This is a genomic window from Vibrio sp. 10N.261.54.E10 (genome assembly GCF_002877735.2).
Taxonomy (GTDB): domain Bacteria; phylum Pseudomonadota; class Gammaproteobacteria; order Enterobacterales; family Vibrionaceae; genus Vibrio; species Vibrio crassostreae_C.
Window position 1 is genome coordinate 1 of the sequence record NZ_MCXE02000001.1, and the last position, 230,686, is coordinate 230,686.

Sequence of the window (230,686 nt, forward strand, 5' to 3'; positions counted from 1 at the left end):
CCTGTCTGAATATGGGGGGACCATCCTCCAAGGCTAAATACTACTGACTGACCGATAGTGAACCAGTACCGTGAGGGAAAGGCGAAAAGAACCCCTGTGAGGGGAGTGAAATAGAACCTGAAACCGTGTACGTACAAGCAGTAGGAGCACCTTCGTGGTGTGACTGCGTACCTTTTGTATAATGGGTCAGCGACTTAATTTTAGTAGCAAGGTTAACCGTTTAGGGGAGCCGTAGGGAAACCGAGTCTTAACTGGGCGTACAGTTGCTAGGATTAGACCCGAAACCAGGTGATCTAGCCATGGGCAGGTTGAAGGTTGAGTAACATCAACTGGAGGACCGAACCGACTAATGTTGAAAAATTAGCGGATGACTTGTGGCTAGGGGTGAAAGGCCAATCAAACCTGGAGATAGCTGGTTCTCCCCGAAAGCTATTTAGGTAGCGCCTCGGACGAATACTACTGGGGGTAGAGCACTGTTAAGGCTAGGGGGTCATCCCGACTTACCAACCCTTTGCAAACTCCGAATACCAGTAAGTACTATCCGGGAGACACACGGCGGGTGCTAACGTCCGTCGTGGAGAGGGAAACAACCCAGACCGCCAGCTAAGGTCCCAAAGTATAGCTAAGTGGGAAACGATGTGGGAAGGCTCAGACAGCCAGGATGTTGGCTTAGAAGCAGCCATCATTTAAAGAAAGCGTAATAGCTCACTGGTCGAGTCGGCCTGCGCGGAAGATGTAACGGGGCTAAGCTATACACCGAAGCTGCGGCTACGTACCTTAGGGTATGTGGGGTAGGGGAGCGTTCTGTAAGCCGTTGAAGGTGGTCTGTAAGGGCTGCTGGAGGTATCAGAAGTGCGAATGCTGACATGAGTAACGATAAAGGGAGTGAAAAACTCCCTCGCCGGAAGACCAAGGGTTCCTGTCCAACGTTAATCGGGGCAGGGTAAGTCGACTCCTAAGGCGAGGCCGAAAGGCGTAGTCGATGGGAAACGGGTTAATATTCCCGTACTTCTTACAATTGCGATGGGGGGACGGAGAAGGCTAGGTGGGCCTGGCGACGGTTGTCCAGGTTCAAGTATGTAGGCGGAAAGTTTAGGTAAATCCGGACTTTCTTAACGCTGAGATACGATGTCGAGCTACTACGGTAGTGAAGTCATTGATGCCATGCTTCCAGGAAAAGCCTCTAAGCTTCAGATTGTAAGGAATCGTACCCCAAACCGACACAGGTGGTCGGGTAGAGAATACCAAGGCGCTTGAGAGAACTCGGGTGAAGGAACTAGGCAAAATGGTACCGTAACTTCGGGAGAAGGTACGCTCTTATCAGTGAAGTCCCTTGCGGATGGAGCAGACGAGAGTCGCAGATACCAGGTGGCTGCAACTGTTTATTAAAAACACAGCACTGTGCAAAATCGTAAGATGACGTATACGGTGTGACGCCTGCCCGGTGCCGGAAGGTTAATTGATGGGGTTAGACTTCGGTCGAAGCTCTTGATCGAAGCCCCCGGTAAACGGCGGCCGTAACTATAACGGTCCTAAGGTAGCGAAATTCCTTGTCGGGTAAGTTCCGACCTGCACGAATGGCGTAATGATGGCCACGCTGTCTCCACCCGAGACTCAGTGAAATTGAAATCGCTGTGAAGATGCAGTGTACCCGCGGCTAGACGGAAAGACCCCGTGAACCTTTACTACAGCTTGGCACTGAACATTGAACCTACATGTGTAGGATAGGTGGGAGACTTTGAAACCGCGTCGCTAGATGTGGTGGAGTCGTCCTTGAAATACCACCCTTGTAGTTTTGATGTTCTAACGTTGGTCCCTGAATCGGGATTACGGACAGTGCCTGGTGGGTAGTTTGACTGGGGCGGTCTCCTCCCAAAGAGTAACGGAGGAGCACGAAGGTGGGCTAAACACGGTTGGACATCGTGTGGTTAGTGCAATGGCATAAGCCCGCTTGACTGCGAGAATGACAATTCGAGCAGGTGCGAAAGCAGGTCATAGTGATCCGGTGGTTCTGAATGGAAGGGCCATCGCTCAACGGATAAAAGGTACTCCGGGGATAACAGGCTGATACCGCCCAAGAGTTCATATCGACGGCGGTGTTTGGCACCTCGATGTCGGCTCATCACATCCTGGGGCTGAAGTCGGTCCCAAGGGTATGGCTGTTCGCCATTTAAAGTGGTACGCGAGCTGGGTTTAGAACGTCGTGAGACAGTTCGGTCCCTATCTGCCGTGGGCGTTGGAAAATTGAAGGGGGCTGCTCCTAGTACGAGAGGACCGGAGTGGACGAACCTCTGGTGTTCGGGTTGTCATGCCAATGGCATTGCCCGGTAGCTAAGTTCGGAATCGATAACCGCTGAAAGCATCTAAGCGGGAAGCGAGCCTTGAGATGAGTTTTCCCTGACGCTATAAGCGTCCTAAAGGGTTGTCGTAGACTACGACGTTGATAGGCAGGGTGTGTAAGTGCTGCGAGGCATTGAGCTAACCTGTACTAATTGCCCGTGAGGCTTAACCATACAACACCCAAGGGGTTTTGTGGACTCAAAGAAATACCAAACGCTTGAATGAGTTTGAAAGAGACTTTTAAATCAGTTTTCCAGATTATTTTGCCTTCAGTTTTTAAAAAAGCTGAAAGTAAAAGCAAAATTTGCTTGGCGACCATAGCATTGTGGACCCACCTGATTCCATGCCGAACTCAGAAGTGAAACACAATAGCGCCGATGGTAGTGTGGGGCTTCCCCATGTGAGAGTAGGACATCGCCAGGCTTTAAATTTATTTTCACTTTTTTAAAAGTGAAGACAAAAGTTCGACTTTGTCTATTAAGTAGACAAGTCACCATAGAGTTCTAAGTTTTCTTAGTATTTTATGTTGACTTTCAAAGTGGAAAGCGTATTATACGCGTCCTGCTTGAGTGCTAAGGCACTGAAAGCGTTCTCTTTTTAGAGAGCAAGCTCTTTAACAATTTAAACCTATCAATCTGTGTGGGCACTCGTTGATGAATATCAAAACGTTTTATCGTTAGATAAAACAGATTCTTCGGAATCAAAATTGATTTCAATGAACTGAGTGACCAATACGTTTAACTACTTGTAGTTATTCGGCACAGTCAATTCATTACCATTCTGTTCCTATTTATTTAAGAAGAGAGGGGTAATAGCTTTAGAATTACATGTTTCTGTTCTTTTTCGAAAGGGCGGTAAATATTAGTTTTGAAGTCAGTATTCGTTGAGTCACAAAATCTTAAATTGAAGAGTTTGATCATGGCTCAGATTGAACGCTGGCGGCAGGCCTAACACATGCAAGTCGAGCGGAAACGACACTAACAATCCTTCGGGTGCGTTAATGGGCGTCGAGCGGCGGACGGGTGAGTAATGCCTAGGAAATTGCCTTGATGTGGGGGATAACCATTGGAAACGATGGCTAATACCGCATAATGCCTACGGGCCAAAGAGGGGGACCTTCGGGCCTCTCGCGTCAAGATATGCCTAGGTGGGATTAGCTAGTTGGTGAGGTAATGGCTCACCAAGGCGACGATCCCTAGCTGGTCTGAGAGGATGATCAGCCACACTGGAACTGAGACACGGTCCAGACTCCTACGGGAGGCAGCAGTGGGGAATATTGCACAATGGGCGAAAGCCTGATGCAGCCATGCCGCGTGTATGAAGAAGGCCTTCGGGTTGTAAAGTACTTTCAGTTGTGAGGAAGGGGGTAGTCGTTAATAGCGCTATCTCTTGACGTTAGCAACAGAAGAAGCACCGGCTAACTCCGTGCCAGCAGCCGCGGTAATACGGAGGGTGCGAGCGTTAATCGGAATTACTGGGCGTAAAGCGCATGCAGGTGGTTCATTAAGTCAGATGTGAAAGCCCGGGGCTCAACCTCGGAACTGCATTTGAAACTGGTGAACTAGAGTACTGTAGAGGGGGGTAGAATTTCAGGTGTAGCGGTGAAATGCGTAGAGATCTGAAGGAATACCAGTGGCGAAGGCGGCCCCCTGGACAGATACTGACACTCAGATGCGAAAGCGTGGGGAGCAAACAGGATTAGATACCCTGGTAGTCCACGCCGTAAACGATGTCTACTTGGAGGTTGTGGCCTTGAGCCGTGGCTTTCGGAGCTAACGCGTTAAGTAGACCGCCTGGGGAGTACGGTCGCAAGATTAAAACTCAAATGAATTGACGGGGGCCCGCACAAGCGGTGGAGCATGTGGTTTAATTCGATGCAACGCGAAGAACCTTACCTACTCTTGACATCCAGAGAAGCCAGCGGAGACGCAGGTGTGCCTTCGGGAGCTCTGAGACAGGTGCTGCATGGCTGTCGTCAGCTCGTGTTGTGAAATGTTGGGTTAAGTCCCGCAACGAGCGCAACCCTTATCCTTGTTTGCCAGCGAGTAATGTCGGGAACTCCAGGGAGACTGCCGGTGATAAACCGGAGGAAGGTGGGGACGACGTCAAGTCATCATGGCCCTTACGAGTAGGGCTACACACGTGCTACAATGGCGCATACAGAGGGCAGCAAGCTAGCGATAGTGAGCGAATCCCAAAAAGTGCGTCGTAGTCCGGATTGGAGTCTGCAACTCGACTCCATGAAGTCGGAATCGCTAGTAATCGTGAATCAGAATGTCACGGTGAATACGTTCCCGGGCCTTGTACACACCGCCCGTCACACCATGGGAGTGGGCTGCAAAAGAAGTGGGTAGTTTAACCTTTCGAGGAGGACGCTCACCACTTTGTGGTTCATGACTGGGGTGAAGTCGTAACAAGGTAGCCCTAGGGGAACCTGGGGCTGGATCACCTCCTTATACGAAGATATTCACGATAAGTGTCCACACAGATTGATTAGGTTTGGAAAAGTTAAGAGACGATATTGGGTCTGTAGCTCAGCTGGTTAGAGCGCTCGCCTGATAAGCGGGAGGTCGGTGGTTCGAGTCCACTCAGACCCACCAATATCGACCTAGATGGGGCTATAGCTCAGCTGGGAGAGCGCCTGCCTTGCACGCAGGAGGTCTGCGGTTCGATCCCGCATAGCTCCACCATCTTTAAGCGTTCTTGTTCGACAAAAAGTCTTACGAGAGTCTTTAAAAATGGTTCAATTTATTGAATCAAGCTCTTTAACAATTTGGAAAGCTGACTGATTGATTTACTTACGAGTAATTCAATCAAATTTAAAAGTTCTCAATGTTTATCTGCTCTTATTTAATAAGAACGGTATAAACACAACAAACACATTCAAGTGTCTTGTATTCGATTCAAACTTGTTTGAATCACAATTGAGTCCGGCAAACAGTTATCAGGAATTAACCCTTCTTGATGACAACCAAAAACCTTGGTTAGTTGCCATACGCTTATTTGTCTTCACTTTTTAAAGTGAAAGCAAATAGAAACCCTTTCGGGTTGTATGGTTAAGTGACTAAGCGTACACGGTGGATGCCTTGGCAGTCAGAGGCGATGAAAGGCGTAATAACTTGCGATAAGCCCAGATTAGGTAGTAATAACCTTTTGAGTCTGGGATTCCTGAATGGGGAAACCCACTTACATAAGTAAGTATCCTGTTGTGAATACATAGCAACAGGAGGCAAACCGGGGGAACTGAAACATCTAAGTACCCCGAGGAAGAGAAATCAACCGAGATTCCGAAAGTAGCGGCGAGCGAAATTGGATTAGCCCTTAAGCTTTTAATGATGCAGGTGAAGAGTCTGGAAAGTCTCGCAGTAAAGGGTGATAGCCCCGTAACCGACACATCATAATCAGTGAAAACGAGTAGGGCGGGACACGTGATATCCTGTCTGAATATGGGGGGACCATCCTCCAAGGCTAAATACTACTGACTGACCGATAGTGAACCAGTACCGTGAGGGAAAGGCGAAAAGAACCCCTGTGAGGGGAGTGAAATAGAACCTGAAACCGTGTACGTACAAGCAGTAGGAGCACCTTCGTGGTGTGACTGCGTACCTTTTGTATAATGGGTCAGCGACTTAATTTTAGTAGCAAGGTTAACCGTTTAGGGGAGCCGTAGGGAAACCGAGTCTTAACTGGGCGTACAGTTGCTAGGATTAGACCCGAAACCAGGTGATCTAGCCATGGGCAGGTTGAAGGTTGAGTAACATCAACTGGAGGACCGAACCGACTAATGTTGAAAAATTAGCGGATGACTTGTGGCTAGGGGTGAAAGGCCAATCAAACCTGGAGATAGCTGGTTCTCCCCGAAAGCTATTTAGGTAGCGCCTCGGACGAATACTACTGGGGGTAGAGCACTGTTAAGGCTAGGGGGTCATCCCGACTTACCAACCCTTTGCAAACTCCGAATACCAGTAAGTACTATCCGGGAGACACACGGCGGGTGCTAACGTCCGTCGTGGAGAGGGAAACAACCCAGACCGCCAGCTAAGGTCCCAAAGTATAGCTAAGTGGGAAACGATGTGGGAAGGCTCAGACAGCCAGGATGTTGGCTTAGAAGCAGCCATCATTTAAAGAAAGCGTAATAGCTCACTGGTCGAGTCGGCCTGCGCGGAAGATGTAACGGGGCTAAGCTATACACCGAAGCTGCGGCTACGTACCTTAGGGTATGTGGGGTAGGGGAGCGTTCTGTAAGCCGTTGAAGGTGGTCTGTAAGGGCTGCTGGAGGTATCAGAAGTGCGAATGCTGACATGAGTAACGATAAAGGGAGTGAAAAACTCCCTCGCCGGAAGACCAAGGGTTCCTGTCCAACGTTAATCGGGGCAGGGTAAGTCGACTCCTAAGGCGAGGCCGAAAGGCGTAGTCGATGGGAAACGGGTTAATATTCCCGTACTTCTTACAATTGCGATGGGGGGACGGAGAAGGCTAGGTGGGCCTGGCGACGGTTGTCCAGGTTCAAGTATGTAGGCGGAAAGTTTAGGTAAATCCGGACTTTCTTAACGCTGAGATACGATGTCGAGCTACTACGGTAGTGAAGTCATTGATGCCATGCTTCCAGGAAAAGCCTCTAAGCTTCAGATTGTAAGGAATCGTACCCCAAACCGACACAGGTGGTCGGGTAGAGAATACCAAGGCGCTTGAGAGAACTCGGGTGAAGGAACTAGGCAAAATGGTACCGTAACTTCGGGAGAAGGTACGCTCTTATCAGTGAAGTCCCTTGCGGATGGAGCAGACGAGAGTCGCAGATACCAGGTGGCTGCAACTGTTTATTAAAAACACAGCACTGTGCAAAATCGTAAGATGACGTATACGGTGTGACGCCTGCCCGGTGCCGGAAGGTTAATTGATGGGGTTAGTCTTCGGACGAAGCTCTTGATCGAAGCCCCGGTAAACGGCGGCCGTAACTATAACGGTCCTAAGGTAGCGAAATTCCTTGTCGGGTAAGTTCCGACCTGCACGAATGGCGTAATGATGGCCACGCTGTCTCCACCCGAGACTCAGTGAAATTGAAATCGCTGTGAAGATGCAGTGTACCCGCGGCTAGACGGAAAGACCCCGTGAACCTTTACTACAGCTTGGCACTGAACATTGAACCTACATGTGTAGGATAGGTGGGAGACTATGAAACCGCGTCGCTAGATGTGGTGGAGTCGTCCTTGAAATACCACCCTTGTAGTTTTGATGTTCTAACGTTGGTCCCTGAATCGGGATTACGGACAGTGCCTGGTGGGTAGTTTGACTGGGGCGGTCTCCTCCCAAAGAGTAACGGAGGAGCACGAAGGTGGGCTAAACACGGTTGGACATCGTGTGGTTAGTGCAATGGCATAAGCCCGCTTGACTGCGAGAATGACAATTCGAGCAGGTGCGAAAGCAGGTCATAGTGATCCGGTGGTTCTGAATGGAAGGGCCATCGCTCAACGGATAAAAGGTACTCCGGGGATAACAGGCTGATACCGCCCAAGAGTTCATATCGACGGCGGTGTTTGGCACCTCGATGTCGGCTCATCACATCCTGGGGCTGAAGTCGGTCCCAAGGGTATGGCTGTTCGCCATTTAAAGTGGTACGCGAGCTGGGTTTAGAACGTCGTGAGACAGTTCGGTCCCTATCTGCCGTGGGCGTTGGAAAATTGAAAGGGGCTGCTCCTAGTACGAGAGGACCGGAGTGGACGAACCTCTGGTGTTCGGGTTGTCATGCCAATGGCATTGCCCGGTAGCTAAGTTCGGAATCGATAACCGCTGAAAGCATCTAAGCGGGAAGCGAGCCTTGAGATGAGTTTTCCCTGACGCTATAAGCGTCCTAAAGGGTTGTTCAAGACTAGAACGTTGATAGGCAGGGTGTGTAAGTGCTGCGAGGCATTGAGCTAACCTGTACTAATTGCCCGTGAGGCTTAACCATACAACACCCAAGGGGTTTTGTGGACTCAAAGAAAGACCAGACCTTGAATGAGTTTGAAGAGATAGACTTTTAAATCAGTTTTCCAGATTATTTTGCCTTCAGTTTTTAAAAAAGCTGAAAGTAAAAGCAAAATTTGCTTGGCGACCATAGCATTGTGGACCCACCTGATTCCATGCCGAACTCAGAAGTGAAACACAATAGCGCCGATGGTAGTGTGGGGCTTCCCCATGTGAGAGTAGGACATCGCCAGGCTTTAAATTTGAACACTTGTCAGCGACGACAAGTATTCCACTGCGGAGTGGTAGTTCAGTTGGTTAGAATACCGGCCTGTCACGCCGGGGGTCGCGGGTTCGAGTCCCGTCCACTCCGCCACTTATTCGATAACCTCGCCTAGTGCGAGGTTTTTTCGAATCTGAAGTAATGAAAGTTTTAGGGGTGTAGCTCCAATTGGCAGAGCAGCGGATTCCAAATCCGCGTGTTGGGAGTTCGAATCTCTCCACCCCTGCCACATTTAAGGCTCTAGCAGAAATGCTAGAGCCTTTTTACTTTCTGAATCATACATACGCCATTATACCAATCCGGAAAATTAACTGATCAGGTCAATCCAATCTCTTGTACACATTTTTGTGACGCGATCTTTGCACTCAAGAAATCCATTCCAAGCGCTACAGACCTTCGAAACAATATCGTTATAATCAATGAAGTTTTGGTTTGCTAGATAGTGTTGCCTTAACCAACTCCACACTTGCTCTATAGGGTTAAGCTCTGGTGAGTATGGCGGCAATTTGATAATACTGACATTATCAAATGGGTTAGCAATATCATCGGTATGCCATCCTGCGCCATCCATTATTACCACTGAATGACGGTCTTTTTCTGTGACTTTAGATATCTGCTCTAGATGGTTTATCATGATGTCTTTGTTAACCCAAGGGACGACCATTGCCTCACCAATCCCTCTCGATGGGCACACTGAGCCAAACAAATAAGCGTATTCAAATTGCTGCTGTTTTACTACGCGAGGTCTCGTTCCACGAGTAGCCCAAAAACGTGTTGTTGTGTTCTGCTGACCAAACCTAGCTTCGTCTTGAAACCAGACATCAACACTCTCTAGCCCAATATGGCCGGGGATCTTAAGGATCGTTTCGATTTGGAATTTTTTTAAAATCGTCCTGTATTTGCTGTGATTGTTTAGGGTGTTTGGAACGAGAAGTTATCCAAGAAAAACCCATGTGGTCGAGGAGATAATAGATGGAATTAGGGTGGTAGTGCTTGTCAAAGTGTTTAACGATGTAGTCATGTATATCGCTTCCAACAAGGCGGCCACCAGAAGGTGATTCAGCTTCTTTTTTTATGAAGGCACTGAGTTGAGCCCGCTGCTCATCGGTGAGGTATGCAGGCCTACCAGTCCGAGGTTTTTCTTGAAGTCCTTCTAGGCCTTCTTCAAAAAAAATCCGAACCCATTTATTGACACTGGTTCGACTGACTTTGAGAGATTTTGCAATTTGTGTACGAGAGAGGCCGTCTTTAAAGTGTGCGAGCGCAAGTAAACGCATCTTCATCTGAATGGTTTTTTGCTGGCTCGCAAGCTTTTTGAAGTTAGTGTTATTAAGGCTATCCATGGTTAAATTTCACAATAATTCATCAATCTTAATTAGATCACATTTTTACTTTAATTGGTATGAGCCAAACAAATAAGCGTATTCAAATTGCTGCTGTTTTACTACGCGAGGTCTCGTTCCACGAGTAGCCCAAAGACGTGTTGTTGTGTTCTGCTGACCAAACCTAGCTTCGTCTTGAAACCAGACATCAACACTCTCTAGCCCAATATGGCCGGGGATCTTAAGGATCGTTTCGATTTGGAATTTTTTTAAAATCGTCTTGTATTTGCTGTGATTGTTTAGGGTGTTTGGAACGAGAAGTTATCCAAGAAAAACCCATGTGGTCGAGGAGATAATAGATGGAATTAGGGTGGTAGTGCTTGTCAAAGTGTTTAACGATGTAGTCATGTATATCGCTTCCAACAAGGCGACCACCAGAAGGTGATTCAGCTTCTTTTTTTATGAAGGCACTGAGTTGAGCCCGCTGCTCATCGGTGAGGTATGCAGGCCTACCAGTCCGAGGTTTTTCTTGAAGTCCTTCTAGGCCTTCTTCAAAAAAAATCCGAACCCATTTATTGACACTGGTTCGACTGACTTTGAGAGATTTTGCAATTTGTGTACGAGAGAGGCCATCTTTAAAGTGTGCGAGCGCAAGTAAACGCATCTTCATCTGAATGGTTTTTTGCTGGCTCGCAAGCTTTTTGAAGTCAGTGTTATTAAGGCTATCCATGGCTAAATTTCACAATAATTCATCAATCTTAATTAGATCACATTTTTACTTTAATTGGTATTACAAGTATCACTAGAAGTACCAAGTGTTCCTTTAGCTATCTCTATCGAACACCGATTTAGTGCTGCCTTACGGTATTTAATGACTTAGTTCAAACCGTTCACCACTCATCTAGCTCCACAGTCCTGTTAATAACTAACGCTATTCTAGCGAGACGTTGAGTCCCGTTATTTTTGTTTCCAGGTGAAAGGTGAAGTCTTTCGATTGAAGCTTATATAACTTGAGAGTGGGTTATTGGGTAGACTAGCGAGTTCGCACAAGAACGAGTTCTCTGTATGACTTAACCTACTTAAAGAGTTCTGGATACCCACAACAAGGCTTTCGACTACTCAAATACTCGCGGTATCAAATATCGATATAATCTCTATGTTCCACGCATACCTTTCAACGATAACTTCAGTGAGGGAATTGGCGAGTTTGACTTTCATTAGGTATAAAAAAGGCCACCTAAAGTAGGCGGCCTTGGTTGATCTATTTAGATATTAATCTAGCTCTTTCTCTGCTTGTTTTGCTTTCTCTATCATAGGAGTGATAGTTGAGCCTTGAACCAGAATAGAAAACACAACAACGGCGTATGTCATGACAAGGATTATCTCTTTAACATCGATTGCTTTGTCTTCAATTACCCAGATACCTGAAGGGATTGAAAGTGCCATGGCTAGTGCTAAGCCACCGCGTAAACCACCCCAAGTTAGAATCTTAATCGACCACGGGTTGTAAGTTCTAAAGCGTTTAAATCCGATGTAAGACAAGAAAACACTCAAGTAACGTGCACTCAATACTAGAGGGACTGCGAACGTCATTAAGATCCAGTCTTCTTGGTGGAATTTGAATAACAGCATCGACATACCAATTAGTAGGAATAATACGCCGTTTAAGAATTCATCTATCAACTCCCAGAAATGATCTAGGTGATCTTCACTCTCTTTCGAGAATCCGATAAAGCGAGTCCAGTTACCAATCATGATACCTGATACCACCATCGCTAATGGGCCTGATACATGTAGAACTTCAGCAAACGCATAACCAGCAGTTGGGATGCCGATGGTTAATAGCAACTCCATCGAGTGGTCATCGGTATTGCTGATTAGGTAGTGGAATACAAGACCTAAAACAAAACCATAGACAATGCCGCCAATCGCCTCTTGAACGAATAGCATGGTCACACTACCGACGGTTGGCGCTTCTGTGCCGAATGCGATAGTAAATAGGGTTACGAAGATAACTAAGCCAAAACCATCGTTGAATAGAGATTCTCCCTCGATTTGAGTAGAGATTCTTCTGGGAGCGTCGAGTTTCTTTACTATTGCTAGCACGGCGATGGGATCGGTTGGAGAGATTAGCGAGCCAAAGAGTAGGCAGTAAATCAGATCAAATTGAATACCGATGAACTGGCAAAACCCGTACAGCACAAAACCGATAAAGAATGTTGAAAACAGCGTAGCACCTAACGCGAGTACTGTTATTTCCCATTTCTGGTCTTTTAGGTTTGGTAATTTGATTCCCAAACCGCCTGCAAATAGTAAGAATCCTAATATCCCTTTTAGAAGGAAATCTTCAAAATTGATACTGGCAACGGTCTCTGAGGCAATGTCTGCCAATTGGAACCAATTATTTTGTCCCGCAATGATAATCAATAGAGATAACATCATTGAGCCAGCTGTGATGGCGATGGTTGTCTGCATTTTACCAATTTTTGTATTCACGAAAGCAATAAGCATGGCTGCAGCGGACAAGAAGCATAAGGTGTAATAGACCGACATTGGGATTCCAACATGTAACAAAGTATGAATATGAATTTTCGTTGTCTCATGCTCAAATAGCAAACATTTTTTTGTCATGACTCAGTAATCAATTTCCTTTTTTAGACGTCTAGACTCCTTTTTAATGTGTGATAGGATGGAGGGATAATTAAAGGAATGAGGTTGTACCGTGGGAAGTAATGTAAGGCAAAAGATTGACGCTCTGTTGAAGCAACGAATTTTACTGATTGATGGTGGCATGGGCACCATGATTCAGGATTATAAATTGGAAGAGCAAGACTATCGTGGTGAACGCTTTGCTGATTGGCACAGTGACTTGAAGGGCAACAATGACCTTTTAGTTCTTACACAGCCTAAGCTTATCAAAGATATCCATATGGAGTATTTGGAAGCTGGGGCTGACATCCTCGAAACCAATACCTTTAACGCTACAACCATCGCTATGGCCGACTATGATATGGAAAGCCTTAGTGAAGAGATTAACTTTGCTGCTGCCAAGCTTGCTCGTGAAGCAGCTGATGAATGGACTGCAAAGACCCCAGATAAACCTCGCTTCGTCGCGGGTGTATTAGGTCCAACCAACCGAACTTGTTCTATCTCGCCTGATGTAAACGATCCAGGTTACCGTAATGTTAGCTTTGACGAACTGGTTGAAGCCTATTCTGAATCGACTCGCGCGCTCATTAAGGGCGGTTCAGATTTAATTCTTATTGAAACTATCTTTGATACGTTAAACGCGAAAGCGTGTGCCTTTGCCGTTGAATCTGTTTTTGAAGAGGTGGGTATTGCTCTTCCAGTGATGATTTCCGGTACCATCACTGACGCATCAGGTCGTACCCTTTCAGGACAGACGACAGAAGCATTCTACAACGCCCTTCGTCATGTAAAACCAATCTCATTTGGATTGAACTGTGCATTGGGCCCTGATGAACTGCGTGAGTATGTCGGTGAGATGTCTCGTATCTCAGAGTGCAATGTTTCTGCTCACCCTAATGCGGGTTTGCCTAATGCATTTGGCGAGTATGACCTTTCTCCTGAGGATATGGCTGAACATGTTAAAGAGTGGGCTGAAAGTGGCTTCTTGAACCTAATTGGTGGGTGTTGTGGTACTACTCCAGAGCATATCCGTGAAATGGCTGAGGCCGTTGAAGGTGTAACGCCGCGTCAATTGCCAGACTTACCAGTTTCTTGTCGTCTTTCGGGACTAGAGCCACTGACGATAGCTAAAGAATCTTTGTTCGTGAATGTAGGTGAGCGGACCAATGTCACTGGTTCTGCGCGTTTCAAGCGTTTGATCAAAGAAGAGCTTTACGACGAAGCATTGAGTGTTGCTCGCGAGCAAGTCGAAAATGGCGCTCAGATTATCGATATCAACATGGATGAAGGGATGCTAGACGCCGAGGCGTGTATGGTTAAATTCCTGAATCTATGTGCTTCAGAACCTGAAATCTCGAAAGTACCTGTTATGGTCGATTCTTCTAAGTGGGAAGTTATCGAAGCTGGCCTAAAGTGTATTCAAGGCAAAGGCATCGTTAACTCAATCTCTCTAAAAGAAGGCAAAGAGAAGTTTGTTGAGCAAGCCAAATTAGTTCGTCGTTATGGTGCTGCTGTCATCGTGATGGCGTTTGATGAAGTCGGGCAGGCTGATACTCGAGAGCGTAAAGTCGAAATCTGTACCAATGCCTACAACATTCTTGTTGATGAAGTCGGTTTCCCACCAGAAGATATTATTTTTGACCCGAATATTTTCGCAGTGGCTACTGGTATCGATGAGCATAATAACTATGCGGTTGATTTCATTGAAGCAGTAGGAGACATCAAACGCGATCTCCCGCATGCGATGATCTCTGGCGGTGTGTCGAATGTTTCATTCTCATTCCGTGGTAATAACTACGTCCGTGAGGCTATTCACGCGGTATTCCTATATCACTGTTTTAAAAACGGTATGGATATGGGCATTGTAAACGCTGGTCAGTTGGAAATTTACGATAATGTTCCAGAAGATCTGCGTGATGCTGTTGAAGATGTCGTACTAAACCGTCGTGATGATTCGACTGAAAGATTGCTGGATATGGCGACCGAATACCTAGAGCGTGCTGTTGGTAAGGTTGAAGATAAATCTGCATTAGAGTGGCGAACTTGGCCTGTAGAGAAGCGTTTGGAGCACTCTTTGGTAAAAGGTATCACCGACTTTATTGTTGAAGATACCGAAGAAGCTCGTGTTAATGCCTCTCGTCCTATTGAAGTGATTGAAGGTCCTCTAATGGACGGAATGAACGTTGTTGGTGACCTGTTTGGTGAAGGTAAGATGTTCTTACCACAGGTTGTAAAGTCTGCGCGTGTGATGAAACAGGCGGTTGCCCATTTAGAACCATTCATTAATGCATCCAAAGAAGTGGGCGCAACTAACGGTAAGATTTTGTTAGCGACCGTTAAAGGTGACGTTCACGATATCGGTAAAAATATCGTTGGTGTGGTTTTACAGTGTAATAACTACGAAATTATCGACTTAGGTGTGATGGTTTCTTGCGAGAAGATTCTCAAGGTAGCGAAAGAAGAGAATGTCGACATTATTGGCCTGTCTGGGCTGATTACACCGTCTCTTGATGAAATGGTACATGTTGCTAAAGAAATGGAGAGACAGGGTTTCAAGCTGCCTCTTCTGATTGGCGGTGCAACCACATCTAAAGCTCACACAGCAGTTAAGATTGAGCAGAATTATTCAGAACCTGTTGTATACGTAAATAATGCCTCGCGTGCAGTGGGTGTTTGTACCTCACTACTTTCTGATGAATTGAAACCCGCTTTCGTTGAGAAGCTGGATATCGATTACGATCGCGTTCGAGATCAGCACAATCGTAAGAAGCCTCGTACCAAGCCTGTCACGCTTGAAAGAGCTCGTGCCAATAAAGTTGCTATCGATTGGGATGCGTATACGCCACCGGCACCCGCTAAGCCGGGAGTTCACATCTTCAATGATTTTGATGTGGCAACTTTGCGTCAGTACATCGATTGGACTCCATTCTTTATGACATGGTCATTGGTTGGTAAATACCCTGCAATCCTTGATCATGAAGAAGTGGGTGAAGAGGCAAAACGTTTATTCAAAGATGCTAATGATTTACTGGATCGCGTAGAGAAAGAGAAGCTGCTTGAAGCGCGTGGTATGTGTGCCATGTTCCCAGCGAACAGTGTTGGTGATGATATTGAGGTGTATACCGATGAATCTCGTACCGAAGTTCTAAAAGTTCTACACAATCTTCGTCAACAAACAGAGAAACCAAAAGGCTTTAACTACTGTTTGTCTGATTACATTGCGCCAAAAGAAAGCGGTAAAGCGGATTGGATTGGTGGCTTTGCGGTTACGGGTGGTATTGGTGAGCGAGAGCTGGCTGATGAATACAAAGCGAAAGGCGATGACTACAACGCGATTATGATTCAGGCGGTTGCTGACCGATTGGCTGAGGCGTTCGCGGAATATCTGCATAAAGAAGTGAGAAAGGATATTTGGGGTTACTCGCCAGATGAGAATTTGTCTAACGACGATTTGATTCGAGAGAAATACCAAGGTATTCGTCCAGCTCCAGGTTATCCTGCTTGCCCTGAGCATACAGAGAAAGGCACGTTGTGGGAGCTGATGGATGTTGAAAAGGCAATCGACATGTCATTAACGACAAGCTACGCGATGTGGCCTGGTGCTTCAGTATCTGGTATGTACTTCTCACACCCTGATGCTAGATACTTTGCTATTGCACAGATTCAACAGGATCAAGTAGAAAGCTATGCTGATCGTAAGGGCTGGGATATGTTGGAAGCTGAGAAGTGGTTAGGTCCAAACATTAACTAGTTTGAATCTATGACGAGCTTTGGTTCGTAAAGTAAAAAAGAGAAAGGGTTGCTCAAGAGCAACCCTTTTTGTATCTGGGGTTTGGTTAATTAAAACCAATTAATTAACCATCGCCTTATTCAAATAACTCTTGGTGAAGTTTTTGGATCGCCAACTTAGAAACAGATGCATCTAGCAAGAAGCACAAGTTGTGTGGGCTTGCTCCGTAACAAATCATACGTAGATTGAAATCTTCCAGAGTGCCAAACACCTGCTTTGCATAGCCTTTATTTTCACTCATGTTGTTGCCAATAAGCGCAACAAGGCATAGGTCGTGTTCAATATCTACAGAACACAACTCTTCAAGCTCCAGTCGAGCAGCTTCTGGTAACTCAGGAGCACCACCTGATGTGTCTGTTTGATCGAGAGTCAGTGAGACACTGATCTCTGAAGTCGTGATGAGATCGACTGAGATCTTATGTTTAGCAAGGATCTCGAATACCTTCGCCAAAAAGCCGTAAGCATGGAACATGTTTGCACTGCGAAGCGTAACCATCGTTTGGTTGCAACGAAGAGCAAGTGCTCTGAATAATGGTGAGCTTTCAACTTCTTGGCGAATCCAAGTTCCACCTAACTCTGGTGCTTTAGAAGAGCCGACAAATACCGGGATTTGGTGGCGCAATGCAGGTACTAGAGTTGAAGGGTGCAGTATCTTTGCACCAAAGTTTGCCATTTCCGATGCTTCGCTAAAACTGATCTCTGGAATAGGAGATGCTTTCGGTGCGATGCGTGGATCTGTCGTGTAAATACCCGGAACATCTGTCCAGATTTCCAACCCCATTGCCTGTACTGATTCGGCGATCAGCGCGGCGGAATAATCGCTGCCACCACGGCCTAAAGTCGTGGTGTTACCTTCGCTATCTGCACCGATAAAACCTTGAGTAACCACAACTTGCTGTTGGCAAAGTGGTATAAGCTTCTCTTTTGCTAGGGCTGAAATATCTTCAAGTTGTGGTTCTGCTTTACCAAAATCACCATTAGTGCGCATCACTTCTCTGATATCAAAACGAACGGCTGGTGTACCTCGTTCACGAATAATCTGAGCCAAAATGTGTGTCGACATCAACTCGCCACATGCGACAAGGTGATCCGTCAGTTTAGTACTTGTGTGGAATGATGCGGCCTCTGCAGCGCTCGCAATGTCATCAAGAATGCTGTGGACTTCTTTTTCGATGCTGATTGGATCTGCGAGTTGGTCAAGAATTGCGTTGTGAATGTCCGCTAATTGCGCCATTAGTTCCTGACGACGAGCTTTGTCTTGAACACCATTTGCTAGTTCAACCAGCAAGTTAGTGACACCAGAGCATGCACTACTCACGACCAGTTTCGTGTTTGAGTTGTTTTCAATAATGGCAGCACAACGGCTCATTGCTTCAAAGTTGGCAACACTTGTTCCACCAAACTTAGCGACATTAAAAGAACCAGCTACATTAGATGCACTCACGATATATCTCCCACGACTTCCTAAAATAAAATTACGGTTGGGTAATCCAACGTCCGATGTTTTTCGAAGAGAGTTTTAGAGCAAAAAGAGAGGAATTATTAGAATAGTAACCTCAGAAGCTCTTCACCATATAGAAATGGCGACAGTTGACGGGATTCAGCCCGCTCAACCGATAATAAAGGTCCTGCATCCTTTTATTATCTCGGCACTGCTCCCCATAAATGTTTTGTATTGGAAATGCGGTTCCACAAAACATCTGCCTGGGCAGTGCTCCTCTTCTGCTAGATAGCCGTTTCATTGAACGTTTTTGTGGTAACAATGTCAATCCGTAACTTGAGATAATTGAAAAATAATTTTAACAATTATGTGACAGTGGTTTGACCTCAATACTTATGGCTAATTGCTGAGGTAATCAATTTGCTTTAGGGTGGATTGTTCACAACATTAACGTAAGGGATGTACATGTCTAATTTACCACTCACTACTGCTATCGATAGCTTTTATCCACCACACCGAACGTTAATGGGACCTGGTCCTTCAGATATCTCACCTCAAGTGTTACAGGCTTTGAGCCGTCCAACCATAGGTCACTTAGATCCGCTGTTTATTGCGATGATGGACGAGCTTAAACAGCTTCTTAAATACGCTTTTCAGACTGAAAACGAATTTACGATTGCCGTTTCTGCACCGGGCAGTGCGGGTATGGAGACCTGTTTTGTTAACTTGATTGAGCCTGGTGAAAAGGTGATTGTTTGTCGTAACGGTGTCTTCGGTGAGCGTATGCGAGAAAACGTGGTGCGTTGTGGTGGCGAAGCCATCCTTGTTGATGACGAATGGGGCAAGCCCGTTTCAGTTGAAAAGGTAGAACAAGCATTGGCAGAAAACCCCGATGCCGTTGCTGTTGCATTTGTGCATGCAGAGACATCAACCGGAGCGTTATCTGATGCTCAAGCTATCTCTGCTGTCGCTCGTCAGTTTGATGCGTTAACGATTGTTGATGCAGTGACATCATTAGGTGGTGTGCCATTGCTGGTTGATGAGTGGCAGCTTGATGCGGTTTATTCTGGCAGCCAAAAGTGTCTGTCTTGTGTGCCAGGGCTATCTCCAGTGACTTTCTCTCAGCGTGCGGTTGATAAAATGAAAGCCCGTAAAGCACCAGTGCAAAGCTGGTTTTTGGATCAAAGTTTAGTATTAGGTTACTGGAGTGGAGAAGGTAAGCGTAGCTACCACCATACCGCACCCGTGAACAGCCTTTATGCTCTGCATGAGTCGCTGGTTTTGTTGAAAAATGAAGGCTTAGATAATGCGTGGTCTCGTCATCATGCGATGCACCAAGAGCTTAAAGAAGGCGTAGAAGCTCTAGGGTTAAAGTTTGTGGTTGATGAAGAGAGCCGCCTGCCGCAGCTTAATGCACTTTATTTCCCAGAAGGAATTGATGAGGCTAAGATCAGAACGCAGCTTTTAGAAGAATATAATCTTGAAATCGGTGCTGGGCTTGGCTCTTTGGCTGGTAAGGCATGGCGTATCGGCCTAATGGGTTACGGTGCTCGTAAAGAGAATGTCGCGTTGTGCCTAAAAGCGCTAAAAGATGTTTTGAAGTAGCTGCATGAACTGAAATTAAAAAGAAAAGCGCACGAGAGATCGTGCGCTTTTTTGTATCTACCCCAAGCTCCTACTGCCTACTAAGTGAAGCTTGCGTTGCGAATTCTTAACATTATTCTGCAGACGAAACGTTATCTTCTGCTTGTGACACTTTCTTATACTGAACCTTTGAAAAGTCTCTGTTAGGGAATAAAAAGTTCGCTTCGCTACGAATTTGCTCTGCTTTACTTTCTTCTCCTAGGCCTTGATACGCCAGAATCAGATTGCTGTAGAAAGCCGGTCTTGGTTTGCTCTTAATGATCTCCAGTGACCAATCGATGTAAGGCTGTATAAGGCTCGGGTCGGCTTTGTAGAGGCCGATATTAAGGTAAGTGCTGTATATATCCCAATCGTAGCGATCTTTCCACACCACTGGGTTCGTTACCTGCTTAAGAATGTCCGGATTTTTCGGCTTAGACAGTTCAAACTTAGTCAGTACATAGTTGGTGTGCAGGGCGCTCAACATATAAAAACTGACCAAAATAGGGAGCACTAAGCTCAACACTCTAAATAGGGTCTTGCTGATGATACTGAACGACTGTTGATAATGTCGGGAAGAGCGCTGATCTACCCAGTAAATCAATATAATGAATGTTATCCAGTGAATCGCCGAGTGGTAAAAAGGATACTCAAGTTGAGAGTGCAAAAGGATTGGGATAAATAACGCGAGCAGGGCTAGACGTGTTCCCTTTGCTGAACTTGTTATGCGTGACATCACCAATATTGCAGCAATCAAGATTCCGATGATTGGTACAATCCCCCCTTCAACTCCCCAAAACAGGAACTCATTGTGCGGGTGATCCATTGAAGGAAGACCTGGATGATAGTTCGAGTTGAGTTGATGTTGGCGAGCTGTATATAGCGTGTATTCAGACTCAAATTTCCCGTAACCATAACCTGTAAATGGCTTTTCGATCATCATATCTAAAGCTTGCGGGAACGTATAAGCGCGCGGGCTTTCTAGGTTCGCTTTCTTGCTAGCGAGGCTATCAGTCGCACTTAGGCTGATCACCGAAAAAGCGACGACGACACCGACGAGCACTGATGCGCACCATCCGTAGAAGCGTTTCTTGGTCGAGAACTTGTATAGATAGGGCAGAATGCAGATAAACCCAATGACAGCGGCCAACCATCCGGTACGTGATGCAATGATGATCAGCAAGGGCACGGTTAAGGTTGGAGTTAAATACAGTAGGAATGATTCGCTGATCTTATGGTTATATTTAGCCGGCTGCCTTGCTAAAAGGTAAGCGGACAGCACAAAACCAGTAGCAAGAAAGCTTGCCATTACATTCGGTTGTTGAAATATCCCATATGGTCGGTTTGCAGCAGTGTTGTAGCCAAATAGGTTGCCAGGTTCTAATAAGAAATATTGCACATAGCCAAATAGTGCTTGTATAACAACAGCAAGTACAATGAACCACAACATACGTTGCTTGTGTTTATTGCTGAACTTAAATTGCTGCAGCACCGCAAATAAGGCAAAGCCCGCCCACAATCCAAGCAAGCGTCCTGACGCTCCTTGAGGTGCAGCATTGCTGTATAAAATGGGTAGCGTGAGTATGATGCAGCTAATCAACAAGCCAATTGTTAATTTGGAATACTTGAGTACTCGATTGGTCGCGAGTTGGTAAAAGCCAATCGCTAGCGTGAAGCTTAGCGCTAGCCAAGTGGTAGGGTTAAAGGATAGAGCAAGGCCCGAACCACCAGGATTCGGCATAAAAAAATGCATAGCTAACAAGAATACAACAGCTAAAGAAGCCAGAAATGCTTTGTTGAGTGGTAGCTGAGTGACCTGATTTTCTAGCTGAGTACCGCTAGTGTGTATTGTTGCCATAAATCCCTAACCTTATAAAAACAGAGCTTGTTCCTTCTGAAACAAGCTCTGTTACTTTAACATTTTTCTGTCTGCCCGCAGGGCGCTATTTTACACCTACTTCAAATTTAACATAGGCTTAAGGAAGCGAGCAGTGTGTGAACCTTCGACTAACGCCACATCTTCAGGTGTACCCTCTGCAACAATCTCACCACCACCTTGCCCACCTTCTGGGCCAAGATCTAGGATCCAGTCTGCTGTTTTAACGACATCTAGGTTGTGCTCAATCACGACAACTGTATTACCGTGATCACGCAGTCTATGTAATACCGTCAGTAGCTGCTGGATATCGTGGAAATGAAGGCCTGTTGTTGGCTCATCGAGAATGTATAAGGTTTTTCCCGTGTCTCGTTTAGACAGTTCACGCGCTAATTTAACACGCTGAGCTTCACCACCAGATAAGGTTGTAGCTGCTTGCCCTAAGCGAATGTAAGAGAGGCCAACGTCCATTAAAGTTTGCAGTTTACGAGCGATAACAGGTACCGGGTTGAAGTATTCACGAGCATCTTCCACAGTCATCTCTAGAACTTCGTCAATGGTTTTACCTTTGTAGCGGACCTCTAGAGTCTCACGGTTATAGCGCTTACCTTTACACACATCACAAGGCACATACACATCGGGTAAGAAGTGCATCTCTACCTTGATTACGCCGTCTCCCTGACAAGCCTCACAACGACCACCACGAACGTTAAAGCTGAATCGACCTGGCTTGTAACCACGAGAACGTGATTCCTGAGTGCCCGCGAATAGTTCACGAATAGGGGTGAAAATCCCTGTGTAGGTCGCAGGGTTTGATCTTGGTGTACGACCGATAGGGCTTTGATCTATGTCGATTACCTTATCAAAATGTTCTAACCCTTTAATCTTTTTGTGCTTTGCTGGAACTGCAGTCGTGGCACCGTTTAATTGAGTGTGGGCGACTTTAAAGAAGGTATCGTTGATAAGCGTTGATTTACCCGAACCTGATACGCCCGTAATACAACTGAACAAGCCAACAGGAATTGTCGCGGTCACATTCTTTAGGTTGTTCCCCGTTGCGCCAACGATCTCGACGACCTTTTTCTTGTCGATAGGCGTTCTCTTTTCAGGCACTGCAATTTCTTTAGCACCGCTCAGGTATTGGCCTGTCAAAGAGTTCGGGTTTTCGATGATGTCTTGCATGGTACCTTCTGCCACCACGTGACCACCGTGCACCCCTGCTCCTGGACCGATATCGATAACATGGTCAGCACAACGAATTGCATCTTCGTCATGTTCCACAACAAGTACCGTATTACCTAAGTCTCTCAGGTGAATTAAGGTTTGCAATAGACGTTCATTATCGCGCTGGTGGAGACCAATTGATGGCTCATCAAGTACATACATAACGCCAACTAAACCGGCACCGATTTGGCTCGCCAAACGAATACGTTGCGCCTCACCACCAGACAGCGTTTCAGCACTGCGTGATAGGTTAAGGTAGTTCAAACCAACGTTGACTAAGAAATGCAGACGATCATTGATCTCTTTCATCACTTTATCTGCGATCTGCCCACGTTGACCGTCTAGCTTCAATTCTTGGAAAAATTGTAGTGCGTCAGCAATGCTAAGTTCAACGATTTCCGGAAGTGTTGTATCACCAATGAAAACATTGCGAGCTTCTAGTCTCAGGCGAGTGCCATCACAGCTAGAGCACGATTTGGTTGAGATGTATTTAGCAAGATCTTCACGCACTGCGCTCGATTCAGTATCACGGTAACGGCGCTCCAAGGTATTTAAAATGCCCTCAAATGGATGACGCTTAACCCGAATATCACCTCGGTCATTGATGTACTTGAATTCCACTTCAGTACGACCTGATCCTTTTAGAATGATCTCTTGAGTCTTTTTCGGTAGAGAATTAAATGGCGCATACAGATCAAAACCATAATGTTCTGACAGCGACGTTAGCATTTGGAAATAGTAGTAGTTCTTTTGATCCCAACCTTTTATCGCACCTTCAGCAATGCTTAGGTTCTCATCTAAAATCACTCGGCTTGGATCAAAATACTGTTGAACACCAAGACCATCACACGTACCACATGCTCCTGCCGGGTTATTAAATGAGAACAGGCGAGGCTCAAGCTCTTGCATGCTGTAACCACATTTAGGACAAGCGAAGTTAGCAGAGAATACGATCTCTTCTTGATCCGTTTCGTCCATCCAGCCGACGACAGCGATACCGCCAGAGAGCTCTAATGTGGTCTCGAATGACTCGGCTAAACGCTGTTGAAGATCAGGACGAACCTTGAATCTGTCTACCACAACTTCAATGGTGTGCTTCTTATGAAGTTCAAGTGCTGGTGGATCGGATAGATCACAGGTTTCACCATCAATTCGGGCTCGGATAAAGCCTTGCGCAGCTAAGTTTTCCAGTGTTTTAACATGCTCACCTTTGCGCTCTTTGACAATCGGTGCCATCAACATCATCTTTGAGCCTTCAGGCAGTTCTAAGACCTTATCGACCATTTGACTGATGGTTTGTGCTGCTAGAGGGATGTTGTGGTCTGGACAGCGAGGTTCGCCTACTCGCGCATACAATAATCTGAGGTAATCATAGACTTCGGTAATGGTACCGACGGTTGAGCGAGGGTTATGTGAAGTCGATTTTTGTTCTATTGAGATAGCTGGAGACAGACCTTCAATATGGTCGACATCAGGCTTTTCCATAAGAGATAGAAATTGACGAGCGTAAGCAGACAGAGATTCAACATAACGACGCTGACCTTCTGCGTAGAGTGTGTCAAACGCAAGTGACGACTTTCCTGAACCCGATAATCCGGTGATGACAGTCAGTTTGTCACGTGGAATGGTTAGGTTGACGTCTTTGAGGTTATGCGTACGAGCGCCTCTAATTTCTATTTTATCCATCTCAATAGACCATGTAATTTTAAGTGGCTAAAGTATTACATAGAGTGAGATTTGTGCAAAGTTTTACTGGATAAAAAAACAGTAAACAAAAAGGGCGACTCAAAGAGTCGCCCTTTCTAAAATCAGTAACGTTAGTGATTAACCAGTCGTTATGCTTCTTTCTTGGTCGAGTGTTTACCTAGCTCGATTTGCTGCTGGTCTTTCTTGTATAGGTTTTCGAAGCAGTAGTTTGTTGCTTCGATATAGCCTTCAACACTACCACAGTCAAAACGTTGGCCTTTAAATTTGTAAGCCAATACACAGCCTGCTTTTGCCTGTTTTAGCAATGCATCAGTGATCTGGATTTCGCCGCCTTTACCTGGTTCTGTCTGCTCGATTAATTCAAAGATATCTGGAGTCAGAATATAACGACCAATGATCGCTAGGTTGCTTGGTGCTGTACCTTGCTCTGGCTTCTCTACCATGTCATCAACTCGGAAAAGGTCATCTTTGATCATTTCGCCAGAGATAACACCGTACTTGTGAGTCTCTTCTTCTGGAACTTCTTGTACAGCAACAATAGAACAGCGGAACTGTTTGTATAGCGCAACCATCTGAGCTAGCACGCCTTGTTGCTCGTTCACACAAAGGTCATCAGCAAGTACTACTGCGAACGGTTCATCGCCTACAAGTTCGCGACCCGTTAAAATAGCATGGCCAAGGCCTTTCATCTCACGTTGACGAATGTAGGTGAAGTTTGCCGCTTCAATCGTTTCACGGATATTAACCAATAGGTCTTCTTTATTGGTGCCGCTAATCTGGTGCTCAAGCTCGTAGTTTTTATCAAAGTGATCCATGATCGAGTGCTTACCACGTCCAGTAACGATGCACATTCCATCCATACCAGCTTCGATAGCTTCCTCTACACCGTATTCAATCAGAGGTTTGTTTACTACAGGCATCATTTCTTTAGGCATTGACTTGGTTGCAGGTAAAAAACGTGTACCGTAGCCAGCTGCCGGGAAAAGGCACTTTTTGATCATGATAAGACCCTTTATCTATAATAATTATTGATTCAACCTGAGTGGTTGATATTTCTGAGGGCAACTCTAGCATAAGTTATGTCGAAAATTCAGCAACAATAGCCATGGTTTACTAGAGCTTCCCTCAAAATTATCGTCAGACTAAGAGGTGGGTCGATTATGCAAGCAGGTTCTGGTTTGCCCATGCTATCGCTTGAACTCTATTTTTTACCGCAAGCTTACGGAATATTTGATAGAGGTGAGATTTAACCGTGAACTCACTAATAAACAAGTCATCGGCGATTTGTGTGTTTGAAGACCCGGATTGAAGACAGCGAATCACCTGGATCTCACGAATGGTTAAATCAACATTGGTTGGTGTGGTGTTGGTATTGACCATATTGCGATAATAAAACAACAGTTGATTGGTTACCTTCCTTGGCAGCCAGTTATCGCCATCAATGACTTCTTGAAGACCACGAGCAATCTTGTCCTTTTGTTCAGTGTTGTAAAAGAGTCCTTTTAGTACCCCATAGGTAAGAAGCTCTGAGGTTGGAAGTTGCTGGGGGACATTGAATAAAATGATTTCGTGATTTTTCCACATAACAGTCAGGTTAGGACAAATAATCAGTAGTTGTGGTACCTCTCTGTAATCGACGAGCAAGATCCGGTTACTCTGCTTTCTATCAACTAGCATTAATTCGTCGGGTGTCATTTTGTAGAGAACAATAGATAAATGCTTTTCTATCTCTTTTACATGTAGATAGGTATCGTTTGGGTCGATGCACAGAAAGTGTAAAGTGCGAGCGTATCTTGATTTTCTCATTGAAACGTCCTGTTTGAGTGGGATTAGATTCCACGGTGTCATGCAGGCTTTAGCTTCTCTAGCGCCTTGATAGTGACTTGCGTTGAATATCAATTATCAAAGTAAATGAGTGGTTTGTAAGTGGAGAAAAAAGCAACATCGCTCTGAATATCATGATTTGTTACGTTTTTATTCTTTGTAGTGAGGAGAGAATAGGAATGCGATTTATCACTGCAGAAAAGCATGCTATTCTTGTGCGCTAAAATTTTCTGAGACTATGAATTTAGACGGAGCAAATCATGGCTAGCCGTGGAGTTAACAAAGTTATATTAGTGGGTAACCTAGGTAATGACCCTGAAATTCGTTACATGCCAAATGGCGGCGCAGTAGCGAACATTACCATTGCAACGTCAGAGTCATGGCGTGATAAAGCAACTGGCGAGCAGCGTGAAAAAACAGAATGGCACCGTGTTGCTCTGTTTGGCAAGCTTGCGGAAGTTGCTGGTGAGTACCTACGTAAAGGTTCTCAAGTTTACATTGAAGGTCAACTTCAAACTCGTAAATGGCAAGATCAAAGCGGTCAAGATCGCTACACAACTGAAGTGGTTGTTCAAGGCTTCAATGGTGTAATGCAAATGCTTGGCGGCCGTGCTCAAGGTGGTGCTCCTGCTCAAGGTGGCATGGGTAACAACCAACAGCAAGGTGGTTGGGGTCAGCCACAGCAGCCACAACAACAGCAACAACAATACAGTGCTCCCGCTCAACAGCAGCCAAAAGCACCTCAACAAGCTCCTCAGCAGGCTCAACCTCAATATAATGAGCCGCCAATGGATTTTGATGATGACATCCCATTTTGATCCCTGTTTTTAATATATTATAAAGACAGTATTAAATTGGAAAAAGCCGCGTTCATCGCGGCTTTTTGTTACCTACAATTCTTAACGCTTTATTTACAACGTCAATTTATAGTATAAGTAGCAATACGGTATAATGTGAGTTGAAAAGGATTTCGTTATTCATGAGATATACCCCGACACTAAAATTGAGCACTCGATTGGTCGCATTTGTCACCGTGATAGTGATCAGCGCGATGTTCATTCTTTTTATTGGTGGCACACTTTCCTTTAAGCGTATTGGACAGGAATATTTAGACCATTATTTGGTTGGCATTGTCGACGTTGTAGATAAAGAGATGGAAGACCCTGACGCCGCGTATTCAATGCAGCGTTGGATGCCTAAGATGTTGCAGGCGAGCAATATTGTTGAGATGAAACTCTCGAACAAGACCGGCATCGTTTATCGTTTCAAAGATACCTCCCCACAAATTGATCCCAATCGTCTTTATGAGAAAAGCTTCATTTTAGAGCGTAATGAAGGCTACCGAATCGAATTTAAAGCACTTCCTCCTTATATTGGCTACAACTACTCAATGGAAGCGATGTGGTCAATTACTTTGGCTGTCGCATTGGTTCTGTTCTGTCTTGCTCGCGGTGTTCGTTGGTTGAAAGAACAACTCATGGGTTCTGAAATCTTGGAAGAGCGAGGAAGAATGATCTTGGCCGGTCAGGTTGAAGCTCATGCAAAGGGAGATGAGCGAGAGTGGCCTTATACCGCAAGCGAAGCCTTAGATGTATTGATTGAAGAGCTACAAGATGCTCGTCAAGAACGAAGTCGCTTTGATACCTTTATTCGTACCCATACTTTCCTAGATAAACTCACGGGAACGGCAAACCGAGTTTTATTCGATAATAAGCTGGAATCGGCACTGCATGAAAGTGGTGCTCGAGGCGGTGTGTTACTGATACGTATCGACGAATGGGAGCAAGTTAGTGATGCTAACGATAAGCAAACCACAGACGGCTTTATTATTGAAGTCGGTGAAGTACTGTCGAATATCGTTCAACGCTATCCCGATGTCATTTTTTCTCGCTATTACGAAGCGGACTTTGCTGTATTTATTCCTCATCAGGGCGCAAAAGATATTGCGACCTTGGCTGCTCAGTGTTTAAGGCAGTTAGATAAGCTAACTCCGCCAGAGCCTTTAGAGTCGGATAACTGGTGTCATATTGGTGTGACCATGTATACCGAAGGTGAGCGTCATAGCCAGATCATGGATGAAACGGAAACGGCACTAAAGAGTGCTCAGTTAGAGCGTATTAATAACTGGAGCCGTTACCCGAAAGAGAATAAGAATGAGCTTGATAGAGGCAGTGTTCGTTGGAGAACATTACTTGATAAAGCGCTGCTTCCTGAAAATTTAGTAATCTTTGCTCAGCGGTGTTATCTTATGCCGGAATCTGGTCAAGTTAATGAATTACATAGAGAAATATTTACTAGAATTCAGGATCCTGACAAAGGTTTATTGAAATCGTCTCGATTTATGCCTGCGGTAGAGCAAGTGGGTTATCAAGCTCAAATGGACCAATCGGTTCTAAAGGTTGTGTTGAAATCGTTGAAAGAATCAACTCAACCTATCAACTATTCAGTGAATCTGAATGTTACCCCGTTTGCTAATAAACAGCACTTTAAGTGGTTTAGGAGTGAGTTGTTACAGCTCTCTGCTCAACACCGCTCTCAGCTTGCGTTTGAGTTTCCAGAAGGGCACTTGATTGCTCATCTTGATTATATGAGACCGGTGGCAAAGATGTTGCGAGGTTTAGGGTGTAAAGTTGTGGTTGGCCAAGCTGGGCGAACCATTGTTAGCACTCACTATATAAAGGATTTGAAGGTTAATTATATTAAGCTTCATCGAAGCCTAATAAAGAAAATCGACCAAAGGCATGAGAACCAACTGTTTGTTCGAAGCTTAATTGGGGCGTGTGGTGATTCTCCAACTCAAGTTATTGCCGTTGGAGTCGAGACAAAACAAGAAAAGAATACCTTGATAGAGTTAGGCATTAACGGCTATCAAGGGAGATATTTCGACGAAGAACAACAAATTATCCCTTTGCCTAATCAAGCAGAAAAAGCCGCGAAAGCGGAATCTGTTGTCAAAGTTGGACGAAGAAATCGATGGCGTAAGAGTAGTAGTTAAGAATGAATTTTAAAGCGATTTTAGACAAAATAAAGCCAACGAATAATAAAGGTAGCTCGCAAGTTGTCTTGCTGGGCAATGACGCCATTTATATTTCATCGACAGAACAAGATCCTCAAGTAGCCAGCATTCCCGTGGTTAATGGGGACTGGGAGAGTGCGCTAAAAAAATCGCTTAGCAGTGAGGCGTTTACCAGTAATAGCGTCCAACTGATTGTCTGTGCTAACTACTACCAAACCTACCAAATTGATAAACCGGACATTCCAGAGAGTGAATGGTCGGTAGCACTGCCTTTTTTACTCAAAGATCTTGTTTCAGAAAGAGTCACGGAAATTACTGCGAGTGCGGTCGCGTTACCAACGTCGAACAAGCTGCAAGTATATGTCCTGCCTAAAAAGCTGTTGGACAAGCTTTTGAATATCACTAATTCGGCTCAGGTTGAATTAATAGGTGTTGCTCCTGAAGATGAAATCTGGGGTTACAGTGCAGGCGAACTGTCTAATTTCATTCTTTTACAACGTAGCGTCAATTCACACTTTAAATTGGGTGCGTTTGTCGAAAATACCGTTTGTTTTCAAAGAACCATCCGCAGTGTTGTGCCACCTTTAACGGGTGTTGCGTCAAGTGCTCTGCAGTTAGATGGCCTCGCTTTAGAGCTTCAACGCTCGATTGATTACCTTTCTTCTCAAATTAAAGGCACCCAGCTTCACCAGCTTAAAATCTGTTGTGACGAAGAAGATGAAGCAGAGTTACAAAGTGCCTTAAACAGTACATTGAGCTCGACAGTTTCACTGTTGGTTGAAGGTGAGCGTGATAATTCAGAGAGTTTGTTGCTTAAACTTGCAGCTGAAAAAGAGACGTTTAAGGTCAATCTTTACCCTGAACACCTTAAGCCTAAAAAAGAATATTTTACGCTGACCAATGTTGTTGCGAGCTGGGGAGTAATTTGTGTTTTGATGCTTGGTGGTTACTTCGCAATGCAGTATCAAGTTTCTAATCTAGATAAAGAGCTAACAGCCCTGCAACAAGACTCGAATCAACTTAAAAAGCAAGTTAACCAATTGAATAGTAAGTTAACTCAGCATAAACCGTCTCCAGAGAAAGTCGCGGCGGTTGCGCGTCTCAAACGTGAGACTGAGGCTAAAAAAGAGGCTTTGAAGGCTGTTGGACAATACGACGAATCCCAACAAGTCGGGTATTCTGGCGTCATGAATTCCTTAGCTAAATTAGGCCGAAATGACATTTCTCTTTCGCACATCTACATGACCCACGATACTTTAGATCTTAGTGGCTTGGCTCGTAACGCAAATGTCGTTCCGAACTGGATTGGTCAGTTTAAAAGTGAGCTTAATTTAGTCGGACGCACTTTTGAAAAACTAAAAATTGGCCGTAATGATCAGGATGTGGTGACGTTTGAGCTAAGTACTCGTCGGGAGAGTAAATAATGCAGCAGTGGAACCAGCTGAGCGATAAGTTTCTTGCATTAAGTCAAAGAGAAAAATGGCTACTTTTTGTGTGTGGTTTTGTTGGCCTATCGATGTTGTTGTTCACCTTATTGGTTGAGCCTGCGTATCTCGATCTACAAGCTAAAAATGCCAAGGCGAGCAGCCTGACTCAATCGAATCAAAGGCAGCAAGGTGAGTTACTTGTTCTGCAAGCTCAGTTAAACAAAGACCCAGACAAAGAAATTAATCGAGAGTACAAAAAGCTGCTGGTGGAGAGCCAAGATCTCTCTCTTCAGCTTTCTCAGATTGTTGATGGATTAATCACACCTTCTCAAATGTCGCAGTTACTGGAGAGCGTTCTTAACGCCGGTAATGGACTAAAGCTTGAATCGCTAGAGTCATTAAAACCAGAAGCGATTTCGAACAATAAAGAGACCAGCGAATATTCAGGCTACTTTCTTCACCCTGTAAGAATGGAGCTAACCGGCAGTTACTTTGATATCTCAGCTTACCTTCAAGCACTTGAGTCTCTACCTGTGAGTTACTACTGGCGCACATTTGAATACTCAGTAGAAGAATATCCTAAAGCTCGACTGGTGTTCGAGGTTTACACATTAGGTACTAGACAGGAGTTTATCGGTGGTTAGAACTCTTTTGTTGTCCTTGCTATTTAGTAGCTCTTTTGTGTGGGCTGAGCAAGATCCCACGGCGCCATTAGGCTGGCTTTCACCTCAACAGAAAACGGCGCCTGCTAAGAAAGCACCAACTCGTTATCGCTTGCCTTCTTTAGAAAGCATCGTGTGTAAGGGAGATACGCCTTGCTATGCGATTATGAATGGTCAGATTCTCGGACAAGGGGAAACGATCAGAGGGTACCGAGTTAAGAACATAGATCCAGAATACGTCACTCTGCAGAGAAGCTCTAAGCAGTGGAAATTAGAGATGTTCTCTTTAGATGTTAAGAATAATTAAGGTTAGAGTGAAGACATGCGTAAACTTGTAGTAGCAATCCTAGTGTCATCTTTAGTCGGCTGTTCGATGGGGCATAGAGATCCTGTTGAGATTAAAGAGTCTTTAAACGAATCAATTAATGAAGCCAATAGCAGAGCGCTTCATGAGCTGCCTTCGTCGGTTCAAGATGACCTTATGCCTCAGCTTAATTCTGACTCGATGTCTCCGGGGATGGAAACGGTTAAGCGTTTTCGTATTCAGGCAAAAGGCGTTGAAGCGAGAACTTTTTTTGCCAGCTTAGTGAAAGGTACGGAATATAGTGCGGCTATTCACCCAAGTGTGTCTGGAAACCTTACGCTTAATCTAACGGACGTGACGTTAGATGAGGTACTGGCTGTTGCTCAAGATATGTATGGCTACGATATTGAAAAGCGTGGCAAAGTGATTCAAGTTTATCCTGCCGGTCTTCGCACCGTAACGATCCCTGTCGATTACTTACAAGTTAAGCGTTCTGGTCGCTCACTAACGACGATCACCACCGGCACGATCTCTAACTCAGATTCGAATTCATCGAGCTCTTCAAACTCGAACTCAAACTCGTCAAATTCATCTAACTCTTCTAATTCATCAAACTCGACATCGAATGGTGGTACAGAGATTGAAACGACCTCTGAAAGTGATTTTTGGCCACAGCTTGAAGCGGCGGTTGCTCACTTAATTGGCTCGGGCGATGGGCAAAGCGTTGTCGTGACCCCGCAAGCGAGTGTGATTACAGTGCGTGCTTACCCTGACGAAATTCGTGAGGTTCGAGAGTTCTTAGGTATTTCTCAAAAACGCCTGCAGCGTCAAGTTATCCTAGAAGCCAAAATCATGGAAGTAACCTTGAGTGATGGTTACCAACAAGGTATTAGCTGGTCTAATTTATCTAAGTCGATTGGCAGCGGCGGTGTGGTAATTGATCGACCTGGTGGAACTTTGCCTCCATTAGATGCGATCAGCTCTTTGTTAGGCGGGCAAACCAACGTAACGATCTCAGATGGCAGTTTTGAAGCGGTATTGAGCTTTATGGATACTCAAGGTGACCTGAACGTTCTATCAAGCCCACGAGTCACAGCTGCAAACAACCAGAAAGCGGTTATCAAAGTGGGTACTGACGAATACTACGTGACGGATTTATCTAGCGCGGTAGGCAGTGGTGACAACGCGAACGTCGCACCTGAGGTTGAGTTAACTCCGTTCTTTTCGGGTATCTCCTTAGATGTGACCCCTCAGATAGATGATAAAGGTAGCGTATTCTTACATGTTCACCCAGCCGTTATTGAGGTCGAGGAAGAAGTGAAAGAGCTCAACCTTGGTTCTACAACGGGTGTGGTGCAGCTTCCTTTGGCGAAAAGCTCTATTCGTGAGTCTGACTCAGTGATTCGAGCTCGAGATGGCGATGTGGTTGTTATTGGTGGTTTGATGAAATCCAACACCAGTGATGTGACCTCTAAAGTTCCATTCCTCGGTGATATTCCAGCCTTAGGTCATTTGTTCCGTAATACCAATCAGTTAACGCAAAAAACTGAACTCGTGATCTTGCTTAAGCCAACGATCGTGGGTGTGAATACTTGGCAAAATGAGTTGGAGCGTTCACGTGATCTTCTTCAGCAGTGGTTCCCTGATGAAGAGTAATTGCTTACTTTCTCAATATAGAGTGGCAGTGTCTCACTAAGCTAGGTCGTCGTATGTATCAAGCTCACTTTGGTTTTGAACAACTGCCATTTACCTTAACGCCGAATACCGATTTCTTCTATGGTTTAGCGCCTCATTTCGAAGCGATTCAGACGGTAATCTCGGCGTTGGAAATGGGCGAGGGCGTGATTAAGGTGACCGGAGAGGTAGGCACTGGAAAAACCATGGTTTGCCGGATGTTGGTCAATCACCTACATGACTGTACAGCTCTGATCTACTTACCAAACCCTGTGTTATCAGGGGCAGACTTGCGCCAGGCGGTTGCAACAGAGCTTGGTTTAGCTGTCGATAATGAAGCAACCTTGGTTGATAACATTCAGCATAAGCTCATTGAATTGCACAATTCTGGTTTAAGAGTGGTGGCTATTCTTGATGAAGCTCAGGCTCTATCGGATGAAGCGCTCGAAACATTAAGGTTGTTTGGTAACCTTGAAACGGAAGATAAAAAACTGCTGCAGATTGTTCTATTAGGTCAGCCAGAATTGGATGCTCGATTAGAGGCTTATCACCTAAGGCAGTTTCGCCAAAGAATCACATTTAGTTCGACACTGAGACCGCTGAATCTCGATGAAACGGTGGCTTATATTGATAATCGAATCGCTAAATCTGGTGGCAGCCCTGAGTTATTCAGCTTGAATCAAAAAAAGGCGATCTGTCGTTCGTCGTTAGGTATCCCTAGATTGATAAACCAACTTTGCCATAAGGCTCTATTGCTTTCGTTCAGTGAAGATAAGAAAAGTATCGACAACCAACATCTTTTTTCAGCTATGCATGAAACGTACGATGTGTGTAAGCCTAAATTTAAAACGCCAATACTGTGGGGTTGGAATTAATTATGAGCGTCATTAACAACGCCTTGTCTGAATTGGCAAAGAAAAAATCAGCGACTTCGATTGAAGCGGCATTCGTACCTAAAGTAAAAACGCGTTCCCCCCTAGTTTGGGTTGTTGCGGGTTTTACTTTGAGTTTAGCGATGGGCGGCTGGGCGATATCGCAAGGCCCTGTGATTGATCAGTCTATTGTTGAGCAGTCAATCTCAACTCGAGATTTACAGGTTCAAGTCTCTGTCGTTGATGATTCAAATGGCATTCAGGAAGTTGCTCAACCTATCTCATCGCCAACTAAGAAATTGGTGACACTAGACTCTGCGATCCTTTCAACAGAAAACACTGCGATGGCAAAAAGCGCTCAATCTAAGCCTAGTGTTTCCGAATCAGTTGTTATGTCTGCCCCAAAAGCGACAAAACAACAAACACCGGCTAAAGCTCTAAGCGTGCCTGAAACGACTAAGACTGAAATTCCCCAACCGATTTACGTTGCTAGTGTGGCAAAAAAAGCCCCTGCGTCTATCTCTAATGAGCCTGTAGCCTCTGGTGATTCAGAAAATAGCGGAATGTTGATCGAACAGGTTGAGTTAACTCCGGAACAGCTATCTGTGAATGCACAAGGTCGAGCTCAGAAAGCGCTTGATGCGAACGATCTTACTGGTGCGTTGAAGGGCTACACTGAAGCTCTACGCTACACGCCACGAAATGAAGATGTCCGTCAGAAACTTGCGATTCTCTATTTTGGTAAAGGCGATACTCGCAAAGCCTATGAGCTTTATCAGTCTGGAATTAAGCTCAACATCAACAGTGAAAAATTGCGATTAGGGTTATCTAAACTGCTGGTAAAAGCGAATCAATCAGAAGCGGCGCTGAGCCCTTTAGTACACATGCCTCCGCATCCAACTCAAGAGTATCTAGCAATGCGTGCGGCGTTGAGCCAAAAATCACAGCAAGAAGAAATCGCACTCGAGAGTTATCAAAAGTTGGTTGAAGTCGATTCAGATAACGCTCGCTGGTGGTTGGGCTTAGCGATTCAGCAAGAACGCCAGTTAGACTTCGCTGCAGCAAAACAATCATATCAAGGTGCGTTGACTAGAGTCGGTATCTCATCTCAATCACAAAGCTTTGTGCGTGACCGGTTAAAAATACTCAATGCTTTAGAGGAGAGCGGCGATGCAAATTAGATTAAGAAAAAGACTTGGTGATTTGCTTGTCGAAGAAGGCATTATCACTGAGGCTCAAGTTGAACAAGCACTGGCCGCTCAGAAAAGTACTGGGCGTAAGCTGGGTGATGCGCTAATTGAGCTTGGCTTCTTGTCAGAGCAGCAAATGCTGAGCTTTTTGTCGCAGCAGTTAGCGATTCCTCTTATTGATTTAAGCCGAGCCGTTGTCGATGTTGAAGCAGTACAGCTTTTACCCGAAGTACATGCTCGTCGCCTTCGTGCATTGGTTATTGGACGCCAAGGTGACACTTTGCGTGTTGCAATGAGTGACCCTGCGGATCTGTTTGCCCAAGAGTCTTTGCTTGGTCAGCTCGGCGATTACGCGCTGGAATTCGTTGTTGCTCAAGAAAGGCAATTGGTTGATGGCTTCGATCGCTATTATCGAAGAACCAAAGAGATTGCCTCGTTTGCTGAGCAACTTCACGCTGAACACCAAGTTAATGATGCCTTTGATTTCGATATCGCTGAAGAAGACAGTGATGAAGTTACCGTCGTTAAGCTGATCAACTCGCTATTTGAAGATGCTATTCAGGTTGGCGCTTCGGATATCCATATCGAGCCAGATTCAAACGTATTGCGTCTTCGTCAGCGTATTGATGGTGTGCTGCATGAAACATTGCTGAATGAGGTGAATATTGCTTCGGCACTTGTACTGCGCTTGAAGCTGATGGCAAACCTCGATATTTCAGAGAAACGTCTTCCTCAAGATGGTCGCTTTAATATCCGAGCTAAAGGTCAGTCGGTTGATATTCGTATGTCGACCATGCCAGTACAGCACGGTGAATCAGTGGTTATGCGTCTTCTTAACCAGTCAGCAGGCCTACGTAAACTAGAAGAGTCGGGCATACCGAGTGATCTGTTGGTTCGTCTGCGTCAACAATTGCGCCGTCCACATGGCATGATTTTGGTTACCGGACCAACCGGCTCAGGTAAAACAACAACCTTATACGGCGCGTTAAGTGAATTAAACGAACCGGGTAAAAAAATCATTACTGCGGAAGACCCGGTGGAATACCGCCTACCTCGTGTGAATCAAGTTCAGGTAAACCCTAAGATCAATCTCGATTTCTCTACTATCTTGAGAACCTTTCTACGTCAGGATCCCGATATTATTCTTATCGGTGAGATGCGTGACCACGAAACCGTTGAGATAGGCTTGAGAGCTGCACTGACCGGCCACTTAGTATTAAGTACGTTACATACCAATGATGCGGTAGACAGCGCGTTGCGTATGATGGATATGGGTGCTCCGGGTTACTTGGTCGCGAGCGCTGTTCGAGCAGTAGTCGCACAGCGATTAGTTCGTAAAGTGTGTACAGATTGTAAGGTTGAGGATGAGTTAGATGAACCTCGCAAGCAATGGCTGAGCGTCCGTTTCCCTAACCAAGTAGGTGTGCCGTTTATGAAAGGCCGTGGTTGCCAGAACTGTAACTTAACCGGTTACCGCGGGCGAATTGGTGTATTTGAAATGTTGGAGCTAGAGCAAAACATGATGGATGCACTGAGAGCTAATGATGCGGTAGGTTTTGCTCAAAAGGCGAGACAGTCTGAAAACTATAAACCGTTATTGGCTTCTGCGATGGAATTGGCTCTGCAAGGTGTCGTGAGTCTTGATGAGATAATGCATCTTGGCGAAGGTGATGCGTCCGGTGCCACTGACCCAATTTATCTGTAGGGGTAGAATGATATGCCAACGTATCGTTATGTAGGTCGCAGCTCTGATGGTAGTCAAGTAAGTGGGCAATTAGACGCGAATAACGAAGATCTTGCTGCTGAAAGCTTGATGAGTAAAGGGATCATTCCAACCTCTATCAAACTGGGCAAAAGTGGTGGTTCAGTCTTAGATATGGATGTATCGAGTCTGTTCTTTCCGAGTGTACCGTTAGAGGTGTTGGTTCTGTTTTGTCGACAGTTATACAGCCTAACCAAAGCGGGTGTACCACTATTAAGATCGATGAAAGGCCTCACTCAAAACTGCGAAAATAAGCAGCTGAAAGCCGCCTTGGAAGAGGTGGTTGCTGAGCTAACTAATGGTCGCGGCTTAGCGGCGTCAATGCAGATGCACCCAAAGGTATTCAGTCCGTTGTTTGTCTCGATGATTGGCGTTGGTGAAAACACAGGCCGTCTAGATCAGGCTTTACTGCAATTAGCTGGATATTACGAACAAGAAGTTGAGACTCGCAAACGAATTAAGACTGCGATGCGTTACCCAACATTCGTGATCAGTTTTATCTTGATTGCAATGTTCATTCTTAACATCAAGGTTATTCCACAGTTCTCAAGCATGTTTGCGCGCTTTGGTGTCGACTTGCCGCTGCCTACTCGTATCTTGATTGGTATGTCTGAGTTCTTTGTGAATTACTGGGGCTTAATGCTTGGAGTGATCTTTGGTCTTATCTTCGCTTTTAAAGCTTGGGTGAAGACAGACAAAGGCTTGGAAAAGTGGGATCGATTACGCTTAAAAATGCCGGTCATTGGCGGGGTAGTGAATCGAGCACTGTTGTCACGCTTCTCGCGTACTTTTGCTTTGATGCTTAAAGCGGGTGTTCCACTGAACCAGTCGCTAGCGCTTTCGGCGGAAGCTTTAGATAACCGTTTTCTAGAGTTGCGAGTTCAAGCCATGAAATCGGCCATTGAAGCCGGTAGTACGGTTTCGTCGACCGCGATTAACAGCGAAATTTTCACACCGCTCGTGATACAAATGATCTCCGTCGGTGAAGAGACGGGTCGTATTGATGAGCTATTACTTGAAGTGGCTGATTTTTATGACCGCGAAGTCGATTACGATCTGAAAACCTTAACCGCCAGAATTGAACCCATTTTGTTAACCATCGTTGCAGGCATGGTGCTGATTTTGGCGCTAGGTATCTTCTTGCCGATGTGGGGAATGTTGGATGCGATCAAAGGCTAGGGAATGCTAAATAACCTACAACGCTCACGTTTTGTTATTTGGACAGTGGTTATTCTTTTTCTTATTGTCGGTGTGCTTTCGGCATTCAAAACGGTAGAAGAAGAAGCGACTAACACGGCATTTATCGTCGCGAGCAAGCGGATTTTAGAGCAAGCCAATTTGTTCAAACAGCAGTATTTGTTATCGGGTGCTGGGCAAGAAGAAGGCTCGGAACCCCCAAAGATCTACAGCAGAACTGGGTGGGTAATGCCTATCCAAGGTACGGAGCGAGACTGTAATTATTGGCTGGATCAATTATATCCTCAAGGGAGCATTTTAGGGCTAAGCTCTCCAAGAGTTGAAGATAAAAGTGACAACAGACACTTTCACTGTAGTTATCATTATACTGATAAATATCAGGTAGATATATTACTTGAAAGAGAAAGGTTTAGTGTAAAAGCCAATATTTTGGCTTTGTGAAAATATTGACAGTTTTAGTATGGTTTTATACGTGCGCGAATGTATAATGCGCGTTAATAATTAGATGAGTAGGTAGAAAATGCTTAAGAATCAAAAGGGTTTCTCCCTTGTCGAATTAGTGATAGTGATCGTAGTTGTTGGTTTATTGGCAGTGGCGGCTTTACCCCGCTTCTTAGATGTGACAGATGAGGCTAAAAAATCCAGTATTGAAGGCGTGGCTGGTGGTTTTGCAACCGCAGTATTATCAGCAAGAGCACAGTGGGAAGCAGAGGCTAGGCCATCAGAGAAGATAGGTGTTGAAACATACAATACTGTAAACTATGATGGTGTTGATTTTTGGTTAACAAGATCAAAAAACAGTAACAATGTCGATACCGATTTTAGAGATGGCTATCCGTGGACTCTGAACAATAATTCGAGCACTGCTCCACAAGATATTTCAGACCAAACATGTTCTGAGTTGATGGAAAACTTGCTGCAAAATCCACCTAAAGTAGGTGCGGTTTCAGATGTAGCGAACGACTCAAACTACAAGTATTCAGCGCAAGCAAATTCTGGTGATGCAACCTGTACTTACGTTCAATTAGAAGGTAGTACCGAGCATGAATTTGTTTACGAAATTAAAACTGGTCGTGTGACCGTAACTTTGCAGTAAGTCTGCGTAAAATTAAACATAGAGAGAGCTTAACTATGAAAAGACAAGGCGGTTTCACCCTAATCGAACTAGTGGTTGTAATTGTTATTCTAGGTATTCTTGCTGTAACTGCGGCACCGCGTTTCCTAAACCTGCAAGATGATGCTCGCACTGCAACATTAGAGGGCTTACGTGGGGCTGTAGCAGGAGCCATGGGGATCTCTTATGGTAAAGCGGCAATCAACGGCATTGAAGCTACAACATATACTGCTTTTACTGATGATGATAATCCAGGTACTGTAGTTGAAGGTATAGCACATAGTTTTGGTTACCCTGTTGCTGTTAACGATGAAACTGCTAACCAAGGCGGTATCATGCAAACCTTAGATGTATCAAATGAGTTCGTGGTTTTAGATAGCTCTGAAGATGATGCAACTGACCCTACAAATACTACTATTGACATTGGTATAGACGGATACACTGTGCAATGTGTTCAGTATACAGCAGCTATTGATGCGAATACGCCTGCGACTGTATTGATTGTTGATGGTGCCGATGGAAACTGTGGCTTATAATCTCCAGTGAATATTATCTAGATTTTAGGCCGGCTTTTGTCGGCCTTTTTCTTCCTATCGCTCATAAATATTAAAACTATTCATATACATAAGATCGTAAACTTCGTTATCTTGTATAATCAGTATTCGCTTGGCAGTTAGAGGCTCATTATGGATAGCAGCCCCATACCCAAAGGCTTTACTCTAGTAGAGCTGATCATCGTTATCATTATCCTCGGTATTGTTTCTACCTTTGCCGCGAGCCGCTTCGTAGGTACCTCTAGCTATTCCACTTTTACTGCGCAAGAACAAGTCATCTCCGTTATTCGTCAAATCCAAGTTAATCGAATGCAATCAAACGTTTCTGCTGCGAATAATAGCTTTCGTCTTGCTATCAATAGTGACTGTCTAGGTTCCGTAACAGCTTGTCGTTTAGACCTGTCAAATAGTGCTCAGAAATCACAAGCCGATGCGCGTAGTGATTATGTGCGTATATCAGATATAACGTTTTCTCCAGCGAATACTGTTATCGACTTTGATTTATTGGGAAACCCTTCAGTAAGTGCTGGAGTGGACATTACGATTAACTCAACCACTTCGAGCAATAGCGCCCAAGTCTGTATTAATTCTCAAGGTTATGTACGTGAGGGAGCATGTCTATGATTCGCTCACGTGGTTTTACTCTGATTGAAAGCATTGTTGTGATTATCGTTTTGGGTATTGCGATGGTCACGATTACTAGTTTTTTAGCTCCTCAAGTGGCGAGCTCCGCTGACCCTCAATATCAAAACCGCTCAGTAGCTTTAGGGCAGAGCTTAATGAATCAAATATTGGCACGTGGTTTTGATGAACACAGTGATTTTGATGGTGGTCTGGTGCGTTGTGGGGATGCAGGTGCGACTGCTTGTTCTGCGCCTTATGAACTTGGTATTGATGGCTCAGAGGCAACGCCCGCTGCGTTTAATGATGTCGATGATTATATTGGCTGTTGGTACACCGATACCACTGAATCAGCATGTGTATCACCTATTAAGTACCCACTTGCTAATATCCTAGATGAAAATATTGAAGGCAGTTATGCCAATTTTAGAGTTGAAGTCTCCGTATTTTACGATCAAAACATGGATGGTATTAACGAGAATGCTATTGGCACGATGAAGCGTGTTGAGTTACAGATCTTTGGTGGCAACAACCGCTACAGCGTTATCGCTTACAAGGGGAACTACTGATGAAGCAACGTGGTTTTACCTTAATTGAGATGATTGTAACGATTGTCGTCGTAGGTGTGATTGGTTTAGCGATCGCAGGCTTTGTTGAATACGGCATGAAAGGTTATGTCGACACTATCGATAGACAAAAGGTGCAAGTAAAAGGGCAGTTTGTTGTTGAGAAAATGTCGCGAGAAATCAGTCATGCGGTCCCTAATAGTTTTGATTCGAGTATTACTCCGGCTTCGGTTTTTGCTCAAAAATGTCTTACCTTTTACGCTATTAAGTACTCAGGCTTTTATCACCTTGATGAAGCGACAGATGAACTGAATTTTATTATCGGCCAAGACTCCCCAATACTCGATGCAGATGATTTCCTTATTATTAACCCAACCGCGTACTCGGAGTTGGTGGCTGGTTCAACTAAGCGAATTCCTGTGTCGGGGTTAGTCTCAACGAGCAATGTGTTTACCGCTTCTTCGGTAAGTTTGAGTAGTCAATCTATTGCTAAACGTCATTATATTTACGATGACAGTGATAGTGCTCCGGTGAGTTACTGTTTAGTAAACGATACTATTCAGAATCAAGGTTTAATCCAGCGTAACGGAGTCACTGTGGCGGATAGCATCAATTATGCCGACAGTAATTTTCGTTACGAAGAGCCAAGTTTACAAAGAGGTGGCGTGATTCACATCGATCTTGTACTTGAGCAAAACAACGAAGTAAGTGTTTACCAACAAGATGTGCAGGTACTTAATGCGCCATAGTAAATCATCCCAAAAAGGCAGTGTTTTGGTCGTTGCAATATTTGTTATTGTGGTGATGGGCTTTCTTGCGACTTCTTTAGTGCAAGTACAATGGTCAAACCACGATACATTGACGCGTAAACAACTTGGAACACAGGCTTGGCTATTAGCACATTCCGCTAATGAGTGGGCACTCACTCAAGTTTATCCATTAACGGTTTCGCCTGCGGTTTCAACCAGTGTGAGCACCGTCTGTGGTAACTTAAATTCAAACCAAGTGAGTAGTGGGATGTCGACTATCTGTGCAGTTGAAGAGTTAACTTGTACTCCGATCGGAATTTTAGATGATGTTGGTTTTTTTAAGATTGAATCAACAGCCGTTTGTGGTTCAGGTATTAACCAAGTGCAACGTAATCAAGAAGTGTGGGTGAAGGAGTCAATACGATGAAAGCATGTAGATATATTTTAGTTGCCTGTTTCTGCCTATTCCCTTTGATCGCGACAGCGTCGACTTGTAACGTAGATCCGAGCGGTGAATTTAAAATATCATTTAATATCAATTCCGCCCAGCTTGTTGAATCTGTGTTTGCAGAGCAAGAGCCCGGAAATAACCGCCCGGAATACACCATCTGGACCAATGATATTAATGAGCCTACGGTGGGAGATACGCCCTTTATTCGCGATCCTCGTTACATGGTTGGTGGGGGAGACTATAGTGTTCAACTGATTTATCAGCCGGGAGCGGGAAATGATGCCGGAACCGCAGACTACTACGTTGACGATGGGCAGGGTTTTACTTTTTTAGGCAATTACCCCGCAGACTTTAAAGGTATTCACCCGCAAAGCGTCGATATTAATAGTGGGGACAGTACTGAACTAGAATGTGACAGCTCGGATATCGAGCCACCGCCGGTTTATTCAAACGATGCTCAGTATGAATTTGGTATCGTTCAGTGCTCTGGTGGAGAATGTAAGATCCCACTGACTCAGTCTTATACCAACACGCCACTGGTGTTTGTGATGCCAACCATTGATTCAAGTGCCCCTGACGCGGATGCTCCTGCAACGTTAATGGTTACCGAGGTAAGCAAAACCGAAGCGACCATCAAGCAGATTAAGGCGCCAAAGAATGGCGGTGGTTCAGATTTAGATAGCCAACCGATAACAGAAGTCAGTTACCTTGCGATTGAGCCCGGTGTGGCCGATTTTAATGGCCATGAAGTCATAGCGGGTTATTTGAACACCGATGCAGCCAGTGCTAAATCAGGCTCAAATAGTAATGATAGAGTCCTTTATAGCGATTTTGGCGGAGCTGGCTTTTCTTCTAATCCGGTGGTATTGCATCAAATTCAAACTCGAAATAACAATGATAAATGGATGACCTCTGGCAAGGTTAGGCGAACCGATGAAACGTCATACATTGATTTGTTTTTGGAGCTAAGTGCTTCTCACCGCAGTAACGATGATTATGACGATGAGAAGATCGCGTTTTTAGCGACGTTAGCCACCAATACTAACCTTGATGTTGATGGTTTTAAGGTTCAATTTGCAAGAGGGTATGATACGCCAAGTCAAAGCGGTAATGACCCAATGTTGGATGGTTGTGAGGATAAGTATGCTACCACCTCTCTAACGAATATTGACGGGATCATAGCTAATAAACAAGAGAGGGCTGGTGGACACGGAGGCTGGCTACGTCGATGTAACATTAACACGAACCAAGTTAGCTTTGTTGTAGATGAGGACTTTAGAGACCGCACGCATATTCCGGAAGAAGTGGGTTACTTTGCGTTTGAGTTACCTGAGGTGGTTCCTGTTGCCAACGTGTGTAACTTGTTTCCCGAGCCCATTCAGAGTTGGACTGGTGTGAATAGCTCATTGACGGTTACCAGCCAGCAAACAAAATTTAGCGGCTGGTCTAATAACTATATTAATCAATCTTTAAAAAAGGTCTCTGAAGGCTATGAGCTCTTTAATGATAAATGGACAACAAAAGATGACTTTTTATTATTGGGTTTTGATGATGCGAGTGAGTTTTATCATATTTATAATTTTCCAGTGTGTGATGAACATCAATGTGATGTTGGTAATAATGATAGCCAACTTGAATTAAGAAAGATTAAAGGCAGTTACGTAACCTCTATTGCAGAAAAAAATCCATCAGAAAGTTTAACCATTACGGGCAAGGCTTCGGATATTTTGCAGAGCTGCGGAGCGGACTCAGAGATATGTTCTTACCAAATTAACGGTGAAACAATAGATGTTTTCATTGAGAGTAACTTGTCTAAGCTCGTTATCAACAAGCAGGGGAATGATTATAATCTAGTTCGAGTCGTCTTAGATGAAGACAGTTATATCTCAGATGTTAAAGTTAGTGGAGGGGCGGGTGTAGAACTGGTTTTTCCTGATAATTCCACGGTGACCTTTGATAATTATGAGCATGATGCAGGAGATTTGGTATATGCCTTTGAGGGCAACTCTCAAATAAATGTGATAACACGTATGAAGTTTAACTTGGCAGTTGATATACAATCTGACTTCGCTTATCCCATTATATACGCTCCTAAAGGTGAGGTCATATTTGACGTTGGGAACTCTACTTTCAAAGGATTTATTCTCGCAGATACTGTAGATTTAAATCAGACAGCTATTCATGGTGCCGTGACAGCGAGAGTCGCCGTGCTTGATAATGGTGTAACGATAATCAAACCTGATTATTCTTGTGAACCCCCAGTACAGCAAGGATTATTGGTTGTAGAACCTCAACAATTATATAGCCTAACCTGTGAGCGAATTCCGGTTGAGTTTCGCCTAGAAGAGAATGGCGAATTGGTCGACTCTAATGAGCAGTTTGAAGCGACGGTAACCCCAACGGGAACGCGATGGTGTACGGGTGAAGCTAACAATGCGTGTGAAACTCCGGATTATACGTTTGATGGTGGCATTCGAACCTTGTATTTAGACTCTGATACGGTTGGTAGTTTCAGTGTTGGGGGAGTCTACGATTCAGAGCCCGCAACATCGACACAAGTTTTTTATGTGCCCTATAAGTTTGATACAAGCCCAAGCCAAATACATATGAATGCAGCTCAAGACTCTCAAGAGTTAGTGGTAGAGGTGACGGCTCAAGCTTGTGATCAAGGCGTTGTTAGCCCAGTAAATGGCTATACTAAAAACTTATCATTTGATGCTTCTAAAGATTACTTTCTTGAAATGCCTACCCCTGAAGATGGATCACTTGATGACTTCTCAGTTACAGATCTAAATTTTGATAATGGTGGTGCTACAACTGAAGTAAATTGGAGCAATGTTGGGCAAGTTAATGTAGTTATCAATGATCCTAGCTTTGATTGTTCTGAAATTGAAGGGTGTCCTATTTATGAACAGCCTGATTCCGCAAGTTCGGGGTTGGTTGGTAGCTTTGTTGTCAAATCTAAACCTTATGAGTTTGCTGTATGTACTGATAGCGATTCAAGTGGAACGAGTACAGAATCCAGTAGTAGTGGCTTTGTTGCAGCGGGGGAGAGCTTTGATGTGGACGTGAAACCCATGATTACCGGAGCTAATGTAAATTCCGTATGTTCAAATAATGTAGGTGTTCCTTCGAATTATTTTGTGTCTCAAGCTTCGATCAGTGTTTCCCATTATTTAGACACACCAAGTGAGGGTGTACTTGGCTATTTGATGCCCGACACGATATCTCCGAGTATTTCAATTAGTGATCAGTCAAATGGTGGGTACCAACTTGATGGGTTAACCTACTCAGAGGTAGGAAGTTTTGAATTGGTTGCAATTGAAACGGGTAACTTTTATAGCACCATTGCCCCTCCAAATGGTGATTCAGGTGTCACTGGGTCTAAAACTATCGGCCGTTTTTACCCTAAATACTTCATACAAGGCTCCCCAGAATGGAATGTCGCTAACCAAAATGATATTGCATACCTAAGTCAACCTTATGATTCTACAGTTCACCAAGTGTATCCAATGGCATCAGGTGAGAGCGATACGGATAATGCGCTCAATAACTACAGGTTCTTCAGCTCAGATCTGCAAGCTAGTTTTGGTATTTTGGATGATGCCAGTGTCGATAATGGCTTTTTATTGGATACTGAGGCAGGCACTTGGTCTACTGATCGTAAGCATTGGTTGTTGAACGATAGTGCCGCTGTTCTTCAGCGAGTTACGGATTTGGATGACGTTAGCCGCAGAGATGCACCGTTTAATACTTCAGATGCTAACTCCACTATTACCCACTTTGGCTTGACTGTTGCAGGAGTTGATCCTGTTTCATTTACTGACTCTGATATTTTGACTGATTCTGTCGAGTTTCCGGTCCAGCCTCCAGCTCGTTATGGTCGAATGGTGCTAGATGATATTGGTGGCAATTCTGATACTACTCTAACTATTCCATTGCGCGCTGAGTTCTGGGATGGCAGCGAGTTTATTGTTAACGAGGATGATGACCGCAGTACCTTCAATGGGGCTAATACTTGTAAACAAGTTATTTGGCACAGTGAAGGGGCGGCAACCACTTTAGTTTCACTTAACGGTAGTGGAAATGTGGATGATGGAGAAGAAGAGGTCACAGCAAATCAAAATACGCCAGCAGGAACAGACGCGCCACGTGAGCAAGTTCGTCTGTGGTTAAGAATGGATGACTCTGAGCCTGATAGCGATGGCGGAAATAACATCTCATGTAGTGGCAGTGATCAAGATCAACCATGGCTACGTTACAACTGGCGCCAACTGGGTGATGAAGATCCATCCACCGTCGTCACATTTGGTATCTACCGTGGTAACGATCGTGTGATCTACCGAGGTGAAAGTGGCTTAACAGGTCAGTAATAATATAATTTTTGCCCCTTAAGTTAGGAATCTGTAAGAAATTGCGGGTTTCAGTCCATGTTTGTACTTCAATGCCTTGCCGTAACAGCAAGGCATTGGTACATTTAGTGCAATTTTTGTCTTCTAATTCTTGCAGGATGAGCGAAGAATATGTTTAAAAAACTTCGTGGCATGTTTTCAAACGACCTATCGATTGATTTAGGTACAGCCAATACCCTTATTTATGTAAAAGGCCAAGGCATTGTTCTTGATGAGCCTTCAGTTGTAGCTATTCGCCAAGATCGTGCGGGTTCTGCAAAGAGTGTCGCTGCTGTTGGCCACGCTGCTAAGCAAATGCTTGGTCGTACGCCTGGTAACATCTCAGCGATCCGTCCAATGAAAGACGGTGTAATTGCCGACTTTTACGTAACGGAAAAAATGCTTCAGCACTTCATCAAACAAGTGCATGACAACAGTGTGCTTAAACCAAGTCCTCGTGTTTTGGTTTGTGTACCTTGTGGTTCAACACAGGTTGAGCGTCGTGCTATCCGTGAATCAGCGTTAGGTGCTGGTGCTCGTGAGGTTTACCTAATCGATGAGCCTATGGCTGCTGCGATTGGTGCTGGCCTACGTGTCTCTGAGCCAACAGGTTCAATGGTTGTTGATATCGGTGGTGGTACTACTGAAGTTGCGGTTATCTCACTGAACGGTGTGGTTTACTCGTCTTCTGTTCGCATTGGTGGTGACCGTTTTGATGAAGCGATCATCAACTACGTTCGTCGTAACTACGGCAGCTTGATCGGTGAAGCGACAGCAGAGAAGATCAAACACGAAATCGGTTCAGCTTACCCTGGCGATGAAGTCGAAGAGATCGAAGTACGTGGTCGTAACCTTGCTGAAGGTGTGCCTCGTAGCTTTAGCCTAAACTCAAACGAAATCCTTGAAGCACTTCAAGAACCTCTATCTGGCATCGTATCTGCAGTCATGGTTGCACTTGAACAGTGTCCACCAGAGCTGGCTTCTGATATCTCAGAAAACGGTATGGTACTAACAGGTGGTGGTGCACTGCTTAAAGACCTTGATCGCCTGTTAACAGAAGAAACAGGTATCCCTGTTGTTGTTGCAGAAGAGCCATTAACGTGTGTTGCTCTAGGTGGCGGTAAAGCTCTAGAGATGATCGACATGCACGGCGGCGATCTGTTCAGCGAAGAATAATATCTAGTGTTAGGCTCTTTTCTTATCTAGTTTTATGTAAAGAGCCTAGGACCTTGTCTATAGGATCAAATGTAGCTCTAGGACCAAATATAGAATGAAGCCAATTTTTGGTAGAGGTCCCTCTCTACAATTGCGCCTGTTTTTTGCTGTAATTTTATCAGCCAGCCTTATGCTGGCTGATAGTCGTTTAGATGCTTTCTCAAATGTTCGCTATCTATTAAACAGCATGGTTGCGCCTATTCAATATGCAGCCAACTTGCCTCGCACTATGTTCGATGGTGTTTACGACCGTTTTAGCACTCGCAAAGGGTTAATTGAATCTAACCATAATATTAAACGAGAAGTCTTGCGTCTGAAGAGCGAGCTGATTCTGCTTGAGCAATATCAAGAAGAAAACAAGCGCCTTCGTAAGCTGTTAGGCTCGCCGTTTATCCGTGATGAGAAGAAAGTCGTCACAGAAGTTATGGCGGTAGACACTTCACCATATCGCCATCAAGTCGTGATCGACAAAGGTCAGATTGATGGGGTGTATGAAGGTCAGCCGGTGATCAACGAAAAAGGCATTGTCGGCCAAGTCACTTTCGTTGCTGCTCATAATAGTCGTGTATTACTACTCACTGATGCAAACAATGCGATTCCTGTTCAGGTTATTCGTAATGACATCCGTGTGATTGCTTCGGGCAATGGCATGATTGATGAGATCCAGCTAGAGCACATTCCAACCAGTACCGATATACAAGAAGAAGATCTGTTGGTGACATCAGGTCTTGGTGGGGTATATCCAGAAGGTTATCCAGTCGCCTATGTTACGGCCGTTGATTACGACCCGAAACGTGAGTTCGCTGTGATTAAAGCAGAGCCTGTGGTTGAGTTCGATAAGCTCAGATACCTGCTGCTTGTATGGCCTGATGAAAACAAACAGATGCAAGCGGATCAATCGAGCATAGAACAAGCATTGTTAGAGGGCGAAGATGGCCAATAGCGTTTTGAGAAGCAAGGTAGTAATTTTCTGCTCATTTTTAATAGCACTGATTCTGCAGACGATCCCTTGGCCTGGTAGCTTAGATTTATTTAGACCATCTTGGTTACTGCTGGTTACGTGTTACTGGGTTTTAGCTCTACCCCATCGTGTTAACGTGGGTAGTGCTTTGATTTTAGGCTTATTGTGGGACCTTTTGATCGGCTCTACTCTGGGTATTCGAGGCATGATGATGGCAATAGTGATGTACATTATTGCGATGAACTTCCTCGTCATTCGTAACATGGCGTTATGGCAGCAAGCGATGATCATTGCCGCGTTAACGGTCTTGTTTGAGGTGTTGATCTTCTTTGGTGAATATTTGATCCAAGATGTTGTTTTCAATCCGTTATCGTTATGGAGCGCATTGATAAACTGTATACTTTGGCCTTGGATGTTTTTATTAATGAGACGCGTGCGTCGCCATTGGCATGTGAGGTAGCGTGACGATGGAAAAGAAACATTTAGTTTTGGCATCCGGCTCTCCACGCCGCAAAGAATTGCTATCTCAACTCGGTTATGAGTTTTCTGTCCTCGTAACCGATGTTGAAGAGTGTAAACACGCTCAAGAAACCGCCGAAGAATATGTTAAGCGACTATCTTTAGATAAAGCTTTAGCTGCGTTGTCTTTATTGAAAGATAACCCTTCTGAAAGGCAGCATGTCGTTCCTAGTTCTGATACTGTAGTTCTTGGCTCTGATATAGTCGTTCTTGGTTCTGACACAGTCGTCGTAAGCCAAGGGCAAGTGCTTGAGAAACCCACCGATTTTGCTGACTCTAAGCGCATGCTTACTCAGTTAGCGAATGAACGTCACCAAGTGATGACGGCGGTTTCTGTGGTTTCAGAAGAAAAACAAAGAACAGAAATCATTATTACCGACGTATGGTTTAAACCCCTCAGTGAAAAAGAAATAGAACAATACTGGCAAACAGGGGAGCCATGCGATAAAGCCGGTAGCTATGGGATCCAAGGTTTGGGCGGACGCTTTGTCACCCGAATCGAAGGTAGTTATTACGCCGTTGTCGGCTTACCTTTATTTGAAACGGACCAGCTACTGCAAGAATTCTTATAATTACTAACCTGAGGTGCACCATGAGTGCTGAATTGTTGCTGAACGTGACCCCGAGTGAAACTCGTGTGGCCATGATTGAAGGGGGGGCTCTTCAAGAGATCCATGTCGAACGAGATGCTCGACGCGGTATCGTAGGAAATATCTATAAAGGACGTGTAAGCCGTGTTCTTCCGGGAATGCAGGCGGCTTTTGTGGATATAGGCCTTGAGAAAGCAGCTTTTTTACACGCCTCTGATATTGTCCCACACACTGAATGTGTCGCTGAAAACGAAAAGAAACAATTTCAGGTTCGTGATATTTCAGAGCTTGTCCGTCAAGGGCAAGACATTGTGGTGCAAGTGGTCAAAGACCCTCTTGGTACTAAAGGTGCTCGCTTAACCACTGATATCACTCTACCGTCTCGTTATCTGGTATTTATGCCGGGCGCAAGTCATGTTGGTGTATCTCAACGTATCGACAGCGAGTCTGAACGTAACCGTCTTAAAAAAGTCGTGTCTCGTTACTGTGACGAACACGGTGGCTTCATCATCCGCACAGCAGCAGAAGGTGCAGATTCAAATGAGTTGGCACAAGATGCCGCATTCTTGAAGCGATTATGGCTAAAAGTATTAGAGCGTCGTGGTAAGCACAAGGCGCGTACTCGTTTGTATGGTGAGCTTTGCTTAAGCCAACGTATCTTACGTGACTTCGTCGGTACTGAGCTGAGCAAGATTCAGGTCGATTCTCGTCTAGAATATGAAAACCTAAAAGAGTTTACCTCTGAATACGTGCCTGAGCTGACAGACAAGCTTGAGCTGTATGAAGGTGATAAGCCTATCTTTGATATGTACGATACCGAGAACGAAATTCAGCGTTCATTGGATCGTAAAGTCGAATTAAAGTCTGGTGGATATCTGATTATCGACCAAACTGAAGCGATGACCACGGTTGATATCAACACTGGCGCGTTTGTTGGTCGTCGTAATCTAGAAGAGACGATTTTCAACACCAATGTAGAAGCGACTCAAGCGATTGCTCGTCAGCTGCGTCTACGTAACTTAGGTGGCATCATCATTATCGACTTTATTGATATGTTGTCTGAGGAACATCGTAAGCGAGTACTAACTTCTTTAGAGGCTGCGCTCGACAAAGACCGTGTGAAAACCAATATTAATGGCTTCACGCAGCTTGGGTTGGTTGAGATGACTCGTAAACGTACTCGTGAAAGTATTGAGCATATCCTATGTTCGAGCTGTCCTGCTTGTGAAGGCCGCGGCAGTGTGAAGACAGTTGAAACCGTTTGTTATGAAATTCTTCGAGAGATCACGCGAGTGAATCGTGCGTACGACGCCGATAAATTTGTGGTCTATGCGGCAGCTGCCGTAGCTGAGGCGTTAGAGGGCGATGAATCTCATGCGCTTGCGGAGCTTGAAGTCTTTATTGGTAAGCAAGTTAAAATCCAGGCTGAGCCTCTGTACATACAAGAGCAGTTTGATGTTGTTATGATGTAATGGAAATTTTGTGAGCTCAAGCGTTACTCTGATTCTACGTGCATGTTTATGGTTAGTGGTTACTCTCTTAGTAACGCTAGCCATTGCCGTTACTACACTGCGTGTAGCCTTGCCCAATTTAAACAAGTATCAATCTGAAATTGAGCTTTGGGTAAACCAACACTCCGGTTTTGATTTTTCGATTCAAGACGTGGGCGGTTTTTGGCGTAACACTCACCCCTCTATTGCTCTGCAAGGCGTTAAAGCCAGCCTTCCCAATGCGGAAGATGTGAGCTTTTCTGTCGAGCGTGTTGAAGTCGAGTTTGACTTGATTCAATCGGTCGTACAGATGCGCCCGGTTGTGGCCGAGTTGGTCATGAATCAAATGTATCTTGATATCCGCTCAATTGAGCTGTTTGCTGGGCAAAATGGCAAAGATGAGCCTAAAGATTCTGGCTCTTCCCAGCGAGCGATGCAAGAGCTCGATAATTTACTGCTAAAAACACTCGTCGATGTAACTGCAAAAGATTCTTCTATTCTTTATCACTCTGTTTCGGGTGAAGAACGTCAGCTCGATATAGAAACCTTAAAATGGCAAAACTCAGACAAACATCACCTTGCTGAAGGTGTGGTGAGTATCAAAGGTGCCAATCTAAACTCTCTGTCAGTGAGTGCTAACTTTATTGATGGTGGGTCACTGACTGATGTGACTGGTGAGTTTTATGTCAGTGCCGACAGCATTTCTGTTAAGCCATGGCTTACGCATTATATGCAGGCGGAATCCGGCATTGAAACGGGTACTGTGAGCTTGAATAGCTGGCTTACGCTGCGAAATAGCAAGCCAGTGAGCGCTTATGTTGAGGTTTTACCCTCAGAACTGGCGTGGAACGAAGATGGCGAGCATGACCTCATGCTTGAGTCCGGTGTCTTTAAGTTGTCGCCGACTGATGATGGTTGGCAAGTAAATGGTCACTCACTAAACCTTAGAACGGATGACACACCTTGGCCGGAACTCGACGTAGCGTTCAAGTGGAATCAAGGTCCATGGCAACTCAACATTTCTGAGCTGGATATTGCGACTATTACTCCGTTGATTAAGCTGCTGCCTGACTCTGAACAATCAACCAAAATGATTAACGTATTGGCGCCGGGCGGCTCTGTTTCTGATATCCGTGTTTCCATGGGTTCGGGAATTGACAGTTTACGTTATTCAGCCAGTTTTTCTGATCTTGCTATCGAGCAGTGGGAACTAGTCCCAGGCTTTAGCCAAGTGTCTGGTAGTGTGTTTGGTTCGGCCTCGGAAGCGAAAGCTAGCCTGCATGTTATTGACGATGTGTTCCCTTATGGTGACGTATTCCAAGCGCCTTTGAATATCAAACAAGGTCAGGTTGATATTGTTTGGCAGCAAGATGAAAACGGCTGGAAGCTGTGGTCAGACAAAATCACAGCTGCCACCCCCGATTTACAAGTACTAGGCGCATTCCGCTTAGACTTCCCAAAAGATGCGAGCCCGTTTTTATCCTTCTACGGCGAAGCGGACGCTTACAATGTCGGTGAAACATGGCGCTACTTACCTACACTGGCTCTTGGGCAAGATCTAACAGACTACCTTTCAACTGCGATTCAAGCCGGTAAAGCGGATACCGTAAAACTGTTGTGGCATGGTGATTTGTCTCAATACCCATACACTAACCACGATGGTATTTTCCAGGTTTGGGTTGGCTTAGAAGATGCGAAATTCAGCTTTGATACCGCGTGGCCACTGATTACTGATCTTCAGCTTGATCTGTTGTTTGAAAATGATGCGATGCATCTGGATTCTCGCTCAGCTCAACTGATGGATGTGACGGCAGATCGAATCACAGGACGCATTCCTTATTTAGGGGAAGGCGGCCATATTGAAATTGAAGCTAAAGCGACGGCGTCTGGCAACGCAGTACGCGATTACATGACGTCTTCGCCACTGGTGGGCTCGGTAGGCGCAGCCTTAACCGCACTTCAAGTGAGTGGTGATGTCTCTTCTGAGTTCCAGCTGAATATTCCGTTTGATTCTGAAAAAGAAGCAAGAGCATGGGGTTACGCCGACTTAAGTGGCAACCATGTTGAGATTGAAGCGCCGCCAATGGTGCTCGAGAACACCACGGGTCGAATTGAATTTGATAATGACGTAGTGACGGCAAATGGCCTCGCTGCGGATCTGCTTAACCAAGGTATCTCGCTTGATTTTAAGGGCCTTAATGATGGTCCTGGCTATGCAGTTGATATTGATGTGTTAGGTGATTGGGACGTCAAGCCTCTAGAACCTTACATCGGTGAGCAATGGTTAAGCCGCTTATCAGGTCATGCGCAATGGCAAAGCCAGATTGATATCCAGCTGAATGATATCGGCTTTACCTACCAACTAGACTTACAGTCAGACCTAAAATACTTGGCGAGTGATTACCCATATCCATTGGCGAAAAAATCACTAGAAAGTGGCTCTGCAAGGCTACAGGCATCGGGTAACCAAGAGACGATTACCGCGCGCCTGCAATTGCCAAACACCAAGTACCAAGCTGAGATTGATATCACAGGCGACGTGCCTGAGTTAACGGCGACCAACTTAGTGCTTGGTCGCGGTGGCTACAAAATTAGCCCGGTGGTGGGCCATCACGCACTGATTCGTACAGACAAATTCAATGCCGATGATTGGTTATCGGTTGTAATGGAACCGGTAAAGCCTTCAACGGCTGTACTTAGTCAAATGAACACGCCAACCATACCTGCGCCAAGCCGTATTACCTTTGAGAGTAAAGAGCTGATCTTGGGTGGTATCTCTTGGAATGACGTCGATTTTAGTGCTCGTAAGAACAAACAGGCGTGGCAAATGGAAGTGTCTAGCCAAGAGCTAGAAGGGGATATTAACTACCTGCCTCCTTATGATTTGACAGTTTCACTGGATCGTCTGCATCTGTTTGTTCCTGAGTGGAGTGATAAGAACAACCAAGATCAGCAACTGCTGCAACGTAAAGAACAAGCTGCGCCATTGATATCCAAATTGGATAGAGAGATCCACGATGCGATGCCAAACCTGACCCTGACGCTGAACGACTTTTGGCTGCAAGGCTACAAGGTGGGTAAGGTCGATGTTGAAATGACGAGGAACGAAGATCGTATCGAGTGGAACAAAATCCAGGTGCGAAGCGGCGGTAACAAAGCGGATGTGAGTGGCTGGTGGGAACTGCAAGGTGACAAGAGTCATTCATCGTTAACCGTTGATGTTGAAGGTGAAAACAACAGCGAGCTCATGGAGCGCTTTGGTATTACTTCCGGGATTCAAAAAGCGCCATTCGCGTTGGAAGGTCAACTAAATTGGGATGGTTCGCCTTGGGGAATCAAAATGGATACCCTTGATGGCAACGTTAAAACCAAGTTTGGTAAAGGCATTATCTCGGATGTGAGCGGCGCAGCTCGATTACTTGGCCTGTTTAGCCTAGATTCGATCATCCGTAAGATGCAGCTCGATTTCTCAGATGTGTTTGATAAAGGTATGGCCTTCAACAGCATCACCGGAACGGGCGAGATTCAAAATGGTATCTTCCTGACCAATGATCTGAACATGGATGCGGTCGCAGGTGAGATGAAAATCAAAGGTATCGCTAACCTCAACACGCGTCAGGTTGATGCTGAGGTGAACTTTACCCCAGATATTACCTCGGGTATTCCCGTATTAACGGCCTTTGCGGTAACCCCTCAAACGGCGCTGTACGTATTGGCGGTGACCACGGTTATCTCGCCAGTTGTGGAAGTCTTTACCCAAGTAAATTATTCGGTGAAAGGACCATTGGATTCACCAACGGTGAGCGAACTTTCTCGTAGCTCTGGCGAGTTTCAGCTGCCAGAGAAGCTGAGAAAATTAGCCGAATAGGCCTTAAATTAGCCGAAAAGACCTTATGCCCGAGTCAGCGAATATACGGTGAAATGCTGATTTCTGAATCATAATGAATGGAGGAGCGATACACATGGATTGTGTTGGGTTGATTCAAATGACATCTGGCCCCAGCCCTGAATTGAACTTTGAGTACCTTGCTCAAGAAGTTGCAAAGTGCAAAGAGTTGGGGGCTAAGTGGGTTGTTTGCCCTGAAAACGCGTTAGTTTTTGGCAGTAAAGCCGACTATCACCAGTGTGCTGAGCCTTTTAATGATGGCCCACTGCAAAAGAAAATCTCTGAGCTAGCAAAGCTTCACAGAATTTGGATCGTCATTGGCAGTATGCCGATAAGCACAACTAACGGAGTGACGACCACCACCTTGGTGATTGATGATTTTGGTTGCCTCGTTGCTCATTACGACAAGCTACACATGTTTGATGTGGATGTCGCTGACGCCCATAAGTGCTATCGAGAGTCGGATATTTTCACTCCGGGCAACCAAGTTGTGACAGCGGAAACGCCTTTTGGTCGCTTAGGTTTGAGTATTTGTTATGATGTGCGCTTTCCACACTTGTATTCAGAGTTACGTAAGCAAGGGGCACAAATCATTGTGGTGCCTGCGGCTTTTACAGCGGTAACGGGTCAAGCGCACTGGGAAGTACTATTAAGATGCCGCGCGGTTGAAACACAGTCGTGGATTGTCGCGGTAGGTCAAGGCGGAAAACACCCTTGCCAAAGAGAAACATGGGGACACTCAATGGTGGTTGATCCATGGGGACGAGTGGTCGCACAGTTAGACCAAGATCCTAAAAGTATGGTGGTTGAGATAGACACATCCAGTTGCGAGTCCATTAGGCAAAATATGCCCATCGCGCAACACTCTCGATTTACCAATCAATTTTAATTACAAACAAGAGCCATCTATGAGCATTAATCAAATTGAAGAAGCGCTACTGAACCCGACAGGGCTTACGGAGCAAAATATCGCAGATACATTGGCGAGTATTGCTACCCGCCAAATTGATTATGCTGATATCTACTTTCAGTCAAGCTGGCACGAATCTTTAGTGCTAGAAGACAGCATTATTAAAGACGGCTCTTTCAATATCGATTGCGGTGTTGGCGTTCGTGCAGTATCTGGTGAAAAGACTGGTTTTGCTTACTCTGACCAAATCCAATTGGATGGTCTTAAGCAGAGCGCAATTGCGGCTCGTGGTATTGCTAAACAAGGTCAAAACGGCAAGGTTCAAGCGTTCAAACGCAACTCTAATCAAGCTTACTATGATGCAGTTAACCCGCTTGCGAGTTGGGAAAAACAGCAGAAAACAGAATTACTAAAATCATTAGATGCTTACATTCGCACTAAAGAGCCGATGGTGACTGAAGTATCGGTGAGTTTAAGTGGTGTGCATGAGCAGATGCTGGTTGCTGCGACTGATGGCACTTACGCTGGTGATATTCGTCCGCTGGTTCGCTTGTCTATTAGCGTACTTGCACAGAAGGGTGATCGTCGTGAGCGTGGTAGCGCTGGTGGTGGTGGCCGTTTTGGTTACGACTTCTTCTTAAGTGATGACAAAGGCACTCAAGTTGCTTACCAATTTGCGGATGAAGCGATTCGCCAAGCATTAGTTAACCTTGAAGCAGTGGCTGCGCCTGCTGGTGCCATGCCTGTGGTTCTTGGTTCTGGTTGGCCGGGCGTTCTGCTGCATGAAGCGGTAGGCCACGGTTTAGAAGGCGACTTCAACCGTAAAGAGTCGTCAGTATTCTCTGGCAAAGTTGGTGAGCAAGTAACTTCAAGCCTATGTACGATTGTCGATGACGGTACATTAACGGATCTACGCGGTTCATTGAACGTCGATGATGAAGGTGTTAACGGTCAGTACAATACGTTAATCGAAAACGGCATCCTAAAAGGTTACATGCAAGATAAGCTGAACGCTCGTCTAATGGGTGTAGCACCGACAGGTAATGGTCGTCGTGAGTCATACGCGCATCTTCCAATGCCACGTATGACGAATACATACATGCTACCGGGCGAACACACACCGGAAGAGATCATCGCGACGGTTGAGAAAGGTATCTACGCACCGAACTTCGGTGGCGGTCAGGTCGATATCACATCAGGTAAGTTCGTATTCTCAGCGTCTGAAGCGTACATGATTGAAAACGGTAAGATCACTCACCCAGTGAAAGGCGCGACGCTAATCGGTTCTGGTATCGAAGCGATGCAGCAGGTGTCTATGGTGGGTAACGACCTAAGCATCGACCGTGGTGTGGGTGTGTGTGGTAAGGCTGGTCAAAGTGTGCCAGTGGGTGTTGGTCAACCAACATTGAAACTAGACTCGCTAACCGTTGGTGGTACTGAGTAATTCAGACTAACCTCTGCCGACTTACTTCAAAATATTAAATTGAAAAGCGCCTCCAATGTGAGGCGCTTTTTGTTTTTAGATTACTGATTCAGTGAGCGTATAGAGTCACTACATGTTCTCTTCCGCAAACTCAGCTAGTCGGCTACGCACCACACCATTGAGGTGGATGTTGGCACTGCCTTCGAAGTTTTTAAAACGCTCAACCATGTAGGTTAAGCCTGAAGTCACAGGGGTTAGGTAAGAAGAATCTATCTGCGCTAAGTTACCTGAGCAGACGATCTTAGTACCTTCACCACAACGGGTGATGATGGTTTTTATCTGTGAAGCGGTGAGGTTCTGACACTCATCCAAAAGCACAAAGGCATTTTGAATCGAGCGGCCACGCATGAAGTTGATTGATTTGAACTGGATATTGGCTTTGTCACAGATGTACTTCATCGAGCCCTCTGTGCAGTGGTCGTTCTTGTGCAGCGCTTCCAGTGTATCGGTCACTGCGGCTAACCAAGGTAACATTTTCTCTTCCTCTGTACCCGGAAGGAAACCTATCGATTCACCAATATCAGGGGTGTTGCGGGTTACGATGATCTTATCGAACTGTTTGCGCTCAATGGTTTGTTCAAGTGCAGCAGCCATAGCAAGCAGTGTCTTACCACTACCTGCGGCGCCAGTGAGAATCACAAGATCAATATCAGGGTCGAGCAGCGCATCTATCGCCATGCCTTGATAAACGTTCTTTGGTGTGATGTCCCATGCCCTGCGATTCATCAGCCTTTCGCGGCTGAGGTCTCTTAGCGTAATGCTTTCCGGCTCAATCTCCTCGACTCGAGCGGCAAAATCACTCTCTTCGTCAATCACATATTGGTTGAGGAAGGTTGGCTCGAACGGCGCTCTTGCTAAGGTGTGCAGCGTCTTTCCGCCTAAACTTCTGCTCTCGACATTATCGATACCATCCCAAAATGAGCCTTCCAGTTGTTGGAAGCCTTTGGTGAGGTATTGGATATCATCAATCAGTTGGTCAGTTTGATAGTCTTCAACAAAACGTACACCGGCGCCTTTTGCTCGTAAACGCATATTGATGTCTTTGGTGATGAGAACCACTTCGCGTGGTGCGCGTTTATTTTGAAGATAGAGGACAGCGTTGAGGATTCGGTTATCGCCCGCCTTGTCATCGGCAAAGGCTTTGATGCTTTCTTGAAGTTCGTAGTCAGCGAGTATTGAAATACTGCCAGATGCATTTATGTCTTTAGAAAAAGGGATGCCTTCCGATATTTGGTCTGGTGTGGCTTCCCTGAACAGGTCTTCGAGCGTTCGAATCGCAATTCTCGCATCTCGAGCAACGTCTCTTTTACTGTCTTTGATTCTGTCGAGTTCTTCTAGCACTGTCATGGGGATAACGACATCGTGCTCTTGGAAAGAAAATATAGCGAAGGGTTCGTGAAGTAGGATATTGGTGTCTAAAACAAATAGCTTCCGGTTGGTCTCGCCCATAGCATCTCCTTGCCGACGTGCGGCTTGCCTTGCATTCATTGAACGTAGATAAAGCTCATATAAAGATTAGTATCTGATTCTGGTGATAGTCAACTACTCACCTAAACTTCATCTAGAGGAACAGCACCATATCGTTACGAGTGAATATGGTGTATTCGTTTGAGAGCAGCAATCTGCTACCTATAGATTAACCATGAATTTTTGACAGTTTGATTGCACTGGCGAAAACAGAAAAAAAGCATGAAATCATCTCCTTTAGGCGTGACCTAAATCACAGCATCGAGTAAGATTAGCGACCTTTTTCTGCACCATTTTCTCGAGATATTTATTATTGAGAGCGCACTTAAAAAGTGGCTGCAAACTAGACATTTTTGGCTATATTTTTAGTTCAGGAGCGATAATGTTCTTGTTTAAAACTGCAGTTAAGAAGACCAAATTCCAACTATAAGATTGAGGTAGTCGATTCATGACATTTGCTTTGGGGCAACGCTGGATAAGCGATACGGAGAGCGATTTAGGTTTAGGTACCGTTGTAGCAATGGATGCTCGCACAGTGACACTAATGTTTGCAGCGTCAGAAGAAAACCGTGTTTATGCACGTACTGATGCTCCCGTAACCCGAGTAACGTTTAATGTAGGCGATGTCATCGAATGCCAAGAAGGTTGGTCTCTGTCTGTCGAAGAAGTTATCGAAGACAAAGGGCTGCTAACCTACTTAGGTACTCGCGAAGATACCCAAGAAACAGAAGTCACTCTGCGTGAAATCTTCTTAAGCAACCAGATCCGCTTTAACAAGCCACAAGATAAGCTATACGCAGGTCAAATCGACCGTATGGATAACTTTGTGTTGCGTTACCGTGCGCTAAGCAACCAGTACCAACAACACAAGAGCCCGATGCGTGGCTTGTGTGGTATGCGTGCTGGCTTGATCCCTCATCAGCTATACATCGCTCATGAAGTGGGTCGTCGTCACGCTCCGCGCGTTTTACTGGCTGATGAAGTGGGCCTAGGTAAAACCATCGAAGCGGGCATGATCATCCACCAACAGGTGCTGTCTGGCCGTGCTGAACGCATTCTGATTGTGGTTCCTGAAACTCTACAACACCAATGGTTAGTAGAGATGATGCGCCGTTTCAACCTGCATTTTTCTATCTTCGATGAAGAGCGTTGTATTGAAGCGTTTGCTGAATCAGACAACCCGTTTGATACCCAGCAGTACGTTCTGTGTTCTTTGGACTTCCTACGTAAGAGCCGTAAGCGCTACGAGCAAGCACTTGAAGGCGAGTGGGACTTGTTGGTTGTCGATGAAGCGCACCACCTTGAGTGGAGCCAAGACAAACCAAGCCGTGAATACCAAGTGGTTGAAGGCTTAGCGGAAAATACGTCTGGTGTGCTACTACTAACAGCAACGCCTGAACAGCTTGGTCGTGAGAGCCACTTTGCACGTCTGCGTCTGCTTGATCCTGATCGCTTCTACGATTACGAAGCATTCGTTGAAGAAGAAGACCAATACGCACCGGTTGCTGATGCTGTTACTGCATTGTTCTCAGGTGTGAAGCTTGAAAACAGCGCGAAGAACCAGATTACGGAACTGCTTTCTGAGCAAGATGTTGAGCCTCTATTCCGCGTTATCGAAGGTGATAGCAGCGAAGAAGAGCAAGCGTTAGCTCGCCAAGAATTGATTGATAACCTTATGGATCGCCATGGTACTGGCCGTGTTCTTTTCAGAAACACACGTGCTGCAATCAAAGGCTTCCCTAAGCGTAATGTAAACCTACTGCCGATGGAGATTCCAACGCAGTACACAACCTCAATGCGTGTATCTGGCATGATCGGTGGCAAAATGGCTCCCGAAGCTCGTGCAATGAAGATGCTGTATCCAGAAGAGATCTTCCAAGAGTTTGAAGGTGAAGATTCAAGCTGGTGGCAGTTCGACTCACGTGTTAACTGGTTGATTGAAAAGATCCAAGACAAGCGCAGCGAGAAAATCCTAGTGATCGCCTCTCGTGCAAGTACGGCTCTTCAATTAGAGCAAGCACTGCGTGAGCGTGAAGGTGTGCGTGCAACCGTATTCCACGAAGGCATGTCGATTCTAGAGCGTGATAAAGCTGCGGCTTACTTTGCTCAAGAAGAGGGCGGCGCTCAGGTTCTTATCTGTAGTGAAATCGGCTCTGAAGGTCGTAACTTCCAGTTCGCTAACCAACTTGTGATGTTCGATCTTCCATTCAACCCAGACTTGCTTGAGCAACGTATTGGCCGTTTGGACCGTATCGGTCAGCTGCGTGATATCGACATTCATGTTCCTTACCTAAAAGGCACATCACAGGCGATCCTTGCGCGTTGGTTCGATGAAGGTCTGAATGCATTTGCGGAAACTTGTCCAACGGGTCGCACGGTTTACGATAAGTACTCAGATGTTCTTATCGAGATGCTGGCTTCTGGTAACACTGAGCAACTTGATGAAGTGATTGAAGAGTCTGCCAAGCTAAATCAAAGCCTGAAATCAGATCTAGAAAAAGGTCGTGATCGCTTATTAGAAATGCACTCAAACGGCGGCGACAAAGCGCATGAAATTGCAGAGAAGATTGCCTCGACTGACGGCGACACTAACCTAGTAACGTTTGCACTAAGCCTGTTCGATACGATTGGCTTGAACCAAGACGACAAGGGTGAGAATGCTCTGGTTGTAACGCCGTCTGAGCACATGATGGTGCCAAGCTACCCAGGCTTACCATACGAAGGCGCAACCATCACGTTTGATCGTGATACTGCGCTTTCTCGTGAAGACATGAACTTCATTAGCTGGGAACACCCAATGATTCAGGGCGGTATCGATCTGCTACTGAGTGAAGGTGTTGGTGCATCAGCGGTATCACTACTGAAAAACAAAGCGCTGCCAGTGGGTACTATCCTGCTTGAGCTGGTTTACCTTGTGGATGCGCAAGCGCCGAAACGCAGCGGTATCAGCCAGTTCTTGCCTAAGACGCCAATTCGTTTGATGATGGATGGCCGTGGTAATGACTTATCAGCTCAGGTTGAGTTCGACAGCTTTAACCGTCAATTAAGCCCTGTAAACCGTCACCTAGCGAGCAAGCTAGTTAACTCGGTACAAGGTGAAATTCACAAGCTAATCGAAGCGGGTGAGACGCACGTACTTCCTAAAGTGGAAGAAGTGCGTGAACAAGCTCAACGAGATATGCAGACTAACCTGAACGGTGAATTAGAGCGTCTACAAGCGCTTAAAGCCGTGAATCCTAATATTCGTGATGAAGAGCTAGAGGTAATCGAAGCTCAAATCAATGAACTGACCGGTTACATCAGCAAAGCTCAGGTTCAGCTAGATTCATTACGCTTGATTGTGGTTTCTCACAACTAGTTTTGAATTAGCGAAATGCTTCAACGAAATAAGGCCTTCATTATGAAGGCCTTATTTGTATCTGTAGCTTAATTAACAATTCAAGTAGCTGGTTACATTAACCACTTCCACCAAACAAATACCGCTAGGAAACCAAATAGGTAAACAAGACCTGCTACAGACAACCATTTTAGTTTGCTGCCAATGGCTAGCGCTTCTGGAAGCTTAGCTTTGTTGACCAAGATGAAATTAAGCAGAGCGAAGAATGGCGTTGTTGCAAACGCGAGTACCATTGCGAAATCGAGCATAGGCATCAGTGCTGCGCTAAAGAACATCACAATCGCGAGTGCCGCGATAGAGACAATGATTATCCAGCCTTGCAGCATTCTTGGGCTTGAATCTTTTTTGAATAATAGACGTTGTGATTCAGCAAGCACGCGTGAGTAGCCATCGATAACGGTAATGGTGCTACCAAAGATACAGAAGAAAGCGATAAGAGCGATTAACGGGCGAGACCATTCACCAATTGTCGAAGCGTAGATGCCGACCAATTGATGAGTAAAGCCAACACCGGAGCGAGACAGTTCAACTCCCGAACCGTGAAGTACTAGCGCGCCTAACGCAACGAATACTAAAGCAAGCAGCGCCGTACCAATGTAGCCAACGTTAAAGTCGAACAGCGCTGATTGTGCGGTCACTTCCTGCTTCTCTTTTTGGCTTTTTAGCCACATAGAGGTGATGCTTGATATTTCGATAGGCGCAGGCATCCAACCCATGGTCACCACGATAAAACCAATAGCAGCCAATGACCAAGGCGACGGTGGAACAAAAGCAGCATCAGGTTCGACTGGAGAGCCGATAGTAATGGCGACTGCAGCTAAGGTTGTGATGGTTAAGATCGCCATGATCGCTTTAGATAGTGTATCTAGAGCACGATAATGGCCAGCAAACAGAATGATCAAACAGGTCGCTAAAACGATCATGCACAAGGTGCTAGTGGCTAAATCGAAAGGAACAAAGTAACTGAGTAGGCTTGCACTGAATAATAGCAGGGCAGCGGTATTCACGACCGCAGATATGGCACTCAAGATCGAAAAGATCACAAGGTATGGGCGGCCTAGGTTAGAGTAACCTTCCACCAAGCTTTGACCCGTTCCTAGCGTGTATTGGATGCCGGCTCTGAAGAATGGATATTTAAATACGTTAACGAGGATAATGAGAGCGGCAAGCTGCCAACCATAAATCGCACCCGCCTTGGTTGAGGCGACTAAGTGAGAACCACCTACAGCCGCTGCGGCCATCATAATGCCTGGGCCAAGAGACTTAATTAAACTTGATAGGGGAGCTGAGGTTGGTGTTTTTGTGTTGGTGGTTTTAACCGTACTGTCCATCGTTTTTCCTTTGATGCTGACTTCTTATTATCTGTTACCCTATCAATACCATGTTTTGTAAAGCCGTCAACTTTTATGTACGAAAATATTGAAAATTGTATTTATTTATAAACGAATCAACCGTGAATTATTTGTTCACTAGCAATTAAGAGGCTTCAATGGCGTTAGAACAGTACACACCACCACGTGAACCGTGGATTGATATTGTTTATCAAGATGACGATATTCTTGTGGTGAACAAGCCTGCAGGCCTGCTTTCTGTTCCGGGTAGGTTACCTGAGCATTACGACAGTATGTGGAGTCGCTTGGTTGTCGAATTTCCAGAGATTCAAGTCGTGCATCGATTAGACATGTCGACATCGGGCTTGATGCTGCTCGCTAAACACAAACAAGCTGAGCGTCATTTGAAGAAGCAGTTTCAATATCGACTGACACACAAACTCTATTACGCGCGAGTATGGGGCCGATTGGAAAAAGCAGAAGGTTTGATTGATCTGCCACTCATTTGTGATTGGCCAAATCGACCGAGACAAAAAGTGTGCTTCGAGGATGGAAAACCCTCTCAGACTCGTTATATCGTCGAACAACAAGAGCCTCAAACCACACTGTTGAAGTTACTTCCTATTACGGGTCGTTCCCATCAGTTACGCGTGCACTGCATGGCGCTAGGGAATCCAATTGTAGGCGACGAGTTTTACGCAACGTCAGATGCGTTTAATTATAGCGATAGGTTAGCTTTGCACGCTTGTGAATTGAGTTTTTATCATCCGAGCACCAATCAATTATTCAAAGCCTTTGTCCCTTGTGACTTTTATCCTCAAGCACGACCGCAAATTGAACAGCACTTTGAAATTGCGCCAGAGCTTCCAGACTACAGTAAGCTAAAAGCTTAGAATGACTCAATTGACATAAACTCAAGGACGTACAATGCCGAAGTTGAAAGTGGTCTTTCTCGACAGAGCCACCATCCCATCTCAAATCCATTTAAAACCGCTCAGCTTTGAACATGAGTGGTTGGAGTATGATTTTACAGCTCCCGATCTAGTTGCAGAGCGAGTCCTGGACGCAGACGTGATTATCACCAATAAGGTTGTGCTCAACGCAGACAATTTATCTCAAGCACAACAACTTAAGTTAATAGCGGTTTCTGCGACGGGTGTGAATAACGTTGATGTTGATTACTGCAATGAGAAAAACATAGCAGTGGCTAATATTCAAGGTTATGCGACTCAATCGGTGCCCGAACATGTAATCGCGATGCTATTTGCGTTAAAGCGTAATCTCGTTGGTTACCATCAAGATATTGAAGCTGGTGAGTGGCAAAAGGATAAACAGTTCTGTTTCTTTACCCATCCGATTCAAGATATCGCAGGCAGTACATTGGGCTTAATGGGCAGTGGCAGCTTAGGACAAGCAACTGCCGCACTGGCTAAAGCGATTGGAATGAAAGTGATCTTCGCAGAACGTAAAGGGGCTGATTCTTGTCGAGAAGGGTATCTGCCTTTTGATACGGTATTGAAGCAAGCCGATGCGATCAGCTTACATTGTCCGTTAACCGAAGCAACTCGCAATTTGATTTCAGAGCCAGAGCTAGCAATGATGAAACCAAGCGCGGTGCTGATCAATGCGGGGCGTGGAGGGCTTGTCGATGAACAAGCTTTGGTTGAGGCTTTGAAAAAACATGAGATTGCAGGTGCGGGTATGGATGTGTTTACACAAGAGCCTGCGGACAAGTCGAATCCACTATTGGCTAACAGTCACTTACCGAACTTATTACTCACTCCACATGTGGCGTGGGGCAGCGACAGCTCGATTCAAAAACTGTCTGATATCTTAATCGATAATATTGATGGGTTTGTTGAGGGTAATCCGCAGAACTTAGTGAGTTGATTAAAGAATTAAATGGTGCGAACGCAAAACAAAAAAGGTTGGCCTGTAGGCCAACCTTTTTAGATTGTGTGTCGATTAAATGACTTAACCTTGCGGTTTAACCACCAATACATTGATTGGTGAGTTCTGTACTACTTTGCTTGCAACCGAGCCAAGTACCACTTTGTCGATTTTTGAACGCTTATGGCTAGGCATCACGATAAGGTCGGCGCCAAGCTTTTCTGCGTAATCAAGAATCGTCGCGTAGGTTTTACCCTCAGCAACATGAACTTTGTAAACCACTTCATCGTCGATGTGTTTGTCGGCAAACTCTTTGAGCTGATTTTTAACATCAAGCTTCATTTGGTTCGCTGCATCTTTCGGGAAGTAAGACGCCACCATCGACATGTGAATGCCTGGTAGTACGTTCAGAATGTGGATTTCAGCATTGCTGTGTTTTGCGTGCCATACCGCCAGTTCGACTGCCTTATCAGAAAAGCCTTTGTCATTAAGATCAACAGGAACAAGGATTTGTTTATACATGTATTCGTCTCTTTTTAATCAGCGCTAAGCTTTCACTTAGCACTGTAATTATCCTTTCCATGTAATAAAGCCAAATAGCGCTAAGCACTACTCAGCCTTATCCATTACGCGCTAATCTCATCCTTACGAGCACGTCTTCTTTGGTTCATCGCTAAACCAATCAAAATGATCAGAGCTGGTAAGAATACCCACTCTTTCATTGGTCGATCTGCATCTTGGATAACGGATTTGATTTCCCAATCGAAATCAATACCAGCCGCTTCTGCTGGGCTACCGAACTCAACCATATCAACAATCATCTTGCCTTCTGATTCAGTCAGCATTAGACCCATAGAGGCAATACGATCTTCACTTGAGGTCGCAGAATCTTCAAACGGCAGGCGAACTGTCTTTTCAGAATAGTCACCTTCTAAGTTTTCGCCACCCACTCTAAGTTCAAGTGATTGTCCCACATCCAGCTTTTCCGTGATTTGAGCAATCTCAACTCCAGGTGAAAGAACTTTCTCTGGGTAAATCATGTCCCACCAGAAGCCAGGGCGGAAGAAAGTGAAGGTTAATGCAATAAGCAGCACCGTTTCCCACCACTTGTTCTTCGTGAACCACCAACCTTGTGTTGCAGCTGCGAAGATAAGTACCGCAGTCACAGATGAGAAAATCGTTAGTGCTAAGTGCCACCAAGAATCAATGCCCATCAGTAGTAGTTGAGTATTGAAGATGAACATGAAAGGTAGAATTGCGGTACGGATATCATAGGTGAAGCCTTGGATACCAGTACGAATCGGATCTGATTTCGCAATTGCCGCTGCTGCAAACGCCGCGAGACCTACCGGAGGTGTATCATCCGCAAGAATACCGAAGTAGAACACAAATAAGTGAACCGCAATCAGTGGAATGATCAAGCCGTGCGCTGCGCCTAGGGTCACGATTACCGGAGCCATCAGCGTTGATACAACGATGTAGTTCGCCGTTGTTGGCAAGCCCATACCTAAGATCAAGCTGATTACTGCAGTGAATAGCAACATAAGAATGATGCTACCGCCTGAGATAAACTCAACGAAGTCCGTCATTACTAGACCGATACCCGTTAGAGTCACCACGCCTACAACCGTACCTGCAGCCGCTGTCGCGACACCGATACCAATCATGTTACGTGCGCCTGAAACCAAGCTCTCTGCGAGATCAACGAAGCCAGCTTTAGTTTGCTCTGCAAGATCGTCTGATTTGTTCATCAGAGTCATTAACGGACGCTGAGTGATCAGAATGAAGATCATGAACACGGTCGCCCAGAATGCCGACAGACCTGGAGAGAAACGTTCAACTGTTAAACACCAAACAAGTACTACGATAGGCAGTAGGAAGTGCAAACCAGATTTAATCGTTGGCCCCGGATCCGGAACTTCTTTTAGATCAGCATCGATTTCCATGCCGCCTTCAGCTGCGTATTTTGCAGATACGCGAACCAGAGCGACATAAGCGACTAATAGAGCCACCGTTACGATTGGTGTTGCAGCATCGCCAAAGACATCTTTCGTCCAACCGACACCGTAGTAAACTGCGGCACTGATAACACACAGACCTAAAATGGTACCCGTGAAAGACAGTAAGCTTTGTACGATAGTTGGTGTGTGGCGACGAGGTAGGCCAGTCATACCTGCTTTACATGCTTCTAGATGAACAATGTAAATCAGAGCGATGTAAGAGATCAGAGCGGGCAGTAGCGCGGCTTTGATTACTTCTACATACGAAATGCCCACATACTCAACCATCAAGAAGGCTGCTGCACCCATGATAGGTGGTGTTAATTGACCATTGGTTGAAGCCGCGACTTCTACTGCGCCTGCTTTAGTGCCCGGGAAACCAACACGCTTCATTAGCGGGATAGTAAAGGTACCCGTGGTTACCACGTTCGCGATAGATGAACCTGATACCAAACCAGACAGACCTGATGCGACAACGGCTGCTTTCGCTGGGCCGCCTTTCATGTGACCAAGCAGTGAGAATGCAACTTTAATAAAGTAAGCACCGGCGCCAGCACGTTCTAGCATTGCACCAAACAGTACAAACAAGAATACGAATGACGTTGATACGCCAAGTGCCACACCGAATACACCTTCAGTTGTTAGCCACAGATGCGACATTGCCTTGTTCAGGCTCGCACCTTTGTGGGCAATAACGTCCGGCATGTGAGGGCCGCCAAAGGTATAAAGTAGGAATACTGCTGCCACAACCATAAGAGGTGGACCCAAAGCGCGTCGTGTTGCTTCAAGCAGTAAAACCATACCGAATACAGCCGCAACAATATCGAATGTTGTTGGTGCGCCCGATCGCTCAGCGAGTTCAGTATAGAAAATATAGATATAAGAAGCTGAAAAGCTACCTACAAGCGCTAATATCCAATCGACTGCGGGGATGCGATCCCTAGGCGAATTCTTCATGGCTGGATAAGCGGTAAAGGCTAGGAAAATAGCAAACGTAAGGTGAATTGCTCGAGCTTCAGTGTCGTTTAAAATTGCGAAGTTAAAAATGAACGGCAGCGGAGATGCATACCAAAGTTGGAACAGTGACCAACATAGAGGCACAAACCATAAAATACGGCCTTGGATACCACGAGGGCTACGCGCACCAGTATCTGATTGTGCCACCATTTCTTGCACATCTGGAGACGGTGATGTTGTCTGCGTCATGTACTTTATCCTTATTATTGATGGTCTGCCTTTTCTTACGAACAACCAAACGTTATTTATTTCCTATCTAGTGTAGTGAATGGATAGGGAAATGCGTTTTTTGTTCGTCTTTGTCTTAGGCTTGATACGAAGGTAAGTCCTCCAAATTGGAGAAACTTAAAGGGCTGTTCTTTTCACTTAAATTATTTTTATAAAACGTGAAAAGCCAATAAGGAGGGCTAGCCTCCTTATTGGTGTAGTAGGCTTAAAGTAGAGTTACTTTAGAAGGCCCACTTCTTTGTAGTATTTTGCTGCGCCTGGGTGAAGAGGGATAGAGATACCCGCTTTAACCATGTCTTCTTTTTTCAGGTTAGCAAATGCTGGGTGTAGGCGTTTGAAAGTGTCAAAGTTTTCAAACACTGCCTTAGCAACGTTGTATGCAACTTCTTCAGAAACGTCTGAAGTTGTTACCATAGTAGCTGCAACACCGAAGCTGTTTACGTCAGCGTCAGTACCACGGTACATACCAGCAGGAACTGTGCTGTAAGCGTAGTATGGGTTTTCAGCTACGATCTTGTCGATCTGTGGACCTGTTGCTGAAACCAGTTTTGCATCACAAGACGTTGTTGCTTCTTTGATTGATCCGTTCGGGTGACCAACCATGTAGATGAATGCATCAATTTTGTTATCACAAAGTGCTTGTGAACGCTCAGAACCTTTAAGTTCAGAAGCAAGCTTGAAGCTGTCGTTAGTCCAGCCCATAGCGTCCATTACAACACCCATCGTTGCACGGTCACCAGAACCTGGGTTACCAATGTTTACACGCTTACCTGCTAGGTCAGACACATTGTTGATGCCAGCATCAGTACGAGCGATGATGTTGAACGGTTCTGTATGTAGAGAGAACATCGCGCGAAGTTTCTTGTATTCGCCCTGATCTTTGAACTTACTTGTACCGTTGTAGCCGTGGTATTGCCAGTCCGATTGAACAACACCGAAATCTAGTTCACCAGCACGGATGGTGTTAACGTTGTAGATTGAACCACCAGTAGACTCTACAGAACAACGAATGTTGTGGTCTTTGCGGCCCTTGTTCACTAGCTTACAAATCGCACCACCAGTTGGGTAGTAAACACCCGTAACTGAACCAGTACCAATCGTGATGAACTCTTGAGCGTTAACAGCGCCAGCGCCCATTACAGCAGCTGCAATAGCACCAACTTTAATAAGTTTGGTAAATGCCATGAATTTCCCTTCCTTTATTCATTATTAACCCTGAAACAAGTGTAGTTGCTTCAGGAGTTTCCTATTTGGAAACGGCACCTTTTTCAATCCATGTGATGAAAAAGTGGCTGAATAATATCAAAAATTGGCAGAAAATTACTCGAATGTTAAAAGATATAGCTGAAAAATCTAACAAATGATGTCTGGATCTCGTGTTTGATTTACTACTGAGTTTTTTAAAATCAATAGTTTAGTGTGATTTTGGAAGGGAGGTATGGATATTCTAGGATGTGATTTGGATCACGAAGCGAATAGATGCTCGTGATCCATTAATAAGGCTGATAGTTATGAAACAGAGATCAATTATCCAGCGTATTCAAACAGTTCGCACACTGAATCAAACAGTTGCTTAGTGGTAACCGATAACGTTGGAGTAATGAAGATAGTGTCATCACCTGCGACTACGCCCAGTATACCTTCCGACTTACCTAGTGAGTCTAATAAACGAGCAATCAGCTGCGCCGCGCCAGGACCTGTGTGTATCACCACCAATGCATTGTTGTGGTCAATATCTAGTACTAATTCTCGTAAAGAGCTAGAAACGGTCGGAACACCTAGCTCAGCAGGAAGACAGTAAACCATCTCCATTTTTGCGTTACGAGTTCGAACGGCACCAAACTTGGTTAACATACGCGAGACTTTAGACTGGTTGATGCTTTCAAAACCTTCGTGTTTTAGAGCATCAACAATTTCGCCTTGTGAGCCAAAACGTTCTTCTTTTAGTAAGGCTTTAAATGCACGAACTAAGTTGTCTTGCTTTTCTGTATTGCGCATATGTCATTCTTATTCATTAACAAAGATGTTTGCATATTCTCGCATACATATTCAATTTTAGCCAAAACATCCCTGTAATTTGTTAGTCATATCACTGTAAATATTTAATGGAATAATGTGTTATTTGCGACGACTTATTTTGTTATTTCAGTCGATTATCGCCATAATGCGAACTTGCTGTGTAGCACGGTTTTATTGACTTGCGCGAAGTCGCAAAGCTAGCGTTAATTGATTGTAATCACTTTGTGATTAATATAGTTTTTTAACTTAGATTTAGCTCAAGAATTACCCTACAAAGAATCTATAAGAGAAAGCTCTCAAGGAGAATAACAATGAAAGTAGCTGTTATTGGTGCCGCTGGTGGCATCGGTCAAGCCCTAGCCCTACTACTTAAGAACCGCCTACCTGCTGGTTCAGATCTTGCACTTTACGACATCGCTCCGGTAACACCGGGTGTTGCTGCCGATCTTAGCCATATCCCAACGCCTGTTTCGATCAAAGGTTACGCGGGTGAAGATCCAACACCAGCACTAGAAGGTGCGGATGTTGTACTTATTTCAGCGGGTGTTGCTCGTAAGCCTGGTATGGATCGTGCGGATCTTTTCAATGTGAACGCTGGCATTGTTAAGTCTCTTGCAGAGAAAATCGCAGTTACTTGTCCGACTGCTTGTGTTGGTATCATTACTAACCCAGTAAACACAACAGTGCCAATCGCGGCTGAAGTACTGAAGAAAGCGGGCGTTTACGACAAGCGTCGTCTATTCGGTATTACGACTCTTGATGTGATTCGTTCTGAAACGTTCGTTGCTGAACTAAAAGACAAAGATCCAGGCGACATCCGTGTTCCTGTTATCGGTGGTCACTCAGGCGTAACGATTCTTCCTCTACTTTCTCAAGTTGAAGGCGTAGAGTTCACTGATGAAGAAATTGCAGCGCTAACGACTCGCATCCAAAATGCAGGTACTGAAGTAGTAGAAGCTAAAGCTGGCGGCGGCAGTGCGACACTGTCTATGGGTCAAGCGGCTTGTCGTTTCGGTCTTGCATTAGTTAAAGCACTTCAAGGTGAAGAAAACGTGATTGAATGTGCATACGTTGAAGGTGAAGGCGAGCACGCTCCATTCTTCGCACAGCCAGTTAAACTAGGCAAAGAGGGCGCTGAAGCGATCCTTAGCTACGGTGAGCTAAGTGACTTCGAACGTAACGCTTTAGATAGCATGCTTGAAACGCTAAATGGTGACATCGAGATTGGTGTTGAATTCGCTAAATAAGCGAAACGCTATTTAACTCAGACTTAAGCTAATTAATAAGGGCCGGTCATTATGATCGGCTTTTTTGATCCTGAAGTTCAAGCTACTCGTATTTAGTTTTAAAATTAATGTGAAGGTAAATGTTATGGCTACTGTTCAGAAGGGTATGAATGTCGAATATTTGGGGCACTTAGGAAAAGTATTGGTAATTGATGAGCAAGAGCAGTACGCGCTAGTAGAGACTTACAACGGGCATGAGCAGTACGCGGTGCCAATGGAAGAGCTTGAAGAGATTGAAGCACAACTGCCGTTATCATTAGAAGCCAGTCGATATTGAATTTGGCTCACCTACAAATATTTGTTGAAAACCAAAAAAAAGAGCCCTGAGGCTCTTTTTGTTATTTATATAGAAGCTAGAAGCGAGTTGTCTATTAACCTGCTTACTTACTGCGTTTAACAGCTAAGTGTGCGAGCGTGGTTAGCGCTTGCTTATATTCTGAGTCAGGAAGTACAGAAAGCTCAGCGATGGCTTTATCGGCCTCTTCGTAGGCTTTATTTGTTGTGTACTCTAAAGAGCCTGTCTCTTTCATTACAGCCATAATATCGTCAAGACGTTCCATGCCGTTCGCTTTCTCAATCGCTTCACGAATCATGCTTGCTTGTTCAGGAGAGCCATTATGCATTGCGTAAAGTAGAGGCAGTGTTGGTTTGCCTTCGGCTAGATCGTCACCAACGTTTTTACCCATCTCTTTACCATCTGCAGTGTAATCCATCACATCGTCAATCAGTTGGAAAGCGGTGCCTAGGTATTTACCATAGTTCTGCATTGCTGTTTCGATCTCTGGTGATGACTCAGTAAGAATCGCACCGATTTGGGTCGCAGCTTCGAACAAACGAGCAGTCTTAGAGTAGATCACCTGCATGTAGCTTTCTTCTGTGGTGTCTGGGTTATTGCAGTTCATTAATTGTTGAACTTCACCCTCGGCAATCACGTTTACCGCTTCACTCATTAGCTCGAGGATCTTTAAAGATCCTAGCGTTGTCATCATTTGGAATGAGCGTGTGTAGATAAAGTCACCCACCAAAACGCTAGCGGCATTACCAAAAGCGGCATTGGCCGTCGCTTTACCGCGTCTCATGTCTGATTCATCGACAACATCGTCGTGAAGCAGGGTTGCGGTGTGAATAAACTCGATAAAGGCTGCAGAGGTGATATGAGCTTCACCTTGATAACCAAGTGCGCGAGCAGATAAAAGAGCAAGCAAAGGGCGTAGGCGTTTGCCACCACCGCTAACGATATAAAAACCAAGCTGGTTGATTAAACTTACGTCAGAATTAAGTTGGGCTTGAATTGTTTCATTCACTTTTGCCATATCATTGGCAGTAAGCGTTTGGATAGCTTTAAAATCCATTGTTCATCCGGCTGAAGTTAGACCCTGTAAGGCTTATACGTTGTATTTAATTGTTGAATAATACACTAAAAAACGTTGATTAATACATCGCTAAAGGGCATGATTGCCGCACTTTTCTTTGGCGAACAGGTTTTCGCCAATTTTTTAAAAATATGGCTTGTCATAGCGCCATGATTCCCGTAGAATCTGCGCCCTATTGATTAGTTTAGCGCACACCCGAGTTGTACAATTAACAACCATAGGCTGTGCGGAAAAAGCGGAGTAAAATATGTACGCTGTTTTCCAATCTGGTGGCAAACAACACCGAGTAAGCGAAGGTCAAACACTTCGTTTAGAGAAATTAGACGTTGAAACTGGTGCAACTGTTGAATTTGATAAAGTTCTTCTTGTTGCTAACGGCGAAGAAATCGCTGTTGGTGCACCTCTTGTTGAAGGTGGCAAGGTTACTGCAGAAGTAGTACAACACGGTCGTGGCGATAAAGTAAAAATCGTTAAGTTCCGTCGTCGTAAGCACTCGCGTAAGCAAGCTGGTCACCGTCAGTGGTTCACTGAAGTGAAAATCACTGGCATTAACGCTTAAGTATTAGGAGAGTTTAACAATGGCACATAAAAAAGCTGGCGGTTCTACTAATAACGGCCGCGATTCAGAAAGCAAACGTCTTGGTGTTAAGCGTTTTGGTGGTGAATCTGTTCTTGCAGGTAACATCATCGTTCGTCAACGTGGTACTAAGTTCCACGCTGGCACAAACGTTGGCATCGGTAAAGACCACACTCTTTTCGCTCTTACTGAAGGTAAAGTGAAATTTGCTGTTAAAGGTCCTAAAAACCGTAAGTTTGTAAGCATCGAAGCTGAGTAATTTAATCTTTAACTAGATTATTTTATTAGCTTTCAAGCTGAATTCAAAAGCCCTGCCGATTCGGCAGGGTTTTTTATTTATAGCAAGAATAAAAAAGCAGACGCTCTTGTTTTGGTTTTGAGAAGCCGTTTTATTTTTTGATAAACAGATTAGTTTTTAAGAAGCCGTTTGTTTTTAAGAAATAAGAAGCAAAGAACCTCTCCTTATTTGTTCCTTGGTTGCAGGTCGGCCTAGATCTTAGGTGATCGATCTAAACACGGATCTGCTAGAATTTATATCACTCCTTGATGAGTGGTAACGCAACGTAAGTGCGGAGTTAAAAAATGAAATTCGTTGATGAAGCGGTAGTAAAAATAGAAGCCGGTGATGGCGGTAATGGTACAGTTAGCTTTTGGCGCGAAAAATTCGTCGCTAAAGGTGGTCCTGATGGCGGCGACGGTGGTGACGGCGGTGATGTTTACATCCAAGCGGATGAGAACTTAAACACACTGATCGATTACCGTTTCCAACGTTTTTACAATGCAGAGCGTGGCGAGAATGGTCGCGGCGGTAACTGTACTGGTAAACGTGGTAAAGACATTACGCTGAAAGTACCAGTTGGTACGCGTGCAGTTGATATCCACACCAACGAAATCGTTGCTGAAGTTGCTGAACACGGCAAGAAAGTAATGGTTGGTAAAGGTGGTTGGCACGGTCTTGGTAACACGCGTTTTAAATCGTCTGTTAACCGCGCTCCTCGTCAAAAGACAATGGGTACTAAAGGCGAAGTTCGTGAACTGCGTTTAGAGCTTCTTCTATTAGCTGACGTGGGTATGCTTGGCCTACCAAACGCAGGTAAATCTACTTTTATTCGTTCAGTATCTGCTGCGAAACCAAAAGTGGCTGATTACCCGTTCACTACTTTGATCCCAAGCTTGGGTGTGGTAAGTGTTGTCCCTGAAAAGAGCTTCGTTGTTGCCGATATCCCAGGACTAATCGAAGGCGCAGCTGATGGCGCTGGCCTTGGTATCCGATTCCTTAAGCACCTTGAGCGTTGTCGTGTTCTTCTGCATATGATCGACATTATGCCGATCGATCAATCTGATCCTATTCAGAATGCACTAACGATCATCGATGAGCTTGAGCAATACAGTGAAAAAGTTTCACAAAAACCTCGCTGGTTAGTGTTCAATAAAGTTGACCTAATGCCAGAAGACGAAGCAGACGAAAAGATTCAAGAAATCATCGATGCTTTGGGCTGGGAAGGCGAGTACTTCAAGATCTCTGCTGTGAATAAAATCGGCACCAAAGATCTTTGCTTCAAACTAGGTGAGTTTATGGAAAACCTACCTCGTGAAGTTGTAGAAGTTGAAGAAGAAGAAAAAGTAGACTTTATGTGGGATGACTACCATAAAGATGCGATGAGCGGTAAGAATGTCGTTACTGAAGATGACGACGATTGGGATGATTGGGATGACGAAGAGGATGACGGCCATGTTATCTATGTTCGTGACTAATCCTCTTAGTTTCTCATAACGCATCGGTCGCTTCTTACAAGTACACTGATAGTTTTATTAAACCGCAATGAAAATTGCGGTTTTTTTGTATCTAAATCATGACGTCTTACTGTTTTTTATGCAAAATTTATCTTTAGATAATTAACGCCTATGGGAAGGAAATCATGGCATCAAAGCAAAGAGCGATCTCAAGACTCGTCGCTCAATCAGGACAAATGTTATTGGCGCACGGGGCAGAGAGCACACTGGTCGGCGATATCATGCGTCGCATCGGTATTGCTTGTGGGGTGAATGAGGTTGAAGTCGCACTGTCAGCCAATGCGCTTGTTGTAACTACCGTAATGGATGATCACTGTATTACCACTACTCGAAGTTGTGCTGATCGTGGCATTAACATGCAGGTTATCACCGACATTCAACGCATTTGCATCATGATGGAGAAGGGAATTCTCGATTATGATTTGGCGTATAAAAAGATTCAAAACATCAGCCCCGAGCGCTACAACCGTTGGTTAGTGGTTGTGATGATAGGGTTGTCGTGCGCCTCTTTTAGCCACCTTGCGGGCGGAGACTGGCAAGTCTTCATGATGACTTTTATTGCTTCAGCTTGCGGTATGATCGTCAGGCAAGAGATTGGGCACCGCCATTTCAATCCGCTATTAAACTTTGCTATCACAGCATTCGTTACCACGACCATTTCAGCTCAAGCCGTACTTTACAATATTGGCGGCCAACCCACGATCGTGATGGCTTCATCTGTATTAATGTTAGTACCTGGTTTTCCTCTGATTAACTCCGTCGCTGATATGCTTAAAGGCCATATTAATATGGGGTTAGCGCGCTTTACCATGGCCAGCTTATTAACTCTGGCGACGAGCTTGGGCATTGTCGCGGCGATGAGTCTATCAGATGTTTGGGGGTGGGCAAGCTAATGAGTATTTTCGAACTGTTTTTAGGTCTGCTCAACGATATGTTTTTCGCCGCTATTCCTGCGGTTGGGTTTGCATTGGTGTTTAACGTTCCGCAACGTGCGTTAATTTATTGTGCACTCGGTGGTTCTATCGGTCATGGTAGCCGGTATCTGATGATGCACTTTGGTATTCCAATCGAATGGGCGACGTTCTTCGCCGCAACCGTGGTTGGTATGATAGGGGTTCATTGGTCACATAAACTGTTAGCACATCCGAAGGTGTTTACGGTTGCAGCTCTAATTCCTATGGTGCCAGGTGTGTTCGCCTTCAAGGCGATGATTGCGATGGTGGAGATTAACAGGGCAGGCTACACGCCTGAGTTGTTGGCAATGTTGATGGAGAACTTTTTAAAATCGATGTTCATTATCGCAGGGTTGGCGGTTGGCTTAGCTGTGCCAGGGCTGTTATTCTATCGCCGTAGACCTATCGTTTAGCGTTAATTTTCTTTTTAGGGACAGGACTTTCGATTTATGATCATCAGCATGATAGCGGCAATGGCAAACAACCGTATAATTGGTAAAGACAATCAGATGCCTTGGCATTTACCTGCGGATTTTGCATGGTTTAAACGCTCGACTATGGGTAAACCAGTCGTGATGGGACGTAAGACCTACGATTCTATTGGACGCCCTTTGCCGGGTCGATTAAACATTGTGATCAGCCGTGATGCGAACTTGCAAATTGAAGGAGTGACCACGGTAACTTCTATTGAACAGGCTCTAGAGCTACTCAGTGATGTTGAAGAGGTGATGATCATTGGTGGCGGCTCTATTTATGAGAGCTGCTTACCTAAAGCGGACAAGTTGTATCTGACTTACATCGATTTCGCCGTCGATGGAGATACACAATTTCCTGACTGGGGTGAAGGTTGGAAGCAGAGCTTCAACGAGAGCTATCAAGCTGACGAGAAAAACAAACACAACATGGAGTTTGTGATTCTCGAGCGTTAACTGTGGTTATCAATAGCTAGTCTCTGAAAAATGCTTGCGTTACCCTACCAAGGTAGCGCAAGTTTCTCGTATCTTTATAGCGCTTTCTTAGTGAAAAACTGTTTATCTTCCCAGCGAAGAATTGTCAATTCACCTCCCCAGACGCATCCAGTATCAAGTCCAATTACGTCTTTTCCGTTATAGCCTTCAAGCGCAGCCCAGTGTCCAAAAACAACGGTTTTATCGAGCTTTATGCGTTGCGGAAGGTCAAACCATGGCACTAATGGTTCATCGGTAATCTCATTCGGTGGTAGCTTACATGCCATGTCGAGACGGCCATCTTCAAAACAGAAACGCATTCTTGTCAGGCTATTGATCGCATAGCGATAGCGCTCAATATCATGTAAATCCTGATGCCATAAATCAGGCGCGTTGCTGTACATGTTTTCGATTAGCCATTGCCATTTATCGGACTTTAACAAGGATACGATCTCTCGATTTTCAACACGTGCTCTTTCTAGATTCCACTGCGGTGAGATACCCGCATGGCACATCACGAACTCTGGGTGTTCTTGAAGCAAAGGCTGTTGTCTTAACCATTCGAGTAGCAGTTCACGATCTTCAGCATCAAGAATCGCTTGAGTCTTATCTTTTGGTTTCGCTGGAAATAGTCCTAAGGACACCGCCAGAAGATGTAAGTCGTGGTTGCCTAATACAATCTTAGCTGCGTCACCAAGGTTACGAATAAAGCGTAACGTCTCCAATGATTTAGGGCCTCGAGCAACTAAGTCTCCGGCGACCCATAAAGTATCTTGGTGTTTATCAAAGTTAATTTTTACAAGTAGTCCTTGAAGTTCGTCGAAGCACCCTTGGATGTCTCCGACAATGTAATTCGACACAATAGTTTCCTGTAGATACGGATGTACGGCTAATTAAGAATATTAGGGATTGCGAGTCTGAATGGGTCAACTTCGGTAATAAAATCAATGCCCTTGTTATCGGTCATCACATAGTGACCTTGCATAACGCCAACAGGGGTTTCGATGACCGTACCACTTGTGTAGGTGTACTCGTCGTTGGCTTCAATCACGGGTTGTTGGCCAACTACACCATCACCCTCAATGGTGAGCTGCTTGCCGTTAGAGTCGGTAATTAACCAGCGGCGAGACATAAGTTGCACCGTTGTTTTACTTAGATTTTTGATGGTAATAATGTAGGCGAAGACATAACGATTCTTCGTTGGCTCAGATTGTTCTTCTATGTACTTAGAGTGAACCTGGCATTTGATACAAGGCGTAGATATATCCATATTCGCACCTTTTGTTGTTGATATACTTAATGTAATTAAAGTATTACATAAAAAAGGCTCCTAACCGAAGTGTAGGAGCCTTTTTTATTTATTTGTCAGCGTTATGACTGTCGTACAACCAGTTTGCCATGTCGACAAACTGCTCGAGCGTTAAGTTCTCAGGACGCATGCTTGGGTTGATACCTAGCTCTTCAAGCACTTCCTTATCGATTAAGCTCTTGTAGCAGTTACGAACTGTTTTACGACGTTGGTTAAAGCCTTCACGACATACGCGATCTAGCCATTTCAGATCTTTTGCCGGATAAGGCAGCACTTCGTATGGCTGTAGGCGCACGACTGCTGAGTCTACTTTCGGTGGCGGAACGAAGGCCGTTGGTGGAACTTCTAACACAGGCGTTACTTTACAGTAGTATTGAGCCATTACAGTAAGACGACCGTAAGCTTTACTGCCAGGGCCAGCAGCTAGACGGTTAACCACTTCTTTTTGAAGCATAAAGTGCATGTCTTGCACGTCTTTATGGAATTCAAAAAGGTGGAACATCAATGGTGTAGAGATGTTATATGGCAAGTTACCAAAGATGCGTAGCTTATTGTTTGGCTTAACCAGTTCTTGGAAATCGAACTTCATCGCATCGCCTTCACGGATCGTTAGCTTGTCCGCAAGATCTGGATGGTTACGAAGACGTTCTGCAAGGTCTCTATCCAATTCGATAACAGTAAATTTATCGACAAGCTTACCCACAGGCTCAGTAATTGCGCCTAGACCAGGACCGATCTCTACCAAGTTTTGACCTGGTAGTGGGTTAATACTCGATACGATGCCATCAATAATGTATGGATCGTTAAGGAAGTTTTGACCAAAACGTTTACGCGCTTTGTGCCCTAAGTGGACATCATTTCTCATTGCTTTTTCTCTACTAATTCAATGGCGTGCGTGAGCGCTGTTCTAAAGCTCCCTGTATCGGCTTGGCCTTTCCCTGCCAAGTCTAAGGCGGTACCGTGGTCGACTGATGTGCGAATAAACGGTAAGCCAAGCGTGATGTTCACTGAGCGACCAAACCCTTTGTATTTCAATACCGGGAGTACTTGGTCGTGATACATACCTAAAACAGCATCTGCATCTTGCAAATATTTTTCATTAAAGATGGTGTCTGCTGGCAATGGGCCAACTAAATTGATGCCATCTTTTTGGCGAATTTTTTCTAGCGTCGGGGTGATAGTTTCAATCTCTTCACGCCCTAAACAACCATCTTCACCAGCATGTGGATTCAAGCCACACACATAGATAGTTGGTTTCTCAATAGCAAATTTTTCAACCAAGTCTTTATTTAGAATAGCAATAATTTGCTCTAATCTGTCTTCGGTCACAGCTTGAGATACATAAGCTAGTGGGATGTGCGTTGTTACTAGCGCAACACGCAGCCCTTCAGTTGCCAACATCATCACCACCAGTGGTGTATTGGACTTCTCTGCAAAGAACTCGGTATGGCCGCTAAAAGCAACGCCAGCTCGGTTAATTACACCCTTGTGAACGGGGCCGGTGACAATAGCATCAAATTCATCATTCATACAGCCAATTGCTGCGGTTTCTAAAGTATTTAATACGTAATGACCATTAGCCTCATTGAGTTGACCTGCAACTGCCGTTTCAGCAAGTGGAACGTGTTTCACTACCAGTGTGCCAGCGCGTTGCGGTTGCTTAGCTGCATTTGCATCGTAGTCCAGAAGATCGACTTCGATACCAAGAATTTTAGCTCGCTCGGATAGCAGTGTTTTATCAGCACAAACCACGAGTTGATGAGGCCAACTTTCTTGAGATAGAGCCAAAGTTAAATCTGGGCCTATCCCTGCTGGTTCACCTGCGGTTATGACAATACGTTTAGTTGTTGTCATCTTGGTCGTCCTCAACCATCTCAACAAAGGCACTTGCTCTTACTTCTTGTAGCCAAGCACCAGCTTCTTCGTTGAATTTACGGTTAAATAGAATTTGGTAAGCTTTGTTTTTCAAAGCTGAATCGGTACGGTCGACTTCGCGACGGTCTAGTACTTCAACAATGTGCCAACCGTGTACGGTTTTGAATGGCGCACTGATTTTGCCTTCTGGTAGCGTTTCTACTTGGTGTTTGAATTCTGGTACATACAAATCTGGTGTTTGGTAGCCTAGCTCACCATCTTGTACTGCAGAACCTGGATCTTGGCTGTATTGCTGTGCAAGGTCGCCAAAGCTCGCTTCACCTGTGTTTACGCGGCGCGTGATCTCTTCAAGTTGTTCTTTCGCGCCATCGTCACTCAAGATTACGGTTGGCTTAATCAAGATATGACGAGCATTCACTTCCGTTACTGCTACGGTTTCTAAGCCTTTCACATCTTCAATTTTTAGAATGTGGAAACCTACACCGCTACGGAAAGGACCGATGATGCTGCCTTTATTTTGCATTTTGATCTGGTCAGCAAAAATGGTTGGCATCTCTTCTTTACGCATCCAACCCCAATCACCACCTTGCAGCGCTTTAGGACCCTTAGAGTAAGTATAAGCCATGGTGCTGAAATCTTTGCCTGAGTTCAGTTCCTCGACTAGTTCAGTCGCTTGAGCTTCTAACTCTTCTTTGGTTTGGTCATCATTAAAGCGCAGCTGAATGTGGCCAATTTTATATTGAACGGTCGCGTTAGTCTCTTGCGCTAAGATATCCGCTAGGTTATCGACTTCTGCAGGTAGAATATTGATACGACGACGAACTAAGGCGTTGCGAGCTTCACTTGCTGCAATCTCTTTTCTTACTTGCTCACGAAATGCATTGTAGCTAAGGCCTTCTTCCGCAACCGATGCGGTAAGCTGTTCAACGGTTTGGTTGTTGTCTTTCGCGATGCCTTCGATTGCTTGATCAAGCCTCGCGTCATCAATACGTACACCAATACGTTCCGCTTCTTGCGTTTGAATGGTATCGATGATCAGTTTTTCGAGCACTTGCTCATTGAGCACATCTTGCGATGGCAATGTTTGCCCGCTTTTCTTAGCGTTTGCACGCAGCGTCTTCATCGAAGCATCGATGTCGCTTTGTAAGATAACGCCCTCGTTAACGATAACTTTTACGCTGTCTAGCTCGACCGGCGCTGCAAAGCTTGTTGATAAAGTACAAGTCGCTGCGATAGCAATTAATGTGCGTTTCCACAATGTCATGTGTAATCCTTTAAATTTACTGATGTTTTATCAATAAAGAAAATTAGTTGTTTAAGAAGAATGGGCGACCGTAGCTCAAAGAGTTATCAGAACTGCTTTCCCCAATTGCACCGGAGTCAGAGCCGATATTGGTACCAAAGCCGATAATACCGAAGTTCACACTAAAGTTGTTTTCATATTCAGGCGTGATATTTGGATCACTAATGTTGTTCGTCAAACGGTTGCTATAGGTAAAGCCGATGTACCAACAGTCCGATTTATAGTTTAAGCGAGCTAACCACTCTAGATCTTCGTCTGTTGTTAAATCATAGAAATATTGAGCACTTGTGCTCCACTTCGATGAAATTTGGTAGGCACCAAGTAGGCCAGCTTGTGAGATACCATCTCTTGTTATTCCCGATGTATTAAAACTAACAGTTTCATTTATGTACTCTTCTGTTACATAGCGGTAGTTGGTCTGTATGTAACCACCTGCAAAGCGGTATTCAAGTGTACTATTGGCCAGTTGCATCGCAGTGGTATCAAGGTCGTATTGCACCCCACCATGGTAAAAAAGGTAGTCATCATAGTTGAAGTCCATTTCAATAGCCCAAGATGAATAATTCGTTTTTTCACTGGAGTCTTCGTTATTCAGAGTTTGCTTTGTTTCTTTATCAAAATAGAATATTTGCCCAAATGATATATTTAGTCTTTCTTTATATTCGTCATCAAAGAAACGAGATGAGGCGCCATAGCTGACTTGGTTTGCCGGTGCAATGAAATCAACACCACTGTATTTGCGACTTCTGAACAGGCCATAGTAATCTGTTTGCAACAAAGTAGTATCGTAACGGCCAATATTAGATTGGTCCTCATCTGGTACGTAAAGGTATTGAACTTGCGGTTCTAATGTTTGTGTGTAGTTACCGACAATTTTAGTATCACGTTCTAGGACGATACCTGCGTGGCTTCTAAACTCTGGAATAACTCGGCTTACCGATTCTTCTAAGCCTTCATAATCAGAATCCGCACCTGTATCAACGCCGTCAAGGTCTTGCTGATAGTAAGTACCGAGTAGTCGAGCTTCGGTTGTCCAAGTACCCCAAGTGTTACCTACTGGGATTGTAATACCAGGTTCAACGTGAACACGAGTGGCTGATGGTTTGCCTGATGAGTCGGTATCGAACATTGATATATGACTGATTAAGTCAAAATCTAGGTAATCCATTACCTCTGGAGCATAGTAGTTATACTCGAGTTGTGGCATTAGACGGTAAGGTAGGTTGTCCTCTTCAGTTAGAACTTGGAAGTCTCGGACTAGTACTGAGGCATCCCAGTTTTGGGAACGATAGGTTGCTTTACCCTCTTGAAGTAACTGACCATCTTCACGGTTACCGATATCACTTGAACTCACCTCAGTGAAGTACTTTGTGTCACTCACTTTTGAGTAATCAACCTCAAACAACCATGAGTCTTGGAAAATGCCTGAGTGCTCTAATTGTGCGCCCCAGCGAGCACCTTTCTCTGGGTGTTTTTTATCGTCTGGTAAATACTCTGATTTAATGCTGCCTTTACCAAAATCGCTTAAGTAACGGAATTTACTATTAAGTTGAGTGCCACGCTCTTGCATGTACTTGAAGGTAGTTTCCAAATCGTAGTCTGGTGCTAAGTTCCAATAAACAGGAATTTCAGCTTCAAAACCATCGCTTGAACCATACGAAACTGTTGGGTACAAGAAACCGGTTTTACGTGTATCACCCACCGGTACTGTTAAGTAAGGTAAGTAAAAGACGGGAACACTTTGGATTTCAAAACGTGGATTATAAAAGGTGGCTTGTTCTTCGTCTTGGTCGACACTGATGCTCGATGCTCTTAGACGCCAAGCATTATCGCCGATAGGGCAAGAGGTAATGGAGCCATCTTCAATCTCATAAACCGCTTTACCTGTTTTTGCTATATAAACAGCATCTCCGCGACCGGGCTCGCAAAGGAATTCGTAATCGGTGTTCTCAAGCGTCATTTCATCTGTAGTCAGATTATTGGTCGCTCTGTCTGAGATAGATTTGATTTGACCATCACTAAAGTTTACGTTGCCTTCAGCTACAACGATATTTTCTTGTTGGTGCAGGGTTACGTTATCTGCAAGGATGGTCTTGTTCCCTTGCGTAACGACTACGTCACCTGAGTATATTGCCTTGTCACCATTGATAGCTTCTAAGCGATCTGACTCAACATGAGCGGGTAGCTGTGTCTCGTTTTCTGCAGCGGGCTCGATCAAGCATTGATCTATAGAGGGCATTTCCTGCACACTACTATCGGTGATTGTTTCAGCTTGAGTTGTCGACACGTATAACGCCGTACTTATAGACGCGGCTAACAAGGAGCGGGAAAAAGATTGCATGAAGTTGAACTATCCTGTGTCACTAGATGAAGGGTTGATCTAGTATCAATCCAATTAATAAAGCATTTTCCTTATGATAAAGGAAATAATAGCATTCAGCATCATCAGACAGCATTACTCAGATAAAATTCATAGATAGAGAACACATAATGCAAATATTTGGCAAAATTTTGGGCGCGTTTTTTGGCTTTTTATTTGGAGGGCCACTCGGTTTAGTTTTTGGTCTGTTTTTAGGACACCAATTCGATAAAGCTCGCGGATTGAACCAATCAGGCTTCAATAGCTCTGGTTTTGGTCGAGGTCCAAGCCAAGCAGAAAGACAGAACGAGTTTTTTAAATCCGCTTTTGCGGTTATGGGGCACGTTGCTAAAGCGAAAGGGCAGGTAACGCCAGAAGAGATTCAACTCGCTTCTACCATGATGGAGCGTATGAACCTGCATGGCGAACAGCGTAAAGCAGCGCAAGATGCATTCCGTGACGGCAAAGAGAGCGACTTCCCTCTGAACGACGTACTTGAGCGAGTTAAAATCTCATCGGGTGGTCGTTTTGATCTTCTGCAGTTCTTTCTAGAGCTTCAGGTATCTGCCGCATTTGCGGATGGAAGTTTGCACCCGAGTGAACGTCAAGTTCTGCATAAAATAGCGCAAGGGCTTGGGTTTTCGGCAGCACAACTAGAACGCCGTTTGCAGATGCAAGAAGCTGCGTTCCGTTTCCAACAGCAAGGTGGAAGCTTTGGTGGCCATCAGGGGCATGGGCAATCATCAGGTTGGCAACAGGCTTCGCAACAGAACCAACTTGGCGACGCATATAAGGTTCTTGGTGTGAGTGAAAGTGCTGACGGTAAAGAGGTGAAGAAAGCCTACCGCAAGCTGATGAATGAACATCACCCAGATAAACTGATGGCGAAGGGCTTACCGCCTGAGATGATGAATGTTGCGAAAGAGAAATCGCAAGAAATTCAGAATGCTTATGACCTGATAAAGAAAGTAAAAGGTTTTAAGTAATTGAACACTAAACTGAGTAATAACAAAGTTACTCGGTTTTTTATTAAAGGGAATTATATGACGGTAACGTATCAGGATGTTCTAGAGTTTTGGTTCGATGAGTTGACGCCTAAAGATTGGTTTACTGGCGGCGCCGAGATTGACACTTTGATAGAGTCTCGATTTTCTGAATTGCATAAAGCAGCCATTCAAGGCGAGCTATTTGAGTGGCGCCAAACTGCGCAAGGACGATTGGCTGAGATTATCGTACTTGATCAGTTTTCTCGAAATATTGGTAGAAAAAGTCCGACAGCATTTTCTGCTGATCCGATGGCGTTGGCTCTAGCCCAAGAGGCGGTAGCGGGTGGTTTTGATCACCAGCTTAACGAGCAACAGAAAAGCTTCCTGTATATGCCTTATATGCACAGTGAATCTTTGTTAGTCCATGAACAAGCCGTGGAACTCTTTTCTCAAACGGGATTAGAGCATAATCTGGACTTTGAGTTTAAGCACAAGGTTATCATTGAGCGATTTGGTCGCTATCCGCACCGTAATGAGGTGTTAGGGCGAGCTTCGACTCCCGAAGAGATTGAGTTCTTGCAGCAACCGAGCTCAAGCTTTTAATTGTAGAAATACGGTCAAAGAATTGAGAAGAGGCTAGAGGTTAATAAAAACCTCTCGCCTCTTTTTTACTTTAGTGATCAACTTTAGCCTTAGAGCTAGTTTGCTTGGTTGAGCGACCAATCGTATTCATAACTGATGTTTTGAGTATTGGTTACTGCTTCAATTCGATATTGTTCTAAGTGCTGAATAAGCTGTTTCTTCGTACCAAAATCCACAGCAAACCATTCGTAAATCGATGATAGTTGAAGCTTATTGTTTGTAACCATCACGCCTTTGTCACTGCTTACAAACTCAGTTGCAGCTTGCTCTAGCAAGGCTTCAGTATTTTTAGAGGTAAAAGCGTCAGGTTGTAAGTTAGGGCAACCTAGGCTGGCACAGTTCACTGCATAATGCGTGCGAGGATCTTGCCAAATTGGTCTTAGGATTCGGTGTTCAATGTCATTGAGTGTCAGTGATTTCCCATTAACGACTACCACATCATCTCCCCACGGACCGAAACTAAATAGTCCGCCAAGTTTAGTTATGGATTTGATCGGGTAGGCATCAAGAATCAAATCGACAGTCACGGCGTTATATAGATTAACCCAGTAGGCATATTGTTCCGCTTTTGAGTAGTCGAGTGGATTCAACTGCTCTAGCCTCTTGATGTATTGCTTGAGCTTTGTCTTATCTGCAGTGCTCACAGCTTGATAGCGAACTAGGGTGTTTTGCCCTTGTTTAACTAAGTAGTTATCGATAAATTGCTGCCAGTCTTGATGAGATACCTGTTCTTGGTTGGTTTCATTGCTTTGGTTCCAGTATGGCCAAAGATCAGATTTAGGCGCAGACCAAGCTAAGGTTGAGAAAAGTAGGCTGACAATAAAAAGTAGTTGTTTCATGGCATTCTCCTGATGACTGACTATTAAGACCTTATGCTTTACGATTTTCTTTCATAGCTCTTCAGTTAAATAGCGGAACTGATCAAAATAAAGGGATGAGCCTAATAAGCACATTAAGTTAAGCTAAAAGCTCAGCCAAATAAAAAAGGTTGGCACTAGGCCAACCTTTTATATGTACACAAAACTGTGTGATGCTATTTCAGAAAGCTAGGAATCTTAGCTTCAAACTCTGAAATCTTATCTGCGTGTTGAAGCGTTAGGCCGATGTTATCTAGACCATTCAGCAAACAGTGACGACGGAACTCATCAATTTCAAACGAGTACTCTTTGCCGTTCGCGCTGACTTTCATTGCTTCTAGATCAACCGTAATTTCTGCACCTTCATTCGCTTCAACGAATTGGAATAGCTCATCCACTTCTTGCTCAGTCAATCGAACTGGCACCATTTGGTTGTTGATCGAGTTACCGTAGAAAATGTCGGCAAAGCTTGGTGCGATCATTACTTGGATACCGTAATCGGCAAGCGCCCACGGTGCGTGTTCACGAGATGAACCACAACCGAAGTTTTCACGAGCTAAAAGAATTGAAGCGCCTTGGTAGCGAGCTTCGTTCATTACAAAATCAGGGTTTGGCTGTTGGCCTGCATCGTCTAGGAAGCGCCAATCGTGGAACAAGTGCTTACCAAAACCGATGCGGTTTACTTTCTGTAGAAACTGCTTTGGAATAATCGCATCAGTATCGATGTTGGCCGTATCTAGAGGAACGACTAATCCGGTGTGTTGTTGAAAACCTGACATGTTAAATCCTCTAATTAAAGTTCACGAATATCGACAAAGTGACCAGAGATAGCCGCTGCGGCTGCCATTGCTGGGCTAACTAGGTGCGTACGACCATCACGGCCTTGGCGACCTTCAAAGTTACGGTTTGATGTAGAAGCACAGCGCTCTTGTGGACCTAGACGGTCGTTGTTCATCGCAAGACACATAGAGCAACCCGGTAAACGCCATTCAAAGCCTGCTTCGATGAAGATCTTATCTAGGCCTTCAGCCTCAGCTTGTGCTTTAACTTGCTCTGAACCCGGAACGATAAGCGCTTGAACATGTTTCGCTACTTGACGGCCTTTCGCTACCGCTGCTGCTGCACGCATGTCTTCGATACGAGAGTTAGTACAAGAACCCACGAACACTTTATCTACGTTGTAATCAGATAGAGATTTACCGGCTTCAAGACCCATGTAAGCCAGCGCTTTTTCAGCTGATGCTTTTTCTACAGGGTCTGCGAAGCTTTCTGGTGCAGGGATTGGTGTGTCTACTGAGATAACCTGACCTGGGTTGGTACCCCAAGTGACTTGTGGTTTGATGTCTGCCGCTTCTAATGTAACAACTGCATCGAACTCTGCATCAGCATCGGTTTTTAACGTATCCCAGTATTCGATTGCTGCTTCTAGGTCTTCGCCTTCTGGAGAGAACTTACGACCTTTGATGTACTCGTATGTCGTTGCATCTGGAGCGATTAAGCCTGCTTTAGCGCCAAGCTCGATTGCCATGTTACATACTGTCATACGACCTTCCATCGTAAGGTCGGTAATTGCCTCACCACAGAATTCAACTACGTAGCCAGTACCGCCAGCAGCCGTTGTTTTACCGATGATCGCTAGCACGATGTCTTTTGCAGTGATGCCAGGAGTAACCTTGCCTTTTACTTCGATCTTCATGGTTTTAGCGCGAGCTTGTTTTAGCGTTTGCGTAGCTAGAACGTGTTCCACTTCTGAAGTACCGATACCAAATGCTAGTGAACCAAATGCACCGTGTGTAGCCGTGTGCGAGTCACCACATACGATGGTCATGCCCGGTAGCGTAATACCTAGCTCAGGACCCATTACGTGCACAATACCTTGGTATTTGTGGTTTAGATCGTAAAGCGTGACACCAAACTCTTCACAGTTCTTCGATAGCGTTTCCATTTGGATACGAGCCATCTCACCAGAAGCGTTGATGTCTTTAGTTTGTGTCGATACGTTGTGATCCATGGTCGCGAAAGTCTTGCCAACTTGGCGAACTTTGCGGCCTTTCTCACGTAGGCCATCAAAGGCTTGAGGTGACGTTACTTCGTGAACTAAGTGACGATCGATATAAAGAATTGGTGTTTCGCCCTTCGCTGCAACTGCAACGTGAGCGTCATAAACTTTTTCGTATAAGGTTTTTGCTTGCTGGTTTGTCGACATAGCTTTCTTCCTTGGGAGCATCAGTCCCAGTGTTTGTTTCGAGCCAAGTCATGCGGTTTAAGCAGACTTGGCTTGATATTATTCTTATGTACTTGCTTCTAATCGGAGCCTTTAGCTTATGAAGCTAAGATGTACTCAGCGATCTTGTCACCCATTTCTGAGGTAGTCAGTGCTTCGTTCTTACCTGCAAGGTCTGCCGTTAGCTCGCCTGCAGAAAGTGCTTTCGATACCGCTGCTTCGATGTCTTGTGCTGCTGCTTCTTCGCCTAGGCTGTAACGAAGCATTAGTGCTGCAGAAAGAATTTGCGCGACTGGGTTTGCAATGTTCTTACCTGCGATATCTGGTGCGCTGCCACCTGCTGGTTCATATAGGCCGAAGTTGCTTTCGTTTAAGCTTGCAGAAGGAAGCATACCCATCGAACCTGTGATCATTGCACACTCATCAGAGATGATGTCACCAAAGATGTTTGAACATAGCATTACGTCAAACTGAGATGGATCTTTGATTAGCTGCATGGTCGCGTTGTCGATGTACATATGGTTTAGCGTGACATCTGGGTAATCTTTTGCGATCTCTTCAACGACTTCACGCCATAGGATAGAGCTCTGTAGAACGTTCGCTTTATCGATTGAGTAAACGTTTTTGTTACGTAGGCGTGCCGATTCAAACGCAATCTTTGCAATACGTTCGATTTCGTAGCGGTGGTAAACCTCTGTATCAAAAGCTTTTTCAGTTGCGCCTTCGCCTTCACGGCCTTTAGGTTGGCCGAAGTAGATACCGCCTGTTAGCTCACGGACTACCACGATGTCGAAACCGTTACCTGAGATGTCAGCACGTAAAGGAGAGAAAGACTCTAGACCTTTATGGATTTGAGCTGGACGTAGGTTACAGAACAGTTGGAAGTGTTTACGTAGAGGAAGTAGGGCACCACGCTCTGGTTGGTCGTTCGGTGGAAGGTGTTCCCATTTAGGACCGCCAACAGAACCAAAAAGTACTGCGTCAGATTCTTCACAGCCAGTGACTGTTGCTTCTGGAAGTGGACAGCCGTGGTTATCAATTGCAATACCACCAACATCATACTCTTCGCGAGAAAAGCTAATCGCGTGCTTCTTTTCGATCGCGTCTAGCACTTTATGCGCTTGTTGCATTACTTCTGGGCCAATGCCATCACCAGGTAGTACGGCAATTTTGTATGATTTATCAGTCATGTTAATCCTTTAATTCTTTGTTACTGAGCTATTTAGCTCGTTTTAAATTTTGTCCCTAAAGCCAATAACATCGGCTCTAGGGCTCTGTTATTGGGTGTTTAAACTGTTGCGATTCTTTGCTGTTTCATTTCAGCAATGGTGTCTGCGCGTTGAATGCTATTAATAACGTGCAGTAGCGCCTGACCAGAGGCCTCAACGATATCGGTTGAAACGCCTGTACCGTGGTACTTGCGGCCTTTGTAGTTCGCAATAATATCAGCTTGGCCTAAGCCATCTTCGCCTTCACCTTTCGCGGTAAGGTCGAATTTATCCAATGCAATTTCGTAACCCGTTAAGCGGTAGATACATTGGTATAAAGCATCAACAGGTCCGTTACCGACAGCCGCTTCGCATTTCTCTTCATCACCACATTGCAGCTTGATGCTAGTGGTAGACATAACACTACCAGATTGTACGCTTAGGTAGTTAAGTTTATAGAAGTCATCTTCGTCACGTAGATTTGCGAAGTGCATTAGTGCTTCTAGGTCGTAATCGAATACTTGGCCTTTACGGTCAGCCAGTTTCAAAAAGTCTTCGTACAATGAATCTAGGTTGTACTCATTGTCTTTGTAGCCCATTGCGTCCATGTGGCTCTTAACGGCTGCACGACCACTGCGGCTTGTTAGGTTCAATGCTTTGTTTTTCAAGCCAATAGACTCAGGTGTCATGATCTCGTAAGTGTTCTTGTTCTTTAGCATGCCATCTTGGTGGATACCTGAAGAGTGGCTGAATGCGTTAGCACCAACGATTGCTTTGTTGTCTTGAATCGGCATGTGGCAAAGCTGGCTCACCAATTTACTGGTACGGTGGATCTCTTGGTGATCTAGGCCGGTATGAACACCTAATAACTCTTGACGAGTCTTGATGATCATTGCGATTTCTTCTAAAGAACAGTTGCCCGCACGCTCACCGATACCGTTAATAGTACCTTCAACTTGACGAGCACCGGCTTGTACCGCAGCAATTGAGTTAGCAACCGACATACCCAAGTCATCGTGACAGTGAACAGAGATGATTGCTTGGTCGATGTTTGGAACGCGATCAAATAGCGTTTTGATAATGCCACCAAACTCGTTAGGTACTGTGTAGCCCACTGTGTCTGGAATGTTGATGGTTTTCGCGCCCGCGTTGATTGCCGCTTCAACCATACGACATAGGTTATCGATAGGCGTACGACCTGCATCTTCACAAGAGAACTCAACATCGTCTGTGTAGTTGCGCGCATGCTTTACCGCTTTTACTGCCATATCGACAACATCGTCGTAGCTACGGCGTAATTTATCTTGCACGTGAACCGTTGATGTAGATATGAAGGTGTGAATACGGAACTGCTCAGCGACTTTTAACGCTTCTGCAGCGGCATCGATATCCTTCGCTACAGCACGAGAAAGTGCACAGATTCGGCTGTCTTTAATATTTTTTGCGATGGTTTGTACTGACTCAAAGTCGCCTGGTGATGACACCGGAAAGCCCGCTTCAATAACATCTACACCCAGTCGTTCAAGTGCATAAGCGATCTGTAATTTCTCTTTTACCGTTAAGCTTGCAGCCAACGCTTGCTCGCCATCACGTAAGGTCGTGTCAAAAATTATCACTTGATCGTTCATGGGTGCTTCCTTATATCGATAATGAATCGATTGCTATCCAAATTATTATTAAGAATGATGTTCTTTTAAAAGTGCCAGTTACAAAAAAACCCGCTCAGCGCGGGTTTTAATATTTGTGTAGTTCTTGACCCACAACTTACCCGCGCGATTGGTTCACGATAAGGAGAAGTTTCAGCAGTCGAGAAGAAGAAAAAATCATTACACAAATATCCGTAAATAAACTGTTAACACCATATTTACCGCAATTTATTCTGAGCGTCAAACAAGAAAATCCAATATCAGCGTGCTTTGGCGGTGTTTTTTTTTGGTTTGTGCTGCTTGTGTGTTGTTTGTTGGTGTTATCGGCTGATTGAGTGTTTCGTACTGGGCGGTTAGTTTATCGTTTGGCTTATGTGTAGGTTAAAACTTTGTAGTAAATCTTTTTGATGGAACGATTCACCAATAAAATTAAAAGGGCGGCTAAATTAATTAATCATTTGATTAAATAGTGAGTAATTAATCTTCTACAACCATGTCGATTTATCCCTATAATTAATCGTGTGATTAATTATAGGGATAGGTCTCAGTGATGGCAGCGCGTAAAGCAGGGCGACCTCAACAGAATCTAGATGTACGGCAGTTACTCATTGAGCACGCTCGAGATCTGTTCGTGGTTCAACCGTACGACAAGGTATCGACTCGCTTAGTTGCTGAGCGAGCGGGTGTGAATATTGCGATGATTCGCTATTACTTTGGCAGTAAAGCCGGATTGTTTGAGGCGATGCTGCGTGAAACATTACGCCCTATGCAATTACAAATGCAGAGACTCGTTGATGAAAGCAGTCATGAGAACTTTCTTGATTTAATGCGGACTTACTACAAAGAGATGGTCAAAGTGCCGAAGTTTCCTCGCTTGATAGCCCAAGTGATGAATATGCCTCCCTCTGAAGTGCAAAGAGAGTTGCTCGAAAAGGTTTTCCTCGATGTTGCAAAGCCAGCCCAAGATGTCATTTTTGAAAAGTTGGTTGAACAAGGCATCTTAAAACAGAACATGGATCCAAAATTGTGCCGTATTTCGTATGTAAGCTTGATGGTGTTTCCTTTCATCGCTCCGCCGCCTTTATTGGCAATTCATGGGATTGAGATTAATGAAGAATTTCTTAATCGTTTAATCGAACACAACATTCAACTGATGACTGAAGGCTTTATCAACGCGCCGAGCCCTTCTTCCGTGCAGGACCAAAGATAATGAAAATAAATAAAAAACTACTCTTCTTTCCAGCACTTGCGGTTGGTGTGATTGGCCTTGTCGCCGCGATTAACTTGAAGCCGGATCTTCCAACCAAACCTGCGGGTGATAGGGCTCGCTTAGTTGATACTGTGAGCCTAGAACAACAACTGATAGCGCCGTTAGCGGTCGGCTTTGGCAAAGTGGTGCCTAAAGTTGAATGGAAAGCGATTGCTGAGGTGACAGGACAGATCGTGTATCGACATCCAGATCTTGAAAAAGGCCAGGTGATCCCTGCAGGAACGGTCGTGCTCAAGGTTGATCCATTGGATTACGAATTGAAACTGATACAAGCAGAGGCGGATCTAAAATCAAGCCAAACCTCATTAGCGAAATTGAATCAAGAAGAAGACAACCTTAATCAGACTCTTAAGATCGAAAAGAATCGTTTGGTGATCAGCAATAAAGAGCTACAACGTAAACAGGATCTGCGTAAGAAAGGGCTCACCTCTCAATCGGATGTCGACCTGCAACAACAAAGCGCATTGTCTCAGCAGAAGTTGGTATTAGATATCGCGAACCAAATCGCGTTGATGCCAGATGAAAAGCGTGTTGCGGAAGCGGTGATTAAGGTCAACGTGTCTAAGGTAAAAGAGGCGCAGCGCTCTCTCGATAAGACCACGATCACTTTGCCAAGAGCGATGCGAATTGCTCAGGTTGATATCGAACAAAATCAAGTAGTAAACCTTCAGCAGGAGATGTTTATTGCTCACGGGATTAATGTCATGGAAGTAGAGGCGCAACTTTCTATTCACGATATGCAAACTTTAGCCTCCAGCTTTAACCAATTTCCTCGCGATGCTGCAGGAATCCCTAATCCTTATGAAGCGCCAATCAAAGCAAGCATTCAACTTAACAGCGGCAACCTGAACCTCAGTTGGCCAGCGAAGGTGGCAAGAATCAGCGAAACAGTTGATGAAAACCAAGCGACGGCGGGGATTATTCTCGAGATCGCTCAAGATTACTCACAATTGCAACCAGACAGCGCGACGCCTTTGGTTAACGGTATGTTTGTCAAAGCTGAGATTGAGGGTGTCGCCAATCTAAGTTGGGTGGTTCCAGAGCGAGCACTGCATGGTGATAAGGTTTACCTGATGGATGACAACCAGCGTTTGCAAGTGGTCAATGTTGAAGTGCTTTATCGCAGAGACAATCAAGTGGTTGTGAGTGGAGAGCTACAAACTGGAGATAAACTGGTTCTCAATGATGTCCTGCCAGCAATAGAAGGCATGTTACTGAGAGAGTCCAACTCTGAAGAGGCTGAGCTTGAATCAGATACTCAGGAGAGTGCGTCATGATCAAGTTTTTCTCTCGGCACCCAACAGCAGCAAACTTGTTGATGCTTGGGTTGTTGATCTTGGGTATAAGCTCACTATCAACCATCAAACGTGAAACCTTCCCCGCTTACGATCCGCCTTACATTATGGCTGCGATTGTTTATCCCGGCGCCTCTCCACAAGAAGTGGAAGAGAGCTTGTGTGTGCGAATGGAAGATGCAGTAGACGGCTTAGCCAACATTGAAGAAACTCAGTGTGAAGCGATCGAAGGCAGCGCTCGTTTAATTCTAAAGTTAAATGAAAAAGCGGACATCGGCCGAATGCTGGTGGATGTGCAAACCCAGATCAACTCGATCAATGATTTCCCGACTGAGATTGAATCGCCTGTTGTTCAAGAGCTGGATTGGAATGAACCGGTTGTCGATATCGCTATAACAGCCGAAACGTCGTGGCCTGAACTCAAAGCTTACGCCGAAGACCTCAAACGTACCATGAAGCTTGATTACGATGTCTCTTTGGTCGAGGTCAGCGGCTTCTCTGATCATCAATATCGAGTGGAACTGGATACGCAAGCCATTCGTCAGCTGGGGTTGAGCGTCGGTGATATTGCGGATCAGATTGGCCGTCAAAATGTAAAACTGCCGAGTGGTAACGTTGAAACACCAGACAAAAACTTTCTGATTCGTTTCGACGAGAGACGAATTACGCCTGTTGAACTGGAAAGCATCGTGGTTGGATCTGCGCCTAATGGTTCGGTGATTCGCTTAAGGGACATAGCCAAAATAACCGACCGCTTTGAGCTTGATGAACAGAAGGTACTGTTTGATGGTAAGCCTTCTGCGCTATTGAAGATCAGCAAAAACAAAGAAGATGATGCGCTGCGAATCAAAGAGAACGTGACCCGATTCGTTGAAGATCAAAGCGCGATTGCCCCTGATGGTGTGACATTGCAAATGACCAATGATCTCTCGTCTGTGCTTTGGGATCGTTTAACCATGATGGTACGCAACGGCTGGCAAGGTATTGTGCTGGTGTTCGCAACTATGTGGCTGTTCTTCAGCTTACGTTATTCATTTTGGGTGGCGGCAGGGTTGCCAGTTGCCTTCCTTGGTGGCTTGTTCTTAATGGCCAACCTTGGTTTGTCGATTAACATTATGTCGCTGGTCGGGTTGTTGATGGCAATCGGTATTATGATGGATGACGCCATCGTGATCGCCGAATCGATAGCCTCCCATTTAGATCGGGGGCAAAACGTTGACGATGCGGTGTACAACGGCGTTAAGAAAGTGCTTCCTGGAGTACTGTCTTCTTTCTTAACCACGGTGTGTATTTTCGGTAGCTTACTGTTTCTTGATGGCGAGATGGGTGCGGTGCTTAAGGCCGTTCCTCAAGTATTGATTTTGGTGCTGTCGTTGAGCTTGATTGAAGCCTTCCTGATTCTACCTAATCACTTATCTCATTCATTACATAAAGAAAAAAATGATAAGCCAGCGCTGCGCTTTAAAGTGGTGTTGCTTGAGAAGTTTGAGAACTTCCGTAATACCACTTTGATGAACATGGTTGAGAAAGTCGTGACCTTCCGTTATGCCTTTATGGGCGGAGTGATTACGTTGTTGTTACTTTCGGTCGCCTTGATTGCTGGTGGCGTTGTTAAGTTTCAACCTTTCCCTGAGCTAGATGGTGATATCGCCGAGGCGCGTATTATTCTTCCGCCGGGCGCATCACTGTCTCAAACCGAGAAAGTGGTCGACAAAATTGTCGCGTCTGCTGAGCGTTTGAACAAGCAATGGAGCGAAGAGGTTGAAGAAGGCAATACACTGGTCGAGCACATAACTAGCCAATTCAATGCTAACGCCGATGCCAATGAATCTGGCCCGCACTTAGCCACAGTGCGCTTAGATTTACGCGGAGCAGAGAGTCGTAATACGGTTATCGATGATTTCATTGATGCGTGGCGAGAGGATATTGGCGATTTAGCGGATCCTATTTCATTGGTGTTCAAGCAACCGACTATGGGGCCGGGCGGTCGTGCTATTGAAATCCGCGCCAAACACGATGACCTGAGCGCATTGAAATCCGCTTCTTTGGATATTCAGGAGTACCTTAATCAGTTCGATGGGGTGCACGGCGTGCTTGATGATATGCGCATGGGTAAAGAAGAGATTTTGGTTAAGCTGCGCCCTGGAGCCGAAACCTACAATGTGAATGGGCAGATGATTGCGTCTCAGTTACGAGCGGCTTTCTTTGGGCAAACGGCGGATGAGATTCAAATCGGCGTTGAAAATATCTCGATTGAAGTGCGTCTTGATAAGGAGCAAGCGGGCGACATACAGCAGCTAGCTAACTTCCCAATCATTACCGCAGATGGCAGTCAGATCCCGCTAGCAACGTTGGCGACATTAGATTTCCAGCGTAACTACGTGCGAATTCAGCGTATTGATGGGCTGAGAACCATCAGTATTTTTGGTGATATTGATAATAAGAAAGCGAGTTCATCCGCGATTTTGGCTCAGTTCCAAAAAGATGAAGCCGCCAAACTTATTCAGAAGTACCCGGGTTTACGCTTTGATTTCGAAGGGGAGGCCAAGGATGCAGCCAAGACTGGCGCTTCGATGGGCAAAGGATTCTTGCTCGGCTTATTCGGCGTGTTTGCGATTCTTAGCTATCAGTTCAGAAGCTATTTAGAGCCTGTGGTCGTGATGTTAGCGATTCCACTCGCTTTTATTGGGGTGGTCGTTGGTCACTGGATACTTGGCCATTCTTTGAGTATGCCAAGCATGATGGGCTTTGTGTCGCTTGCCGGGATTGTGGTTAATGATTCCATCTTGTTGGTGCAGTACATTCGTCACCATGTCGATGAGGGAGATAGCGTGCATGACTCGGTGGTAAAAGCCAGTCGTGAGCGTTTCCGAGCGGTATTCTTGACCTCAATGACGACTGCGGCAGGTTTGCTACCGCTGTTGACGGAAACTAGCTTACAGGCTCAGGTTATCCAGCCATTGGTTATTTCGATCGTATTCGGCATATTTGCCTCGACCTTACTGGTGCTGTTTATGATCCCTGCTGCTTACGCGATATTGGCGGATTTCGGTTTGGTTAAAAAGCACGAGCCACTAGCGCTATAGCCTTTAGCGTTTAATTATTTGCGAGCTCTATTATCATTAGCGAACGCTATAACCATTGACACGATAGAAGTAGCGTTTGCTTGCTTATATAAAGAATTGAAAACATAGAAGAATAAAGCGGCCTTGGGTCGCTTTATTTTTATCGGTCGCTTCTATCGCCATCCTGACTTGATCCATTGACCTGTCTATCAAGCATGGGAAATTTCATTTTAGTTCATTCAAAACGTCACTTAACTGTCATTTGTTGGGCATAACTTGAGCCTTAACTGAATAAGGATTGTTAAGGAGATCGTATGCGTACTATCGAACCTATTGTCCGCTGGGATGTGGCATTTTCTGTTTTCTGTTTAAACAACCGCTATGGCGGGCAACATGCAACGCTCAGTAAAGCGGTGTCTCATACTGGAGATGGACACCTTTATGTTTTGATTGCCTTGATTGCACTGCTGGTCGATAGCAACACCGGTCGAGACTTTCTTTTGGTGGGCTTAACCGCCTTCGCAATCGAACTGCCTATTTACTGGTTTGCTAAAAATACCCTCAAGCGCCGTCGACCAGCTGAATTCTCTTCACTACTTCACTCTCATATTGTGCCATCCGATAAATACAGTCTGCCTTCAGGGCATTCCGCTGCTGCTTTTGTTATGGCGACCCTAATCGGGCATTTCTATCCGAGCTTGTACCTCTTTAGCTTGGTGTGGGCAACTGCGATTGCAGGCTCTCGAATCCTGCTCGGTGTGCACTTTTTAACGGACGTACTGATTGGCGCAGCCTTGGGCATCGCTTGTACCAGCCTCGCTATCAGCTTCATCCTGTAATTATTTTGTTGGCAACCACTGCCGAGCTTAAGTGGTAAATTTAAAGGAACATGCATGAAAATTTTATATGGCGTACAAGGCACAGGAAATGGGCACATCGCTCGAGCGAGAGCAATGGCCGTCGCTTTTCGTCAGCAAAATATTGATGTCGATTTTCTGTTCTCTGGGCGAGATGAGAGCAAATACTTTTCGATGGAAGCGTTTGGCAACTATCAGACCCGCAGCGGCTTAACTTTTTACAGCGAGCAGGGGCAGGTTAAATACGGCAAAACATTCATGAAGAACAACATCTGGCGATTTCTCCGTGAGATTAACCAGATCGATCTTACGCCTTATGACTTAGTGATTAATGATTTTGAGCCTGTCACTGCATGGGCGGCTAAGAGACAAGGTGTGCCATGCATTGGGATAAGCCACCAGAATGCGTTTCGTTATGATGTACCCAAAGAAGGGGGCAACTGGATTGAACATTCAGTGATTCAACATTTCGCCCCAACCGAGCACTCTATTGGCTTGCACTGGTATCACTTTGAACAGCCGATTTTGCCGCCTATCGTTCACACGCTGGTTGGTGAGCAACAAATAAAAACAACACAAGACTTTACGTTGGTCTATTTGCCATTTGAGGATCTTGAGTCGATCTCAGAGCTGCTGATGAAGTTCATTTCGCAAAACTTTGTCTGTTACCACCCGGATGTGATTGAGCATAGCCGAGTTGAAAATATTGAGTTCAAACCACTGAGTCATGCGGGCTTTCAATTCGACCTCAATCAGTGCTCTGGTGTGGTCGCAAATGGCGGCTTTGAATTGCCATCTGAAGCCCTAACTTTGGGGAAGAAATTGCTTCTCAAACCACTCGAAGGACAGTTCGAACAACAGAGCAATGTGGCGACGCTAGAGGCCCTTGGGTTAGCTCAAACCATGACGTTTTTAGATGCGGCTATCTTGCGCGCTTGGCTCAGTGAAAAACAGGCCGAAGTGGTCACCTATCCAGACGTGGCAAGTGCACTCGTTGAGTGGGTATTAGCAGGGAATTGGTCTAATCAAGATGATTTAAGAAAGCAACTTTGGGACAAGGTCGACTTTCCAAGTTATGCATCGCTCACCTAACTCATAAGTGCTATTTCTGAATTGACCGGTTGAACAATTCACGAGTTCAATAAATTGTAACAAATGTAACCAAACGATAGAACAGCTAAATAAGTCGAAATTAAACTCATAAGTGACGCATTTTATGTTTTTTTATAACTCTATAAATAATTGATTTTTAGATGTTGTTTAATCATTAAGGTAAAATAAAATTATTCTTTATCAATCTTGTTGGTAGCTCGAGATGCATTGGTTAATAGTAATGTCAATCCGAAAAACATCGGTCTGATAAATATAAGAATTAGTGGTTATCTATTCTCATACCATTACCAATTTAACGCTGTCGAACCGACAAGAGGCAACTTGAATGTTAGATAAGAAAGACGCAATGAGTGCTATTGCAAGCTACAGAATGGAAAGCACACTTCGTGGAGTCGACTTAAATCTTTTGACTGTATTTGATGCAGTTATGCAAGAGCAAAACATTACACGTGCAGCTCACAATCTGGGTATGTCTCAGCCTGCTGTAAGTAACGCTGTTGCTCGTCTAAAAGTGATGTTTAACGACGAACTATTCATGCGCCAAGGTCGTGGTATTCAACCGACTCAACGTGCTCGTCAGTTGTTTGGTCCTATCCGCCAAGCGCTACAGTTAGTACGCAACGAACTACCAAGTTCTGTGTTCTCTCCAGAGTCGTCTTCTCGCCTGTTCAAACTTGCGATTTGCAGCCCTTGTGACATGCGTTTTGCACCTAAGATTATGTCGACAATTAACGAGCAAGCACCAAGCGTTAAACTGCACATGGACGCTGAGTTCGATCGTCAGCTTTCTGAGCGTATGCGCTACCAAGAAATCGACTTCGTGATCGATTACGCTCGCTTTGATGAGCAAGGTTTCTCAAGCACTGAAATCTTCCAAGATGAGTTGGTTGTTGTCGCTTCTGCTTCTCACCCACGCATTAACGGTGAAGTAACAGCGGCAGAGCTGCTTAACGAAAAGCACGCGAAATTGTCTCGCATTCACGGTCAACGTAGCTTCTCTGAGCAAGCTTACCGTGACCTAGACTGCATGCCTTTCTACGAAGGTACGAGCTTGAGCAACGTTCTTTACGTTGTAGGCCAGTCTGAACTAGTAACAATTGCTCCTCGTTGGATGGTAGAACATGCAGCAAACAAAGAGCAGCTTCAGATTCTAGATTTCCCATTCGATAATTCGGCGATTTCTGGCTTCCTAAGCTGGCACGAATCAAGTGAAAAGGATAAAGGACACATTTGGTTACGAGATCAGTTAATGATGATCTGTGGCGAAGTAGTGGCGCTTAACTAAGCACTAAACTCTATGATTTATAAGCCCTAAGCTGGGAGTCTGGCTTGGGGCTTTTTTGTACCTGCTATTTTTGTTGATAGAAAACTTAGCGTGATACGTACTATTACTTATAACTTTGAGCTTCATCAGTTGCCTTTTCCATGATCAGAGGTACACTTGTGCGCTCAAAAAAGCTTACAGGTGTAAGCCAAAGGTAAAGAGATGGCCAATTTAGATTTTCATATCGTAAAAAGACTTCGTGACCAAATTGCCCAAGGCGGCAACCGTACAGCTTTGAAGCACAAAGTAGATAATGTATGGCAAGGTATTAGCTGGCAGCAGTTTGGACAACAAATCGATACGCTTTCATTAGCACTGTTGGCTCAAGGACTGAGAGTTCAGGATAAGATCGGTATCTATTCGAACAATATGCCTCAATGGACCGTGGCAGATTTTGCATCGTTACAAGCACGCCTTGTGACTGTGCCGATTTATCCAACGAATACAGCAGCACAGTCTTCTTACATCATCCAAAATGCAGATGTGAAGATCTTATTCGTTGGTGAGCAAGTTCAATTCGATGCGGCGGTTAGCCTGTTTGAAGAGTGCGAGCAGCTAGAAGTTGTTGTGGCTATGTCTGATGACATCGACCTGCAAGGACACAGCTTTGCCGTATCTTGGAATGACTTCATGGCGCGTGGCGTTGAAGCACAACAAGCTGAACTTGACGTGCGTCTTGCTGATGCAAGCATGGACGACCTGCTGACTCTTATCTATACCTCTGGTACCACAGGTCAGCCAAAAGGCGTAATGCTTGATTACACCAACATTGGCTACCAGTTAGAAGGCCACGATGAGCGCCTTAGCCTGAGCAAAGACGATGTCTCATTGTGTTTCCTACCGTTATCACACGTATTTGAGCGTGCTTGGACGTTCTACGTTCTTTATAAAGGCGCAACCAACTGCTACCTGCAAGATACGATGCAAGTGCGTGATGCGCTAAGTGATGTGAAACCTACTGTAATGTGTGCGGTTCCACGCTTCTACGAGAAGATCTTCTCTGCGATTCACGAGAAGGTATCTAAAGCACCATTTATTCGTAAAGTGCTATTTACTTGGGCGGTGAACATGGGAGCAAAGCTTTCAGTTTGTCACCAAGTAGGTCGTACTCCATCGTTGATGCTGAAGAAGAGCCATGCGCTAGCTGATAAGCTTGTGCTATCTAAACTGCGCGCTCTACTCGGCGGTAACATCAACTTCATGCCTTGTGGTGGAGCTAAGTTAGATGAAACCATCGGTCGCTTCTTCCATGCTATCGGTATCAACGTAAAACTTGGCTACGGCATGACAGAAACCACAGCAACGGTGTCTTGCTGGGATGACCGCTGCTTTAACCCTGATTCTATCGGTATGTCGATGCCGGGCGCAGAAGTTAAGATTGGTGCTAAGGACGAGATTCTTGTTCGCGGTCCAATGGTGATGCGTGGCTACTACAAGATGCCAGAAGAGACAGCTAAGACATTCGATGAGCACGGTTTCTTGAAAACCGGTGATGCGGGTCATTTTGATGAAAATGGTAACCTGTTCATTACTGATCGTATCAAAGAGCTGATGAAAACTTCTGGTGGTAAGTATATTGCCCCGCAAGTGGTTGAAGGTGCGATTGGTAAAGATCACTTTATCGAACAGATTGCTGTTATCGCTGATACACGCAAATTCGTTTCTGCGCTGATTGTTCCTTGTTATGACTCGCTAGAAGAGTACGCCAAAGAGCTTAATATCAAGTATCACGATCGCGTTGAACTTGTTAAGCACCACCAAATCGTCGAGATGCTAGAAAAGCGTGTGAATGACCTACAGCAAGAACTGGCTAAGTTTGAGCAAGTGAAGAAATTCAAACTGCTACCAAAAGCATTTTCTATGGATGATGGTGAACTGACACCAACTCAAAAATTGCGTCGTAAAGTTATCAACGATAAGTATCAAGACGAAATCGAAGAAATGTACAACGAAAAGCCTAAAGATAAGTAGTTTTCTGCTTAGATAAATTTTCAGTTGTTTAAAAATCCCCCTACGAATGTGATTGCATTTTTAGGGGGATTTTTTGTATCTAATGACACAGCACAATGTGCGAAAGCGCACACCAGCAAGCTCGCGGTTTATCGATAAATAGCGATCTATTAAAATATTAAGTGCTTTTTTTTGTTCGCTAACTAGTTTTTAAACCTGGCGTGTGGGGCTGAGTTGGGTTTTATTTAATGCTTTGAGCTAATAGTTGGTTTTTTGGCACAGTTGCCGAATAACAGGTGTTAGACCAGATGATAATAAAGCGTTAAAGTTGTTTCGTATTACTGTTTGTTGTTATCACGACAGACAGCCATAGCCGAAAAAGTGGAAGTATTTCGAATTAGGCTACGAATAAGCCCTAGACTATGAAAAACCAGCCCAACATGTTCACCAAATATGATTGGAAACTGGTGAGGAGAGCAATATGACAACAAAACCTGAAACAGCCATGTCATCCGGCGCTGAAATGTTATCCGGCGCTGAGATGGTGGTGCAGTCTCTAATTGAAGAGGGTGTAGAACAAATCTTTGGTTACCCAGGTGGTTCTGTACTTGATATCTACGATGCGTTGCATGCTAAAACTGCTGAAATTAAACACGTATTAGTGCGACACGAACAAGCCGCTACCCACATGGCAGATGGCTATACTCGTTCTACCGGTAAACCGGGTGTAGTACTTGTGTGTTCTGGTCCAGGTGCGACCAATACCGTTACTGGTATTGCAACCGCCTACATGGACTCAATCCCAATGATTGTTATTTCTGGTAACGTACCAAATAACCTCATTGGTAATGACGCCTTCCAAGAGTGTGACATCGTGGGTGTATCACGCCCGATCGTTAAACACAGCTTCTTAGTTAAGAAAGCGGAAGATATCCCTGAAGTCGTTAAAAAAGCATTCTATATTTCAACGACAGGACGTCCCGGTCCTGTGGTTATTGATCTGCCGAAAGACATCTTAAACCCACAAATCAAGCTTCCTTATGAATACCCAGAAACGCTCAAAATGCGTTCGTATAACCCAACGGTTACGGGTCATAAAGGTCAGATCAAAAAGGCGCTAAAAGCCCTTCTTGAAGCGAAGAAGCCGGTACTTTATGTCGGTGGTGGTGCGGTTATTTCTGAGGCAGATAAGCCGCTGTTAAAATTAGCAGAGGCACTGAATTTACCTGTGGTAAGCACCCTAATGGGGCTTGGCGCTTTCCCTGGCACCCATAAGAACTCTTTGGGTATGTTGGGCATGCATGGTTTATATGAAGCCAATATGGCGATGCACAATGCGGATTTGATCTTTGGTATTGGCGTACGTTTCGATGATCGAACGACTAATAACCTAGATAAGTACTGCCCTGATGCGAAGATCATGCACATTGATATCGACCCATCTTCGATCTCTAAGAACGTAAAAGTGGATCTACCGATTGTAGGTTCTGCTGAAAAGGTTCTAGAGAGCATGGTGAACTTGCTCGTTGAGCAAGGCGGCACTAACGATGCAGAAGCGATTGAAAGCTGGTGGAGTGAAATCAAGCAGTGGCAAGAGCGTGACTGCCTAGCTTACGAGAAATCGTCTGAGCGCATCAAACCACAGCAAGTAATTGAAACACTGCATAAAGTAACCAATGGCGATGCCTATGTTGCTTCTGACGTAGGTCAACACCAAATGTTTGCTGCTTTATACTACCCGTTTAACAAGCCACGTCGTTGGATTAACTCTGGTGGTCTAGGCACGATGGGCTTTGGCCTGCCTGCTGGTATGGGCGTTAAGTTTGCTAAGCCAGATGAAGAGGTGGTTGTGGTAACCGGTGACGGCAGTATTCAAATGAATATCCAAGAGCTGTCGACTGCGCTGCAATACAATATCCCGGTTAAGATTATTAACCTTAACAACCGTTTCCTAGGCATGGTAAAACAGTGGCAAGACATTGTTTATCAAGGCCGTTACTCTAACTCATATATGGACTCTGTTCCTGATTTTGCTGCTATCGCTGAGGCTTATGGCCACGTTGGTATGCGCATTTCATCTCCGGATGAATTGGAATCAGGTTTGGAAAAAGCACTGGCGATGAAAGACCGTTTGGTATTTGTCGATATTAGTGTGGATGACACCGAGCACGTATACCCAATGCAGATCAAAGGCGAGGGTATGGATAACATGTGGCTAAGCAAAACGGAGAGAACATAATATGAGACACATTATTTCACTACTAATGGAAAACCAACCTGGTGCGCTTTCTCGTGTGGTTGGCTTGTTTTCTCAGCGTGGCTACAACATCGAGTCTTTGAACGTATCTCCAACCGATGATCCGACGCTGTCTCGTTTGAACGTCACTACTAACTCGAGCGAAATGCAGCTTGAGCAGATTCAGAAACAACTGCATAAGCTAATCGACGTACTTAAAGTACAAGAAGTGTCTGAACTTGAACACATTGAACGTGAGCTGTTGATGGTAAAAGTACGTGCGAGCGGCTTTGCTCGTGCGGAAGTGAAGCGCACAGCGGATATCTTCCGTGGTCAGATCGTTGATGTTACGGCTTCTCAATATACGGTTCAAATGGCGGGTACTAGCGAGAAACTGGATGCCTTCATTCAGGCGCTGTCTGAAGTGACGGAAGTGCTTGAAGTAGCTCGAAGTGGTGTTGTTGGCATCGCACGAGGCGAACGTGCGTTGAAAGCCTAGACGATAAGTCTTTAAAAAATAACTTTAAAGCCGCTTTTTTAAGCGGCTTTTATTTTGTTAATTTTTTAGAGTGCTATAATCCCGCGCTGCACTTCCATTCATCTGAGTTAGCAATGCGAAATAAAAAATCAATAATTACATTGCTGATTATCTCTATCATATTGTCTTCTGCAGTATGTCTGTATTATTTGCAGCGCTACAAAGAAGTAAAACAGCAGAGCTTTGACTACTCAGCTAAGCAAGCCGTTCATCAGTTAGTGTATGCCAAGCGAGATTATGATCTTCTCAAGACTCAGTTAGTCTCGGTCATGGAGCTACTCAGTCATAGCCAGAGCTTGGTTAACTTTGCTTCCTCTCCCTCAGACCAAACCAAACATCTACTTGAAGAGGTCTGGCAATCTGTTCTCGTGAACCAGAAGTGGTATACACAAATCCATCTGTTAGATGTCACTGGCAAAGAATTGGTGCGTGTTAACTATTCCTCTGATACCGGTAAAGTGACGTTTCCTCAACAGCTGCAAGATAGGTCGGATTCTAACTACTTCCAATACGCTCAAAAACTAGAAGCCGAACAGATTGGCGGTTGGGGTATTGAGCTTGAAACTGAGCATGGTGAAGTCACCTTCCCTTATTCGCCGGTAATCCGTGTCTTTACCCCAGTAGAAACCCCTGACGAAAGAGTAGGCTACCTCGTCATCAATCTTGATGTATGGGGCTTATCGTCGCGTCTGAGCTTTTCACCAGATAACGATCTTAGAGCAGAAGTTCTCAATGACGCGGGTTACTTCATCGCGAGTAACAACAGCGGTAAGTTGTTCGGAGACTCTATTCCTGAAAGAAAAGGCTATAACCTGAAAAATATCGCGCCGAAGACGTGGGATGCGATCTCCAATGATCAGGTGGGATACGTTTTTGAAGATGGTAATTTGTTTGCCTTTAACACGGTTATGCTCGCGAACAGTCAAAAGGTCCATTTACTGATTCAACTTAATCAAAAGCAACTGATGGATCGGGCTGAGCGTGATCTAGATGATTTGGCCCATGAAGAGATCATTGTTCTGATTACGGTGCTGATATTCGCTTTCCCGTTTGCTTACCTTGTGACGCACTGCCGACGCCGAAGCCTAGAGAGTAAATTGGCACGCGCCGCATTGAATGGTATGTCGGCAGTGATGATCTCTGACAAGCAGCACCGCACAATGATGATCAACAACGAATTTGAGAACATGACTGGGTACTGCAAAAAACAGGTGATCGGTCAAAATGCATTGCAGTTGCTGCTTGAGAATACCGACCAAGTGCTCTCAAGCTCGGCTATTTGGAGTCATTTAGAGCAAGAAGAAGTATGGGAAGGGGAGGTTCAGTGTAAGAACAAGCTGCGTATTCCTTTTACTGCGATCATGCGAGTGCATGCGGTCAAAAACAATTCAGGCAAAGTAAGTTACTACATCACCTCGTTGGTTGATATTTCCGTAAGGAAGGAGCTTGAGGTACGTTTGAGGATTTTAAGTGAACGTGACTCTTTGAGTAATCTCTGGAACCGACGAAAATTCGAAGAGCAGCTGGCCTACTATTCTCGCTTAGTTGAGCGTTACCCGATCGAAGCGACCACCTGCTTAGCCTTGGTGGACATCGATAACTTCAAGCGAATCAATGATGAGCTTGGCCACGACGAAGGTGACCGTGTGATCGCTGGTGTTGCTAAACTTCTGCAAGATAGCCTTCGTGGGACGGACTTTGTTGCACGTGTTGGAGGAGAAGAGTTTGCACTCTTGATGCCACACACCTCACTGCCAGAAGCAAAGCGCGTATTGGATCGCTTGCGAATTGAGATTGAGCTAGCTGCCGGAACTAAGATAACGGTGAGTGTTGGCTTTACGGATTTAACCAGTAACAGCACTCGCTCATACAAGTGTGCGGATGTTGCGCTTTACGAATCTAAATCGTCTGGCCGTAATACGGTCTCTATGTGTCCTAGCTACGATGATGTCGCTTAGGTTCGCTTCTATCTAGTCCTGTCTTCTATTTGCTTCACCTCTTCAAGTCGCGCCCCGACTCCTTTTTCCTTTCCCTCTTTTTATTAGGAATCTCACTTTTGAGCGACCTATGTCACAAAATCTATACAGTTAGACTAAAGTCTAATGCTGGTGGAAATTTGAGCTAAAATGAACAATAAGTAAACTACCTTGCTTCAGATTACATCGTGCTTAACGGTGTAATAAATAGAGTGTTTACCAGATGTAAAAGGATGACACCGTTAACTTAATTCAACTGATTAGCTAGCCTTTTCAATGGTTTGAAAGGCAGCAGTAGAATTAGGTTAGCTGGAGCAAGAGTTTGGGGATCATACAGTCTGGTTAAAAGAGGCGTGGTATGTTTGTCGATTTTTTAGTGAGGTTAACCATAGGCACATTAGCCATTCTTGGCTTTCAATTGAGTGCTTTGTATTTTTTACCTATGGTTGTGCTACTCAATACTCATCACAAAGAGTTTTTTGGGTGGTAGTTCAGTCGTAATACTGGAAACAAAAAACGGAGCCATTGGGCTCCGTTTTTATTTGGTTAGAAGCTACTTTAGCGTTATGCCGCTTCGATAACTTCTTCAATTCGTTTCATTGAACCTAGCAGGTGTTGATCAAGCAGTTCAGTCGCTTGTTCTACATTCTTAGAGAGTACTAGTTTCATGATCATTTCGTGTTCATCAATATTGAACAGATCATCTGATGCGCTTTCTGCAGACATAGCGAGGAAGCGGTAACGTTTCACTTGGTTAATTAGGTCATCAAAGAACTTAAACATGTTCTCTGAATCTGCACCTTCAAGCAGTGCGACATGGAATTGCTGGTGGCGCTCTTCCCATTCTACACAGTCAAACTCTTCAGATACGTACTGTACTCGCGATAGTTTATGGTAAGACGTTAGTACATCCAGTTCCCAGCTCTCATCACCTGCTGCAATCGCTTTTTTAAGCAGAACCGATGATACAACACGAAGGCTTTCGTATAGGTCATTCAGTTCTTTCTTTGATACAGGAGATACCCAGCAGCCTTTTTGTGGCTCTAGCTTTACGTATTTGCTCCAAGATAACTGTACCAAGGCTTCGCGAATAGGGGATGCGCCAACGTTGTAGCGTGCTTTTAGATCAGCAACAACAAGCTTTTGGCCTGGGGTTAACTCACCATTAAGAATATCTTGGCGAATCATCTTTGATACTTTGTCAGTGAGCGTAGGACTAGACATTACAAACCTCATCTATATATGATTTCTAGTCTGCTAATCCGTCTCTTAGAAAGAGTCAGTTGGAGGTTAACAGTACGTAGTTCTATTGTTATTGATAATACAGCGTACTGAAAAGTTAGGCAAGATTTTGTTTCATAAAAAAAGAGGGCCGAAGCCCTCTTTTATATTTTATGCGAATCGGTTCATTCTTATAGAACGTGAACAGATGCCGTGTTTGTAGTACCAGAAGCTACTAGAGCACCAGAAACCATAACTACGATGTCGCCTTTGTTACCTAGGCCAGATTGTAGAGCGATTTCTTTACCGTTGATGTAGAACGCGTCTGTGTTCTCGATAGAGTCAACAAGAACTGGCTTAACACCTTTAGTAAGAACTAGCTGTGCAGCTGTCTTTTCGTTAGTTGTTAGAGCTAGGATGTTTGCAGTTGGGAAGTACTTACGTACTGAACGTGCAGATTTACCGCCTTCAGTTGCAACAACGATTAGAGGAGCAGCTAGCTTCTCTGCTGTGTCTACAGCGCCTTTACATACTGCTTCAGTGATACGTAGACGTGGGCTGTCTAGACGAGAACCTAGCTCAGCTTTAAGAGCTGAATCAGTACGGTTCGCGATTTGAGCCATGATAGTAACAGCTTCAACTGGGTACTTACCTTTAGCAGTTTCACCAGAAAGCATTACTGCATCAGTACCATCCATGATTGCGTTCGCAACGTCACCCGCTTCAGCACGAGTTGGACGTGGGTTGCTGATCATAGAGTCAAGCATTTGAGTTGCAGTGATAACCATCTTACGTGCACGGTTACACTTCTCGATCATCATCTTCTGAGCGAAGATTACTTCTTCAGCTGGGATTTCAACACCTAGGTCACCACGAGCAACCATGATGCCGTCAGAAGCTTCAAGGATTGAATCGAAGTTATCTACACCTTCTTGGTTTTCAATCTTAGAAATGATGTGGATGTTCTCGCCGCCGTTAGCGTTTAGAAGCTCACGGATTTCTTTAACGTCTTCTTCTTTACGGATGAAAGAAGCAGCAACGAAATCTACGCCTTGCTCACAACCAAACTTAAGGTCAGCTTTGTCTTTCTCAGAAAGAGCAGGAAGTTGAACAGAAACGCCAGGAAGGTTAACACCTTTGTTTTCGCCTAGAGCACCGTTGTTAAGAACTTTACACTTAACTTCAGTTTCTGTTGTTGCGATAACTTCCATTTCGATTAGGCCGTCATCAACAAGGATAGTGTTACCTGCTGTTAGGTCTTTAGCGAAACCTAGGTAAGTTACTGCTACTACGTCTTTGTTACCAACAACTGTTGCGTCAGTTGTGAAAGTGAACTCTTGACCAGCTACTAGATCTACGTCGTTACCATCTTCAAGTTTGATAGTACGGATTTCTGGACCTTTAGTATCTAGAAGGATAGCAAGTTGCTCACCTTTGTTTTCCATTACTTTACGGAAGTTCGCGATACGAGTGCCGTGCTCTGCGAAATCACCGTGAGAGAAGTTAAGACGCATAACGTTCATGCCAGCATCTACTAGTTCAGTTAGCTTCTCTACAGATTCAGTTTTAGGGCCAATCGTACATACGATTTTGGTCTTTTTCATGGAAGGTACTCTCCGGTAAGTATTGTTACAATTTGAAATTTATTTAAGTTCTGAAGATTGGTCCGCTACATCAACATTTTGTGCCTGTTGTGTAAAAGCGCGGGACTTCCAATATGTCCTTCAGAGTTGTAAGTCTTTCATCAATTTTAGTCATTTTATGACTAAAAGATTTTGATTCAATATCGGTTTTCTGTGACTTACCCCACTATATAGGGGGTAAGTTGCAAAAAAATAACAGTCAGTTTTGTAATTTTTTTTCTTTTCGGGTGCGGATTCTACCACCTAATGAGTTCAATATCACTGTTTAACAATTGTCTTAGGACAAGGTTTTATCGCTATTTATTAATTTTTTGGATCAAAATAAATGGACTAAATAGTTTCGTTGTAACTATAATATGTTTCATATCGAAACTTAATGGCCTTTTTTAAATGTCGAAACGAAACACCCAGCTCAGAAGACATGCAATTTCTAACCTAGTGAATGAAAAAGGGGAGGTTAGTGTTGATGAATTATCCGCTAAGTTCGAAACCTCAGAAGTCACTATTAGAAAGGACTTGGCGTCTTTAGAGAAAAACGGTCAGCTTTTACGCCGTTATGGTGGTGCGATTTCGTTACCGAAAGAGGTTGTCAACGAAGAACTGGGTCAACAAGTTTCGACTCGAAAGATTTCATTGGCAAAAGCCGCTGCAGATTTAATTCGCGACCATAACCGCATCGTGATCGATAGTGGCAGTACGACCGGTGCTCTAATTCAGCAGCTTAATGCTAAGCGTGGCTTGGTTGTTATGACCAACTCATTGCACGTTGCTAATGCGCTTAATGAGCTTGAAAGCGAGCCGACGTTATTAATGACTGGCGGCACTTGGGATACCCATTCGGACTCTTTCCAAGGCAAAGTTGCAGAGTCGGTACTTCGTGCTTACGATTTTGACCAACTATTTATTGGGGCTGATGGTATCGACCTCGATAGAGGCACAACCACGTTTAACGAACTGGTTGGCCTGAGCAAAGTAATGGCTGAAGTGTCACGAGAAGTGATCGTGATGGTTGAGTCGGAAAAGGTGGGACGAAAGATCCCGAACTTAGAGCTGGCATGGGAACACATTGACATCTTAATTACCGATACAGACTTAGGCGAAGAATCCAAAGCAAGTATCGAATCACATGATGTTCGAGTGATCCTGACCGATCCAGCGTAAAAACAAATTTAAGTATTATGCATTTACCTTCCTATAATTGATCTTAATGAAGATTTGGCCTTTGCTTGCTGCCAATAGGAATAAAACAAAATTGATGGAGTGAAACTATGTGTGGAATTGTTGGTGCAGTAGCACAGCGTGATGTAGCTGAAATTTTAGTAGAAGGCCTTCGTCGTCTAGAATACCGTGGCTACGATTCAGCTGGTGTCGCTGTAGTCGATACTGAATCTAACCTAACTCGTGTACGCCGCCTAGGTAAAGTACAAGAGCTAGCTGACGCAGTAGAAGAGCAACAAGTGATTGGTGGTACAGGTATCGCTCATACACGTTGGGCGACACACGGTGAGCCGTCTGAAGCGAACGCACACCCACACATGTCTGGTGATATTGCCGTTGTACACAATGGCATTATCGAAAACCACGAAGCACTGCGCGCTATGCTGCAAGAGCGTGGTTACGTATTTACTTCACAAACGGATACAGAAGTTATTGCTCACTTAGTTGAGTGGGAACTTCGCACTTCAGCTTCTTTGGTTGAAGCGCTACAGAAAACAGCAAAACAATTAGACGGTGCGTACGGCACGGTTGCGGTTGATCGTAAAGATCCTAGCCGTATCGTTGTAGCTCGTTCTGGTAGCCCGATCGTTATCGGTTTTGGTGTCGGCGAGAACTTCCTTGCTTCTGATCAACTGGCGCTACTGAGCGTAACTCGTCGCTTCATGTACCTAGAAGAAGGTGATGTTGCTGAGGTAACTCGTCGTGATGTTACGGTATTTGATGTAGCGGGTGAGCGTGTTGAGCGTGAAATCGTTGAGTCAAACGCTGAACACGACGCAGGTGACAAAGGTCAATACCGCCACTTCATGCAGAAAGAGATCTTCGAGCAGCCAACAGCGCTGATCAATACAATGGAAGGCCGTATCTCTGACACTTCGGTTATCACTAACGCGATCGGCGTTAAAGCTGAAGAGATCCTAAGCAAGGTTGAACACGTGCAGATCATCGCATGTGGTACGTCTTACAACTCAGGCATGGCAGCGCGTTACTGGTTTGAATCTCTAGCTGGCGTAAGCTGTGACGTAGAGATTGCTTCTGAATTCCGTTACCGTGATTTCGTTGTTCGTCCGAACAGCCTATTGGTGACTCTGTCTCAATCTGGTGAAACGGCGGATACGCTTGCTGCACTTCGTCTTGCAAAAGAGAAGGGTTATATGTCTGCAATGACTATCTGTAACGTTGCGGGTTCTTCACTGGTTCGTGAATCTGATTTTGCCTTCATGACTCGCGCAGGAACAGAGATCGGTGTTGCTTCTACTAAAGCTTTCACAACTCAACTAGCAGCGATGCTGATGATGGTAACGTCAATTGGTCGTCTACAAGGTCGTATCAATGAAGAAAAAGAAGCGGAAATCGTTCAAGCACTTCACCAACTGCCTGCTGATATCGAGAAAGCATTAGCGTTCGATAAAGAAATTGAAGCACTGGCACCTGATTTTGCTGATAAGCATCACACACTGTTCTTGGGTCGTGGTGAGTTCTACCCAATCGCGATGGAAGCGTCTCTTAAACTGAAAGAGATCTCTTACATCCACGCAGAAGCATACGCAGCTGGTGAGCTTAAGCACGGTCCTTTGGCTCTTATCGATGCAGATATGCCTGTAGTCGTTATTGCACCAAGCAACGACTTGCTAGAGAAGCTGAAATCGAACGTTGAAGAAGTGCGTGCTCGTGGCGGTCTACTTTACGTATTCGCTGATGAAGATGCGGGCTTTGAAAGCGATGAGAACATGAAGATCATCAAGATGCCTCACGTAAGTGAAGTAACAGCGCCTATCTACTACACAGTACCGATGCAGCTGCTGTCTTACCATGTCGCACTAATCAAAGGTACCGACGTTGACCAACCTCGTAACCTAGCGAAAGCGGTAACAGTTGAGTAATCGACAGCTTACCTAAGATATAGATAATAAGAAGCCCATCCTGTGATGGGCTTTTTTATGTCTGTTAGTTAACGATCAGTGTTAGAGCTAGCTGTAGCGTCATTAAGCGCTCAGTGCTTGCTCTAGGTCAGCCAAGATATCGTCAATGTGCTCGATACCTACTGATAGGCGAATCATCTCCGGTGATACACCGGCTTGTTTCTGTTCAGCTTCGCTTAGTTGACGGTGTGTCGTCGAAGCTGGGTGACAAGCGAGAGATTTCGCATCGCCAATGTTAACTAAGCGCTTGAAGATTTGCAGTGTATCATAGAAGCGAACACCGGCTTCATAACCGTCTTTTAAACCAAAAGATAGAATGGCCGATGGCTTACCTTGCATGTACTTTTCAGCGAGTGGATAGAATTCTGAATCAGGCAGGCCAGCGTAACTTACCCAACTGACTTTCTCGTGTTGCTTGAGGTATTCCGCTACTTTCAAGGCATTCTCTGTGTGTCGCTCCATGCGTAGCGACAACGTCTCCAAACCTTGCATCAACATGAAAGCATTCATTGGTGACAGTGCTGCACCTGTATTACGTAGGGGAACCGTTCTAGCACGACCAATAAACGCAGCCTCACCAAAGGCCTCGGTATAAACCACGCCATGATAAGAAGGCTCTGGCTGATTAAACACAGGGAAGCGGTCCTTGTGCTGTGCCCATGGGAATTTACCTGAGTCGACAATCACGCCACCTAACGTTGTACCGTGACCACCCACGTATTTAGTTAGTGAGTGCACCACGATGTCAGCACCAAAATCGATAGGTTTACACAGTACAGGCGTCGCCACCGTGTTATCAACAATCACAGGTACACCTTGTGCGTGAGCAAGTTCAGCAACACGCTCTAAGTCGATAATATTACCTGCTGGGTTACCGATACTTTCGCAGTAAACCGCCTTGGTTTTTTCGTCAATCAGTGCCGCTAAGCTTTCTGGTTTATCGTCTTTAGCAAAACGAACTTCGATCCCTTGGTTTGGCAGCATATGAGCAAATAGGGTGTAAGTACCACCGTAAAGCTGAGGTGTTGAAACAATGTTGTCACCGATTTGCGCCAACGTCTGAATCGCATAGTTGATCGCAGCACTGCCCGCACTTACCACTAAGCCTGCGATACCTCCTTCTAAGGCGGCCATGCGTTTTTCTAACACATCATTGGTTGGGTTCATTATGCGAGTGTAGATATTGCCTGGCACCGCAAGGTTGAAGAGGTCGGCGCCGTGTTGTGCGTCATCGAATTCGTACGCGACGGTTTGGTAGATTGGAGTGGCAACCGATTTGGTTGTTGGATCAGTGTCGTAACCGAAGTGAATCGAGAGTGTTTCGTCTTTCATGAGTCTTCCCTGAACTATTGAGCGATTTATGTACTCTCATATTGCCGATTTTTTTATAAAAGAAAAGTATGTTTAGTCACAGAGAGGCAATTGGAATTGTGTGCGGGACGATTCGTTTTTGGTTCGGAAGTGCAGGGTGTGATTGGTACTGAATCAGAAAAGCAAAAAGCCAGAGCAGCGTGAACTGTTCTGGCTTTTCTAATTTGGTGGCCCCTCCCAGATTTGAACTGGGGACCGAACGATTATGAGTCGTGCGCTCTAACCACTGAGCTAAGGGGCCGTAGGGCATAGATTATAGGGGAAGCATTCAGTGGTGTCTAGACACTATAAGGGGCAATTCCGCTTACATCTTAGCCACTTAAATCATACGGATAAAAAAAAGGTGAGCCAACGCTCACCTTTTCTAATTTATGCTTAAAAGCTAACCACACTAAAGCGTGTGATTACTCGTCTAGGAAGCTACGCAGAGTTTCTGAGCGGCTTGGGTGACGAAGTTTACGCAGTGCTTTTGCTTCGATCTGACGGATACGTTCACGAGTTACGTCGAACTGCTTGCCCACTTCTTCAAGAGTGTGGTCAGTGTTCATGTCGATACCGAAACGCATACGCAGTACTTTAGCTTCACGAGGAGTTAGGCCAGCAAGAACGTCTTTAGTTGCACCGCGTAGGCTTGTTGCCGTTGCAGAGTCTAAAGGTAGTTCTAGCGTTGTATCCTCGATGAAATCACCTAGGTGCGAATCTTCGTCGTCACCGATTGGTGTCTCCATTGAGATTGGCTCTTTAGCGATTTTCAGTACTTTACGGATCTTGTCTTCAGGCATTTGCATGCGTTCAGCTAGCTCTTCCGGAAGTGGTTCACGACCCATCTCTTGTAGCATTTGACGAGAGATACGGTTTAGTTTGTTGATCGTTTCGATCATGTGAACCGGAATACGGATAGTACGAGCTTGGTCGGCAATCGAACGAGTGATTGCTTGACGGATCCACCAAGTAGCGTAAGTAGAGAACTTGTAACCACGACGGTATTCAAACTTATCTACGGCTTTCATCAGACCGATGTTACCTTCTTGGATTAGATCCAGGAATTGTAGACCACGGTTTGTGTACTTCTTAGCAATCGAGATTACTAGACGTAAGTTCGCTTCAACCATCTCTTTCTTCGCACGACGAGCTTTCGCTTCACCGATGGACATACGACGGCTGATATCTTTGATGCTTTGAACAGTAAGAGACGTTTCACGTTCGATCATATCCAGTTTTTGGATAGAGCGACGGATGTCGTGCTCGTTACGTTTGATCTTTTCTGCGTATGGCTTGTCTGAAGCAAGAACTTCATCCAACCATGCTTCGCTAGATTCGTTGCCAGTAAATAGAGCAATGAAAGATTTCTTCGGCATTTTGCCGTACTCAACCGTTTGACGCATGATTAGGCGTTCTTGAGTACGTACGCGATCCATAGAGTTACGCAGTTCGTTTACTAGGTAATCAAACTGTTTTGGTGTTAGACGGAACTCTTTGAATACGTCTTGCATCATTGTTGTTGCAAGCATTGCTTTCGGGCTTTCATGGCCGTACTCGTTGATCGCTAGCTGACGGTTCTGGTAGCTAGTACGAAGCGCTGTGAACTTCTCAAGAGCAAGCTCAGGATCGATACCTGTATCTTCTTCTTCCTCTTCCTCGTCGTCTTCAGCGTCTTCTTTGTCTTCGTCTTCCAGATCAGTTTCAGCAAGTTCTGAACCGATGTGAGTCGCCGTTGGCGCAGCTGTGCCATCGTCGTCAGGGTCAACAAAGCCATTGATTAGGTCTGTTAAGCGAATCTCTTCTGCTTGTACGCGGTCAAACTGTTCCAAGATGTATGGAATAGTGCCTGGGTACTCAGCAACCGATAGTTGAACTGTATTGATACCATCTTCAATACGTTTCGCAATGTCGATTTCGCCTTCACGAGTCAGTAGTTCAACCGTACCCATTTCACGCATGTACATACGAACTGGGTCAGTAGTACGGCCAATCTCGCTTTCTACGCTTGAAAGCGCAGCAGCTGCAGCTTCGGCTGCATCTTCATCTATATTGGCATCGTCATCATTAAGTGCTAGATCATCAGCATCAGGTGCAGTTTCAACTACCTTGATACCCATGTCGTTGATCATTTGAATGATGTCTTCTACCTGTTCAGAATCCACGATTTCTGCAGGTAGGTGGTCGTTTACTTCGGCGTAGGTCAGATAGCCTTGTTCCTTGCCTTTAATAACAAGTAATTTAAGCTGTGACTGCGGATTTTGATCCATAGATGATATCCAACTTCAGGTCTGGTGAAGGACGTTGCATTCTCAAATGCAAACCAATTATGTTAACAAATTTATTAAATGCTGACTAATCAAACAGGGTTACGCTTTTAGATCTAGCATTAAAGCTAGTAGCTCCCTTTTTTCTTCGGCTGATAAACCGACGCTTCTTGCTTTGGCCTGCAGGTTTTCAATTTGTTTTTCAACGCACTGGGCAAGTATATTGTCCAATGAGTCTAAAAATATGTCTTCTTGATTGTCTTCGTCGAGGGGGATTTCCCAGCTCGCGAGACGAGACAGAAGAGCCTCATGTTTATTGTGTCGCCAATGCTCTAATAATTGGCCTGTGTTGATATGGGGATGCGCATGGCATTTATCAAGTACTTCGACGAATAAACTTAGTCCAGGCAGCTGTAAGCCTTTGACACTTGATAAATCCGGTACCATATCAGCATAGCTCGGATTTTGGATAAGCAAAGCGATAACTTCACGCATTGGAGTGCGTTTCAGCTCTTTATGCGGTTGAGGTATCGGGTTCTGTGTATGAACACGCGCACGTCGCAATTGGTTATCAAATCCAGTTCGCTCATCGAGCAATTTTTCGAGCAACTCTTGGAAGTAACTGTCAGGGATTTTGTTAATCAATGCGCTAGCGTGTGCGCGCAGTGCCGATTTCCCTTCGGTTGTTCCCAAGTTTAACTTGTGTATTTCAATCAGGTTATCGAACAAATAGGTCGAAAGCGGCGTCGCATTGTGGACCAGTTGTTCAAAAGCGGCTTTGCCATGCTCTCTAATATAGCTGTCTGGGTCTTCACCGTCGGGCAAGAACAGAAACTTAAGCGTGTTACCGGTTTTGAGATACTCAAGTGCGTTTTCTAGTGCGCGCCATGCGGCCTCTTTACCTGCTCGGTCACCATCGTAACAACAAACCACAGTGCTGGTTTGACGGAACAACATTTGAACATGGTCGCCGGTTGTCGAGGTGCCCAGTGATGCTACTGAGTAATCGACACCATATTGCGCGAGTGCCACGACATCCATGTAACCTTCAACCACAAGTATTTGCGGCGGTTCACGGTAGGCTTGCAGCACTTCATAAAGGCCGTAAAGCTCTTTACCTTTATGGAAGATAGGCGTTTCTGGTGAGTTGAGGTATTTTGGTGTGCCGTCTTCTAATACACGACCACCAAAACCAATTACACGGCCACGACGATCACGAATTGGGAACATTACGCGTCCACGGAATCGGTCGTATCGGTTACCTTTATCGTTCTCAATTAGCATGCCGCCAGTCACGAGCATGTCTTGGGCTTCTTTCTGTTGGCCAAAGTTCTTACGAACTAAGTCCCACTCATCGGCCACATAACCAATACCAAACTTCTGGACGATCTCGCCCGAAAGGCCACGATTCTTTAGGTAATCAATCGCAGGTTTGTTGGCTGATATTTTCAATTGAGAGCGGTAAAAATTACTGATGCCGCCCATCAAATCGTAGAGGTTACGTTTTTGTTCGCTGTTGGCTCTTGGTGCTGTTGATATCTCGCCGCTGCGCTGCTCTCTAGGAACATCGAGGCCTAAGAAAGAGGCAAGCTCTTCAATAGCTTCAACAAAATCGAGACGTTCGAACTCCATAATGAAGTCGATAGCATTACCGTGTACGCCACAACCAAAGCAGTGATAAAACTGTTTTTCTTGGCTTACGCTAAAAGAAGGGGTCTTTTCGTTGTGGAATGGGCAACAAGCACCATAGTTTTTGCCTTTTTTCTTAAGTTTCACGCGTGCGTCCACAATGTCGACAATGTCGAGACGCGCTAGGAGATCATCGATGAAACTACGCGGGATGTGTCCTGCCATAAAACCTTAGAAAAATGCACTAACTGAGAGTGTGGATAATAATAGTTTGAATAGGTTACAGATACAAACAAGCCGTGCGTTCCGAAGGATTGCACGGCTTGTTGCAATTTGATTTGGGATTAAGCGAGTTTAGAACGAACTAAACCACTAACTTTACCCATATCTGCACGCCCTTGAATTTGTGGTTTCAAGATAGCCATTACTTTACCCATGTCTTGCATGCCCGCTGGTTGAGCTTCGGCGATTGCGCTATCAAGTAGTGCAATAACTTCTTCATCAGTTAGCGGTTGAGGCATAAAGCCTTCAAGTACCGTAATTTCTGCTTTTTCCACGTCAGCAAGATCTTGACGATTTGCTGATTCATATTGAGCAACAGAATCGCGACGTTGCTTAACCATTTTAACTAATACAGCAAGAATGTCGTCGTCGTTCAGAGTGATCCGTTCGTCAACTTCACGTTGCTTAATTGCTGAAAGAGCTAAGCGGATAGTGCCAAGGCGCGGTTTGTCCTTGGCTTTCATCGCTAATTTTTGCTCTTCTTTGAGTTGTTCAATAAGAGCCATAACTCAGTCCTTATGGATTAAGTTATTAGTACAGGCGAACGCGACGTGCGTTTTCGCGAGCTAGCTTCTTAGCGTGACGCTTTTGAGCTGCTGCTTTAGCGCGTTTGCGAACTGTAGTTGGCTTTTCGTAATGCTCGCGACGGCGAACTTCAGAAAGGATACCTGCTTTTTCACAAGAGCGCTTGAAACGACGTAGTGCAACGTCGAACGGTTCGTTTTCACGTACTTTAACTATTGGCATATGCCTTTCACCTCAGGGGTTATTCATTATCGCTGGCTACTCAGTACCAAATCAGAGAAGTTACCCATCGAGCTAACTCTCTATTCGCGTTTGGCCATTAACCAGCTTGATCAAAAATGGTGCGGAATTTTAATCCGATCACAGTGGCTTTGTAAAGCACTTTGTCGATTATAGTCTGTACAATATTTGTTTGAAGAGCTTAGGCAGGGTAATATTGCGCTAATTTCCCATTTTAGACGAAGCGTGCCGAGAAAATTATGCGCATTATTGGTATTGAAACCTCTTGTGATGAAACAGGAATCGCAATTTATGATGATGAGCAAGGGCTGCTTTCTCATCAATTATATAGCCAAGTAAAGCTGCACGCCGATTACGGTGGTGTGGTGCCTGAGCTAGCTTCACGTGACCACGTGAAAAAAACAATTCCTCTTATTAAAGCGGCATTAGCTGAAGCGAACCTAACGTCGAAAGACATTGATGGTGTGGCTTACACCGCTGGCCCTGGTTTAGTGGGCGCTCTACTGGTTGGTGCAACGATTGGTCGCAGTATTGCTTATGCGTGGGGGGTGCCTGCTGTGCCTGTTCACCATATGGAAGGTCACCTTCTTGCGCCAATGTTAGAAGACAATCCACCTCCATTCCCATTTGTGGCTCTGCTGGTTTCTGGCGGCCATACCATGATGGTAGAAGTGAAAGGTATTGGTGAATACCGAATCCTTGGTGAATCGATTGATGATGCAGCGGGTGAAGCGTTTGATAAAACCGCGAAACTGATGGGCTTAGATTACCCTGGTGGCCCATTGCTATCTCGCTTGGCAGAAAAAGGCACTCCGGGTCGTTTTAAGTTCCCGCGTCCAATGACCGATCGTCCGGGTTTAGATATGAGCTTTTCTGGTCTGAAGACGTTCGCAGCGAATACCATTCGTGATAACGATAATGATGACCAGACTCGTGCTGATATTGCTTACGCGTTTCAAGAAGCCGTTTGTGCAACCTTAGTAATCAAGTGTAAGCGTGCCTTGGTTGAAACGGGCATGAAACGTATAGTTATTGCTGGCGGTGTAAGTGCCAACAAACAACTGCGCGTTGAGCTTGAGGCGCTTGCTAAGAAAGTCGGTGGTGAGGTGTACTACCCACGCACTGAGTTCTGTACAGATAATGGTGCGATGATCGCTTATGCGGGCATGCAGCGCCTGAAGAATGGCGAAACGGCTGATTTGTCTGTTCATGCCACACCGCGTTGGCCTATTGACCAGCTAGAGCCAATTGCGTAATTGACTATAGTGTTTCGATAAACGGTCGCCTTGTGCGGCCGTTTTTATATCCTAGCTTACCGACCGTATGTCGATAAATAATTGCTGATAGAGATTAGGGAAGAAAATGAACAAGTTCACAGTAGACAATCAATCGATGGCGTACCTAGATGAAGGTCAAGGCCCTGTTGTTGTACTCGGCCACAGCTACCTTTGGGATAGTGCAATGTGGAAGCCGCAGATCGAAGCGTTAAAAACTCAGTATCGCTGTCTTGTTCCAGAGCTTTGGTCTCATGGTGAATCTCAAGCAGCACCCACTTCGATGCGTAACTTGAAAGATTACGCTCAGCACGTTTTGGCTCTGCTTGATCATTTAGAGATCGAAGAATTCTCAGTGGTTGGCTTATCGGTTGGCGGTATGTGGGGAACAGAGTTAGCGGAACTTGCACCTGCACGTATTAAGTCTTTGGTTCTAATGGATACTTTTGTGGGTTTAGAACCAGAGGTAGCTCACGCTAAGTACTTCAGCATGTTAGATACCATCACTCAAACCAAGACGGTTCCTCAGCCAATTGTTGAAGCGGTTGTTCCACTGTTCTTCGCTAATGATGCTCAAACCAACACGCCAACTTTAGTGGAAGGGTTTACTCAGCAGTTATCTGCTCTTGAGGGTGACAACGCTGAAGAAGTGGCACGAATTGGTCGAATGGTGTTTGGACGTCGTGACATGATTGAATCGGTAGAGAACTTTGCTCTGCCTGTTTTGATTGCTGTAGGACAAGAAGATAAACCACGTCCGGTACTTGAGTCATACCTAATGCACGATTGCATTACGGGCAGTGAATTAGTGGTGATTCCTGGCGCAGGTCATATTAGCTCGTTAGAGCAACCAGAGTTTGTGAACACAATGCTGAAGACGTTTTTAGATAAACATCTGCTATAAGCTTTAAATACTGAATATTATGGTTCGGTTTAGACGTGACAGTTTAAGCCGATTTTTTTTGTCCGAGTTTTGGTTCGCTGCCATCGAGTAGGCGGCGGATATTCTGGTGGTGACGTAACACGATCAAACAGCACAGCATGGCTACTGGCAATGTGTATTGAGGTTTGACTAACCAAGCGTAGAAAGGGGCAAGTAGCACAGTAACCAGTGCCGCTAAAGAAGAGTAACGAAACAAAAACGCGACCACTAACCAAGTCGCCATGATCATTCCGGTTAGATCGAATCCTATTGGGGCGATAGCGCCAAGTGCGGTTGCCACGCCTTTACCACCTTTGAAGTGGAAGAAGATCGGATACATATGGCCAAGACACGCCGCAATTGCCACAACCCCAAGAATGATTGGGTCGATCTTGAGGTAGTAGCCAAGCCAGACAGGGATAGTGCCTTTCAGCATGTCACACAAAAGGACGGCAGCTGCTGCGCCTTTACCGCCAACACGCAGGACATTGGTTGCTCCTGGGTTGTTAGAACCTACTGTTCGAGGATCTGGGAGCCTCAAAACTCGGCATATCAAGACCGCACTAGAGATTGAACCTAGTAAGTAGGCAGCAATGATCATGATAAGTGCCAATGGGGTCATGTCTGTCCTTTAACGGTTATACGCCTAACGATGGGAAAATAATGCTCAATCCAAGAGTAATTGATATCATATCTCGAATTACGCAAATAATACGTTTTTTTCCCCAATTTGGGTATCCGACCTCTAAAAGGACAAGTCATGGCACTGGATAAAGTTTTCATTGAGCAGCTAGAAGTAATTACAACGATCGGTGTTTACGATTGGGAGCAAGAGATCAAACAGAAACTGGTGCTTGATATTGAAATGGCTCATGACAACCGCCCAGCAGGCAAGAGTGATGATGTGGTTGATGCTTTGGATTATTCGAAAGTGAGCACTGCAGTACTTGAGCACATTGCAAATGGCCGTTTTCTACTCGTAGAACGTGTTGCTGAAGAAGTCGCAGAGCTTATTATGACTCAGTTCTCTGTGCCGTGGATTAAAATCCGATTGGCTAAACCTGGCGCAGTGCCACAAGCAAAAGCCGTTGGTGTGATCATCGAACGAGGTCAAGCATGACAGTAGCCTATGTTGGTGTTGGCACGAACATAGACCGCGACAAGCATGCAAGGGTGGCATGGACAGAGCTTCAATCGTTAGGGACTAACCTTAAATGCTCTAAAATCTATCACTGTGAGCCCGTCGGTTTTAATAGCCATCCGTTTTATAACTTTGTGATAGAGCTCGACACGTCACTCTCATTGACTGAATTTTCACAGCAGCTGCGTAAAATTGAGTTTAAATGGGGTCGCTCTCAAGATGCGCACAAACTACAAGATCGAAAACTCGATCTTGATATTGTGCTGTTTGGAGAGGAGGTTTCTGAGTGTGAACCAGAATTACCACGCAGTGATATCTACAAATATCCTTTTGTAACACAGCCGCTTTATGATCTTTGTCCTGCGCGAGTGATCCCGCAAGACGGAAGAACCGTCAGTGAAATATGGCAGAAGATGCAGCAATTAGACTCGCTCTCTGTCGTAGATATAAAACTATAATTTTTAAGGTAAGTAATGAGTTATTTTGAAGCGTTTATATTGGCGTTGGTGCAAGGCTTTACAGAGTTTTTACCTATTTCCAGTTCTGCACACCTAATCCTTCCTTCAGCTGTTTTAGGCTGGGAAGATCAAGGTTTGGCTTTTGATGTCGCTGTCCACGTTGGTACTTTGGCAGCTGTTGTTATCTATTTCCGTAAAGAAGTGGTCTCTCTGTTGAGCGCATTCTTTGGTTCAGTGTTTAAAGGCGATCGTAGTAAAGAAGCGAAGTTAGCGTGGATGATCATTCTCGCGACGATTCCTGCGTGTATCTTTGGCTTGTTGATGAAAGATATTGTTGAGCTTTACTTACGCAGTGCGTGGGTGATCGCGACGACAACGATTATCTTTGGTCTATTGTTATGGTGGGTGGACAAGAACTCAAGCCTGCGCGATGACGAATACCAAGCGGGTTGGAAAAAGGCGCTGTTTATTGGTCTTGCTCAAGCAATGGCGATCATTCCGGGCACGTCTCGTTCTGGCGCAACCATTACCGCGGCGCTTTACCTTGGTTTCACACGTGAAGCGGCGGCTCGATTCTCTTTCTTGATGTCTATCCCAATCATCACTCTGGCTGGTGGTTATTTAGGTCTTAAGTTGGTGACAAGCGGTGATCCAATCCATGTTGGCACTTTGCTAACGGGCGTTGCGGTGTCTTTCATCAGTGCTTACATCTGTATCCACTTTTTCTTGAAGCTTATCTCTCGTATGGGCATGACACCGTTCGTTATCTACCGCCTGATTCTAGGTTGTGGTCTGTTTGCTTTCTTAATGATGCAGTAACAGACACAGGCAACGGTCTCGCTGTAAGAATTGAAACAAAAGGCCCGCTTAACTGCGGGCTTTTTATACGTTTTAGGTAGAGCGGCGACGATTAACTGCTAGCGAGTTCTGATAGGGCGTTTTCAATTGCGATGGCTCTGCGTTTCTCTTGTTCTTCTCGAATATCTTTGCCTTTAAAACCATCGGTAATGATCGCTTTTACTTCGACTTGAAGCGCCGCTTGGTAGGCGACTTCAAAGCGCGCTTTTTGAGGATAAGGCTGATCTTCTAATCCTTTTCGGCCTGCGTGGTCGGCCTGGCAGCAAAGTAGTATATCGTCGAGCCTATCTGGCTTACGCCAAACATCGAACTTGTTGAGAACCTTGAGAAAGGTGGTTGGTTTGAGCTCGCCTGCGCGGTGGATATTAGAATGTTGCTCGCACACTAACAACGCAAGGTCTCTGAATTCATTGGGCACTCTGACTCTTTCACACAGCTTCTTAATGATTTTTAAGCCTGTATGGCAATGCATTTTGTGGCTTGGCCACTCGCTTTCTGGCGTGACGCCTTTACCTAAATCATGTACTTGAGCGGCAAAACGCACGGGTAACGATGAGCTTAATCGCGCAGCTTGCTGAGCAACCATCAGAGTGTGAATGCCCGTGTCGATCTCAGGGTGCCACTTTTCCGGTTGAGGTACACCAAACAGCGCGTCAATTTCAGGCAACACAACAGCCAATGCACCACACTCTTTAAGTATCGAAAGGAATACTTCAGGGTGCGGAGTACTAAGGGATTTATGCCACTCTTGCCAAACTCGTTCGGCAGTGAGATGTGCCAGTTCACCGGATTGAACTATCTCGCTCATCATCACCATGGTTTCTGGTGCAACCGTAAAGTTGAGGTGATGGAGTTTGGCGGCGAAGCGAGCCACACGCAGCACACGAAGAGGATCTTCAACAAAAGCGTCCGAGACGTGCCTTAGAATACGATCAGAGAGATCTTTTTGGCCATGGTAAGGATCGTAAAGCTGGCCTTTATCGTCTTGAGCAATGGCGTTGATGGTCAAATCTCGACGCATGAGATCTTCTTCCAAACTCACGTCTGGCGCGAAGTAACATTCGAAACCTGTGTAACCCGAACCTGACTTTCTTTCGGTGCGAGCCAGTGCGTGCTCTTCTTTGGTTTTTGGGTGTAAGAATACGGGGAAGTCTTTGCCCACTGCAGTAAAGCCAAGGTTTTCCATCTCTTGAGGGGTACTCCCTACCACAACCCAATCTCTATCATAGCTATCAATGTTGAGCAGCTTATCGCGCACCGCTCCACCGACTAGGTAGCGCTGTAGCCCATTGTCTTTTGGTAGGCTATCGTATATTTGCAACTTATCACCTCGAAATGTTTTATCACTGCTGGACTTTACTGCAAGCAATGGTACTTTCCATTAATCGTAATTATAGGGCAGCACATGTATAAGGAATATTTTGGCTTCGTTGAGATGCCATTTTCGATTGTACCAAATTCTCGCTACTTGTTTTTGAGTCAGCGCCATCAAGAAGCGATGCAGAACCTACAAGCCGGTTTAGGCGAGGGTGGGGGCTTTGCGATGCTTACTGGTGAGGTTGGTACAGGGAAAACAACGGTCGCTAAGGCGATGTTGTCTTCATTGGATAGTCATACTCAGGCTGGCCTTATACTTAACCCTACGTTTTCAAATACGGATTTACTAGAAGCTATCTGCGATGAGTTTGAGGTCGAGTACCCAGAACAAGCATCGTTGAAACAGCTCAGTCAGGCTATTCATTATTTTCTACTTGATAGCCATGCCGAAGGCATTCAAACCCTATTGGTGATCGATGAAGCCCAACACCTCGCTGCCGATGTGTTGGAGCAGTTACGCCTTCTAACAAACTTGGAAACCGACAATCGTAAGCTGTTAAAAGTACTGTTGGTCGGCCAGCCGGAATTACAACAGCACTTACAAACCACGCAGCTACGTCAGCTAGCACAGCGCATTACTGGTCGTTATCACTTACTGCCTCTTAATACCGAAGAAACGGGCAAGTACATCGCGTTTCGTTTGGAGACGGCGGGTGGCGAGCAGATGTTGTTTTCGAACCGTTCTATCAAGCTGATTGCTCAATATACGCATGGTATTCCAAGGCTCATTAACTTGGTGTGTGATAAAGCACTGCAGTTGGCTTTTCATGACGGTGAGCAGCTACCGAGCAATGAAACGGTTAACCGAGCGTGTCAGCAGGTTATGTCCTTTCAGGCCGATGTGTATCACGTCGAGAAAGCTCTAACTTCTCGTGTCGCGCCTAAGTTATTCCAATACGCAGGGATTGCGACGTTAAGCGTTGGTCTTGCAATAGCGACCTTTAACTTCGCTCCAAGCTATATCAATGCTTGGTTGCCTACGGATGCATCAAATGGAGCAAAGACGGAAGTGTTAGCACGTACTCAGCGTTCTTTGGTATCAGATGTTCCTAAGTTGGTTGCTGAGCCAAAACCTGCCAAGTTTGAATTGCCACAACACATTCAACAACATTTGATGCAGGGGACCAATCGTTCTCTCGCTATCAAAGACTTGTATACGCTGTGGGGATATCAATCTTCACTGCGTGATGGATTGTGCTTAAGTGAGCCACAAAGTGTTTTTGTGTGTGAGCAGCAGCAGGCCAGTTTGGATACCTTGTTAGAACTTGGTGTTCCTGTGGTACTTAATCTCGACATAGACCAAAAACCAGTGTTTGCTGTGCTGTATGGCGTGTCTAAGGATTCTGTCGAGTTGCTGGTTAATGAAAAGCTGTTGGTGATGCCGAAGCAATCCTTAGAGCAAATCTGGCAAGGCGATTACGTCGCTATTTGGAAGCAGCCGCTGCGAGAGACCCTTAAAGAGGGCTATCAAGGTGAAGCGGTTGCTTTGCTTGATCTACTGCTTTCTGAAGTATTAGGAGAGGTTGTTTCCGGTAATGATGTATTTGATTATGAGTTAAAAATGAAAATCGAAGCATTTCAAACGTGGCAAGGTATGTCTGTTGATGGCATTGCAGGTAAGCGCACCTTAGCAAGATTGCAGAGATTAGCTCAACTCGATTCGCCTAAGCTGATGTCACTAGAAGGGGGCGAAAGCTAATGTCACGCATTATGCACGAACTTAAACAGCCGTCTCACAAGCCATCTTCTATTAATCAGCACTCTCTTAGCAAACCAAGCTTCAAAGGCTACCAGAATCATCATGTTCCTAATTCTGCAAAAGGGATGAGCAACAAGCGAGGTTCATCGTTAGCGATGGGGCTACTCTTAATCTTGGTTCCTTCTTTGTTGGTGGGTGGCGTCTTGGCTTATCAATCGTATATCCAACAACAAGAAGCCGTGAACCAAGCTGCCAATGTCGCTCTGCCAGAATTTAAAACTGAATCAGACATTGAGCCTGAAATTGCGGATGCTGATATAGCAAGCATGGATGCCGTGTCTGAGGAAGAAGATGCCTTGTTCACCGTTCGCCCTGCACCGGCGAGCCAACCGTTGAAAGCATTGCCACGCCAAGAGATGTATGCACAGATTGATTCTGGCGCTAATCGTGCAAACACCGCTGGTGGCTCAGCAGTGATCTTCGCTAATGCTGATAACAACACTCAAATGACAGCCAGTTCTGAATCGTCATCCGTTCAGCCAGGCGCGAGTGATGAAACGACTGCTCTGCAATCAAGCACTGATCAGCAATCAAATAGTGACTTACAATCGGACAGTGATCTGCTGCAAGGGCTAGACCTCAGTGAGTTGCCACCTGATTTGGCATTGAAGCTTGAATCCATTATGGGGGAGCAACAAAGCGCTCCTGAGCCGATGGATTCTAGACCCTCAGGGCAAAGGGGTTCTCAGGTCATTGAGCTGGAAACGCACACCAATAGCTTATCAGGCGTCCTTCCTAAGTTAGACCTACAAACCCATATGTACTCGAGCAGCGAAACCAAGCGTTGGGTAAAAGTGAACGGTCAAGAAGTGGCGCAAGGAGATTGGATTGGACAAGACATTCAATTGCTGGAGATTAAGCCACAATCGGTGATCATAGAGTTCAATCAGCAGAAGATAGAAATCCCAGCTCTGTACGAGTGGAAAGGTTAGCGATTTCTATACGTATTTAGATAACAGACAAATAAAAAGGAGCACCTCGGTGCTCCTTTTTGATATTCGATACTGAATTTACTGTACCTGATACAAGCGTTAAGTCTACGCCCAACCGTTTGGTGATTTTCTGCGACGAGGCATGATGTGTGGCAGAACAAGGCCTAGAAGTAGACCAATACCCGCAACACCACCACCGTACATGAAGTACTTCAATAGTAGGTCGTCTTTTTGAGTGTCTAGCTTAGCGCGCAGTTCACGGTTCTCTGTTTGAGAACTCGTTAGCTGTTGGCTAATTTCACTGTAGTTCTGTTCTAGTTCAGCAATCTGCTTGTTACGAGAATCTAGAGAGCTTGCTAGGCCAGCTTTTTCGCTGTCAGCACTCTGACGAGCATTCGCTAGCTTGCCTTTAACTTCCGTCAGCTCTTTCTCTAGCTTAGGCATACGCAGTGCCATGCTTTCTTGAGTGCTTACAAACTTGCTTTCAACCCAACCTTTACGGCCACGGTTGTCTTGAATTTGGGTGTAACCCGTACTCTTGTTAGTTTGTAGGAATGTAATCTTTTCACCAGCATCAACACTACCGATGATACGGAATGTGTTGTTTGGGCCAGAATGCATATAAGTAAATAGTTTGTCAGCAATATAACGGTCTTGTGCAAAGGCAGCTGGAGCCGCAAGCATTGCGAACAAAACTAAGCTAATCAGTTTTTTCACAGTAAATCCCTTAACGATTCAAATTGGGTAGGCGTATGAGTCAGCCTCAATTAGCAAATAATATTTAGTTTCTTTATGCGGTGCAACAAAGAAGGGAGGCAAAGCCTCCCTTTCTGTGCGTTTGAGTCAATAATGACATGGCATTTACATATCGTTACTGAAGCTCACACTGTTCTGACGCTAGTATTCACTAACGCAGTCGCGATTACATAGTAAACGCAGCTTGAATTCCGTAGAAGAACACAACAGCAAGTAGAGCACCTGCAGGTAGTGTCACAATCCAAGAAGCCACGATATTACGTACAACGCCTAAGTTTAGTGCTGCGATACCACGAGCAAAACCAACACCTAAAACAGCACCAACGAGTGTTTGTGTAGTAGAGATTGGAAGGCCAGTACCTGAAGCTAGTACAACCGTACATGCAGTTGCAAGTTGTGCAGCAAAGCCACGGCTTGGTGTTAGTTCTGTAATACCAGTACCAACGGTTGCCATTACTTTATGACCCATTGTTGCAAGACCAACAACGATACCGAATCCACCTAGAGGAAGAATCCACCATGCGATAGTACTCTTACCTGTGATTTCACCCATGTGCTCAACGGTTGATACAACAGCAGACAGTGGACCAATCGCGTTCGCAACGTCGTTTGAACCGTGTGCAAATGCCATCGCACAAGCTGTGATAACCATGAGTACAGAGAAGATGCCTTCAACACCTGCAAAGCCGTGGTCTTCTTCGCGGTTAGCGAATTTCTTCTGGATGTATAGGTAACCGCCGATCATTACAAGCGCAGAAACGCCAGCAGCCCAAACCCATGCTTCAGTGTTGCTTAGGTGAAGACCAACGTGCTTAAGGCCTTTCTTGATGGTTACAAGTGCAATTACCATTGTTGTAATGAACATGTATACCGGTACAAAGCGTTTCGCGTTAAATAGCGGGTTCTCTGTATCAAAAATCAGTCGTTGAGCACTTACAAATATGACGTAAGCGAAGAAGCCGGAAATAACCGGTGTGATAATCCAACTACCCACAATACCTTGAACACTGTTCCAGTCTACCGCTTCAGTACCTACAGAAATACACGCAAAACCGATGATTGCACCGATGATTGAGTGAGTCGTAGAAACCGGCCAGCCCATGTAAGAAGCGAGAAGTAGCCATGTACCAGCAGCAAGAAGTGCTGACATCATGCCGTACACAAGTACATCTGGTTGATGAGCGAATAGAGACGTTTCGATAACACCTTTACGGATCGTGTCTGTTACTTCGCCGCCCGCAAGGTAAGCACCTGCGAATTCAAAGATCATTGCGATAATGATCGCTTGTTTAACGGTTAAAGCTTTAGAGCCTACTGAGGTGCCCATTGCGTTCGCAACGTCATTTGCACCAATACCAATAGCCATCAAGAAACCGAAAGCTGCTGCAACAATAATCAGGACAGTGCCGTAGTTAGCAAGGATATCCATCGTAATACCTAGTTGTTTGATAACAAGCGGAACAAATTTAGACGCAAAAAACCGCTCAGCGAGAGGAATACTCAGCGCATAAGTGGTTTGTTCAAAAAATGCTCTTCGTTATATGGTTAACGTATGATTTAAGATCGAGAAAGCATTACTTCAAGACGAGCGCCTACACGCTGTGCTTGATCTGCAATACCACCAACCCATTCAAGAATTTTGTATAAGAACATGATATCAACTGGATTCAGATCGCCTTCAATTGCCATTAGTTGTTGGCGTAGTTCGATCTGCATCGCATCCGTGTCATCTTCAATTACATCTAATTGATGAATCATTTCGGCAACGAGTGTTACTTCACGGCCTTTAAAGCCAGTCTCAAGTAATTCGTCTAATTCATTGATTACGTTTTGTGCTTGGTTCGCTGCATCTAGACAACGTTTAACGTAAGCGATGAAGTTTTCTTGCATAGGAGCAGGAATGACAAGTTGACGACCATATACACGGCCAGCAATGTCTTTCGCTAGGTTTGCGAGTTTGTCTTGTTGAGTTAATAGCTCCAACATATCGGTGCGATCAACTGGCATAAACAAACCACGAGGAAGTTTAAGGCGAATTTCACGTTTTAGTACGTCAGCTTCTTTCTCAAGGTGAGAAATTTGAGCTCGAATTTCTGATGCTTTTTCCCAGTCACCTTTTGAAGAAACTTCAAAGAAATTAACTAGGTGAGAACAACATTCGTTCACGCATACTACGTGACGCTGCAAAGGTTTAATTGGGGACTTTGCAAATAACCCCATAATTGTATTTACTGGCATGGTCATCCAACCTAATAAATAATAACCTTAAAACAACATACACCATATTCATGGTGAAATGTTAAGCGATGGCTACAAAGTCGCGCATGTTAACCTAATCAATCTCTCATTAAAACTGTTTTAGATCATCATAAGGGCGATATTTCTGACTTGCCGACTTTTCAAATTGGCAATATCCTGTCCCTATCTTCACAGAAAGGTATAACTATGGAAACCGAGATAGAACTGAAGTTTTTTGTTTCTCCTGAATTTTCAGAGACTTTACGCAATAAAATTGCTGAAACTAAAGTACTTCAGCACAGTTGTCGTGAGCTAGGTAACATCTACTTTGACACCGCTGACAACTGGCTACGTAAGCACGATACAGGCTTACGCATTCGACGCTTTGATGACGTATTTGTACAAACCGTAAAGACTGCTGGTCGTGTGGTTGCTGGCCTGCATCAAAGGCCTGAATACAATGCAGAACACGACAGCAACGAACCTAAGCTAGCCCTGCACCCAGAGGATATCTGGCCAACAGGTAAAGACATCGAAACGTTGCAAGCTGAGCTGACTCCTCTGTTCTCTACCAACTTCACGCGTGAGCAGTGGTTGATTGGTATGCCTGATGGTAGCCAAGTCGAGGTCGCATTCGATCAAGGCTTTGTTGAATCAGGCGACCTGCAAGAACCGATTTGCGAAGTCGAATTGGAACTTAAATCCGGTCAAACGGATGCGCTATTTACATTGTCTCGCCAATTCTGCGAACAAGGTGGCATGCGTTTGGGTAACCTAAGTAAAGCAGCTAAGGGTTACCGTCTTGCTCAAGGTTATCAAGGAGATGAAGTTACTCCTTTGACCTTAGTTGATACTGACAAAAGTGATACCGTTGAATCGTGTTTTATTCAATCTTTAGAGCATGCTCTCGCTCATTGGCATTATCACGAGCAGATTTTCACAGAGCGTCAATCGATTGAAGCTTTGCATGAGATCAGTCACTCGCTGAGTTTTATTCGCCAAACTTTCACTATCTATGGCGGCATTGTCCCTAGACGAGCAAGTGCGATTTTACGTCAAGAGTTGAAGTGGCTTGAGCAAGAGCTCGACTGGCTGAAAAGCTATGATCACTTCGAAGACTTGCTGGAAGATAAAGGCCATGTACTACGTAAACTCGATGCGCGTAAGTTCTTAGTCGCTGAGCTTAAAGAGATGCAAGATCAACTGCCAGATCGTGAAGATCTGCTTACCTTGCTGAGTTCTGCTCGATACACTGGGTTATTATTAGATCTGAGCCGTTGGATCTTGTCTCGTGGCTGGCAACCTTTCTTAGATGAAAAAGCACGTGAGCAAATGGCTCGTGGTATCGAATGGTTTTCCGTGCAGCAACTCGATCGCACATGGGCCGATTTGATGGAAGCTTTCCCGCCAGAGCGAGTGATGACTAGCCAAGCGTATATTGATCAGCAATACCGTTTGATGCGTAATCTGTATTCTGGCGTTGGTTTCGCGAGTTTGTATGATGACGATGAACGAAACAGCTTCCGCTTGCCATGGGCCGATATGGTGCAAGGCATTGATGACTTGCTGGCACTTAAAACATTAGAGCCTTTGACTGAGAAGCTGGAAGGCGATGAGAAGCTTCAGCTAGAGCGTTGGTTAGCTCGTCAAGAAGTGTCCATTCTGCATGCGATGGAACAGACACGCCAAATCAGTGTTGAGGTTGAGCCATACTGGCAAGACTAAACTCGATACCTGTATCAATAGAAGTATGAATTTGAAAATAGGGCTCGGGCCCTATTTTTTTGTTTGTTGCTCAAGTTTTTCGAGTCGCTCTAAGATTTTCTGTTGCTGCTCGATGATCTTCTCAAGGTGTTTCTCTTTGTTTTCCGCTCGTTGATTCTCATGATGAGTTGGGGAGGTGATCAAAGAAGTAATCAAGCCTGAAATCATACCAAACACACCGACACCACAGATGATCACCATTGAAGCCACTAACTGACCGGAAATTGTCACTGGGTAATGGTCGCCATAACCCACAGTACTGATGGTCACAAACGCCCACCATAAAGCATCATGACCTGTAGTGATGTTGGCGTTCGGATCTTTGTGTTCCAATAGCAGGATCGTGCCAGCACCGATAGTCAGTAAGATCACCAAAAGCAGAATGATGGAAGCGAAAGTGGTCTCTTTCCTATTACGAAATAACTCTCTGAAAATACGTTTACTTGAACGCAGAACTAAGATGACTCGCAGAATTTGAAAAATACGGGCGAAACGAAGAGGCTCGATCATTGGGATACTTGCTAAGAAATCGATCCAGTGTACTTTTAGAAATTCTTTTTTGTTTTGTGATCTAAATAGATCAATTGTGAGCTGAAAAAGAAAAACACTACAGATTATAAAATCGAGGCCGATAAGGACTTGTTTCGATTCTTTATCGATCGGTACGAACAATAAGCCTGAGATCACAAATAACGCTAAGAAAGAGAGAATCAGTGACAATAAGCTCATCGGCTTGGTGGCGTCTTTGGTATTATTCAACATTCATACGAGGCTCAAAATAAATCGCGAACTTTGACTGACATAGCCACCTCGCGGATATAGAAGCCATCAATATATAAGAATTAATGGAGAACTGACAATGACTAAACTGTCATTCAAGCCGTGGGAAAGGATAATCTCTGACGTTCGTCTCGTTCCAAAAATGGTCATGTTGATGATATTCAGCACTATCTTGATCATTTCGAAGCAGCTATGGGACGCAAGTACGTTTTACGATTCATTGCTTGCTGTAACGAACAATGCGCAAGTCGCACAACAGCATTACGAGACTTACCTAGTTCAAGTGGCTTGGCAAACAGCCTTGATGATCATTGTGTTTGTGGTTCTTCTGTTAGCAGCGGCGCGCGTTATGCTGCGCCAGACTCAATACCTTAATGACGCCATTAAAACCATGGCAGATAAGAACTTATCAGTGCCGATTCAAATGGATTGTAAAGATGAATACGGCGATGTGGCACGCGAACTTGAAAAAACTCGCGTCCAACTGAACGACATGATCAAAACTCAGGTGGCCTCTTCTGATGAGCTGTTTGCTCTGACGGAAGTGATGACCATCAGCATGTCTGAAACCAAAGAGTCAGCTCAAGAAGAGTTCAACGAGATCGATCAACTGGCAACAGCAATGAGTGAGATGACGTCGACGGTGCAAACTGTCGCTGAGCATGCACAAAGCGCTTCGTCATTGACTGAACAGGCATCAGGCCAAGCTCTTACTGGTCAGAAGTTCGTTCAAGGATCAGTGTCTAAGATGAGTGAGCTATCTTCAGATATCGCAGCATCTGCAGCAGCGGTAAACCAAGTAGAAGAACGCGTTGACTCAATTGGCAGTGTGGTTGGTACTATCCAAGGCATTTCAGAACAGACAAACCTACTAGCATTGAACGCTGCAATTGAAGCGGCACGTGCCGGTGAAGCGGGTCGTGGTTTTGCGGTTGTTGCTGATGAGGTTCGTAACCTTGCACAGCGCACTCAGCAAGCGACGGTAGAGATTCAAGACATGATCAGTCATCTACAAAGCAGCGCTAACTCTGCGGTAGAACTGATGGAGAAGAGTGTTGTTGAAGCGGCTGAAGGTGTTGATCTGGTGACTAACGCGGGAAGTGAGCTTGACGGCATTGTAAGCCAAGTCAATCAAATCAATGATATGAATTTCCAGATCGCGACCGCTGCAGGCCAACAGAGCAGTGTTGCTGAAGAGATGAGCGTCAACCTGACCAATGTACGCGAGCTTGTTGAAGCTTCAGTTGTGGTGGTTGGTGAACTGCTCGAGACCTCTCAGCTTATGGAAAGTAACGCGCAAGAACTCGACGGTAAGATTAAGCAATTTAAGGTTTAGTCCTCAGCACCCAATCTTCATCCGTCAAAGGCTAATTCCCAGAGACTGTTTCTCGGTTGTAAGCTCAACCAGATAAGTTAATCGATAAAACGCCCACATTGCTAATGTGGGCGTTTTTTATTGGCGTAACTTTGGTATAACTTATCTTTAGTTATGAAAACTCGTTATTGAAGAACTGAATCGATAAACCGATTGTTCGGCGCGCAGCTTATACAAGGAAGAAACATGCCATTGCCTTCTCAACTCATCACTCACTCCCAGCCTGCTTTTGAGCAATTATTAGAGCATCAAAGTGAAGCCATCAATACTTGGTCTGAGCCACTGACTGAAGATCTTAAACGTGTACTCGGTTTAAGCTGTTTTATTGGTGATTGCCTGCAGCGTGATACGGTTTTATGTGGTGACTTACCTAATATGTTGGCATGCGAAGAACGCGCTGAAGGATACCGAGAACGCTTGGCTGAATTACTTTCTAGTTGCACCGATGAAATGAGCGGTCAGCGCGTGCTGCGTCAATTCCGAAATCGAGAAATGACCTACATTGCTTGGCGTGATTTTATGGGTTCGTGGGAGCTAGAGCAGAGCCTAAATCATCTATCGATGTTGGCTGAGGCGATGATCTTCGAAACCTACCAATGGCAGTACGATATTTGTTGTAAAGAGTGGGGCACACCTTGTAATGAACAAGGCGAAGCACAGCCGATGTTGATCATTGGTATGGGCAAGCTAGGGGGCGGTGAGCTTAACTTCTCTTCCGATATCGATCTGATCTTCACCTACCCAGAGAATGGTGAAACCCAAGGTGCAAGACGCAGCATTGCCAATGCGCAGTTCTTTACACGTCTCGGGCAACGTATTATTAAGGCGCTTGATCAGCAAACCTTCGATGGATTCTGTTATCGAGTAGACATGCGCCTGCGTCCATTCGGTGAGAGTGGTCCACTGGTCATGAGTTACGCTGCGCTAGAAGATTACTATCAAGAACAAGGTCGCGATTGGGAACGCTACGCTATGGTCAAAGCGCGTGTGATGGGCAGTGAGATGTACCCTGAGTATCAAGAGCTTCGCCAAATGCTACGCCCGTTTGTGTTCCGCCGTTATATTGATTTTAGTGCGATTCAATCTCTGCGCCGAATGAAGTCTATGATCAGCAGCGAAGTGCGTCGTCGTGGTCTCTCGAACAACATCAAGCTTGGCTCTGGTGGTATTCGTGAAGTTGAGTTTATCGCACAAGTCTTCCAATTGATTCGTGGTGGACGCGAGCCTAGCTTACGCGGTCGAGGGTTACTCGAAACCTTAAGTGCGATTGAATCCCTTCATCTGCTAGAGTCTGAAGAGGTGGGGCACCTACGTGAAGCTTATCTGTTTTTGCGTCGCCTTGAGAACCTGTTACAAGCCATGGCTGATAAGCAAACTCAAACCTTACCTGACGGTGAATTCGAACAACTGCAGCTTGCGGTTGCCATGCAATTTTCCGATTGGGATAGCTTGATTGTGGCAACTCGCGCCCATATGGCGAATGTACATACCGTGTTCGAAGACCTAATTGGCGTTGATGAAGATGACGCTAATCCGATCGCGAGCCACTTTAGCGAGTTGTGGGATATGGCCCATAAACCCGATGTAATTGAGCACGTGTTGGAACACGACATTGCGGTCGCGAGCCCGCCTGATGCGGCGAAAACGATCATTCAGTTTAAAGCCGATTTGGCTAAAAAGACTCTTGGCCCTCGTGGGCGGGAAGTCCTCAATCGACTGATGCCGAAAGTGTTTCAAGCGCTGTACACCGCTAAGGATGCCGAGTTTGGTTTGTCGCGAGTACTGCATCTGCTGCATAAAATCGTTACGCGTACCACTTACCTTGAACTACTAGATGAACACCCTGCCGCGTTGACTCAGCTAGTTCGCCTGTGTACGGCAAGCCCGATGATTTCGGAGCAGTTGGGTCGTTATCCAATTCTGTTAGATGAACTTATCGACCCTCAGCAACTCTACAATCCCGTGCCTTTAGAGTCTTACAAGACCGAGTTGCGTGATTATCTAGCCCGTATCCCTGAAGATGATATGGAGCAACAGATGGAAGGTCTGCGTCAGTTTAAGCAGACCTGTATATTGAGAATTGCAGCCGCGGATATTGCGGGTGCTCTACCTGTCATGAAGGTCAGTGATCACCTGACCTACTTAGCAGAAGCCATTGTGGAGGCGGGGGTCAATCAAGCTTGGTTACAAGTATCCGCCAAGTTTGGTGAACCGACCCATGTTAAAGATCGCGAAGGTCGCGGTTTTGCTGTCGTTGGTTATGGCAAAGTCGGTGGTTGGGAGCTTGGTTATAACTCCGATCTCGATATCGTGTTCATGCACGACTGCCCGGTACACATCTATACTGATGGAAAGAAAGAGATCGATGGACGCCAATTCTACTTAAGATTAGCGCAGCGTATTATTCATATTTTCTCGACCAGAACTGCTTCTGGCATTTTGTACGAAGTCGATACTCGCCTACGCCCTTCTGGTGCATCTGGTCTATTGGTGAGTCCAACCGATGCCTTTGACGAGTATCAGCACAATGACGCGTGGACATGGGAGCACCAGGCCCTCACTCGTGCTCGTATGATTTACGGTGATGACTTATTGGTATCTGCGTTTAACAAAACTAGGCATGAGGTTTTGTGCTTGCCACGAGATGAGGCAACACTCAAAAAGTCAGTTGTGGATATGCGTGAAAAAATGCGTGGCCATTTAGGCGGTAAAAAAGCCGATCGATTCATGCTTAAACAAGATGCGGGCGGTATTACTGATATTGAGTTCTTGGCGCAATACTTAGTGCTGAGATACAGCAACGAGAAACCTAAGCTTACTCGTTGGTGTGACAATGTGAGAATCTTTGAAAGCTTGTTGTCGCAAGGGATAATGGACGAGCAACAAGGTATGGCATTGACCAATGCGTACACCACATTAAGGGATGAAATCCACCACCGTAATCTACTTAACCTTGATGCGGATGTGGCGATTGAAAAGTTCGAAATGGAAAGAGAACATGTTGTTCAAGCATGGAAGCAGTGGATGGAAGCATAACCCAGTCATACAGTAATGACGGATGTACCTATCTTGATAGGCTTTTACTCATTTATCTATAGTTTAGCCTCTGTAATCAGTGTGCTAGACTCTAGCCAGATTCGATTTTTGGAGATCCATAATGAAACCAATTCTACCTGACTACAGCCAATCAGGCGTTCTTGTTGTCGGTGACGTAATGCTTGACCGTTACTGGTATGGCCCAACTGGCCGTATTTCACCAGAAGCGCCAGTCCCCGTTGTAAAAGTAGAAAATAACGAAGAGCGTCCTGGTGGTGCAGCCAACGTAGCAATGAATATTGCTTCTCTTGGTGGCCATGCTCATATCGTTGGTTTGACCGGTAAAGATGAGCCTGCTGAGGTGTTAAAAAATACCTTAGGCGCACTAAAGGTTAAATGTGATTTCGTTGAGTTAGAAGATTACCCAACCATTACTAAACTGCGAGTGATGAGCCGTGGTCAGCAGCTAATTCGCCTTGATTTTGAAGATAAATTTGAGAATACGGATCCTGAGCTGGTTTTATCTCGTATGGAGCAAGCGCTTCCAAATGTGCGCTCGGTAATTCTATCTGATTACGCAAAAGGTGCGTTGGAGCACGTGCAGAGCTTTATCCAAAAAGCGCGCGCAGCAAAAGTTCCTGTGTTTATCGACCCGAAAGGCGCAGACTTTGAACGCTACCGTGGAGCAACGTTGCTTACACCAAACATGGCTGAGTTCGAGTTGGTGGCTGGCAAAGTAAAATCTGAAGAAGAAATGATCGAAAAAGGACTCGCACTGATCGAAGAGTTTGATTTTGAAGCATTGCTAGTGACTCGTAGTGAACATGGTATGACACTACTTCGCAAAGGTTTAGAACCATTCCATTTGCCAACCCAAGCGAAAGAAGTGTACGACGTAACTGGTGCTGGTGATACGGTTATCTCAGTACTGGCTGCGTCTGTTGCAGCTGGTAAGCCATTGGATGAGGCGTGTGCATTAGCGAACGCTGCAGCTGGTGTCGTTGTTGGTAAGCTAGGTACGTCAACGTTATCCACGATAGAGCTAGCTGAAGCGATTCACGGCAGTCAAGACACAGACTACGGTGTGATCTCAGAAGCGGCACTGGTTGAAGCGGTGAAGCGTGCTCGTGCGAAAGGCGAGAAGGTAGTTATGACCAATGGCTGCTTTGATATTCTACATGCTGGTCATGTTTCTTACATGAATCACGCGGCTGAGCTGGGCGATCGTTTGATCGTTGCGGTAAATACCGATGAATCAGTGAAACGCTTGAAAGGCCCTGGTCGCCCTGTGAACCCAACTGATCGTCGTATGGCGGTATTGGCTGGCTTAGGTGCAGTTGATTGGGTTGTGCCATTCTCTGAAGATACACCTCAACGTTTAATCTCTGAGGTATTGCCAAGTATTCTTGTGAAAGGTGGTGATTACAAACCTGAAGATATCGCTGGTGGTGCGGAAGTGATTGCTGCTGGTGGTGAAGTTAAAGTACTTAACTTTGAAGATGGTTGCTCTACGACTGAAATCATTAAAGCGATTAAAGGTGGTCGAGGCTAACTCTTAGCCTTCCCGTTTTCTAGTCTCAAGGCTTAACTTTGAGCTAGGTTGAGAATTAGCTTTCAATAGATAATAAAAATGCCGCTCAATGAGCGGCATTTTTGTAGGGGTAACTTAAGTAATTAATAATTACTTACTTGCTACTTTTAGACCTGCGTTTACATCAACAATGTCTTGTTCGCTTAGCGTACCAACCGCTTGACGAAGCTGAAGTACACTTAGGATGTAGTTGTAACGAGCATCTGAAAGGTTTTTGTTCGCATCGTATAGACGACGAGTCGAATCTAGTACGTCAACGATAGTACGAGTACCAACATCAAAACCAGCTTCTGTTGCTTCTAAAGCAGACTGAGCAGAAACTACAGACTGTTCGTAAGCGCGTAGAGCACCGATCGAAGCACTGATGTTGTTGTTGAATGCACGTACGTCTTTTACAACGCTACGGTAAGTCGCTTCTAGATCTTCACTTGCTGCAACGTAGTTGTATTCAGCCTGTTTAGTCAAAGAAGTCGTGTTACCACCTGTATATAGAGGCACAACTAAGTTCAAACCTAGGTTTAGGTTGTCTTGGTCGTAATCATTTGAGCTGTTTGATTGATCTGCAAGAGAGTAGCTACCATCTAACGTTAAGCTTGGTAGGTGACCAGAACTTGCTAGTGTGATGTTGTCTTTTGCTACATCTTGAGAAATACGAGATGCTAAAAGGCTCAGGTTCTTTTGCTCTGCTTGCTCAACCAGTGCAGCAGCAGATTCAGAAGATTTGCTTGCTGAGAAGCGATCAGTGTCTAGGATGCTTAGGTTAGAGTGTTCCTGACCTGTAATCTCACGTAGACCTTCGTAGTTATTAATCAGAGTGTTCTCTGCTAACACTTCGTCAGCCAATACGCCATCGTACTGAGCTTGCGCATCATGTACATCGGTGATTGCTGAAAGACCGACTTCAAAACGTTGCTTTGTTTGTTCTAGTTGACGAGCAACTGCGGCTTTCTCTGCACGAACAAATTCTAGGTTATCTTGAGCTCGAAGTACTTCAAAGTATGCTGTTGCTACACGTAGGATCAAGGCTTGTTGCTCTGCCGCGTACGCTGAATCAGATTGACGAGCAGTTTTCTCTGCCGTGTCTAGCGTGATCCATGAAGAGCGTTGGTAGAGCTCTTGAGAAAAGTAAATCCCAGCTCCCCATTGGTTATTGTCATTGTTTTTATCGCTTAAATCACCACGGTTGATATCGTAGTTAGCTCTTAAATCAATTTGTGGTAGCAAATCACTACGGCTTGACGTTACTGCTTCAAAAGCGGCATCGCGCTGCGCTGCTGAACGAAGAAGTTGTGGATCGTTCTGTTTTGCTTGGTCGTAAACTTCAGCTAGCGTATCAGCAAAAGCTGACGAACTCAGGCTGCCAATTGCTGCACTGATAAATAGTGGAAGCAGTTTTTTCATTTTCCTATTCCTGCCTTTTATGGAATTTTCTTTAGAAGAGTTTAACCCAGTTTGGTGGTAATTTACTCGAAACTTTGCACTTTTTTACAGTTAACTGTCCACTTGTGCAATATTTATTTTTTAAAGCTTAACTTTAATTATAAATTTTATATAAAAAGTTGAACCTTATCCTTGGTAGTTAACTCGGACAATGAGTAAACTATAAAGATCACTTAGTGAGGTACCAAATGCAACAGTATGACAATCAACGACATGAGTTTACTCCGCAAGATGTGGAAATAGTCTCAAAAGAGACGCTGTTTCGTGGTTTTTTCAAAATGGTCAAGTACACATTTAAACATAGACTATTTGAGGGAGGCTGGAGCCAACCAATAGAGCGTGAGATGTTTGAGCGTGGACATGCTGCCGCTTTGCTACCTTATGATCCTGTGCGTGATGAAGTGGTGATCGTCGAACAGATCCGTGTCGGAGCCCTAGAGCATGAGAACCCATGGCAATACGAAATTGTTGCTGGGATCATTGATACGGACGAATCGCCACAAGACGTCGCTCGTCGTGAAGCAATGGAAGAAGCCGGAGTCGAAGTCGGATCTGTATTGCCTATTACTTCGTATTATCCTTCATCTGGTGGTTGCTCTGAAAAGCTCGACGTCTTTGTTGGCTGTGTTGATGCAACGACAGCCAAAGGGGTACACGGATTGGACTACGAAGGTGAAGACATTCGTGTACAAGTGATGAGTCGCGAAGCTGCTTATCAGTTGGTAAAAGATGGTGTATTTGAAAATGGAGCCACGATCATTGCGCTACAGTGGCTACAATTGAACTACCAAGAATTACAGTCAGAGTGGATAGATTAACGTCATGCCAAATATCGCGGTCAAAAAACCGTATCATGTTGATCTTGCTGAATTGATGCGAGTTTACGAGACTAACTATGCCAAACTGAACGCTTTGTTACCGGTTGGGCATGAGGTTGGTGACGTTCGCTGTTACCAAGCCGTTAATATGGTGTATCAATTGACAGTGAATGAGGTCACAAAATACACCACATTAATAGATATATGTCAGAGTGATGCGATGCCAGTGTTTCCTTTGCCAAAAATGTCTGTCAGGCTATATCACGACGCTCGAGTTGCAGAAGTGTGCGCTAGCGGGGATTTTTCGCGAGTCAAAGCGAAATATGACTACCCCAACACTAAGCTTCTGCAAAAGGACGAGAAATTTCAATTGAATAAATTTCTTGGGGAATGGTTAACGTTTTGTTTAAAAACGGGTATCAGCCGAACCCCAATTGCCTTTTAATTGAGCCTATTTATCAACACTTTTAAAGTCTAAACAGTAACGTATCTGGATTTGTTATTTTGGAATTATCACACACTTCAAAATTTGATGAGAGCACTATTAAGCTTGTGCAGCTAACGGACACGCATTTATTTGCGCCGAGCAATGGCAGCTTATTAAGCATCAACACTCAAGATAGCTTTCGTGCTGTAGTCGATGGCATTGTTAGTCAGGGCTTTGACTATCAAGCGATTTTAGCAACCGGTGATATATCTCAAGATCACAGTGCTGAGTCGTACCAGAAATTTGAGTCAGGGATTCAGCCTTTGGAAAAGCCATGCTATTGGCTGCCAGGGAACCATGACTTTAAGCCTAATATGGGCAGTGTTTTACCATCACCACAAATACAGTGTGTTGAGCATGTCTTGCTAGGCCATAACTGGCAGATGGTGATGCTAGACTCGCAGGTGGTTGGTGTGCCTCATGGTCGCCTCAGCGATCAACAGCTTGACCTATTAGAACAGAAGCTGACGGAGTTCCCTGAACGTAATACCTTGGTTCTATTGCACCACCATCCATTGTTGGTTGGCAGCGCATGGTTAGATCAACATAACCTAAAAGACGCCGATCAATTTTGGGATGTGGTTCAACAGCACACCAATGTTAAAGCCGTACTGTGTGGTCACGTTCATCAAGACATGAACCGAGATCATCATGGTGTACAAGTCATGGCAACACCGTCGACTTGTGTGCAATTCAAACCTAACTCAGATGACTTCGCGGTTGATACTTTGTCTCCGGGCTGGAGAGAGATTGAATTACATCAAGACGGTACCGTTAGCACGCAAGTTCGTCGTCTGCCTCATGGGCAGTTCTTGCCTGATTTTAAGGCTGCTGGTTACTAATGAAGGCGGTTATTGATGCCAGGCTCTAATCAACAAGCTAATAAGCCATCGCTGCTTCTCTATATTCACGGATTTAACAGCTCATCACGTTCTCATAAAGCGAATGTGATGGCAGATTACTGTGCGGAGCATCGCGCTGATATTAAAGTCGTAACCCCTCAACTGCCGAGTTTCCCTCAACAAGCGGCACTTCATTTACAGCAGCTGGTGGAGCAATACAAAGAGCAATATCAAATAGCGTTGGTCGGTAGCTCGCTGGGTGGCTATCTTTCAACATGGCTGAATAGCCACTATGGTTTTAAAGCGGTGGTTGTAAACCCAGCAGTGAAGCCGTATGAGCTTCTTGCTGACTATTTAGGTGAACAAGTAAACCCATACACAGATGAACGATATGTACTGGAAACAAAACATATTGATGAACTGAAGGCGTTAGAGGTTTCGGCTATCGCTAAGCCGAGCGACTTCTGGTTACTTCAGCAAACGGAAGACGAAGTTCTGGATTACCGACAAGCGGTAGAGAAGTACCAAGGTGCAACACAGACAGTAGAAGAGGGCGGGGATCATAGCTTTGTTGATTTTGAACGCTACCCACAACAAATCATCACCTTTCTAAATCTTTAATCTGTTCCACCAACCAAGTGATTTTCTCTTGTTTGCCTGTTATTTCATCTATCAATGGTGAAATATCATAGTTTGATGTCTTAGTTTTTGAACTAGCTTGACATCATTACTCAGCTTCCAGACTATATTCCCCAATACTTCGCTCGTTCGCTCTACTATGACGGTTCATAGTAATGATTCTGCTTTAGTGAAACTGGAGCCAGCGAACTGACGCAAACTTTTTGAGTAAACTCCGTATTATGACTGAACAATATAATGCAAAAGACCTCGAGGTACTTGAAGGTCTCGACCCTGTGCGACACCGCCCGGGAATGTATACCGAGACAGAAAGACCTAACCACCTTGCCCAAGAAGTCATTGATAACTCGGTCGATGAAGCACTAGCGGGACACGCTAAGAAGATCAAAGTGGTACTTCATGCAGACCAATCGTTAGAAGTTACCGATGACGGCCGTGGTATGCCTGTCGATATCCACCCTGAAAAAGGGATCTCAGGTGTTGAGCTGATTTTAACTAAGCTCCACTCTGGCGGTAAATTCTCGAATAACAACTATAAGTTCTCTGGTGGTCTGCACGGTGTAGGTATCTCGGTTGTAAACGCGCTGTCAAAACGTGTTGAAGTGACCGTACGCCGAGAAGGTCAGGTTCACGAGATCGCACTTGAAGGCGGTCATGCAGTAACAGAGCTTACTGTGACGGGCACTTGTGGTCATCGTAACAGTGGTACATCAGTACATTTCTGGCCTGATCCTAAGTACTTCGATAGCCCTAAATTCTCGACACTTCGTCTGATTAACAACCTACGTGCAAAAGCAGTGCTTTGCCCAGGTTTAGAAATTACCTTTATCGACAAAGTCGGTGGTGAAGAGCATAAATGGTTCTATGAAGATGGCCTAAAAGACTACCTTGCCGAAGGCGTGAAAGGTTACACCTTGCTGCCTGAAGAACCGTATGTTGGCGAATTCGTTGCTGAAACAGAAATGGCAAACTGGGCGATCATCTGGCAGCCAGAAGGCGGCGACATGATCACCGAAAGTTACGTGAACTTAGTACCGACTAAACAAGGTGGTACACACGTAAACGGTCTTCGCCAAGGTCTTCTTGATGCAATGCGTGAGTTCTGTGAATTCCGTAATTTGCTGCCGCGTGGCGTTAAGCTAACGGGCGACGATATCTTCGATCGCTGTTCGTACGTACTGTCGGTGAAGATGCAAGATCCGCAGTTTGCTGGTCAAACAAAAGAGCGCTTGTCTTCACGTCAAACTGCTGCGTTTGTGTCTGGTGTGGTAAAAGATGCGTTTAGCCTGTGGTTGAACGAAAAGCCACAACTGGCAGAACAGCTAGCAGAAGCTTGTATTGCGAATGCCCACCGCCGTATGCGCGCAAGCAAAAAGGTTGTGCGTAAGAAAATCGCTTCAGGCCCAGCACTGCCGGGTAAGCTAACTGACTGTTCAGTTCAAGACTTAAGCCGTACCGAAATCTTCTTCGTGGAAGGGGACTCGGCGGGTGGTTCTGCTAAACAAGCACGTGATCGTGAGTTCCAAGCAGTTATGCCACTTCGCGGTAAGATCCTAAATACATGGGAAGTGTCAGCAGACCAAGTATTGGCTTCGCAAGAAGTGCACGACATCTCGGTGGCTCTAGGCATCGACCCGGACAACGATGATTTATCCGGCCTGCGTTACGGTAAGATCTGTATCCTTGCCGATGCGGACTCGGATGGTCTTCATATCGCGACACTGCTGTGTGCTTTGTTTACTCGCCATTTCCATGCATTAGTTGAAGCGGGTCATATCTATGTGGCAATGCCTCCTCTGTATCGTATCGATTGCGGTAAAGAAGTGTTCTACGCACTTGATGACGCAGAGAAAGACGGTGTGCTTGAGCGACTATCGCAGAAGAAAGCCAAGATCAACGTGCAACGATTCAAAGGTCTGGGTGAAATGAACCCACTTCAGTTGCGTGAAACCACCATGGATCCAAACACTCGTCGCCTTGTGCAGTTAACGATTGATGACAGCGAAGCAACCAACGAGATGATGGACATGCTGCTTGGTAAGAAACGTGCAGATGATCGCCGTACATGGCTACAGACTAACGGTGATATGGCCGAGGTATAATGGATGTCTAACGAAATTACATATGATGGCGTTGAACAGCTGCCAATGCGCAAGTTCACCGAAGATGCCTACTTAAATTACTCAATGTACGTGATCATGGATCGTGCATTGCCGTATATCGGTGATGGCTTGAAGCCAGTACAGCGTCGTATTATCTACGCGATGTCTGAGCTAGGCTTATCGGCTGCATCGAAATACAAAAAATCAGCACGTACCGTTGGTGACGTATTAGGTAAGTATCACCCACATGGTGACTCTGCTTGTTACGAAGCGATGGTATTGATGGCGCAGCCTTTCTCTTACCGCTACCCATTGGTAGATGGTCAAGGTAACTGGGGTGCACCTGATGATCCGAAATCGTTCGCTGCGATGCGTTATACCGAAGCGAAATTATCTAAGTTTGCTGAGGTTCTTCTAGGTGAACTAGGTCAAGGCACTGTTGACTGGCAACCAAACTTTGATGGCACGATGAAAGAGCCTCAAATGTTGCCTGCTCGCCTACCTCACATCCTACTTAACGGTATCACTGGTATCGCGGTAGGTATGGCGACCGATATTCCACCACACAACGTGCGTGAAGTCGCGAATGCAGCCATTCACCTAATTGATACGCCTAAGTCTGAGCTTTCAGACGTGATGGGTTTCATTCAAGGTCCAGATTACCCGACTGAAGCTGAGATTATCTCCCCGAAATCGGACATCGAAAAGATCTACCGTACTGGACGTGGCAGCATCAAGATGCGCGCGGTTTGGCACAAGGAAGGCTCTGATATTGTTATCACGGCTTTACCTCATCAAGTGTCAGGTGCGAAGTTACTTGAGCAAATCGCTAACCAGATGCGCGCTAAGAAGCTGCCAATGGTTGACGACTTGCGAGATGAATCGGATCACGAGAACCCAACGCGTATCGTTGTCGTTCCTCGTTCGAATCGTATCGACTGTGACCAATTGATGAGTCACCTGTTCGCGTCGACGGATCTAGAGAAAAACTTCCGCGTTAACTTGAACATGATTGGTTTAGATAATCGTCCTCAAGTTAAAGGCTTAGTTCAAATCCTGAAAGAGTGGATCGAGTTCCGTCGCACAACGGTTCGCCGTCGTTTGCAGTACCGTTTAGATAAAGTACTGGCACGCTTGCACATCTTAGAAGGTTTGCTTGCTGCTTATCTTAATATCGATGAAGTGATTGAGATCATTCGTACAGAAGACGAACCATGTCCTGTCCTAATGAGCCGTTTCAACATTTCTGAAATTCAAGCCAATGCGATTCTTGATATTAAACTTCGTAACTTAGCTAAGTTAGAAGAGTTTAAAATCCGAGCGGAACAAGAAGAGCTTGAAGCTGAACGTGAGAAGCTTGAAAAGCTACTCGGTTCAGAGCGTCGCTTGAATACGCTGATCAAGAAAGAAATCCAAGCAGATGCGGATAAATACGGCGATGATCGTCGTTCACCTCTGATTGAGCGCGCTGAAGCGAAAGCGCTAACAGAGCGCGACTTAGTACCAAGCGAACCAATCACGGTTGTGTTGTCTGAGAAAGGTTGGATTCGTCATGCCAAGGGGCATGAAGTTGACGCTGAAGGTTTGAACTACAAATCGGGTGATAAATTCTTAGCGAGTGCTAAGGGTAAGAGTAACCAGCAAGCGGTGTTCCTCGGCAGTGATGGTCGAAGCTACTCCCTTGAGTCACATTCATTACCGTCGGCGCGAAGCCAAGGTGAGCCAATTACAGGCCGCTTGAACGTCAGCCCAGGTACTTCTATTCGCCAAGTGGTGATGGGAGAGAATGAACAATTATGGTTAGTCGGTTCTGATGCAGGTTATGGTTTTGTTTGTAAGGGTAGCGATCTGCTGTCCAAGAACAAGAGCGGTAAAGCCTTGGTTAACTTGCCACAAGCTTCTGAAGTGATGATGCCAAGCCCTATTGCTGACTTGGACAGTAATCAGATTCTGGCGATTACTAACCAAGGTCGTATGTTGTTGTTCCCGATTAAAGATCTCCCTCAGCTGAGCAAAGGTAAAGGCAACAAGATCATCAACATCCCTTCTGCGAAAGCAAAAGAGCGTGAAGAGTTTGTCTCACATCTTATGGCTATCCCAGAGAATGCGACGCTGACGATCTACGCCGGTAAACGTAAGCTTGGTTTGAAACCTGCGGATCTTGAAAACTTCCGTGGTGAACGTGGTCGTCGTGGTGGTCTACTGCCTAGAGGACTACAGCGAGTGACTCGCATCGATATCGAAGAGCAAAGTGAATCGTAGAGATACTTGAAACAATCTTTAGATAAAAGAAAACCCAGCCTATGAGCTGGGTTTTTTGTACTTGTGTATTAGCAGCTTGAATCATTGCTTACAGAGTTTGCTCTACAGGCGAGTATCTTCGGCGATGGTCACCTTTAAGGTTTTGCTTTCACCTTGGCGCAATATACCCACATCGATAACTGTACCAGGTCGCAGGTCGGTAACGATGTCCATTACACTCTGGCGACCATTTACTTGGTTATCGTTGATACTGACAATAATGTCTTGAGCTTCAAAACCCGCATCGGCAGCCGGACCATTAGGGTCTATCCCCAACACAACGATCCCGCCGATATTCTTAGTACCCAACATGCGTGAGGTGACTGAGTTGATGTCTTGTCCATCGATACCAATATAGCCACGAATCACACGACCATCGGCGATGATCTTTTCCATGATTTTATTAGCAAGCGGATAGGGGATAGCGAATGAGATCCCATAGGTTTCCATGTCGGTAGCTTGCTGGAAAGAGGCGGTATTGATACCGACTAGCTCACCTTGTGAGTTCACCAGTGCGCCACCTGAGTTACCTTCATTGATTGCCGCATCGGTCTGGATAAAGGCTTGATGGCCATCGGCACTGATCGAAGAACGGCCGGTTGCAGAGATGATACCAAAGGTTGTTGTTTGACCTAGGTTGTATGGGTTACCGATAGCCAGTACAACATCACCGACATTGGCTTTGTAATTAGGATTGAGTGGGATCACCGGTAGATTATCACCGCTGACTCTAAGTATCGCGATATCGGTGCGTTTGTCTGAACCGACAAGTTGCGCAGCTGCTACTCGGCCATCTTGAAGTGCCACAACTATTTGGTCTGCTTGAGCCACCACATGGAAGTTGGTAATGATGTAGCCTTTCTCGCTAACAATCACCCCAGAGCCCAAACCTTGTGTGAGCAGTTTGTTTCGATCGCTTTCAGCGTATTTACGGCTATAAATGTTAACCACTGCAGGCGCCGCGCGGCGAACTGCTTGGTTAAATGAAATCTGAAGAGAGCCAATATTATCGACTTTAGGGCTAGTGACGTCAGCGACAATCGCTGGTCTTAAGCTCGGGAAGGCGAGAAGAATAAGCGCCGCTGAAACGAGTCCAAGGGAAATAGAACGAAATAGAAAGGACAGCATGTTTCCCTCTTCAACAAGTAAGGTGTGAAGCCTCCATCAACGGATGACTAACTTGATTACAAGTGAAGCATAGCATTTTGATTGATCTAAAGAAAAGGGAGACTGAGTAAGTTTAAAGCAAACTTACTGGGTCTCCCTGTAATTGCGCTGACGTAAGACTATCGAATTACAAGATAGATAGTTCGGTCGCCTCGCTGGATATTAAGCGCCAGTACACCAGGTTGTTTTTCAAGAATCTCTCTAAACTCAGCAAGGTTCTTAACCGTTTGACGGTTTACCCCGATGATGATGTCATCTTTCAGGAGTTGATAGGCTTCGGCTGGTGAGCCTTGAGCAACACTCGAGACCTTGACACCCGTTGCAGAGTCACTCTCGGTTGTGTTGGTTAACTCAGCACCAGCTAGTCCTTCATGGAGCTTCTCTGCCTGCGTCTTATTATTGGTGGATTCACCAAGCGTCACATCAAAGGTTTTGCTCTTACCGTCACGAACCACACCCAGTTCAATCTGCTTACCAGCGCCGAGTGTTGCGACCTTAGCTCTTAACTCGCTGAAGGTATCAATGCGTTTGCCATTAATAGAGACAATAATATCGCCCGCTTTCAGTCCTGCTTTATCGGCTGCGCTGTCAGGGACGATTTGGCTAACAAAGGCGCCCTTGCTTGATTCATAACCGAGTGCTTCTGCCAATTCAGAGGTCACTTCTCCGCCTTGAACGCCAAGCATGCCGCGTTTTACTTCACCGAAGTCGAGAATTTGTTCTGTCAGGTTTGTCATCATATTAGAAGGGATTGCAAAGCCGATACCGACATTACCTCCGTTAGGGCCAAGAATGGCGGTGTTGATACCAATTAGCTCACCGTTAAGGTTCACTAGCGCACCACCAGAGTTGCCGCTGTTGATTGCTGCATCGGTTTGAATGAAGTTTTCAAAGTTTTCTAGATTCAGGCCGCTACGGCCGAGTGCAGAAACAATACCGGATGTCACGGTTTGCCCAAGTCCGAATGGGTTACCGATCGCGACACTAAAATCACCAACTCTTAGTTTGTCTGAGTCTGCGACTTTTATCTGGGTCAGGTTTTTGGCTTCTTCTAATTTTAGCAGTGCGATATCAGACATCTGGTCGCCGCCGATTAGCTCAGCATCGTACTCTCGACCATCATGCAGTTTTACTTTGATATCGTCCGCACCATTAATGACATGGTAATTGGTCACGATATGACCTTTCTCGGCGTCAATGATGACACCAGAGCCTAATCCGCGGAAGGGACGCTCTCGTGTTTGTTCTGGACCAAAAAAGAATTGAAATTGTTCAGGGATTTGCTGACGTTGTACCTGTTTGCCTTCTACGGCAATACTAACCACAGCGGGGGTCACTTGTTCAAGCATAGGAGCAAGGCTCGGTAATTGTTCATTACCCACACTTAATGGCAGTGCGGCTGTTGCTTTAATGGGGGTGATGATTGAACTTAAGCTTAAAGTTAGCACTGATAAAGCAAGCAAAGGTTTTTTCATCATAAACTCCTCTCTAGTTAAGGTCTTAACCCTCTTATACGTTTAATAAGTATGATAAGTTTCAAATGACCTGAGTGAAAGTTATGACTCAAAAACCTTTGTAAAGTTCACAGAAGTGTTAAATGTTTACGATGCTTTTGCTGTAACAACATCGGGAGCATTCATGATTTCTTTCTTCTGCTCTGTAAATAAACCGGTTGCGCCATTAGCGTAATCTTTCGGTTGTTCCTCAAGTGTCGCCTCTTTTACTGAAGGCTTCTCTTGTGGCTTGTCCGAATGGGCAGCGGCTGTTTTCACAAACGGGTTATCTTGCTCTGGCAGGTTAGGAATCAGCTCTGAGCTTGTTTTTTCCATGTGTTGGTACAGTTTTGTGTAGTCTTTACCTAATGTGTCCAACATTTCTGCTGATTTCGCAAAGTGATCAGCCAGCTCTTGTCGCTGCTGCTCAAGGGCAAACTTTGCGCTATCCAATTCTTTCTGTACGTTTTTTTGTTTTTTGTATTCAGGTGTCATGAGACGAGAAATAGCGACCCCTAAAATAACTCCGACTAGTAAACCGGCAACGGCATACATCCAAGGCATAACAGCTCCTTATTATTGTTTTTTAACATGTTTGTTACTGCTTAGTTACACGTGATACGGCTCCATGGTACTATGAGAAAGCCGCAGTATAAAGAGAAATGCGTGTGCGCTAGTTAGCAGTTTGATGCTGCATTATTCACCACATCACGTTATTCCTCGTACTGTTTGGGCTCATTTTTAGTTGTTGTCTGATATTGCTTTCATTGTGGAAATGTCGTCATGAATCCCATTAAAAAATACGAACAAGATATAAAAGAACATGGATTTCAAAGAGATCCAGCACAAGAGCAAGCCGTAAAATCTTTAGATGAACTCTTTCATCAATTTCAAGATTACATGAATACGCCCATTCCTCAACTGACTCGCTTCCAGAAATTACTAGGCAAAAAGCCAGAACTGCCACAATCACCGAAAGGTCTCTATTTTTGGGGTGGCGTAGGGCGAGGAAAAACGTACCTAATGGATACGTTCTATGATGCCTTACCGACCACTAAAAAAATGCGTGTTCACTTTCACCGCTTTATGTATCGAGTTCATGATGAGCTAAAGGCGCTAGGTAATGTGAGTGATCCATTGCCTTTAGTCGCAGACAAGTTGAAGGAAGAAGCGGACATTATCTGTTTCGACGAATTCTTTGTTTCAGACATCACCGATGCGATGATCCTAGGAACCTTGTTCCAAGAGTTATTCGCTCGAAACGCTATCTTGGTTGCGACCTCTAATATTCCACCTGCGGATCTGTATCGCAACGGGTTACAGCGAGCGCGTTTCTTACCTGCCATCAAGCTCATTCAAGACAACTGTCATATCCTTAATGTTGATAGTGGTATTGACTATCGTCTACGTACCTTAGAACAGGCTGAGATTTACCATTACCCGCTAGATAGCCAAGCGAATATTAATCTCGAAAAGTATTACGCTCAGCTCGTTGGTGAAGATAAAGAGAAGCTTAAGCAGATAGAGGTTAACCACCGTCAATTAGATGTAGTCGAAGCGAGTGATGGCGTACTGCATGGCACCTTTGCTCAGCTTTGTCAGTCGGCTCGTAGCCAGAACGACTATATTGAGTTGTCTCGGGTTTATCACACAGTTCTATTGGCGGATGTATTGCAAATGGGCGCGACTTCAGATGACGCTGCGAGGCGCTTCATTGCATTAGTTGATGAGTTCTACGAGCGCAATGTGAAGCTGATTATTTCAGCGGAAGTGGAGCTAGAAAAGCTATACACCCATGGTCAGCTAGAGTTTGAATTTAAACGTTGTCAGTCGCGTTTAATTGAAATGCAGAGCCATGAATATTTGGCAAAAGAACACTTAAGTTAGCTTTGATTATCTCGAATAAGAAATAGAATTAAAAAAATCGTGATTTTGTTCAAAAAGAGGTGATTTTTTCTTCGCTCTTCTCTATAATCCTGCGACCTACCGTTACTGCGGGCCTCTAGCGATGAGTAAAATCACGTTATGCCAAGAGTTTTCCAACACTCGAAGGGGTGATGAATGGTAACTCTTAGACAGTGGGAATACGCGAGTATTCCTTAAGTGTAAATTTTTTAAATAGGTAATTATTAGCATGAAAACTTTCGTTGCTAAACCAGAAACTGTAAAACGCGACTGGTATGTTGTAGACGCTGAAGGCAAAACTCTTGGCCGTCTAGCAAGTGAAATCGCTTCTCGCCTACGCGGCAAGCACAAAGCAGAATACACTCCTCACGTAGACACTGGTGATTACATCATCGTTGTTAACGCTGAGAAAGTTGCTGTAACTGGTAACAAAGCTAAGGGTAAGGTTTACTACCGTCACTCAGAGTTCCCAGGTGGTCTTAAAACTATCACTTTTGAAAAGCTAATTGCTAAGAAACCAGAAATGGTTCTAGAACTAGCAGTTAAAGGTATGCTTCCACGTGGTCCTCTAGGCCGCGCGATGTACCGTAAGCTTAAAGTGTACGCTGGTACTGAGCACAACCATGTTGCTCAACAGCCACAAGTACTAGACATCTAAGGGGATTATGAAAATGGCAGAGAATCAATACTACGGCACTGGTCGTCGCAAAAGCTCAGCAGCTCGTGTTTTCATCAAACCAGGCTCTGGTGAGATCGTAATCAACAAGCGTAGCCTTGATGTTTACTTCGGTCGTCCAACTTCTCGTATGGTTGTTAAGCAACCTCTTGAGCTAGTTGAACTAACTGAGAAACTTGACCTTTACATCACTGTTTCTGGTGGTGGTATTTCTGGTCAAGCTGGCGCAATCCGCCACGGTATCACTCGCGCTCTTATGGAGTACGATGAAACTCTACGTCCTGCTCTACGTGCAGCTGGCTACGTTACTCGTGACGCTCGTTGCGTTGAACGTAAGAAAGTTGGTCTACGTAAAGCACGTCGTAAACCTCAATTCTCTAAGCGTTAATTTTTCTTTACGAAAAAGTACACGCCCCCAGTTTTACGACTGGAATTGTGGTTCAAAGCTCGGCTATATGCCGGGCTTTTTGTTTTTATACCCCCTCTAAACGCTTTCCCTTCCTCGTTTTATTTCCAAATTCTTATATTTTGAAAGCTTTTGTAACCCAATGTGCGCTTTGCCTCATGATTGTTACAAAAAGGTAGCTTTATCTTGTCAAAAAGTAGGGTTTTATTTATCATTTGCCGTCAATAAATAGAACTAAATACATATTTTGTTAGCCATGCTCTTTAATCGGAATTATTTCAATCCACAAGGAGCAAATGGGAGAATGTTTGGATGAGCAACGCGCCTTTAAATAACGGTCGCAGGCGTTTCTTAACCGCAACAACAGCCGTTGTTGGTGGTTTAGGAGCAGCTGCTGTAGCCGTGCCTTTTATTAAATCATGGAATCCGAGTGCCAAGGCGAAAGCTGCGGGCGCGCCGGTGGAAGTGGAAGTCAGTAAGTTAGAACCGGGACAAATGGTTCGTGTCGAGTGGCAAGGTAAACCTGTATGGGTTGTACGCCGTGCTGAGTCGGTACTAGAAAACCTAAAATCGATCGGTGGTCAACTTCGTGACCCTCAATCTGAAGCTGAACAACAACCAGAATACGCACAGAACGAGTTCCGTTCAATTAAGCCGGAATTCTTCGTTGCTGTTGGTTTCTGTACGCACTTAGGTTGTTCTCCAACTTACCTGCCGGATTCTTTTGCAGAACAAGTTCAGGGTGTTAAGTCTGGTTTCTTCTGTCCTTGTCATGGTTCAAAGTTTGATATGGCAGGTCGAGTATTCCAAGGCGTACCAGCTCCATTGAATCTTGTTGTACCAAAGCATATGTATTTGAGTGACACTAAGATCATGATCGGTGTGGACGAGGGAGACGCGTAATGCAAGGATTGCTTGATTGGGTAGAGAAACGTCTACCCGCGATGAATGCGTATAAAAAGCATTTATCTGAATACCCAATGCCTAAGAACTTTAACTTTTGGTACCTTTTCGGTTCTTTGGCAATGTTGGTATTGGTTAACCAAATCCTTACGGGTATTTGGCTAACAATGAACTACGTACCGTCAGGTGAGGGTGCATTTGCTTCTGTTGAATACATCATGCGTGATGTGGAATACGGTTGGCTACTACGTTACATGCACTCAACAGGTGCTTCGGCATTCTTCGTTGTTATCTACCTGCACATGTTCCGTGGCCTAATCTATGGTTCTTACCAAAAGCCTCGTGAGCTACTTTGGATCTTCGGTATGTTGATCTTCTTAGTGCTTATGGCTGAGGCTTTCATGGGTTACCTACTACCATGGGGTCAAATGTCTTACTGGGGTGCTCAGGTAATCATTTCTCTGTTTGGTGCGATCCCTGTTATCGGTGATGACCTAACGCTTTGGATCCGTGGTGACTACATCATCTCTGGTGCAACGCTGAACCGTTTCTTCGCACTGCACGTTATCGCTCTACCAATTGTACTTCTGCTGCTTATCGTACTTCACGTACTAGCACTGCACGAAGTGGGTTCGAACAACCCAGACGGTATTGAGACGAAACTTCCTAAAGGCACAATGGGCGACGACTACAAAACGCAGTTCCCATTCCACAAGGATTACACTAAGAAATACGACATCATTGACTCTATTCCTTTCCACCCATACGGGACCGTGAAAGATATGGTTGGTGTGGCCGGTTTCCTATTCTTCTTCTGTTATGTGCTGTTCTTTAACCCAGAGATGGGTGGATTCTTCCTTGAGCCGCCAAACTTTGAAGCTGCTAACCCACTGAAAACACCAGAGCACATCGCTCCGGTATGGTACTTCACGCCGTTTTACGCAATTCTGCGTGCTGTTCCTGATAAGTTGCTAGGTGTTGTAGCAATGGGCGCATCTATTGTTGTGCTATTCCTACTACCATGGTTCGACCGTTGTAAAGTGCGTTCTTACCGTTACCGTAGCAAACTGCATTTGATTAACATCATCCAATTCACAATAAGCTTTATTGCGCTTGGTGTACTTGGTGCGCTTCCAGCAACGCCAACATACACGCTACTGGCTCAAATCTTTAGCTTAGGTTACTTCATGTTCTTCGTTCTACTGTGGTTCTACAGTAAAAATGAAGCGACGAAACCATTACCAGAAAGGGTGACATTCAAATGAAAAAGTGGATTGTAATTTTATTTGCTATGTTGCCGTCACTGGTGATGGCAGCGGGTGCAAACGTACCATTAGACAAAGCGAACAATGATTTAACAGACAAAGCTTCATTGCAAAATGGCGCTAAGATGTTCATGAACTACTGTTTCGCTTGTCACTCAACGCAGTACCAGCGCTATGAACGTGTTGCGAATGATTTAGAGATCCCCGTTGATCTTATGAAGGAAAATCTGATTTTCGACCCTGAAGCGAAAATCGGTGACTTGATGGTTAATGCTATGCCTTCTGATCAAGCGGCAAGTTGGTTTGGTGCTCCGCCACCAGACCTAACATTGGTTGCTCGTGTTCGTGGCGCAGACTGGCTGTACACTTACCTTCGTACTTTCTATGAAGATCCGTCTCGTCCATTTGGCGTGAACAACATTGTTTTCCCAAGCGTTGGTATGCCGCACGTTCTTGAAGAACTGCAAGGTATCCCAACACCAATCTACGATACTCATATGGTAGATGGCGAGGAAGTGACGGTTGTTGTTGGCACTGAGACTGACGGCTCTGGCGAATTAAGTGCTGGTGAATACGACGAAGCAGTTCGTGACCTTGTTAACTTTTTGGTTTACTCGGGCGACCCAGTTCAACTTGAGCGTCACGCTATGGGTTGGTGGGTAATGGCCTTCTTAGTAATCTTCACTATCATCGTGATTTTGCTGAAGAAAGAGTATTGGCGTGATGTGCACTAATTGTGCTATAATACCGTGCTAATTCCCAAATTATGTTAATGTTCAATGGAGGCTTTAGGCCTCCATTGTTTTTATTTAAAGTGTACTGGAGGGCTCCATGGCTGTAGCTGCCAATAAACGTTCTGTAATGACTCTTTTCTCAAGTGCTTCTGATATGTATAGCCATCAGGTGCGCATCGTTCTTGCTGAAAAAGGCGTAAGTGTTGAAGTTGAGTTGGTTGATGAAAAAAATCTACCAGCAGAGCTTGTTGAACTGAACCCGTACAAATCAGTACCTACTCTTGTTGATCGTGAGCTTGCTCTATATGACTCGAAGATCATCATGGAATACCTAGATGAGCGTTTCCCTCACCCACCGTTGATGCCTGTATACCCGGTTGCTCGTGGTAACAGCCGTCTAATGATGTACCGCATTGAGCGTAACTGGTATTCAGTTGCAGAGAAGATCGTTAAAGGCAACGCTGAAGAATCTGAAGCAGCTCGCGTTAAACTGCGCAACGACCTACTGACTCTTGCTCCTATCTTCGCTGAGTATGAATACTTCATGAGCGAAGAGTTTAGCCTAATTGATTGTTACCTAGCTCCGCTATTATGGCGTTTACCTGAGCTTGGTATCGAACTAATTGGTCCTGGTTCTAAAGAGCTTAAGATTTACATGAACCGCGTATTCGAACGTGATTCATTCCTAGCTTCTCTAACTGAAGCTGAGCGTGAGATGCGACTCGTTCGCTAAGCGTTTATGGATATTTCTAATATGACTCCACGCCGACCATACATGCTTCGTGCATTTTATGAGTGGCTGGTTGATAACGAACTAACTCCACACCTTGTTGTTGAAGCAACATTACCGGGTGTGCGAGTTCCAGAAGAGTTTGTTCAAGATGGTCAGATCATTCTGAACATCGCGCCTCGTGCGGTTGGACAACTTGAACTGGGTAACGAAGCTGTGACGTTTAGTGCTCGCTTTAGTGGTCGTCCACACTCTGTGATCGTTCCGCTTTACGCAGTTCAAGCGGTTTATGCTCGTGAAAATGGTGCTGGTACCATGTTTGAACCTGAAGAGGCTTACATGGAAGCGTTTGAAGAAGGGATTGAAGAAAGTCCTTTTGAAGAACCAGAAAAAGGCCCATCTTTGAGCGTAGCAACGGCAGACGTAGATGCTGAAGAGCCAGACTCAGATCCTGAGCCACCTCGTCCAGCGAAAGGTCGCCCAAGCCTTCGTGTTATCAAATAACGTTAGTTATACCAATCACAGTAAGTAAGTGATCAGAAATAGCGCAGGAAAAAAGCTTGAGAGCAAGGCGGAATTTTTTGATAAGTAGTTATTCTACAATCAAAAATTCTAACGCAGTTATCGAGATTTTTAACAAGCTAGAATGATAGATTATTTACTACGATTGGTATTAGATAACGAACCAAATAAAAAAGCAGCGACTCGTCGCTGCTTTTTCTTTTCTGCTATATCGCATTTAGTTGACTGGCTTACGGCTAGTTAACAGCCGTCTCTTCTTCACCGTATTCAAACGCTCGAATAACCTGTTTTACGCCAGATATGTTACGCGCAACTTCTGTCGCGATATCGGCATGCTCTCTAGTCACGAGTCCAAGTAGGAATACTTCTGAATCCTCAGTAATCACTTTTACTTTGATGCCGTTAAGCTCAGCATTCGCAAGCAGAGCTGATTTCACCTTAGTGGTAATCCAGCTGTCTTTACTGATAGCACTTACAGACAAAGGTTCTTTCACTCGAACTTGATTGTGGATGCTCTCAACGCCAGCCACTTCTTTGGCTTGGTTTTCAAAAGCGCGACGTTCTGAATCTGTGGTTGCTTGCCCCATCAACACCACTGAACCTCGGTATGAGCTTGCGGTGACACGTACATTGCCACGGAATGGTTGTTTATTGGTAATCGCTGCAACTTCAAATTCGATGTTGTTGTCGTTCCAAATCTCTTTGGTTGTTCGCGTATCTGTGACTAGGTTTGCAGTAGTTGCAGCACCAGCAATGAAAATGCCAGCACAACCAGACAGAGACAGTGTAAGTAGCGAAACATTAATCAGCTTAAACAGCCTCATAGAGGTTAATGATTTCATTGTGATGCTCCGTATATCACTCTTCGTGGGCAGGGAAGAGTACTTGATCGATTAGGTCACATAGGCAGTGCAGTGTCACCATGTGTACTTCATGAATGCGCGCTGTACGGTGTGACGGGATACGAATCTCTACATCGTGTTCACCAAGCAAACCTGCCATCTCACCACCATCTTTACCGGTAAAGGCGATGATGGTCATGTCGCGAGTTACCGCCGCTTCCATTGCCTTGATGATGTTCTTGCTGTTACCGCTAGTCGAGATAGCCAACAGAATATCGCCAGTTTGACCGAATGCACGCACCTGCTTAGAGAAGATCTCTTCATAGTGGTAGTCGTTAGCCACAGCCGTTAGCGTGGTGTTGTCTGCTGTGAGTGCCATTGCTGGAAGGCTAGGGCGCTCTGTTTCAAACCGGTTGAGTAGGCACGATACAAATTGCTGAGCATTCGACGCCGAACCACCATTACCACAACAAAGAATTTTGTTTCCGTTAAGCAAGGTCGCAACCATTGCTTGAGCGGCATGCGTGATTGCGTCAGGCAGAGCTTCTGCAGCCGCAATTTGGATTTGAATACTTTCTGTGAAACTTTCTTTAATGCTGTCTAGCATGTTTATCCTTGGGTAATCGCGTTTTGAATCCAGTCGATAGTGTCATTCGGCCCTTCAATGGCAACAATATCAAACCTGAAATCTGTAGAGTGCACCGACAAGCCTTGCTGCATAAGCCAAACATTGGCTGTTTTGAGCAGTTTCTGTGACTTCTTGGCAGTCACCATTTCAGCGGCATGTCCGTAGCGGGTTTGCTTGCGGTATTTTACCTCAGCAAACACAACCGTATTGTTATGGCGCATTATAAGATCAATCTCGCCACATTTTGCTATGAAGTTTTCTTCTATTAACGATAAACCGTGGTTAATCAGATAAGATTTTGCCACGGCCTCGTATTTATCACCCACTTGTTTGTGGGTGATGGTTGGTTTGGATAGGAACTTTCGGCTAAAAAGCCCCATGCTCTGCCCAGCTGATTTCACGTTGAACCACACAGTTGTTATCGATGGTTAGCACACCCGTTTCACCTGGAATGCTGTAACCCTGTACGGCTTTCATCTGTGGCAGTGCATCCATTAGGTAGTATGCATCCATTCCCAGTGCTTGCAGACGCTTTTGGCCGTTTGAGTGTGCAGGCCATAGGTCGTTGAGCTCTTTATTAAGCTCGTTTTTGTTCTCAACCAATAGTGGGATGTCGCTGTAGAACACGCCGGTTAGGTCTTCATACTGCTTATCACCGCTGTTGCTGCGTGAGTTTGAGAAAAGAGCGGGCTGGCTAGCATCAGGGTTAATTGCAACTTCAATGAAGGGTTTGATTAGCGTTAGCTCTGAGTTCTTAGCCACAATGTAGACAGAATCGATATCACGACGGCTGCGTGGCTCTGTTTCTAGGTCTAGGTTCAGTAACCCATCCATTTGAGCGATACGTTGTTGGCTCTCTTGCAAGCCAAATACCTGATTCACATTACGTTGCAGTTGGCGTTTGTCAGAGAACAAGCTGATAGCCACATCGTTGCTGCTGTATTTTTTCCACTCTTCTTTAAACGCTTGCTCAACACGCTCACCTAAACGTCCTCTTGGCGCAAGGATAAGCGGATACTTGTAGCCTTGAGCAAATAGGTGTTTCGCTGCCTGAGCAACTTCTTGTTCAGGCGATAGAGCGAGATAGCAAATATTGGTATCAGGTTCTAGTTGCGTTGGAATGTTCAGAGCTAAAGCTGGAATCGAATTCTCGTGGTTTTTCTGCGCTTGCTGAAGCTTAGTAATGTTGCTCTTGATCAGCGGACCCACAATGAAATCAACATTGTTCTCTTCCAGTGTCGCTTTAATCTCAGCGGCACTTTGCACGTTGGTATCCATTACCGTCAGCGTTGCATCTTCTTCGCGCTCTTTGTCATTCATCATCGCAAAGATGAAACCGTCACGCACAAGTTGTGCCTGCTTGCCGTACTTACCGGTTAGAGGCAGTAATAGTGCAGTGCTGGTTGGCTTGCTGATCTCTAGCGCCAAGATGTCAGTGATCGCCTGAGGTGTATATGTTGCTGCTGGGTGCTGAGAATTCTCTGCTAGCCAATCAGACAGGGTTTCCTGTAGGTTTGGAAGGTTCGAGTTCAGCGTCTTCATATAAATCGCCAGCTGTAACCAACCTGCTAGAACGTCTTCTGTAGGCGACGTTTTAAGCTCTAGAATCTCATATTGAGAGTAGCTATTTAGGTTCTGCCAAATACGGTCAGCAGCTTGTTGTTGGAGCTCGTCATCAGCGTCTAGATACTCTGAATAAAGAACTAACTCACGGCTTGCTTCAAAATACTCGCTTTGCATTTCAGAAATGTTCGCGCGTAGCTCGTGATAATCTTTCCACTGCTCGTTCGGAAGTTTCCACCAAGGCTGGAAGTTCAGTTGGCTATAAGCTTGTTCAGGCTGCGAGTTATTCACCAACAGTTGAGCGCGAGCTAATTGCCATTCCGCTTGTTGCGTTTCGCTCAGCTCTTGTTTTGCTAAGCGTTTGATCAACAGAGTTGCTTGATCGGTTTTTCCAGCTTGCACAGAAGCCTTAAGTGCCATGATTAACCAGTCGTTTTGTAGACTTCCTTTGCTACTATCCGCCTGCATCATGTAACTTTCAGTTGATTGCGCTGGATCTAGTGTAATATCAACGCTCGTTGGTGCTTGAGGACCTGAAGAACAAGCCGCCAATGTAATTGCTAATGCAATTGGAGTTAGTAAGCGTGGTACACTGAGTCTCTTATGGTTCATCGTTGCCATGAGTTCTTTAAATTCCGTATAAATTTGTATCTATATTAATCGTTGAAGTGATGGTAAACAAATGACAGATAACAAAACCTTGCTCACAGAGAGCCCAACTCTCTACATTGTGCCAACCCCAATCGGAAATTTGGGAGATATCACTCAAAGAGCAATTGAAATTTTATCAAGTGTCGATGTTATTGCAGCCGAAGACACACGCCACACGGGTAAGCTGCTTGCTCACTTCAATATATCAACCAGAACGTTCGCTTTACATGATCATAATGAACAAACTAAAGCGCAAGTTCTAGTCGAAAGGTTATTAGAAGGTCAGTCTATCGCATTAGTCTCTGATGCGGGTACACCTTTAATCAGTGACCCAGGTTACCATCTTGTCTCACAATGTCGTCAAGCGGGTGTGAGAGTTGTGCCACTTCCTGGTGCTTGTGCTGTGATTACGGCATTGAGTGCGTCTGGTTTACCGTCAGATCGTTTCAGTTTTGAGGGCTTCTTGCCACCAAAGAGCAAAGGTCGTAAAGACAAGTTCTTAGAGATCGCAAAGGCAGAGCGCACATGCATCTTCTATGAATCACCACACCGTATTTCAGATTCTCTACAAGATATGCTCGAGATTCTTGGCCCTGACCGTGAGGTTGTATTGGCGCGTGAGCTAACCAAAACCTTCGAAACCATCCAAGGGCTGCCACTTGGTGAACTTATTGAGTGGATTGAAGAAGACGCGAACCGTAAACGCGGTGAGATGGTGTTACTGATTCACGGCCACCGTGAAGAAGCGAGCACAGAACTGCCAGACGAAGCGACTCGTACTCTGGGTATCCTAACTAAAGAGTTACCTCTTAAAAAAGCGGCGGCAATGACAGCTGAAATCTACAACCTGAAAAAGAACGCGCTGTACAAGTGGGGCCTTGAGCACCTAGATGGTTAACGCTGAATAGATAAATAGCTGCTCAGTGTATAAGTCGCTAGAGTGCTATTTTAAAGCTTGTGAGGAATGAAGGTCGTCCCTTCATTCCTCTTTTTTTGTCTGGATTGTGTGAAATTCATGCGTTTACTTAGCGGTTTGCAGCATATTTGTGATCTCGCTAGACACTGCACTCTAATCTCTATACAATCCGCCCTCGGAGTTGAACGGGTAATCGCTGCTTTGCTGATGTCCTTCGGGAGACTGACGTTGAGGTCCTTCGGGAAACTGACGTTGAAGTCCTTCGGGAGACTGGCAGAGGGGAGGAACGTCCGGGCTCCATAGAGCAGGGTGCCAGATAACGTCTGGGGGGCGCGAGCCCACGACAAGTGCAGCAGAGAGAAGACCGCCGATGGCCTCATTTCTTCGGAAGAGGCACAGGTAAGGCTGAAAGGGTGCGGTAAGAGCGCACCGTGCGACTGGCAACAGTTCGTAGCAAGGTAAACTCCACCCGGAGCAAGATCAAATAGGCCCTCGCATTGCGCTGCTCGCGTATGGGGGCGGGTAGATTGCTTGAGCCTGTGAGCGATTGCAGGCCTAGACGAATGGTTACCACCGCGCAAGCGGAACAGAACCCGGCGTATGTGTCAACTCCACCTATATAAAGAACCCATCATTACTTAACCGTAGTGATGGGTTTTTTGCTTTATATTGACGTAAATTATTTAGATTTCCTTAAAATCTTTCACCCTGATATAAGCTTGGGTCAAAAATTCCAAATGCCTATACACAATATGGTGGAGATACAGCGTGAAATCAGTACACTAAAACGTTAATAGAACAAATTATTGCCGAACTAATGGCTCAATCCACTCACTGAGAAGACTATGACAGAAGCATTCAAACATATTTCAGTATTGCTTAACGAATCTATTGACGGACTTGCGATCAAACCTGACGGTACCTACATCGATGGTACTTTTGGCCGTGGTGGGCACAGCCGTACAATCCTGTCTAAACTGGGCGAGAATGGACGACTCTTTAGTATCGACCGCGATCCACAAGCAATTGCTGAAGCTCAGAAGATTGATGACCCCCGTTTTACGATTATTCACGGCCCATTCTCAGGTATGGCTGAATATGCAGAGCGTTATGACTTAGTGGGTAAAGTGGATGGTGTGTTACTGGATCTAGGTGTTTCTTCACCACAGCTAGATGACGCTGAGCGTGGCTTTAGCTTCATGAAAGACGGTCCGCTTGATATGCGTATGGACCCAACAACCGGTATTCCTGTCTCTCAGTGGTTAGTTGAAGCCGATCTTGATGACATCACATGGGTTATTCGTGAGTTCGGTGAAGACAAACACGCTCGTCGTATCGCGAAAGGCATCATTGCTTATCAAGAGAATGAAGAGAACGAACCACTAACGCGTACCGGTCAGTTGGCTAAGCTTATCTCGGATGTAGCTCCAAAAAGCTTCAAAGAGAAAAAGCACCCAGCAACACGTGCTTTCCAAGCCTTCCGTATCTACATCAACAGTGAACTTGAAGAGATCGATACAGCCCTGAAAGGCGCAGCAAGCATTCTTGCTCCTCAAGGCCGTTTGTCTGTTATTAGCTTTCACTCTCTTGAAGACCGCATGGTGAAGCGCTTTATCCGTAAAGAGAGCCAAGGTCCGCAAGTACCACATGGCCTGCCACTAACAGAAGAGCAGATCAAAGCGCTAGGCAGTGCTGATCTTAAGCCTGTTGGTAAAGCGATCAAGCCTTCTAAAGATGAAGTGGATGAGAATACTCGTTCGCGTAGCTCAGTATTACGAATCGCAGAAAAGCTATAGTCAATGAAGACCTCCAAACCTAACTTAGCCAAGATAATATTTTTTGATTTGATCTCCGTGGGTAAAGTCCCATTGGTGCTGCTTATCTGTATCTTCGCGAGCGCGATGGGGGTCGTTCTCACGACACACATGTCACGTCAGGCAATCACGCAAAAAGACATGGCATTGAGTGAGCGTGAACAGCTTGATAATGAATGGCGAAATTTAATGCTTGAAGAGACGGCTCTGGCTGAACATAGCCGCGTTCAAGCATCGGCAAAACGAGAGCTAGACATGAAACGTCCAGACTCTGACAAAGAAGTTGTGATCACACTGAAATGACCGGTAAAAAGGAAAAAGCACCCGCAAAAGCCGTTAAGAAACCAACGAAAGAGCGAGTGAAGAGCGAAAAGGACTCGGATCCAATTCTGATTAAATGGCGTTTCAACGTCGTTATTGCTTTTGTGTTGGTTGCCTTTTCTGTACTAGTAGGTCGTGTGGCTTACATCCAAGTCATTGAACCAGATAACTTAATTCGTCAGGGCGACCTTCGTTCTGTACGTGTTAAGGCTATTCCTTCTGCCCGCGGTATTATTTCAGACCGCAATGGCGAACCACTTGCCGTCAGTGTGCCTGTTGAGGCGGTATGGGCTGACCCGAAAACCATCTTCGATAAAAACGGCATGGCCCAAATTGATCGTTGGTACGCGTTAGCCGATGTACTTGGCTTAGAGCGACAATCGATGATTGACAAGATCTCTAGCAACAAATCCCGTCGATTTATTTACCTGCAAAGACAAGTTAGCCCTGCAATGGCTAAGTATATCCGTGAGCTTAAGCTGGTGGGTGTTGGCCTGAAAGCGGAATCTCGACGTTACTACCCTGCAGGCGAAGTCAGTGCGCACCTTATCGGTGTTACCGGCATTGATGGACACGGCCTAGAAGGCGTTGAGCGCAGCTATGACAAATGGCTCACAGGCGAGGCCGGTAAGCGAACGATTCGTAAAGACCGCTACGGACGTGTTGTTGAAAACATTGCTTTAGAAGAGCGTGAAGAAGGCAAACCACTCGAGCTAACGATCGATCAACGATTACAAGCGATCGCCTACCGAGCGATTAAACAGGCGGTGGCCGATCATAAGGCGACTTCTGGCTCAGCGATTTTGTTGGATGTAAAAACCGGCGCTGTGTTGGCGATGGTTAATGCGCCTTCTTATAACCCGAACAATCGTGCTGACTTACAAAGCTTTAAGATGCGTAACCGCGTACTTACCGATGCGATGGAGCCCGGTTCTACCGTGAAACCTTTTGTGGTTTTAGCAGCGCTAGAGAACGGTACAGCTGATCCAGATATCGTTATTGATACTGGCAACGGCATCATGCAGATCGGTGGCAGTCGTGTGCGAGACTCGTCTAAAGTCGGTAAGGCTGATTTAGCGCTGATCCTCAAGAAGTCGAGTAACATCGGTGTGGCGAAGTTGGCACTTAACATGCCTTTAGAAGCTCTGCTAGGGATGTACAGTTCTGTTGGTCTGGGCGAAATGTCTGGGCTGAACTTAATCGGTGAAACGAGCGGTATTTTCCCGAATCGTCGTCGCTGGTCTAAGTTTGAAATTGCAACACTATCATTCGGTTACGGTTTGTCTGTTACACCGATGCAGTTGGCCCATGCGTATGCGACGCTAGCCAACAAAGGCATGTATGAACCGATTCATATTATTAAGAGTAACGACCAAGACTTTTCTAAGCAGATCATCAAGCGCGAGAACGCTGAACTGGTTTTGAATATGCTCGAAGGGGTGACTCAAAAAGGCGGCACAGCAACAAGAGCGGCCGTTCCTGGTTACCGAGTTGCAGCAAAAACGGGTACTTCTCGTAAGGCTGAAGCTGGCGGATACAGCGACGAATACATTGCGATTACTGCAGGTTTTGCCCCGGTTAGTGACCCAAGAGTCGCGCTGGTTGTTGTGGTCAATGAGCCTCAAGGTGACCTTTACTATGGCGGTTCAGTTGCTGCCCCCGTTTTTTCTGAAATCATGAAGGGTGCATTGCAAATACTGAATGTCCCTGCTGATGAAAACAAGTTTCAAGAATAGAGCCAATCAGGATTCAATATGAGTAATAGCCTCACGCTGTCATCTTTACTTTCTCCTTGGAGTGACTTTAGTTCACCTGAGCTGGATGCGATTGCCGTTGAACAGTTGGAGTTGGATAGTCGTGCCATCAAGAAAGGTGATATTTTTGTTGCTGTAGTTGGGCATGCTGTTGATGGCCGTCGTTTCATTGACAAAGCGGTCTCACAGGGAGCCAATGCCGTTATCGCACAAGCTGATGCTGAAAAGGCCCATGGTCTGATTGAGTGGTTGGATGCTGTTCCGGTTGTTTACATTAAAGACCTTAACTTGGTGTTATCTGAGTTGGCCGGTCGTGTTTACTCGTCTCAGGCGACTAAGCTGATTGGTGTTACCGGCACCAATGGCAAAACCACTATCACCCAATTGATTGCTCAGTGGCTAGATTTAGTCGGCCAACGCTCTGCGGTAATGGGCACCACGGGTAACGGTTTTCTAGACAACCTTAAAACGGCGGCGAATACGACCGGTAGTGCGATTGAAATACAACGTACGCTGAGTGAGTTGGCTGAAGAAAACGCTGTTTATACCGCGATGGAAATCTCGTCTCATGGTTTGGTTCAAGGCCGAGTTAAGGCATTGGATTTTGAGGCTGGTGTATTTACTAACTTGAGCCGTGACCACTTGGATTACCACGGCACGATGCAAGAGTACGCTCTGGCTAAGAAGAGCTTGTTTACTCAGCATAAGTGTAAGCACGCTGTGATTAATGTTGATGATGAAGTCGGTAAAGCTTGGATGGCTGATCTGTCCAATGCAGTAGCTGTGTCATTGCTTCCGTTATCGGGCTACCAGCAGTCAGTATGGGCATCGGATGTTGCTTATGCAGAGACGGGTATCAAACTCGCTTTTGATGGTAGCTGGGGGCAGGGACAACTGTCTGTTCCTTTAATTGGCCAGTTCAACGCATCAAATGTATTGGTTGCTTTCGCGACCCTACTTGTACTAGGCATCGACAAGCAAACCTTGATCGACACAGCACCTCAATTGCAACCTGTGATTGGCCGTATGGAATTGTTCCAAGTACCAAACAAAGCGAAAGTGGTTGTCGACTACGCGCATACACCTGACGCATTAGAGAAAGCATTGGCAGCACTACGTGTACATTGCTCTGGAAAGCTATGGGCAATCTTTGGCTGCGGTGGTGATCGAGATACAGGCAAGCGCCCTATGATGGCGGTTACCGCAGAGCAGTTCGCCGATAACATTATTATTTCAGATGACAACCCTCGCAGTGAAGACCCGGCATTGATTGTTAAAGACATGCTGGCAGGTTTAAGTGAGCCTGAAGTCGCCTTTGTTGAACACGATCGCTTTCAGGCGGTTAAGTTTGCTCTAGAGCAGGCGGGTAATAACGACATTATTCTTCTGGCAGGTAAAGGCCATGAGGATTACCAAGTATTGAAAGACAAAACGATCCACTATTCGGATCGAGAGTCAGCACTACAACTTTTAGGTATTTCATAATGATTGATGTATCACTCGAGCAGATCTGCTCAGCGGTGTACGGTCAGCTGATAGAGGCTGGCAAATCGAGCAATAGTTTGATCAATGCGGTTTCTACCGATACTCGCACCGTTGAAGAAGGTGCACTGTTTGTTGCTCTTGTAGGTGAACGTTTTGATGCGCATGATTTTTGTGGTCAGGCTGTTGAGGCCAATGCGAGTGCGTTATTAGTTCAACGAAAACTTGACCTAAATATTACTCAAGTTGTTGTTGAAGACACTAAACTTGCTTTAGGTCAGCTAAGTGCTTGGATCCACAAACAATGTAACGTGCCAACCATGGCGATAACAGGAAGCTGTGGCAAAACGACCGTCAAAGAGATGGTCGCGAGTATTCTACAACAACGTGGCAAAGTGCTGTTTACAGCGGGTAACTTCAATAATGATATTGGAGTACCACTAACCTTGCTGCGCAGTGAACCCAATGACGACTATGCCGTGATAGAACTGGGCGCGAACCACATTGGTGAAATTGCCTATACCACGCAGCTTGTGAAACCACAGGTGGCCTTAGTGAATAACGTTGCTGCCGCGCATCTAGAGGGCTTTGGCTCAATTGATGGTGTTAAACAAGCGAAAGGCGAAATTTTTCAGGGGCTTGCTGCTGGTGATACTGCTATTGTTAACCTAGAGAGCAATGGTGGTGACTTCTGGAAAGATGTGCTTGCAGACAAAAACGTACTGACCTTTTCTGAAAGTGATGACACGGCGGATTACTTTTCGACGAATATTCGCATCAACGAGCAGGGTGAAGCTTGCTTTGATATGCAGACCCCGCAAGGCGCTATCGATGTCGAACTTGGCATTATTGGTCAGCACAATGTAGCCAACGCATTAGCCGCAGCAGCACTGAGCATTCAATTCGGTGCCACGCTTGCAGAAATTAAAAGCGGTTTAGCGAATCTTATCTCAGTTAAAGGCCGAGTTGAGGTTCAACAATTAAGTCAGAATATCAAGCTGATAGATGACAGTTACAACGCCAGTGTACCGGCAATGAAGGCTGCAGCTAAATTGTTGTCGAGCTTCAAAGGTCAGCGTTGGTTGATTTTAGGCAATATGGCTGAGTTAGGCGATGAAAGCCTTGCACTTCACCGTCAAGTCGGTGAATATGCTGCCCCATTCGCTTTTGAGCATGTACTCACTTACGGTGATGATACCAAGGTGATTAGTGAAGTGTGTAACGGCACTCACTTTGCAACGCATGAAGCGATGATCGCGCACATAGAGCAGCACTTGAGCTTGCCAGAAAACGCGCCACATACCTTGTTGGTAAAAGGCGCCAATAGTGCAGGAATGAGTAAAATAGCCGCTGCTTTAAAGGAGAACTTTTCATGATAATTTGGCTTGCAGAGCTACTACAGCCACACTTTTCTTTTTTCCGTTTGTTCGAATACTTATCGTTTCGTGCAATCGCGAGCATTTTGACGGCTTTATGTCTGTCGCTGTGGATGGGACCTCGTTTAATTGAGCGTCTGCAAATGCTGCAAATTGGCCAAGTTGTTCGTAATGACGGCCCAGAATCTCACTTCAGTAAGCGTGGTACACCAACCATGGGTGGTGTGATGATCCTTGCTGCGATCATCATTACGGTCTTACTTTGGGCTGACTTATCAAACCCTTACGTTTGGGCCGTACTTGTCGTGCTAGGCGGTTACGGTGCAGTTGGTTTTGTTGATGATTATCGTAAAGTCGTTCGTAAGAACACTGATGGCTTGATTGCGCGTTGGAAGTACTTCTGGCAATCGGCTATTGCATTGGTTGTGGCGTTTGCTCTGTATGCTCATGGGCAAGACACTGCTGCGACACAATTAGTGGTGCCTTTCTTTAAAGATGTGATGCCACAACTTGGTTTACTGTACATTGTTCTAACTTACTTTGTTATTGTGGGTACCAGTAACGCGGTAAACCTAACTGATGGCCTAGATGGCTTGGCGATTATGCCAACGGTTATGGTTGCTGCGGGTTTTGCTGTTATCGCTTGGGCGACAGGTAACGTTAACTTTGCAGCATACCTACACATTCCATACATCCCATACACCTCTGAACTGGTGGTGGTATGTACTGCTATCGTTGGTGCAGGCCTTGGCTTCCTATGGTTTAACACTTACCCAGCACAAGTATTCATGGGCGATGTTGGCTCTCTAGCACTGGGTGGTGCGTTAGGTGTGATTGCGGTACTCGTTCGTCAAGAGTTGGTACTAGTGATCATGGGTGGTGTGTTTGTAATGGAGACCTTGTCAGTAATCCTGCAGGTGGGCTCTTACAAATTACGTGGTCAGCGTATTTTCCGTATGGCACCGATTCACCACCACTATGAGTTGAAAGGCTGGCCAGAGCCGCGTGTTATCGTGCGTTTTTGGATAATCTCAATGGTATTAGTACTGGTTGGCCTAGCGACACTGAAAGTTCGTTAATCCTGTATGAGCCTCTGAATAGGGGCTCTTTAAAACTATTAAGAGCATCTTGTTTAAATGGAACGTTGGCAAAATATTCAAAATGTAGTGGTTGTGGGGCTCGGTATTACCGGGCTCTCTGTCGTTAAACATCTCGTAAAATATCAGCCCCATACTTGCGTAAAGGTAATTGATACGCGAGAGCTACCACCAGGAAAGGAATCTTTGCCTGAGTCGGTTGAGCTGCATTCTGGAAGCTGGAATAGCCAATGGCTAGCTGAGGCTGATCTGGTGGTTGCTAACCCAGGCATTGCTTTAGCGACACCTGAAATTCAAGATGTGCTTGAAGCGGGTACGCCTGTCGTTGGCGACATCGAGCTGTTTGGTTGGGCTGTAGATAAGCCTGTTGTGGCGATTACTGGTTCAAACGGTAAGAGTACCGTGACGGATTTGACTGGTGTGCTTGCTAAGGCTGCTGGGCTTAATGTTGGCGTTGGCGGCAATATTGGCATTCCTGCCCTAGACCTTCTAGAACTTGATGCGGATTTATATGTCCTTGAACTTTCAAGTTTTCAGCTAGAAACTACATCGAATTTAAAACTTGCCGCTGCGGCATTCTTAAATCTGTCTGAAGATCATATGGATCGCTATCAAGGCATGGCTGATTACCGTGAGGCCAAGTTAAGAATCTTTAATAACGCGCAGTGTGCGATTGTTAATCGTGAAGACAAAGAGACTTACCCTGACCAGACAATGCCATTGTTGACTTTTGGCCTAGATAACCAAGAGTTTGGTGTATCAACGATTGATAGTACTGAGTGGTTGGTCGATCACGGTAAACCTGTCCTTGCTACCCAAGATTTAACATTGGTTGGACGTCACAATGTGGCGAATGCGTTAGTCTCACTTGCACTATTGAAGCAAGTTGGTATCGACTACAGCAAAAGTCTTGATGCTTTGAAGGCCTATAACGGTTTGACGCATCGTTGCCAAGTCGTGGCTGACAAGCGCGAAATCAAATGGGTTAATGACTCCAAAGCAACGAATGTAGCCAGCACATTGGCAGCCCTGTCTGGGTTGGAGTATCAAGATACGTTATATCTTTTGGTTGGCGGCGTTGGTAAAGGTGCTGACTTTAGTGAGCTTGAACCAGTATTGGCGCAACTTGAGCGTGTTCAGCTGTGTTGTTTCGGTGAAGATGCAGATCAATTCATGCCTCTGCACCCATCGGCACAAAAGTTCGATACCATGCAGCAGATAATCGAATCTATCTCGCCACAGCTGGTGGCTGGAGATATGGTGATGCTGTCTCCGGCGTGCGCAAGCTTCGATCAATTTAATAATTTCATGGCAAGAGGTGATGCGTTCACTGAGCTTGCTCATGAGTATGCTTAACGTGTTGAAGGACTAACATTCAGTGCAAAGAGTCAAAGAGATTAATCAATCCATCTGGCAGTGGCTAAACCGTGCTACTCCCGAGGCGCTTTACGATCGTCAATTGGTGTGGATTGCTCTTGGGCTAATGCTGACAGGTTTGGTGATGGTGACGTCTGCTTCGTTCCCCATCAGTGCTCGTTTAACCGATCAGCCGTTTCACTTTATGTTCCGTCATGCCATCTTCCTTGTATTGGCGTTAGGTGTCTCTAGCGTCATATTGCAAATCCCGATGCAACGCTGGTTTCAATACAGTATGTATCTACTGGGCTTGTCCTTCTTCTTGCTGATTGTGGTATTAGCCGTCGGTAAGTCGGTTAACGGCGCATCGCGTTGGATCCCATTAGGGCTATTTAACTTACAACCCGCTGAAGTCGCCAAGTTATCGCTGTTTATCTTTATGGCGGGCTACTTGGTTCGGAAGCAAGATGAAGTGAGAAAAACCTTCTTCGGTGGTTTTGGTAAACCGATCATGGTATTCGGCGCTTTTGCCGTGCTGCTGCTAGGCCAGCCCGATTTAGGTACTGTGGTCGTAATGCTAGTGACCCTGTTCGGCATGCTATTCATTGCTGGTGCCAAGCTTTCACAGTTTATCGCCTTGATGGTGGCAGGTATTGCCGCGGTCGTCGGTTTGATTGTTATAGAACCTTATCGTGTTCGACGTGTTACCTCATTCTGGGAACCTTGGAACGACCCGTTCGGCAGTGGTTACCAGTTAACTCAGTCATTGATGGCGTTTGGCCGTGGTGATTGGATGGGGCAAGGGCTTGGTAACTCGATTCAAAAACTCGAATACTTACCAGAAGCGCATACCGATTTTGTATTTGCTGTGTTGGCTGAAGAGCTTGGCTTTGTCGGTGTTACCTTAGTATTAATGTTGATCTTCAGCTTGGTGTTAAAAGCCATTCTGATAGGTAAAAAAGCCTTTGAACACGATCAAGTGTTCAGCGGCTATCTGGCTTTTGGTATTGGTATTTGGTTTGCGTTTCAGACGCTTGTTAACGTAGGTGCTGCATCTGGCATCGTTCCGACCAAAGGTCTAACCCTACCGCTAATCAGTTATGGTGGTTCGAGTTTAATTGTTATGTCTGTGGCGGTATCAATGCTGCTGCGCATTGACCACGAATGCCGAATGCAACAAAAAGAACAAGCTGATAGTCAAAACGAATTAGTAGAATAAGAATCTAACGTGATGAAACAAAACAAAAAACTTATAGTGATGGCTGGTGGTACTGGCGGTCACGTTTTCCCAGGGTTAGCAGTAGCGAAAAAGCTTCAGCAACAAGGTTGGGAAATTCGCTGGTTAGGCACAGCAGACAGAATGGAAGCGGATTTAGTGCCAAAGCATGGCATTGAAATCGACTTCATCAAAGTGAAAGGCCTGCGTGGTCAAGGCATTAGCAAGTTAATTAAAGCGCCGTTCCAGATTATTAATGCCATACTTCAAGCAAGACAACACATCAAAGCATGGCAGCCTGATGTGGTACTTGGTATGGGTGGCTACGTGAGTGGCCCGGGTGGTATCGCGGCATGGTTGTCTGGCATTCCAGTGGTTCTCCATGAACAAAATGCAGTGGCAGGTTTAACCAACCAATGGCTGTCTAAGATTGCTAAAAAGGTTTTCCAAGCTTTCCCTGGTGCGTTTCCTACTGCAGAAGTGGTGGGTAACCCAGTACGCGAAGATGTGGTTGCCTTAGCTGAACCCGAGCAACGCATGGCTGAGCGTGATGGTGACATCCGCATCTTGGTTATGGGCGGCAGTCAGGGCGCAAAAATCCTAAACGATACCTTGCCAGTAACGATGGCGCAGCTTGGTGAAGGCTTCACTGTGATGCACCAAGCGGGTAAGAACAATCAACAACAAGTTATTGAGCAATACAAATCACATTCTGTTGGTAATGTTCAAGTGACTGAATTTATTGATGATGTGGCGCAAGCTTATGAGTGGGCAGATCTATTAGTGTGTCGCTCAGGTGCATTAACCGTATCAGAAGTGTCTGCGGCAGGTGTCGGTTCTATCTTCGTTCCGTTTATGCACAAAGACAGACAACAAGCGTTGAATGCCGACCATTTAGTTGAATGTGGCGCAGCGTTAATGATTGAACAGCCTCAACTAACGGCTGATAAGCTAGCGAACACTATCGCGCAGCTTGATAGAAATGAATTAAAAATGATGGCAACAAAAGCTCGTCAAGCCGCCAAGCTTGATGCTGATGTGACCGTCGCTGAAGCGATTAAAGCTTTAGCAAAATAATGAGATTGAATTGATGACGATTGAACATACCCAAGACTTAGCGCAAATCCGTGCAATGGTGCCAGAGATGCGCCGTGTTAAATCTATCCACTTCATTGGTATTGGTGGTGCCGGAATGAGCGGGATTGCTGAAGTCTTGCTAAATGAAGGCTACCAGATCACGGGTTCTGATATTGCTCAAAACCCAGTGACTGATCGTTTAGTTAGCAAGGGTGCGACCGTTTATATCGGTCACCAAGCGAGTAACGTTGCCGACGCAAGTGTGGTGGTTGTTTCAACCGCTATCAACGAAGAAAACCCAGAAATTATTGCAGCTCGTGAAGCGCGCACACCGATCGTTCGTCGTGCAGAAATGCTGGCTGAGCTGATGCGTTTTCGTCACGGTATTGCTGTGGCAGGTACGCACGGTAAAACAACCACGACTGCGCTAGTGACACAGATTTACTCGGAAGCCGGCCTAGATCCAACCTTCGTAAACGGTGGTTTGGTTAAAAGTGCTGGCACTAACGCACGTTTAGGTTCAAGCCGTATTCTTATCGCTGAAGCCGATGAGAGTGATGCTTCATTTTTACATCTGCAACCTATGGTTAGTATCGTAACTAACATTGAAGCGGATCATATGGATACCTACGGCGGCGATTTCGAAACGCTAAAGCAGACATTTATCGATTTCCTACACAACCTGCCGTTCTACGGCCAGGCTGTGATGTGTGTAGATGATCCTGTTGTACGTGAACTTATCCCTCAGGTGAGCCGCCAAGTGATTACTTACGGCTTCTCTGAAGACGCTGATATCCGCATTGAAAACTATGTACAACAAGGTCAGCAAGGCAAGTTTACGGTTGTTCGTAAAGGTAAAGCCAATCTCGATATTACGTTGAACATTCCCGGTCGCCATAACGCACTGAACGCATCAGCGGCGATTGCGGTTGCGACGGAAGATGACATCAGCGATGAAGCGATTCTAAAAGCGATGGCTGGAACGGAAGGCACTGGCCGTCGTTTCGATCACCTTGGTGAATATGAAACGGGTAAGGGTGTTGCAATGCTGGTCGATGATTACGGCCATCACCCAACCGAAGTTGATGTCACCATTCAAGCTGCACGAAGTGGTTGGACTGATAAACGTCTTGTGATGATCTTCCAACCGCACCGTTATAGCCGCACTCGCGATCTGTATGATGACTTCGCGAACGTTCTTGAGCAGGTTGATGTGCTTATTCTGTTAGATGTTTATTCTGCAGGTGAGAAACCTATTGCAGGGGCTGACGGACGCTCGTTAAGTCGAACTATTCGTGGGCGTGGTAAGATTGATCCCATCTTTGTTGCTGATATCAACACGCTGCCGTCGGTTTTAGCCAACGTTATTCAAGGCGGAGACCTTGTTTTAACACAGGGTGCTGGTGATGTTGGTCGTGTAGCGAAGCAACTTGAATCGCTACAATTAGACATTAATAAGATGCAAAACGCGTAGCAGAATACTGTATACAGACTGTGGTTGATCGCTCACTTCTTGCGATTGACCTAAAATTGACCAAAAATCTTATTATCAACGTTTGATAGTTTGATTTTGCTCAGTATAATTCATAGGTTAAAGTAAGTGCTTTTACCTCTATTACGAAGATAGGGAATAGAATTGCGAACCAACGACAGGGAATGCGGGCTTTGGTAGAAAGTACTTTTAGCGAAAACCGCCACCTATTCAGTTTACCATCGCTAAAGAAACACGCTGTAGGCGGGTCTTTTTTTGTCATGGTACTGCTATTCATTGGATTTCTTTTCTATACCACACTGACTTGGATGTGGGACGATCAGCGATTGCCTCTCTCCAAAATAGTACTTCAAGGCGACTTAACTTACGTAACTGCTGGTGATGTTCAACATGCCTTTGGCGAGCTAGAGCATATTGGAACGTTCATGTCGCAAGACATCGGTGTGTTGCAAGACAGTTTAGAAGCGTTACCTTGGGTTTCAGTGGTGTCCATTCGTAAGCAGTGGCCAGACACAATAAAAGTATTTTTGACTGAGTACCATGCGGCAGCAATCTGGAACGGTAACATGCTGCTGAATGACGATGGTCAGGTGTTTAATGGTGATATCGGTCTTTTGAAGGGCGATAGAGTCAAGCTTTACGGCCCAGACGGCACCAGCCAAAAAGTGATAGAAAAGTGGCGACAAATAACTCCTTTGATTAACAATCTAGGGTTAACCGTTACCTCGCTCGTTCTCAATGAGCGTCGCGCTTGGCAAATAATCCTAGATAACGGTATCCGTTTAGAACTAGGTAAAGATTCTTTAGATGAGCGTGTTGAACGCTTCATTTCGCTTTACAACGAACTTGGTAGTAAAGCGAATCAAGTGAGCTACATCGACCTCAGGTATGATACGGGAGCCGCTGTAGGTTGGTTTCCAGAGCAAGAGTTAGAAGAGAGCACAGATGACTAAGACCGCAGATGACAACATAATCGTTGGTCTTGATATAGGCACTGCGACCATATCAGCTCTAGTTGGTGAAATATTGCCTGATGGTCAAATCAATATCATTGGTTCAGGGCAAAGCCCATCCAGAGGTATGGATAAAGGTGGTGTAAACGACCTAGAGTCGGTAGTGAAGTCAGTTCAGCGAGCCATTGATCAAGCAGAGTTGATGGCGGAATGCCAAATCAGCAATGTGTTTATCTCGCTATCGGGCAAACATATCGCGAGCCGAATTGAAAAAGGCATGGGCACTATTTCTGATGAAGAGGTGTCTCAAGACGATATGGATCGAGCGATCCATACCGCGAAATCAATTAAAATAGGTGATGAGCAGAGAATTCTGCACGTGATTCCACAAGAATTTACCATCGATTATCAAGAGGGGATCAAGAATCCACTTGGTTTATCTGGTGTTCGAATGGAAGTCAGTGTTCATCTAATTTCTTGCCACAGCGACATGGCGAGAAACATTATTAAAGCTGTTGAACGATGTGGTCTCACAGTAGAACAAATCGTGTTTTCAGGACTTGCCTCAAGCAATGCGGTAATTACTGAAGACGAGAGAGAGCTTGGAGTATGTGTTGTCGATATCGGTGCGGGTACAATGGATATTTCCATTTGGACTGGCGGCGCACTTCGACACACAGAAGTCTTTTCCTACGCAGGAAATGCAGTAACCAGTGATATTGCCTTCGCTTTCGGCACGCCAGTGAGCGATGCTGAAGAGATAAAAGTAAACCATGGTTGCGCTCTGAGTGAACTCGTAAGCAAGGATGATTCTGTTAACGTCCCAAGTGTTGGTGGTCGCCCATCGAGAAGTTTGCAACGACAAACTTTGTCGGAAGTGATTGAACCACGTTACACTGAACTTATGGGTCTCGTTAACCAAACTATTGATACGGTTCAATTACAGCTACGAGATGAAGGTATTAAACACCACCTTGCAGCTGGCGTCGTTCTCACTGGTGGAGCGGCACAAATTGACGGATTGGTAGAGTGTGCGGAACGTGTTTTCCGCAATCAAGTTCGAGTTGGTAAGCCGTTAGAAGTTAGTGGCTTAACTGACTATGTTAAAGAGCCGTATCATTCTACGGCGGTTGGTTTACTTCATTACGCAAGAGATTGTCAGATCAGTGATGAAGGTGATTACAGCGAACCTAAGCGTTCAGCACCTTCTATGTCTGGTTTATTTGGCAAATTGCGTAATTGGATACAAAAAGAGTTTTAACCTGAGTTGCAGGAAAAAACGGAGATAACACATGTTTGAACCGATGATGGAAATGTCTGACGATGCAGTAATTAAAGTCGTTGGAGTTGGTGGCGGTGGCGGTAACGCTGTTGAGCACATGGTACGTGAATCAATCGAAGGCGTAGAATTCATCAGTGTTAACACTGATGCACAAGCACTTCGTAAAACAAGCGTGAGCAGCGTGATCCAAATTGGTGGTGATATCACTAAAGGTTTGGGCGCTGGTGCAAACCCACAAGTAGGCCGTGATGCAGCTCTCGAAGATCGAGAAAGAATTAAAGAAGTTCTAACTGGCGCCGATATGGTATTTATCGCAGCTGGTATGGGCGGTGGTACTGGTACAGGTGCTGCTCCAGTTATTGCTGAAGTTGCGAAAGAGTTGGGTGTGCTAACGGTTGCTGTTGTAACTAAGCCATTTAGCTTTGAAGGCAAAAAACGTTTAGCGTTTGCTGAGCAAGGTATTGAAGAGCTTTCTAAACATGTGGATTCTTTAATTACGATTCCAAATGAGAAGCTACTTAAAGTACTTGGCCGCGGCGTAACTCTGCTAGAAGCTTTCGCAAGTGCCAATGATGTACTTAAAAACGCTGTACAAGGTATCGCTGAGCTAATTACTCGCCCTGGTATGATTAACGTCGATTTCGCGGATGTTCGCACCGTAATGTCTGAGATGGGTCATGCAATGATGGGTAGCGGTATCGCAAAAGGTGAAGACCGTGCTGAAGAAGCTGCTGAAACGGCAATTTCTAGCCCACTACTAGAAGACATCGACCTAGCTGGCGCACGTGGCGTTCTTGTGAACATCACAGCAGGCCTAGATATGCGTCTAGATGAATTCGAAACAGTAGGTAATACAGTTAAGGCATTCGCATCTGATAACGCAACAGTTGTGATTGGTACTTCTCTAGACCCTGATATGACGGATGAAATCCGTGTAACTGTTGTAGCAACAGGTATCGGCACAGAGAAAAAACCAGACATTACATTAGTTGCTGGTGGTAAAGCTAAGGTTGCACCAACTCCTCAACCACAGGTAGCGGCTCAAACTGCACCAAAAGTGGAAGAGAAAGTGGCACAACCATTGCAAGAAAAAACTGAGGTTAAACCTCAAGTTAAGCCGCAGCCAACAACGTCACCTGTTTCTTCAGGTACAGGCGCTAGCCAAAGTGCAGCACCTAAGGCTGAGAAAGAGAGTGGATACTTAGATATTCCAGCATTCTTACGACGTCAGGCTGATTAACAAATACCCAAAATTTGACTATCGTCGAATTAATGGTAAAATTCGCGGTCGGTAAATACTGACCGTGATTTGTAGCACTGATAACGAGGCAAGCAGATGATCAGACAACGTACTCTGAAAGAAATTGTGAAAACAACTGGTGTGGGTCTCCACTCTGGTCGTAAAGTCACACTTACTCTTCGCCCGGCAGCTGCAAATACAGGTATTGTTTATCGTCGTACAGATGTAAATCCACCTGTAGATTTCCCAGCTGATCCAGCGTCAGTTCGTGACACTATGCTATGTACAGCTCTTGTTAATGACGAAGGCGTACGTATCTCTACAGTGGAACACCTTAACGCAGCTTTAGCGGGTATGGGCATCGACAACATTATTGTTGAAGTAGATGCACCTGAGATCCCAATTATGGATGGTAGCGCAAGCCCATTCGTATACTTGCTACAGCAAGCGGGTGTAGAAACACTGAATGCAGCGAAGCGTTTTATTCGTATCAAAAAGCCTATCCGTTTTGAAGATGGCGATAAGTGGGCAGAATTTGTTCCATTTAACGGCTTCCGTATGGACTTTGAGATCGACTTTAACCACCCAGCTATTGAATCTGATGAGCAACGTTTGTTGTTTGATTTCTCTTCACAAGGTTTTGTGAAAGAAATTTCTCGCGCTCGTACTTTCGGCTTCATGCGCGACATTGAGTATCTACAATCTCAAAACCTAGTACTTGGCGGTAGCTTTGATAATGCTATCGTACTGGACGAATACCGAATTCTTAATGAAGAAGGTCTACGTTTTGACAATGAATTCGTAACTCATAAAGTACTAGACGCGATTGGTGACTTGTACATGTGTGGACACGCTATTATTGGTGAGTTCCGTGCATACAAATCAGGTCACGGCCTAAACAACCAACTACTACGTGCAGTACTTGCTGACGCAGAAGCTTGGGAATGGGCAACATTCGAAGAAGAAGTAGGCTCTCCTGTTGCATTTGCTGAGCCAGGAATGGTTCTAGCGTAATTGTTGTTTACAGCAATATAAGATTTCGAAAACCAGGTCATTGACCTGGTTTTTTTGTATCTATTTTCCAGATACAGTGTCGTCAACATCCGAAAGTTGTCTCCCAATGAGCTGCAGTCTGGCTAATCCATCAGCAATTAGAAAGAAAAGTTCCAAGCACATCAAACAAATGGGGTTATAAATGGTTGTTGGTGTGAAAATTACTTACACTAAAGGGCATTAATTTTAACTCAAGCCTTGAAAACTCTACTCTCAAGTACAATATCAAAGATACTAGATTTATCTCAGTATCCTTGGTTAGTAACTGAAGACTAGTTCATAGCTAGTAGAGACACTGACGGCATTTAAAATAGATCGCGGACGATCTGAGAACGAAGAGATTCCAAGCACATGATTACTAAGCTGCTGACAAAGGTAATTGGCAGTCGCAATGACAGAACACTGCGCCGCCTTAGAAAAATTGTAAAAGAAATTAATAACTACGAACCAACGTTTGAAGCTCTTTCAGACGAAGAGCTAAAAGCAAAAACGGTTGAGTTTCGTGAGCGCTTAGATAAAGGTGAATCGCTAGACCAACTTCTACCTGAAGCATTTGCTACGGTACGTGAAGCGTCTAAGCGTGTTTACGGCATGCGTCACTTTGACGTGCAAATGATTGGTGGCATGGTTCTAAATGCTGGCCAAATTGCAGAAATGCGTACTGGTGAAGGTAAGACTCTTACAGCAACCCTACCAGCTTATCTTAACGCCCTACCTAGCAAAGGTGTTCACGTAGTAACGGTGAACGACTACCTAGCGAAGCGTGATGCGGAAACAAACCGCCCATTATTTGAATTCCTTGGTATGACTGTTGGCGTAAACGTGCCAAACATGGCTCCACCAGAGAAGAAAGAAGCGTACCAAGCGGATATCCTATACGGAACAAACAACGAGTTTGGCTTCGATTACCTACGTGACAACATGGCTTTCCGTGCTGAAGATCGTGTTCAACGTGAGCGCTTCTTTGCTGTTGTCGATGAGGTTGACTCAATCTTAATCGATGAAGCTCGTACTCCACTTATTATCTCTGGCCCAGCTGAAGATAGTTCAGATCTTTACACGCGTATTAACACGTTGATCCCTAACCTTGAGCGCCAAGATAAAGAAGATTCTGAAGAGTACCGTGGTGAAGGTCACTACACCATGGACGAGAAATCGAAACAGGTTCACCTGACTGAAAACGGTCAAGAATTTGTAGAAGAGCTAATGGTCAAAAACGGCCTGATGGAAGAGGGTGACACGCTTTACTCTCCAACTAATATCAGCCTATTGCACCATGTTAATGCAGCGCTGCGTGCACACGTACTGTTTGAGAAAGACGTCGACTACATCGTTACTGAAGAAGGCGAAGTGGTTATCGTTGATGAACATACTGGTCGTACTATGCCAGGTCGTCGTTGGTCTGAAGGTTTACACCAAGCTGTTGAAGCTAAAGAAGGTGTGAAGATTCAGAATGAAAACCAGACGCTAGCATCGATTACATTCCAGAACTTCTTCCGTCTATACGAAAAACTGTCAGGTATGACAGGTACAGCCGATACAGAAGCTTTCGAATTTCAGTCTATCTACGGCCTAGAAACAGTGGTTATCCCAACCAACAAGCCTATGGTTCGTAACGATATGCCAGATGTGGTTTATCGTACCGAAGAAGACAAGTTCAATGCGATCATTGAAGACATCAAAGACCGTGTAGCTGCTGGTCAGCCATCATTGGTTGGTACGGTTTCTATCGAGAAGTCTGAACTACTGTCTAACGCACTGAAAAAAGCAAAAATTAAGCACAGCGTTCTAAATGCTAAATTCCACGAAATGGAAGCAGAGATCGTTGCACAAGCTGGTATGCCGAGTGCGGTAACTATCGCAACTAACATGGCTGGTCGTGGTACCGATATCGTATTAGGTGGTAGCTGGCAGGCACAAGTTGAGAAGCTAGAGAATCCAACCAAAGAGCAGATCGAGAAGATCAAAGCTGACTGGAGAGTAATCCACGATAAAGTGCTTGAGTCAGGTGGTCTGCACATCATTGGTACTGAGCGTCATGAATCTCGCCGTATCGACAACCAGCTACGTGGTCGTTCTGGTCGTCAAGGTGATGCGGGTTCTTCTCGTTTCTACCTATCAATGGAAGATTCTCTGCTACGTATCTTCACATCGGATCGTATGGCTGGTCTTATCCAAAGTGGTATGGACGAAGGCGAAGCGATCGAATCTAAGATGCTTTCTCGCTCAATTGAAAAAGCACAACGTAAAGTTGAAGGTCGTAACTTCGATATTCGTAAGCAGCTTCTTGAGTACGATGATGTAGCCAATGACCAACGTAAAGTGGTTTATGAGCTTCGTGATGAACTGATGAGCTCTGACGATATCAGCGAGATGATCGAACACAACCGTGAAGATGTATTGGCATCAGTGATTGATGAATACATCGCACCTCAGTCTCTTGAAGATATGTGGGATATCGCGGGTCTGCAAGATCGTCTGAAGAATGACTTCGATCTAGACTTTGATATTCAAGGTTGGTTAGACGAAGACGACAAGCTTTATGAAGAAGCATTGCGTGAGCGTATTCTTGCTATGGCGGTTGATTCGTACAAACAGAAAGAAGAAGTGGTTGGTGCTCAAGTACTGCGTAACTTCGAGAAATCTGTGATGCTACAAACGCTAGACGGCCTTTGGAAAGAGCACTTGGCTGCGATGGATCACCTTCGTCAAGGTATCCACTTACGTGGTTATGCTCAGAAGAACCCGAAACAAGAGTACAAGCGCGAGTCGTTTGAACTGTTTGAAGGCCTACTAGATGTACTGAAAACAGACGTTGTTACCATCCTTTCTAAAGTGCGCGTTCAGCAACAAGAAGAAGTTGAAAAGATGGAAGCTCAACGTCAAGCTCAAGCTGAAGAAGCGGCGCGTCGTGCACAAGCGCAACATGCAACAGCTGAAAACCAGCTAGCTGACGATGAAGCTGAAGCGGCATCTCCACAAACGGTAGTGCGTGACGAGCGTAAAGTTGGCCGTAACGAGCCATGCCCATGTGGTAGCGGTAAGAAGTACAAGCAGTGTCACGGTAAAATCGCGTAAGTTTAATGAATCGTTGCTGTAGCGCATGATAGCTGCGTTGGTGGTACTCACTTACAGTCGTAAGCTCCGTGCCACCGCCTTGCTCTCATACACTACAACTTAGCTTCATAAAACTGACAAATAGAATATAAAGAGTCGCTTAGGCGGCTCTTTTTGTATGTAAATTTCATGGCTTACTTTGTTACGCAAGGAAGTTGTCATTCCCTATAGCGAGGAGTGAGCGTAGTAGGGAATCTTGTTTAGTTAGGCTCGCGTAGTTTTAGATCCCCAACTCAGTCGTTCCTCTTTCTTGAGGATGACGTATTTAGGGACTATGTGAGTTCAGCGTTTTATTAAGGAACACCATCAATGAAAAGAATCCATATCGTAGCGGGTATTATCTTCAATCAAGATAAGTCACAGGTCTTTATCACTAAGCGTCCAGATGACAAGCACAAAGGTGGCTTCTGGGAATTTCCAGGTGGCAAGGTTGAAGAGGGCGAAACTATTGAGCAAGCGATGACTCGCGAGCTTGATGAAGAGGTCGGTATCAAGGTGACCGAGCAGTCTCTGTTTGAGCATCTTGAATTTGATTACACGGATAAGTCACTTAAGTTCGATTTCATTCTCGTGACTGATTTTGAAGAGCAGCCTTATGGTAAAGAAGGTCAGCAAGGTGAATGGGTAAGCCTAGAATCATTGAATCAATACGCCTTCCCAGAGGCAAATGTGCCAATTTTAGAGCGAGTAATAAAAGAGTTTTCGTAATTGCTAGCCTGAGTTTGAGATTGTTGTTAGTTTAAAGAGATTAATCGATTGAACGTTGCTGCAAGAGATAAGTGGCAACGGTAACCAAAACAATGGAGATATTCGCAGTGGTAAGAATTGCAATTGCAGGAGCAGCGGGCCGCATGGGCCGCAACTTGGTGAAAGCCGCTCATCATAATTCAGAAGCAAGTGTTGGAGCTGGTTCAGAGCGTCCAGAGTCATCTTTGGTCGGCGTAGATGTCGGCGAGTTATGCGGTGAAGGTCGTTTTGATGTTGCTTTAGTCGATGATTTGTCTAAAGCCATCGAAGAGTTTGATGTGATTGTCGATTTTACTGCCCCTGTTAGCACATTAGCGAATATTGAACTTTGTAAACGTCACGGTAAAAAACTGATCATCGGTACAACGGGCTTCTCTGAAGAAGAGAAGCAGGTGATTGATGCTGCTTCAAAAGAGATGGCTATCGTAATGGCACCTAACTACAGCGTTGGTGTGAACCTGGTCTTTAAGCTGCTAGAGAAGGCCGCTAAAGTGATGGGCGATTACTGTGATGTCGAGATCGTTGAGGCTCATCACCGTCATAAAGTCGATGCACCGTCAGGTACTGCGATTGGTATGGGCGAAGCTATTGCGGGTGCTATGGGCAACGAGCTGAACGATGTAGCTGTATGGTCACGCGAGGGTATTACTGGCGAGCGCACTAAAGATGAGATTGGTTTCGCGACGATTCGTGCCGGTGACATTATTGGTGAACACACCGCTATGTTTGCTGATATCGGTGAACGAGTGGAAATTACCCATAAAGCCACTGATCGAATGACCTTTGCTAATGGCGCAATCAAGGCCGCGGTTTGGTTAAATGATAAACCAGCAGGCTTTTATACCATGACGGATGTGCTTGGTTTGAATGACCTATAAATAGATATTTATGCGCTGGCAATTGCCGGCGCTTTCTTTATTTGGTGCCTTTTCCTTAGTAATCTCACTTCTCCGATCTTCCTTCTACTTTCTTCTTATCGCCTTTTTGACTCCATTTCTATGCTGTTTATGTGGTCTTTAGTATGTTTTTTGTTTTAGATCTTTAAATTGTCATGTTTTCTCTTGGTATTTATCGATTGCGTTTTGTTGCTGATATTTTTATCACTCTATGGTTGGCTAAAATGAGGGGTGAAAATTAGAAAATCGTAATATTCGAGCTAAATGCGTATGAAAGTTGAACTTTTGGAGCTTTGAGGGGGTAAATTGAATTAGTCCTTACAAATGTTTAATTTCTTTTGAGTTAAATGTTGACACGTATCACGCAGATCACTAAAATACCGCCAATTTGTCTAATTTCCATAAACACGCAGTTTTTGGTGTTTCAGGAAGGTAGATTTGCAAATTAAATCAATTTTAATGCATTTTTATTTCTGGAGGTTGTCTTGAAGAAGTCAGCACTACTCGTCCTAGAAGATGGGACAGTATTTCACGGTGAAGCCATTGGCGCTGTAGGTTCTGCAGTTGGTGAAGTCGTTTTTAATACCTCGATGACGGGGTACCAAGAAATCCTCACTGATCCTTCCTATTCTCAACAAATCGTTACCCTTACTTACCCTCACATTGGCAATACCGGAACCAATTCCGAAGACGAAGAATCTTCTTCAATCCACGCTCAAGGCCTTGTGATTCGCGATCTCCCTCTAATCGCTTCTAACTTCCGTAATGAACAATCCCTTTCTGATTACCTTAAGTCGCAAAACGTTGTTGGTATCGCTGATATTGATACTCGTAAGTTGACGCGTATTCTTCGTGAAAAAGGCGCACAGAACGGTTGTATTGTAGCTGGCTCTTCAGTAAACGACGGAAACCTAGACGAAGCTTTGGCTCTAGCTAAAGCAAAAGAATTCCCTGGCCTGAAAGGTATGGACCTTGCGAAAGAAGTTACAACAAAAGAAGCGTATCAATGGAAACAAGGTTCGTGGACGCTTACGGGTGGACTTCCTGAAGCGAAAGCAGACTCAGAATTGCCATACCACGTTGTTGCTTATGACTTCGGTGCAAAACGAAACATCCTACGAATGCTTGTTGACCGCGGCTGCCGCCTAACGGTTGTTCCTGCTGAGACTTCAGCTGAAGAAGTACTTGCTCTGAACCCAGACGGTGTTTTCCTTTCAAATGGCCCTGGTGACCCAGAACCATGTACTTACGCAATTGAAGCGACAAAAGTGTTCCTAGAAAAAGGCTTACCAATCTTCGGTATCTGTCTAGGTCACCAGATTCTTGCTCTTGCGTCAGGCGCTAAGACAGTGAAGATGAAGTTTGGTCACCACGGCGCAAACCACCCGGTTAAAGATTTAGATCGTGATGTTGTGATGATTACTTCGCAAAACCACGGCTTTGCTGCTGACGAAGAAACCCTTCCAGAGACACTACGTGCAACGCACAAATCACTATTTGATGGTTCTCTACAAGGTATTCACCGTACAGACAAACCAGCATTCAGCTTCCAAGGTCACCCTGAAGCAAGCCCAGGTCCAGAAGACGCAGCGCCGTTATTCGACCACTTTATTGAACTAATCAAACAGCACACAGCGTAATTCGGAGTAGTAGACAATGCCAAAACGTACTGACATTAAAAGTATTCTTATTCTAGGTGCTGGCCCGATCGTTATCGGTCAAGCATGTGAGTTCGATTACTCTGGTGCTCAAGCTTGTAAAGCGCTTCGCGAAGAAGGTTACCGAGTTATTCTTGTAAACTCGAACCCAGCGACAATCATGACTGACCCAGACATGGCAGATGCAACTTACATCGAGCCTATCCAATGGGAAGTTGTGCGTAACATCATCGCTAAAGAGAAGCCTGATGCAGTTCTACCTACTATGGGTGGCCAAACTGCATTGAACTGTGCTCTAGACCTAGAAAAGCACGGCGTTCTTGAAGAGTTCGGTGTTGAAATGATTGGTGCAACGGCTGACGCTATCGATAAAGCAGAAGACCGTTCACGCTTCGATAAAGCAATGAAAGCAATTGGCCTTGAGTGTCCAACTGCTGATACAGCGAAAACGATGGAAGAAGCTTACAAAGTTTTAGACATGGTTGGCTTCCCTTGTATCATTCGTCCATCGTTCACGATGGGTGGTACTGGTGGCGGTATCGCTTACAACAAAGAAGAATTTGAAGAAATCTGTCGTCGTGGTTTGGATCTATCTCCAACTAATGAACTTCTTATCGATGAATCACTTATCGGTTGGAAAGAGTACGAGATGGAAGTGGTTCGTGACAAAAACGACAACTGCATCATCGTATGTGCGATTGAAAACTTCGACCCAATGGGTATTCACACAGGTGACTCAATCACTGTGGCTCCAGCTCAAACGCTGACAGATAAAGAATACCAACTAATGCGTAACGCATCTCTAGCAGTACTGCGTGAGATTGGTGTTGAAACAGGTGGTTCAAACGTACAGTTTGGTATCAACCCGAAAGATGGCCGTATGGTTATCATCGAGATGAACCCACGTGTATCTCGCTCTTCTGCACTAGCTTCTAAAGCAACAGGTTTCCCAATCGCTAAGATTGCAGCGAAACTGGCTGTTGGCTTCACGCTAGACGAGCTAATGAATGACATCACTGGCGGCGCAACTCCAGCATCATTCGAACCAACAATCGACTACGTAGTAACTAAGATTCCTCGTTTTAACTTCGAGAAGTTTGCAGGTGCTAACGACCGCCTAACGACGCAAATGAAGTCGGTTGGTGAAGTTATGGCTATCGGCCGTAACCAACAAGAATCTCTACAAAAAGCACTTCGCGGCCTAGAAGTTGGCGCGACTGGTTTTGACGAAATGGTAGACCTAGACGCACCAGATGCTCTAACGACTATCCGTCACGAACTTAAAGAAGCTGGCGCAGAGCGTATTTGGTACATCGCTGACGCATTCCGTGCTGGTATGTCGGTAGATGGTGTATTCAACCTAACGCAAATCGACCGTTGGTTCCTAGTTCAAATCGAAGACATCGTTAAGCTAGAGCAAGAACTTAAAGCGAAAGGCTTTGCTGGTCTAAATAAAGACGAGCTAAACAAGCTTAAGCGTAAAGGTTTTGCTGATGCGCGCCTATCTAAGATTCTAGGTGTAGCGGAAAGCGAAATCCGTCGTCTACGTGACCAATACGATATCCACCCGGTATACAAGCGTGTAGATACGTGTGCAGCTGAGTTCTCTTCAGATACGGCTTACATGTACTCATCTTACGATGACGAGTGTGAAGCAAACCCAACAGACAAAGAAAAAATCATGATTCTAGGCGGCGGTCCAAACCGTATCGGCCAAGGCATTGAATTTGACTACTGTTGTGTACACGCATCACTAGCGCTACGTGAAGATGGCTACGAAACTATCATGGTTAACTGTAACCCTGAGACAGTTTCTACAGACTACGATACGTCTGACCGTCTGTACTTCGAACCAGTAACTCTGGAAGACGTACTAGCAATCGCTCGTGTTGAGAAGCCAAAAGGCGTTATCGTTCAGTACGGTGGTCAAACGCCACTTAAACTGGCACGTGCTCTTGAAGCTGCTGGCGTACCAATCATCGGTACTAGCCCAGACGCAATCGACCGTGCAGAAGACCGTGAGCGTTTCCAAGTTGCTGTAGACCGTCTAGGCCTACTTCAACCAGAAAACGCGACAGTAACAACAATGGAGCAAGCGGTAGAGAAATCTCGTGAAATCGGCTTCCCACTTGTTGTACGTCCTTCTTACGTACTTGGTGGTCGTGCGATGGAAATCGTATACGACGAGCAAGACCTACGTCGCTACTTCAACGAAGCAGTTAGCGTATCAAACGAATCTCCAGTACTACTTGATAGCTTCCTAGATGACGCTGTTGAAGTAGACGTAGATGCGATTTGTGACGGTGAGCGCGTTGTAATCGGCGGTATTATGGAGCACATCGAGCAAGCGGGTGTTCACTCTGGTGACTCAGCATGTTCTCTTCCTGCATACACGCTAAGCCAAGAAATCCAAGACGTAATGCGCGAGCAAGTTGAAAAGCTAGCGTTCGAGTTGGGTGTTCGTGGTCTGATGAACACGCAGTTTGCTGTTAAGAACAATGAAGTGTACCTAATCGAGGTTAACCCTCGTGCAGCACGTACGGTTCCATTCGTATCTAAAGCAACTGGTGCGCCAATCGCTAAGATTGCCGCTCGTGTAATGGCGGGTCAATCTCTAGAGTCTCAAGGCTTTACGAAAGAAATCATCCCACCTTACTACTCAGTGAAAGAAGTTGTACTTCCATTCAACAAGTTCCCTGGTGTTGACCCACTGTTAGGCCCAGAAATGCGCTCTACTGGTGAAGTTATGGGTGTTGGTGCGACGTTCGCAGAAGCATACTCTAAAGCTGAATTGGGTTGTGGTAACATCTACCCAGAAGGCGGTCGTGCACTTCTTTCTGTTCGCGAAGGCGACAAAGAGCGTGTTGTTGACCTAGCATCTAAGCTATCTAAGCTTGGTTACCAGCTAGACGCAACTCACGGTACTGCGGTTATCCTTGGCGAAGCGGGCATCAACCCACGTCTAGTAAACAAGGTACACGAAGGTCGTCCTCACATTCTTGACCGTATCAAGAACAACGAGTACACGTACATCGTGAACACTGCAGCTGGCCGTCAAGCGATTGAAGATTCTAAAGTTCTTCGTCGTGGTGCACTTGCTGAGAAAGTTAACTACACGACTACGCTAAACGCTGCATTCGCGACTTGTATGGCGCACACTGCAGACGCGAAAACGTCAGTAACTTCAGTTCAAGAGCTACACGCTCAGGTTAAAGCTTCTCAAGCTTAATCGCCTAAAGTGTATCGCTGATATGCGGATATAAATGCTCAAAGCCCACTCCTCGGAGTGGGCTTTTTTATGTCTGTTATTCCGCGGTAGCTTAATGATGAATATTTGGAATAGGTTAGAATCTTGTGTTTCGTTATTGCTCGTCTGCTGTGAGTGGTAACTTGTCGCTACACAGGACTTTAAGGCGTTGGGTATATGGAAATCACTCTAGAAATATTGGCTATCTTGTTTGTTGTTGCAACGGCAGCAGGCTTTATTGATGCAATGGCTGGCGGCGGTGGGTTACTGACTCTACCTGCATTGCTAGCGGCTGGAGTTCCACCGACGCAGGCATTGGCAACTAACAAACTCCAAAGCTCATTTGGCAGCTTCTCTGCGAGTTGGTATTTCGTGCGCAACGGTATCGTCAGCATCAAAGAGATGCGCCTTGCTATCTTTTGTACCTTTATTGGCTCTGCAATTGGCGCTGAGTTAGTCCAGCACATTGATGCGAGCCTACTGACCAGTGTTATCCCACTGCTGCTTATCGCTATCTCTCTCTATTTCCTGTTGGCACCCCAAACTAGAGCGTCTGAAGGAAAACAGAAGATCTCTGAGGCGATGTTTGCTCTGTGTATTGGTGGCGGCGTGGGTTTCTATGATGGCTTTTTTGGCCCAGGAACAGGTTCTATCTTCACCGTCTGCTTTGTTGCTATTGGTCACTTCTCGTTAGTCGATGCTACGGCGCGTACTAAAGTACTTAACTTTACCTCGAATATCGCTGCCTTGATTTTCTTTATTTTGGCTGGCTTGCCTATTTGGGAGTTGGGATTAGTGATGGCGGTCGGTGGATTTATGGGCGCTCAGCTTGGCGCTAAAGTGGTGGTGACAAAAGGGCAAAAATGGATTCGCCCTCTTGTGATCGTGATGTCGATGCTAATGGCGTCTAAACTGCTTTGGGAACAGCATCAACAATCGATTCTATCAGTGTTTTAACTCGTGGAGACTGATAGCTATTCGGTCTGACACAGATATGAATCGGCCGAATTAAGCCTGCTAATTCGGTGAAGCTATACAGATATTGAGACTCAATATTGAGTGTTTTTACGATAGAGAGCGGGATCAACGCTGGCCCAGTCCCGCCCAATGCAAGTTGCGCCGCTGCGGTGTAGGCATCCATCTCCATCAAGGGTTTGATACCAAATTTTTCTAATACAGAAAGTTGATAAGAATTGGCTGGATTGGTCATGTCGTTAGTGATGACCATTGGAGGGAGATCCGTTAGCGGCGACTTACTCACTATGTAAAACGGTTCATCAAAAAGATGGAAGGTCATCAACCCATGATGTGGTGGCAGTAAGCCAGCACACAACCCCAAGGTCGCCTTGCCGGACTGCACCCGTTCGATAATTCTCGGCGTGTGGTTGGTGGTAATGATGATGTACTTATCTTGCTGGATAAATTGGCCCATCATCTCACCTAAATAACCGGCTATCAGAGACTTAGAGCTGTCTAGGGTGATGAGAGTGGTATCTTCCAACTCTTGCTGTTCATAAATAAGCCCACGAAGTTCATTGAATGTCGGGCCAATACTCTCGATTAATGCTATCGCATCTGGCGTGAGTTTTATCTGTCGGCCACTCGGTTCAATGAGCTTTTTACCTAGCTTCTTTTCTAAATTCGCAATCCGTTTGCTGACCGCTGATTGGCTGATATAAAGCAAACTGCCTGTGCGGCTCATGGTCTTTGCTTTACTCAATACCAGTAGAGTTTCGATTCCTTCGAGTAGCATTGGGTTATATTCATGAAAGTTGGGAATGATTGTTTCAACTTACCTCAAACAACATTCATTCTCTAGTCTTGAGATCATAGATATCAATCAAGCTAGGAGTTTTGAAGCTAGCCCGTCAGCTAACTAGTTAGTTTAGGTTCTCTTAACTAGACTCGCGATGCGCTGACCAAAATAGAAAGCAGTCTGAAGATCGTTACTGTTGATGTGACTATTGGTGCTATCTGCCGTCTCATCTTCACTGGCGACCAAACCAATGCTTGACCCTGTGCGATTCAAACCTAAGTCATCAATGTGCTTTGAGATATCAAGCCCAGCCCAAATCATGCCATGCTGACAGGCCAGAGTGAAAAAGCTCAACAAGGTTTGTTGCTGCTCACCGTTAAGGCTGCCGCCAGTGGTAAAGCCTGCTGCGAGTTTATTTCTCCATGCTTTCTTACAATAGCTATCACTACTTGCATCCATAAAGCTCTTAAACTGCGCGGCTGGTGAACCCATATAAGTCGGGGAGCCAAAGATAATGGCGTCACAGCTGTCTAATGACTTGAGCTTATCATCATTGTCATACCTTCCTTCGACCACTTCAGAAGATAGCACTTCGACAAGGAGTACTGAGTTAGGTTGTTGAGTGTTAATGCCTTCAGCGATTGTCTCAGCAACTTGCTTAGTTGTTCCATTCTTAGAGAAGAAAACAATGCCCACTTTACCAATACTCATCTTGAACTCCCTTTTGCCAATGTTAGTAAATACATTTATTTATAAAGCTATTTGTTTATTAATATAGCCTGCGAATTAGATAAGTAAACAAAAAACATTACTAACATCTTGGCTAATGGACTAACCAAATTGAGTGTTAGGAAAAGAAGGGATCTTTGAAGAGTGGAAATCGAGGGTATCAGTGATTTGAAACCGGATTAAAAAAGGCCCCTTTGCGGAGCCTTTCTCTTTGTAACGATAGCTTATTTGATGGCGAAGGTCGGCAATGATAACTTCCAGATATATCGTAGAGCGATGGCACTGAGTTGTTTTAGCTATTTCAGGAATTGCTGATAATTCATGCTACAACTGCTTGTTTCTTTGGTGAGAAGAGCGCACTACTTTCAGCAGTTGTCGTCTTCTATACCTTTCCATGAATGTTGCACTTATGATCTGAAATCAGGCCTAGTTACTTATCTGTTTTGTTGTCTTCAGTGGCGTTGTTGCCTAAATTAGTTGAACCTTTTCTAAGTCCTGTGATCTGATCATTTGAAACGATTGGAATGGTGGTGATATGGGTAAAGCAAACAAGAAGATAACTAACTGGACGGAGTACAATAAGGCTCTTTGTAAACGTGGTTCGGTTACATTCTGGATAGATGATTCAGCCGTAGATGCATGGCGATGCAAAACTCATCATGGTAAGCGTGGGAGAGGCTTTCAGTACTCTGATACAGCGATTGAAAAAGGGCATCTTCTCTCTTCCTTTACGTGCTCTTCAAGGCTTTATCGACTCTATCTTTGAGCTATTAGATGTTCCACTAACGTCCCCTGACTACACCTGTATCAGTAAACGCTCGAAGACAGTTCAGGTCAAATATCGCAATAAATCGAGAGGGGCTATTCGCCATATAGCCATTGATTCTACTGGCCTCAAAGTCTTTGGTGAGGGGGTGTGGAAAGTGAAAAAGCATGGTACAGAAAAACGTAGGACATGGCGCAAACTGCACTTAGCTGTGGATGTGGATACTCACGAAGCGATTAGTGCGGAAGTCAGTCTTGTAAATGTAGGCGATAGTGAAGTGTTACCGACGTTACTCAACCCACTACGTAGAAAGGTCGCTGCCGTATCCGCCGATGGAGCATATGACACAAAAAATTGCCACGAGACTCTGAAAAATAAAGGCTGTACTCCGTTAATACCGCCTCGAAAGAATGCAGCTCTTTGGGAAGACGGTCATCCCAGAAACAAAGCGGTAATGGCTCTGAGAGATGGAACAATATCGGAATGGAAAACAGAGTCTGGTTATCACTATCGTTCAATATCTGAGACTGCTATGTCCCGATATAAAGGACTAACAAGCGATAAATTGAGCTTGAGATGTTACAACGCTCAAGTGGGCGAAATCATGGCGAATGTCAAAGCGATTAACAAAGTCATAGGACTAGGTATGCCCGTTAGAAGCTAACGGCTAGCTACATATGGTGTCGTTGATCTTCAAGCTGATTTGATCAACAACGCCGTGTTGCCCCAAAAAATCATGAAAGTGGCTAAACATCCCTATCTGGCAGGGTAGATGTCACTGTTAAAATTTAACCAGTTTGGGCGATAAAGAGTAATTGTGTCTCGTATCTCAGTAGAAAGAAAAGAAGCTATATTGAAGAAGCTATTACCTCCCTATTCGATGTCAGTGAAAGAAGTGTCGGAAGAGGAAGGAATTAGCACTGCGACCCTGTATCATTGGCGCCAGCAACTCAGAGGTTCAGGAGCCGGCGTGCCAAATAGCAACACTTCATCAGAGCAGTGGTCTGCTCAAACTAAACTCGCCATTGTTGCCGAGACTTACTCGATGACCGAAAGTGAACTCAGCCAATATTGTCGTGAAAAAGGTCTTTTCCCTGAACAAATCCAAAGTTGGCGCATCGAATGTATGCAAGGGTTTAAGTCGAGTAAAGAGCAGGAAGCTGAAGCAAAGAAGCAGGCTAAAGCTGACAAACTTGAAATCAAAGATTTGAAGAAAGATTTACGACTCAAAGAAAAAGCACTCGCTGAAACGGCTGCCCTCTTGGTACTAAGAAAAAAGCTGAGAGCCTTTTACGGGGAAGAGCCAGAGGACGACTAACCTCAACCGATGAAAGGCAGACCATAGTGACTCTAATCCTTGAAGCGAAGCAATGCGGATGCCGTTTACAGCTAGCTTGCCATGAAGTTCAAATTGACTTGAGAACCTATCGTCGCTGGTATCAGCAAGGAGAAGTTCAAGCTGACAAAAGGCCAATATGCATCAGACCTGAGCCTGCTAACAAGCTGTCTCAGGAAGAGCGTGATGCGATTGTCGAGGTGTGTAACCGCTCTGAGTTCGCAAGCTTGCCTCCAACTCAAATCGTCCCGACACTGCTTGATAGAGGTGAGTATATCGCCTCTGAGTCGAGCTACTATCGAGTACTGAGTACGCAGGGGCAACTTCACAAGCGAGGTCGTCAGCGGAGCAGACAGAAGCAAGCGAAGCCAACCAGTTACACAGCGACGGACTCAAACCAAGTCTATACGTGGGATATCACTTACTTACCTTCAAAGGTTCGAGGCCAACACTATTACCTGTATGTCATTGAGGACATCTACAGTCGAAAAATTGTTGGTTATGAAGTGTATGAGCATGAATGCGGTGAGCTAGCGTCACAACTTCTGCAACGAACGTTGATGCGAGAGCAGTGCTTCAATCAAGCACTGGTTCTTCACTCAGATAATGGTGCGCCGATGAAGTCGTTGACGTTCAAAGCAAAAATGGAAGAGTTAGGTATTACTTCATCGTATAGTCGCCCAAGAGTCAGTGATGATAACCCGTATGTTGAGTCATTGTTCCGCACGGTAAAGTACATGCCAAGCTGGCCAACAAAGGGCTTTGAAACAATCGACAGTAGTCGAAGTTGGGTTGAAGCCTTCGTACGCTGGTACAACACGGAGCACAAGCACAGTAAGCTGAATTATGTCACGCCTTCAGAGCGTCACAATGGAAAAGATAAAGAGATCTTGAAGCGCCGAGCGGAGGTACTACTCGCTGCAAAAGAGCTAAACCCTGAACGCTGGCCTGGTGATATCAGAAACTGTGAACCTGTTGGTGACGTTCACCTAAATCCAGAAAGAGAAGCTGCTTAATAAGTAAGCAAATGATGACAACTACCTTGAAAAACACCGACATGGTAAAATTAATTTTATATAAGATATCACCATAGGTTTTATATTATTTAAAGATTTACGGTGATCTTTTTAAATATATTTTCATAGCAATAGGTAGTGACCAAAAATAATTTAGATAATTTTGGTCACCATATGTTATTTAAATTTTGATAAAACAGCTTGAACTATGTCATTTGATAATCGATTGTTCTATTTTGTGTTTTAAATTAATAGATTGAAATTAGTCGAGAGGGGTAATTGTCTCTTTACCATCAAAGTCAAAATAACCTGATTCAGAAATTGCCTCTTCAATGCCAAAGTCTTTATTTGCTACTGTGATAGATACATCGCAAAAGTATGATGTATTTCTAACATTAGGGTGTTTTTTCTTTGAGCAGTTGATTTTATCGATGGTCGTTTCTACAAGCCCCATAGTAGCTCCAGTTGCTTCAATGATGCCTTGTTCAACAAGAGACTCAACTTTTTTCGAGTCGTTGCCACAGCCAGTTATAAGAATAGTAGCAAGGCTAATGGTGAAGATTCTAATCGTCATTATGGTAACTTTAATATTAGTTAAAGGTCTTTATTTAAGTCGTCAGTTTGGCTTTGACTAGCCACTAAATCAAACTATTGAGTGTATATATTGTGCGATTGCTCTTGCAAAGACTAGGCTTGGCTTTCCGCTGTATCCAATACTTTGTTGTTAAACTCTTTTGTGCCTTTGTAACCCATAAATAGTGCTACAGCCCAAATGATGAAACTAATTGGAGATGCAATCACGGTAATTGCACATACAATAGCAATGATTAGATTAATAATACCCCACATGACGCTTCCTGCGTACATTTGACCAGCACCTGGAATAAAGAAGCCAAGTGCTAAGGCAACAATTGGGTTCTTCATGTTGTTCTTAAGTCTAGCTTCTTTAATTGAGTCGTTCATTTTAATCCCCTAATTAGTGTTTGTGTTCTAAAAGGTTAATCCACGTAGAACAATTAAGTCAAATGCATTAATTGTTTCACTTTTATTTCATTTTTGTTAATTGTCATGGAAGTGTAATAAATTATATTTGTAATAAAAAGTTCTGTCAGGTTTTTTACGTACAACCATTCCAATGTCAATAATTTATTTTGGGTTATTTCTATTTCGTGATTAAAGGTTAATAACCATCTCAATTGCTCGATAATTGATCGCCAAGCAGATGCGTACTGTTTCTATAAACTCAGTTTCTATGGGCTAGTTGAGTTTTAAAAGTGCTTTTTCGAACACTTATGTCTGATTGACTTTTGAGCGCGTCATTGTAGCCATGCGCAAATTGAGTTTGCACTAGAAACCATTTGTAACATAATTTATTGGTGCCGATGAGCGTTCCATTTTTGTGATGTTTGTTCAGATTTTTTATCGATGGGTTTATTTGATTGAGTGAGCTTATGGTTGTAGATAAGGAACTTTAACTAGAAAGTTTGATGGCGGTCACTTTTTTTACTAACCAGATGGTAAGTTTTTTTGTGATAGAGTGTCTAATTGATTCTTTTTGTTGCAATTTGAGGTTTGTAATCTTCGAACTTAACCAGTTTTTCGGCGTGATAATGAGGTGAATTTCAATATAATCATATATTAACGACAAGATTTGCCCCTTGAACGTTGTAATATCTCAAGCTTAATTGACCACTGAATAGCCCTTTATATCGCGGCATTGCGATTTCAGGTAGTGATAACCAAGCTTGGCTTTCCACTCCGTTATAATCCCATTTTTCAGAGCTGTTACTCTTTCATTTCTGGGATGTCCGTCTTTCCAAAGTGCTGAATTTTTGTGTCGTAAGTCTCCCCCCTCTGAGACGGCGCGGATCTTTCTACGTAAAGAAATAAATAATGTTGGCATCACCTCATTATCGCCAAGCTTTACAAGGCTAATCTAATAACTAATGGCTTCGTGGATATCAACGTCAAAGCTTACGCTATGTTCTCTGCTTTTCGAGCCATGTTTTTCATCTTTTACTCACTCTCTCTAAAGGTCCTGAGTTCTGTTGAGTCTATGGCTATGTGGTGAGCAGCACCTTTATATTTATTCCAATATTTAACTTTACCGTTTGTGAGCGATAGCTTATACAGGTGTAATTAAAGGGGGGGGGGCTAACCTCAATCCCCCACTTATTTATCTTGGTTCGACTGACTTGGAGATATTTTGCAATTTGTGTACGAGAGAGGCCTCTTAAACGTGTGCGAGTAAACGCACACAAATCAATGATGAAAATTGGAAGGGATTGGTATTTCGTAGCAGGTCATTTCGTGAAGGCTGCTTAGTTCACACTAAAATGTAGATGATAGAGGCCCCTTTGCGGAGCCTTTCACTTTGTAACGATAGCTTATTTGATGGCGAAGGTCGGCAATGATAAATGCCAACGAATAGCGCCAAGCCTGATCAATAGTGTTGAGAACACGCCGGCCAGAAATGCAGTTTCTGAGTCGTGCCCCATGCTGATCGCCACGGTATGGAAAGCGCCACCAATGATACAAGCGGTCGCGTAGACTTCACTTCTTAGAATCATTGGCACTTCACGGGCAAGCACGTCGCGGATAATACCGCCACCGCAACCGGTGATGACACCCATGATGATGGCCACTAGTGCTGAATCTTGATAGATAAGCGCTTTTTCCACGCCAATGCCAACAAACACCGCTAGGCCAATCGCATCACATACCGGCAATATCCACCAAGCCAGACGTTTCGGGCGTCTTACAATAATCATGGTCAACAAACAGGTGATGATGATGACCCAAAGGTAGGTGGTATCGGTGATCCAAAACACGGGAGTTGCACCCAATGCCATGTCACGAATAGTACCGCCACCAATTGCGGTAACACTGCCTAGAACGGCTACGCCAAAGGGATCCATCTTAAGACGGCCTGCGACAAATACGCCTGAGACAGCAAAGATGGCAGTGCCAAATAAATCGATAATATAAAGCAGCATGGAGTCCATGATACTGGTGCTCTTATAGTTAAAATTGTAGGGACAGGTCGGTGGCGAATTGTACGAAAAAACGCAGCAAATAGTTAGTGATTTTGCCTAGCTCTATCGAAGAAATCGCATACTTGTTGGATCGCTTTCAAAGTTCTTGTTGTCGGGCGATTAATCCAGTCTGAATTGAGGGACCAAATCTGATTTTGAGCGACTGCTGGGATTTCATCTTCCCATGTTTGCCACATGGTTCCATTCTCAATCGCGTGCTGAGAAGTGAAGATCACTTGCGGTTTTCTTAATACAACTTGTTCAATACCAACTTGCGGATATGGCGAGGCGCTGTCTTCAAAAATATTGTGTCCACCACAAAACTCAAACACCTCACTTGGCCAGTGTCCTTGAGCAACAGTGATGATCGGCTTTTCACTGAGTTGGTAGAAGTAGTTTACTGACTCGGCATCTTTGTATTTTAGTCTCAAGGCGTTGAGCTGCTCTCTGTATTGCTGAGCGTTATTTTCGCCAATACTTGGATCGCTAGCGTATTGGCTCAGTTGTTCAATATTGGTTGCGATACTGTCTAGGCTTTTGGTCTTGGAGTAGTAAATATTAAAACCAAATTGCTCTAGTTTCGCGAGCTCTCTGGGCGGGTTTCCCGCTGGCCACGCAAGAATCAAATCAGGCTGAAGTGCGATGATCTTCTCAACCTTGATGCCTTGATAGTTTGCCACTTTTTCAAGCTTATCGGCTTGTGGTGGGTAATCACTTCGTTCACTTACGGCGACAAGGTTGTTACCTAAACCTGCGCTGTACGCGAGTTCAGTGGCATGAGGAGCAAGGCTGACCACGCGTTGAGCCGGCTGTACTTGTTCTTGAGTCAGTGGTACTTCTTCTGCAAATGATAAAGGCAGCCATAAGCTGGAAGACAAAATAGTAAGGCTTGTAACAAGTGCTGAAGATTCCACTCTAAATCCCTTGGTGAATAAATAGTAAGGCTAGGCTTTGTAAAAAGATCCAGATAGCGATGCGACCAAAGAGTAGTTTCTGAACCTGAGATAGATGCAGAGCTGACGGTGCGATTCTTCCGCCTAATTTTGCGCGAATGGCTTTAGTGTTGTCGTAAATCGCAGGGCCACCTAATGATAACTCCAGCTTGTTGCCAACAGCCGTGATTAACCAGGCTGGGCCGGGTAGTGGCCAAGAGCGACTTTGGACTAGCATCATCTTAAATGTGTGCGTTGCTTTATCACCAAAGACGATCATCAAGGCAAATAAGCGCATTGGTATAAGTTCTAGGATAGCGACGATCTTGATTGCCGTTGAGCCGAAAGGAGAAAACTGCTTGCGACTTGGCGACCAAGCTCGAGCTAACTCGACCACAAGGCGATACATTAACGCAGCGATTCCGCCACCAATGGCGTACCAGAACAACACACAAACTACGTTACGAGCGTAACCCATGATTATGGTTTCTGTGGCGGCTTTGCCGAGGCCAAGTGACGAAAGTGATTCGGTTTGACGATTGACAATCGGAGCCAGTAACTGACGAGCGGCCGCTTTATCTTCTCGGCCAAGTACTTTGATCAGTTGGTTAGCCAGCTTTTCATTATTGCGCCAATCAATCGCGAGTAATAACAGTGCCAATTCAAACAGTTGAGATTGCCAAACCAATGGTTGCAGTGCCAATAGAATAACCAGAGTTGGCAGTACCATTAACCCCCAGGCTAATGTGCCTGAGATTAAACTTTGGGAATAGTTGTGGTTGTTATTGTTATTGTTATTAACCTTGCTTGCTAAAAGCTCAGCAAACTTATGCCATAAGGTCGTGGGGTGTGCGGCATGGGGGATAGGTAAAATTAAATGAAAAAGCAGTGCTCCCCACATCACAAGGAGCACGCCATTTGCAAATACCTGATCAAACAGTGTTTGCATGTCTAGTCGCTTACTTTAGTAGGGCAACCATCTTGATAACCATTTCAGAAGAGCTTTGCGCTGCTAGTGGCAGGAACTCTTCGAAGCTCATTGGTGATTCTTTGTCTGCAACATCAGAGATTGCACGAACAACCACGAATGGTACTTGGAATTGGTGACAAGCTTGAGCGATAGCCGATGCTTCCATCTCTACAGCAACAACAGATGGGAAGTGCTTGCGGATGAACTCTTGGCGTTCTGCTGTGCAAACAAATGCGTCGCCAGTACAGATAAGACCGCGAACGGCATGCTTGTCTTCCATTTGTGCTAGTGCTTGTTCAGCAACAGCCATCAGTTTGTCGTCAGCTTTGAACGCTGCAGGTTGACCTGCCATTTGGCCGATTTCGTAACCGAAAGCTGTAACGTCTGCATCGTGGTGTCGAACTTCAGTTGAGATAACCACATCGCCAAGGTACAGTGTTGAATCAAAACCGCCAGCAGAGCCCGTGTTAAGAACGACATCTGGTTGGTATTCGCTTAGTAGGATTGAAGTACCAACAGCCGCTGCTACTTTACCAATGCCAGATTGAAGCAAAACAACGTCAACACCATTTAGCTGACCAGAGAAAAAGGTACAACCGCCTTTATTAACTTCAGTAATGTCTGAAATTGCTGCTTTTAGGATCGCAACTTCTTGCTCCATTGCGCCAATGATGCCGATTTTCATGTGTAGTCTCTTAATAAATAATATTTAAACAGTAGAGCGAAATTGTAGCATGGATAAGAAGTGTCGAGCGACTGCCCAGAGGCACTTCTCATCCGAATAGTAGCTATTTATCTGCGTATTCTTTTATCTATTTGATTAGGCCTTCGCTTTTCAAGCTAGCACGAAGCTGTTCAGCTCGTTTTCGGTTTACGCCAAAATCAGAATGGCCAGTACGAGACTCTGAACGCACGATCAGTTTGCCATCCGTGATTTTAAGTTCTAAGTCATCGACAAAACGCATGATGCGCGAAGTACATTCAACACGCAGATAATCTTCTGTTTTACTCGCGGTTTTTGATCCCGGTAAGGTTAGCGCAACCTGCTCAATCGCATCTAAGCTCGCTGAATCTGACAACTCAAACGCGGCCAATGCATGTTGCTCACGATCATCTTGAGTTGATACGCAGTTTGGTTTGTCTCCACAAGGTGATGAAGTTCTGTCTTTCATGTCCGTGATTCCTTGGCTGCAAGCGGTTAACGTTAAAAGTGATAACGAGAGGAGAGCTGCTTTTTTCATAATGTTTCCTATGGCGTTGTTTTAATTTTAGTTATAGGTATTGGCTTGTTTGCGATTGTTTTACGTATTTTTCGATATGCTTGTGATAAACGTATCTAATTCAAAAAAGGATCCATCATTGGATCCCTTTTTTATAGTAACAGCCTGAGTAATAAAGGAAACCTTAGATTAGTCACACTTCTAGGTAGTCCAAGATCCCTTCTGCGGCTTTACGGCCTTCATCGATAGCGGTCACCACTAAGTCAGATCCTCGAACCGCATCGCCACCTGCAAATATCTTGCTGTTGGTGGTTTGGTATTGAAACTCTTGTTTGTTAGGAGCCTTGATGCGACCCCACTGATCGAGCTCTACACCAAATGGTTCTAGCCACTCCATTGCATGAGGTTGGAAACCAAATGCCATGATAACGGCGTCTGCTTCAAGAACATGCTCACTGCCTTCTACGGGTTCTGGGCGACGACGACCTGCGTCATCGGGTTCACCTAGCGCCGTTTTCACCACTTTGACGCCAGTAACATGACCAGATGAATCGGTTTCCAATGCTAATGGCTGAAGGTTGAACATGAACTTCACGCCTTCTTCTTTTGCATTCTTCACCTCACGGCGAGAGCCTGGCATGTTGGCCTCATCACGACGATAAGCACAGACGACGTTAGCAGCATGCTGGCGAATAGACGTTCGGACACAGTCCATCGCAGTATCACCACCACCAAGCACGACGACTTTCTTACCTTGCATATCGATAAATGGGGTTGGGTTTTCCAGTTCCATGACCTTGTAGGTATTAGAAATCAAGAATGGCAGAGCATCATAAACGCCCGGTGCATCTTCGTTGTCTAAACCCGCACGCATGTTTTTATAGGTGCCGACACCAAGGAAAACAGCGTCGTAGTCATCGACGAGTTGCTGAAGTTGTACATCTTTGCCGACTTCGGTATTCATTTGGAACTCGACGCCCATCTCGCTAAAGATACGGCGACGATTTTCCATGATGCCTTTCTCAAGCTTGAACGATGGAATACCAAACGTCAGTAGGCCACCGATCTCCGGATAGCGGTCAAACACAACGGCTTTTACGCCATTACGAACTAGGATGTCAGCAGCAGCAAGACCTGCTGGCCCCGCACCGATGATCGCGACCTTTTTATCAGTCCACTCAACGTGAGACATGTCAGGCTTCCAACCCATCTCAAAGGCTTTGTCGGTAATGTACTTTTCAATATTGCCAATGGTTACGGCACCGAAATCGTCATTGAGGGTACAAGAGCCCTCACACAAGCGGTCTTGAGGGCAAACTCGACCGCAAACCTCAGGCAGGCTGTTGGTTTGGTGAGACAGTTCAGCGGCTTCGATAATACGCCCTTCATTGGCAAGCTTAAGCCACTGAGGGATGTAGTTGTGAACAGGACATTTCCATTCACAGTATGGGTTACCACAGTCTAAACAACGGTCTGCTTGCGCTTTCGCTTGCTGTTTAGTGAAAGGTTCGTAGATCTCTACAAACTCAATCTTACGTATCTTGATTGGTTTCTTCGCTGGGTCTACGCGATTCACATCAATAAATTGGTATACATTCTGGCTCATTATTGGCTCCTTCCAATTATTGCGCTTGAACACGAAGTTCAGCTGAGCTGCGGCTTTGGTGGCCGAGCAAGGTGTTCAGATCCGCCGTCTTTGGCTTCACTAGGTAGAACTTTGGAATCCATTCATCAAAGTTCGCCAGAATAGCTTCAGCGTGTACTGAGCCAGTCTCTTCTAAGTGCTCTGCAATTAAGCCACGCAGATGTTCTTGGTGGATAAATAAGTCAGACAGAGAAAGTGCCTCGACCGACTCGTTATTTACTCGACCTTGGAAGTCTTCGTTCTTATCCATGACATAAGCGAAGCCACCTGTCATACCCGCACCGAAGTTGACGCCAGTTGCGCCAAGAATGGCAACAATACCGCCGGTCATGTATTCACAGGCGTTGTCACCAGCGCCTTCAATCACAGCAACCGTACCTGAGTTACGTACGCCAAATCGTTCGCCAGCCGTACCAGCTGCAAACAGCTTGCCTCCAGTTGCGCCATACAGACAGGTGTTGCCTATGATGGTCGCTTCGTTACAAGTAAATGCGGTGCCTTGGTGAGGCTTGATAACCACTTTGCCGCCAGCCATGCCTTTGCCAACATAGTCATTGGCATCGCCTGTTAGGTAAAGCTCAACGCCGCCTGCGTTCCAAACCGCAAAAGATTGGCCTGCTGTACCGTCGAGATATAACTTGATTGGTGAACCTGCCATCCCTTGGTTGCCGTATCGCTTAGCAATTTCACCAGAGATACGAGCACCAATCGAGCGGTCTGTGTTGATCACGTTGTAGTAAAGGCTGGTGGATTGACGTTTCTCAATTGCATCGAGTGCATCATCCAGAATCTGCTGGTTGAGCTGAGCTTTATCAAATGGTGCGTTTGGCTCGGTCCAAAACAGTGGGTGACCTTCTGGAGATACCGGAGCTTCGAGTATTGAAGAGAGATCGAGCTTGTTCTGTTTCGCGGTGAGGCCTTGAACGGCTTCAAGTAAGTCAGTACGACCAATCAGGTCCGTTAGTTTTTCTACGCCGAGTTCTGCAAGGTATTGGCGAACTTCATCGGCTAGGCCTGTAAAGTAGTTCACCACCATGTCTGGCAGGCCTTTGAAGTATTCGCGGCGTAGTGTTTCATCTTGAGTCGCAACACCCGTCGCACAGTTGTTTAGGTGACAAATTCGTAAGAACTTACAACCCATTGCGACCATTGGCGCGGTACCAAAACCAAAGCTTTCTGCACCGAGAATCGCACCTTTAATCACATCAAGGCCAGTTTTTAAACCACCATCGACTTGCAGGCGGATCTTATGACGAAGCCCGTTAGCAACCAGTGCTTGTTGAGTTTCTGCTAAGCCAAGCTCCCAAGGGCAACCTGCGTATTTTACCGAGGTTAGAGGGCTTGCCGCGGTACCGCCATCGTAGCCAGAAATGGTGATCAGATCGGCATAGGCTTTCGCTACACCAGTTGCAATCGTGCCTACACCCGGTTCCGATACTAACTTTACTGAAACCAAGGCTTTAGGGTTCACTTGTTTAAGGTCGAAAATCAGCTGCGCTAGATCCTCGATAGAATAAATATCGTGATGTGGAGGAGGGGAGATCAGTGTCACCCCTTGAACTGAATATCTCAGCTTAGCGATTTCTGCGGTAACTTTATGGCCGGGCAGTTGACCACCTTCTCCAGGCTTCGCACCTTGCGCGACCTTGATCTGCAAAACATCCGCATTGGTTAAGTAATGTGGCGTCACACCAAAACGACCGGAAGCTATCTGCTTGATACGAGAGTTACGGTCAGTACCAAAGCGTCGAGGGTCTTCACCACCTTCACCAGAGTTTGAGTAACCACCCAAGCGGTTCATCGCCATTGCTAATGCTTCATGCGCTTCTGGGCTCAAAGCACCGATCGACATTGCCGCAGAGTCGAAGCGTTTAAACAGATCGCTGTTAGGCTCGACTTGCTCTAGTGGTAGAGGCTGATCGGCTTTTTTGAGGCTCATTAAGTCGCGTAACATCGCAGCTGGACGAGCATTTACTTGCTTAGCAAAAGAGAGATAATCCGATGTCTCACCTGTTTTTACTGCAGTTTGCAGAGTGCCAACCACATCAGGGTTATAGGCGTGATATTCGCCGCCGTGTACGTATTTGAGTAAACCACCGTGCTCGATTGGCTTACGCTTAGTCCAGGCTTTACGCGATAAGTTATAGATATCTTGTTGGAAATCGCTAAAGCTTGCGCCTTGGATTCGAGTGGTAACTCCGCGGAAACAGAGCTCAACAACATCGGAATGAAGGCCAACGGCTTCGAAAAGCTGTGAACAGCGATAAGAGGCAATGGTTGAAATTCCCATCTTCGACATGATCTTGTACAGACCTTTGTTGATGCCGTTTTGGTAATTTTGCATTGCGGCACGATAATCTTTATCTAAAGAGCCATCATCCAACATTTTACCTAACGCTTCATAAGCGAGGTATGGGTAAACCGCGGTTGCACCGAAGCCAAGCAGCACAGCAAATTGGTGTGGGTCGCGCGCAGTTGCTGTCTCAACAACGATGTTGGCATCACAACGCAGGTTGGTATCAGCAAGCCTTGTTTGCACCGCACCAACCAACATGGCTGCAGGGATCGGTAGTTTTCCTTTCTCTAAACCTTTGTCCGACAGCACAACTAAAACCGCACCTTCGCTGACTTCTTGTTCGGCGCTATCACATACTGCTTTGATTGCTTGTTCTAGATCTTGGTTATTCGGGTCGTAGTGCATGCTGAGAATGACATGACGATAATGTTTTTGACTCAACTGCAGAAGCTGCTGCATGTCTGAGTAAAGCAGTACTGGTGAATCAAACGTGACACGATAGGCGTGACCGTCTGTTTCACAGAACACGTTCATCTCTTTCCCAATACTGGTCGCCAAAGACATCACGTGTTTTTCACGCAATGGATCAATCGGTGGGTTGGTGACTTGTGCAAACTTTTGACGGAAGTAATCAGTGACCAAGCGTTCTTTTGAAGAGAGCACAGCCATTGGCGTGTCGTCGCCCATTGAGCCTACTGCTTCTTGCCCCATATCACCAAGCACACGCAGCACTTGGTCGGACTCTTCGTTGCTCATCGCAAACTGTTTTTGGTAGGTCTTGAGCGTGTCATCGTCAAAGCTGCGCTTACCGACTTGCTCATCGGGCAGATCGGAAAACGGTGTGAGTTTGTGAACGTTCTTTTCCATCCACTCTTTATATGGGTGGCGGCCTTTGAGGTCATTGTCGATCTCATTAGATTGCCATAGCTTGCCGCGGCGAGTATCTATTACCAACAGTTCGCCCGGGCCAACACGGCCTTTCTCTGCGACTTCATCCGGTGCATAGTTCCAGATACCGACTTCTGATGCGAGCGTGATTAGATTGTCTTTGGTAATCACATAACGCGCAGGACGCAGGCCGTTTCTATCTAGGTTACACGCAGCGTAACGACCATCAGAAAGTACGATACCTGCAGGGCCATCCCACGGTTCCATGTGCTTGGAGTTGAAGTCGTAGAATGCACGTAGATCTGGGTCCATATCTGGGTGGTTTTGCCAAGCGGGCGGCACAAGCATGCGCATCGCTCGGAACACATCCATACCACCGGCAAGGAACAGGTCGAGCATGTTATCTAGGCTTGATGAATCTGAGCCTGTCTCATTCACAAAGGGTGCGGCGGTTTGTAAGTCTGGCAGCAACGGCGAAGAGAATTTATAGGCACGAGCCTTAGCCCACTGACGGTTACCTTCAATGGTATTGATCTCACCATTGTGTGCTAAATAGCGGAATGGTTGAGCCAGTGGCCAACGTGGTTGAGTATTGGTTGAGAAACGCTGGTGGAACAGACATATCGCCGATTCCATACGTAAGTCAGCAAGATCGAGGTAAAATCGCGGAAGATCGGCCGGCATACACAAGCCTTTGTAAACCATGACTTGTGTCGAAAGGCTACAAATATAGAAATCTTTGTCTTCGGTGATCTGCTTTTCAATTCTGCGACGAGCAATATATAGGCGGCGTTCGATGTCACGCTCACGCCAGCCTGCAGGTGCTGAGATAAAGACTTGTTGAATGTTTGGAACAGAATCTTTTGCGATTGGCCCCAAAACGTCGGTGTTAGTCGGTACTACGCGCCAACCTGCAACCGTTAAGGTCTCTTGAGCGAGCTCTTTATTGACGATGTCTTGCGCAGATTGCGCTTTGATTGGGTCTTGGCTGAAGAAAATCATGCCGACAGCGTATTGCTTGCCGAGGTTGAAGTTATTCTCTTCTGCGATAATTCTGAGGTAAGAGTCTGGCTTCTGTAGTAATAAGCCACAGCCATCTCCGGTTTTACCATCCGCGGCGATACCACCACGGTGTGTCATGCGATCTAGGGCTGAAATAGCAGTTCTTACCAACTTATGACTAGGTTGGCCTTCCATTTGCGCTATTAAACCAAATCCACAGTTGTCTTTTTCAAGACTAGGATCATATAGAGCCATTGCAATTCTCCCTTTTGCTTCTCTGTCATCCAGACAGTAAATGACTAACTATTCATGTACTTGTTGTTTTTTATAAACTGATAGTTTGCTTTAGCCAGTTAAAACGTTATTGGTTGTGTTAACAAAACCGATTGATTTTGTTTTCATCAGCTTTACAACGTATAGCTAATTGTGTTTAAGGTCAAGTTCATGGTTAATTATCATGCATAAACGCGATTAGCCACTTAATAATCTAAAATAGTCGATGGATATCAATGAGATATAGAAGGTAGATGTTAACGAGATTTAACATATACAACAGGGTGATTTTGAAAGCGCCAAAGGCCAGATAGAAAAAAGGCTAGCATCGAGTGCTAGCCAAATATAAAAGTTAGGAAGGGTGTTGCTTTTCCTCTAGGCTAACGTCATTGACGTTAGCCCGAGAAATATTATGCGGAAAGCATGAGTGAATCAGCTTTCGCTTCTAAGTTTGAGTTACCCATTAAGAAGTCATCAATCGCAATCGCACATTCACGACCTTCATTAATACAACGTACAACTAGAGATTGACCAGTACGCATATCACCAGCAGCGAAAACGCCTTTCTGGTTCGTTGCAAAACCTTCAGAAGCGACGTTACCGCGCTCGTCCAGTTTAATGTCTAGTTGAGCAAGCACGCCGGTTGGCTCCGGGTGTAAGAAGCCCATTGCTAGGAATGCCATGTCACAAGGAATAACACGTTCAGAGTTCGCGACTTCATCAAAGCCTGGACGCTCACCTGGTTTCGCATCTTGCCAAACGATGTCAGCAATACGTAGACCCGTCACTTGACCTTGCTCGTTACCGATGAACTCTTTGGTTAAGATGTTCCAGTGACGTTCACAACCTTCTTCGTGAGAAGTGGTGGTTTTCATGATCATTGGGTATTGAGGCCAAGGCATGTTTGCAGGGCGCTTCTCTGGTGGGATCGGCATGATCTCAACCTGAGTAATGCTCGCTGCCTTATGACGGTTTGATGTGCCCACACAGTCAGAACCAGTATCACCACCACCGATAACCACAACGTGCTTATCTTTAGCGTGAATCTCTTCTGTTTTAAGATCTAGGTTGTTAGCACGGCGGTTGTTTTGACCAAGGAATTCCATGGCAAAGTGAACGCCTTTCAACTCACGACCAGGGATTGGCAAGTCACGTGGAACCGTAGAACCACCCGTTAGCAATACCACATCAAACTCTTGGCGTAGCTGCTGAGCGTTAACATCAACACCGATGTGTTGGTTAACTTTAAACTCAACGCCCGCTTCAGCCATTAGGTTGATCTTACGATCAATCACGTCCATACCCAGTTTGAAGTCTGGGATACCGAAGCGAAGTAGACCACCGACTTTCTCGTCACGTTCAAATACCGTTACCGAGTGACCAGCGCTGTTTAGCTGCTCCGCTGCGGCTAAGCCAGCAGGACCTGAACCGATAACTGCGACAGTTTTACCTGTGCGAGAGCGTGGTGTTTTAGGTTTTGCGTACCCTTCACGGTACGCAGTTTCAACAATCGTTTTCTCGATATTACAGATAGTGATTGGGTCTTGGTTGATACCAAGAACACAGGCACTTTCACAAGGAGCAGGACAAACACGACCGGTAAACTCAGGGAAGTTGTTGGTAGAGCTTAGGATATTCCAAGCCTCTTCCCAGCTGTCACGGTAAACCGCATCATTGAATTCTGGGATGATGTTACCAATCGGACAGCCGTTGTGACAGAAAGGTACGCCACAGTCCATACAACGAGAGGCTTGAGTATTGATCTTTTCACCAAACTCTTCGTTAAGTACGAACTCTTTGTTGTCTTCAATTCGAACTGACGGGTCGAGCTTCTTTGGAAGCTCACGACCGTGTTCTAAAAATCCAGTAGGCTTACCCATTATACTGCCTCCACTTCTTCCGTTTGTGCCTGTTGTGCTTCAGCTTTACGCTTTTCAAGAACAGCTTTGTAGTCGCGTGGCATTACTTTAACTAGCGATGCAACACTTGCTTCAAAGTTGTCTAGGAAAGATTGAGCAACTTCACTTCCTGTGAATTCAACATGCTTAGTTAGCATATCCAGTAGAAGATCTTTATCTTCTTGTTCAATTGGATCTAGGTCTACAAGTTCAGGGTTGAGCTTGGTTTCGAAGTCACCCGCTTTGTCCCAAACATAAGCAACACCGCCACTCATGCCCGCAGCAAAGTTACGACCTGTTGAACCAAGGATAATGGCAACACCACCAGTCATGTATTCACAACCGTGGTCACCAACGCCCTCAACAACAACCTTCGCACCTGAGTTACGAACACAGAAACGTTCGCCTGCCATACCGCGAATGAAAGATTCACCTGAGGTCGCACCGTAGAAACATACGTTACCAACCACGATGTTATCTTCAGCAACGATAGAAGATTTCGCATCTGGGTACAGTACCAAAGTACCGCCAGACAGACCTTTACCCCAGTAATCGTTCGCGTCGCCTTCTACTTCGAACTTAACGCCTTTCGCAAGGAACGCACCGAAAGATTGGCCAGCACTACCGTGGAACTTAACGTTCATTGGTTGTGGTAAACCTTGGTCTTTGTAAACCTTCGAGATTTCGTTCGACAGCATGGTACCAGCAGAGCGGTCCGTGTTGATGATAGGGAAGCTCGCATTCACGGCTTCGCCTTTCTCAAGAGCTGGAATCGCAGCTTGAATCAACTTGCGGTCTAGAACGTCTTCTAGGTTGTGGTTTTGTTGCGTCTGGTTGTAGATACCATCTTCTTCACGTGCCTGCTCAATGTGCAGTACAGGTGTTAGATCTAGGTTCTTGTACTTCCAGTGGCCGATGTCGTCACGAACTTTAAGTTTGTGCGATTGACCTACCATCTCATCGATAGAGCGGAAGCCAAGTTCAGCCATTACCTCACGCAGACCTTCAGCCATGTATTGGAAGAAAGTCACTACGTCTTCTACGCGGCCGTCGAAACGCTCACGCAGAGTTTTGTTTTGTGTTGCGATACCAACAGGACAGGTATTCTTGTGACACTTACGCATCATGATACAGCCTTCAACAACCAATGCTGCTGTTGCTACGCCCCATTCTTCCGCGCCAAGTAACGTTGCTACTGCAAGGTCACGTGGTGTTTTCATCTGACCATCAGACTGAACAACGATACGGTTACGTAGGCCGTTTTTCAGTAGTGTTTGGTGCGTTTCTGCTAGACCTAGTTCCCAAGGCAGACCTGTGTGACGGATAGAAGACATCGGAGATGCACCCGTACCACCATCGAAACCTGCGATAAGTACTACGTCAGCTTTCGCTTTTGCTACACCTGATGCAATCGTACCTACGCCAGCTTCTGATACTAGCTTCACGTTGACACGGCCGTTACGGTTCGCGTTCTTCAGATCGTAGATTAGCTGAGCCAAATCTTCGATTGAGTAGATATCGTGGTGTGGCGGTGGTGAGATTAGACCTACGCCTGGAGTCGAGTGACGCGTTGCGCCGATCCAGTCATCAACCTTATCACCAGGTAGTTGACCACCTTCGCCCGGTTTCGCACCTTGAGCCATCTTGATTTGTAGCTCATCAGCGTTAGATAGGTAGTAAGACGTTACACCAAAGCGACCAGAAGCCACCTGTTTGATTGCTGAACGTTCCCAGTCGCCGTTTTCTTTACGTTCGAAACGTGCTGGATCTTCACCACCTTCACCTGAGTTTGATTTCGCGCCAATGCGGTTCATCGCAACAGCCAGTGTTGAGTGAGCCTCATGCGAGATTGAACCAAAGCTCATTGCGCCGGTTGCGAAACGCTTAAGAATGTTCTCGATTGGTTCTACTTCTGCTAGAGGAATAGAGCCTGCAGGGTTCTTGATGAAGTCCAGTTGGCTACGTAGCGTTGCTGCGTTGTCGCCTTGGTCATCAACTGCTTTTGCGTACTTCTTGAACTGACCGTAATCTTTGTTACGCGTCGATTCTTGAAGTAGAGAAATCGTTTCTGGGTTGAATAAGTGTTTCTCACCACGTTGTTTCCACTGGTAAACACCACCAACATCAAGGATCTGAGCTGGAATTTCACGAGCTGGGTAACCAACACGGTGACGAACCAATACTTCTCGCGCGATATCGTCGATCGTTAGACCTTGGATACGAGAAACAGTACCTGTGAAGTATTTTTCAACCACTGATTTGCTAACACCAAGTGCTTCAAAGATTTGTGCACCGTGGTAAGACTGCAGCGTAGAGATCCCCATCTTAGAGAAGATCTTAAGTAGACCGCCGTTAACACCTTTACGGTAGTTATCGAATAACTCACGTGGGTGTACGTTTGGATCTAGCTTCTTAGTACGTTGCAGTTCAACAATCGTTTCAATAACTAGGTATGGGTTAACTGCGTTTGCACCATAACCGATAAGCGTTGCAAAGTGGTGTGTCTCACGAGCGTCGCCCGTTTCAACAACGATGTCACACTTAGCACGTAGACCTTTACGGATTAGGTGGTGGTGAACCGCGCCAACCGCCAGCATTGCTGGAATAGCGGCATGGTTAGAGTTAACCGCACGGTCTGTCAGTAGGATGATAGAGTAGCCATCAATCACTGCGTCTTCTGCGTATTGGCAGATACGCTTAAGTGCGCGCTCTAACTTACCTTGGTCGCCATTTGCTTGGAATACGATATCCAGCGTCTTCGCCTGAAGGTGCTCGTTATCGATTGCACGCAGTTTTTCTAACTCAGAGTTAGACAGTACTGGAGACTCAAGTTCTACTTTTTGACAGTGCTCAGGTGTTTCAGCAAGTAAGTTCTGGTCTTTACCTAGGTAAGTGTTCAGAGACATAACCATGCGCTCACGAATCGGGTCGATCGGCGGGTTAGTTACTTGTGCAAACAACTGTTTGAAGTAGTTTGAAAGGTGCTGCGATTGGTGAGAAAGAATCGCTAGCGGCCAGTCAGCACCCATTGCAGAAAGTGGCTCGTAGCCTGTTTTCGCAAGAGGTAGAATGATTTCGTTTACTTCTTCAGAACTCACGCCAAACGATTGTTGTTTGTGTAGTAGTTTCTCTGGAGAAGGTTGGCTAAATTCGTTGCTCGCATCCGGTAGCTTTTTCAGGCTCAGAAGGTTCTCTTCAACCCACTTTTCGTAAGGTTGTGCTTTAGCAATGCTGTCTTTCACTTCTTCATCAGAAATGATGCGGCCTTGCTCAAGGTCAGCAACGAAGATACGACCTGGTTGTAGACGACCACGGTACTCAACGTTTTCAGGTGCAATCTCAACAACACCAGACTCAGACGCCATTACTAGGAAGTCGTCTTTAGTTACTGTGTAGCGAGAAGGACGCAGACCGTTACGGTCAAGTGTTGCACCTACTTGAACACCATCGGTGAAACATACTGATGCTGGGCCATCCCATGGTTCCATTACGTTCGCGTGGTACTGGTAGAACGCACGACGAGTTGGATCCATGTTTTTGTTTTCTTGCCATGCTTCCGGGATCATCATCATCAACGCGTGTGGCAGAGTACGACCTGAAAGAACAAGTAGTTCCAGTGCCATATCGAAGTTTGATGAATCCGAACTACCTTCCTGACAGATAGGAAGCAGCATGTCGATTTCAGCTTGTGTAAACAGATCCGATTCTAGGATTGCTTCACGTGCTTTCATCCAGTTCAGGTTGCCGCGAACCGTATTGATTTCGCCATTGTGCGCGATGTAACGGAAAGGCTGAGCTAGACGCCAACGTGGGAATGTATTGGTAGAGAAGCGAGAGTGTACTAGTGCTAGAGCTGTCACCATGGTTGGGTTTTGCAGATCTAGGAAGTACTGAGGAACTTGTTCAGTTGTTAGCTGACCTTTGTACACCAATGTCTTGTAAGACATAGAGTTGATGTAGAAGTCATCACCGATATTTGAAACGCTTTCTAGGCATACACGAACCGTGTAGTTACGTAGAACATACAGTTTACGCTCAAGCTCTTCTGGTGTGATACCAGGGCCGCCAGAAATAAATACGTGTTCAAATTGAGGTTCAGTGCTTAGTGGGTCAGCACCAATCATTGAATTGTCCGTTGGAAGTTCACGGTAACCGATAACTTCTAACTCAAGGCGTTGTGCATTGCGTTCTAGAATGTCACGACACTGTGCACGTTTGTGTTCATCTTTAGGGAAAAGTACAACACCAACACCATATTTTTCAAAAGATGGCAGCTTAATTCCAAGCTTTACGGCTTCTTCTAGTAAGAATTCGTGCGGCTTCTGTAGCAGGATACCTGCACCATCACCAGAACACGGATCGCAGCCTTGGCCGCCACGGTGTTCCATACGTGCAAGCATATCGAGTGCTTGAGTTACTACATCATGAGATTTGCGATTCTTTAGATGCGCAACAAAACCGATACCACAAGCGTCATGCTCCAATTCAGGAGTATACAGACCCTGTGAGTTCTGCTCTTGATCTACCATAGATACATCCTTCCAGTTAAATCTAGGCGCAACTTATTTGTATAAAGTCAGCCTTGTCCTTTTATATTTATGGGTCTAAACCTGCCTATGCTGGCGGTTTGAATCCTTTCCGTATCTCGCAGGAAAAGTATTGCGAGAAAAACAATCCTTAGTGATACCTGTTTATTTTTAACCACAAACTAGTGGTTTATATAGGTGGGAGTTAGATATCACCGACTTATTAGCAAGTTTTCGTTGTAAGTAAATACTCAAAAATAGCCAATATGTGTAAGTATCCTACAATTTTGTCTAGGCGAATTGCAATGAAAGTTGACCCATGTAGACCATTTTTTTCGTTTTATTTTGAATTTAATGCCTAACAAATGTGCAACATTAGGCAAATAGAGCCGATTTTTTGCATGTTTATTGATATTTGTTAGGTTGCTCGCAAAAAGCCTTGAGTAAACTAATTGGTCGAATTTTGCAGGGATGTAATTTTTTTTCAAAAAAGACTGATATTCATTCTTATTTACTTGAGTGCTTTGAAAATATGCAATTACACGAGTTGGTCAATACTATCGGCCAAGACCTTCAACGTCGTTATGGCGAAAAGGTTCACAAACTAACACTGCATGGTGGTTTCAGTTGTCCAAACCGAGATGGAACCATTGGCCGTGGAGGCTGCACTTTTTGTAATGTGGCGTCTTTTGCCGATGAACAAACTCAGGTTCAGAGTATTGCCGATCAATTAAAAGACCGTGCGGGTGAGATTGCCCGTGCTAAGAAGTATCTTGCTTACTTTCAGGCATATACTAGCACTTATGCTGAAGTGCAGGTGCTCAAGAATATGTACGAAGAAGCCCTTAAAGCTCCGGGTGCCAATATTGTTGGCCTTTGCGTTGGTACAAGACCCGATTGCGTGCCTGATTCTGTATTGGAACTGCTGTCGGGTTACGTGAAACAAGGCTACGAGATTTGGCTAGAACTCGGACTACAAACGGCCAATGATAAAACCCTCAAGCGAATTAACCGTGGCCACGATTTCGCGGTGTATGAAACGATCACTCGGCGTGCTCGTGCTTTGGGGATCAAGATATGTACCCACCTTATTGTTGGCCTGCCCAAAGAAACCAAAGCGGATAACCTTGAAACCTTAGACAAGGTATTAGCCGTTGGCACCGATGGTATTAAGCTGCACGGCCTTCATATAGTAGAGGGCAGTACCATGGCTAAGGCGTGGAAGGCCGGAAAGCTAGAAGCCCCAAGCCTTGAAGAGTACATCGATATCGCGAGTGAGATCATTCAACGCACGCCTGCGGACGTGGTTTATCACCGTGTTTCTTCAGCGGCGAGACGCCCAACCTTACTTTCTCCTTTATGGTGTGAGAACCGCTGGTTAGCGATGACTGAAATAGGTCGTTCGTTGGATAAAACCGGTGCTCAAGGCATCAAAACGGGCTCTGCATTCGAGTACACGTTGCCTGTTTTAAACGCGGCCAATTAATAGAAATGGGTGACTGTAGGTAACAGCAGATAAAACCAATAAATAGTGGTAACATTTCCCTAGCAGATTTTATGGTATAGATTGAGAGTAAATGGAACTGGTAATGACTTGGTTGTGGGACAGGGCGTATGGCTACGGTATTTATATCGTTGTTGTATTGCTGATTGCTCTCATCTGCTGGCATCTCTATTCTCGTTATCAGTCGCATATCGAAACGCTTCTACTTGCTACCCCGTCGCCACTCTACTTTGTTGATGTTCGAAGTGGCGAAATACTCTATGCCAATCGCCAAGCCATGCAGTTGCTTGGTATCCGCCAAATCGGTGTTAATTTTCGCTTTCCTACTGTGGAAAGCGAGAACAGCTTTCGTCACTACTTAACCAACCACATCAACTCTCGAGCCTTCGAGCAGGTCTCCCTGTGGGCGCTTTCTGAATTTGAGTCGTTCAAGATCAACTTGATCGGTCGTAAGATCCATTTTAGAAATAAGCAGGCTTGGATGATTCACGCCTCACCTTATAAAAACACTAACGAAGAACTGTCCCAAGAAGTTCGAGAACTGAATGTTGCTCGTACCGCTTTGGATTCTTTGTCTGAGCTGATCTACGTGAAAGATCAGAAAGGTCAGTTAGTGACGAGTAATCGCTCGTTTAAAAAGTTTTGGCATGGTCGTGCTGAAGAGGGCACCCTGAGTGTTTCTGGTGGAGTATTAAAAGGTCGTGTAAGTGAACGCTCTTGGACTACAGATCAAGATGGAAAAAGCTGCTTGCTTGAAACCTACCAAAGTGTGCTGCTTTCCCAAGATGGAGAAACCATCGGCACGCTCTCTATTAGTCATGATGTGACCGATTGGCATGACATGCAGCAGAAACTGCGTGGCGAGATGGAGAAGCGAAAAGATACCGAAGTGGCACTTGCGCAGCGTGACACCATCTTGCAAAACCTCCTGGAGGCCAGCCCAGACTCGATTGGTATCTTTAATGAAAACATGGTTTATCAAGCGTGTAATAAACCATTTGTGGCTGCGCTGGGTATCTCTGAAGTCAGTGACTTGATCGGTAAACGTTTACAAGATGTGGTGCCACATAGCATCTATACGCGAATATCAGAAACCGATCATCAAGTGCTTCATCAAAGTAAATCACTGCGTTATATCGACAAAGTGGTCTCAAGTGATGGAACATTTACTTGGTATGATGTAGTCAAATCACCGTTTAGAGATCCAGCATCGAGCACTAATGGTGTGTTGATCATGGCGCGTGATATTACAGAGCGTTATCTAGCAGAACAAAAGCTTGAAGAAGCCAACCTTGAACTTGAACGCCTCAGCTTTATGGATAGCCTGACTAAAGTGTCTAACCGACGTCGTTTCGATGAACAGCTCTCTACACTGTGGCATTATCATGTGCGTGAGAAGCTGCCACTGACGATCATGCTATGTGATATCGACTTCTTTAAAGGCTACAACGACTTTTACGGACACCAACAAGGCGATGATGCTTTGATTCAGGTTTCTCAGGCATTTAAGCAGGTGTTGAATCGTTCATCTGATTGTGTGGCTCGTTATGGTGGTGAAGAGTTCGGCTTTATTCTGCCAAATACAACGACCGAAGGTGCTCAGCTGGTGGCGCAGCGTATTCATGATGAAGTCCTAAAATTGGAACTTGCGCATGAGAAGTCGACAGTCTCTGAATTCATCACGGTGAGTATTGGTATTATCTCTTACATTCCTACACCTGATGATGAAATGGAATCGGCTGTTGCCTTGGCTGATAGTGCGTTGTATCAAGCGAAATCAGACGGTCGCAACCGTTCAATGGTGCATCCATACTCAATTCGCTAACGCTATAAAATTGGCAATTTGATTATCCCCGGCTATTTTTGCTTAGTTAGTATTTGTATTGGTTAATTAACCTTCGAAATTACCGCTGAACACTTGCTGCGTGTGATGTAGCTAGCTTACCTCCCATCTTCAAACAGGGTAGAATGTTGCTAGTCTTATCGCATGGAGCGCTAAATGAAACCCATGAAAAATCTTGCCCAGTATTACGTGGATCTACTCGTAAAACTGGGGATTGTCCGCTTTTCTATCTTACTCGCCCTAGCGCTTGTTGCCCTCGCTGTTGTTGTGCAAGTCGGTATCACCCTTGCACTCAAAGGCAATGTTGATGACATCGACATTGTCCGTTCAGTTTTCTTCGGTTTAGTGATCACGCCTTGGGCGGTTTATTTTCTGTCAGTGGTCGTGGACCAGTTGGAAGAATCACGTCAAAGGTTAGCGAAATTGGTCTCTAAACTTGGCGACATGCGTGAGCGAGACCAAGAACTCAACAATAAAATGCAGCTCAATATCGAGAAGCTTAATCAAGAAATTGAAGAGCGTGAAAAAGCGGAAGAAGCGCGCGCAGAAGCAATGCAAGATCTCGAAAACGAGGTGTTCCAGCGCGAGCGTACTCAGCTTGAACTCGCAGAACGTACTGCACTGTTACGCTCGTTTATCGATGCCTCGCCTGACCTTATTTACTACCGTAATGAAGATGGTGTGTTCTCTGGTTGTAACCGTGCGGTTGAAGAGCTCACTGGTAAAACAGAAAAAGAGCTAGTTGGTTTAACTCCTTGGGATGTTTACAGTAAAGAGGTCGCTCAGCAAGTTGTTGAAACCGATAAGAAAGTATTTGCTGACAACCAAGCACTGACTTATGACCAATGGCTTGAATACCCAGATGGCCGCAAGAGTTACTTCGAACTGCGTAAAGTGCCTTTCTACAGCAAAGATGGTCGTCACTTGGGCTTGGTTGGTTTTGGCCGCGATATTACTGAACGTAAAGAGCATCAAGAGTCGTTAGAAAAAGCCAGCCGCGATAAGACCACCTTTATCTCAACTATTAGCCACGAGTTAAGAACGCCGCTCAACGGCATCATTGGCTTGAGCCGCATGCTGCTTGATAGCCAACTGACCACCGAACAGCGCAAGCAGATGCAAACCATCAAGGTGAGCGCGGTGACACTGGGTAATATCTTCAACGATATTATTGATATGGATAAGTTCGACCGCCGTAAGCTTGAACTCTTCCCTACGCCTATTAACTTTGAAGATTTCGTTGTCGAGATCGAAAGTATCTCTGCGTTGATGGCTGAGCAGAAAGGGTTAAGGTTCGATCTAGAAAGATTGTCTGATCTTCCAGCTGCTGTTGAGGTGGATGGTACTCGTCTTAGACAGGTACTGTGGAACCTTGTTAGTAACGCGATGAAGTTCACCAAAGATGGTGGAGTGGTGATGACAGTCAGCGCCGACATTGATGGTGACTTTGCCAACATTACGATGGAAGTGGAAGATACTGGTATTGGTATCCCTGAAAGTGAAATCGAGAAGATCTTCGCGATGTACTATCAGGTGAAATCGGGCACGGACAACTTGCACGCTGTCGGCACGGGTATTGGTCTCGCTGTCTCTCAACAGCTAATTAATATGATGGATGGCCACATTGAAGTCATCAGTGAAGAGGGCTTTGGCAGTACCTTTACGGTTTCGATTCGAGTTCCAGTGAATCACGATACTCAGGCTCTGATCAAAACGCCAAGAAAACAGTCGAATCTTAAGATCTTTATGGTCGAAGACATTGAACTCAATATCACAGTGGCTCGCTCTCTACTTGAAAGCCTTGGCCATGAAGTGACAGTCGTGATGACGGGTAAAGAGGCGCAAATTGCTTTCAATCCTGAAGACTATGATTTGGTGTTGTTGGATATCCAACTGCCAGATATGACGGGTTTCGATATTGCTCAATACTACCGCGAGAAATACAGCCAGCTACCGCCTTTGGTGGCGTTAACTGCGAACGTATTAAACAACAAGCAAGAGTACTTCCAGAAAGGCATGGACGAAGCGATCAGTAAACCTTTGTCGGTTCGAGCTATCCAAGATGTCATCAGTGAACTTATCGAAGATGCACCAGAGGTAATTGAGAAGGTAGCGGGCACCGATAAGGTTGAGAGCATTGATAAAGTCGACGCGAGTAAGCCTGTTCTTTCAGAAATTGATACCACTTTGCTTGATATTGATATGCTAGAGTCTTATGTTGATATTGTTGGACCGAAACCGGTTTTGGATAGCATCGCGATGTTCGAAGATATGATGCCGGAGTATATGGAAATATTGAACTCCAACATGGTCGCGAAAGATAAAGCCAGTATCGTTTCTGAGGCACATAAGATTAAAGGTGCTGCAGGTTCTATTGGTCTGAAACGCATCCAACAAGTTGCCCAGAAAGCTCAATCTCCAGATTTGCCTGCGTGGTGGGAGAACATTTCAGATTGGGTTGATGAGATAAATAACGAATACCAGAATGACATTGAAGTTTTAAAGAGTTGGTTAAATCAAAGGTAGAAGAATAATGAAAAAATTAGCATTCGCCGCATGTGTAGTGGCATTAGCGGGTTGTTCTGCGCCACAAGTAGAATGGCAGCAAGATAATCAAGTCGAAGTATCTGCAGCAACAGTTACCATGAAAAGCAACCTTTGGCACAACAAGATGCCAACGATTGGCGAGACTCAAGATAAGACCCTACATGGTGCTATCTACCTAGAGTCAGACTCACAACTGCCAGCAACGCTTGCGGTTGAAAGTGTTACGGTTAAACAGGGTGCAGACACCTTGTTGGTAACGGCTGACGATCTTGATTTAAGAACACACAGTGAAACTCAATGGGAAGTCGCGTTTGTATGGCAGCTAGAAATCGACAGTGACAAGCCTGTTGATGTGGCGGTGGAACTTAAAGATGGCGAAACCGTGAAGTGGTTAGTAGAGAAAGACGTTAAGGTGGATACGGTTTACTAAAATCTTATCCAATTAAGAACAATAAAAAAGGGAGAATGCGTTGGCATTCTCCCTTTTTAATAACTATTGATGACGCTTCTAGTGTTCAAAACACTTACTGGTGAGTAGTGCTAAATGGTAAGAGGCGCGAATCGAATTAGTCTTCTAGGTCACCACAAAAGCGGTAGCCTTCACCGTGAATCGTTGCGATGATTTCTGGCGTACCAGAAACAGATTCAAAGTGCTTACGAATACGACGGATTGTTACGTCTACAGTACGATCGTGTGGCTTAAGCTCACGGCCAGTCATCTTCTTAAGAAGGTCAGCACGTGTTTGGATCTTACCTGGGTTCTCACAGAAGTGAAGTAGAGCACGGAACTCTGAACGAGGTAGCTTGTAGCCTTCGCCATCTGGGCTAACCAGAGAACGACTGTTGATATCTAGTACCCAACCGTTGAACTCATACTTCTCAACGCTACGCTTCTCTTCTTGAACAGAGCTTGTGCTCATTGAACGGTTCAGAAGGTTGCGTGCACGGATAGTCAGTTCACGAGGGTTGAAAGGCTTAGTGATGTAGTCATCAGCGCCGATCTCTAGGCCAAGGATCTTATCAACTTCATTATCACGACCAGTTAAGAACATAAGCGCTACGTTTGCTTGCTCACGTAGTTCACGCGCAAGTAGTAGGCCATTCTTACCTGGAAGGTTGATGTCCATAATTACAAGGTTAACTTGGTTGTCAGATAGCACTTGGTGCATCTCTTCACCGTCGCTAGCCTCAAAAACAGCATATCCCTCTGCTTCAAAAATACTCTTTAGAGTGTTACGAGTTACTTGCTCATCTTCAACGATAAGAATCTGCGGGGTTTGCATTTGGCGGTACCTAAATTTGTGACGAAACTGTGCTAATAGAATAAATTCTAGGCAAAAACATAACATACAGGTAATGTATTTTTGATGATAACTTAAAGTTTTCAAAAAAACACTTACTTCCAGCTATCTGCCTTCCTTGAAGTATTGCCCAATAACGTAGATCCAGTACGCCTTTCAATCATTCTTTTAGTGATTGGAGTGGATTCTATAATGTTAACAGCATGCTAACAACGCGAGAATGTTAATTCCATTCACTTTGTTGATTTACATCAATTGCCGTATCGCAACAAACTTTAATAGTATGGCTACAACTTAACCAATGTTATGGTGACTATTTAGCACCAAAACAAGAATGATTATTCGAGATGGCTCTCACATCTTGCCTGCTAAAGACCGGGTTATGAACCAAGGAAGCTGAAAGCTGTCTTAAGAGTCTAGTAGATAAATATGCTCAATCAACTTTTATTGAGTAATAAATTGAGCATAGAACAATGAAAACAAAGGATTAATTTTAATAACATATAAAAGCATAGAGGCTAGCCTGACATAACCGGTAACGCCTTACTCACGGAGGATATATGCACGATATAACACCCGACTTGTGTGATGAGTTTGAAAGCGAAGTCACCCTACTGAACATGCCATTGCAGAACTTCGGCCAACGTGGTGCGTTCTTTGGAAAAATTGTAACAGTTCGTTGTTATCACGATAATTCCAAGGTTCGCGAGGTTTTAGAGACCGACGGCTGTGGCAAAGTGCTTGTCGTTGACGGAAATGGCTCATGCCAGAAGGCGCTGCTTGGCGATCAACTCGCTATTCTCGCGATAGAAAACGGTTGGGAAGGCGTGATTGTAAACGGTGCGGTGCGTGATGTAGGCATGATGTCGCAAATGGACCTTGGCGTTCAGGCGTTAGGTGCATCGCCATTCAAAACAGAGAAACGCGGTGTCGGCCAAGTGAATGTGACACTCTCTATACATAATCAACTGATTCAGCCTGGTGACTATATTTATGCCGATTGGAATGGCGTGTTAATTTCATCTGAGCTGTTAATTGAATCGTAACTGACTCAAATTGAATGCCGTTGATAGATTAGAACGGGGAATGGTTTGTGATGTACTAAAAGTTTGGATCTCAATCCGCACTAATCTGTTAATAAAGAACAAGCTAAAGAGACTAAAAGCGAAACCCTAGTCCCACTTCAACACCTTGCTGCCACTCTTCATAATCAAGGGTGGCATGCAAATCTAGGTTATCTGTTAGTTGCACTCGGCTGGAAACCTCTGCGGCTACCGATTTCTCATTGTCTTCGGTCTCGTCTTTATAGGTGTGTAGAGAACTGTTAAAAGAGACTCTTTCTGAGAACTGATAACTGACACCACTCAAGAATCCACTTTCCTGTTTCAGTGCCGCACTATTGATACGTGTACCGACGTAAAGATCCACATCTGAAAACAAGCTATAAGAGTAGCCACTGTCTATCTTCCAAGTATCGAAGCTTTCACTCGACGCGTTTTGTGTGGAGATAAAGAATTTATGAGAAGAACTATCGATCTGGCTGGGTAGTAGAGGCAAGCTATTCGCTGAACAAACAACAGGCATAGCAAAAGCCAAAAGAATAAGTAATCTCTTCATTTCCCACTCCTGATGTCATTATTATTGTTCTTCTAACGTTATCGTTCAATTAAAGCACAGAACTTGTACGTTCGCTGCACAATCGATATAGCATTTTGTTATGACTATATATGCAATTGATCACTCTTGCCTGTTCAATGAGTAAATCCAGTATCTTAAGTGAAGGTTTATACAGGGTGTTTTATCCCTTAAATGACGGTTTGCTCTGAAAAACGGTGCGAATGTAAAAAAAACGCAACTTTTCATTGACGTCCAGTGGTAAAAATTGATACACGTAGAGTAAAGCACAAGCAGAGAATTTGATATGCAGCACGTAAGCCACCTAGTAATGACCACAACCATTATTATTACCGACATTAACATTGTTGGGGCAGGCTGCTAAGTAACGGATTTTAAAAAAAAAGGCCTGTATCCAACAAGATACAGGCCTTTTTTTGTACCATTTTTATGACTTATGGAGAAAGGGATGCGCGTTTTAAAGTTTGGAGGTTCATCATTAGCTGATGCAGATCGTTTTTTACGAGCGGCTGATATCATCGCTAATAATGCCCAGCAAGAAGAGCTAGCCGTTGTACTATCGGCTCCAGGAAAAACAACCAATAAGTTGGTCGCTGTTATTGAAGCTGCACTGAAAAATGGTGAAGCTGACGCACAGATTACAGAGATCGAATCTTCATTTAACACACTGTTTGCAGATATTCAAACTGTTGTTCCTTCTATTGATGGTTCTGCGTTCCAAGAGCAGGTTGATACTTCTCTTGCTCAGCTAAAACAGTTCGTAAACGGCATTAACCTATTGGGTATGTGCCCGAACCATGTTAATGCTCGCATCATCAGTAAAGGTGAGCGAATCTCAATCCAGTTGATGAAAGCGGTACTTGAAGCGAAAGGCCAACCAGCAAGCCTGATTGACCCAGTTCAATACCTATACGCTAAAGGTGATCACCTTGAAGCTATGGTCGATGTGGACGTTTCAACTCAGAACTTCCGTCAGTCGCCACTGCCTAAAGGTCACGTAAATATCATGCCGGGCTTTACAGCAGGTAACGATAAAGGTGAGCTAGTCACACTTGGCCGTAACGGCTCTGATTATTCAGCTGCAGTTCTAGCGGCATGTCTACGTGCTGATTGCTGTGAGATCTGGACAGATGTAGACGGCGTTTACAACTGTGACCCGCGTTTAGTGGATGATGCTCGTCTTCTTAAGTCTCTTAGCTACCAAGAGGCGATGGAGCTTTCTTACTTTGGTGCTTCGGTTCTACACCCGAAAACCATTGCTCCTATTGCGCAATTCCACATTCCTTGTCTGATCAAAAACAGCTTCAACCCACAAGGCGCAGGTACTTTGATTGGCCAAGACACTGGCGAAGATAACCTAGCAATCAAAGGTATTACGACGCTAAGTGACCTAACCATGGTTAACGTATCAGGCCCAGGCATGAAGGGCATGGTAGGTATGGCGAGTCGTGTATTCGGCGCGATGTCTTCTGCTGGCGTTTCTATTGTCCTTATTACTCAATCTTCTTCTGAGTACAGCATCAGCTTCTGTATTGAATCGGCTGATAAGGTGAAAGCGAAACAAGTGTTGTCAGACGCGTTTGAACTTGAACTTAAAGATGGCCTGTTAGAGCCGGTTGAGTTCATGGATGACGTTGCGATTGTAACGCTGGTGGGTGACGGTATGCGCACTTCACGTGGCGTAGCATCTCAGTTCTTCTCTTCTTTAGCTGAAGTGAACGTCAACATTGTTGCTATTGCTCAAGGTTCTTCAGAGCGCGCTATTTCAGCGGTTATCCCTGAAGACAAAATCTCTGAAGCAATCAAAGCGTGTCACGAGAACCTATTTAACTCTAAGCACTTCCTAGATGTATTCGTTGTGGGTGTCGGCGGTGTTGGTGGCGAGCTTGTTGACCAGATCCAACGTCAGCAAGGCAAACTGGCTGAAAAAGGCATCGTGATTCGCGTATGTGGTTTAGCAAACAGTAAAGGTTTGTTGCTAGACAGCGATGGTCTACCGTTAGAGCAGTGGCGTGACCGTATGTCGAGTGCGACTGAAGAGTTCAGCCTAGCGCGTTTAGCGGCTTTGGTTCAACGTAACCACATCATCAACCCAGTATTGGTTGATTGTACGTCTAGCGAAGGTATTGCGGCGCAGTACGCTGATTTCCTAGCGGCTGGTTTCCACGTAGTAACACCAAACAAGAAAGCAAACACAGCAAGCATGGCTTACTACCATCAGCTTCGTGAAGTTGCACGCAACTCACGTCGTAAGCTGATGTACGAGACAACAGTAGGTGCAGGTCTACCGGTCATCGAAAACCTACAGAACCTTATCTCTGCAGGTGATGAACTTGAGAAGTTCAACGGCATTCTTTCAGGTTCACTGTCTTACATCTTCGGCAAGCTTGATGAAGGTATGACACTGAGCCAGGCAACCAATATTGCAAAAGATAACGGCTTCACTGAACCGGATCCTCGAGATGATCTATCTGGTATGGATGTGGCGCGTAAGTTGCTTATTCTTGCTCGTGAAGCAGGCATGGCGCTTGAACTTGAAGATGTTGAAGTAGACCAAGCTCTGCCACCGGGTTTTGATGATTCAGGTACGGTTGAAGAGTTCATGGCTCGCTTGCCAGAAGCGGATGCTTACTTCAAAGAGCAGTCAGCTATCGCAGCAGAAGAAGGTAAAGTACTTCGTTATGTGGGTGAAATCGCTGAAGGTAAGTGTAAGGTTCGTATCGCTGCTGTTGATGGCGACGACCCAATGTTCAAGATTAAAGATGGCGAGAACGCATTAGCATTCTACAGCCGTTACTACCAACCAATCCCTCTAGTACTGCGTGGCTACGGCGCGGGTACTGAAGTAACAGCTGCTGGCGTATTCTCTGATGTGATGCGTACTCTTGGTTGGAAATTAGGAGTTTAAGAATGAGTTCAAGTGATATGGATGTTGTCGTTTATGCTCCTGCATCAATCGGTAATGTCAGTGTAGGGTTTGATGTGCTGGGGGCCGCTGTGTCTCCAGTGGATGGCACGCTGCTAGGTGACCGAGTTATGGTTAAAGCCGGTGATGAACCATTCTCACTTAAAACTGCAGGCAGCTTTGTTTCTAAGCTGCCAACTGAAGCAAAAGAAAACATCGTTTACGACTGCTGGGTGGTGTTCTCGAGAGAGCTTGATAAAAAAGGCGTTACGCTAAAGCCTTTAGAAATGACACTAGAAAAGAACATGCCTATCGGTTCAGGTTTGGGTTCTAGTGCATGTTCAATCGTCGCGGCACTGGATGCGCTAAACCGTTTTCACGGTCAGCCCCTGAATGAAACTGAACTGCTTGCTCTGATGGGTGAAATGGAAGGCAAGATTTCAGGTGGTATCCACTACGATAACGTTGCGCCATGTTACCTTGGTGGTGTGCAGCTCATGCTTGAAGAGCTAGGCATCATCAGCCAAGAAGTACCGTGTTTTGACGACTGGTACTGGGTAATGGCTTATCCGGGTATTAAGGTTTCAACGGCTGAAGCGAGAGAGATCCTACCATCTCAATATCGTCGTCAGGATATTATTGCTCATGGTCGTCACTTAGCGGGCTTTATCCACGCGTGTCATTCAGGTCAACCTGAACTGGCGGCGAAGATGATCAAAGACGTGATCGCTGAACCATATCGTGAGAAACTGCTTCCAGGGTTTGCTGATGCTCGTAAATACGCGCTGTCAGCTGGGGCACTGGCTACTGGTATTTCTGGTAGTGGTCCAACTCTATTTAGCATTTGCAAAGAACAAGATGTCGCCGAGCGTGTTGCACGCTGGTTAGAACAAAATTACGTACAAAATGAAGAAGGATTCGTTCACGTTTGTCGCCTAGATAAGCAGGGTTCGATCGTTACAGGAAGTGAGTTATGAAACTGTACAACATCAAAGAAAATGATGAACAAGTCTCTTTTGGCCAAGCCGTTCGTCAAGGCTTAGGCCGTAATCAAGGTCTATTTTTCCCATCTGAACTGCCAAAGTTTGATGATATCGATGCGCTGCTAGCAGAGGACTTTGTCCCTCGTAGCTCAAAGATTCTGTCAGCATTGATTGGTGATGAATTACCAAAAGAACAGATCGACCAAATGGTGGATGCAGCGTTCCAATTCCCTGCACCAATCAACCAAGTAAAAGACGGCGTTTACGCGCTTGAGCTTTTCCACGGTCCAACACTGGCGTTTAAAGATTTCGGTGGCCGCTTTATGGCTCAATCTTTAGCAGCTGTTTCTGATGGTGGTCAAATCACTATCTTAACGGCAACATCAGGTGATACTGGTGCGGCGGTTGCGCATGCTTTCTACGGCATGGAAGACATCAATGTTGTGATTCTTTACCCGAAAGGCAAGATCAGCCCACTGCAAGAGAAGCTGTTCTGTACGCTTGGCAAGAACATCCACACTGTGGCGATTGATGGTGACTTTGATGCGTGTCAGGCTCTAGTTAAAGACTCATTTGATGACGCTGAACTGCGTAAAGAGATCGGTCTTAATTCGGCAAACTCGATCAACATCAGCCGTTTAATGGCTCAGATCTGTTACTACTTTGAGGCGGCTTCTCAGCTGACTAAAGAGCAACGTGAAAACCTCGTTATCTCTGTACCAAGTGGTAACTTTGGTAACCTAACGGCTGGTCTATTGGCTAAAGCGCTAGGTCTACCTGTTAAGCGTTTTATCGCAGCAACTAACGAAAATGACACTGTTCCTCGTTACCTAGAAACAGGTCAATGGGATCCAAAACCGACTGTTGCGACAACATCGAACGCGATGGACGTAAGCCAACCAAACAACTGGCCTCGTATCGAAGAGCTTTGCCAACTGAAAGGTTGGGGCTTAGATACACTAGGCAAAGGTAAAGTATCTGACGAGCAGAGCGCTGAGTCAGTTCGCGACCTAAAAGCACAAGGTTACCTATGTGAACCACATGGTGCGATTGCTTACCGTCTACTGGAAGAGCAACTGCAAGAGAACGAAACTGGCTTGTTCCTGTGTACAGCACACCCAGCGAAATTCAAAGAAGTGGTTGATGACATCCTAGGTTCTGATATCGAACTGCCTGGCCCGCTAGCAAAACACGCGGCGATGGAATTGTTGTCTGAAGATCTTGATAACGATTTTGAAGCGCTAAAAGCTGTGCTTCGTCGAGTTCAACCGTAACGTCCATTTGTTTTTCGAACAAATAAAAACGGCGCTCAATGAGCGCCGTTTTTGTATTCTAATTTAAGCTCTAAAAATTATAGAGACTCAGTGAACGTACGTGCGATAACGTCACGTTGCTGTTCAGTTGTTAGAGAGTTGAAACGTACAGCGTAACCCGATACACGGATAGTTAGCTGTGGGTAGTTCTCTGGGTGAGCAACTGCGTCTTCTAGCGTTTCACGCTTAAGAACGTTAACGTTTAGGTGTTGACCACCTTCGATGCGTGGTGCTGCTTCGATTGCAACTTCACGGCTTTCGTACTCGCCTAGGTCTGCAGCTGAGATAACTTGGTCAGCTTCGAAACCTGCAGTAGCAACAACACAACGAGCTTCATTCTTCTCGCTATCTAGTAGCCAGATTGAGTTTAGTAGGTCATCGTTTGCTGCTTTAGTAATTTGAATACCTTGGATCATAACTATCTCCTAGTCCACTGAATGTGGTTTGATTATGGTGTTAACTTTCGATTTTTATTGAGCTGGGTAATATATACCTAATATTAGTAAGGTTAACATTGATTTAAGTCAAAAAACAACCAAAAACCATATTTTTACAAAGGTGATTATATTGAGGTAAATCAATAAAACCTTTGAAAACAAAGTAATTACAAAATATTTTAAAGTATAAAAAATATTTAACAGCCATATTTGTTGTAAGTTTACTACATTTGTTGTGTTTTTATTGAACTACAACCGATACGACCCTTTATTTATTAAGCATTCTGAAAGTGTAAAGTGATTTAATGACAAACAATAATTCATCCTCAAAACCGGAAACAAATATTAAGTTTATTGGCGCTCATGTGTCGGCTGCTGGTGGTGTTGATCAGGCGCCTATGCGTGCACGTGAAATAGGTGCCAATGCGTTTGCACTGTTTACCAAGAACCAGAGACAGTGGGCGGCAAAACCACTAGAAGCGAAAACCATTAGTGCCTTTAAAGCCAATTGCAAAATGTTGGGCTACGGTGCTGAGCACATTCTTCCTCATGACTCCTACCTGATTAACCTAGGAGCGCCAGAAGAAGAGAAGCTAGAGAAATCACGCGCGGCTTTTATTGATGAAATGGAGCGTTGTAATCAACTTGGACTAACGCTTTTGAATTTTCATCCTGGGAGTCATTTAAAGAAAATCTCAGAAAGCGAATGTTTGGCGAAGATCGCTGAATCGATCAACCTAGCTCATCAAGCGGTACCTGACGTAATCGCAGTGATCGAGAATACGTCTGGGCAGGGCACTAATCTGGGTTGGAAGTTTGAACATCTAGCCGAGATTATCGAGCAGGTAGAAGATAAGTCACGTGTGGGTGTGTGCTTAGACACCTGCCATACGTTTACTGCTGGCTATGACTTACGTACAAAAGAGGCGTGTGAGCATACTTTTGCTGAGTTCGACCGCATCGTGGGTATGCACTATCTAAGAGCAATGCACATCAATGATTCAAAAGCTGAGTTCGCGAGCCGAGTCGATCGACACCATTCTTTAGGAAAAGGCGAAATTGGCTGGGATTGTTTTGAGTATATTGCCTCTGATTCTCGCTTTAATGGTATCCCTCTTATCTTGGAAACCATTGATTCGACGATCTGGAAAGAGGAAATTCAACAACTTAGAATGTTTCATCGCTCAGCAACGCTAGCGAGCGAACAAGCGTAATAATAGAGGGGG

Annotated in this window: 172 protein-coding genes, 5 tRNA genes, 5 rRNA genes, 1 other RNA gene, 3 pseudogenes, 1 riboswitch and 1 other annotated feature; of the genes and pseudogenes, 120 read left to right on the top strand and 66 right to left on the bottom strand. The window is 45.1% G+C overall.

Annotated features, from left to right (window positions below; genetic code table 11):
* The 9 genes from BCU07_RS00005 to BCU07_RS00045 all read left to right on the top strand — a co-directional run.
* Positions 1-2,513, top strand: a 23S ribosomal RNA gene (locus BCU07_RS00005); the annotation flags it as partial.
* 134 nt (positions 2,514-2,647) lie between these two features.
* Positions 2,648-2,763 (top strand): 5S ribosomal RNA (gene rrf, locus BCU07_RS00010).
* A 477-nt stretch (positions 2,764-3,240) separates the two neighbouring features.
* A 16S ribosomal RNA gene (locus BCU07_RS00015) occupies positions 3,241-4,796 on the top strand.
* Positions 4,797-4,863: 67 nt separating this feature from the next.
* Positions 4,864-4,940 (top strand) — tRNA-Ile (locus BCU07_RS00020).
* Between the two features lie 14 nt (positions 4,941-4,954).
* Positions 4,955-5,030, top strand: a tRNA-Ala gene (locus tag BCU07_RS00025).
* Positions 5,031-5,394: 364 nt separating this feature from the next.
* Positions 5,395-8,287: ribosomal RNA gene (locus BCU07_RS00030) — 23S ribosomal RNA — on the top strand.
* Positions 8,288-8,423: 136 nt separating this feature from the next.
* A 5S ribosomal RNA gene (gene rrf / locus BCU07_RS00035) occupies positions 8,424-8,539 on the top strand.
* 43 nt (positions 8,540-8,582) lie between these two features.
* A tRNA-Asp gene (locus BCU07_RS00040) sits at positions 8,583-8,659 on the top strand.
* A gap of 59 nt (positions 8,660-8,718) precedes the next feature.
* A tRNA-Trp gene (locus tag BCU07_RS00045) sits at positions 8,719-8,795 on the top strand.
* A gap of 78 nt (positions 8,796-8,873) precedes the next feature.
* On the opposite strand, the gene BCU07_RS00050 is transcribed toward BCU07_RS00045, so the two are convergent.
* From BCU07_RS00050 to BCU07_RS00060, 3 genes are all read right to left on the bottom strand, one after another.
* Positions 8,874-9,909 (bottom strand): IS630 family transposase gene (locus BCU07_RS00050; protein ID WP_413286077.1). Its coding sequence is split into 2 segments (ribosomal slippage): positions 8,874-9,449 and positions 9,451-9,909, totalling 1,035 coding nucleotides; the frame shifts between segments, so codons are not numbered across the junction.
* Between the two features lie 220 nt (positions 9,910-10,129).
* Positions 10,130-10,618 (bottom strand): helix-turn-helix domain-containing protein, encoded by a 489-nt coding sequence (locus BCU07_RS00055; RefSeq protein ID WP_017059446.1) that lies wholly within the window; start codon positions 10,616-10,618, stop codon positions 10,130-10,132.
* A gap of 542 nt (positions 10,619-11,160) precedes the next feature.
* On the bottom strand, positions 11,161-12,441 hold the full coding sequence (locus BCU07_RS00060) for a cation:proton antiporter (protein ID WP_102428429.1): 1,281 nt from the start codon (positions 12,439-12,441) through the stop codon (positions 11,161-11,163).
* A gap of 169 nt (positions 12,442-12,610) precedes the next feature.
* On the opposite strand from BCU07_RS00060, the gene metH reads away from it, so the two are divergent.
* Positions 12,611-16,288, top strand: coding sequence for a methionine synthase (metH, locus tag BCU07_RS00065; RefSeq protein WP_102428428.1), 3,678 nt, complete (start codon positions 12,611-12,613; stop codon positions 16,286-16,288).
* Between the two features lie 115 nt (positions 16,289-16,403).
* On the opposite strand, the gene lysC is transcribed toward metH, so the two are convergent.
* Positions 16,404-17,771, bottom strand: a complete 1,368-nt coding sequence (gene lysC / locus BCU07_RS00070) for a lysine-sensitive aspartokinase 3 (protein ID WP_102428427.1) — start codon at positions 17,769-17,771, stop codon at positions 16,404-16,406.
* Between the two features lie 108 nt (positions 17,772-17,879).
* A riboswitch (Lysine riboswitch) is annotated at positions 17,880-18,057 on the bottom strand.
* Between the two features lie 176 nt (positions 18,058-18,233).
* Between lysC and BCU07_RS00075 the strand changes: the two genes are divergently transcribed.
* On the top strand, positions 18,234-19,373 hold the full coding sequence (locus BCU07_RS00075; RefSeq protein ID WP_017061337.1) for a pyridoxal-phosphate-dependent aminotransferase family protein: 1,140 nt from the start codon (positions 18,234-18,236) through the stop codon (positions 19,371-19,373).
* Positions 19,374-19,485: 112 nt separating this feature from the next.
* Here the strand turns inward: BCU07_RS00075 and BCU07_RS00080 are convergent, their stop codons facing one another.
* The 4 genes from BCU07_RS00080 to BCU07_RS00095 form a co-directional block, all read right to left on the bottom strand.
* Entirely contained in the window at positions 19,486-21,249 is a 1,764-nt protein-coding gene (locus BCU07_RS00080; RefSeq protein WP_102428426.1) for a PglL family O-oligosaccharyltransferase, read from the bottom strand.
* Positions 21,250-21,345: 96 nt separating this feature from the next.
* Entirely contained in the window at positions 21,346-24,177 is a 2,832-nt protein-coding gene (gene uvrA, locus BCU07_RS00085) for an excinuclease ABC subunit UvrA (RefSeq protein WP_017061339.1), read from the bottom strand.
* A gap of 149 nt (positions 24,178-24,326) precedes the next feature.
* Positions 24,327-25,199, bottom strand: coding sequence for a UTP--glucose-1-phosphate uridylyltransferase GalU (gene galU, locus BCU07_RS00090; protein WP_017061340.1), 873 nt, complete (start codon positions 25,197-25,199; stop codon positions 24,327-24,329).
* A 157-nt stretch (positions 25,200-25,356) separates the two neighbouring features.
* The gene (locus BCU07_RS00095; protein ID WP_029235590.1) at positions 25,357-26,004 is read right to left on the bottom strand and encodes a LuxR C-terminal-related transcriptional regulator; all 648 of its coding nucleotides are present in this window, start codon (positions 26,002-26,004) and stop codon (positions 25,357-25,359) included.
* 278 nt (positions 26,005-26,282) lie between these two features.
* On the opposite strand from BCU07_RS00095, the gene BCU07_RS00100 reads away from it, so the two are divergent.
* The 26 genes from BCU07_RS00100 to tldD all read left to right on the top strand — a co-directional run bounded on the left by BCU07_RS00100 (position 26,283) and on the right by tldD (position 57,587).
* Entirely contained in the window at positions 26,283-26,840 is a 558-nt protein-coding gene (locus BCU07_RS00100) for a single-stranded DNA-binding protein (RefSeq protein WP_017061342.1), read from the top strand.
* 161 nt (positions 26,841-27,001) lie between these two features.
* Positions 27,002-29,017 carry an RNase E specificity factor CsrD gene (gene csrD, locus BCU07_RS00105; RefSeq protein WP_017062969.1) on the top strand — a complete coding sequence of 672 codons (2,016 nt, stop codon included), beginning with the start codon at positions 27,002-27,004 and terminating at the stop codon, positions 29,015-29,017.
* A gap of 2 nt (positions 29,018-29,019) precedes the next feature.
* Positions 29,020-30,462 carry an MSHA biogenesis protein MshI gene (locus BCU07_RS00110; RefSeq protein ID WP_102428425.1) on the top strand — a complete coding sequence of 481 codons (1,443 nt, stop codon included), beginning with the start codon at positions 29,020-29,022 and terminating at the stop codon, positions 30,460-30,462.
* Positions 30,462-31,109, top strand: coding sequence for a type 4a pilus biogenesis protein PilO (gene pilO / locus BCU07_RS00115; protein ID WP_017061345.1), 648 nt, complete (start codon positions 30,462-30,464; stop codon positions 31,107-31,109). The genes BCU07_RS00110 and pilO overlap by 1 nt, the downstream gene beginning before the upstream one ends.
* Positions 31,102-31,434 carry a hypothetical protein gene (locus BCU07_RS00120; RefSeq protein WP_017061346.1) on the top strand — a complete coding sequence of 111 codons (333 nt, stop codon included), beginning with the start codon at positions 31,102-31,104 and terminating at the stop codon, positions 31,432-31,434. The genes pilO and BCU07_RS00120 overlap by 8 nt, the downstream gene beginning before the upstream one ends.
* 15 nt (positions 31,435-31,449) lie before the next feature.
* Positions 31,450-33,087, top strand: coding sequence for a pilus (MSHA type) biogenesis protein MshL (gene mshL, locus BCU07_RS00125; RefSeq protein WP_017065932.1), 1,638 nt, complete (start codon positions 31,450-31,452; stop codon positions 33,085-33,087).
* A gap of 53 nt (positions 33,088-33,140) precedes the next feature.
* A complete protein-coding gene (locus BCU07_RS00130; RefSeq protein WP_017061348.1) occupies positions 33,141-33,980 on the top strand; it encodes an ExeA family protein in 840 nt (279 codons plus the stop codon).
* A gap of 2 nt (positions 33,981-33,982) precedes the next feature.
* Positions 33,983-35,158, top strand: coding sequence for a tetratricopeptide repeat protein (locus BCU07_RS00135; RefSeq protein WP_102428424.1), 1,176 nt, complete (start codon positions 33,983-33,985; stop codon positions 35,156-35,158).
* Positions 35,148-36,872, top strand: a complete 1,725-nt coding sequence (locus BCU07_RS00140; protein WP_017061350.1) for a GspE/PulE family protein — start codon at positions 35,148-35,150, stop codon at positions 36,870-36,872. Before BCU07_RS00135 ends, BCU07_RS00140 begins: the two co-directional genes overlap by 11 nt.
* Positions 36,873-36,884: 12 nt before the next feature.
* The gene (locus tag BCU07_RS00145) at positions 36,885-38,108 is read left to right on the top strand and encodes a type II secretion system F family protein (RefSeq protein ID WP_017061351.1); all 1,224 of its coding nucleotides are present in this window, start codon (positions 36,885-36,887) and stop codon (positions 38,106-38,108) included.
* Between the two features lie 3 nt (positions 38,109-38,111).
* Positions 38,112-38,567 (top strand): hypothetical protein, encoded by a 456-nt coding sequence (locus BCU07_RS00150; protein WP_017068728.1) that lies wholly within the window; start codon positions 38,112-38,114, stop codon positions 38,565-38,567.
* A gap of 79 nt (positions 38,568-38,646) precedes the next feature.
* Positions 38,647-39,222: a prepilin-type N-terminal cleavage/methylation domain-containing protein gene (locus tag BCU07_RS00155; RefSeq protein WP_102428423.1), complete on the top strand. Its 576-nt coding sequence runs from the start codon at positions 38,647-38,649 to the stop codon at positions 39,220-39,222.
* Positions 39,223-39,257: 35 nt separating this feature from the next.
* Positions 39,258-39,776: a type II secretion system protein gene (locus tag BCU07_RS00160; RefSeq protein ID WP_017061354.1), complete on the top strand. Its 519-nt coding sequence runs from the start codon at positions 39,258-39,260 to the stop codon at positions 39,774-39,776.
* Between the two features lie 150 nt (positions 39,777-39,926).
* Positions 39,927-40,418 (top strand): prepilin-type N-terminal cleavage/methylation domain-containing protein, encoded by a 492-nt coding sequence (locus BCU07_RS00165; protein WP_102428422.1) that lies wholly within the window; start codon positions 39,927-39,929, stop codon positions 40,416-40,418.
* Positions 40,415-40,984 carry a prepilin-type N-terminal cleavage/methylation domain-containing protein gene (locus tag BCU07_RS00170; RefSeq protein WP_102428421.1) on the top strand — a complete coding sequence of 190 codons (570 nt, stop codon included), beginning with the start codon at positions 40,415-40,417 and terminating at the stop codon, positions 40,982-40,984. The genes BCU07_RS00165 and BCU07_RS00170 overlap by 4 nt, the downstream gene beginning before the upstream one ends.
* The gene (locus BCU07_RS00175; RefSeq protein WP_050645578.1) at positions 40,984-41,730 is read left to right on the top strand and encodes a prepilin-type N-terminal cleavage/methylation domain-containing protein; all 747 of its coding nucleotides are present in this window, start codon (positions 40,984-40,986) and stop codon (positions 41,728-41,730) included. Before BCU07_RS00170 ends, BCU07_RS00175 begins: the two co-directional genes overlap by 1 nt.
* Positions 41,720-42,157, top strand: a complete 438-nt coding sequence (locus BCU07_RS00180) for an MSHA biogenesis protein MshP (RefSeq protein WP_102428420.1) — start codon at positions 41,720-41,722, stop codon at positions 42,155-42,157. Before BCU07_RS00175 ends, BCU07_RS00180 begins: the two co-directional genes overlap by 11 nt.
* Positions 42,154-46,554, top strand: a complete 4,401-nt coding sequence (locus BCU07_RS00185; protein ID WP_241910055.1) for a DUF6701 domain-containing protein — start codon at positions 42,154-42,156, stop codon at positions 46,552-46,554. Before BCU07_RS00180 ends, BCU07_RS00185 begins: the two co-directional genes overlap by 4 nt.
* Before the next feature lie 150 nt (positions 46,555-46,704).
* Positions 46,705-47,748, top strand: coding sequence for a rod shape-determining protein (locus BCU07_RS00190; RefSeq protein ID WP_017062957.1), 1,044 nt, complete (start codon positions 46,705-46,707; stop codon positions 47,746-47,748).
* A gap of 94 nt (positions 47,749-47,842) precedes the next feature.
* A complete protein-coding gene (gene mreC / locus BCU07_RS00195) occupies positions 47,843-48,730 on the top strand; it encodes a rod shape-determining protein MreC (RefSeq protein ID WP_004735927.1) in 888 nt (295 codons plus the stop codon).
* Positions 48,720-49,208 carry a rod shape-determining protein MreD gene (gene mreD / locus BCU07_RS00200; protein ID WP_017061361.1) on the top strand — a complete coding sequence of 163 codons (489 nt, stop codon included), beginning with the start codon at positions 48,720-48,722 and terminating at the stop codon, positions 49,206-49,208. Before mreC ends, mreD begins: the two co-directional genes overlap by 11 nt.
* Positions 49,209-49,215: 7 nt before the next feature.
* Positions 49,216-49,839: a Maf family protein gene (locus BCU07_RS00205; protein ID WP_102428419.1), complete on the top strand. Its 624-nt coding sequence runs from the start codon at positions 49,216-49,218 to the stop codon at positions 49,837-49,839.
* 20 nt (positions 49,840-49,859) lie between these two features.
* Positions 49,860-51,329 carry a ribonuclease G gene (rng, locus tag BCU07_RS00210; RefSeq protein WP_017061363.1) on the top strand — a complete coding sequence of 490 codons (1,470 nt, stop codon included), beginning with the start codon at positions 49,860-49,862 and terminating at the stop codon, positions 51,327-51,329.
* Between the two features lie 10 nt (positions 51,330-51,339).
* Positions 51,340-55,215 carry a YhdP family protein gene (locus BCU07_RS00215; RefSeq protein WP_102428418.1) on the top strand — a complete coding sequence of 1,292 codons (3,876 nt, stop codon included), beginning with the start codon at positions 51,340-51,342 and terminating at the stop codon, positions 55,213-55,215.
* 94 nt (positions 55,216-55,309) lie between these two features.
* A complete protein-coding gene (locus BCU07_RS00220; RefSeq protein WP_017061365.1) occupies positions 55,310-56,122 on the top strand; it encodes a carbon-nitrogen hydrolase family protein in 813 nt (270 codons plus the stop codon).
* Positions 56,123-56,141: 19 nt separating this feature from the next.
* Entirely contained in the window at positions 56,142-57,587 is a 1,446-nt protein-coding gene (gene tldD / locus BCU07_RS00225; protein ID WP_017061366.1) for a metalloprotease TldD, read from the top strand.
* Between the two features lie 108 nt (positions 57,588-57,695).
* Here the strand turns inward: tldD and BCU07_RS00230 are convergent, their stop codons facing one another.
* Positions 57,696-59,075, bottom strand: a complete 1,380-nt coding sequence (locus tag BCU07_RS00230) for a PhoH family protein (RefSeq protein ID WP_017062953.1) — start codon at positions 59,073-59,075, stop codon at positions 57,696-57,698.
* 466 nt (positions 59,076-59,541) lie between these two features.
* Between BCU07_RS00230 and rapA the strand changes: the two genes are divergently transcribed.
* Positions 59,542-62,451: an RNA polymerase-associated protein RapA gene (rapA, locus tag BCU07_RS00235; RefSeq protein WP_017062952.1), complete on the top strand. Its 2,910-nt coding sequence runs from the start codon at positions 59,542-59,544 to the stop codon at positions 62,449-62,451.
* A gap of 92 nt (positions 62,452-62,543) precedes the next feature.
* Here rapA and BCU07_RS00240 read toward each other — a convergent pair whose 3' ends face one another.
* The gene (locus tag BCU07_RS00240; RefSeq protein ID WP_102428417.1) at positions 62,544-63,821 is read right to left on the bottom strand and encodes an NRAMP family divalent metal transporter; all 1,278 of its coding nucleotides are present in this window, start codon (positions 63,819-63,821) and stop codon (positions 62,544-62,546) included.
* A 158-nt stretch (positions 63,822-63,979) separates the two neighbouring features.
* Between BCU07_RS00240 and rluA the strand changes: the two genes are divergently transcribed.
* Positions 63,980-64,714 carry a bifunctional tRNA pseudouridine(32) synthase/23S rRNA pseudouridine(746) synthase RluA gene (gene rluA / locus BCU07_RS00245; protein ID WP_102428416.1) on the top strand — a complete coding sequence of 245 codons (735 nt, stop codon included), beginning with the start codon at positions 63,980-63,982 and terminating at the stop codon, positions 64,712-64,714.
* Positions 64,715-64,748: 34 nt separating this feature from the next.
* On the top strand, positions 64,749-65,711 hold the full coding sequence (locus BCU07_RS00250) for a D-2-hydroxyacid dehydrogenase (protein ID WP_102428415.1): 963 nt from the start codon (positions 64,749-64,751) through the stop codon (positions 65,709-65,711).
* 84 nt (positions 65,712-65,795) lie between these two features.
* Here BCU07_RS00250 and BCU07_RS00255 read toward each other — a convergent pair whose 3' ends face one another.
* From BCU07_RS00255 to argR, 4 genes are all read right to left on the bottom strand, one after another.
* Positions 65,796-66,233 carry a universal stress protein gene (locus BCU07_RS00255; RefSeq protein ID WP_004740830.1) on the bottom strand — a complete coding sequence of 146 codons (438 nt, stop codon included), beginning with the start codon at positions 66,231-66,233 and terminating at the stop codon, positions 65,796-65,798.
* A gap of 104 nt (positions 66,234-66,337) precedes the next feature.
* On the bottom strand, positions 66,338-68,917 hold the full coding sequence (locus tag BCU07_RS00260; RefSeq protein ID WP_102428414.1) for a TRAP transporter permease: 2,580 nt from the start codon (positions 68,915-68,917) through the stop codon (positions 66,338-66,340).
* Positions 68,918-69,172: 255 nt separating this feature from the next.
* Positions 69,173-70,141, bottom strand: coding sequence for a TAXI family TRAP transporter solute-binding subunit (locus tag BCU07_RS00265; RefSeq protein WP_017061374.1), 969 nt, complete (start codon positions 70,139-70,141; stop codon positions 69,173-69,175).
* A gap of 342 nt (positions 70,142-70,483) precedes the next feature.
* Positions 70,484-70,954 carry a transcriptional regulator ArgR gene (argR, locus tag BCU07_RS00270; protein ID WP_004740827.1) on the bottom strand — a complete coding sequence of 157 codons (471 nt, stop codon included), beginning with the start codon at positions 70,952-70,954 and terminating at the stop codon, positions 70,484-70,486.
* Positions 70,955-71,286: 332 nt separating this feature from the next.
* On the opposite strand from argR, the gene mdh reads away from it, so the two are divergent.
* Positions 71,287-72,222, top strand: a complete 936-nt coding sequence (mdh, locus tag BCU07_RS00275) for a malate dehydrogenase (protein ID WP_009847834.1) — start codon at positions 71,287-71,289, stop codon at positions 72,220-72,222.
* A 124-nt stretch (positions 72,223-72,346) separates the two neighbouring features.
* Positions 72,347-72,538, top strand: a complete 192-nt coding sequence (locus BCU07_RS00280) for a hypothetical protein (protein WP_017061375.1) — start codon at positions 72,347-72,349, stop codon at positions 72,536-72,538.
* Between the two features lie 103 nt (positions 72,539-72,641).
* Here the strand turns inward: BCU07_RS00280 and ispB are convergent, their stop codons facing one another.
* On the bottom strand, positions 72,642-73,613 hold the full coding sequence (gene ispB, locus BCU07_RS00285; RefSeq protein ID WP_017061376.1) for an octaprenyl diphosphate synthase: 972 nt from the start codon (positions 73,611-73,613) through the stop codon (positions 72,642-72,644).
* 268 nt (positions 73,614-73,881) lie between these two features.
* On the opposite strand from ispB, the gene rplU reads away from it, so the two are divergent.
* The 6 genes from rplU (at position 73,882) to folA (ending at position 77,887) form a co-directional block, all read left to right on the top strand.
* Complete coding sequence (rplU, locus tag BCU07_RS00290) at positions 73,882-74,193, top strand: 50S ribosomal protein L21 (RefSeq protein ID WP_004740823.1); 312 nt, start codon at positions 73,882-73,884, stop codon at positions 74,191-74,193.
* A 19-nt stretch (positions 74,194-74,212) separates the two neighbouring features.
* Complete coding sequence (rpmA, locus tag BCU07_RS00295) at positions 74,213-74,470, top strand: 50S ribosomal protein L27 (RefSeq protein WP_004735905.1); 258 nt, start codon at positions 74,213-74,215, stop codon at positions 74,468-74,470.
* A 323-nt stretch (positions 74,471-74,793) separates the two neighbouring features.
* Positions 74,794-75,966, top strand: a complete 1,173-nt coding sequence (gene cgtA / locus BCU07_RS00300; RefSeq protein WP_017061377.1) for an Obg family GTPase CgtA — start codon at positions 74,794-74,796, stop codon at positions 75,964-75,966.
* Between the two features lie 164 nt (positions 75,967-76,130).
* Positions 76,131-76,898 carry a threonine/serine exporter family protein gene (locus BCU07_RS00305; protein ID WP_017061378.1) on the top strand — a complete coding sequence of 256 codons (768 nt, stop codon included), beginning with the start codon at positions 76,131-76,133 and terminating at the stop codon, positions 76,896-76,898.
* Positions 76,898-77,371 (top strand): threonine/serine exporter family protein, encoded by a 474-nt coding sequence (locus tag BCU07_RS00310; RefSeq protein ID WP_017062945.1) that lies wholly within the window; start codon positions 76,898-76,900, stop codon positions 77,369-77,371. Before BCU07_RS00305 ends, BCU07_RS00310 begins: the two co-directional genes overlap by 1 nt.
* 36 nt (positions 77,372-77,407) lie before the next feature.
* Positions 77,408-77,887 carry a type 3 dihydrofolate reductase gene (gene folA, locus BCU07_RS00315; protein ID WP_017061379.1) on the top strand — a complete coding sequence of 160 codons (480 nt, stop codon included), beginning with the start codon at positions 77,408-77,410 and terminating at the stop codon, positions 77,885-77,887.
* A 74-nt stretch (positions 77,888-77,961) separates the two neighbouring features.
* Here the strand turns inward: folA and BCU07_RS00320 are convergent, their stop codons facing one another.
* From BCU07_RS00320 to lptD, 6 genes are all read right to left on the bottom strand, one after another.
* Positions 77,962-78,765, bottom strand: coding sequence for a symmetrical bis(5'-nucleosyl)-tetraphosphatase (locus tag BCU07_RS00320; protein WP_102428413.1), 804 nt, complete (start codon positions 78,763-78,765; stop codon positions 77,962-77,964).
* Positions 78,766-78,794: 29 nt separating this feature from the next.
* Positions 78,795-79,175 (bottom strand): Co2+/Mg2+ efflux protein ApaG, encoded by a 381-nt coding sequence (gene apaG, locus BCU07_RS00325; protein ID WP_004735899.1) that lies wholly within the window; start codon positions 79,173-79,175, stop codon positions 78,795-78,797.
* A gap of 88 nt (positions 79,176-79,263) precedes the next feature.
* The gene (gene rsmA / locus BCU07_RS00330; protein ID WP_017062942.1) at positions 79,264-80,079 is read right to left on the bottom strand and encodes a 16S rRNA (adenine(1518)-N(6)/adenine(1519)-N(6))-dimethyltransferase RsmA; all 816 of its coding nucleotides are present in this window, start codon (positions 80,077-80,079) and stop codon (positions 79,264-79,266) included.
* The gene (gene pdxA, locus BCU07_RS00335; RefSeq protein ID WP_017062941.1) at positions 80,076-81,068 is read right to left on the bottom strand and encodes a 4-hydroxythreonine-4-phosphate dehydrogenase PdxA; all 993 of its coding nucleotides are present in this window, start codon (positions 81,066-81,068) and stop codon (positions 80,076-80,078) included. Before pdxA ends, rsmA begins: the two co-directional genes overlap by 4 nt.
* On the bottom strand, positions 81,055-82,353 hold the full coding sequence (gene surA / locus BCU07_RS00340) for a peptidylprolyl isomerase SurA (RefSeq protein ID WP_065584690.1): 1,299 nt from the start codon (positions 82,351-82,353) through the stop codon (positions 81,055-81,057). Before surA ends, pdxA begins: the two co-directional genes overlap by 14 nt.
* Positions 82,354-82,396: 43 nt before the next feature.
* Positions 82,397-84,733: an LPS assembly protein LptD gene (gene lptD / locus BCU07_RS00345; protein ID WP_102428412.1), complete on the bottom strand. Its 2,337-nt coding sequence runs from the start codon at positions 84,731-84,733 to the stop codon at positions 82,397-82,399.
* Between the two features lie 149 nt (positions 84,734-84,882).
* Here lptD and djlA point away from each other — a divergent pair, with 149 nt between their 5' ends.
* The gene (gene djlA, locus BCU07_RS00350) at positions 84,883-85,737 is read left to right on the top strand and encodes a co-chaperone DjlA (protein ID WP_017061385.1); all 855 of its coding nucleotides are present in this window, start codon (positions 84,883-84,885) and stop codon (positions 85,735-85,737) included.
* A 57-nt stretch (positions 85,738-85,794) separates the two neighbouring features.
* A complete protein-coding gene (locus BCU07_RS00355) occupies positions 85,795-86,340 on the top strand; it encodes a DUF924 family protein (RefSeq protein WP_017066942.1) in 546 nt (181 codons plus the stop codon).
* A 95-nt stretch (positions 86,341-86,435) separates the two neighbouring features.
* Here the strand turns inward: BCU07_RS00355 and BCU07_RS00360 are convergent, their stop codons facing one another.
* The 5 genes from BCU07_RS00360 to leuA all read right to left on the bottom strand — a co-directional run bounded on the left by BCU07_RS00360 (position 86,436) and on the right by leuA (position 92,296).
* Positions 86,436-87,218, bottom strand: coding sequence for a DUF547 domain-containing protein (locus BCU07_RS00360; RefSeq protein WP_102428411.1), 783 nt, complete (start codon positions 87,216-87,218; stop codon positions 86,436-86,438).
* A gap of 194 nt (positions 87,219-87,412) precedes the next feature.
* Complete coding sequence (gene leuD, locus BCU07_RS00365; protein ID WP_017062937.1) at positions 87,413-88,015, bottom strand: 3-isopropylmalate dehydratase small subunit; 603 nt, start codon at positions 88,013-88,015, stop codon at positions 87,413-87,415.
* A 14-nt stretch (positions 88,016-88,029) separates the two neighbouring features.
* Positions 88,030-89,442 (bottom strand): 3-isopropylmalate dehydratase large subunit, encoded by a 1,413-nt coding sequence (gene leuC / locus BCU07_RS00370; RefSeq protein WP_102428410.1) that lies wholly within the window; start codon positions 89,440-89,442, stop codon positions 88,030-88,032.
* Positions 89,443-89,558: 116 nt separating this feature from the next.
* Positions 89,559-90,650 carry a 3-isopropylmalate dehydrogenase gene (leuB, locus tag BCU07_RS00375; RefSeq protein WP_102393667.1) on the bottom strand — a complete coding sequence of 364 codons (1,092 nt, stop codon included), beginning with the start codon at positions 90,648-90,650 and terminating at the stop codon, positions 89,559-89,561.
* 98 nt (positions 90,651-90,748) lie between these two features.
* Entirely contained in the window at positions 90,749-92,296 is a 1,548-nt protein-coding gene (gene leuA / locus BCU07_RS00380) for a 2-isopropylmalate synthase (RefSeq protein WP_017066940.1), read from the bottom strand.
* A gap of 568 nt (positions 92,297-92,864) precedes the next feature.
* On the opposite strand from leuA, the gene BCU07_RS00385 reads away from it, so the two are divergent.
* The 10 genes from BCU07_RS00385 to BCU07_RS00430 all read left to right on the top strand — a co-directional run bounded on the left by BCU07_RS00385 (position 92,865) and on the right by BCU07_RS00430 (position 107,920).
* Entirely contained in the window at positions 92,865-93,524 is a 660-nt protein-coding gene (locus BCU07_RS00385; protein ID WP_017062933.1) for a TetR/AcrR family transcriptional regulator, read from the top strand.
* A complete protein-coding gene (locus BCU07_RS00390; RefSeq protein ID WP_050053092.1) occupies positions 93,524-94,861 on the top strand; it encodes an efflux RND transporter periplasmic adaptor subunit in 1,338 nt (445 codons plus the stop codon). Before BCU07_RS00385 ends, BCU07_RS00390 begins: the two co-directional genes overlap by 1 nt.
* Positions 94,858-97,965 (top strand): efflux RND transporter permease subunit, encoded by a 3,108-nt coding sequence (locus tag BCU07_RS00395; RefSeq protein ID WP_102428409.1) that lies wholly within the window; start codon positions 94,858-94,860, stop codon positions 97,963-97,965. Before BCU07_RS00390 ends, BCU07_RS00395 begins: the two co-directional genes overlap by 4 nt.
* A gap of 293 nt (positions 97,966-98,258) precedes the next feature.
* Positions 98,259-98,783 carry a phosphatase PAP2 family protein gene (locus BCU07_RS00400; RefSeq protein ID WP_017062930.1) on the top strand — a complete coding sequence of 175 codons (525 nt, stop codon included), beginning with the start codon at positions 98,259-98,261 and terminating at the stop codon, positions 98,781-98,783.
* Positions 98,784-98,837: 54 nt separating this feature from the next.
* Complete coding sequence (locus tag BCU07_RS00405; RefSeq protein WP_102321198.1) at positions 98,838-99,893, top strand: MJ1255/VC2487 family glycosyltransferase; 1,056 nt, start codon at positions 98,838-98,840, stop codon at positions 99,891-99,893.
* A gap of 346 nt (positions 99,894-100,239) precedes the next feature.
* Entirely contained in the window at positions 100,240-101,199 is a 960-nt protein-coding gene (leuO, locus tag BCU07_RS00410) for a transcriptional regulator LeuO (protein WP_102428408.1), read from the top strand.
* A 201-nt stretch (positions 101,200-101,400) separates the two neighbouring features.
* Complete coding sequence (locus BCU07_RS00415; protein WP_102428407.1) at positions 101,401-103,209, top strand: AMP-dependent synthetase/ligase; 1,809 nt, start codon at positions 101,401-101,403, stop codon at positions 103,207-103,209.
* A gap of 460 nt (positions 103,210-103,669) precedes the next feature.
* The gene (locus BCU07_RS00420) at positions 103,670-105,427 is read left to right on the top strand and encodes an acetolactate synthase 3 large subunit (RefSeq protein WP_017062926.1); all 1,758 of its coding nucleotides are present in this window, start codon (positions 103,670-103,672) and stop codon (positions 105,425-105,427) included.
* Position 105,428: 1 nt separating this feature from the next.
* Positions 105,429-105,923, top strand: a complete 495-nt coding sequence (ilvN, locus tag BCU07_RS00425; RefSeq protein WP_008219984.1) for an acetolactate synthase small subunit — start codon at positions 105,429-105,431, stop codon at positions 105,921-105,923.
* A gap of 113 nt (positions 105,924-106,036) precedes the next feature.
* Positions 106,037-107,920: a diguanylate cyclase gene (locus BCU07_RS00430; protein WP_102428406.1), complete on the top strand. Its 1,884-nt coding sequence runs from the start codon at positions 106,037-106,039 to the stop codon at positions 107,918-107,920.
* A gap of 582 nt (positions 107,921-108,502) precedes the next feature.
* Here the strand turns inward: BCU07_RS00430 and BCU07_RS00435 are convergent.
* Together BCU07_RS00435 and pykF are read right to left on the bottom strand one after the other, a co-directional pair.
* Entirely contained in the window at positions 108,503-109,174 is a 672-nt protein-coding gene (locus BCU07_RS00435; protein WP_080582236.1) for a GntR family transcriptional regulator, read from the bottom strand.
* 176 nt (positions 109,175-109,350) lie between these two features.
* Complete coding sequence (pykF, locus tag BCU07_RS00440) at positions 109,351-110,763, bottom strand: pyruvate kinase PykF (protein WP_017061403.1); 1,413 nt, start codon at positions 110,761-110,763, stop codon at positions 109,351-109,353.
* Between the two features lie 429 nt (positions 110,764-111,192).
* Here pykF and BCU07_RS00445 point away from each other — a divergent pair, with 429 nt between their 5' ends.
* Positions 111,193-111,963, top strand: a complete 771-nt coding sequence (locus tag BCU07_RS00445; RefSeq protein WP_017061404.1) for a DeoR/GlpR family DNA-binding transcription regulator — start codon at positions 111,193-111,195, stop codon at positions 111,961-111,963.
* Between the two features lie 107 nt (positions 111,964-112,070).
* On the top strand, positions 112,071-113,903 hold the full coding sequence (glmS, locus tag BCU07_RS00450; RefSeq protein ID WP_017061405.1) for a glutamine--fructose-6-phosphate transaminase (isomerizing): 1,833 nt from the start codon (positions 112,071-112,073) through the stop codon (positions 113,901-113,903).
* A 102-nt stretch (positions 113,904-114,005) separates the two neighbouring features.
* On the opposite strand, the gene BCU07_RS00455 is transcribed toward glmS, so the two are convergent.
* The 6 genes from BCU07_RS00455 to rpsU form a co-directional block, all read right to left on the bottom strand.
* A complete protein-coding gene (locus BCU07_RS00455) occupies positions 114,006-115,274 on the bottom strand; it encodes an O-acetylhomoserine aminocarboxypropyltransferase/cysteine synthase family protein (protein ID WP_102428405.1) in 1,269 nt (422 codons plus the stop codon).
* Positions 115,275-115,478: 204 nt separating this feature from the next.
* Positions 115,479-115,554 (bottom strand) — tRNA-Ile (locus BCU07_RS00460).
* Positions 115,555-115,717: 163 nt separating this feature from the next.
* Positions 115,718-117,562, bottom strand: a complete 1,845-nt coding sequence (gene rpoD, locus BCU07_RS00465) for an RNA polymerase sigma factor RpoD (protein ID WP_048614894.1) — start codon at positions 117,560-117,562, stop codon at positions 115,718-115,720.
* Between the two features lie 99 nt (positions 117,563-117,661).
* On the bottom strand, positions 117,662-119,413 hold the full coding sequence (gene dnaG / locus BCU07_RS00470; protein WP_102428404.1) for a DNA primase: 1,752 nt from the start codon (positions 119,411-119,413) through the stop codon (positions 117,662-117,664).
* Positions 119,414-119,532: 119 nt separating this feature from the next.
* A complete protein-coding gene (locus tag BCU07_RS00475) occupies positions 119,533-119,976 on the bottom strand; it encodes a GatB/YqeY domain-containing protein (RefSeq protein ID WP_017069475.1) in 444 nt (147 codons plus the stop codon).
* A gap of 25 nt (positions 119,977-120,001) precedes the next feature.
* Positions 120,002-120,217, bottom strand: a complete 216-nt coding sequence (gene rpsU / locus BCU07_RS00480; RefSeq protein ID WP_004396009.1) for a 30S ribosomal protein S21 — start codon at positions 120,215-120,217, stop codon at positions 120,002-120,004.
* 257 nt (positions 120,218-120,474) lie between these two features.
* On the opposite strand from rpsU, the gene tsaD reads away from it, so the two are divergent.
* Entirely contained in the window at positions 120,475-121,491 is a 1,017-nt protein-coding gene (tsaD, locus tag BCU07_RS00485) for a tRNA (adenosine(37)-N6)-threonylcarbamoyltransferase complex transferase subunit TsaD (protein WP_017061410.1), read from the top strand.
* A 106-nt stretch (positions 121,492-121,597) separates the two neighbouring features.
* Positions 121,598-122,413 (top strand): alpha/beta fold hydrolase, encoded by an 816-nt coding sequence (locus BCU07_RS00490; RefSeq protein WP_102428403.1) that lies wholly within the window; start codon positions 121,598-121,600, stop codon positions 122,411-122,413.
* 43 nt (positions 122,414-122,456) lie between these two features.
* On the opposite strand, the gene plsY is transcribed toward BCU07_RS00490, so the two are convergent.
* On the bottom strand, positions 122,457-123,053 hold the full coding sequence (plsY, locus tag BCU07_RS00495) for a glycerol-3-phosphate 1-O-acyltransferase PlsY (RefSeq protein ID WP_009847793.1): 597 nt from the start codon (positions 123,051-123,053) through the stop codon (positions 122,457-122,459).
* A 138-nt stretch (positions 123,054-123,191) separates the two neighbouring features.
* Between plsY and folB the strand changes: the two genes are divergently transcribed.
* From folB to BCU07_RS00510, 3 genes are read left to right on the top strand one after another with little or no spacing between them, the layout of a single operon-like run.
* Positions 123,192-123,551: a dihydroneopterin aldolase gene (gene folB / locus BCU07_RS00500; RefSeq protein ID WP_017061412.1), complete on the top strand. Its 360-nt coding sequence runs from the start codon at positions 123,192-123,194 to the stop codon at positions 123,549-123,551.
* Entirely contained in the window at positions 123,548-124,030 is a 483-nt protein-coding gene (folK, locus tag BCU07_RS00505; RefSeq protein WP_017062921.1) for a 2-amino-4-hydroxy-6-hydroxymethyldihydropteridine diphosphokinase, read from the top strand. The genes folB and folK overlap by 4 nt, the downstream gene beginning before the upstream one ends.
* Before the next feature lie 15 nt (positions 124,031-124,045).
* Entirely contained in the window at positions 124,046-124,849 is an 804-nt protein-coding gene (locus BCU07_RS00510; RefSeq protein ID WP_010434624.1) for an undecaprenyl-diphosphate phosphatase, read from the top strand.
* Between the two features lie 91 nt (positions 124,850-124,940).
* Here the strand turns inward: BCU07_RS00510 and BCU07_RS00515 are convergent, their stop codons facing one another.
* A complete protein-coding gene (locus tag BCU07_RS00515) occupies positions 124,941-126,257 on the bottom strand; it encodes a multifunctional CCA addition/repair protein (RefSeq protein ID WP_102428402.1) in 1,317 nt (438 codons plus the stop codon).
* 36 nt (positions 126,258-126,293) lie between these two features.
* Between BCU07_RS00515 and BCU07_RS00520 the strand changes: the two genes are divergently transcribed.
* Both BCU07_RS00520 and BCU07_RS00525 read left to right on the top strand, forming a co-directional pair.
* Complete coding sequence (locus BCU07_RS00520; protein ID WP_198599054.1) at positions 126,294-127,964, top strand: ExeA family protein; 1,671 nt, start codon at positions 126,294-126,296, stop codon at positions 127,962-127,964.
* A complete protein-coding gene (locus BCU07_RS00525; protein ID WP_017061416.1) occupies positions 127,964-128,956 on the top strand; it encodes a general secretion pathway protein GspB in 993 nt (330 codons plus the stop codon). Before BCU07_RS00520 ends, BCU07_RS00525 begins: the two co-directional genes overlap by 1 nt.
* Positions 128,957-129,061: 105 nt before the next feature.
* On the opposite strand, the gene BCU07_RS00530 is transcribed toward BCU07_RS00525, so the two are convergent.
* From BCU07_RS00530 to BCU07_RS00540, 3 genes are all read right to left on the bottom strand, one after another.
* Positions 129,062-129,673 (bottom strand): TIGR04211 family SH3 domain-containing protein, encoded by a 612-nt coding sequence (locus tag BCU07_RS00530; protein ID WP_017062917.1) that lies wholly within the window; start codon positions 129,671-129,673, stop codon positions 129,062-129,064.
* Positions 129,674-129,878: 205 nt separating this feature from the next.
* Positions 129,879-131,141, bottom strand: a complete 1,263-nt coding sequence (locus BCU07_RS00535; RefSeq protein WP_017061418.1) for an inorganic phosphate transporter — start codon at positions 131,139-131,141, stop codon at positions 129,879-129,881.
* A 128-nt stretch (positions 131,142-131,269) separates the two neighbouring features.
* A complete protein-coding gene (locus BCU07_RS00540; RefSeq protein WP_010434644.1) occupies positions 131,270-131,950 on the bottom strand; it encodes a TIGR00153 family protein in 681 nt (226 codons plus the stop codon).
* Positions 131,951-132,157: 207 nt separating this feature from the next.
* On the opposite strand from BCU07_RS00540, the gene BCU07_RS00545 reads away from it, so the two are divergent.
* On the top strand, positions 132,158-133,675 hold the full coding sequence (locus tag BCU07_RS00545) for an inorganic triphosphatase (RefSeq protein ID WP_102428401.1): 1,518 nt from the start codon (positions 132,158-132,160) through the stop codon (positions 133,673-133,675).
* A 51-nt stretch (positions 133,676-133,726) separates the two neighbouring features.
* On the opposite strand, the gene BCU07_RS00550 is transcribed toward BCU07_RS00545, so the two are convergent.
* Complete coding sequence (locus tag BCU07_RS00550; RefSeq protein ID WP_102428400.1) at positions 133,727-134,476, bottom strand: potassium channel family protein; 750 nt, start codon at positions 134,474-134,476, stop codon at positions 133,727-133,729.
* Positions 134,477-134,573: 97 nt separating this feature from the next.
* Here BCU07_RS00550 and BCU07_RS00555 point away from each other — a divergent pair, with 97 nt between their 5' ends.
* The 3 genes from BCU07_RS00555 (at position 134,574) to hldE (ending at position 140,457) form a co-directional block, all read left to right on the top strand.
* Positions 134,574-135,830 (top strand): methyl-accepting chemotaxis protein, encoded by a 1,257-nt coding sequence (locus BCU07_RS00555; RefSeq protein ID WP_048658011.1) that lies wholly within the window; start codon positions 134,574-134,576, stop codon positions 135,828-135,830.
* A gap of 225 nt (positions 135,831-136,055) precedes the next feature.
* Positions 136,056-138,905 (top strand): bifunctional [glutamate--ammonia ligase]-adenylyl-L-tyrosine phosphorylase/[glutamate--ammonia-ligase] adenylyltransferase, encoded by a 2,850-nt coding sequence (gene glnE, locus BCU07_RS00560; protein ID WP_102428399.1) that lies wholly within the window; start codon positions 136,056-136,058, stop codon positions 138,903-138,905.
* A gap of 121 nt (positions 138,906-139,026) precedes the next feature.
* Positions 139,027-140,457, top strand: coding sequence for a bifunctional D-glycero-beta-D-manno-heptose-7-phosphate kinase/D-glycero-beta-D-manno-heptose 1-phosphate adenylyltransferase HldE (hldE, locus tag BCU07_RS00565; RefSeq protein ID WP_050649505.1), 1,431 nt, complete (start codon positions 139,027-139,029; stop codon positions 140,455-140,457).
* Positions 140,458-140,586: 129 nt separating this feature from the next.
* Here the strand turns inward: hldE and tolC are convergent, their stop codons facing one another.
* Positions 140,587-141,897 carry an outer membrane channel protein TolC gene (tolC, locus tag BCU07_RS00570; RefSeq protein ID WP_076673950.1) on the bottom strand — a complete coding sequence of 437 codons (1,311 nt, stop codon included), beginning with the start codon at positions 141,895-141,897 and terminating at the stop codon, positions 140,587-140,589.
* A gap of 227 nt (positions 141,898-142,124) precedes the next feature.
* Here tolC and nudF point away from each other — a divergent pair, with 227 nt between their 5' ends.
* The 6 genes from nudF to parC all read left to right on the top strand — a co-directional run bounded on the left by nudF (position 142,125) and on the right by parC (position 149,086).
* The gene (nudF, locus tag BCU07_RS00575) at positions 142,125-142,754 is read left to right on the top strand and encodes an ADP-ribose diphosphatase (RefSeq protein ID WP_017061425.1); all 630 of its coding nucleotides are present in this window, start codon (positions 142,125-142,127) and stop codon (positions 142,752-142,754) included.
* Positions 142,755-142,758: 4 nt separating this feature from the next.
* Positions 142,759-143,199: a DUF1249 family protein gene (locus BCU07_RS00580; RefSeq protein ID WP_008222561.1), complete on the top strand. Its 441-nt coding sequence runs from the start codon at positions 142,759-142,761 to the stop codon at positions 143,197-143,199.
* A gap of 59 nt (positions 143,200-143,258) precedes the next feature.
* Complete coding sequence (gene cpdA, locus BCU07_RS00585) at positions 143,259-144,083, top strand: 3',5'-cyclic-AMP phosphodiesterase (protein ID WP_102428611.1); 825 nt, start codon at positions 143,259-143,261, stop codon at positions 144,081-144,083.
* A gap of 15 nt (positions 144,084-144,098) precedes the next feature.
* On the top strand, positions 144,099-144,704 hold the full coding sequence (gene yqiA / locus BCU07_RS00590; RefSeq protein WP_017061427.1) for an esterase YqiA: 606 nt from the start codon (positions 144,099-144,101) through the stop codon (positions 144,702-144,704).
* 239 nt (positions 144,705-144,943) lie between these two features.
* Complete coding sequence (parE, locus tag BCU07_RS00595; RefSeq protein WP_017061428.1) at positions 144,944-146,824, top strand: DNA topoisomerase IV subunit B; 1,881 nt, start codon at positions 144,944-144,946, stop codon at positions 146,822-146,824.
* A 3-nt stretch (positions 146,825-146,827) separates the two neighbouring features.
* The gene (parC, locus tag BCU07_RS00600; RefSeq protein WP_017067236.1) at positions 146,828-149,086 is read left to right on the top strand and encodes a DNA topoisomerase IV subunit A; all 2,259 of its coding nucleotides are present in this window, start codon (positions 146,828-146,830) and stop codon (positions 149,084-149,086) included.
* Positions 149,087-149,188: 102 nt separating this feature from the next.
* On the opposite strand, the gene degS is transcribed toward parC, so the two are convergent.
* From degS to zapG, 3 genes are all read right to left on the bottom strand, one after another.
* Positions 149,189-150,253, bottom strand: a complete 1,065-nt coding sequence (gene degS / locus BCU07_RS00605; protein ID WP_017061430.1) for an outer membrane-stress sensor serine endopeptidase DegS — start codon at positions 150,251-150,253, stop codon at positions 149,189-149,191.
* A gap of 158 nt (positions 150,254-150,411) precedes the next feature.
* A complete protein-coding gene (locus BCU07_RS00610; RefSeq protein WP_102428612.1) occupies positions 150,412-151,767 on the bottom strand; it encodes a Do family serine endopeptidase in 1,356 nt (451 codons plus the stop codon).
* Positions 151,768-151,893: 126 nt separating this feature from the next.
* Positions 151,894-152,349, bottom strand: coding sequence for a Z-ring associated protein ZapG (gene zapG, locus BCU07_RS00615; RefSeq protein WP_017061432.1), 456 nt, complete (start codon positions 152,347-152,349; stop codon positions 151,894-151,896).
* A gap of 219 nt (positions 152,350-152,568) precedes the next feature.
* On the opposite strand from zapG, the gene zapE reads away from it, so the two are divergent.
* The 8 genes from zapE (at position 152,569) to sspB (ending at position 158,908) form a co-directional block, all read left to right on the top strand.
* Positions 152,569-153,672 (top strand): cell division protein ZapE, encoded by a 1,104-nt coding sequence (zapE, locus tag BCU07_RS00620; RefSeq protein WP_102428613.1) that lies wholly within the window; start codon positions 152,569-152,571, stop codon positions 153,670-153,672.
* 247 nt (positions 153,673-153,919) lie between these two features.
* Entirely contained in the window at positions 153,920-154,348 is a 429-nt protein-coding gene (rplM, locus tag BCU07_RS00625; RefSeq protein ID WP_010434689.1) for a 50S ribosomal protein L13, read from the top strand.
* Between the two features lie 13 nt (positions 154,349-154,361).
* On the top strand, positions 154,362-154,754 hold the full coding sequence (gene rpsI / locus BCU07_RS00630) for a 30S ribosomal protein S9 (RefSeq protein WP_004740758.1): 393 nt from the start codon (positions 154,362-154,364) through the stop codon (positions 154,752-154,754).
* A 330-nt stretch (positions 154,755-155,084) separates the two neighbouring features.
* Positions 155,085-155,675, top strand: coding sequence for a ubiquinol-cytochrome c reductase iron-sulfur subunit (gene petA / locus BCU07_RS00635; protein WP_017061434.1), 591 nt, complete (start codon positions 155,085-155,087; stop codon positions 155,673-155,675).
* The gene (locus tag BCU07_RS00640; protein WP_017061435.1) at positions 155,675-156,940 is read left to right on the top strand and encodes a cytochrome b; all 1,266 of its coding nucleotides are present in this window, start codon (positions 155,675-155,677) and stop codon (positions 156,938-156,940) included. The genes petA and BCU07_RS00640 overlap by 1 nt, the downstream gene beginning before the upstream one ends.
* Positions 156,937-157,674 (top strand): cytochrome c1, encoded by a 738-nt coding sequence (locus BCU07_RS00645; protein WP_017061436.1) that lies wholly within the window; start codon positions 156,937-156,939, stop codon positions 157,672-157,674. Before BCU07_RS00640 ends, BCU07_RS00645 begins: the two co-directional genes overlap by 4 nt.
* A 97-nt stretch (positions 157,675-157,771) precedes the next feature.
* Positions 157,772-158,407, top strand: a complete 636-nt coding sequence (sspA, locus tag BCU07_RS00650) for a stringent starvation protein SspA (protein WP_009848943.1) — start codon at positions 157,772-157,774, stop codon at positions 158,405-158,407.
* Between the two features lie 6 nt (positions 158,408-158,413).
* The gene (sspB, locus tag BCU07_RS00655; protein WP_032545786.1) at positions 158,414-158,908 is read left to right on the top strand and encodes a ClpXP protease specificity-enhancing factor; all 495 of its coding nucleotides are present in this window, start codon (positions 158,414-158,416) and stop codon (positions 158,906-158,908) included.
* A 254-nt stretch (positions 158,909-159,162) separates the two neighbouring features.
* Here sspB and BCU07_RS00660 read toward each other — a convergent pair whose 3' ends face one another.
* The 4 genes from BCU07_RS00660 to BCU07_RS00675 are packed head-to-tail and all read right to left on the bottom strand — an operon-like array spanning position 159,163 to position 162,580.
* A complete protein-coding gene (locus BCU07_RS00660) occupies positions 159,163-159,768 on the bottom strand; it encodes a BON domain-containing protein (protein ID WP_017062905.1) in 606 nt (201 codons plus the stop codon).
* Positions 159,769-159,784: 16 nt separating this feature from the next.
* Positions 159,785-160,375: a phosphoheptose isomerase gene (locus tag BCU07_RS00665; RefSeq protein ID WP_004729817.1), complete on the bottom strand. Its 591-nt coding sequence runs from the start codon at positions 160,373-160,375 to the stop codon at positions 159,785-159,787.
* A 2-nt stretch (positions 160,376-160,377) separates the two neighbouring features.
* Positions 160,378-160,776 carry a YraN family protein gene (locus BCU07_RS00670; RefSeq protein WP_017059277.1) on the bottom strand — a complete coding sequence of 133 codons (399 nt, stop codon included), beginning with the start codon at positions 160,774-160,776 and terminating at the stop codon, positions 160,378-160,380.
* Positions 160,763-162,580 carry a penicillin-binding protein activator gene (locus BCU07_RS00675; RefSeq protein ID WP_102428614.1) on the bottom strand — a complete coding sequence of 606 codons (1,818 nt, stop codon included), beginning with the start codon at positions 162,578-162,580 and terminating at the stop codon, positions 160,763-160,765. Before BCU07_RS00675 ends, BCU07_RS00670 begins: the two co-directional genes overlap by 14 nt.
* Before the next feature lie 61 nt (positions 162,581-162,641).
* Between BCU07_RS00675 and rsmI the strand changes: the two genes are divergently transcribed.
* The 22 genes from rsmI (at position 162,642) to BCU07_RS00785 (ending at position 191,661) form a co-directional block, all read left to right on the top strand.
* Complete coding sequence (gene rsmI / locus BCU07_RS00680; protein WP_086714228.1) at positions 162,642-163,508, top strand: 16S rRNA (cytidine(1402)-2'-O)-methyltransferase; 867 nt, start codon at positions 162,642-162,644, stop codon at positions 163,506-163,508.
* 195 nt (positions 163,509-163,703) lie between these two features.
* An RNA gene (gene rnpB, locus BCU07_RS00685) (RNase P RNA component class A) lies at positions 163,704-164,143 on the top strand.
* A gap of 228 nt (positions 164,144-164,371) precedes the next feature.
* Positions 164,372-165,322: a 16S rRNA (cytosine(1402)-N(4))-methyltransferase RsmH gene (rsmH, locus tag BCU07_RS00690; protein WP_102428615.1), complete on the top strand. Its 951-nt coding sequence runs from the start codon at positions 164,372-164,374 to the stop codon at positions 165,320-165,322.
* A gap of 3 nt (positions 165,323-165,325) precedes the next feature.
* Complete coding sequence (gene ftsL, locus BCU07_RS00695) at positions 165,326-165,643, top strand: cell division protein FtsL (protein ID WP_017062901.1); 318 nt, start codon at positions 165,326-165,328, stop codon at positions 165,641-165,643.
* A complete protein-coding gene (locus BCU07_RS00700; RefSeq protein ID WP_102428616.1) occupies positions 165,640-167,397 on the top strand; it encodes a penicillin-binding transpeptidase domain-containing protein in 1,758 nt (585 codons plus the stop codon). Before ftsL ends, BCU07_RS00700 begins: the two co-directional genes overlap by 4 nt.
* 18 nt (positions 167,398-167,415) lie before the next feature.
* Complete coding sequence (gene murE, locus BCU07_RS00705) at positions 167,416-168,900, top strand: UDP-N-acetylmuramoyl-L-alanyl-D-glutamate--2,6-diaminopimelate ligase (protein WP_102428617.1); 1,485 nt, start codon at positions 167,416-167,418, stop codon at positions 168,898-168,900.
* Positions 168,900-170,273, top strand: a complete 1,374-nt coding sequence (locus BCU07_RS00710) for a UDP-N-acetylmuramoyl-tripeptide--D-alanyl-D-alanine ligase (RefSeq protein ID WP_017070828.1) — start codon at positions 168,900-168,902, stop codon at positions 170,271-170,273. Before murE ends, BCU07_RS00710 begins: the two co-directional genes overlap by 1 nt.
* The gene (mraY, locus tag BCU07_RS00715) at positions 170,270-171,352 is read left to right on the top strand and encodes a phospho-N-acetylmuramoyl-pentapeptide-transferase (protein ID WP_017059284.1); all 1,083 of its coding nucleotides are present in this window, start codon (positions 170,270-170,272) and stop codon (positions 171,350-171,352) included. Before BCU07_RS00710 ends, mraY begins: the two co-directional genes overlap by 4 nt.
* A gap of 57 nt (positions 171,353-171,409) precedes the next feature.
* Positions 171,410-172,726 carry a UDP-N-acetylmuramoyl-L-alanine--D-glutamate ligase gene (gene murD, locus BCU07_RS00720; RefSeq protein WP_102428618.1) on the top strand — a complete coding sequence of 439 codons (1,317 nt, stop codon included), beginning with the start codon at positions 171,410-171,412 and terminating at the stop codon, positions 172,724-172,726.
* Positions 172,727-172,748: 22 nt separating this feature from the next.
* Positions 172,749-173,945 carry a cell division protein FtsW gene (ftsW, locus tag BCU07_RS00725; protein WP_065584711.1) on the top strand — a complete coding sequence of 399 codons (1,197 nt, stop codon included), beginning with the start codon at positions 172,749-172,751 and terminating at the stop codon, positions 173,943-173,945.
* Between the two features lie 12 nt (positions 173,946-173,957).
* On the top strand, positions 173,958-175,019 hold the full coding sequence (gene murG / locus BCU07_RS00730; RefSeq protein ID WP_102428619.1) for an undecaprenyldiphospho-muramoylpentapeptide beta-N-acetylglucosaminyltransferase: 1,062 nt from the start codon (positions 173,958-173,960) through the stop codon (positions 175,017-175,019).
* Between the two features lie 13 nt (positions 175,020-175,032).
* Positions 175,033-176,493 carry a UDP-N-acetylmuramate--L-alanine ligase gene (murC, locus tag BCU07_RS00735; protein ID WP_102428620.1) on the top strand — a complete coding sequence of 487 codons (1,461 nt, stop codon included), beginning with the start codon at positions 175,033-175,035 and terminating at the stop codon, positions 176,491-176,493.
* 278 nt (positions 176,494-176,771) lie between these two features.
* Entirely contained in the window at positions 176,772-177,464 is a 693-nt protein-coding gene (locus BCU07_RS00740) for a cell division protein FtsQ/DivIB (protein WP_372050049.1), read from the top strand.
* Positions 177,457-178,725: a cell division protein FtsA gene (ftsA, locus tag BCU07_RS00745; RefSeq protein ID WP_010434747.1), complete on the top strand. Its 1,269-nt coding sequence runs from the start codon at positions 177,457-177,459 to the stop codon at positions 178,723-178,725. Before BCU07_RS00740 ends, ftsA begins: the two co-directional genes overlap by 8 nt.
* 31 nt (positions 178,726-178,756) lie before the next feature.
* Positions 178,757-179,986 (top strand): cell division protein FtsZ, encoded by a 1,230-nt coding sequence (gene ftsZ / locus BCU07_RS00750; RefSeq protein ID WP_017059291.1) that lies wholly within the window; start codon positions 178,757-178,759, stop codon positions 179,984-179,986.
* 96 nt (positions 179,987-180,082) lie between these two features.
* Positions 180,083-181,000, top strand: coding sequence for a UDP-3-O-acyl-N-acetylglucosamine deacetylase (gene lpxC, locus BCU07_RS00755; RefSeq protein ID WP_010434751.1), 918 nt, complete (start codon positions 180,083-180,085; stop codon positions 180,998-181,000).
* A 390-nt stretch (positions 181,001-181,390) separates the two neighbouring features.
* Entirely contained in the window at positions 181,391-184,117 is a 2,727-nt protein-coding gene (gene secA, locus BCU07_RS00760; RefSeq protein ID WP_017066234.1) for a preprotein translocase subunit SecA, read from the top strand.
* A 348-nt stretch (positions 184,118-184,465) separates the two neighbouring features.
* A complete protein-coding gene (mutT, locus tag BCU07_RS00765) occupies positions 184,466-184,864 on the top strand; it encodes an 8-oxo-dGTP diphosphatase MutT (RefSeq protein WP_017062897.1) in 399 nt (132 codons plus the stop codon).
* Between the two features lie 92 nt (positions 184,865-184,956).
* Positions 184,957-185,781: a 4-hydroxy-tetrahydrodipicolinate reductase gene (gene dapB / locus BCU07_RS00770; protein WP_020628676.1), complete on the top strand. Its 825-nt coding sequence runs from the start codon at positions 184,957-184,959 to the stop codon at positions 185,779-185,781.
* Between the two features lie 503 nt (positions 185,782-186,284).
* Entirely contained in the window at positions 186,285-187,439 is a 1,155-nt protein-coding gene (carA, locus tag BCU07_RS00775) for a glutamine-hydrolyzing carbamoyl-phosphate synthase small subunit (protein ID WP_010434758.1), read from the top strand.
* A gap of 16 nt (positions 187,440-187,455) precedes the next feature.
* Positions 187,456-190,686 (top strand): carbamoyl-phosphate synthase large subunit, encoded by a 3,231-nt coding sequence (gene carB / locus BCU07_RS00780; protein ID WP_017059294.1) that lies wholly within the window; start codon positions 187,456-187,458, stop codon positions 190,684-190,686.
* A gap of 195 nt (positions 190,687-190,881) precedes the next feature.
* On the top strand, positions 190,882-191,661 hold the full coding sequence (locus BCU07_RS00785) for a TSUP family transporter (protein WP_017059295.1): 780 nt from the start codon (positions 190,882-190,884) through the stop codon (positions 191,659-191,661).
* Here BCU07_RS00785 and BCU07_RS00790 read toward each other — a convergent pair.
* Positions 191,612-192,457 (bottom strand): LysR family transcriptional regulator, encoded by an 846-nt coding sequence (locus BCU07_RS00790; RefSeq protein ID WP_102428621.1) that lies wholly within the window; start codon positions 192,455-192,457, stop codon positions 191,612-191,614. The two genes, BCU07_RS00785 and BCU07_RS00790, sit on opposite strands and share 50 nt — an antisense overlap.
* Before the next feature lie 132 nt (positions 192,458-192,589).
* Positions 192,590-193,171, bottom strand: a complete 582-nt coding sequence (locus BCU07_RS00795) for a flavodoxin family protein (RefSeq protein WP_069597297.1) — start codon at positions 193,169-193,171, stop codon at positions 192,590-192,592.
* Between the two features lie 553 nt (positions 193,172-193,724).
* Between BCU07_RS00795 and BCU07_RS00800 the strand changes: the two are divergent.
* Both BCU07_RS00800 and BCU07_RS00805 read left to right on the top strand, forming a co-directional pair.
* A pseudogene (locus BCU07_RS00800) lies at positions 193,725-194,619 on the top strand (IS5 family transposase).
* A gap of 153 nt (positions 194,620-194,772) precedes the next feature.
* Positions 194,773-196,307 (top strand): IS3 family transposase gene (locus BCU07_RS00805; RefSeq protein ID WP_413286078.1). Its coding sequence is split into 2 segments (ribosomal slippage): positions 194,773-195,226 and positions 195,226-196,307, totalling 1,536 coding nucleotides; the frame shifts between segments, so codons are not numbered across the junction.
* A gap of 262 nt (positions 196,308-196,569) precedes the next feature.
* On the opposite strand, the gene BCU07_RS00810 is transcribed toward BCU07_RS00805, so the two are convergent.
* The 12 genes and pseudogenes from BCU07_RS00810 to gltB (BCU07_RS00865) all read right to left on the bottom strand — a co-directional run bounded on the left by BCU07_RS00810 (position 196,570) and on the right by gltB (BCU07_RS00865) (position 214,995).
* Positions 196,570-196,881: a hypothetical protein gene (locus BCU07_RS00810; protein WP_102428212.1), complete on the bottom strand. Its 312-nt coding sequence runs from the start codon at positions 196,879-196,881 to the stop codon at positions 196,570-196,572.
* Between the two features lie 113 nt (positions 196,882-196,994).
* On the bottom strand, positions 196,995-197,270 hold the full coding sequence (locus BCU07_RS00815) for a hypothetical protein (protein ID WP_017066511.1): 276 nt from the start codon (positions 197,268-197,270) through the stop codon (positions 196,995-196,997).
* Between the two features lie 668 nt (positions 197,271-197,938).
* A pseudogene (locus BCU07_RS00820) lies at positions 197,939-198,448 on the bottom strand (IS5/IS1182 family transposase); the annotation flags it as partial.
* A 246-nt stretch (positions 198,449-198,694) separates the two neighbouring features.
* Entirely contained in the window at positions 198,695-199,312 is a 618-nt protein-coding gene (locus BCU07_RS00825) for a TRIC cation channel family protein (RefSeq protein WP_017070823.1), read from the bottom strand.
* A gap of 74 nt (positions 199,313-199,386) precedes the next feature.
* On the bottom strand, positions 199,387-200,256 hold the full coding sequence (gene btuF / locus BCU07_RS00830) for a vitamin B12 ABC transporter substrate-binding protein BtuF (RefSeq protein WP_017062892.1): 870 nt from the start codon (positions 200,254-200,256) through the stop codon (positions 199,387-199,389).
* A 1-nt stretch (position 200,257) separates the two neighbouring features.
* Positions 200,258-201,223, bottom strand: a complete 966-nt coding sequence (locus BCU07_RS00835; RefSeq protein ID WP_017070822.1) for a cobalamin biosynthesis family protein — start codon at positions 201,221-201,223, stop codon at positions 200,258-200,260.
* Positions 201,224-201,233: 10 nt separating this feature from the next.
* Entirely contained in the window at positions 201,234-201,929 is a 696-nt protein-coding gene (mtnN, locus tag BCU07_RS00840; RefSeq protein ID WP_017066514.1) for a 5'-methylthioadenosine/S-adenosylhomocysteine nucleosidase, read from the bottom strand.
* A 127-nt stretch (positions 201,930-202,056) separates the two neighbouring features.
* Entirely contained in the window at positions 202,057-202,485 is a 429-nt protein-coding gene (locus BCU07_RS00845; RefSeq protein WP_017059301.1) for a DUF1499 domain-containing protein, read from the bottom strand.
* 172 nt (positions 202,486-202,657) lie between these two features.
* Positions 202,658-204,070, bottom strand: a complete 1,413-nt coding sequence (locus BCU07_RS00850) for an FAD-dependent oxidoreductase (protein WP_102428211.1) — start codon at positions 204,068-204,070, stop codon at positions 202,658-202,660.
* A gap of 16 nt (positions 204,071-204,086) precedes the next feature.
* Positions 204,087-208,550: a glutamate synthase large subunit gene (gltB, locus tag BCU07_RS00855; protein WP_102428210.1), complete on the bottom strand. Its 4,464-nt coding sequence runs from the start codon at positions 208,548-208,550 to the stop codon at positions 204,087-204,089.
* Between the two features lie 428 nt (positions 208,551-208,978).
* Positions 208,979-210,448: a glutamate synthase subunit beta gene (locus BCU07_RS00860; protein ID WP_017066517.1), complete on the bottom strand. Its 1,470-nt coding sequence runs from the start codon at positions 210,446-210,448 to the stop codon at positions 208,979-208,981.
* Entirely contained in the window at positions 210,448-214,995 is a 4,548-nt protein-coding gene (gene gltB, locus BCU07_RS00865; RefSeq protein ID WP_017059305.1) for a glutamate synthase large subunit, read from the bottom strand. Before gltB (BCU07_RS00865) ends, BCU07_RS00860 begins: the two co-directional genes overlap by 1 nt.
* Positions 214,996-215,524: 529 nt before the next feature.
* Here gltB (BCU07_RS00865) and BCU07_RS00870 point away from each other — a divergent pair.
* The 4 genes from BCU07_RS00870 to BCU07_RS00885 all read left to right on the top strand — a co-directional run bounded on the left by BCU07_RS00870 (position 215,525) and on the right by BCU07_RS00885 (position 221,316).
* On the top strand, positions 215,525-216,478 hold the full coding sequence (locus BCU07_RS00870; RefSeq protein WP_102428209.1) for a TIGR01212 family radical SAM protein: 954 nt from the start codon (positions 215,525-215,527) through the stop codon (positions 216,476-216,478).
* 91 nt (positions 216,479-216,569) lie between these two features.
* Positions 216,570-218,321 carry a diguanylate cyclase domain-containing protein gene (locus tag BCU07_RS00875; RefSeq protein ID WP_017059307.1) on the top strand — a complete coding sequence of 584 codons (1,752 nt, stop codon included), beginning with the start codon at positions 216,570-216,572 and terminating at the stop codon, positions 218,319-218,321.
* 174 nt (positions 218,322-218,495) lie between these two features.
* Positions 218,496-220,865 carry an aerobic respiration two-component sensor histidine kinase ArcB gene (arcB, locus tag BCU07_RS00880; protein WP_017062885.1) on the top strand — a complete coding sequence of 790 codons (2,370 nt, stop codon included), beginning with the start codon at positions 218,496-218,498 and terminating at the stop codon, positions 220,863-220,865.
* Between the two features lie 7 nt (positions 220,866-220,872).
* Positions 220,873-221,316 (top strand): hypothetical protein, encoded by a 444-nt coding sequence (locus BCU07_RS00885; protein WP_017062884.1) that lies wholly within the window; start codon positions 220,873-220,875, stop codon positions 221,314-221,316.
* 136 nt (positions 221,317-221,452) lie between these two features.
* Here the strand turns inward: BCU07_RS00885 and arcA are convergent, their stop codons facing one another.
* Together arcA and BCU07_RS00895 are read right to left on the bottom strand one after the other, a co-directional pair.
* Positions 221,453-222,169: a two-component system response regulator ArcA gene (gene arcA / locus BCU07_RS00890; protein WP_004741534.1), complete on the bottom strand. Its 717-nt coding sequence runs from the start codon at positions 222,167-222,169 to the stop codon at positions 221,453-221,455.
* A 429-nt stretch (positions 222,170-222,598) separates the two neighbouring features.
* Positions 222,599-222,700: pseudogene (locus tag BCU07_RS00895) on the bottom strand (ribonuclease activity regulator protein RraA); the annotation flags it as partial.
* Positions 222,701-222,747: 47 nt separating this feature from the next.
* Between BCU07_RS00895 and BCU07_RS00900 the strand changes: the two are divergent.
* Positions 222,748-223,233 (top strand): putative 4-hydroxy-4-methyl-2-oxoglutarate aldolase, encoded by a 486-nt coding sequence (locus BCU07_RS00900; protein WP_017059310.1) that lies wholly within the window; start codon positions 222,748-222,750, stop codon positions 223,231-223,233.
* Between the two features lie 112 nt (positions 223,234-223,345).
* Here BCU07_RS00900 and BCU07_RS00905 read toward each other — a convergent pair whose 3' ends face one another.
* Complete coding sequence (locus BCU07_RS00905; RefSeq protein ID WP_017070076.1) at positions 223,346-223,804, bottom strand: hypothetical protein; 459 nt, start codon at positions 223,802-223,804, stop codon at positions 223,346-223,348.
* A gap of 317 nt (positions 223,805-224,121) precedes the next feature.
* Positions 224,122-224,241 (top strand) — a sequence feature (Thr leader region).
* Between the two features lie 29 nt (positions 224,242-224,270).
* Between BCU07_RS00905 and thrA the strand changes: the two genes are divergently transcribed.
* From thrA to thrC, 3 genes are read left to right on the top strand one after another with little or no spacing between them, the layout of a single operon-like run.
* On the top strand, positions 224,271-226,730 hold the full coding sequence (gene thrA, locus BCU07_RS00910) for a bifunctional aspartate kinase/homoserine dehydrogenase I (RefSeq protein ID WP_102428208.1): 2,460 nt from the start codon (positions 224,271-224,273) through the stop codon (positions 226,728-226,730).
* Positions 226,731-226,747: 17 nt separating this feature from the next.
* The gene (gene thrB / locus BCU07_RS00915) at positions 226,748-227,704 is read left to right on the top strand and encodes a homoserine kinase (protein WP_032545653.1); all 957 of its coding nucleotides are present in this window, start codon (positions 226,748-226,750) and stop codon (positions 227,702-227,704) included.
* Positions 227,701-228,984: a threonine synthase gene (thrC, locus tag BCU07_RS00920; protein WP_017059314.1), complete on the top strand. Its 1,284-nt coding sequence runs from the start codon at positions 227,701-227,703 to the stop codon at positions 228,982-228,984. Before thrB ends, thrC begins: the two co-directional genes overlap by 4 nt.
* Positions 228,985-229,061: 77 nt before the next feature.
* Here thrC and grcA read toward each other — a convergent pair whose 3' ends face one another.
* Positions 229,062-229,439 carry an autonomous glycyl radical cofactor GrcA gene (gene grcA / locus BCU07_RS00925; protein WP_017059315.1) on the bottom strand — a complete coding sequence of 126 codons (378 nt, stop codon included), beginning with the start codon at positions 229,437-229,439 and terminating at the stop codon, positions 229,062-229,064.
* 326 nt (positions 229,440-229,765) lie between these two features.
* Here grcA and nfo point away from each other — a divergent pair, with 326 nt between their 5' ends.
* Complete coding sequence (gene nfo / locus BCU07_RS00930) at positions 229,766-230,674, top strand: deoxyribonuclease IV (RefSeq protein ID WP_102319761.1); 909 nt, start codon at positions 229,766-229,768, stop codon at positions 230,672-230,674.
* Positions 230,675-230,686 lie beyond the last annotated feature (12 nt).

Excerpts from the sequence above, each read along its gene's own strand:
- BCU07_RS00055 (WP_017059446.1), bottom strand. The coding sequence starts at position 10,618 with ATGGATAGCCTTAATAACACTGACTTCAAAAAGCTTGCGAGCCAGCAA.
- BCU07_RS00060 (WP_102428429.1), bottom strand. The coding sequence starts at position 12,441 with ATGTCGGTCTATTACACCTTATGCTTCTTGTCCGCTGCAGCCATGCTT.
- BCU07_RS00075 (WP_017061337.1), top strand. The coding sequence starts at position 18,234 with ATGTCTAATTTACCACTCACTACTGCTATCGATAGCTTTTATCCACCA.
- BCU07_RS00080 (WP_102428426.1), bottom strand. The coding sequence starts at position 21,249 with ATGGCAACAATACACACTAGCGGTACTCAGCTAGAAAATCAGGTCACT.
- uvrA (WP_017061339.1), bottom strand. The coding sequence starts at position 24,177 with ATGGATAAAATAGAAATTAGAGGCGCTCGTACGCATAACCTCAAAGAC.
- galU (WP_017061340.1), bottom strand. The coding sequence starts at position 25,199 with ATGATCAAAAAGTGCCTTTTCCCGGCAGCTGGCTACGGTACACGTTTT.
- BCU07_RS00095 (WP_029235590.1), bottom strand. The coding sequence starts at position 26,004 with ATGAGAAAATCAAGATACGCTCGCACTTTACACTTTCTGTGCATCGAC.
- BCU07_RS00100 (WP_017061342.1), top strand. The coding sequence starts at position 26,283 with ATGGCTAGCCGTGGAGTTAACAAAGTTATATTAGTGGGTAACCTAGGT.
- csrD (WP_017062969.1), top strand. The coding sequence starts at position 27,002 with ATGAGATATACCCCGACACTAAAATTGAGCACTCGATTGGTCGCATTT.
- BCU07_RS00110 (WP_102428425.1), top strand. The coding sequence starts at position 29,020 with ATGAATTTTAAAGCGATTTTAGACAAAATAAAGCCAACGAATAATAAA.
- pilO (WP_017061345.1), top strand. The coding sequence starts at position 30,462 with ATGCAGCAGTGGAACCAGCTGAGCGATAAGTTTCTTGCATTAAGTCAA.
- mshL (WP_017065932.1), top strand. The coding sequence starts at position 31,450 with ATGCGTAAACTTGTAGTAGCAATCCTAGTGTCATCTTTAGTCGGCTGT.
- BCU07_RS00130 (WP_017061348.1), top strand. The coding sequence starts at position 33,141 with ATGTATCAAGCTCACTTTGGTTTTGAACAACTGCCATTTACCTTAACG.
- BCU07_RS00135 (WP_102428424.1), top strand. The coding sequence starts at position 33,983 with ATGAGCGTCATTAACAACGCCTTGTCTGAATTGGCAAAGAAAAAATCA.
- BCU07_RS00140 (WP_017061350.1), top strand. The coding sequence starts at position 35,148 with ATGCAAATTAGATTAAGAAAAAGACTTGGTGATTTGCTTGTCGAAGAA.
- BCU07_RS00145 (WP_017061351.1), top strand. The coding sequence starts at position 36,885 with ATGCCAACGTATCGTTATGTAGGTCGCAGCTCTGATGGTAGTCAAGTA.
- BCU07_RS00150 (WP_017068728.1), top strand. The coding sequence starts at position 38,112 with ATGCTAAATAACCTACAACGCTCACGTTTTGTTATTTGGACAGTGGTT.
- BCU07_RS00155 (WP_102428423.1), top strand. The coding sequence starts at position 38,647 with ATGCTTAAGAATCAAAAGGGTTTCTCCCTTGTCGAATTAGTGATAGTG.
- BCU07_RS00160 (WP_017061354.1), top strand. The coding sequence starts at position 39,258 with ATGAAAAGACAAGGCGGTTTCACCCTAATCGAACTAGTGGTTGTAATT.
- BCU07_RS00165 (WP_102428422.1), top strand. The coding sequence starts at position 39,927 with ATGGATAGCAGCCCCATACCCAAAGGCTTTACTCTAGTAGAGCTGATC.
- BCU07_RS00170 (WP_102428421.1), top strand. The coding sequence starts at position 40,415 with ATGATTCGCTCACGTGGTTTTACTCTGATTGAAAGCATTGTTGTGATT.
- BCU07_RS00175 (WP_050645578.1), top strand. The coding sequence starts at position 40,984 with ATGAAGCAACGTGGTTTTACCTTAATTGAGATGATTGTAACGATTGTC.
- BCU07_RS00180 (WP_102428420.1), top strand. The coding sequence starts at position 41,720 with ATGCGCCATAGTAAATCATCCCAAAAAGGCAGTGTTTTGGTCGTTGCA.
- BCU07_RS00185 (WP_241910055.1), top strand. The coding sequence starts at position 42,154 with ATGAAAGCATGTAGATATATTTTAGTTGCCTGTTTCTGCCTATTCCCT.
- BCU07_RS00190 (WP_017062957.1), top strand. The coding sequence starts at position 46,705 with ATGTTTAAAAAACTTCGTGGCATGTTTTCAAACGACCTATCGATTGAT.
- mreC (WP_004735927.1), top strand. The coding sequence starts at position 47,843 with ATGAAGCCAATTTTTGGTAGAGGTCCCTCTCTACAATTGCGCCTGTTT.
- mreD (WP_017061361.1), top strand. The coding sequence starts at position 48,720 with ATGGCCAATAGCGTTTTGAGAAGCAAGGTAGTAATTTTCTGCTCATTT.
- BCU07_RS00205 (WP_102428419.1), top strand. The coding sequence starts at position 49,216 with ATGGAAAAGAAACATTTAGTTTTGGCATCCGGCTCTCCACGCCGCAAA.
- rng (WP_017061363.1), top strand. The coding sequence starts at position 49,860 with ATGAGTGCTGAATTGTTGCTGAACGTGACCCCGAGTGAAACTCGTGTG.
- BCU07_RS00220 (WP_017061365.1), top strand. The coding sequence starts at position 55,310 with ATGGATTGTGTTGGGTTGATTCAAATGACATCTGGCCCCAGCCCTGAA.
- tldD (WP_017061366.1), top strand. The coding sequence starts at position 56,142 with ATGAGCATTAATCAAATTGAAGAAGCGCTACTGAACCCGACAGGGCTT.
- BCU07_RS00230 (WP_017062953.1), bottom strand. The coding sequence starts at position 59,075 with ATGGGCGAGACCAACCGGAAGCTATTTGTTTTAGACACCAATATCCTA.
- rapA (WP_017062952.1), top strand. The coding sequence starts at position 59,542 with ATGACATTTGCTTTGGGGCAACGCTGGATAAGCGATACGGAGAGCGAT.
- BCU07_RS00240 (WP_102428417.1), bottom strand. The coding sequence starts at position 63,821 with ATGGACAGTACGGTTAAAACCACCAACACAAAAACACCAACCTCAGCT.
- rluA (WP_102428416.1), top strand. The coding sequence starts at position 63,980 with ATGGCGTTAGAACAGTACACACCACCACGTGAACCGTGGATTGATATT.
- BCU07_RS00250 (WP_102428415.1), top strand. The coding sequence starts at position 64,749 with ATGCCGAAGTTGAAAGTGGTCTTTCTCGACAGAGCCACCATCCCATCT.
- BCU07_RS00255 (WP_004740830.1), bottom strand. The coding sequence starts at position 66,233 with ATGTATAAACAAATCCTTGTTCCTGTTGATCTTAATGACAAAGGCTTT.
- BCU07_RS00260 (WP_102428414.1), bottom strand. The coding sequence starts at position 68,917 with ATGACGCAGACAACATCACCGTCTCCAGATGTGCAAGAAATGGTGGCA.
- BCU07_RS00265 (WP_017061374.1), bottom strand. The coding sequence starts at position 70,141 with ATGGCATTTACCAAACTTATTAAAGTTGGTGCTATTGCAGCTGCTGTA.
- argR (WP_004740827.1), bottom strand. The coding sequence starts at position 70,954 with ATGCGCAATACAGAAAAGCAAGACAACTTAGTTCGTGCATTTAAAGCC.
- mdh (WP_009847834.1), top strand. The coding sequence starts at position 71,287 with ATGAAAGTAGCTGTTATTGGTGCCGCTGGTGGCATCGGTCAAGCCCTA.
- BCU07_RS00280 (WP_017061375.1), top strand. The coding sequence starts at position 72,347 with ATGGCTACTGTTCAGAAGGGTATGAATGTCGAATATTTGGGGCACTTA.
- ispB (WP_017061376.1), bottom strand. The coding sequence starts at position 73,613 with ATGGATTTTAAAGCTATCCAAACGCTTACTGCCAATGATATGGCAAAA.
- rplU (WP_004740823.1), top strand. The coding sequence starts at position 73,882 with ATGTACGCTGTTTTCCAATCTGGTGGCAAACAACACCGAGTAAGCGAA.
- rpmA (WP_004735905.1), top strand. The coding sequence starts at position 74,213 with ATGGCACATAAAAAAGCTGGCGGTTCTACTAATAACGGCCGCGATTCA.
- cgtA (WP_017061377.1), top strand. The coding sequence starts at position 74,794 with ATGAAATTCGTTGATGAAGCGGTAGTAAAAATAGAAGCCGGTGATGGC.
- BCU07_RS00305 (WP_017061378.1), top strand. The coding sequence starts at position 76,131 with ATGGCATCAAAGCAAAGAGCGATCTCAAGACTCGTCGCTCAATCAGGA.
- BCU07_RS00310 (WP_017062945.1), top strand. The coding sequence starts at position 76,898 with ATGAGTATTTTCGAACTGTTTTTAGGTCTGCTCAACGATATGTTTTTC.
- folA (WP_017061379.1), top strand. The coding sequence starts at position 77,408 with ATGATCATCAGCATGATAGCGGCAATGGCAAACAACCGTATAATTGGT.
- apaG (WP_004735899.1), bottom strand. The coding sequence starts at position 79,175 with ATGGATATATCTACGCCTTGTATCAAATGCCAGGTTCACTCTAAGTAC.
- rsmA (WP_017062942.1), bottom strand. The coding sequence starts at position 80,079 with ATGAGAAATGATGTCCACTTAGGGCACAAAGCGCGTAAACGTTTTGGT.
- pdxA (WP_017062941.1), bottom strand. The coding sequence starts at position 81,068 with ATGACAACAACTAAACGTATTGTCATAACCGCAGGTGAACCAGCAGGG.
- surA (WP_065584690.1), bottom strand. The coding sequence starts at position 82,353 with ATGACATTGTGGAAACGCACATTAATTGCTATCGCAGCGACTTGTACT.
- lptD (WP_102428412.1), bottom strand. The coding sequence starts at position 84,733 with ATGCAATCTTTTTCCCGCTCCTTGTTAGCCGCGTCTATAAGTACGGCG.
- djlA (WP_017061385.1), top strand. The coding sequence starts at position 84,883 with ATGCAAATATTTGGCAAAATTTTGGGCGCGTTTTTTGGCTTTTTATTT.
- BCU07_RS00355 (WP_017066942.1), top strand. The coding sequence starts at position 85,795 with ATGACGGTAACGTATCAGGATGTTCTAGAGTTTTGGTTCGATGAGTTG.
- BCU07_RS00360 (WP_102428411.1), bottom strand. The coding sequence starts at position 87,218 with ATGAAACAACTACTTTTTATTGTCAGCCTACTTTTCTCAACCTTAGCT.
- leuD (WP_017062937.1), bottom strand. The coding sequence starts at position 88,015 with ATGTCAGGTTTTCAACAACACACCGGATTAGTCGTTCCTCTAGATACG.
- leuC (WP_102428410.1), bottom strand. The coding sequence starts at position 89,442 with ATGTCGACAAACCAGCAAGCAAAAACCTTATACGAAAAAGTTTATGAC.
- leuB (WP_102393667.1), bottom strand. The coding sequence starts at position 90,650 with ATGACTGATAAATCATACAAAATTGCCGTACTACCTGGTGATGGCATT.
- leuA (WP_017066940.1), bottom strand. The coding sequence starts at position 92,296 with ATGAACGATCAAGTGATAATTTTTGACACGACCTTACGTGATGGCGAG.
- BCU07_RS00385 (WP_017062933.1), top strand. The coding sequence starts at position 92,865 with ATGGCAGCGCGTAAAGCAGGGCGACCTCAACAGAATCTAGATGTACGG.
- BCU07_RS00390 (WP_050053092.1), top strand. The coding sequence starts at position 93,524 with ATGAAAATAAATAAAAAACTACTCTTCTTTCCAGCACTTGCGGTTGGT.
- BCU07_RS00395 (WP_102428409.1), top strand. The coding sequence starts at position 94,858 with ATGATCAAGTTTTTCTCTCGGCACCCAACAGCAGCAAACTTGTTGATG.
- BCU07_RS00400 (WP_017062930.1), top strand. The coding sequence starts at position 98,259 with ATGCGTACTATCGAACCTATTGTCCGCTGGGATGTGGCATTTTCTGTT.
- BCU07_RS00405 (WP_102321198.1), top strand. The coding sequence starts at position 98,838 with ATGAAAATTTTATATGGCGTACAAGGCACAGGAAATGGGCACATCGCT.
- leuO (WP_102428408.1), top strand. The coding sequence starts at position 100,240 with ATGTTAGATAAGAAAGACGCAATGAGTGCTATTGCAAGCTACAGAATG.
- BCU07_RS00415 (WP_102428407.1), top strand. The coding sequence starts at position 101,401 with ATGGCCAATTTAGATTTTCATATCGTAAAAAGACTTCGTGACCAAATT.
- BCU07_RS00420 (WP_017062926.1), top strand. The coding sequence starts at position 103,670 with ATGACAACAAAACCTGAAACAGCCATGTCATCCGGCGCTGAAATGTTA.
- ilvN (WP_008219984.1), top strand. The coding sequence starts at position 105,429 with ATGAGACACATTATTTCACTACTAATGGAAAACCAACCTGGTGCGCTT.
- BCU07_RS00430 (WP_102428406.1), top strand. The coding sequence starts at position 106,037 with ATGCGAAATAAAAAATCAATAATTACATTGCTGATTATCTCTATCATA.
- BCU07_RS00435 (WP_080582236.1), bottom strand. The coding sequence starts at position 109,174 with ATGAGGTTTGTAATGTCTAGTCCTACGCTCACTGACAAAGTATCAAAG.
- pykF (WP_017061403.1), bottom strand. The coding sequence starts at position 110,763 with ATGAAAAAGACCAAAATCGTATGTACGATTGGCCCTAAAACTGAATCT.
- BCU07_RS00445 (WP_017061404.1), top strand. The coding sequence starts at position 111,193 with ATGTCGAAACGAAACACCCAGCTCAGAAGACATGCAATTTCTAACCTA.
- glmS (WP_017061405.1), top strand. The coding sequence starts at position 112,071 with ATGTGTGGAATTGTTGGTGCAGTAGCACAGCGTGATGTAGCTGAAATT.
- BCU07_RS00455 (WP_102428405.1), bottom strand. The coding sequence starts at position 115,274 with ATGAAAGACGAAACACTCTCGATTCACTTCGGTTACGACACTGATCCA.
- rpoD (WP_048614894.1), bottom strand. The coding sequence starts at position 117,562 with ATGGATCAAAATCCGCAGTCACAGCTTAAATTACTTGTTATTAAAGGC.
- dnaG (WP_102428404.1), bottom strand. The coding sequence starts at position 119,413 with ATGGCAGGACACATCCCGCGTAGTTTCATCGATGATCTCCTAGCGCGT.
- BCU07_RS00475 (WP_017069475.1), bottom strand. The coding sequence starts at position 119,976 with ATGGCTCTTATTGAACAACTCAAAGAAGAGCAAAAATTAGCGATGAAA.
- rpsU (WP_004396009.1), bottom strand. The coding sequence starts at position 120,217 with ATGCCAATAGTTAAAGTACGTGAAAACGAACCGTTCGACGTTGCACTA.
- tsaD (WP_017061410.1), top strand. The coding sequence starts at position 120,475 with ATGCGCATTATTGGTATTGAAACCTCTTGTGATGAAACAGGAATCGCA.
- BCU07_RS00490 (WP_102428403.1), top strand. The coding sequence starts at position 121,598 with ATGAACAAGTTCACAGTAGACAATCAATCGATGGCGTACCTAGATGAA.
- plsY (WP_009847793.1), bottom strand. The coding sequence starts at position 123,053 with ATGACCCCATTGGCACTTATCATGATCATTGCTGCCTACTTACTAGGT.
- folB (WP_017061412.1), top strand. The coding sequence starts at position 123,192 with ATGGCACTGGATAAAGTTTTCATTGAGCAGCTAGAAGTAATTACAACG.
- folK (WP_017062921.1), top strand. The coding sequence starts at position 123,548 with ATGACAGTAGCCTATGTTGGTGTTGGCACGAACATAGACCGCGACAAG.
- BCU07_RS00510 (WP_010434624.1), top strand. The coding sequence starts at position 124,046 with ATGAGTTATTTTGAAGCGTTTATATTGGCGTTGGTGCAAGGCTTTACA.
- BCU07_RS00520 (WP_198599054.1), top strand. The coding sequence starts at position 126,294 with ATGTATAAGGAATATTTTGGCTTCGTTGAGATGCCATTTTCGATTGTA.
- BCU07_RS00525 (WP_017061416.1), top strand. The coding sequence starts at position 127,964 with ATGTCACGCATTATGCACGAACTTAAACAGCCGTCTCACAAGCCATCT.
- BCU07_RS00535 (WP_017061418.1), bottom strand. The coding sequence starts at position 131,141 with ATGGATATCCTTGCTAACTACGGCACTGTCCTGATTATTGTTGCAGCA.
- BCU07_RS00540 (WP_010434644.1), bottom strand. The coding sequence starts at position 131,950 with ATGCCAGTAAATACAATTATGGGGTTATTTGCAAAGTCCCCAATTAAA.
- BCU07_RS00545 (WP_102428401.1), top strand. The coding sequence starts at position 132,158 with ATGGAAACCGAGATAGAACTGAAGTTTTTTGTTTCTCCTGAATTTTCA.
- BCU07_RS00550 (WP_102428400.1), bottom strand. The coding sequence starts at position 134,476 with ATGTTGAATAATACCAAAGACGCCACCAAGCCGATGAGCTTATTGTCA.
- BCU07_RS00555 (WP_048658011.1), top strand. The coding sequence starts at position 134,574 with ATGACTAAACTGTCATTCAAGCCGTGGGAAAGGATAATCTCTGACGTT.
- glnE (WP_102428399.1), top strand. The coding sequence starts at position 136,056 with ATGCCATTGCCTTCTCAACTCATCACTCACTCCCAGCCTGCTTTTGAG.
- hldE (WP_050649505.1), top strand. The coding sequence starts at position 139,027 with ATGAAACCAATTCTACCTGACTACAGCCAATCAGGCGTTCTTGTTGTC.
- tolC (WP_076673950.1), bottom strand. The coding sequence starts at position 141,897 with ATGAAAAAACTGCTTCCACTATTTATCAGTGCAGCAATTGGCAGCCTG.
- nudF (WP_017061425.1), top strand. The coding sequence starts at position 142,125 with ATGCAACAGTATGACAATCAACGACATGAGTTTACTCCGCAAGATGTG.
- BCU07_RS00580 (WP_008222561.1), top strand. The coding sequence starts at position 142,759 with ATGCCAAATATCGCGGTCAAAAAACCGTATCATGTTGATCTTGCTGAA.
- yqiA (WP_017061427.1), top strand. The coding sequence starts at position 144,099 with ATGCCAGGCTCTAATCAACAAGCTAATAAGCCATCGCTGCTTCTCTAT.
- parE (WP_017061428.1), top strand. The coding sequence starts at position 144,944 with ATGACTGAACAATATAATGCAAAAGACCTCGAGGTACTTGAAGGTCTC.
- parC (WP_017067236.1), top strand. The coding sequence starts at position 146,828 with ATGTCTAACGAAATTACATATGATGGCGTTGAACAGCTGCCAATGCGC.
- degS (WP_017061430.1), bottom strand. The coding sequence starts at position 150,253 with ATGCTGTCCTTTCTATTTCGTTCTATTTCCCTTGGACTCGTTTCAGCG.
- BCU07_RS00610 (WP_102428612.1), bottom strand. The coding sequence starts at position 151,767 with ATGAAAAAACCTTTGCTTGCTTTATCAGTGCTAACTTTAAGCTTAAGT.
- zapG (WP_017061432.1), bottom strand. The coding sequence starts at position 152,349 with ATGCCTTGGATGTATGCCGTTGCCGGTTTACTAGTCGGAGTTATTTTA.
- zapE (WP_102428613.1), top strand. The coding sequence starts at position 152,569 with ATGAATCCCATTAAAAAATACGAACAAGATATAAAAGAACATGGATTT.
- rplM (WP_010434689.1), top strand. The coding sequence starts at position 153,920 with ATGAAAACTTTCGTTGCTAAACCAGAAACTGTAAAACGCGACTGGTAT.
- rpsI (WP_004740758.1), top strand. The coding sequence starts at position 154,362 with ATGGCAGAGAATCAATACTACGGCACTGGTCGTCGCAAAAGCTCAGCA.
- petA (WP_017061434.1), top strand. The coding sequence starts at position 155,085 with ATGAGCAACGCGCCTTTAAATAACGGTCGCAGGCGTTTCTTAACCGCA.
- BCU07_RS00640 (WP_017061435.1), top strand. The coding sequence starts at position 155,675 with ATGCAAGGATTGCTTGATTGGGTAGAGAAACGTCTACCCGCGATGAAT.
- BCU07_RS00645 (WP_017061436.1), top strand. The coding sequence starts at position 156,937 with ATGAAAAAGTGGATTGTAATTTTATTTGCTATGTTGCCGTCACTGGTG.
- sspA (WP_009848943.1), top strand. The coding sequence starts at position 157,772 with ATGGCTGTAGCTGCCAATAAACGTTCTGTAATGACTCTTTTCTCAAGT.
- sspB (WP_032545786.1), top strand. The coding sequence starts at position 158,414 with ATGGATATTTCTAATATGACTCCACGCCGACCATACATGCTTCGTGCA.
- BCU07_RS00660 (WP_017062905.1), bottom strand. The coding sequence starts at position 159,768 with ATGAAATCATTAACCTCTATGAGGCTGTTTAAGCTGATTAATGTTTCG.
- BCU07_RS00665 (WP_004729817.1), bottom strand. The coding sequence starts at position 160,375 with ATGCTAGACAGCATTAAAGAAAGTTTCACAGAAAGTATTCAAATCCAA.
- BCU07_RS00670 (WP_017059277.1), bottom strand. The coding sequence starts at position 160,776 with ATGGGGCTTTTTAGCCGAAAGTTCCTATCCAAACCAACCATCACCCAC.
- BCU07_RS00675 (WP_102428614.1), bottom strand. The coding sequence starts at position 162,580 with ATGGCAACGATGAACCATAAGAGACTCAGTGTACCACGCTTACTAACT.
- rsmI (WP_086714228.1), top strand. The coding sequence starts at position 162,642 with ATGACAGATAACAAAACCTTGCTCACAGAGAGCCCAACTCTCTACATT.
- rsmH (WP_102428615.1), top strand. The coding sequence starts at position 164,372 with ATGACAGAAGCATTCAAACATATTTCAGTATTGCTTAACGAATCTATT.
- ftsL (WP_017062901.1), top strand. The coding sequence starts at position 165,326 with ATGAAGACCTCCAAACCTAACTTAGCCAAGATAATATTTTTTGATTTG.
- BCU07_RS00700 (WP_102428616.1), top strand. The coding sequence starts at position 165,640 with ATGACCGGTAAAAAGGAAAAAGCACCCGCAAAAGCCGTTAAGAAACCA.
- murE (WP_102428617.1), top strand. The coding sequence starts at position 167,416 with ATGAGTAATAGCCTCACGCTGTCATCTTTACTTTCTCCTTGGAGTGAC.
- BCU07_RS00710 (WP_017070828.1), top strand. The coding sequence starts at position 168,900 with ATGATTGATGTATCACTCGAGCAGATCTGCTCAGCGGTGTACGGTCAG.
- mraY (WP_017059284.1), top strand. The coding sequence starts at position 170,270 with ATGATAATTTGGCTTGCAGAGCTACTACAGCCACACTTTTCTTTTTTC.
- murD (WP_102428618.1), top strand. The coding sequence starts at position 171,410 with ATGGAACGTTGGCAAAATATTCAAAATGTAGTGGTTGTGGGGCTCGGT.
- murG (WP_102428619.1), top strand. The coding sequence starts at position 173,958 with ATGAAACAAAACAAAAAACTTATAGTGATGGCTGGTGGTACTGGCGGT.
- murC (WP_102428620.1), top strand. The coding sequence starts at position 175,033 with ATGACGATTGAACATACCCAAGACTTAGCGCAAATCCGTGCAATGGTG.
- BCU07_RS00740 (WP_372050049.1), top strand. The coding sequence starts at position 176,772 with ATGGTACTGCTATTCATTGGATTTCTTTTCTATACCACACTGACTTGG.
- ftsA (WP_010434747.1), top strand. The coding sequence starts at position 177,457 with ATGACTAAGACCGCAGATGACAACATAATCGTTGGTCTTGATATAGGC.
- ftsZ (WP_017059291.1), top strand. The coding sequence starts at position 178,757 with ATGTTTGAACCGATGATGGAAATGTCTGACGATGCAGTAATTAAAGTC.
- lpxC (WP_010434751.1), top strand. The coding sequence starts at position 180,083 with ATGATCAGACAACGTACTCTGAAAGAAATTGTGAAAACAACTGGTGTG.
- secA (WP_017066234.1), top strand. The coding sequence starts at position 181,391 with ATGATTACTAAGCTGCTGACAAAGGTAATTGGCAGTCGCAATGACAGA.
- mutT (WP_017062897.1), top strand. The coding sequence starts at position 184,466 with ATGAAAAGAATCCATATCGTAGCGGGTATTATCTTCAATCAAGATAAG.
- dapB (WP_020628676.1), top strand. The coding sequence starts at position 184,957 with ATGGAGATATTCGCAGTGGTAAGAATTGCAATTGCAGGAGCAGCGGGC.
- carB (WP_017059294.1), top strand. The coding sequence starts at position 187,456 with ATGCCAAAACGTACTGACATTAAAAGTATTCTTATTCTAGGTGCTGGC.
- BCU07_RS00785 (WP_017059295.1), top strand. The coding sequence starts at position 190,882 with ATGGAAATCACTCTAGAAATATTGGCTATCTTGTTTGTTGTTGCAACG.
- BCU07_RS00790 (WP_102428621.1), bottom strand. The coding sequence starts at position 192,457 with ATGCTACTCGAAGGAATCGAAACTCTACTGGTATTGAGTAAAGCAAAG.
- BCU07_RS00795 (WP_069597297.1), bottom strand. The coding sequence starts at position 193,171 with ATGAGTATTGGTAAAGTGGGCATTGTTTTCTTCTCTAAGAATGGAACA.
- BCU07_RS00810 (WP_102428212.1), bottom strand. The coding sequence starts at position 196,881 with ATGACGATTAGAATCTTCACCATTAGCCTTGCTACTATTCTTATAACT.
- BCU07_RS00815 (WP_017066511.1), bottom strand. The coding sequence starts at position 197,270 with ATGAACGACTCAATTAAAGAAGCTAGACTTAAGAACAACATGAAGAAC.
- BCU07_RS00825 (WP_017070823.1), bottom strand. The coding sequence starts at position 199,312 with ATGGACTCCATGCTGCTTTATATTATCGATTTATTTGGCACTGCCATC.
- BCU07_RS00835 (WP_017070822.1), bottom strand. The coding sequence starts at position 201,223 with ATGCAAACACTGTTTGATCAGGTATTTGCAAATGGCGTGCTCCTTGTG.
- mtnN (WP_017066514.1), bottom strand. The coding sequence starts at position 201,929 with ATGAAAATCGGCATCATTGGCGCAATGGAGCAAGAAGTTGCGATCCTA.
- BCU07_RS00845 (WP_017059301.1), bottom strand. The coding sequence starts at position 202,485 with ATGAAAAAAGCAGCTCTCCTCTCGTTATCACTTTTAACGTTAACCGCT.
- BCU07_RS00850 (WP_102428211.1), bottom strand. The coding sequence starts at position 204,070 with ATGAGCCAGAATGTATACCAATTTATTGATGTGAATCGCGTAGACCCA.
- gltB (WP_102428210.1), bottom strand. The coding sequence starts at position 208,550 with ATGGCTCTATATGATCCTAGTCTTGAAAAAGACAACTGTGGATTTGGT.
- BCU07_RS00860 (WP_017066517.1), bottom strand. The coding sequence starts at position 210,448 with ATGGGTAAGCCTACTGGATTTTTAGAACACGGTCGTGAGCTTCCAAAG.
- gltB (WP_017059305.1), bottom strand. The coding sequence starts at position 214,995 with ATGGTAGATCAAGAGCAGAACTCACAGGGTCTGTATACTCCTGAATTG.
- BCU07_RS00870 (WP_102428209.1), top strand. The coding sequence starts at position 215,525 with ATGCAATTACACGAGTTGGTCAATACTATCGGCCAAGACCTTCAACGT.
- BCU07_RS00875 (WP_017059307.1), top strand. The coding sequence starts at position 216,570 with ATGGAACTGGTAATGACTTGGTTGTGGGACAGGGCGTATGGCTACGGT.
- arcB (WP_017062885.1), top strand. The coding sequence starts at position 218,496 with ATGAAACCCATGAAAAATCTTGCCCAGTATTACGTGGATCTACTCGTA.
- BCU07_RS00885 (WP_017062884.1), top strand. The coding sequence starts at position 220,873 with ATGAAAAAATTAGCATTCGCCGCATGTGTAGTGGCATTAGCGGGTTGT.
- arcA (WP_004741534.1), bottom strand. The coding sequence starts at position 222,169 with ATGCAAACCCCGCAGATTCTTATCGTTGAAGATGAGCAAGTAACTCGT.
- BCU07_RS00900 (WP_017059310.1), top strand. The coding sequence starts at position 222,748 with ATGCACGATATAACACCCGACTTGTGTGATGAGTTTGAAAGCGAAGTC.
- BCU07_RS00905 (WP_017070076.1), bottom strand. The coding sequence starts at position 223,804 with ATGAAGAGATTACTTATTCTTTTGGCTTTTGCTATGCCTGTTGTTTGT.
- thrA (WP_102428208.1), top strand. The coding sequence starts at position 224,271 with ATGCGCGTTTTAAAGTTTGGAGGTTCATCATTAGCTGATGCAGATCGT.
- thrB (WP_032545653.1), top strand. The coding sequence starts at position 226,748 with ATGGATGTTGTCGTTTATGCTCCTGCATCAATCGGTAATGTCAGTGTA.
- thrC (WP_017059314.1), top strand. The coding sequence starts at position 227,701 with ATGAAACTGTACAACATCAAAGAAAATGATGAACAAGTCTCTTTTGGC.
- grcA (WP_017059315.1), bottom strand. The coding sequence starts at position 229,439 with ATGATCCAAGGTATTCAAATTACTAAAGCAGCAAACGATGACCTACTA.
- nfo (WP_102319761.1), top strand. The coding sequence starts at position 229,766 with ATGACAAACAATAATTCATCCTCAAAACCGGAAACAAATATTAAGTTT.